Below are 230686 nucleotides of genomic sequence, written 5' to 3' on the forward strand. Positions count from 1 at the left end.
ATGTGCTTTCCAATCTTTTCATGTATAATATAACTCGTACAATTGAACGGCTTGCTCAAGGGTGTCTGGCTCATCCCCGATAGGAAGGGGGTGATGCTCATGTCAACGTTCCAAGCGATTTCCCTAATGCTTTTATTCGGGATGTTTATCCTTGCTTTGTTGACGTATATAAACAAAAAATAGACTCCCCTTGAGCTTTGGTAGGTGAAAGGGAAAGTCTATCCTTAAAACTATCTAATTGATAAGCCAGCCCCTTGAAGGGCCTCATTGTACATTGCCGGGATGTTAGCGCATCCTGGCTTCTTTTTATTGTATGCAAATCGCTTTGCATGTAAACATCATTTTGTGTGTCATTGAATGCAATGTGCATTACAAATGCATTCATTTTTCATTACATTTGCATTATAGCATATTTGGTTTTTATTTAGCTAATTAATTAGCTAATTTCCTCCGCATTTCTTAGAAAGAATTCTTCAGCTTTTCAGGCAGATCAAAGTCTTCAAATGTAAATGGAACTTCTTCTTCAAGTGCCTCTGAATCAACATCTAGTCCAGCAATTTTAGCTGAATCAAAGTTGACATCGAATAATGTCACACGCTCTGTGCCTCGGCCTGATGATTTATCATCAATTACCGCTTGAAGAGTGAAATAAGGATCTTCCCCTTTTTTCACATAGTTGAGCATAAGTTGAACGAAACGTGACGTAACTTTATAGAATGTTGCCGTTCCTGTTCCGTTTGCCCCTGTTGTTTTATGACCAGTCATTCGGCGGCCCATCACATTCACTTCTGATTTATTTTTCTCCACGTTTGCTTCAAACGTTTTGATAAAGGCAAGCTCCTCACCTTCTAAGAAAAGACGACCTTCTTTACCTGAGATTGTATTTTGCGCTTTAAAAGCCATCTTACTTCACCTCCACATTGAAATAGAATTTTTCTGCTGCGTCTACTGGCTGTACTGCTAAATCGATGATAAATCCATCACGATCTTCATTGAGGCCAATGACGATATCTGTTTCTGAGTTAAAGCCTGTAATGCCGCTTCCATCTTGAAGTTGTGTGAGATACTGTGTAATCAGTGTTTTCACAAGCTGCACACCGTCGTCTGATGCTGGAATGTCATTGCCATTGGCTTTGCGTAATTTAATCAAATTTTTCAGTTCAAATGTTAAATCATTGTTGATTGCATCTAGCACACGGATGATTTTGTTTTTCGCCATTTGCTGGTTCTTTTCAACCGTGAAGCTTGTCAAAGAGTTAATATCTTTTTCAACGCTCACCGTGCGGTCTCTTGCATCGAAAGTGAAAAGAAACTCTCCTTGTGATAAACGGTATTCTACTTGATCATTATCAAGACGCTCTAATGTATCGACTGCGCCTTCGTATTCAACAAAGGTCAGTGACTGATTAAAATTCGCTCCTGCACTTGCTCCTGCGACCCAAGCTGTTGTTTGAGCAGGCGTCAGTTCTGTTCCGTCTTCTAAAACAACACCGCTTGTGACATTGATGATTCCTTCTTGATCAGCTGCATAGTTAGCCACAACGCCTTGCACCTTACGTCCTTGCTTATCACGTAAACGCTCAATAAATGACGCGAATGTTGCTTTTAATTGCTCACTATTATCGACTGGGAGTGCAATGACATCAAAGTATTCCGTTTCAGCTGCTTCTAGGAAAGCTGTATAATCTGCGACACTTGCCACACCGTTTTTCCCGCCGCTTAAAGCCGCTCCTGCAGTAATGACCGCTTCGCCTTCACCAGAAAATTGAACGTATTTGTTTTTCACAAGATCTTTGACATCTTTGACCACCTGTTTATCGACAATATCTGTTCCAAGATAGGTGATGACGTCACGCTTTGTGCTGTCGAGTACATTTTCTGCCACTTGAATGGTAATCTCATTTCCTTTTTGACCACCATAATTGGCTGTGACCACAAAGTTTTCTGCGATTTCCGCTTTGGCTGGCTCTCCTTCGTTTAGACGGTAAAGCAAGACCGTTTGCGCTTTTTTCTTCGCTTCACGGAAAAGAAGAAGTGACTTATCATCAATGTTGAGCCCGACCTTTTTATTTAAGTCTTCCATATCGGAAACGGAAATAAAGGTTTTTGGTTCTCCCCAGCTCATGACAAGAGGAAGTGCAACTGTTCCTCGCTCGCCTAAAGTAATTCGCTGCTCTGCTGTTGTTTTAAAATTAAAGTAAATGCCAGGACGCTTTTTCTCTGTACCTGGTGTAAAAGTGCCTCCGTTCATCCTTTAAACCTCCTTGGACAAAAAAGCATCGATGTGCTTCTTTGCTTCTGTTTTTGTAATTGGTTGATGTTTGATATAAAAAAGAGCACCTTCAAGGATTTCTGGTTTTACCCCAAAAAGATCCTTGCTGTGCTCTTTTAAGGCTTCAAATGAAAAGCCAAATTCTTTTTCTTCGCCCGCTGTTTGATCGAGCTGTGTTTTTTTAGTCTTGCTCACGTTTGATCACCCCATCTGAAAAATTGATACCTTCTAGGCTTGGCTGTTTATCTCGGTTGTACCAATAGCTGCTATCCCACGTCAGGACAATCGCTGCTACACCTTGATCTATGATTCTTGTTTCCACTCTTTTTATGCGGACATAATCATCAAGCACCTCTCCATCTTCACTGATCATCTGAATGATTTGACGATCAGCAAGCAATGCATCGACGACTGTTTCCGCCGCATCATGCGCTTTTTCTGTATCCATATGAAACACTTTCACTTGCAGCGAATAAGATTTCATAAAAGTAGACACTGTATCTGGACCACTAATGACAGTCACTGGCGGCACATAAACAGATGGCACTTGGAAACGCTCTGGCAGAAGACGATCATACATTTTCACAGGAAAGCGTGTGTATATATAATGCATGATTGCCCCGACTTCTTGATTCATTCCATCACCTCCCAAAATGTCGATCGATCCAGCTTTGAAGCTTTCGATCTAGCGAGTGTTCAAACATTTGTTCATAGAGCATGACGGCATGATCCCAGTACCCATTTCCTTCAATCCATTGAGATGAAAGCATCATGCCAGTACTGGCGTTCGGATCATATTCAAAGCGGCTGCCGTTCCATCTGCCAGGCACCCATCTTCGTTCTCCATTTGAAGAAATGGCATGTCCATCGTTCACGTAAGAGGCATAATCAAGCTGTGTCCCCACTTCTAGCGTGAGCCCGCCTCGGGAAGTGAGAAAGTAATTCTCCTTGTCACCTTTTTGAAAGGAATTGAGGAGACGGCCTGTATCAACAGCCTTTTCTTTGATGATTTCATCTTGAATGATGTCTAAAAACTGTAAGCCCATTTCCTGTAACCACTCTTGATATTGCGCCGTTAAGCCGCCACTATTTGCCTGTTGGAGCTGAGATAGCAGCCGGTCAAGTCCATCAATTTTCATAGGTTTTCCTTTCTGACGGCCATCACTTCCATGTGATGATTTTTCACTCTTTTTGGCTGCTGCAACTTGAGTGAGATGCCGTTCCACACCATTTTGTCATGCAAACGAATGTCGCTTGCTAAAGGGAAATGGACGAGATAGGACTGATAGATGACTGTATTCGGTTCTTCTTGCACGAGTGACTGGCTTTTTTCTACAACATAGCAAGCCACATCTCTCATACTTGGTGTATCAGGATACGTGAGATCCGTTTGCAGATCCCCTGCTGGTATACCAAATTTGCCGCGGACTGCCTCCTCATTCTCCAAGTGAAAAAGATCACAGCGATCCGTTAATAGAGAATCATAGCTCATAATGATCTCACCTTTAAATTGGCGCTGCCGCCAGTTAATGAAGGTTCAATATAATCAACAAGAAGGGCATACACATAAGGTCTGCCTTTCACTTTGTCCGCTGCCTTTGCATATGAATAATCACCCATTTTTTCTGAAGTCAAGCCTTTCATCATGGATTCGTCATCATTCAGCATGGCAAAATACTGGGCCATTTTTAATAAGGCGATCCTTGCTTTTTCAGGAATGGGCTGATATTTTTCATGTGTAAAATCGTGCCCGACCATTTGAAATACCGCTGCTTCTGCTTCAATAATATCTGCCGCTAGTCTCTCTACAGAACGATTTTTCACGCGATCAAATACAGAATAGGCTTGTAGTTCCTCAGCAGAAATGATCATAGCCTGCTGTCACCTACTCTTTCACTTTCATTACTTTGGCTACAGCATCCTCTTCCTCAAATTTGCTGTCGAGCTTCGCTGTTAGAACAATGATAAACTTACGGCTGCGAATATCTTTTTCTACTTCAATACGAATATTGCGAGAAAACCCTACGATAATGTTTTTCGGGTGTGTCAGTAAAATATCTGATACGTCTGTTCCTTCTTCATCATATGGCTGCATATTGGCAAGACCTTTGACCGGAACACCGAATGCAGAAGAAAGTCCGCCTTGAATCGCCGCATCTCCGAGACCTGTCTGACGGTTTGCTACTTGGTCTTTCCACTCGACCTCTAAACTTGGGGATGTATAAAAACGGAAATCCTGAGGTACACGTAAATATTTTGACGGCATCGCTTTGTAGGCTTGTTTGAACATTTGACGGCTAATTTCCGCTCCATTTGCATCGACAATATGAGAAACTGCCTGTTTTCGTACGCCATCCATTTGAGCTAAAAATGGATCTTGTGATGTTGTATCACCGTTGACGATCAATTCTTCAATATCGACTGCCGCTCGTTCCGCCAGCATTTGCATAATGGTCTGCTGAATCCCGTCTTTTTCAATGTTGTTTTCAATGCTGTCGTACGTCATATGAATCTCAGCAATGACTTCTTTTGCATTGAGCTGGACAGTGCTTGTCGCTGGGACAACACGGTCTTTTGCATCCAGCGCTTTGCCTTCTTCTGCTGGGCGTAAAATGCGCTGACCGAAGCCGATTTTTTCGATTTTTTGTGAATCACTTTCCATTGGAATGATACGTGCATCATTTAAAACGGTTGGTGTATTTTGCATCATTCTAATGAATGTGTTGGATTGGGCTGCGTTCATGAGACCGCCTGTTTTTAAGCTGGCAAGTGTCATTTCAGCCTTGCGAATCAACTCTTGATTTCTCACACTTTTTCCTCCTTATTTAGGCTTATAGTAAGCCATCCCATATGGGCTTTGTCATATCATTTTGTGTATCGTGATTTGTTTGTTTAGAAATGCCCCGCGCTTTTTCAAGCATGTGTATCCGCTCTGAAATAGGCAGTAGCTGTTGCTGAAGCACTTCCTGAATCGCTGCTTTTTCTCTGCCTGCTGATTTCTCTAAGGAAGAGAGCTGATGACGAATTGGCGCAACCACTTGCTCCAGCACTTTTTGTACAGGTTCTTCTTCACCTGCTTGATCTGTCCCTTGTTTATCCGCTTGTTGTAAAACGTTGTCGATGGCCATTTTTGCTTTTTCTAGTTCGCGTACTTGATCAGTCGTTAATCCGGCATCTTGCTTTTGAACGGATGCTGGTCTTTCGCCAATCGTTTGGAGGACATCATTTGTTTTCAACACATCCTGCACAATTGGAATCAATTGTTCAAGTGCCGCTCTTACGCTAGACTCATCACCATCACTTGACTGCAACGTTTCCAGCAGATGATCTAAAACGCTCCAAAATTGTTGTGGCATATTTGCACCTTCCTCTTTCAAAAAGAAATTTTTCAGCAAAGAAAAAAGCCCTCTCTCGTTCGTTTCTTGAGATAGGAGCTGATCGTGTTCCTCTATTGCGATGATGTCTGCTGTTCCAGCCATTGAGTAGCCTGTAATGTGGCCTTGCTGAATTTGGTCCCAAATATCTTGTGATGCTTTTGTCACAAGTACCCAAGATCCTTTTTGAATCAGCTCTCCGCCTACTTCAAAATCCGCTGGGGCAATGTATGATTCGACGACTTCGCCAACACCATCTTGAAAATCATGCTGTTTATCAATGTGACGGGCATCTTTCATAAAACCGTGTGCTGCTCTTTCAATTTCTTTGGCCGACATAAAGTCTTGATGTGCATCAGGTGTATTCGGTTCATACACGACGCCATATACGAGGCGATGCGCATCATCTGCCTTCGTCAGGACACTGACTTCTTTTTGAAAGTCATGCTGCTTTTTCTTTGCTTTCATCAAGAAAAATTTCTTTTGGTTGGCGGCCTTGTCCACATAGGAAACATGTGTAATTTTTGCGTTTTTTAATTCCCTTGGCATATGTTCACCCCCTTTCAAAAAAGCTCACGTCCTTTTATTTCTCCAGCTGGTTTGACTTGGATGGAGACAGCCCATCAGCTGTTTTTATGCGGCTTTCTAAAGGTCGGTGGTAGAATTCTTCCGGCCATTCCTCTAACGTCTTGCCAAGAATACGCCCCGCAAGATCTCGTAAATCATTTGGCGATACTGCCCCAGCCTGAATAAATGGTGTCAGAACCTTCGCTATCTCTAATGGATCTCTAAAGTCAGGACCATTTAATAGAAAGCGGACATGCCATATATCTAAATCCGGGAGAAAAAGAGTATTGAGCTTCCCTGTAATAAGATGCCGCTCTGGCTGAAACACTTGCTCCTCCGTTGTTTTTCGCGCGGTATCTGCCGTGGCCTTGTTATAATCTTGTGACTCTCCTGTGTAAATAGGCGGCAGACGAAAAGCGGAGCGGATTTTGTTTCTCGTCTTTTCATCGTATTCTAAAAAGAGCGCATCCTCTTGCAGGATTTCCGCCAAGGATTTAAAGTTCACTTTGACATTTGATACATCTTCTTCACCTGTTAATCCTTTTTCTGTCGGAAGCCCTTCTACTTCAAGCAATAAAAACTTATGCGCATGGTCAGAGCCTTCAATATCATCCATATAATCTTGTAGCTGCTGATAAGAAGTCTCTGACAGCATGCCGTTTTCGACAATGATGGCACCAGGTACATGCCGTCCTTGCTTAAAATAAAGATAATTCAGCTCTTCTGCTTTTCGTGCGCCATACATATTGACGATGTTGCCAATCCAGCGGGGAATCCCATACGTCCCACTGCCAATTTTAAAATGAATGACTTCTGTTGCTTGAAGCGGTTCTGGTGTAGCATCATCGTACTTGCCTGTTTCACAATTTAATATGCGCGGATCACCATACTCCTTGAAAAAGACTTTCTTCTCATTGATGACCTGCACATATTTTCGGAATCGTTTCTTGCGATTCATCGTCTTTAATTCGCCGTTTTCTGTGTAGCGGAATTCGACGTCGACTGGCTCACTTAGCTTGCAAATGCGGATATGGAGTGCATCCAAATACTCGATTCCTGCCGGCTTTCCTTGTCCATCCCGCAGCACCTCTAAAAAGCCATTTCCTGTTTTCTCCCGGTCTTCTAGGACATAACCAAGAATTACGTCAGCAGACTCATCATAGTTCATGTATTTCGTAAACTCTTCGAGTCTTGTCCATTCCTTCTCGGCTGTCTTCTTTTTGACCGGTTTCACATCTTCCGCATTAAAATCAAAGGCGTATTCCACCCCAAATCCAAAACCTAAAATGTTTGTTCGATACGCATCTATACATTGCTGAAGAATCGTTGAGTATTCTGCCATGCTTTTTAATTCATTGATATGGTAGGGCGGGGGGACAATGTCATCTTTTTCGTATGAAAATTCATCCTCATACATTTGTTTTGTATGATCAGACATGTTGGCCTTCATAATCGTTGCTTTTAATTGTTTCATTGTATGGACCTCCTCTCTCGGTTTGGACGGACACGCTCTGAAGCAGTCTGTTTCAAATCGGTCACCTCATAATCATCTAGCGCATACCAAATGGCGGATAATGTGTGTGGATCGATTTGAAATTCATCTTCCTCTAAGCGGCCGTTCTTATCTGCCTTATAGGTTAGTGATTGAAGTTCATAGATGGTATAAGGGCAAGCATCAGAACAAATGATTTTCTTAAATCGTTTGATTTTCTTTGTATATTGCAAACGTGAGCCTTGGAACTTATGCGCAGCGACCATTTGAAATCCGCGCTGCCGAAAATAGTGAATCGTTTTAGGTTCTGCTGCGTCTGCCTTAATGAGTTCCTTTGATTCAACAAATTCTTTCAGATCAACAGCTGTTTCATCATCCGTTTTCCCGCGGTCGTAATATTCCCAATAAATATATAAGTACTTTTTTTCATGATCGACAGCTAACCGAATGAGCGCATTGTAGGATTCGACAAATCCAAAATCCATCCCCGCCCGTTTCAGCGGTCTTTCAATCTGCCCGATCGCTTCTAATACGTCAGCATGCTGTCTGACCTCAAATTGCGGAAACACTTTTGTGCCATTGATACCGAAGTATCCCTTCCTTGCAATTCGATAAAGATCTGGATCGTATTCTTTCAGCTCATCCAGCTGCTTGACATAGCTTTTAGGAAGAAATAGATTGTCTTCTGCTGTTGAGTGGTGATAGTACGTATCTTTTATCACGATGGTTCGCTGTTTGTATAAGGTTTCGTCATCAAGGACAAAACGTTTCAGCTGCTCATCTCGAAAGAAATGTCTGTACGTCCAATTATCCTGACCAACGGGATTCGTCGATAACATCATATAAAGAGGTAAAACCGGATGTCTCAGCCTTCCAAGCAGTTCTTTAAACCCTTCATAAGAAACCTCGGAACACTCCTCAATCCAAATAATTGAGATGTTGTTGATCGACTTCAATTTCTCAGGCTTGTCCAGTCCTTTAAATAAAATGCTGCTCCCATTGCGAAAAGTGAGAGCAAGCGGTGAACTGCGGCACTTTACTAGATGATCGATGCCAAGATCGCTGACGATTTCTTGTAAAAGAGAATAGGTCGACTCCCGGTGCGTATCATACACTTCTCGAATGACAAGTGCTGTCCGTTTTTCCTCAAGCAGCTTTAAGATCAGCTTTAAAGCAATGTGATAGCTTTTGGATGAGCCATAGCCGCCTACTAAAAACTGAAACTTTTGATTCCAATCGAACAAAAAGTGTTCAAAGTGAGGATTGACTTCTTTTTCAATCAACGGCGTCATGAATCGTCCTCTTTTCTTTTGATCATGATATGAAGATCTTCTTCTTTTTCCTCACGAACTGCTTTTTTTGTTTTTTCGATTGTCAGCTCAATTTGCTTCAGCTTTAATCTTCGTTCATCTTTTGCGTGAGCGAGCTCTTCAAACTGTTTAATCAGCCGTCTTAGCTCTCCCATTGCACGAGATTGGGCATTTAAAAAAGTAGCATGCCGATCCCATGAAAATTGAAACGAAAATTCCTCTGCCGTGATCTCTGGCTCTGGATGAATGCCTTCGCCTGTTTCTTCCTCTAATGAAGAAGGCAAGTACGTCGCCTTTTTCAGTTCTTTGATCATGTCATCTTGATCTGCTACATGCATGATGCGCTGCGCTCGAATAATGGCTGCGTATTGAATTTGAATTTGATCCCAGATGATATCAAGAGATGTGCGCCCATCCATTTTTTCCATGATTTCAATCGTTTCATCTGAAAGAAATTGATGAAAGATCGAGTGCGCCTGCTTTGACGGTGTTTTTTGTCTTTGCCAGCCGTATCGTCTTTTCCATGATTTGACGGTATGGATGGAGACGTTGTAATGATCCGCTAGCTGCTGGTACGTCATCCCTTTCATATAATCCTGCTTAGCCTCTATCCGTTTATCTTTCATTTACATTCACCTGCCGCCTCCTTTTAGTTCGAATGATTCCCTAAAGAGAAATCATTTGTGCCGGGCTAGCAAACATTCGTTTGGTCTTTCTAACTATAGGTGGCAACTGTAAGACAAGCTTTTGAAGATTGATGTGATGAAAGAAAAAACGCCTATTCAGCAGCTTTGAATAGGCGTTCTTGTACTTTTTTGGACATTTTGGTCCGAGCTCTTTCCATATGTTTTTGGACTGTTCCTTTTTTTACATCTAGGATAATCGCAATCTCGCTAAATGATAGCCCCTGCGTTGTGTGCATAAAAAACACGTCTTTCTCTCGATCTGTTAAAACAGACAAAGCTTCATCGATTCGCCTTTTGTCTCGCTCACTTACCTCTCTTTCTTTCTCTTGAATGAGGGTGTATTCATGTGATAAAGCCTCTAATACTTCTGGATTGGCAAGAATGGTGCGCTGATACACAGATCTTCTGTCTAATCCTCTGCGTGCGCCTGGCTCTCTACCGATTTGAAGCCATTCCACCACATATTCTAAATCACTGACCATACTGGCGACCATTTTTTGATCATGTTTGTCCTGATCTGACATCTGTTTCTCTTCTTTGTCTTTTAATTGTTCATATCGTTTTCTGGCATCTTTTAAACTTCTTTTATATTCGATCAATAAATCTTGCACCTGTGCTCTCTCCCTTTTTTAAGAAAATAAAAAACGGACACCAATCAGCCCCTTTCTATAGGGTCTTGATCAGTGTCCGCAGGCTTTCCGTCTTGGACTTATTCAGTTGTTCTTGTTCATCAGGCTAGCTGATTTTAAAACCAATCTCGTGATCGACTCTTGCAAAATGTCCTTTTGCTGTTTGAATAATCGTTTTTCCATGCTCAGGTACATCCATCATATAAGCCGTTCCCACGTTTCCATCTAACACAATGACTTGAATCTTTCCTTTTTCCATTTCACCGACAAATGTCTGGTTTTCTTGAATCATGAGTTGTTTTGGCTCGTTCATATGCTTGTCTCCTTATTTGGTGGTGAGGATCTCATATCATCACCCATCATATTTAAAATGATTTCCATTCGAGGACGCATGCTATAAAACTGTGAAACTCTTAATTCTACAATCTGTAAAGAGGCGTCATCGGCAATGGCATGAAGTGCTTCTTGTATATACTGCAAACTTGGTTGAAGAATGCTGATGTGTACTGGGCGTATCAAGCCTTTTTCAGCAGATGTACGCGTGTCTTGGCTGTTCGCTAGATCAATGGGCATATTGTAAAATGAGCGAATGTCGAGTGATAATGCGCCTTTTATTCTGCTTGAGCATTGCGCTTTTGCGGCTGCTTGAATTCTGTTTATCAATGTCTCTTTTGTGCATAAATGTTCTTTTTCAATGATAAAATGAAGGACCATGCTACGATCTCCCGTCATCCTTCCCCCACTGCCGAATGTCTTGTTCGTTTTGACCCGCATTGAGTAAACATTTCAGGAATGTCATGATTTGCTTCAATCGATTCATGTCGCATTCATCCTTTCCTTCTTCTTGTCATCAACGGCTTTTTCTGCCATGAGGGTCATGTATGTGCGTTTTTCTTCTGCCGTGGGGAAAGCAAACATCGGCTCTTTTTGATGAAAAGTGATCCAGCCGCCAGCTTGTACTAGGCAATGCTGTGCTTCTTTTCGGGCATCAAATGTCATCTGATGTCTCATCATCATCAAATCCTTTCTCACGGTTCTCGTCCTCTAATCGATAACCATTTCGGGACATTTCATATGGCCAGTAACGTTTTGGATAGCCGAAATCATTCATTTGTGTCACCATCGGATGTTCGATATTCATTCTGTTTGTCTCCCCTTTTTAAGAACGGTCTTCCTTACGACTATTACTCTTTTTGTGTAACTTTTGACCAAAAAAAAGCTCTTGAACACCGATATTTAACAAATCTGCAATATGCTTGGCTATTTCTAAGCTGGGCTTTGTTCGGCCCATTTCTATATTTGCATAGCCACTCGTGTACTTATATCCAAGTTTTTTCGCCATATACGTTTGTGTTTTTCCTTGTAATATTCGTTCTTCTCGTAAATTTTCAAGTTTCATGTTTCCACCTCTTACTCATTATGTGTAAGTTATATTCATTATGATAATATACACAAAACGAGTAAGTCAATCATATTTTTATTCTTTTTGTGTATTTATTTATCTTTTCCGTGTAATTCATGATAAAATTTACACATAATATGAAAAAAGGTGTTTCCGATGGATAATTTGACTGGAAAGATTCTAACTGAATTAAGAGAGAAACATGGATGGAGTAAGTCTACCGTTGCCAAAAAACTCGGATTAAAGGCGATGTCAACCTATGCTAACTGGGAATATGGATTGAGAAAGCCAGATGGTGAAATGATTGTGAAAATCGCCGAGTTATACGGGGTCTCAACAGATTATCTTCTCACAGGTAAAGACAAAAACGCCTCTGATGACGATCTTGCAGATGATCCTGATTTGCAAATTGCGTTTAAAGCTGCCTCCGATTTTTCTGAAGAAGCACGAAGACAAACCATCGACTTTATTAACTACATTAGAGAGAAAGAGAAACAAAAAGGCCGTCAGCCAAAACAGACAGACGACAAATAAAAGATCTCTTTTTATAAAGCATCACATAGCTGGGTAGATACCCAGCTTTTTTTATGTCTCTTTTTCCTCCTAAAAAAGAATGACATATGAATAAAAAATCATGTGTTTTTTGGGTAAAATCGTCTTTCCCTACATAATATGTGACAATTTTCACCAAAAATACTCATTTTTCCACTTATTTTGATTGACATATAATTCTATTATTATTAATATATGTATATACCAAAAAAAGGAGTGTTACCGATGAAAAAATTAATGAAAGCTTGTACATTGTCTTTAGCTGCTTTAGGTGCTCTTACGTTCTTCCAAACTGAAGGTGCTCATGCAGCTGCACAGCCTAAAGAACCAGTTATAGCAAAAGCTCCTATTATGAATAAAGTGATTACAGTGAACCGCACACTTACTGTAGGTTCTTCAATTGCTGTCTCACTTCCAGCTAGCCAAATTTCTGTCTCAGGCGCAACGTATGCCATTCAATTAGACCAAACTGCTCCAAATTTCACTTGGATCCGTGCTGTACAACGCGGTTCTGTTACAGTGTCTTACTATAATTCACTAGGTGAGCTCGTCATTAACTATATTACTGTTCGTTAAGCGATTTTTTTCATATGAAAAGGCGATGACTACATGTTCATCGCCTTTTTGTGTTTTTTAATTAAGCCGCTTACCAGTGCTTGCCAATCTCTATCTATTATGTTAACTTTTAATAAAAATAAGTTTACATATTGAGAGGGGCTTATGATGGGAAAAATAACGTCTTTGTCTTGGGAAACGATCGTGAAGAAAGCCATCAATGATGAACCAATTACGATGGAAGAAGGTCTAAAAATTCTTGAAGCAGACGACGCAGAGTTGCTGCCTATTATGCATGCTGCTTATCAGGTGAGATTTCATTTTTTTCAAAAAAAGGTGAAATTAAATATGATCTTTAACGCCAAAAGCGGATATTGTCCTGAAAACTGCGGGTATTGTTCACAATCGGTGATTTCAACAGCTCTGCTTGAGAGATATACAATGCTTGACCAAAAAACCATTGTGGCCGGTGCGCGTGAGGCGTTAAAAAGAAAAGCGGGGACTTATTGTATTGTAGCAAGCGGGAGAGCACCTTCGCACCGTGAATTAGATGAAGTCACCGCAGCAGTAAAGGAAATTACTGAGACGATGCCTTTGAAGGTGTGTGCATGCCTTGGGTTATTAAATGAAGAAAAAGCGAAACGGCTGAAGGAAGCGGGTGTTCATCGGTATAATCATAATCTCAATACACATCAAGATCATCATGCTCAAATTACAACGACCCATACGTATGATGACCGCGTATCGACCATTGAGAAGGTCAAACAGTCAGGGATGTCACCATGTTCAGGGGTTATTATTGGAATGGGCGAAACCAATCAACAAATTGTCGAAATGGCTTTTGCGCTTAGAGCCCTTGATGCGGATTCGATTCCCGTCAACTTTCTCCATGCAATTGAAGGAACGCCTCTTGAACATCAAGAACGTACACATCCAATCAAAGCGTTGAAGGTTTTGGCACTGATGCGATTTATCAACCCGGCTAAGGAAATTCGAGTATCTGGGGGAAGAGAGTTTAATTTACGAACGCTTCAGCCTCTCGCATTATATGCAGCGAACTCTATTTTTGTAGGCGATTATTTAACGACAAAAGGACAGCAAGTTCAAACCGATCATCACATCATTGAAGATTTAGGTTTTGAAATAGAAGAATGTGCGCTTTAAAAAAAGTCTGCCGATGAATCGGCAGACTTTTGACGTTGAGATTAGAATCTTTTATGGAAATCGACAGTACCGCTTCCTTCTTCGCGGTCAAAGCTGCCAACAAAAGTCCAGTTAATATAGCCCCCGTCACCATTGTTGACAAACGTACCATCTTCAAATACCCAAATACCAAACGTAATGCCGTCATATTCAACACTATCATAATAAACAACATTGTTCAGTCCGCTAAAATCATGATCTTGGCTTAAGTTTTGAACAACTACGTTGTAATTTTGACCTGCTTCATAGAATGCACTGTATGCCGCATTTTTTACAAATCCATCACGATTTTGAGATGATTTTACTGCTTGTTCAATTTTATCGGCAATGGCTACTGGATCAATCGAGACACTTCCATCGACACCTGTTGTCGTAGCAGCTTCAGCCTTTTGACCAAAAGTCGTAAGAGATAAAGGGACAGCAACCATTGACGTAGCAATCATAGAGCTAACAAAAAATTTACTTGTTTTCCTCATTATTTCTAACTCCTCCTTTAATTGGTATGTTTATGTACTACCCTTTTCTTTGTCACTTAAACACTAATTTAAGAAAAAACTTCTTTTTCTACCAATTAAGAGGCTGTTTTTACTGTTTAAAAGAGCAAAACAACAAAAAAACTACTCTTTTAAAAGAGTAGTTTTCCATCATTACATAAACATGATGAATAAAATCAGACCTAGGATGATTCGGTAGATCGCAAAAGGCACAAGTTTGATTTTATTAATCAGTTTTAGGAAGAATCGAACAACAAAGAGAGCCACAATAAACGCACTCACAAAGCCCACAATAAAGAATGGAAGCATGTCTGTTGTTAAATATTCGGCATTTTTAACAAGTGTTAAGAGGCTTGCTCCCGCCATAATCGGCATGGCCATAATAAACGTAAAGTCAGCCGCCGCTCGGTGATTCAGTCCAAGAATAACACCACCTGCTATTGTAGAACCTGAACGCGAGAAGCCTGGCCATAGTGCTAAACATTGAAATAGCCCGATATACAGCGCTTGTCTGTACGTCATATTATCCACAGAGCTTGTTTCTGTTTTACGTTTATTGATCCAATCAGCGACAAGCATCAGCACAGCCCCTAAAATCAAACCGACAGCGACCGTTCTCACATCAAACAAATATTTATCAATATAATCTTCAAATAAGAATCCTAAAATGACGGCTGGGACGAGTCCAACAGCAATTTGAGCAATGGTCAGCTTATGTCCGCTGCGTTTTTGTTCTTCTGTGATATTTTTCTTTAAGCCTAATAAGTTCAAAATACGATCTTTGAACACGATCATGACAGCTAAAATAGAACCTAACTGAATCACGACTTTAAATGTGTTTGCAGCCTCTGGCGTAATGATGTCTTTTGATTTTAGCCAAAGATCATCAACAATGATCATATGCCCTGTAGACGAGACAGGTGCATACTCTGTTAATCCCTCGACAATTCCTAAAACCAGTGCCACGAATAAATCCCATAGATTCATGATTTTCTTTCCTTTCAATTCTGATCTTTTGAAGGCAAACATCTATGTCCACATAAAGACAAGCTTTCTTTTTCGAAAGCTCGTCTTTATGATACTATATTTTTTTCTAAAAAAGATTATGACATCAAACCTTTTCTTCTTTATACAAATTGGATCGCATTTTGAACCAATCAAACAGGTGGGTCGTGATCACTTTCAGAACGGCATACGTCGGAATCGCAACAATGATGCCGACGACGCTGAACAATTTACCTGCTGTTAATAGAACAAAAATAATCGTAATCGGATGGATATGAAGGTTTTTCCCCATGACCTGAGGAGAAATGAATTTCCCTTCAATAAGTTGAACCACTGTCCAGACAATGATGAGTTTTAAAAGCATCACTGGTGATGTCACAAGCGCAATCACAATCGCTGGTGTAATCGCAATGGTTGGACCAAGGTATGGCACTACACTTGTACATGCCGCAATAATCGCCAGCAGCAGCGCATAGTCAAGTCCAATAATCATATAGCCAATTAAAAGAAGAATACCGATACAGAAGCTGACAATGATCTGCCCGCGTATATAAGAACTTAGACGATGGTTCATTTCGTGAAGCACGATATGAGTATGGTCTCTAAACTTATTCGGGATAAATTTCAAGAAATAGTCAGGCAGTTTTTTGCCGTCTTTTAATAGATAAAACAGAATGAACGGAACCGTCACGATCGAGATGATAATTTCAGTAAGCGCCCCTAAGAAAGTGCCGACTCCAGTAAAAGTACTTTCCAAAATCTTCGTCGCTTGACTTGACGCTTTACTCACCAATTCAGAGACGTTAAAGTTCATCGTTTTCTGCACTTGACTAATAAAGTTGCTTCCAGTTAATTGTCTAATCTGTTCTTCTACCGTATCAACGTATTTTGGCAGATTATGAAACAGACTCATCGTTTGTGCTTGTAAAAAAGGAATAATAGATACAATGGTCACTGTAATGATCCCAATAATGACGATATATAAAAGCAAAATCGAAAAGATCCGTTTGACCTTAAATCTCTCTAATAAATTCACAATTGGATTTAATAAATAATACACAACCCCCGTTAAAATAATCGGTAAGGCAATGGTTTTGATGAGTACAATGAGCGGTGTGAAAATAAAAGATGCTTTCATGAAAACAAGGATATTCAACCCTATTAATAGCAGGATGAGTAAAAAGAGAACAAACTTGTTATCAAGAAAAAATTTTCTAAATCGACTGCTCCACATTTGCATAGAATTCATATCTTTCCTCCAAACACGGGCTATTTTATTAGTAAATTGTACACTACTTGATCATCATTTTGTGATCATTGTTTTAGCTTTTTTTCACGTTTCGCAATGGACATGGCCCATCCAATCAAAATCGGTTGTCCGATTAACCTCATCCATAACAAGGCTTGTTCTGTGCTCTCTTGCCCTGGAAATGGAATCCCTTCTCTCGCAGCAAATAGGTTCGCAGGGAAAATGAGCACCAGATAGACAGCGATCATTTTTGCTGCCACAATCCTTACGTTTGGAAGAAGCAGTAATACGGCCAGCAGCCATTCCAAGCATGCGGTGGCATAAATGATGCCATAGGGAAATGGCCATCCAGACAACATGCGGGCAAAGCCGCTTGGCTCTATCACATGAAAAACACCGGCTGCTATAAATAAAAGCGCGAATGCGTATGTACTTCCTATATGTAGGATGCGCTTCATGTTCGTTTCCTCCTCCCTCCTTCTCAAGTATTACCCGAATGAAGGAGGAAACTATCCACTTTTCGTACATTTATATTCTTTATGTAAGACGCATCAGCTAAGGTAAAGGTTTCATCCGCTTTTCAATAAAAAAGAAGATTCTTTCATACAAACGCTTTCAAAGCATGTATAATCAGAGAAAAGCAGAAGGAGGGAATGTGATGATTCGATTTGCTGTCATCGGAACGAATTGGATTACAGATCGATTCTTACAGGCTGGTGAAGGAGTGGCGGATTTTACATGTACGGCCGTCTATTCTCGGTCTGCTGAAAAAGGACAGGCATTTGCAGACAAGTATGGCATTGATACCGTCTTTACTAATTTACAACAAATGGCGGCAAGTGATGCATTTGATGCTGTGTATATCGCAAGTCCAAACGCCCTTCACAAAGAGCAAGCGATGCTGATGATGGCGCATCAAAAACATGTATTATGTGAAAAACCATTGGCCTCTCACCGGAAAGAGGCTGAAGAAATGATTGCTGCTGCGAAAAAATATCAGGTGTGCTTAATGGAAGCGATGAAGACCACCTTTCTGCCGAATTTTCTTCAAATCAAACAGCATCTTGATCAACTAGGCCCCATTCGGCAAGTGATCGCTCATTACTGTAAATATTCCTCAAGATACGATGCCTACAGAAACGGTGAGATTCCAAATGCTTTTAAGCCGGAATTATCCAATGGCTCCTTAATGGACATCGGCGTGTATCTTGTCTTTCCCATCATTTATTTATTCGGGCTGCCACATCAAATCACCGCGAGAGGCTATACACTTTCTTCTGGAGTAGATGGGAGCGGTTCATTACTTTTACAATATGAAGGACATCAAGCACTTCTTTTCCATTCAAAAATCTCAACATCTCATGTATCTGCTGAAATTCAAGGGGAGGATGCCACAATGGTGATTGATCAATTCCATCGCCCTTCTCGTATCATCATCCATGATCGGAATGGACAGCAAACCGATATTTCTATCAAAGATGATCAACCTGCTATGTATTATGAAATCGATCACTTCATTCAATGTATCAAGCAAAAAAAGGGACAGTCTCCAATCAATACATTTGCCTTATCCGTTCAAACCATGTCAGTCATGGACGAGGCGAGAAGACAAATGGGCATTATCTATCCAGCCGACAGACAAATGTAATGAGGCATTGAATGAACAAAGGGCGTTTTACAGCCCTTTGTTTGTTCGTGTGAAACTAGTTTGCCGCTAATACATCGGCAAATGCTTTCACATATGGCGGAAGGTCCGGCGGGCGTCTGCTTGATACAATATGACCTTCTGTCACAACGGCTTCATCAAACCATTCCGCTCCAGCATTTGTCATATCATCTTTAATACCAGGTGTACTCGTTACTTTTTTACCTTTCAGGATACCAGCTGAAATGAGCACCCATCCGGCATGACAGATTTGTCCGATCGGTTTGCCCTTTGCATCAAACGTACGAACGATGTCTAATACTTCTGGATATCGGCGCAGTTTATCCGGCGCCCATCCCCCAGGAACGAGAACCGCATCATAATCATCTGCTTGAATGGAATAGAAGTCTGCATCTGATACAGCTGGCACTCCGTACTTCCCGATATATTCATGATCTGCTTTTTCGCCTACGAGATGGACAGTTGCCCCCTCTTCTCTTAATCGCAAAACGGGATACCATAGCTCTAAATCTTCAAAATCATCACTGACTAACGCAATGACCTTCTTATTTGATAAACGCATAACATCTCTCCTTTTCTTCGGATTTCCTCTATTGTACGAGATCATCTCTTAAAAAGAAAAGCGGTTCCCCTTGAGGAGAACCACTTTCCATTATTCACTGATCTTGAATTTTTTAATTAAGTCACGCAATTCTTCCGCCATTTGGGAAAGCGTCGTCGAAGAAGAACTAATCTCTTCCATTGATGCCAGCTGTTCTTCTGCTGATGCTGCGATATCTTGAATACTTGCTGAACTCTCTCTCGATACATCTGCAATTTCATTCACTGCTTTAGAAATTTGCTCAGATCCTTTTGAAAGCTCACGAACTGTCGTATTCATTTCATTGATTCTTGTCGCAATTTCTGCCGTTTGCTGATTGATTTGTGAGAAGCTTTCTTTTGTTTGGTCTGTAATTGATAGGCCATTTTTTACTTCTTCATTCACAGATTTGAACATATTTTGAGACGTTTCTATTTCAGAGACAATTTCTTTGACGAGTTTTTCAATCTCTTTTGCAGAATCTGATGATTGAACCGCCAGCTTACGGACTTCTTCTGCTACAACCGAGAAGCCTCTGCCTGACTCACCCGCACGTGCTGCTTCAATGGCTGCATTTAGAGCCAGTAAATTCGTTTGATCTGCTATACCGTTAATGACACCTAAAATGTTGGTGATATCTTTTGATTTATGCTCTAATCCGTTGATCACACTTTCAGCTTCTTTCACTGAATGATCAATCGTTTTCATTTGACCAACTGTCTGTTCAACAAGCTGTCCGCCTGTTTCTGCGACTGTTTTTGATTGAACCGATGATTCTGTAATGACATCAGATGTTTGTGCAACTTCATTTAGCCCTTCGTTCATTTGTTTCAAGTGGGCTGCACTTTGTTCCACCATTTCACTTTGATTTTCGTTTCCATTCGAGAATGTTTCAATGGATGATGTAATATGTTCGGTTGCTTTTGTCGTTTGACCTGCACTTGCCGTCAGTTCTTCAGACGATGACGCCACGTTTTCAACAGATGTCTGTACAGCTTGGATGACGTCTCTGAGTGACTCACTCATTTCATTAAAACTTGTACCGAGCTGACCAATTTCATCCTTTGATTTAACATCAATTTTTTCTGTTAAATCTCCTTCGCTAATCTTCTTAGAAGAGGAGACAAGCCTGGAAAGTGGTTTTGTAATAGAACGGATGATAAAGAAGATGAGAATACCGCCAATGATGAGCGCACCAGCTAATATAATGGCCGCCATGTTGAAGACTGGCTGCGCCGCTTCTTCTACTTCATTGACAAACATTGTACCGGCAATTTTCCAACCAGTCGCTTTGTTTGTTGTGAACTCCATTTGCTTTTCTTTCCCTTCAAACATATAACTCATTGAACCTTTGTCTTGTGTATAAAGCTTGTCTACCCAATCACCTGTTAATTTTGTTCCTGCTTTTTTCGTTGGATGTGCCACGTATGTTCGATCTGGGCTTCCGATAAAAGCATGACCTTCTTTACCAATATTGATACTATTAGACTCTTTTACTAGATTCGCAATGTCCAGGTTCATGGCAATAACACCAGAACCGTCCTCTAGTTTTTTAGAAATCGTCACAACAAGTGTACCAGTTGATGCGGTTGGGTATGGAGCGGAAACAGACAGCTCACCGTTTTTCGCCCAGCCATCTTTGTACCAATCCCGCTCAGTTGCGACATAATCAGCAGGCATTTTTTGATTTGGATATCTTGAGAACACTTTTCCATCACTTGAAGCAACAAAGATGCCTTCTGTGTCATCATTCATGCTCATGAATTGCTCAAAGCGCCCTTGAATATCAGTCGTTCCTTTTTGCCCCAGCTTTTTCTTCGTAATCCATTTGCTAAAGAAATCGGCTGCGTCTGTTTTTACTTTCACAACCTTCGTAATGTTTTTGTCCAGCTGTTCTACATTTTCCTTTGCACTTTGCATGATTTGATCATTTAAAGAGGTGCTCGCCGTATGATATGAAGAGAATGCCAATACGATAATTGGGCATAAAAGAATAAATAAGAAAGAGAAAACGAGCTTTTTTGATATCGATGGTTTTTTGAAATACTGTATGAAATTCATAAAAAAGAAAACTCCTTTTAGTAAGATAGTATATATATCGGAAGTACTACTAGGTTCTTTACTTTTTTAATTTATTAAAGTCTAGATAAGTCCAAAATACCCAAATTATGTGCAAAGAACGGAAAAACACCTGACGTCAAAACGTCAGGTGTTCCATATGACTCTTATATTTTAAATTGTTTGATGAGCTCTCTCAGTTCTTCTGCCATTTGAGATAAAGTGGCGGAAGATGAGCTGATCTCTTCCATTGATGCCAGTTGTTCTTCTGCTGAAGCCGCAATATCTTGGAACCCTGCGGAACTTTCACGTGAAAGCTCTTTGATTTGATTGACTGCTTGTGAAATATCGTTTGAGCCATGAGAAAGTTCTTGGGCTGACCCGTTCATTTGTTTCATTTGTTCTGTCATTTCTGATGTCTTATGGGTGATTTTCTCAAAACTCACTTTCGTTTCATCTGTAATGTTTAATCCAGATTGAACTTCACCTGCTACTTGTCTAAACATCTTCTGCGACTTTTCAATTTCATCTACGATTTCGTTCGTTAGGCTTTCAATTTCTTTTGAAGAGCTGCCTGATTGCTCTGCCAACTTGCGGACTTCTTCAGCGACCACAGAGAAGCCTCTTCCTGCCTCACCTGCACGTGCTGCTTCTATCGCTGCATTTAAAGCAAGGAGGTTCGTCTGATCTGCAATGCCATTGATAACTCCAAGAATGCTTGTAATGTTCTTAGATTTCTGTTCTAGCCCTGCAATCACAAGCTCTGCTTCTTTCACTGCTTGTTCAATCGTTTGCATTTGACCTGCTGTTTTTTGAACGAGCTCTCCACCAGCCTGAGCGGTTTTGCTAGACTCAATAGATGATTCCATCATATGAGAAGTCGTGTTGACCATATGTGATAAGCTTCGATCCATGTCGTTTAACTGGACAGAGCTTTTTTCGATCATCTCATTTTGATGTTCATTGCTGTTTGAGAACTGTTCAATAGATGAGGTAATATGCTCAGTCGCTTGGGCTGTCTGTCCTGCACTAGCCGTTAATTCTTCAGATGAGGCAGCAACATTTTCAATTGAATTCTGGACGGCTTGAATGACTTGTTTCAGCTTTGCCGACATATCGTTAAAGCTCTGTGCAAGCTTGCCGATTTCATCGTGAGTGCGCACCTCGATATGCTGGGTGAGATCCCCCTGACTGATTTTCTCAGCCGATTCAGAGAGCTCTATGAGTGGTTTTCGGATCGATTTAATAATAAAATAAATCGCGATTCCACCGATGACAATCGCAGCAGCTAGGATGATCATGGTTAAGTCAAGCACTGGCTGTGCGGCTTCCTTCACTTCGTTGACATACATTGTTCCCGCAAGCTTCCAGCCTGTCGCTTCATTTGTGTCATAAAACATTTGCTTCGGCTGTCCGTTGAATTCATATTCGAAACTGCCTTTTTTATTGTGATACATCTTTTCGATGAAATCGCCTGTCAGTTTCGTCCCGGCCTTTTCCGTTTTATGAGCAATGTAACGTTGGTCTGAGGTAGCGACAAACGCATAACCTTCTTGACCAATTTTGATGCTGTTTGTATCTTTCACAATCGTGTTCAATCGTACATTTATACCAATGACACCAGAACCATCTGCTAACTGTTCTGATATTGTGATGAGCAGGTCATCTGATGACTTGTCTGTAAAAGGATCTGAAATGATGAGTTTGTCATCTCCCATTGATTGTTGAAACCATGGTTCATTTTTTGCGCTTTTGGCACTGCCTTTATGAATCTCTGAATATTCAGTTAGTTTACCATTCTGATCTGCAACAAATACTTCTACGACATCGTCGTCTGTTTCCGATAGTTGCTCTAATTTCACCTTAAGTAAATCCTTATTTTTAGAGGCCAGTTCCTTTTTTTTCACCGATTTAGATAAATATGAAACAATATCAATTTTAGGCTGTACATCTTTATTGATCAATTCATTTAATTGATTCACACCATTTGCAGCGCTAGACATAATCTCATCATTGAGAGACTTAGACGCCACTTCATAGGAAAATGCGGCCAACACAAGAATGGGCACTAGGAGAATCGCTAAGAATGCAGTAATTAATTTCTTTGACATCGTAAAGTGCTTAAAAAAGTTGATTTTTTTCATGACTCTACTCCTTTTGGTTTATGATTTGGGATCATCCCCCTCTATTTTTAGGTAATACGGATTATTTTTCAAGGTGTAATGCTCGAAAACTCATCAAAATAAGCATATTTACCTATTTCTTTCGTTATATTCAGTTCAAAAAAGAACCCCCTAGCTGGAGGTTCTTTTCATTTTGTTTATTCGACTTTAAATTTGCTAATCAAATCACGTAATTCTTCTGCCATTGAAGATAGGGTGGCAGAGGATGAGCTGATCTCTTCCATTGATGCCAGCTGTTCTTCAGCTGAAGCGGCAATGTCTTGAATATTGGCGGAGCTTTCACGTGATACGTCTGCAATCTCACGGACAGCCTCAGAAACATGTGCAGATCCTTTTGACAGCTGGACAACTGTTCGATTCATTGTTTGGAGCTGATCTGAGATTTCTTTGGTCATGTCGAAAATATTGTGGAAGCTGACTTTCGTTTGTTCAGTAAAGCTTAAGCCTGATTGAACTTCTTGATTTACTGCTGTGAATACTTCTTGTGATACATCAATATCTTGAACGATTTCTTTGATTAAGTTTTCAATTTCTTTCGCTGAGTTGGCAGATTGAACAGCAAGTTTTCTTACTTCTTCTGCTACAACGGAGAAGCCTCGACCAGATTCGCCAGCTCTTGCTGCCTCAATCGCTGCATTCAGCGCAAGTAAATTCGTTTGATCTGCGATGCCATTAATGACACCAAGAATCTGGGTGATATCTTTTGATTTGCTTTCTAGCGCACTGATGACATTCTCTGCTTTTTTCACTGATTGATCAATCACGTTCATTTGAGAAGCGGTTTTTTCTACTAGCTGTCCGCCTTCTCCTGCAATCTCTGTTGATTTGATGGATGAAGCGGTAATCGATTCAGCCGACTCATTCATGTGCTGAAGGCCTCTGTTCATTTCTTCTAACTCTTCTGAGCTTGATTCCACTTTATCATTCTGGCTTTCGTTACCAGTAGAGAATTGTTCAATGGCTAATGTAATATGCTCTGTTGCTTTACTTGTTTGTCCTGCGCTTGCGGTCAGTTCTTCTGATGAAGAAGCGACATTTTCAACGGAGGTTTGGACGGCACCAATGAGGGATCTTAATGAGTCAATCATCGTATTAAAGCCTTTACCAACTTGTCCTATTTCATCATCTGATTGAATCTGAAGTTTATCACGTAAATCACCATCGCTGACCTTTTTCGAGAAACGGGCCAGATTGGATAATCTATTTGAAATAGAGCGGACAATAAAGAAGATGAGGGTTCCTGCTACGATCAGTGTCACACTGAACACAATAATGGCTGTATTGAAAACGGGTTTAGCTGCATCCTCTACTTCTGATACGAGCATCGTGCCGCCGATTTTCCAGCCGGTTAGTTCATTGGTGACATAAGCTACCTTTTTATCTGTTCCATTGAGTGTATAGCTGCCGTTTCCTTGTTTGTTTTTAAAAATAATGTTCGCCAAATTCTCATTGACTTTGCTTCCTGGCTTTTGGGTTGGATCTGCTAACACGGTTTTATCCTTCTCCATGATGAAAGCATATCCTTTTTGACCTATTTTGATTTCTTTTAGCTTTTGAATGAGGCTGTCAATTTCCATATCAAGACCAATCACTCCTGAGCCATCTTTCGTTTTTTGGGCAATGGTGATGACCATTTTACCTGTAGATGCTGCGACGTATGGCTTCGTGATGACTTGTTTACCATCAGCACTCATGGCCTCTTGATACCATGGACGCTCTCTCGGATCATAGCCATCAGGCATTTTTTGAACTGGGTATTGCATGAACAAGCCCTTTTCTGAACCTGCATAAATGGCTGAGACATCTTTTTCATTAATTTTTCCGTATTGCTGCAATTCTTTAATGGTAGCTTTTCTATTTTTTTCTTGAAGATTAGCCGCTTTGAGATCATCTGTAAACAGGGTCACAGCCTCTGCCTTGTTCCCAATATTCTCATCGATTAAGGTATCAAATGCATTGACCTGACTCATCGCACTGCCCATAATCTGTTTGTCTAACTCTGTTTTTGATGTAAAAAATGCACTGATTGTGAGTGCGACGGTTGGCAGTATGAGGACTACCAAAAAGGCAATAACTAATTTTTTAGAAATGGATGGTTTTTTGAACCATTGGATCATTTTTCCCATTTTCTCTTTCCCCCTTTACTTCTCTAAAGTTATTATCGGATGAAAGGTTTATTTTTAGAGGGCTGGAAATGACGTTTAAAAATAAAAAAAATACCCAGACAATTCTGGATATTTTTTCATCGTTTTTTAATCAATTTTAAATTGACTTGTCAGCTCTTTTAGTTCCTCAGCCATATTGGCAAGTGTGACAGAAGAGGAAGAAATTTCTTCCATAGATGCCAATTGTTCTTCAGCAGATGCCGCAATATCTTGAATGTTCGCCGCACTTTCTCTTGAAACTTGACGCATCTCCTGCATGGCTTGTGACACAAGTTTTGATCCACTTGATAGGTCAACCGCTGTATCATTTAATTGAGTGAGCTTTTTCGACATACCTTCTGCCGCCTCATAGATGTTTTGGAAGCTTTCTTTTGCTTCTTCTGTCATCCCAAGTCCTGCATTTACTTCTCGGTTAACAGCTTTGAACATCTCTTGAGATTTGGAAATTTCCAACACAATTTCTTGGATCAGCTTTTCAATTTCTTTCGCTGAATCTGCGGATTGGACCGCTAGTTTTCTGACTTCTTCTGCTACGACAGAGAAGCCGCGCCCTGATTCACCTGCTCTTGCTGCTTCAATGGCTGCATTGAGTGCAAGTAAATTCGTTTGATCTGCGATGCCATTAATGACATTTAAAATGCTCGTAATATCTTTAGACTTGTATTCTAATTCTTTCATAACTTGTTCTGCTTCTTGTACAGATGTGTCGATATGTTTCATTTGATTCGCTGTGCTTTCAACGATACGTCCGCCTTGTCCAGCCGCTTCTGTCGATTGAATGGAGACAGCAGTCACTTCTGATGAAGTTTGTGACATACCTTGTAATCCTTCATTCATTGCGACAAGCTGATTCGTGCTAGATTCGACTTTCTCATTTTGTGCTTCATTCCCATTTGAGAATTGTTCAATCGACATGGTGATATGCTCTGTCGCCTGACTTGTTTGGCTGGCACTAGCAGTCAGCTCTTCTGAAGCTGAAGCCACATTGTCGACAGATTGTTGGACCGCTCGGATAACTTCACGCAAAGATTCACTCATCTTACTAAAGCTTCTTGTGAGGTCTCCTATTTCATCCTTCGATTTGGTTTCAAGGGTTTCCGTTAGATCCCCTTCACTCACCTTTTCGGAGAAATCAACAAGCCTTCTAAGTCCAATTGTGATGGAGCGAACGATAAAGAAGATCGCAATACCGCCAAGGATAAAAGAAGAAATTAAAAGAATAATGGCAGAATTCCAAACTGGCTGTGCTGCTTCTTCTGTTTCTGATACAAACATCGTTCCAGCAATTTTCCAACCTGTTAAATCATTTGTCACAAAAACGAGACGTTTTTGCTCTCCTTTATTCTCATAAGTTGATGTTCCTTCTTTGCTGCTGTAAAGGATTGATGAAATATTTTCAGTCACTGCAGATCCTGATTTTTCTTCTGGATGAGCGACAATCTGTTTGTTTTTATTTGCAATAATTGGATATCCTTCTCGTCCAATTTTAATGTCTTTGATTTTATCGACAATGTCTTGAACTTCAATGTCGATTCCTATTGCTCCAGACCCGTCCTTCAAGCGTTGGGCAATTGTGACAACCATGCTGTCTGTTGTGGCTGAGACGTATGGATTGGTGACAACAGGTTCACCTGTCTCATCCTGCATCGCCGCTTTGTACCAGTCACGAGTTGTTGGGTCATAGTCCTTTGGCATATCCACTTTAGGATACTGAATAAAGTCACGATTTTTACTTGCTGCATAAAACCCAACCACATCATCTTCATTGATTTTACTGTATATCTCAAAATGCTCATACAGTTCGTCCTGGTTTTTCTTTTTAAAGTCTGCAGCACTGGATGTTTCGGTAAACAGTTTGACTGCGTTCTCCTTATTCAAAAGCTTTTGCTCGATCATGTCATTCAGCTCATTGACCCTTGCGTTGGCTCCGTACATGATTTCATGATCTAATTCTTCTTTGGCAATCTGATATGAAATCGTACTGAGTGTAATGATAGGCAAGACGAGAACAAGTGTGAATGAAATAATCAGCCTTTTAGAAATCGATGGTTTTTTCAACCATTTTATGATACTTTTCATGTTTTTCCTCCTTTTAAACGTTATGTTTTATATCGGACATCTTCATATTATTTTCATGTTTTTCAAATAAAAAGGATGCCTTTTTGTTTATTTTCACAAATTGATTCCTTGCCCAAGCATCCCGCATACGCTAATACAAAAGGGGGCGCTTTTCATATGATTATCCTTTCAGGACAGCCAGTGACAAATGAGCAGCTGGCATCGTTTCAGCTAGAAGGACAAAAGCGTATCATTTTGATGCAATTACAAGCCTCAAATGATACGTTCCGTTATAGGCAGGCATCTGATTTGTTATTTGAGGTGACTTTACGATCGAATATCATGAATGCGGCAAGAGATTTGAATAAAAGCGGTGCCTCATTTGCTATCTTTCAAAGGTCCCGTGCGAATGACGCCTATTGGCGTGTATCAGAGGCAGGAGCGTTAGAACTGCGCTATCAAGTCGAGCCATCTACAGGGATTAAAGACATCTTTGAAAATGGCTCAAAATATGCCTTTGAATGTGCCACAGCGATTGTCATTGTGTTTTATATGGGAGTCTTGCAAACGGTAGGAGACGAGAAGTTCAATCGAAGACTTAGAACTTTAACACTGTATGACTGGCACTATGATACATTGTCCATTTATACAGAGCGCGGAAATGATTTTATTTATGGGGATTGCCTATATTTCGAGAATCCAGAGTTTAGCTATCAACAGTCTCAATGGCGCGGAGAAAATGTGATTTACTTAGGGGAAGATCAATATTATGGGCATGGGCTTGGGATCTTAACAGCTGCAGAGATTATTGATAAATTAAATGCCAGAAGACGGCCAGGGGCGGTTCAGTCCGCTTATTTACTGCCGCAGACTACTAGGATGGATGTTATTTATCTCAGGCAAATGTTTGGCAGCTAAAAAAGGCCTCTTGTCTATAGGTTATGACAAGGGGCCTTTGTATGCCTTGCGTTTGCGGTAATCGTGGAGCGTGCCAAGCATTGTGTTTGCTAGGATTTCCATTTCTTCTAGGTCGTTTCTTGTGACTGGAGGGTCGTGCTGATTCCATTTCACATAACGGACGAAATAGTAATGACGAATGGGGGTAAGGACGGCAGGGGAGTGCGGAAAATCATCAAATAGAAATTCAATTTGTCCTTTTTTCCGATATGAATGTTTTAAGATTTCCATCCTGTCACACCACCCATCATCAAATTATATGTGCGTGAGTTCATGCATGATCTCTTCAACGGTTAAAATGGAATGAATACGGCCAACCCCCTGACCTGCCCAAAGAGCCATTTGTTCTGGGTTTCCTGCAGCAGCTGCCGCTTTTCGCATCGGTGTTGTCCATACATGCTGTATAGGATAGGGAAGAACCCGGTCTTCATTTCGTCTTTCTTCCTCCATCCACTGATTGACAATACCTCTGGCTTTTTTTCCAGAGAAAAGCCGTGTCATCGCTGTTTCACTGCCTTCTGCCTGTAACAGCGCCTTTTTGTACACATCTGCCGCAGCACTTTCTTGACTCGCTAAAAATCGTGTCCCTATTTGAACCGCATCTGCTCCAAGTGCTAGTGCAGCTTTCATAGTGGTCCTGTCTGTGATACCTCCAGCGGCAATCAATGGGATATGACAGACAGACCTGACATCACTGATCAGGCAGAAAAGTCCCTGCAGAGCATCTCCCTTTGAATGTAAAAAGGTACCTCGGTGCCCTCCTGCTTCGCTTCCTTGCAGAACAATGGCATCCATTCCTTTTTCTTCTAAAAGCAGTGCTTCTTTTTTTGTTGTAGCTGTTCCGATGAGAAAGATCCCCTTTTGTTTCAGGTGATGAATTGTTTGTTCGTTTGGACAGGCAAATGTAAACGACACAACTGGGACTTCTTCTTCTTGAAGAATGTTGATTTTTTGTTCATAGTCCTTCCATAATTCTTCTTCGTTAGGGATTATCTGTGCTTCTGGAATGACAGGCAGCCGATCTGTCCAAAATGATACATCTTCTGTTTTCGTTTCTGAAATGGGTTCAGGGACAAACACATTCACTTGAAATGGATGAGATGTCAGCAGTTTGACCTCTCTGATTTGCTGCCTCATCTTTTCAGGCTTTACATAACCACTTGCTAAGCTGCCGAGACCGCCATATTGTGAAACAGCGGCGACAAGCTGCGGCGTCACCGCTCCTCCTGCCATTGGTGCTTGAATGATGCCATGTTCAATTTGAAGTAACGCTGTGAATTCTCCCATCTTCTCCCCCGCCCTTACTCGTTAGATGACACCTGTACATAAAAGTGACGATGTCTCGGTCCGTCAAACTCGCAAAAATAGATTCCCTGCCACGTTCCAAGCACAAGATCACCATGATGGACAAGAACGTGCTGAGATGCTCCCATATAACTAGCTTTCATATGCGCTGCTGTATTGCCTTCCATATGACGATCTTTTGAATGTTCCCATGGAAAGACTTCATCAAGCCGGCGCAGCATATCTCGTTTGACGTCTGGGTCGGCATTTTCATTAATGGTGATTCCAGCCGTCGTATGTGGACAATAGACCATAACCGTTCCGTTTTGAATCCCAGTTTCCCGGACATATTGCTGAACTTCATGGGTAATGTCTATCATGTCATCGTGTTTGTCTGTTTGTACGTTGATTTTTTTCATTTCACTAGCTCCTTTTGATCATGTCTATAAAACCATACCCTTTTTATGTGAAATCAATCACTGCCGGTTGGCAGAAACAAATCTTCTTACCTAAAGTTTACCAAGCAAAAAAACCTCGTCAATAGCTCCGAGGTTTTTAGGAAAAGTGAACCTTTTTTACTTCTATGGTTCGAATATGATGATCTTCTGCATCGACAATTTTAAATTCACAGCCTTCTGCTTCAATGATATCTCCAATGTCAAAATCAATTTTATGCGTCATCATCCAGCCGGCAATTGTATCAACATCATCATTTTCAATCGCTAAATCCAATAAATCATTTACTTCATCGATCAAGGCTTTCCCATCCATCACATAATGAAAGTCACCTTTTTTCACAATATGAGGGGTCTCATCTTGATCATATTCATCTCGAATCTCGCCCACAATTTCTTCTAATATGTCTTCAACTGTGACGAGACCTGCTGTTCCGCCGTATTCATCTACAAGCACCGACATATGAATCCGTTCCTTTTGCATCAAAATCAGCAATTCTTGAACCGGTGTACTTTCAATGACACGAATGACAGGGCGCATTAAGTCTTCAATGGACACCTCTTGATTGAGAAAACTTGCTTTAAATACGTCTTTGCTATTGATCACACCAATGACATGATCTTTGTCTTCTTTAATGACAGGATAACGTGTATACCTTTCGTTCAGCATATAATGCGTCACGTCTTCCAGGCTCTGTTCAATTTCAATGGCAGAGATTTCTGTGCGCGGGATCATGATCTCTCTCGCCACTCGGTTATCAAATTCAAATATTTTATTGACATATTTGTATTCAGATTGGTTGATCTCGCCCTTTTCGTAGCTTTCAGACAGGATGAGACGCAATTCTTCCTCACTGATCGCCACTTCATGTTCTTTGACAGAATGAAAACCAAATAATTTCACAATGCCTCGTGCAGCCCCATTTAATGCTTTAATAAACGGGTACATGACTTTATAGAAAAAAATAAGAGGTTTTGCCGTCACAAGACTGACGGCTTCTGCCTTTTGAATGGCAATCGTTTTGGGAGCAAGTTCCCCAACGACAACATGCAAAAACGTAATGATCACAAAGGCAATGATAAACGATATGATGTCTGTCAAAGCGGAATGAAGCCCTGCCTTTTCAAAAAGCGGATGCAGGAAATGTTCCACTGTTGGCTCCCCTAACCACCCTAAGCCTAATGCCGTGATGGTAATGCCAAGCTGACAGGCAGATAAATATTCATCAAGGTTAGTTGTCAGTTTCTGAACATGAATGGCTCTCTTATCACCGCTTTCAATCAGCTGATTGATTTTTGAGCCTCTAATTTTCACAATCGCAAATTCAGTGACAACAAAAAATGCTGTCGCAGCAATGAGTAATAGGACTAAAAATACGTTTAAAATATACAAAAAAACCCTTACCTAACACGGGTAAGGGCTCACCTCCTCTGGCGTCAATTAATCATTACGGCCATTTAGGAAGATCATTACAAAACGGAGCAGTTCAAACAGGGAGACAAGGGCCGCTGCTACGTACGTAAGAGCTGCGGCATTTAACACCTTGTTCACGCCTCTTTCTTCACTGCTTCTAATGATTCCTTCTGAAACAATGATATTCTTTGCACGAGAACTTGCGTTAAACTCAACAGGCAATGTCACTAGCTGAAAGAACACAGCAGCTGAGAACAGAACGATCCCAAGCCCGATTAAGTTAAGGCTGCCGAGCAATAATCCACCTAGGAAAAGAAGCGGGGCAACACCAGATGCAAAGTTCACGACAGGGAAGATCTTATGTCTCAAGACAAGCGCACCATAGGATTCCTGATGCTGCAAGGCATGTCCAACCTCGTGTGATGCGACTGAAATGGCCGAAATGGAATGGCCATAATACACTGGTTCAGATAAACGAACCACACGCTGCGTCGGGTCGTAATGATCAGTCAAAGTTCCTCTTACCGGTTCAACGGGTACATCATATAACCCGTTGCGATCTAAAATATATCGAGCGGTTTCAGCACCTGTTTTCATACTGGCAGCTTCAACCTTTGAATACTTTTCAAAATTATTCTTTACTTTAAATTGTGCCCAAAAAGACAATCCCAATGCGGCAAATGTTAAAAAATAAAAAAACAGCATGCTCATCAGCTTCCTTTTTATTTTATATATTTATTTACAATTTTAATGACTTTTATGTAACGTGTACAGCAAAAAGCACTAGGTCTTTTTAAGGGGAATCACTACACCAATGAAAAAGAAGAACATTCCGATGCATGCTGTATAAAATGTCACCGTTCCATATAGGTCTTGAAAAAAACGAAGCCACGAGAAATCATTCATAAAATGGTTTACCGCATTTAAATCAAACACGAGTAAAATCACCGCAGATGATAAAAAGTGTGCGCCGATAAAAAGAAGTACGGTCTTTTGAACAAACGACATTCGCATTCCCTCCTTCTTCTCTCTTATTTTAAGATATGGGTTCTGTTTCAATACATGACGATGATGAAAAATTGTTTCCTAATCGGGCATACTGACATTAGCAGTCTCCCTGAAAGGACGAGTTCGATGAAATCAAACCGTATCTTCATTGCCTGGCTAAGATGGCCTCTTTATGTTCGCATTGCGATCATCATCTGTTTCTTGCTTCTCTTTTTTGGACAATTAATCGTCATACTTGAACCAAAGCAGTATCATACGATCTTTGATGGGATCTGGTGGGCTCTCATTACAGTCGCGACGGTAGGCTATGGTGATTTTGTGCCGCAAACTATGCCTGGGCAAGTAGCAGGGATGGCGCTTATTTTGATCGGCGCCAGCTTTGTCACTGCATATTTCGCCACACTTGCTGCCGCCGTATTTAGCAAACAGCACCAGTATGTAGAGGGGAAGGTGGCTTTCAAGGGGAAGGGACATCTCATCATTGTCGGCTGGAATGAGAAAACGAACAAACTGCTTCAATCGTTTCAAACCATTGATCCCGCCATGCCGATTGTACTCATTGATGATTCCTTAAAGGAAGGACCTCTTTTAGAGAATGTCCATTTTATTAAAGGCCATGGTACAGAGGATGCCACACTTCGCAGAGCAAATATTATGAGTGCTGATACATTAATGATTACCGCCGACCAGCATGAAAATGAAGTGACAGCTGATATGCAGAGTGTCTTAACCTTGCTTGCGGCAAAAGGATTAAATCCTTCGTTATATTGTTTAATTGAAATTTTAACCGATCGCTATGTGAAAAATGCTGAGCGGGCTGGAGCCAATCAAGTCATCCATACTTCTGATGCCGTGAATCATTTAATGGTGGAGCATTTTCTTTTAAAGGAACAGCTCATGGCGTTAAAAATAAAAAGAAACATGACCCTCCATAAACAGATCACTATCATTCCAGTACCAGCTTCATTAGCTGGAGAGACATTCTTAACGGCACTTCATCACTTTTTAGAGCATCATGTGATCATTGTAGGCGTACAAAAAAAAGAAGGACCCATGATGAATCCTCCTTTTGGATATGAGCTTCATCCAGAGGATGAGCTGATCAGCTTTTAAAGCAGTACATCTTCTAATTCTTTGACGAGTGAAAAGCCAATTTCGGCATAAGCCTTTGACACATCTCCGTCTTTCTCTTTCGGTTCTTGGAATTGGTTAAAAGATGCCCCTACATTTCCAACCATCGCATGGTCATCTAATTTATCTTGATAGACATGCTTTAAGAGAAATGGATGTCCCATTTTCACCACAACGCCTGGCTGATCCAGCTGTCCTTTCTCGGCTGTAAACGGAACTCTGAGAAAGGTATAGCCGTCACGGTTGTCAATTTTATAATCAAAATATCCATGATCATAATCCCAATTCCCATTAATGACATATCCGAGCGGCTTCATGTTTTCTTCTAAATGGTACAGTGAAAAGCTTTCACCAGTTAGCCTAGATGGTACATGAATCATACAGAACCCTCCTTTTTGTATAGGGTTCGTTAAAGAGAGGAATTCATACATTTGCCTTTCGTGATTTGCACATTGTTTGTAAAAGCAGCATCAAATAAGCTTTGGCTGGATGATGCATTTGTCTCGTTCGCACTGCCCGCTCCTGATGTTTCTTTCGTAGCACTCATTGGACAAATCCGCCCAACATTCCCAAAATTAACGATGGCCTGCCCGGAAATGTCATGGATATAAATATGATTTGTTCTCATCGCTTCATCAACCTCCTCCATTGATTATTCTATGTACAGAGCTTAGGGAGGCTTGCACTGACACCATGAGAACATAAAAAAAGGCACACCTTATGAAAAGATGTGCCTTTTATTCTTATGATTGTTTGAGACGGCTCTCAAGTTCTGCCTTTTTCTCTTCGAAGCCCGGTTTTCCTAGTAAAGCAAACATGTTCACTTTATACGCTTCTACTCCAGGCTGGTCGAATGGATTGACGCCTAGTAAATACCCAGACATCGCACATGCTTTTTCGAAGAAGTACACGAGATATCCGAATGTATAAGCATCCATTTCAGGAATCGTCACAATCAGGTTCGGTACTTTTCCATCCGTATGAGCAAGCATTGTGCCTTCAAATGCTTTTTTATTGACGAAATCAACCGTTTTTCCTGCAAGATAGTTTAACCCATCAAGGTCTTGTTCTTCTGCTTCGATGACAAGTTCATGTCGTGGCTTGTCTACATTCACGATAGTTTCAAACAAGTCTCTTCTTCCTTCTTGTACATATTGACCAAGTGAATGAAGATCCGTTGAGAAGTTGGCAGATGAAGGATAGATTCCTTTTTCATCTTTTCCTTCACTTTCTCCGAATAACTGCTTCCACCATTCTGCAAAGTATTGTAAGCCTGGCTCATAGTTAATCAGCATTTCAATTGTCCGTCCTTTATTGTAAAGAACATTACGGACAACCGCATATTGATAAGCCGCATTTTCTGAGAGCTCAGATGAAGCGAAGTCTTCACTTGCTTTCGCAGCACCTTCCATCATTTGATCAATGTCTGCACCGCTTACAGCGATTGGCAATAGACCAACTGCTGTTAAGACGGAATAGCGTCCGCCGACGTCATCAGGGATGATAAATGATTCATAGCCTTCTTCAGTTGCTAATGTTTTGAGTGCCCCGCGTGCCTTGTCAGTTGTCGCATAGATGCGTTTTTTCGCTTCTTCAGCACCATATTTTTCGATAAGGAGCTTTTTAAAGATACGGAACGCAATGGCTGGCTCTGTTGTTGTACCAGATTTTGAAATCACATTAATGGAGAAATCGGCATCTTCTAGCAGATCCATTACATCTGTTAAATAAGAAGAACTGATGTTGTTTCCAATAAAGATGATTTGCGGTGTTTTGCGTTTGCCTTTTGGCAAACTATTATAGAAAGAATGGTTTAAAAACTCAATGGCCGCACGTGCGCCAAGATAAGAACCACCAATTCCAACAACGAGTAATACATCAGAATCAGATTTAATCTTTTCTGCACTTTTTTTAATGCGGGCAAATTCTTCGCGATCATATTGCTTCGGTAAGTCAACCCAGCCTAAATAATCACTGCCAGTACCCGTTTGTTCATGAATATTATGATGGGCCACCTTCACAAAATCTTTTAAATATGTAAGCTCATGTTCTTGAAAGAAAGGTAACGCTTTCGAGTAGTCAAATTGAATATGTGTCATCGCTTGTAAGCCCTCCATTACGTTAGTTCTGTCCCTTTCACTTTAGCGGAACTAGCTATTGAAATCAAGTGATCGTCATTGATGCAGCAAAAAGCCGCTCCTCATGAAGAGAAGCAGCCATCCAAATTATAGAGAAGCTTTCAAAATCGCTAAAATGTCATCACGGCCAAGTTTCATAAAGTTACCAAAACCACCATATTCCATTTCTTTTGCTGCGATGTCAGCAATTTTGTCCAGTTGATCTTCACCAATATCATAATCCGCTAAACGGTTCGGTGCACCGAGGCTTGTCCAGAAGGCTGACAGCTTGTCGATTCCTTCTAATGCGATGTCACGATCCGATTTTCCTTCTGTCTCAATGTCAAACATGTTCAACATAAGGTTTTTAAAACGTTCGACATTATGATCAAGTGTATGACGCATCCAGTTTGGGAAGAGGATCGCAAGTCCACCTGCATGCGGAATGTCATAGACTGCTGATACTGCATGCTCAATCGTATGTGATGCCCAGTCGCCAAAATAGCCCATTTGCAGCGTGCCATTTAAAGCAATTGTTCCTGCATAAAGGATGGTTTCACGGTGCTCATAGTTTTGTAAGTCTTCAAGTAGTTTTGGCGCTGTCTCGATGACTGTTTGAAGAACAGCAAAACACATCCGATCTTGTAGAGGCGTGTTTTTGACATTATGGAAGTATTGTTCAAATACATGGCTCATCATATCAACCATGCCATACACCGTTTGATTCTCTGGCACAGAATATGTGTGCTCAGGATCTAAAATTGAAAAAGCAGGGTGCGTGACTGAACTGCCCCACACGTACTTTTCATTTGTTTCCCAGTTCGTGATCACAGAATCCGGGTTCATTTCTGAGCCTGTCGCTGCAAGTGTCAATACTGTGCCAAATGGCAGTGCTTTTTGAGCGGTCGTTTTCTTTGAAATAATATCCCAAACATTCCCGTCATATTCAGCTCCAGCTGCAATGGCTTTTGTACAGTCGATGACACTTCCCCCACCAACTGCTAATAAGAAATCAATGTTCTCATTTTGGCAAATGTCGATTCCTTTTTGCACTGTAGTGAGGCGAGGGTTCGGTTCAACTCCTGACAGTTCAAATACGTCAGCCTCTGCTTCATTTAAAGCGCTGATGACTTTATCATAAAGACCATTTTTCTTAATACTGCCTCCACCATATACAAGAAGCACTCGTTTTCCATAACGAGCGAGTTCACTTTTCAGTCCGTCTAGTTGTCCTTTTCCAAACATTAATTTCGTTGGATTATAGTAAATAAAGTTCTCCATCTGTTCTACATCTCCTTAAAACATTTATATCCAAAAAACATGAAAGACTACTGTAACATATGTACATGCAGAACTCAAAAAAGATAACTGCTTAAAAGCAGCTATCTTTTCCATGTTCGATTATAAAGAAGCGTTTAAAATAGCTAGAACATCTTCTTTGTTCAGCTTTTTAAATTGGCCAAATTCACCACGTGCCATTGCACGGTCTGCAATCAGATCAATTTTCTCATCGTTGATGTCATAGTCAGCTAAACGGTTTGGTGCGCCTAGACTTGTCCAGAAAGCAGAAAGTTTTTCGATTCCTTCTAAGCCAACTTCTTCGTCTGTTTTGCCCGCAGAGTCTACATCGAATACACGCACTGCTAATTGCTTGAAGCGACCTGGGTTTTCTTGAATGACATGTTTCATCCAGTTCGGGAACAAGATCGCAAGTCCGCCTGCATGAGGGATGTCATACACCGCAGATACCGCATGCTCAATATTGTGAGATGCCCAGTCTCCGCGTGCACCCATTGAAAGCATTCCATTCAGTGCAATGGTGCCTGTGAATAAAATCGTTTCACGAAGCTCATAGTTTTCCAAATCATTGATCAGCTTCGGTGCTGTTTCAATGACCGTACGAAGAAGTCCTTCACACATACGATCTTGGTAAGGTGTATTCTCCGTGTGATGGAAATATTGTTCAAACACGTGAGACATCATGTCGACCATGCCATAAATCGTATGGTTTTTTGGCACAGTAAATGTATTGACTGGGTCAAGAATAGAGAATTTAGGGAAGACAGCTGGACTGCCCCATCCGTATTTCTCATTTGTTTCCCAGTTTGTGATGACGGAGCCAGAGTTCATTTCAGAACCTGTCGCCGCAAGTGTTAATACTGTACCAAATGGGATGGCTTCCATTGGGACATGCTTACGAGTGACGATATCCCATGCATCTCCATCATATTTCGCACCAGCTGCGATCGCTTTGGTAGCGTCAATGACACTACCGCCGCCGACTGCCAAAATAAAATCAATTTGGTTCTCTTTGCAAAGCTCAACCCCTTTTCTAACCGTTGTTAAGCGCGGGTTTGGCTCAACACCAGCAAGCTCAGTAATTGTAGCTCCTGATTCTTTTAAGATACTGACAACTTGGTCATAAAGGCCATTTCGTTTAATGCTGCCTCCACCATATACAAGCAATACGTTTTTTCCGTAGTGTTTTAGTTCATCTGAAAGGGCTGATACTTCTCCCTTTCCAAAAATTAATTTCGTTGGGTTCCAATAAGTAAATCGATCCATGTGATCTCCTCCTCGCGCTACATTATGCGCTTCTTTCATTCCAAAAGTAAAGTAATTTGCTTTCATCCATTTTCTTACGCATAGTTTGGCTAAAAATCTGCAAAATATAAATGTATTGATACTGTAGCGAAAGGAGGAATCACGATGAGTGCTATTCAACGTATTGCCCTCGTGCTCACGATTATCGGTGCTATTAACTGGGGACTAATCGGCTTTTTTCAATTTGACTTAGTAGCAGCGATCTTTGGCGGTCAAGGTGCTGCATTATCACGTATTATTTATGGTCTTGTTGGAATTGCAGGTCTTGTCAATCTTGGTCTGTTGTTCAAACCTAGTGAAGAAGCTGTCCGCCGTGACGAGCCAAATCCAGAGGTCCGCTAATGAAAAAGACATAAAAAAAGACTGCCTATGAGGCAGCCTAAGGCACCGTTTGAAGCGGTGCTTTTTTTATTTCTTGATAAGGTCTTTACGGTTTGATTGCTCAATCCACTCTTCAAGTTTATCTTTCAGTGTATTGAAACCTTGTGGTGCAGCAGCTTCTTCTTTCACTTGCTGTGGTCTTTGTTTCTTTGGTTTGCTTTCTTTTCTTTCAGGTGCTTCTTGCGTTGCACGGATAGAAAGGCTGATTTTACCAGCATTTTCATCAACAGAAAGAACTTTCACTTGTACTTCGTCACCAATTGAAAGGTGCTCGTTGATGTCTTTTACAAAACCGTGTGTCACTTCAGAAATGTGCACAAGCCCTTGAGTTTCTTCATCTAATGCAACAAACGCACCATACGCTTGTAATCCTGTTACTTTACCAGTGTAAACACTGCCTACTTCAAACTTTGTCGCCATGATAACAACTCCTAAATAAATGTTTTAATATTCGTTTATACGCAATTAAAAACTATATCACAGAACGGTCTTTTACGCAAAATATTTTTTAATTGGGTTTAGATCCGTTCAAAAGGGGGAATACCTGAAAACAAGAATGCTTTCTAGTATTCCCCCCTAATTTGAGAGGCATGAATCCAGATGGATTGATGCCTTTTTTTATTTTAAGATAGCAGGTGCCTCTTCTTTCACTTGTCTATTCTGCAAAAAACGCTGGATTCTTGAAAGTGATTCCTGCAAGTGATCGAGTGATGATGCATATGAACAGCGAATATGTCCTTCACCACTTGGACCGAATACATTTCCAGGGACAACCGCTACTTTCTCGCTAAGCAGCAGCTCCTCGGCAAATTGTTCTGAAGTCATGCCTGTGCTTTTAATGGACGGGAAAGCGTAAAACGCTCCGTTTGGCTGGTGGCAAGTGAGTCCAAGTTCATTGAGAGAGCCGACAAACAAATTACGGCGCCTTCTGTAGCTTTTCTTCATTTTCTCCACATCTTCAAGTCCATTTTTTAATGCTTCTTCTGCGGCATATTGTGCCATAGCTGGTGCACACATCATAGAATATTGATGTATTTTCAGCATGGCATCACGGAGGATTGGCGGTGCTGCCACATAGCCTAAGCGCCACCCCGTCATAGCGAACCCTTTGGAAAAGCCTGAAATCAAAATCGTTCTTTCCTTCATATCTTGAATCGCCGCCACACTCGTAAAAGCTTCATCGTACGTCAGCTCTGCATAAATCTCATCTGTGATGATTAAAAGATCATGCTCCTTTGCAAACTGAGCAATATCTTCAAGCTCTTCTTTCGAGTAAACAGACCCTGTTGGGTTTGATGGAGAGCATAGCAAGATGGCTTTTGTTTTCGGCGTCAGCTTCGTACGAAGATCAGCAGAATCGGCTTTAAAATCTTTTTCTGCCGATGTACTTAAATAAACCGGTACACCGCCCGCAAGTGTCGTCAGAGCCCCATATGCGACGAAACAAGGCTCAGGGATGATTACTTCGTCCCCGTTGTTTAAAATGGCGCGAAAGGCCAAATCAAGCGCCTGGCTGCCGCCAACGGTAATAATGAGTTCTTCTTCAGGACTGTATTCAATTTGAAACCGCTTATATAAATAATGGCTCAATTCTTTTCGCAAAGAGAGCAGCCCAGCATTTGCTGTATAAGAGGTCAGTCCTTGCTCTAAAGACATAATACTGGCTTCTCTCACATTCCAAGCTGTCACGAAATCCGGTTCGCCGACGCCGAGGGAGATAACCCCTTCCATTGTGGCTGCCAAATCAAAGAATTTCCGAATACCTGACGGCTGAATGCTTTGTACCGTTTCAGATAAATAAGACTTTTTCATTTAAGGAGACACCACGATTCTTTTGTCATCGTCCCCTGTTTCAAAGACTTTCCCATCATGCTTATATCTTTTCAAAATAAAGTGGGTAGTGGTTGAAACAACAGAATCAAGTGTCGATAATTTTTCAGATACGAAGCGGGCGATATCAGACATGGATCTTCCTCTGATCACAACAGATAAATCATACACGCCTGACATTAAATACACGGACTCCACTTCTTGGAACCTGTAAATGCGTTCAGCAATTTCATCAAAACCGACGCCTCTTTTTGGGGTCACTTTCACATCAATCATCGCTGTAACGCCTTCGTGTCCGTCTACTTTTCGCCAGTCAATCATGGTCGAATAATCAATAATGACTTTTTGATCTTCGAGCTTTTGAATAATGGCTTCTGCTTCTTCTGATGTCACACCTGCCATTTTTGCAATTGTATTTAAATCGGCGCGGCTGTTTTCATCTAAAATCTCTAATATTTCAGTTTCTTTTTCGGTTAGTTTCATTGATTTCACACCTCTGATTGTAAAAAGCTAGTTTTAAAAAATCTTCTGAACATTATAGCACGTTTTTCCCATTATGCTAAGCAGGGAAAAGATTCTAATCGTAGCTTAAAATCCACTTTTTAGGGTACAATACAGTCACCTAACAGAGAGTGAGTATCAAATATCGGAGTTGATGAGTGTGGACATTGTACAGCCATCCTATATGAAAAGTAAATTCGGTTTAGATATCTATTACGAACACTATCCAAATGAAGGTAAGAAGACATTGATTTTGATTCACGGCCTTTTCTCATCTACCTTCAGCTATCGAAAGCTCATCCCGCTTCTGAAACAAGACTTCAATTTAATTGCGATTGATCTGCCTCCATTCGGGCAGTCCGAAAAATCGAATACGTTCATTTACAGCTATCGCAACATGGCAAAAATCATCATTGAACTAGCTGGTTATTTGCAGATTCAGCATGCGATCCTCGTGGGGCATTCCATGGGGGGACAAATTGCTTTATATGCTGCCTCTGAGCGTCCCGACCTATTTGAAAAAGCTGTTCTTTTATGCAGTTCAGGGTATATGAATAAGTCCAAAAAGTCGCTTGTTTACAGCACATATATTCCTTATTTTTATCTCTATTTAAAAAGAAAGTTGTTCAAGCAAGGTATTATGAAAAATTTAACCGCTGTTGTGCATGATCATTCGATTATTGATCAAGAGATGGTAGACGGATATTTAAAGCCTTTTTCAGATGACCAAATTTTCAGAGGTATTTTTCGTTTGATTCGGCATAGGGAAGGCGATTTAGCGTCAGATGTCTTAAAGAAAATGGAGACACCTGTCCTGCTGATTTGGGGGGAGGAAGACCGGATCGTTCCTATTCAAATTGGCGAAAGACTGCACAAAGATCTGCCGCATTCAACCTTTCACGCATTAAAAAAAACCGGGCACCTCATCCCTGAGGAAAATCCGGTCTTTGTGTCTGATCAAATTGGTCATTTCAGCCTGTCTTAAAACGAGCAGGAGCTACTTTCTCTTATGATAAAAAGCTGATTTGCGATATGCTGGCAGCTTTCCATCGGAAGAAGCTGATCAAATGAGTGATGGTAAATGGCTTGAATGTCTTTCGCGAAAGATAACGGGTCTTCTGCGTCGTATAAGGCACTGATGACGTCAGCAGGCTCCGTTTCGTAAAAGTCCTCTCCATACTGAAAAGGGTCCCATGCCTTAATGATTTGAATCATCTCTTCTACAGCTTGACTATCTTTCATGGGGATCACCGCTTATAATAAATTTTGTGATGTTTATTTTAGCACAACCAAGAATGGTTGAAAAACGGCTAGAGGTGGGTTTCATGAATTTCGACGAACAGATCATACGTAAAGGTTCAAAATCAGTCAAATGGGATCAAGCAGAGTCTTTATTCCTGACAACAGATGCGCTGCCAATGTGGGTAGCAGATATGGATTTTAAAGCGCCCCAAGTCGTGCTTGATGCTTTAAAAGAACGATTAGATCACGGCGTATTCGGCTATGCATTTCAGGATCAGGATACGCAGCAAGCAGTAGCTGACTGGGTCAAAAGAAGACACGGTTGGACGATACAAACAGATGCCGTCACCTTCACACCAGGTATCGTGACAGCACTTAGTTTTGCGGTACAAGCCTTTACAGCTCCGAATGATGAAGTGGTCATTCAGTCACCGGTGTATACGCCCTTCTATCAAATGATTGAAAGAAACGGACGTATCGTCTCAACCAACCCTTTAAAAATAGAAAACAACCGTTACATGATGGATTTTGATGATTTAGAGAAGAAATTAAGCAAACCAGAAGCAAAGCTGATGTTTCTTTGTCATCCGCATAATCCTTCAGGGAGAGCTTGGTCAAAAGAGGAATTAAAGCGTGTAGGAGATTTATGTGTACAGTACGGTGTGACCGTCGTGTCAGATGAAATTCATTCCGATCTGATGCTTTACGGGCAGCCGCATGTGCCTTTTGCCAGCCTTTCTGATGAGATAGCTAACATCACGGTAACGTGTATTGCACCGAGTAAAACATTTAATTTAGCTGGTCTTCAGGCATCTGCCATTATCATTTCTGATGAAGAAAAAAGAACCCTTTTCACCAATGAAGTGCAAAGAAATGGATTGTCTAAACTGAATGCCTTTGCGATTCCTGCCATGGAGGCGGCCTATCGCCACGGAGATGAGTGGCTTGATTCACTTGTTCTTTATCTCGAAAATAATATGAAGATCGCAATGGATTATATTGATGAATATCTGCCGAGCATGCGTTATATGAAACCAGATGCTTCTTATCTATTGTGGCTGGATATTCGTGATTATGAGCTCACTCAAGCAGAATTGAAACGTAATCTGCTGAAAAAGGGCAAGGTCATACTAGAGCTCGGAAACGTATATGGGCATGAAGGAGACGGCTTTATTCGAATGAATCTAGGCTGTCCTGCCGGAACAGTGAAAGAAGGTCTGAAGCGCCTTCATCAAGCATTCACTCAATCATCCGAATAAAACCATTTCTATCAAAAGAACATCCTAACGGGTGTTCTTTTTAAAGAAAAAAACCCTCCTATTATCATATCTACTTTGTACATGAAATGATATAATGAGAGGAATTACAATTATTTACGAGGAGAGCATTTAAATGGAAATGTTCAAGGATTTTCTGCTCCATGTATCTTTTATTCTATTTCCAATCTTTTTATATCATGCACTATGGCTAAGCCGGACCCCTGCTCATTTCCCTAAAACGAATAAACTGCTCATCACCATATTTGCATCCATTTCATCAGCACTATGTATTATGTATCCAGTTGGTTCGATTTTAGATTTGCAGACTGGGCTTCAATCAATTCCCCTTGTACTGGCTATTTTATACGGGGGATATACCGCCGGAATCGTCGCTATCTTGGTTAGTTCAACCGTAAAGTTCGTGATGTATGGCTCTTTTTTATGGGTTGGATTGATTGTTGTACCGATTTACTTTTTCATTCCTTTCCTGCTTTACCGGAAATGGCGCCTATATTCTAAGCAGAGAAAGCTGTTATACGGAGTCCTGATTGCGTTATCAAAAGGGATGTTTATTTACATTGGACTGCTTGTGGTCAGCTTAATAGAGTACAGCCCTGCATTCATTATGCAGCAAAAGCTGCTCGAATTATTTTTCTCAACTCTTTACTACATATTCTTTCTTGTGCTGAGTATTTATTCCATTGAGTTTGTGAAAGAGAATGCGCAAATGAGAACACAGCTTGTCCAATCAGAGAAACTGACGATTGTGAGTGAACTGGCAGCAAGTGTCGCCCATGAAGTCCGCAATCCACTGACGGTGGTGAGAGGATTTATCCAACTGCTCTTTTCAAGTGACAATACGAAAGAGCCGTCAACCAATAAAGATTATAAAAATCTCGTTTTATCTGAACTTGACCGTGCGCAGGATATTATTACGAGCTATCTTGATATTGCGAAACAAAATTATTATCAAATTGAGTCTCTCAATTTATCTAAATTACTTGAAGAATGTGCATCGCTGATGACATCCTATGCGAATTTTAAGTCGGTCACGATTCATCAATCGATTGAACCAGACTTATACATCCAAGGTGATGAAACGAAAATCAAACAAGTCATGATTAATTTAATCAAAAATGCAATCGAAGCAGCGCCCGAACACGAAGGTAAAATCGAACTGTTTGCTTCAAAAGAAAATCATCGAATCTGCCTTTATTTCGTTGATAACGGTGTAGGCATGTCAGAAAGCCAAATGAAAAAGCTTGGTGAACCCTATTACACATTGAAAAATAAAGGAACAGGGCTTGGGTTGACAGTGACATTTTCCATCATTGAAAATCATCATGGAACGATTCGTTTCAAAAGCTCATTGCAGTCTGGTACAACAGTCACCGTGAAGTTTCCTGAAGATACAAGAAGAAAATGATCAATCCATTTTTTTTGTCCTTTTTTCATCGATCTGCTCCTGCTTCTTAGAAGCACGAACGATCAGACGAAAGCAAATAAATGCAGCAGCAAAGAAAAGCACCGTCGTGATTGCCGCAGGGATATACTCCCTTTTATCTTCAGGAAAATACAGTAGAAAGAATATGATGAACGACATGTTCCGCTCTTCCCCCTTTTGCTCGTTTACTTCACTATATTGGCTAAAAGAAAGGAAATACCTTCTTATGCGAAGGAAATGGAGGAATTTCATATGACAGACATTCAGATTGGACAAATCGTGAAAGGTTTTTACAAAACAGGTGTTTACATTGGGGAAGTGACAGCCGTTAAACCATCTACTTATCTCGTTCAAGTAAAAGCGGTTTTAACACACCCCACTCAAGGTGACCTGCATCATCCAAAAGAAGCGGACGTACCTTTTTTTCAGGAAAGACGGGCTTTGGCCTTTAGGGAACAGACGAACATCCCTCATCATATGGTCAAGCCTTATGATGGCGACATACCTGATTATCAAGTATCACTGAAAGACGCCGTAGACAAATTGAAAAAAGGGCTCAGTGCGGATGATTCCAAGTGGGCTGAAAAATCAAGAGCGTGCCTCTCTTCTCTTGAAAAAGATTATTTTCCAGAAGACGCCCGCTAATCTGCCGAATCAAAAAAGTGAGAGAAGTCAATGAGTTCACCAATTTTGGTTGTTTGCGGATTTTCCACATAGGATCGATCTTTTTCAAAAAGGGTGAACAGCTGATAAGTGGTCATGGCATCATCGAGTGCTTTATGATGCTTACCAGCTCCTTCACTGCCGTACTCCTTAGCTGCTTTCCGAAGTCCTGTGAGTGTTCTATCCCCAAAAAAGGTTTTATATTCAAAAGCCAGATCCCTTTGATTCCCCTTAAAAGGAAAACCAATATGATTGAGCATACAGTTTTGCTTCAGTACCTTCATGTCCATATTTCCCCATGTGATAATCTCACAGTCTTCTCCCCCATCGAGTGACACGAGCTTCTCGATAAACGCCTCAAAAGAAATCCCGCTTTCTACATCCTGCTGCGTAATGCCAAGGAACGATTTACAGCGCTTTGTCAGCTTCGGGAACTTTTTCGGTTTGACATAGCTTGAGAATGTGTCTATGATCGTTTCATTTGATGCTTTAACGACACCGGCTTCAATGATTTCCGGGAAAAAATTTTGCGGATGATATTTCCCATCAGGCATCGTAAATTCAAAATCGACCACAAGCAGCGTCTTCTGTTCCATCAGTCTCACCCCACTTTCTCGTCTGTTTTCCATCCTGCTACTATTATATTAAGACGGACTTTGAAATCACTTCATTTTCGTGAAAATAATGCAGATTCACTATGCCCAACCTATTCATCAGATGAAAGATCGTTTATTTTCCTTTATAATTATTAAGGAACACGAAATAAATAAAGAAGGTGGTCTTTATCACAAACAGGAAGAAAAACTTGTACATCATGTGGTTTGTGAACTTTTTTGTATCTGCCAGCATTACAATGATCGTCCCTTTTTTATCACTTTACATAGAGTCTCTTGATAGCAGTTATTCGAATGAATTTGTTCAAAGATGGAGCGGCTATGTCTTTGGGGTTACGTTTTTAACAGCCTTTCTCATTTCTCCAATTTGGGGACGGATTGGTGACCGGCATGGCTATAAAAAGATTTTGCTCATTAACGGCATTGGGATTGCAACAAGCATTTTATTAATGGGGCTTGTTCAAACCGTTTATCAACTATTTGCGTTACGGCTTTTCATGGGGCTTGTGACAGGCTTTATTTCGACTTCGATGGCACTGATTTCTGCACAGACCGAAAAGGCAACAGCCGGTAAGACCCTTGGTACAATGCAGATGAGTAATGTCGCCGGAGGGTTATTTGGTCCATTAATGGGTGGATTTATGGCAGACAGTGTCGGATTCATTTATACATTTTTCTTAACAGCTGCTGTCATATATGTGTCAGCGATTGTCATTATCTTCGGTGTGAAAGAACAGCCGATCCGTTCAAAAGAAGCAAAACGGGTTTCTTACTCACGGAAGGACGTCCTTGTCCATATTTTCAAACAGCCTTTGCTTGTGGTCACCATGCTTCTCACATTTATTACGCAAGTCGGGAACTTTAGTATTCAGCCGCTTTTAGCCTTGTACATTCATGATTTACACGGCCCAGTCAACCTTGCCTTTTATGCAGGACTGGCGTTTTCTGCAACGGGGCTTGGCAATTTGCTGTTTACACGGAAATGGGGAGACCTTGGAGATCGTATTGGTCACGATAAGGTGCTGCTTGCCCTTCTCATCCTCTCCTCCATTTTATTTATCCCGCAAGCGATGGCAGATTCCTACGGGATGTTAGTCATCTTCCGTTTCTTATACGGGATGGCACTAGGTGGCATCATTCCTTGTACGACGGCCTACATTCGCATCAAAGCGCCTGCCTCTATGCAAGGGGAAGTGCTTGGTTACAATGTCAGCTTCCGCTTTCTTGGAAATGTCGTCGGACCCGTTATAGGCGGCATTGTGGCGAGTCATTACGGAATTCCAGCTGTCTTTTATGTTACCGCCGGCATTTTCCTTTTCGGGGCATTATTTTTATGGGCGGTCCGCTCACAATCAAAGACAAAAGAGAGGAGTGTCTGATCCATCATCAGATACTCTTTTCTTCTGTCTAAATGCCTTGTTTACTAGACTTCACGTCTATTCTTTTCTAAAAATAACCTTCTCGTAATCGCAAAAGAATGGTACGATATGGCTAGAAATCCGAAGAAAGTGAGTGACCTCATGTTTCGTGCAATCATTGGATGGTTATTACTTGTTGCCCTCATTCCATTATTTGTTCTGACTTTTTATCTATCAAAGGAAGAAGCCGCAAGTGTAAAACCTGTTAACGAAGTGCTTGATCAAAAAATCAAGCTGGAAAAGGTAGACTTTTCCCAAAACAGTTATATGTATGATCGAGATGGTTCTCTTATCTCTGAGATCGTATCAAACGATGAGAACCGTGTTTTCGTGAAGTACGATAAAATTCCTGATTCCGTCAAGGAGCTGTTCCTCCGATCAGAGGACCGCAACTTTTATGACCATAAAGGCATTGACTTTATGGGCGTGATTCGTGCCCTTGCCGCAAATGTGAAAAACCATGGCATTAGCCAAGGCGCTAGCACCATCACACAACAGTTATCCCGTAATTTATATTTAAGTCATGAACGTTCATTCAGCCGAAAGTTTACAGAACTTCTCTATTCTTATGAGCTCGAGCGAAAATTTACAAAAGAGGAAATTCTCGAAAGCTATTTAAATACGATTTATTTCAGTAACGGGGTTTACGGTGTCGGTTCTGCGGCTAATTACTATTTTGATAAGCCGCTTAGTTCTTTGACGCTTGCACAGATGGCATTTATTTCTGCGATTCCTAACAACCCTACGCTGTATGACCCATTGAAACAATTCAAACATACAAAAAAACGCCAGGAACGGCTGCTTGGTATTTTAGAAAAAGATGGTGTCATTACTAAGAAGCAATACAAAAAAGCAGTGAAAGAAAAAATCAGCTTGTCCTTAAGTGAAAAGAAAAACCTTTACCCTGACTATGTGACATACGCCAATGAAGAATTTACCGATCTGGTGTCTGATCACGAAGGCTTTACAAAACGATTGAAAAAAGCCAAAACAGCTGGCGCAAAAAAGGCAATTCAAAAAGAATTATCAGAAAAGGTCAGTGCATTGCTTCAAGATGGTGTGAAGATTTATACAGCACTAGACCCTTCCTTACAACAAAGAGCGGTCTATCAGCTCAATGCACAATTGCCTTATCAAGGTGTGGAAGGCGGTTCAGCAGTCATTAACCACCAAACCCATCAAATTGTCGCACTTGCTGGCGGGAAGAATTATAAAAAGTTTGATTTCAACTACGCCTATCAAGCGCAAAGACAACCAGGTTCCGCCATTAAGCCGCTGTTAGATTATGGCCCTTATATCGATCAAACCGGTGCCACGGCATCAAGCAAAATCAGTGCCGGCAAGTTTTGCAGTAGCGGATATTGCCCGCAAAACTATAATCATAAAACGTATGGAACTGTAACACTTGAAACAGCCTTTAAGAACTCTTACAATACACCAGCGATTCGTATGCTTGATACAGTCGGTGTCAAAAAAGGCTTCAGCTATTTAGAAAAGTTTTCATTCGAACATATTGTCGCAGATGATTACCGCCTCCCTTCTGCACTTGGAGGATTTACAAAAGGCTTCTCACCGCTAGAAATAACCGATGCATATACCGTGTTTGGCAATCAAGGTGCCTATACACGAAATCACTCCATTACAAAGGTCACAGACTTAAACGGCAAAACCCTTTACAAGTGGAAAGAGTCGCCGAAGCAAATCTATTCTCAGCGTACAAATGAAACAATGCGCAAGCTGCTTGCCTCTGTTGTGAAAAGTGGAACAGGGAAAAAGGCGAATTTCAATTCTCCTTACATTGGGGGAAAAACAGGCACATCCAATGACTACAAAGACATTTGGTTTGTTGGCCTGACAGATCAATACACAATGGGTGTATGGGTAGGAAGAGATAGAGGAACCGTTGAATCTATTTATAGTTCAAGTCCGCACTTACGTATTTGGAAACAAACTATGCAATACGCTAGATAAACAGGAGGTTTGATTGCGATGCATTCAACACAACCCTCTCACTTCATTTTATTTGACGGTGTCTGCAACGTGTGCAGTGGTGCTGTTCAGTTTATCATCAAGCGCGACCCGAATGAGCGGATGATGTTTGCTTCTTTACAATCAGATACAGGGCAGCGTATTTTAAAAGAAAACGGCTTGCCTTTAGATGAGTTCAATTCATTCATTTATATTGAAAATGGGACCCTTTATATGAAGTCAACAGGCATCTTAAAAGCGGCGCGGCATTTAAAAGGGATATACAGATGGAGCTATTTACTCCTCGCGATCCCTCGACCAATCCGTGACTGGTTTTATCAACTCATTGCAAAGAATCGCTACAAATGGTTTGGTCAAAAAACATCCTGTATGATGCCTACACCTGATATTCAGAAGCGGTTTCTTCCATAAAAAAGCATCCTCCATCATCGGAGGATGCTTTCTTTCGTCTGATTAAGCTGGCAGACTCGCCATCACACTGTTATAAAGCTTAATAAATAAGTACAAAATGCCGATCAAAAACGTGGCCCAAAACAGCAGATTAAACATCATAAACCCAATTAAATTCAGCATGGAAAGTGATTGATAAATGCGTACCACAACCCAGATAAAATAGACGAGACTTGCTAAAACAAAAAGCCCAACAAGCAGAATAAGCTGCTGCGTCAATAGAAATGCAAGTAAGCTGGCAAACAAATAGACAACCGATGCAATCCGAATTTTCTTTAAGTTCTCCCCTTCAGGGTCCTTTGCAAAAAAGAGCAGCGCCAACTCTAACACCGTATCTGCAATGAGTTTTAAAGCAGATAAAATCATAAAATAAACAAGTGCAAATGCGGCAAATAAAGCAAGACGAATGCCCTGTTCAGAGAAAAATTCCAGCATTCCTTTTAAAATTCCTGCTTGGGTCAAGAAGTCAGTCGTGATACCTACTGTAAAAATAGAAAAGGCAGAGCTGAATAGCAAAATCGAAATCAGCGGAAAATATCCAGTCAAATATGTATTTTTCATAAATAGATCCTTTCTCATAAGCTCATTTTTATTATGGCTCACTTAAAACGGATTGACAAGATGCTTTCCAAGTAAACTGGAATCTAAATCAAATTTGTGATTTTGCACGTACATTCCTTCACAAACTTACATTTTCCCGTTAAAGTATTACTATTACGAAAAAATTGCGCGTTAGGGGTATACTCGTGAAAAAAACTTTAAGACTGCAAACACGGCTGACGATCTTTGTCTGTATTGTTGTCCTGATCTCCCTCTGTATCACATTCTTTACGATCTGGTCAGAAACAGCCAAAAATATTCATCAGCAGGAACGTGATATCGCCCTCTCCACTGCCAAAATGGTGGCAGAGGCTCCGATCACAGCAAAATCATTGGAAAAAGATCAATCATATACAGCACTGCGAAAATATACAACAAGTGTTCAGCGTATTACCAAAACCGAATTCGTTGTCGTCATGGATATGAACGGTATCCGCAAAACACATCCGAATCCGCAAAAGATTGGGAAGCGGTTTGCTGGCGGTGATGAAAAACCGGCATTACAGGGTAAAGAACATATTAGTACCGCATCTGGAACACTTGGCAAGTCCATGCGTGCCTTTGTTCCTGTTTACAACCAAGATGGCAAGCAGCTCGGGGCTGTGGCAGTTGGGATTACATTAAAGGAAATTGATTTAATTATTCATCAAAGCCTGCTCCCGCTCTACTTTGTCACATCGCTTAGCCTTTTATCTGGCATTATCGGCGCACTCATTGTGGCACGTAAAGTAAAGAAGATTATGTTTGGACTAGAGCCAGATGAAATTGCCACCTTATTAAAAGAACGAAGCGCTATGCTAGAATCAACAAAAGAAGGCATTCTTGCCGTTGATCAGCACGGTAAAATCAAGCTGGCAAATGCAGAAGCTAAACGTCTTTTTCATAATATGGGCATTATGGTTGACCCTAGAGAACAAGATGTACAGGCTCTTCTTCCTTCAAGCGGCTTAAAGCAAGTAATCGAAACACGGAAACCGCTGCTTGATCGCGATGTCAGAATGAACGGATTGGAGCTGGTCTTTAATGAGGTGCCGATTACGGTAAAAGGGGAAATTGTCGGAGCGATCGCAACCTTCCGTGACAAAACAGAAGTCAAACACCTGGCTGAGCAGCTGAGCGGGGTGAAGATGTATGCCAATGCTCTTCGTGCCCAGTCACACGAATTTATGAACAAGCTCCATGTCATTTTAGGATTGGTCCAGCTAAAGAACTATGATGACCTTGGCACCTATATTAAAGATATTGCGATTTATCAGCAGACAGAAACAAATGAAATCATCAACCATGTGAAAAACTCAGTCTTAGCCGGGTTTTTACTAGGAAAACAAAGCTACATCAGAGAACAAGGCGCAGCTTTAGAAGTCAATTGCAGTACACAGGTACCAAACTCGGAGGACCCAGCAGTCACACATGACCTTATTACGGTCATCGGTAATCTGTTAAATAACGCACTCGATGCCGTTTCCCATACAGAGAACAAAAATATCTCCATCTCATTCAGATATGTCCAAGAGCAGCTTCATATTGAAATTACAGATACAGGTGTCGGTCTGACAAAAGAAGAACAGGACATTATGTTTGATCAAGGCTTTTCAACAAAAGGAGAAGACAGAGGATTTGGCCTTTATTTTGTTGACCAAAGCATCAAAAAACTGAACGGACATATGATCGTCACAAGCGAAAAAGGAGAAGGAACGACCTTTAGTCTCCGTATTCCATATAAACAAAAGGAGGATTCACATGATTAATGTGTTGATCGTAGAAGATGATCCAATGGTCGGGGAGCTGAATAAACGCTACTTGACCCAAATAGAAGGATTTGAATTAAAAGGGATTGCCACCTCATTTCAAAAGGCACTAGACATCTTAAAATCAGAAATCATTCACCTTGTATTGCTTGATATTTATATGCCTGGACAAAATGGGCTCGCCCTATTATCAGAAATTCGTCAGCAAAATCATTCCGTTGACGTCATCGTCATTTCAGCTGCAAATGAAGTGGATGTCGTACAGCAAACGATGCGAAACGGAGCTGTCGACTATTTAATCAAACCTTTTGAGTTTGAACGCTTCCAATCAGCACTGGCAGAATACAAAAGAAAACATGCCCTATACCAAACGATGAACAGCATCTCGCAAAATGATTTAGACGCAAAGCTTTTTCATAAAAAAGCAGAGGCGGAAAAAGTCCTGCTGCCAAAAGGCCTGACTAAGAGCACACTCAAACTCATCTGGACAAGCATTCAATCATTCGGTCAGCAGGCTTTCACGACCGAAGACCTAGCCAATCATACTGAAATCTCCCAAGTTTCGATTAGAAAATATTTGAAATTTCTTGAGGATATCGAAGTGGTTGATGTGGAGATGGCATACGGGACAATCGGCCGCCCTGTTTTCCAATATAAACTGAATACAAGCAACATGAATTTGATACAGCAATATCTTTAATTTGACACATCTGACCTTTCACAAAGGCCAGATGTTTTTTTATGGCATACGATGTCACAAACCCCTTGATATCAGCGGTTTCACTGTAGTAGAGCACATCATAAAAGCGGCATTATATCATATTTCAGCACATAAAAAGACATCGAATTTAGCCTTTTAACATTTTTTTAAAAATAAAACAAATTTCTATTTATTTATTCGATGGGAAATGATAAATTATGATTGATTAGTTCAACGAGATATAAGTCTGATGTCTTACATCTTCTCTCCTGTTTCCATCAATTTTAAAAGAATGCAGGATAAAATACCCTTTTCACAAGGATAAGAGAAGGCAAGAGTCGGTCTTTTTTCGCGAGACTTTTCTGAAACTTTTAAATTTTATAGGGGGTTATGTTTTGAAGAAGCGCAAAATTGGACTTGCATTGTCCTTAGTCGTAGCAGCAGGAACCATCCTTGGAGCATGCGGCAACTCTGGCTCAAACAGCGGTGAAAACAAAAAAGATAAAGATCAATTCACTGTTGCAATGGTAACTGATGTCGGTGGTGTCGATGACAAATCGTTTAACCAATCTGCTTGGGAAGGTTTACAAGCATTTGGAAAAGACAACAATTTAACAAAAGGTAAAAACGGCTTTGATTACTTACAATCCAAAACGGATGCAGATTATCCAACAAATTTAAATACACTTGTTAGACAAAAATTTAACCTGATTTATGGTATCGGCTATAAAATGGAGAGTGCCATTTCTAAAATAGCTGATCAGCGAAAAGATTCCAAATTTGCAATTGTGGATGCAGTTGTTGATAAGAAGAACGTAGCTAGTATTACATTTAACGAAAACGAAGGGTCCTTCCTTGTAGGTGTTGCAGCGGCTCTTTCTACAAAATCAAACAAAATTGGTTTTGTTGGCGGCGTTGATTCTGAATTAATCAGAAAATTCGAAGTTGGTTTCCGTGCAGGCGTTGAAGCAGCTAATCCAAAAGCAAAAGTTGAAGTGAAATATGCTGGTGCATTCGATAAAGCAGACATCGGTAAAGCAACAGCTGAAAGTATGTACAAATCTGGCGTTGACATTATTTATCATGCAGCTGGAGGTACTGGAACTGGTGTCTTTACAGAAGCAACCAATTTAAAAAAGGCAGATCCAAATCGAAATGTTTGGGTTATCGGTGTTGATAAAGACCAGTATGACGAAGGTAAAGTACCTGGAACAAAACAAAGTGTCACTCTTACTTCTATGATTAAGAAAGTAGACACAGCGGTACAAGACTTAACAACAAAAGCAAAAGAAGGTAAATTCCCTGGTGGCGAAGTCATCACGTACGGTCTGAAAGAAGGCGGCGTTGACATCTCTCCATCTCAAGAGAATCTTGATAAAGATGTATTGAAGAAAGTCGAAGAATGGAAACAAAAAATCATCAAGGGTGAAGTGAAAATCCCTGCAACACGTGATGAACTAAAAGATTTTAAAGCTTAATTTGTGCATCGGGATAAGCCGCGCCTTATCCCCTTGCCTCTCCTTTACCTCCTCTTTATTCGTAAAAGGTGGTAAAAGAAAAGCTGCAGCCTTGTTTTGCAGCTTTTCTTTTGCTAGTTTTTATCTTCATCAGCACCCTAAAAAAGGAGCGGTTAAACCTGTGGATTATGTCATTGAAATGTTGAATATACGCAAAGAATTCCCTGGCATTGTAGCAAACGACAACATTACGCTGCAGCTAAAAAAGGGCGAAATTCATGCGCTGCTTGGTGAAAACGGCGCTGGAAAATCAACGCTCATGAACGTGCTTTTCGGACTGTACCAGCCTGAAAAAGGTGAAATCAAGGTACACGGAAAACCGGTTACAATCTCAAGTCCAAATGATGCAAGTGATTTAGGCATTGGAATGGTCCATCAGCATTTTATGCTAGTTGATACATTTACTGTGGCTGAAAACATCATTTTAGGAAAAGAGCCAAAGAAATTTGGAAAGATTGACAAAGAACAAGCCATTCAGCAAGTGCAGGAACTTTCTGACCGTTATGGACTGAAAATAGACCCTGCCGCTAAAGTATCTGACATCTCAGTCGGTATGCAGCAGCGAGCAGAAATCTTAAAAACACTATACCGCGGCGCTGACATCTTGATCTTCGACGAACCAACAGCCGTCTTAACACCTCAAGAAATAAAAGAACTCATACAAATTATGAAAAACTTAATTAATGAAGGCAAATCCATTATATTAATTACCCACAAGCTAAAAGAAATTATGGATGCCTGTCATCGCGTGACCATTATCCGAAAAGGGCAAGGTATTCGTACACTTGATGTGGAACACACAAACAAAGACGAGCTTGCCAGTTTAATGGTCGGCCGCGAAGTCTCATTTAAAACAGACAAAAAAGCAGCCTCCCCTGCTGAAGAAGTCTTGCAAATTCAAGATCTCACTGTCAAAGATGCGCGAGGAATTGAAGCCGTGAAACAACTCAATTTATCAGTGAAAGCTGGTGAGATTGTCGGAATTGCGGGTGTAGACGGAAATGGTCAATCTGAATTAATTGAAGCCATTACAGGTCTGAAAAAATCCGAATCTGGCACGATCATGCTAAACGGGAAAGCCATTCAAAATCTCCCGCCTCGTAAGGTCACAGAATCTGGTATCGGACATATTCCTCAAGACCGTCATAAGCACGGACTTGTCCTTGACTTTTCAATTGGAGAAAATATTTCCTTACAAACGTATTATCAGCGTCCATATTCGAAGTTTGGCTTGATGAATATGAAAAATATTTATCAAAAAGCAAAACGAATCATTGCTGAATACGACGTACGGACACCTAGTGAATATACAGAAGCACGTGCGCTATCAGGCGGTAACCAGCAAAAAGCCATTATTGGCCGTGAAGTGGACCGAAATCCTGATTTATTAATTGCCGCACAACCGACACGTGGACTTGATGTCGGAGCCATTGAGTTTGTTCATAAACGTCTGATTGAACAAAGGGATTCAGGCAAAGCTGTTCTGCTCATATCCTTTGAGCTTGATGAAATTATCAATGTCAGTGATAAGATTGCTGTTATTTTCGAAGGCAGCATTATTGCCATTGTGGATCCAAAAGAAACAACAGAGCAAGAACTTGGTCTGTTAATGGCTGGAAGTACGCAACAGGAAGTGGGGAAAGAAGCAAATGTCTAATCGCTTAACAAATCTGCTGATTCCGCTTATCGCCATTGTACTTGGTCTTTTCGTTGGGGCCATCATTATGCTGGCAAGCGGTTATAGTGTCATCGAAGGTTATAGCGCCCTTTGGAATGGTGTATTCGGTGAAACGTATTATATGGGAGAAACCATCCGACAAGTCACGCCTTATATTTTATCAGGACTTGCTGTTGCTTTTGCATTTCGGACAGGCCTCTTTAATATCGGAGTAGAAGGTCAACTTCTCATTGGCTGGATTGCATCTGTATGGATAGGAACAACCGTCCATGCACCTGCGTATATCCACCTGCCTCTTGCACTGATCACTGCAGCTGCTGCTGGTGCATTATGGGGCTTTATTCCTGGGTTTTTAAAAGCGCGTTTTTATGTTCATGAAGTGATTGTCACTATTATGATGAATTACATTGCACTTCATGTGACTAATTTTATTATTACAAATGTTCTTACAGATCATAAAGATAAAACAGATAATATCAATTCCACTGCCTCATTACACTCTGATTTTTTTGAAAAAATCACTGATTTTTCAAGCATGCATAACGGAATCATTGTAGCTGTCCTATCTGCGGTTATTATGTGGATCATTATCCAAAAAACCTCTAAAGGGTTTGAATTGCGTGCTGTTGGTATGAATCAGCACGCATCCCAATATGCTGGAATGAATGTGAGAAAAAACATTATATATTCCATGCTCATTTCTGGTGCCTTTGCAGGTCTTGCAGGTGCGATGGAAGGGCTCGGAACCTTTGAATATGCATCAATAAAAGATGCCTTCACTGGCGTTGGTTTTGACGGAATCGCTGTTGCCTTATTAGGCGGAAACACAGCTATTGGTGTCGTCTTAGCGGCATTATTGCTTGGTGGATTGAAAGTCGGTGCTTTAAACATGCCGCTTGAATCTGGCGTACCGACTGAGGTCGTTGATATTGTGATTGCGATCATTATTCTTTTCGTTGCCTCAAGCTATATCATCCGTCTTGTCATTCAACAATTGAAGAAAAAGGGGGGAAAATAAGTGGGATTTCTGCAAATTCTTGAAATCATCGTCCCGGCTACACTTGTATATGCTGCACCACTTATTTTAACCGCTCTTGGAGGCGTCTTTTCAGAAAGATCAGGTGTCGTCAATATCGGTCTTGAAGGTTTGATGGTCGTCGGAGCATTTTCTAGTATTATCTTTAACTTAATGTTTGCTGATACGTTTGGTGCCTTGACCCCGTGGCTCGGTCTACTTGTTGGTATGGCCATTGGCGGCGTGTTCTCACTCATTCACGCTGTTGCCACTATTACGTTCAGAGCAGATCAAACGGTCAGTGGTGTTGCGATTAACATGCTTGCCCTTGGTGCTACGCTTTTTGTTGTCAAACTGATTTATGGAAAAGCACAAACGGATAAAATTACAGAACCTTTCTATAAAGGAGATATTCCCCTTTTAAGTGATATTCCGATCATTGGTGATATTTTCTTTAAAGATGTGTATTATACGTCCATTCTCGCATTGGTTCTTGCGGTTGTCGCTTGGTTTGTTTTATTTAAAATGCCGTTTGGCTTACGACTTCGTGCAGTCGGAGAGCATCCAATGGCAGCTGATACAATGGGAATCAAGGTATACCGGATGCGCTATATTGGCGTCTTCATTAGTGGTCTATTTGGCGGTCTTGGCGGAGCTGTGTATGCATCGACCATCGCTCTTGACTTCTCACACGCCACCATTACAGGACAAGGCTTCATTGCGTTAGCCGCCCTTGTTTTCGGGAAATGGCACCCATTTGGCGCTATGGGCGCTGCTTTATTCTTTGGATTTGCACAAAGCTTAAGCATCATTGGCTCTCTGCTTCCGCTGTTTCAAGATATCCCGAACGTGTACATGCTCATTGCACCATATGTGCTGACGATCCTAGCTCTTACTGGCTTCATTGGACGAGCAGACGCACCAAAAGCACTTGGTACCCCTTATTTAAAAGGAAAACGATAAATAAATACCATGTATGATCAATCCCCTGAAGGACAAACTATCTTCAGGGGATTTTTGTATGATAAAAACGACAAAACCCCCGTTTATTTTACTTTTATTACACTTAATTTAGTTTAATAAATAGATGAGTGTCACAGAATCTTCTACAATTGAGACAAATAGCATTTGGGGGTGTTTATGTGGCTAATACACAACAATTGAAATCGATTACAAACGATTCTGACAATAATAAAAGCGTTTTCCGAAAAATTCTTTCTTGGAAAATTGGTGTTATTGATCTACCTGTGTATATAGTACTTGCAGCGATTATTTTAACTGCCGCTTATTTTAATAAAATTCCAGCAAATATGCTTGGTGGTTTCGCTGTTATTATGATTTTGGGGATTTTCCTAGGAGATGTAGGACAACGTATTCCAATCTTAAAAGATATTGGTGGACCGGCGATTCTTTCTTTATTCGTACCATCGTTCCTGGTCTTTTTTCATGTTCTGAATCCAAACTCGTTGGAAGCGGTTACGTCTCTGATGAAAACGTCGAACTTCCTATACTTCTATATATCTGCTCTTGTAGTAGGTAGTATTCTTGGGATGCAACGAACTGTTTTAGTACAAGGCCTTATTCGTATGTTTGTTCCTCTTGTTGCAGGTACAATTACAGCTGTAGCGGCTGGAATTCTAGTGGGTCTTCTAGTTGGTTACACACCGCATCATTCGTTCTTCTTTATCATTGTACCGATTATTGCCGGTGGTGTCGGTGAAGGAATATTGCCATTATCAATTGCTTATTCACAAATTCTTGGTGTATCAGCAGAGTCATTAATTTCTCAATTGATTCCGGCTGCTGTTATTGGGAACGTCATTGCCATCATTTGTGCTGGCGCAATGAAAAAGCTTGGTGAAAAACGTCCTGAACTAAACGGGAATGGACGACTTGTTAAATCAAAAGAAGCAAATGAAATCTTTGAACAGCCTGAAATGGATACTAAAGTTGACTTCAGCTTAATGGGTGCAGGTGTACTTGTTGCTTGTACAACCTTTATCTTTGGCGGCTTATTAGAAAGTTTTGTTCATATTCCAGGTCCAATCTTAATGATTGTTCTTGCTGCATTAATCAAATACTTAAACGTGATGCCTCAGCATTTGCAAAACGGCTCACAGCAGTTCTACAAGTTTGTATCGAAAAGCTTTACATGGCCTCTAATGGTTGGTTTAGGAATTCTATACATTCCACTTGATGATGTGGCCACTGTTATTTCGATTCCTTTCGTATGTGTATGTATTGCTGTTGTTCTAGGCATGGTTGGTTCTGGTTACTTTGTTGGTAAATTCATGAACATGTATCCAGTTGAATCTGCAATTGTGACTGGCTGTCACAGTGGATTAGGCGGTACTGGTGACGTTGCAATTCTTTCAGCTTCTGGAAGAATGGGCCTTATGCCTTTCGCTCAAGTCTCTACACGTCTTGGCGGAGCAGCAACCGTTATTTGCGCAACAATCTTACTCAGAATGTTTACTTAAAAAAGAAACAAAAAGCATGTCCCTTTCATAAGGGACATGCTTTTTTTATATTTCTTTTCTCCCATACATCCTCATTCATCAGCTAATACAATTCGTATATACTCCCGAGGCTGAAAAGGATACTGTTTCGCCTGCGGATAGGTCATATGGAGGAGATGTTCAGAAAATAGCGGCCATTCACTCCCGGCCTGCCACCTTTTTTGATCATTTCGTTCAATCAAGAATGCTCCTCCTAAAATCGTGCAGAATATGCTTAAGCTGATGGCGATCTTTCGTTTCATTTGATCAGCTCCTTTAAGAAAAGCATGTACGAAATACAAAACAATATACAACGAGTTTCATTTTTGATAAAATATTTTTTGTGGTCAAAAGAACTCAAAACAATTTCGATTTGCCGTAAATCAGTTCAAACCAATGCACCATGTCTGTATTTACGCTATAATTTTAGTTACCAGTTCTTTAGAACGTGAATTTATATTGATCAAAGGAGGTTCATTTTCTTGCAGCTTATTCACTTCGCCATCCTATCACCTTTTTTACTTGCCTTTGTCGTCCCTTTTCTCTTTAAATACGTAAGGCGTATACATACAGGATGGTTTGTTCTCATCTTGCCTATTCTTTTATTTACCTATTTCATCCAAATGCTCCAGATCACCTCGAATGGACGAACGTTGTTCTCACAAGCTGAATGGATTCCCTCTCTAGGGATGAATTTCACTGTGTATGTAGATGGTCTCAGCCTGTTATTTGCTTTACTCATCACAGGTATTGGTGCACTTGTGGTACTGTACAGTATTTTCTACTTATCAAAGGAAAAAGAACAGCTTGGCTCTTTCTATACGTATTTATTAATGTTTATGACCGCTATGCTTGGTGTTGTCCTCTCTGACAACATGGTCGTACTTTATTTGTTCTGGGAGCTAACGAGTATCTCTTCCTTCCTCTTAATTGGATATTGGTATAAGCGTGAGCGTTCTCGTTACGGAGCAACCAAATCACTGCTTATTACTGTGTTTGGCGGATTAGCTATGCTTGGCGGCTTCATCCTCATTTACCTGATCACTGATTCATTCAGTATTCGCGAAGCAGTCAATCAGCTTCAGCTCATTATGGCATCACCTTATTTCATCCCTGCGATGGTTCTCATTTTACTAGGGGCCTTCACGAAATCAGCGCAGTTCCCATTTTATATTTGGCTGCCTGATGCTATGGAAGCACCAACCCCTGTAAGCAGTTATCTGCATTCTGCTACTATGGTCAAAGCCGGTATTTATCTGGTTGCCCGCTTTAGTCCGATTTTTGCTATATCAGAGGTGTGGTTTTGGACCATTTCGATTGTCGGACTTATCACACTATTCTGGGGATCTTTCCACGCCGTTCGGAAAAATGATTTGAAAGCCATTCTGGCCTTCTCGACAGTGAGTCAACTCGGTATGATTATGCTCATGCTAGGAGTAGGCGCAGCTGCCATTCATGAAAACAACCCTGCCTTTTTTGGCGCAGCCGTTCTTGCTGCTATTTTTCATCTCATTAACCACGCGACCTTTAAAGGTAGTCTCTTTATGGCAGCAGGGATTATCGATCACGAAACAGGTACACGTGATATTCGCAAATTAGGTGGATTAATGACCATCATGCCAATTACCTTTACAATTACGTTAATTGGTACATTCTCGATGGCTGGACTCCCGCCTTTTAATGGATTTTTAAGTAAAGAGCTATTTTTCACAAGTATGATTCGGATTTCTGACATCAGCTTTACGGATGTTTCAACATGGGGGGCTGTCTTCCCTGCTATCGCTTGGCTCGCTAGTGTGTTTACGTTCATCTACAGTATGATGATCGTCTTCAAAACATTTAGAGGCCGTCTGAATGTCGATCAATTGGAGAAAAAACCGCATGAAGCACCGATTGGTATGCTGATCCCGCCAATTATTTTAGCTGCACTTGTGGTCACGTTCTTCTTTTTCCCTAATATTCTGGCCTATTCTGTCATTGAACCTGCCATTCAAGCGATCATTCCAGAAGCCATTCAAACAGGAAGCCGCTTTGCCGTAAAAATTGAAGCGTGGCATGGATTCCAGCCAGAGCTTTACATGACAATTGGTGTAGTTGCGCTCGGTACCATTGGCTATTTAACGCTGTCAAAATGGCGCCCAATGTACAACATATTTAAGGAAAAATGGTCATTTAACGCTTTGTATGATCGTTCGCTTATAGGTGTAGAAAAAGGGGCTTACCGCCTAACAAACAGCTATATGACAGGATTCCTTCGTGACTATCTTGTCTATGTATTTGGGTTTATGATTATCGTGCTTGGCAGCGTGATGTTCTACAAGCAAGCCTTCTCATTTCAAACTGAGCATGCTGCTTCAATCGGCACGTACGAAGTCATCCTTTCACTTGTGATGGTCGCAGCGACAGTCACTACTGTATTTGCTCGTTCACGCTTAACAGCTATTATTGCGCTAGGTGTTATGGGCTACACGCTGTCATTGTTCTTCGTGATTTTCAGAGCACCTGACCTTGCGCTGACACAGCTCATTATTGAAACCATTTCTGTCGCGCTGTTTTTACTTTGCTTCTATCATTTGCCAAAGCTGAGCCTGAAGCAAAAAACACGAAGATTTAAATTAACAAATTTGATCATCTCATTAGGTGTTGGAGTCGTTGTCACCTGTCTTGCTTTCGCTTCAACAAGCCAGCAATCTCTTGACACAATTTCAACGTACTTCATTGAAAACAGCTACAAACTGGCTGGCGGAGACAATATTGTCAATGTCATTCTTGTCGATTTCAGGGGCTTTGATACACTCTTTGAGATTACAGTGCTGGCCATTGCGGCACTCGGTATTTATGGATTATTGAAGGTAAAAGCACAAGGAAAACGGAAGAGAGGCGTACGGCGATGAGAAAGATTGATACGAATGATATGCTCTTACAAGTCACTACTAAAATTACAGCATTCATCATCTTGCTTTTCTCACTTCACCTATTTCTTGCAGGACATAACAATCCTGGCGGAGGATTCATTGGCGGTTTGATGAGTGCTGGTGCTGTCGTCCTTCTGCTTTTAGCCTATGACCTTAAAACAGTCAGACGCATTTTACCATTTGACTTTATTTATGTGGCTGGTGTCGGTTTGCTCGTTGCCATCCTAACAGGTATGGGATCTTTTCTGTTCGGAGCACCTTTCCTATCCCATGCATTCGATTATTTCCAACTGCCGTTTCTAGGGAAAACAGAACTGGCGACAGCGGTCCTGTTTGATATCGGTGTGTATTTAGTTGTTGTTGGTGTCACCATGACCATTATTCAAACGATTGGAGAGAAGGAATAATGGAATTTCTAATGTCTATTATCGTCGGAATCATTTTTATGGCAGCGACCTATTTAGTGCTTTCAAAAAGCCTTCTGCGGGTCATCGTCGGTACTGCCGTTTTAAGTCACGGCGTCCATTTGCTTCTATTAACAATGGGCGGCTTAAAAAAGGGAGCACCTCCTATTTTGAAAGAGGGGCTCACATCCTATGTAGATCCATTGCCACAAGCATTAATTTTAACAGCCATTGTCATTGCTTTTGGTGTAACATCCTTTTTGCTCGTGATGGCCTTCCGTGCCTTCCAAGAGCTGAGAACAGATGACATGGATCAAATGAGAGGAAATGATCAGCATGAATAATCTCGTGATCCTGCCTATATTAATACCATTACTAGCTGCTACATTATTGATCTTTATGAATAAAAACACCATGCTGTCGAGAGGCTTTAGTGTGTTTGCATCTCTTTTAGCCATTATCTGTAATGTCTATTTGGTCCAAACGATTTTCACAAACGGCATACAAACCCTTTATTTGGGCGGCTGGAAAGCACCGTTTGGCATTGCCCTTGTGGCCGATCAGTTTGCTGCGCTTCTTGTGCTGACCGCTTCCATTGTTGGACTTGTCACAGTTCTTTTTTCCTTTCAAACGATTGGGAAAGAAAGAGAGCGGCTTTTCTATTATTCTGGTGTCCAATTCTTGTTAGCTGGCGTCAGTGGTGCCTTTTTAACGGGAGATATTTTCAACCTGTTTGTCTTCTTTGAATTGTTGCTGATGGCATCTTATATGCTCATTGTTCTGGGTGGTTCAAAGCCTCAGCTTCGTGAATCACTGAAATACATTGTGTTTAATATTATCTCATCGGCATTATTTATTGTTGGCGTAGCGTGTTTATATGCAGTCACAGGCACACTGAACATGGCTGATTTAAGTGTGAAAATAGCTGAATCTGGGCAAACAGGGTTAATCACCGTGATTGCCATTCTGTTCCTGATTGTATTTGGCTTAAAAGCTGGGGTCTTCCCGCTTTATTTCTGGTTGCCAGGGTCTTATCATGCACCGCCAGCAGCGATTTCAGCTTTGTTTGGCGCACTGCTGACAAAGGTCGGGCTATATGCGATTGCCAGGATCTTTACGCTCATCTTTATACATGATACAGGTTTTACACATACACTTATGGCTTGGCTAGCCGCTCTAACGGTTATATTCGGTGTCATTGGCTCTATCGCCTATTCTGATGTGCAAAAAATTGTGATTTATAACATTGTCACAGCTGTTGGTGTCATTTTGTTTGGTATTGCGGCCAATACACCGGCATCACTTCAAGGCGCCATTTATTACCTCATTCACGATATGGTGATCAAAGGAGCTCTATTTATGCTCGCAGGGGCACTGTTTGTGTATGCTGGAACCAATCATCTGAAAAAAATGGGTGGGCTGATTCAATCCCAGCCTCTACTCGGCTGGATGTTCTTCATATCGGCTTTATCACTTGCAGGTATTCCTCCGCTAAGTGGATTTGTTGGCAAGCTGAAAATTGTTGAAGGTGGGTTTTCTGCTGGGTACATGACGTTCTCTATCCTTGTTTTACTGTCCAGTCTTCTTGTCCTTTATTCTGTTATGAGGATTTTCATGCTCGCGTTTTGGGGAGAGGATCAGGATATGCGAAGAAGAAAGCCATCCATTAGAGGAATGGTGTATCCTGGGGTACTGCTTGTTATCTTATCGCTTGCGATTGGATTAGGCACAGAATTCATTGCACCTTATATCAATCAAGCTGCGGAAATGCTTTCAACACCAGAAAAATATATTCAAGCTGTGCTGAAGGAGTAGATGAACATGGCCTTTCAAATATTATTAAACGCTCTCCTCGCCTTTACATGGATGTTTATGAATGATACATACAGAGCTGCAGACTTTGTATCAGGCTTTGCACTAGGGATGATCGCCATTTTTATGCTACGGCGATTCTTCCCGCAACGTTTTTACGGCTATGCCCTTTATGCGATTTTCAAGCTCGTCATCATTTTTATCAGAGAGCTGCTTCTTGCCAATTTGAGTGTACTCAAGACGGTGTTATCTCCAAAGCTTAAGATCAAGCCTGGTATTTTCGCCTTTCGTACAGATTTAAAAACAGATTGGGAAATCACCATACTGGCCAATATGATTACATTAACACCTGGTACACTGGTCATCGATATTTCCGATGATCGTTCGATTTTATACATTCATGCGATGGATATTGAAGATGCTGAAAAAGCCATCCACGATATTCGAGTATCATTTGAAAAAGCGATTCAGGAGGTGAGCGGTAAGTAATGGAACTGATCTTGCAAATGTCACTTGGAATTCTTGCGCTGTCTACTTTGCTTTTTGTGATACGGGTCATCAAAGGACCTTCTATCCCAGATCGCGTTAGTGCGCTTGATGCGATAGGAATCAATTTAATTGGGATGACAGCCATCGTGTCTATCTTACTGAAAACCACTACGTTCTTTGAAATTATTTTACTGCTCGGTATTCTTGCCTTTATCGGCACTGTCGCTTTTTCCAAATTCCTTGAGAAAGGGGAAGTGATTGAAAATGATCGTCATCGCTAAAGCGATCGTGATTTTCTTTATTCTGCTTGGCGCCATCCTCTGCTTGATTTCAGCCATTGGTGTCCTTCGCCTGCCGGATGTTTACACACGTATGCATGCTGCATCAAAAGCATCGACACTTGGTGTTGTTCTCATTTTAGTTGGTGTGTTCTTTCATGAATGGTTTCTTGCAGGGATCATCTCTGCGAAAATCCTGCTTGGGATTGTCTTTATCTTTCTGACCGCACCAGTCGGCGCTCATTTGATCGGAAGAGCCGCTTACAACACTGGTGTGAAAATGGACAAACGAAGTGTCCAAGATGATTATGGTGGTTTCCGTAACTTTGTCATTAAACGAAAAGAAGACTCTTATTTATAAATGAAGAATATGACATTCAGGTCTTGTTCACTTTACCTGCATGTTCATAAAAGGGTATTAAAAAAAGCTTCCGCTGCACCGGGAGCTTTTTTATATGCGATCAATGACAGCGAGTGTACATCTTGACGTACAGATATGACGGTCTCGATCATCTTTTATATCGATTTGGAATACCATTGTACGCCGCCCAACATGTACAGGAACAGCTGTAGCTGTCACCACTCCATCACGTACAGATTTTAAATGATTGGCATTGATTTCAATACCTGAACAAACCTGCTTCGTTAAATCCAAATGAGCAGCAGCACCCATGCTTGCCACTGTTTCTGCTAGAGCAGCTGATGCTCCTCCATGCAGTAATCCAAATGGCTGTTTTGTTCGGTGATCGACTGGCATTGTCGCCACGCATCGTGACGTATTGCATTCCACAATCTCAATCCCCAGTGCCTCAAGCAGTGTATTTGAACCACTCACATCCATCAAGGCCCTCTCCCTTCACACGTTTACAGGACACTTTCCGATTTTGCAATTAACACCGCTTCCGTTCGAGATCCAACATTCAGCTTATTAAAGATGGATGTCAAACTGTATTCAATCGAGCGTTTGCTCAAATGAAGCACATCGGCGATCTCTTGGTTTGTGTACCCTTTTTCCACTTCTCTTAAGATTAAACATTCACGCTCTGTTAACAGCTCATGATCCGTCTGCTGCGCCTGTTCTGGCTTCTCTTGCTGCTGTGAAATTAATTTCTTTAAATAGGATAGCTGAATGACAACTTCTCCTTGCAATGTGCGGTGTATGTATTCAATGATTTTGTCTTTTGTCTCTGTTTTACTTATTGCACCATGCAATCCAGCTCGAATGGCCTCTTCGAAATAATCGTCTACTTCATATCCTGTATAAATGATAATTTTCACTTGTTGATTCGTTTCTAGAATTTGTTTGGCAATGTCCATTCCATTGATATCCCCGAGATTTAAATCCATCAAGATCACATCATAGATGGAAAAGTCATGCGTCTTTAAAAAGGCGCCTTCTGCATCAGGACTTAAACAATCGACTGATAGCTGCTGATCTGATTCTAATATGCTTTTTGTCCCTTCCATGACAGCCGGATGATCATCAATGACCAATATCTTCTTCATGTCTTCCTCCCTTTAAATCACTCACTTCCATTTTATATAAAAGACTTGGCAGATGCCAAGTCTTATTCCTTAAGAAAACGTTACAATTCCATTTCAATTTTCACCTTGAGCCCTTTTTCAGGTGCTGTGTGAATTTGAAGCTTTCCATTTAGAGCTTTGACTCGTTCCCTTATGCCAGAAAGACCCATGCTCATCGTGTGCTGATCAAGCTGGCTTGCATCAAATCCGACTCCATCGTCCTCATAATGGAGAACAACTTGATCTTTAATACAAATGAGCATCACTAAGACTTGGCTGGCCTTAGAATGCTTCAACGCATTGGATAACAGCTCCTGCACTATCCGGTAAATATTCAGCTGTGAGTCAATATCAATGTCCAGTTCTTTATCAAAGCGGGTTGTATTCAGCCTAATATGAAATGGCGCTTCCTCTTGAATTTGCGAAGTCAGCTTCGAAATTGCCTTCACTAACCCCAAATCATAGAGGAGCTGAGGCCGAAGTTCATGACATGTTTCTCTCGTGGTTTGAATCACCTTAGACATTTGTTCATTCCATGAGATCAATGAATTTTCAATAGATGTTGGGCATTGGTTGTTTTGGAAATTGGTTAAGAACATCTCGGACTGTCTCTTCAGTGAAATCAAATCCTGCAGCACAGAATCATGAAGATCCCTCGCTAAATCTGAGCGCTGCTTCTCTTCCATGGCGAACATGACTTTCTTCAGCCAGGCGGGATTGGCTTCCCGCTGTTTCAAATCCTCCAGATGCTCCATCAATTCTTCAATCTTGACGACATTTTCTAAACTGACACTTGTGTAAAATGCCAATGTTTTCAGCCATGAGATTTCATCGCGTGTCAATTTCGGCGTCTGTATATTGGATAAGCAGCAAATCATAAACGAGTGACCGCCCCGCTCTCCAATTTTCATCATAAACCCTTTATCAAGCTCGATGATTTTCCCAACTTCACCTAAAATATCTTGAAATTGATCCACGTATTCTTTCCATAACTTACTATCATTTGTTGATTCATCAATTTCAATCATTTCTCCATTAGCCTTCACCTCTAGCACAAAGGCTTTATTCACAACGAGCACTTCTAAAATGGTGTATTTCAAATGATACAGTACTTGATGAAGTGATGACGCCTCACGAATAAGCTGCGTAAATTTAAACACGCTGTCTTGGTAATTATACTTCTCTGAAAAACGTTTCAAACGAAAACGGAAATCTAAAATTTCTTTGAAATAGAAAACAGCCAACATGAGTGTATATGTGATGAATGCGAGCTTCAGTGTGTACTTTAAATCTTCTGGTTTTTGCAGAATATAAAACGTGACAACAACTAAAATGGTCGGTGTAATGGCAATAAATCCATAGTATTTAAGTCTACTAATCAAGAAATCCATATTGTAAAGTTTGTTCGTCATGAATTGATACACGAGTGAAAAAGGAATGAGCAATACAAAAGAAGTTAAGAAAAAGGGATCTACAACATAAATACGAAACAAAACATATGGAATTGCAAATAAAAATATAAACGGACAAAATGCTATGATATTAATCATGACAAAAAACTTTAAAACAGACCCCTGCTCTGTCTCTTTATATTTCTGCATTCCATTAATAATGACTTTGAATGACATGATAATAGAAGCAAAAAAGAATAAAAGATTTAAACTCGGCATGTATCTGGCTATCGCCGAATCAATTGGAACAAACAGCTCTATTACTAGATTAGTTATAGGAAGACTATATAAAATATAAATTGTTTTTCGAGTCGTTATATGCAGGTCAAACTCTTTGAAATATTGATAAATGAAATGAATATAAAAGATAAATACACTTGATAAACAAAATGTGATGACATAATGGCTAAATCTATCACCAATACCCGAAGTACCTGCACTAAGATATCCGATACAAATCGTTAATAAAAATAAAACTAAAAGAAATGCTGATTTTCGTTGGATCTCTTTGTTAATACGAATGATAAAGAAGATACAAAATAAACATATTGAATACAGGATGAGAGGAATTATATAGACAAATAAACTTTCTTGACCAATCAATGTCTTATTTTTTAGGGTGATCATTTGGTTGCCTCTTTGAATATCAATTCTTTGCACATTCCTAAGCTCACCATTGATCAAATGATCTTTGTTGTTAGCAGATTCTCCATTGATTTTAAGTATAATATCTCCTTCTTCTAATCCTGATGTGTAGGCTAAAGAAAGATATTCGACTTTGACAACTTCTGCTTGACCATTCTTGTTCTCCTCAACACGTGCTCCATTAAAAATATCAAATACATAAATATATGAAACATAGATCACAAATAAAAAAGACAGAAAAACAAAAAAAGCAGATAGTTTCGTATAAGTTATCTTCATGTATAAAACATCCTTAACTGGAGAACTTTTAAATCAAGTATCATTTATAGTACCATATATAATCTGCAGACATTTGCCCTTTTTTTATGCCTTGAATGATTGCTTTCATCGTTTCCTCATCTGTGTGAATTAAACTAGCATTCCCTAAGTCCAATTCATTCACAACACTAGGATTTTTCACTAAATATGCAATAACATTTTGAATGTTCAATCATTGCCCTCCTTTGTCATATATGCATATAATTGTTCCTTTTTCGTTTTAGGCAAATCAAGTTGTGCAATTCCTTGCTTCATTTTTAACAGCATAATCTCTCTCATCGATACCATGTACTGAGTCAAACCAGCTTCAAGTAACTTTTGCTTCAGTTGAAACGGCTTTTGCTCTGACTCATCCAGCTGGTTAGAAAAGAAGGAAAGAAGCTCTAGACTGACATTGTTAAAATGTCTTTGTAAATAACTAAATGCCAGCGTTTGTTTTTTTTGAAAATCTCCGTTTGTTTTTGAAAATAACGCAAAAAAATCGTTACTGATTTGTTCAGCAACACCATAATATATCGAATAAGATTCTACAGTGGCATTCATTTTTCTTGTCGCTAAATAAACACCCAGTACGCTAGAAAGAGCTGTTAAAGATCCCGATTTTTTCCTTAAAACCTCTACACAATCTTCTTCTGTTCCATACAAATGACTCAAATCCTCATGCTGCCCTTCCATAGACATTTTGATGAAGTGGAACAGTTTCTCTATTAGTTGAGAATTATTTTCACAAATTGATGTGATGAATTGGATACTCACCGTATACAAATACGTAGCAGCATTGATGGCCACCCCTTGGTTGACGTTCATCCAAGGATACGAATCATTATCCTGATCTTCAATATCATCTAATATATCGGCAGATAAGATGAGAAGTTCAATCCCTGCTGCCAGTTTTGTAATCGCTTGCTTGTCTTGTCCGCCAAATGCCTCATAATGTTGGTAAGCCAATTGCCCAAAAGGAAATTCATTCTTTATATCTGTAAATTCGAGAAGCAGCTTTTGTAAATCATTTTGCCTGACTGCATGTTGAATAAAATCAGACATTTTCTGCTTGATTTTTGTATTCTCTAGATAGTTTAGCATACTCGATCTTGATCCTCACCCTCTCGCCTCTTATTTTACTAAAAAGAAATAAGCAAATGTCCACTGACATCACTATTTAACAATTATATAATAATATATCCTTTTTTTGTATGTATTTGGATAAAAAAAAGACTTGATGGTTATCAAGTCTTTAAGAAATTTTCACATATTCATATTTGTCGTATTGATCAATGCTTTTGTTAATGTTATGAAGAGAAGCCGTTGTTTCTCTAATTTCGTTTTCAAGTTTCCATAATAGTTGTTTAAGTTCTTCGATTTCATACTTTTCCATCGATTCCACTCTCCTTTTTTGGAAGATCAATGTATTTGTGTATGTTGATTGGGTCATAAGTATTTGATCTGTTACTAACAGTGTAAATGCTATTGAGTATTTTTTCACCGAAAAGTATGCACAAAATGTGTGCGTGATACCGCAAAATTCAATAGGTCTTTTTTCATCATTTTCAGACTTTTCAAATGATACTTTTATCTCAATTTCAAAGGAAATACGTCATTTTTGCGACATGAACAGGCATCATTCGTCACAATTCTCACGATACAGAACATACGATCCCCTCTATTTCCTCGGTTTTTCATGTTATAGGTCAGACGACAGGCTCTACTGTAGACACCGCAATTTTTTGGCGACATTCACCGAAATTGACCGCAAAAGTACCTATTTTTATGATGAATATGCAAAGGTAGAAAGATCATTTTGATTCTTTATTCGGATTTTCTTCATACATTTAGAACAGATATCCGTCCAAATTCACTTCAATGAGAGAAGAGGTGACCATGTGTTTTACTATGTTCCTTATCCGCCTTTGCAGGTTCCCGCAATGGGGAACGCATACCCGCGAACACCTATGACTTTTCCTCCAGTAGATGCTCATGCGTTTCAAAAGGCTGCAAAGGAATCAACCCGTCTCGTGGCTGATGCATCCCTCATTACACAGCAGATTTCCGGTTCGCTTTCGTTTGGACAGCGAATCATGGAAGCTGCTGAACGTGCTGACACCGCAAGTGTGATTCGAATGCTGAAGCAGATTGGGGTGAAAAGCAATATCGATATCCGCTTTAGTCCAGAAGGCATCCGCATCTACTTATCCCTCTCTTCCAGTAGGCTTTTTCTACTTTTACAGTGGGGATAACAAAGAAAAAGGCCGCTCTAGTGGGAGCGGCTTTTCTTAAGATTCAAACATTTTATGACACCATTCAATGGCTTCTATATAACAGCCGTAGGCTTCCTGCTTAGGGAGACTTCCACCTAACATCTCATCATCCCATTCATTTCGTTCAATACGTTTGGCAATCTCTAACACAAGGAAATAGTCATTTTCATAGCCAAGCAGTGCCTCACCTACTTCATCCGAAAGAGGCAGTTCTTTCACAAGTTCAGTAATGTCCGCCCTGACAAGCGTATCAATGAGTGAAAACATACCTGTTAGCATATAAGAAGCGGGATGTTCTCGTTCAGTTCGACTAGCAATGAGTTCACACGTTTTGGCACGAATGAACGACATTTTGATGATTTCCTTTTGGCTTGAGTTGGCTTGGACATTTAGTTCTTTAAATGAAAGGATAAAGATCCATCGCCGTATTTCATTAAACCCAAGCAGGATAATCGCCTGACGAATACTCTTGATTTGATAAAGACGTCTCATGCCGCCAGAATTGAGCATTTTTAATAATTGATATGAAAGGGAAAGATCACTTTCTATAAAGTGCGTCACGGTCTGAATATTCGGCTGCTCCTTGCTCAGCTCATTCAATAGCTGATGGTATGCGTGGAAGCTAGTCGATAAGGCTCGTCCCGAAATGACGTGCGGCTCACTAAAGAAATAACCTTGAAACAAATGGAAGCCAGCTTCTAACGCTTCTTCATATTCTTTTCGCGTTTCTACCTTTTCAGCAAGGAATCGAAGTCGATACTTTTTATATGTATGTAAAATGTCTCTTCGTTCTTCACATGTTGTTTTCAGAAAATCAATTTTTAAAATATCAATGCAATAGAGGAGTTCATCGAGTAACTTGTCATGAAAATGTGTTCCGCTCAGAAAGAAATCATCGAGCGCAATCGTGTATCCCCACTTTTTTAATTGCTTACATCTCATAATAAGTGCCGGGGTAATCGGTACATTTTCTAATATTTCGATCACAAGCTGATGTGGATCAAAATAAGTGAGCAGATCAGACGAAAGCAAGCTTTCGGTGAAATTGATGTAGCATCGTTTTCCTTCTGTCAGTGTTTCGATGCCAATGTTTAAAAAACTATTGATAATGAGGTCCGTTGTCGCTTGATCACCATCTTCAGCGCTATATATATTGGTTTCACTATCTCTATAAAGCAGCTCGTATGATACGACTTGTTCTTTTCTGTTAAAAATAGGCTGCCTTGCAACAAACACCCTCAACTGCTCCATTCCTCCTTTATGCAATGACAAACAAGATGTGCCTTCAGTATACCAAATGATTGCCCATAAGGTTCATTTTGAATCGTCCAACATGAAAAAAAGAGACCATCTGGCTTGATGATCTCCTTTCCCGGGGTAATCAGCTTTCATAAAGCTCTTTTTTGATTTTATTTTTCACATCATGGATAAATTGCATCTTATTATCCCAGCATTTTTGACTCAAATCGACTGGGTATTCTTCTGGTTTGCTGATTCGTTTGTATTCCTCCCAGAAGAGTCCGAGACTGTCCTGCACATATGCTTGAATCGTTTGGATATCTGGATTATCATACACCAGCTTCCCTTGTTCAAAAATTGGGACATGAAGGTCCTTCGCCACAAAATTTGTCACAAATTTGCTGATAAATGTATGAACTGGATGGAACATTTTCAGCTTATCTTCACTTTGAACATCTTCTTCTTCAAGGGCAATGTAGTCTCCCTCAGAGTGATGATTCAATTGATTGATAATGCGATACACTCGTTTACGGCCTGGTGTTGTCACTTTCTCTGGATTAGAAGAAATTTTGATCGTGTCATTCATCTGACCGTTTTCTTCAATCGATACAAGCTTATATACAGCACCAAGAGCTGGCTGATCGAATGCGGTAATCAGTTTCGTTCCAACACCCCATACATCAATTTTTGCACCTTGTGCTTTTAAGTTCATAATGGTGTGTTCATCAAGATCGCTTGATGCAATGACCTTGGCGTCATGGAATCCAGCTTCATCCAGCATCGTTCTCGCCTTTTTAGACAAGTAGGCAAGGTCTCCGCTATCAAGTCTGACCCCAATAAAGTTAATTTTATCACCGAATTCTTTCGCTACCTTAATCGCATTTGGAATGCCTGATCTGACCGTATCATATGTATCCACTAAAAAGACACAGTCTGTATGTGTTTCGGCATATTTTCTAAATGCAGTATATTCGTCGCGATATGCTTGTACAAGGGCATGGGCATGGGTGCCTGATACGGGAATATTGAAGCGTTTCCCTGCACGGACATTACTTGTTGCCTGAAATCCGCCGATCAGTGCTGCTCTTGCTCCCCACATGGCTGCATCCATTTCATGCGCACGTCTTGTTCCGAATTCTAATGCTGTCTCATCTTCAATGATTCCTTTAATACGAGCCGCCTTTGTTGCAATTAGCGTCTGGAAGTTCACGATGTTGAGCAGTGCCGTTTCAATTAGCTGCGCTTCAACAAGTGTTGCCTCGATGCGCATAATAGGTTCATTCGCAAAGACAATTTCTCCTTCTCGCATTGAATGAAGTGTCCCTGTAAAAGACAATCCGCTTAAGTATTCAATGAAATCGCTTTTATAACCGAGTTCATCTTTTAAATATGCAAGGTCGCTCTCGGTGAAGGAGAAGTCCGATAAATATTCAATCGCTTTCTCTAAACCAGCAAATACAGCGAAGCCGTTGTCAAATGGAAGCTTTCTAAAGAAGAGTTCGAAGACTGCCTTCTTCTCATGAATGCCGTCTCTCCAATACGTTTCTGCCATGTTAATTTGATAAAGATCTGTATGTAGTGATAAACTGTCGTCAATAAACCGATGCTCCAACTTCCATTCTCCTTCCCTTACTTAACCACTTTCGCACCAAGCGTATGCTCAAAGTGAGAAAGTGCCCACTCGTGCCCCGCTTCATTAAAACTCGCCACGGCATTCTCATGAATCACAAGTTCAAAGCCTTTATTGTACGCATCAACAGCTGTATGAAGTACACAAATATCGGTACACACTCCGGCTAGGTGAAGTTCAGTGATGCCACGCTCGCGTAGTTTCATTTCTAATTGAGTGCCTGCAAAAGCAGAGTATCTTGTTTTTTCCATATAATAGACATGATTTAAATGTGTTGACGTGTGAAATAGTGAACTTAGTTTTCCGTAAAGTTCAATTCCTTCTGTCCCGCGAATATTATGGGGCGGAAATAACTTTGTCTCTGGATGATATGGATCTTGCTCTTCATGATGATCGACGGCAAAAACAACAAAGTGTCCTTCATCAATAAATGAAGAAGTGATCTCTGTGATCTTCGACTCAATCGCCTGTCCAGGCTTTCCGCACGTCAGTTTTCCATCGTCTGCAACAAAATCAACTGTATAATCAATACAAATCAATGCTTTGCCCATCCGCATCTCTCCCATATGCTCTTTTGAATCATTATAGCTTATTCATTTCACTAGGGAAACCTATTCAACAGATTCACGAGAAAAAGCTTTTTGAAAAAGCTCATCTTCTATATAGATGTGCTCTTGATTGATCGCATGCGGCACCTCTATCACAAGACCAAAAGGTGAATGTGACTCGTGATGGTTGACCACTTTAAAAGAACAACCAGCGGCATTTGCCATTTTGACATATGGAGAATAAGAAGCATATGACAATTCACCATTTAAAAGAACAGTGGCCTCTCGGTTTGCCTTCAATACTTGCTCTACCTCTTGATACGATTTATGTCTCGATACTTGCCCTTTTGTCAGAGCGAGAAGAGCACGTTCTCTTAATGAGCCGAGAAACATTCTTCGTTCATCGGGTTTTGTTTCAGCATGTCCAAATATCCCTTGCTGCAAATAAAAGTCTACGGATTCTTCTTTCATTGCTGTGTTCACTCCTGGTTTCTGAATTTACATTTCTGTGACCCAGTGCACAATTTTTTGTGCAAGTTCACGGGCTTCGTCTATTTCTACTCTTTTGTTTAAAGATTGTTCTAGTGCTTGCTCAAGCTGCGTTTTTTCGTCTTCATACGCGATAGAAATACTCCATTCCATATCAGGTACAGCGACAAGCGTTTTATATTCTTTTTTATTTTCATGTAAATATACATTGTAGGTTGTTGGTTGCCCGCTTGTCAGATGCGCTTTTCTTATTTTCATTTGATGTGTTTTCCCCCCTTTTTCTTCTTCCTTCTTCTATCCATTGTACCATAAAAAAAGACAGCTTCTGAAAAGGAGACCCTTTCAAAGCTGGCTATGCGTTAAAGCTCTTTTGCTGGCTGATCAGGTTTGAATCCCAAACAAATGTGACGTTCGGATTGTTGAAGAATTGAACAAAGTCTCCTGCATTATAGGTGCCTGAACCACCAGCGGAATGATCCACACTTTTTGGCGAAATAGCAAACACATCGCCGAAATGTGCAGAACCGTTTCCTATGACACGGTCAATATGAATGGGTCCAACAATTGCTGGCATCTTTCCACCACCTTTACTACCCTCATCATATGCCTAGCGGAACAATACGTGTCTATCCAACATAAAAAAGACAGCTGATATGTCATATGATCAGCTGTCTTTTATGCATTAAATGATTGAGGCTGGCCAAACAGTGTAAAGTCCCAAAGCATAGTGGCATTCGGATCGCTTGTCAGGGACATATAATCACCTGAATTAAAAGCTCCCGCTCCACCGGTCGAGTGATCTACAGCCAAAGGGGCAATGGCGAGAACGTCACCAAAAGTAGCCGAGCCGTTTCCGCCTAAAGACTCAATATGGATGGGTCCAACAATCGCAGGCATCTTCCTTCTCCTCCCTATTCGCTTATGTGAGTTATGTTATGCAAAAAGGGAAAAGTTGTGCATCTGCCCTAAACGTTTAAATGCTGTTCTTTTCGAGAGCGCTGACGCAGCTGAACCAATCTGACAATATTGAGTGTGATGGCTTTCAGCAACGCATAGACAGGAACGGCAAAAATCATGCCAAGGATTCCGCCAAAACTTCCTGCCCCAATTAATAGCAAGATAATTGTTAACGGATGTGTGTTGAGACGTTTTCCAATGATCAATGGAGAAATGACGTTTCCATCGATCTGCTGAACAACAAGAATGACAATAACAGTCACAACCGCTTTTCCAGGCGAATCAAGAAAAGCAATGAGCACAGCTGGTGCCGCACCAAGATATGGCCCAAGATATGGAATGACGTTTGTCACCGCAATAATGATGCCGAGAATGAGCGCATATTTCACACCAATTAATAAGTATCCGATAAAACAAGCAACTCCGACAAATAAACAAACAACGATTTGCCCTTGTATGTAAGCAGCAAGCGTATCGTTTAATTCTTTAAAAATCTTCAATCCTTCCTTACGGTAAGGCATTGGCAAAAATTGAACGAGCTTGTCCGGAAACTTATGCCCGTCTTTTAGCATGTAAAATAAAATGAATGGAACGGTAATGACAGCGAGGGCAATATTCGCAATCACGCCAAACACCGCCGACATACTGGAAGCAATATTTTCCGGTAAATCTTTTAATGTCGAAACGATCGACTGTTCAAACTTCGAAACAGACACATAATCTTGGTTCATCATCCATGTAAATGTTTTAGAATGCGAGAAGTCGTTGATAAATTTCTGCATGTCCGTGACATACCCCGGGAAGCTTTTGACAAGTCCACCCACCTGCGTGACAATGACAGGTCCAGCAGCATTGACAACAAACGTGATAAGCCCGATGAATAGGAGATAAATAATCAGAATGGCGAGCGTCCTAGGTATCTTCTTCGACAAAAATCGAACAATCGGATTAAAGATGAAAAAGAGAATACCTGCCAGTAAAATAGGAACAAACAACGTTGAAGCAAATAAAATGATCGGCTGAAATAAAAACGAAACTTTTGTTGATACATACACAATCAGTAAAACCAGTAATATTTGGAATGTCCAAAAATGAACTTTAGATTTTAACAAAGATGCTCCTCCTGTTACGTATTGACCTTATTAAAAAACTACTATTCAACCCACCTTCTGTCAACTGCTTCTTGTTTTAGAACCATATTTTTTGAAAAAAAAAGAACAATTGGTATATCATGCACTTTTTCCAGATATACATTCTGTAAGCATTGAAAAAAGCAGACACCTGTGCGTCTGCTTGTTACACTCTTTCACTGTGATCAGGCATCACCGACACGATTTGCTGGATCCGCACATAAAACACTGATTTTGCCCCCGCCTCAATCACAATATGATCCGGCATCACTTCCTTCAACTTTCCACGTACTGTATCTTTCACTGTTTGAACAATCAATCTCATACCGACTACTTTCTGCAATGTTTGATAAACATATGGATCAACTAATGAAACAAGCTGTGGACTTCCTTGTTGTGCCATGCTACCTGCCCCTTTACTTGTGTATTTACCCACAGCGTATGCAATGACCCATGTGAGTGTCACTCAGCAAACCCACAACATTATTACCGTATTTTTACATTTCATATTTTTTTACAATTTTTAGAAGTATAATAGATTGGTGCTGTCAACATCTTAAATTATTTGAAGAGGTGAATGATCTTGAAAAAATTAATCTGTATCGTTGCTGTCATGCTCTTACTATCCTCTGCAAGTTATGCGCACGCAGGCACAATTGGAGATGCACCTGGTACACCAGGAAAGTGGTTTAAAGGCGAAGAACCGGTACAAAAAGACCTGTCAAAACCCCCACTTGTTTTTGTACATGGCATAAACAGTTCTTCCTCCACATGGTCTGATCGAAACGATATGGCAAAACAAGCTGTTCTGAACGGATACGAAAGCGCGTTCATAGATTTATATCCAGATCAGGACATGAAAAAGAATGGAAAACTATTAGCAGAAAAGTTAAAAGAAATCTATGAATTTTTCGGCAGAAAACTGATCATAATCGGTCATAGTAAAGGTGGAGTGGATACGCAGGCTGCACTCGTGTATTACAACGCTCATCCATATGTAGAGAAAGTCATCACACTTGGCTCTCCACATTATGGGACGCCGCTTGCGGATTTAGCCTATAGCAAAGGCGGAAGCTGGCTTGCGCAAATCCTTGGACAAAAGAGCGACGCGCTCTATTCTCTGCAAACCGGGATGATGGCAGCTTTTCGAAGTGAAACCGACCAGCTGGAGACGTTCCCTCATAAATATGTAACCTATTCTGGTTCAGATTGGGGAACCTTTGGCGGAGTGCTTTATTTAGGCGGCATGTATTTAAAAAGCTTTGGTGCAAACGATGGCGCTGTGACGGTCAGCAGCACAAAGCTAGCATATGCAAACAATATTTTAACAGGAAAGTGGGATCACTTTTCGATCAAAAACGGCACAAGCATGTTCCCCGTATTTCAGGCACAGCTGCGTGCAAGTACCGCAAGCGCTGAAAGCGAAGACGAACAAGAGCAAGAACCAGTCGCTTCGGAGCTAAATACAAACGTTTATGTGAAAGGTGGAGAAAGTGAAAAGGATAAAACAGAAGCGTTCTATGTAGAGGAAGGAACGAATGGCCTATCGATTCAGTGGTTAAATGAAAGACAGGAAGCCAATCCGGAAATCGTTGCGCCAAATGGAGATGTTTTAACCAATTTGACGACATCCGAAGCATCATTCCCATATGAAGGCGCCTATTCACACCATGTGCAAATCAATAAACCCGTTCCAGGAAAATGGACGATTCGATCAAATTCAGGAAAAAAGGATCCTTATTTGCTACTTGTATCCTTTGATTCACCATTGAATGAAGAAATCAAAATCGCTGCAGCGAAATCAGGAGATGCATCGACACATTCGAGCAAGCTGATTAAACGATTAAGCAAAACTGTAGAGACCACTTATTTTAAAGATGCCGAGAAGGATCATCCACTGAAAACGAGCTCTTCATCAGCCGTTCAATTGAAAAAAGAAGGTGCTTATTCCGTCACGGTTCATTACACAGGTCTCACTGCGTCAGGGACGTCGGCATTTAACCGTACTGTGATCCGCACATTGTATGTGGATCAGCACGGAACGATTCATGGAGATATTCCATATTAAACAGAGCGTTTCATGGGCTGAAGCGCCTGCTGCACCTTCTCATCCAAATCAGCAATTTTTTTGAGCGCAAGTGATTCATCTATTTGTCTGTAATGATGGTGTCCACCAGGCTCTTCGTCCATTTCATCTGCTTTCTTCACAATTTGCTGGAGTGTGTCCTTATGCAGGTCGCCCTCTGGCAAATATGAATCTGTGTGAAGCAGAATCGCAAGGGCAATCTCTTTGGCTGCTTTTGGTTCCTCGCCGAGCCGTATGAGCAGTTTATGTGCCCGCTCTGCCCCTTTAATGGCATGAATATCATTTCGTCTATATGTCTCGTAATCCCATTCTCCGCCTGCTGTATACCATTCATAGTGGCCGATGTCATGCAAGAGTGCTGCTTTCACAGCAAGATCCGGGTTAATCCCCGCCTGCATCGCCAGTTTGAATGCGTGATAAGCACAAGCAATAGCGTGGGCTTTTCCTGAACGATTTAAATATTTTTGAGCGACTGGATGGGTGTAAACATCCATTAATGTAACCTTTCTCATGGAAACCCCTCCTTATCTATATTTTTAGCATCCTAACATATTCTGAAAAGAAACTCAAATGTTCTGTCATATTTCCGATGAGTCTCAAGATTAGCTTATGCTTAATAAGCTGTCTTTGCTTGTACAATACGAAAAAAGCAGCCGTTATGACTGCTTTTTTTCATACTCACGGGCATCGTATACACAACCGCCAGCTGGGTCATCTGCTAGAAGGTCGAGTAAAATACCGGCCACTTCATCTGGGCTCTTTAGCGTACCTGTTTCATGTAATTGCTGAAACCGTTCAATTTGTTCAAAGTCCTGTTTGGAGGATTTCCGAATCTCTCCCTGCATATCCGTATCAATCGTACCGGGTGAAAAGGAAAACGTGGTGACAGGATATGCTTCGTCCTGCTGTTCCTCATGTAAAGTCCTCATAAACATATCAAGCCCTGCTTTTGAACTGCAATAGGCACTCCATCCTTTGTACGGGTTTTTAGCTGCTCCAGAAGAAAGATGCACGATGGTTTTCTTCCCCTCAAAGGATTGTGTCTCTCTCACAAACACATGACTGAGCAAAACAGGGATGACAAGGTTCAGCGTATAATGCTGATGAAGCGTATCCTCTCCGCCTTGCCCTGCACGTTTGATAGGAGTCACCATTCCTGCATTATTGACAAGCAAGACGTCATCAGCGTCTGCGAGAGTTTGCGAGGACAAGATGCCCTGAAGCCACTTTGCAGCCGATTCCTCATCAGTGAGATCAACCTGTGAATGCGTGAGGTGTGGGTGGGATAGTGGCGACTCACTTCTTGCAGCGGTATACACGTTATCCCCACGTGAAAGTAGCTGTTTGACAAGTGCTAAACCAAATCCTTTTGATCCGCCTGTGACGATTGAAATTCGAATGACAATCTCCTCCCTTGATAACACTATTTTAAATAGTGAATCGGTATCACATCAAGCAATCTGCATAAAGAAAAGCCTGCCCTTTTCAAAAGGCAGGCTATTTCTTTTCCATCTTCACATTCACCTTTGGAATCAGAATGATCATGACAACGATGCCAAAGGCGATCAAGATGCCAAAAATGATTGGCAGAAGCGCCGATCTCTGCTTTTCATAATCATCGCCAGAAGGAGTTGATACAGCCGAATCGCTGAAAGAGATATTCATCTCTTTCATCATACGAGCTGGCGTTTTAGGCGGATTGTCTTTCAGATCACTAAAAATTTGCGGCGAAAGTTGACCACCAGAGGTCTTAGGCGGGTCAGCAAAGTGAATGTCCGTTTTGACTTTAGATGTTGTTTTGCTTTGTTCGTATTTCGTTTGATCCCTCAATATACTCGAATTAATATTGAGGTTCTTTTCTTGATATTCATTCGGCTTGACATTCGTATCCGTATCTTCACCTGTAGCAGCAAAAGCAGCCGGACTGAGGAGAAAAAGGGATATGACACCAAGTGCCATCCCTTTGACGAATAGATTAAGCCTCATGAGTGACATCACGTTCCTCTGTTTTGTCTTTCCATAGCTTCTTCACTAGTGGAATGACCATGAACAATATCGTTAAAATCAGTAGCCCTGTGATGCCCATACCGAAGTTGTCTCCATTTCCATATTGGATGGACAGATACACGTCTGTCACTGGATTTGTAAAATGGAAGTTTGGCATGACCAAATCAATTAACGGTGCAACAAAGAAGAATATAAGCGCCGTTGCTGCCATCCATCCGGCAATTGAACCGAAAAGGAAAGCTGTGCGAATAAAGGCAGAGCATGCCACTAGCAGCAAAATCGTAAAGATGGACCATTGAATGGCTTGGTCATCAGCTAGTTTGTAAATGTTGAGTCCAAACAGGCTGATCATGAGCCCGACTAACAGATTTAAGATACCAAACAGTGCACCTTTGACCAACATTGGCGCTGACGCATAGTACGAGCTAAAAAAGCCAATCAACAAACTGCTGATCATGACAATAACCAAAATGACTACTGGCGGTACAGTCTGCGTTTTTTCTTCTGGCACATCGCCGCTAATTTTCAGCGGATTGGCTAAATGGTTATACACATAGTTGCTGTTGCCTTGATCGTCTAAAGTGTTGCCTAAAATACCCTTTAAATCTTGTTGAACAAGCTTCGTAGAATTGACATTCTTACTCCAGTTTTCGTTCAACGTATCTGCTTTTTCTTGAACGGTTGTGACACTTTCTTCAATATTATTCGTATAATCCGCCACCCCTTTTTGGCGGTCGGTTAACGAACTCATATTCTCAGAAAGACGAAGCACTTCCTGACCAATTGAATCCTGTGCACTCACAACAATCGAACTGCCCGCAAGGTCTGCCGTATACACCGCATCTCCTTGATCAGCCATTTGTTCAGCTACTGTGTCCGCACTTTCAGAAATGGCATTTAACTCCTGTTCCATGCTTGCCTGCTGAGTCGAAATGTATTCTGCGTAGCCATCTGAGAATTTTTGCATCTCATCAATAAAGGTAGACACATCATCATTTGACGTCAGCATTTGATTTTTGAGTGTATCCCAGTTTTCCGTTTCTTCTTTTTTGATGGAAAGGATGGACTGGATTTCATCTCCTTTTGTGTCTAGTAGAGATGAATTGTTTGTTGGTTGATATAGGTTCCCAAGCATCATCTCTAGCTGAGACAGTTGATTGGAGTATTCCATTAACTTTTTGGTGCTTGTTGAATTTGTTTTAAACTCTTGATCAAATATTTTCGTATTCACAGTGTTGCCAATCGGCGAGTTTACTCGTTTCAGCTCTTGCACTTTGTTTAAAATAGAGGATTCCTGATTTTTGATTTCATTCGGAATGACGTTATATCGATCTTGTAACCTTAGAATCATCTTTTCAAGCTTCTCTACTTTTTTCGTGAGGCTTTCAAGCTCCTTACTCATTTGACTTACTTTGTCTTTCAATTGGTCGTTATGAGCGGCCGCTTTTTCTTGAATCTTCTTTTTCACTTCTTCTAAACGATTAGACAGTGCTTTTAGGTCGTCTTTTGATTGATTCGTGCCGCTGTTATCTGGCTGAACAGCATCCTGACCATTTTCACTCTCTTTATCATCTTCATTAGTAGGAGGTGCAGTCTGATCTTCTAATTGATCGGCTAGATCGTTCATTTCCGATGAAATTTGCGAGAGTTCATTTGTTTCATCATCTAAGTTAATGCCAATCTCTTCTGGGTTCTCGTTATCTTGATCTGATTGCCCGTCATCATCAGGATCAGCTGGCTGCTCGGGTGCGTTGATTAGCTCTTGCCTTTTTGCTTCTAGCTTATTCTGCAAGGCGATGATCTTACTTTTATAGGCCTCTAAGTATTGACCTTCATAATTCTTCAACAGTTCTTCTTGAGACGCCTTCACAAGGTCCGTTAATCCCGACGATTGCTTAGGGATTGCGTCTTCTCTTGCCTTTTGAACAGATTGAATTGCGCTGTCCGTTGTTTTGAGCTGACTTTGGACCCCATTGATGTCGGTTTTGAGTCCGCCCATTTGATCGCTAAAGCTGCGGGCATTTTGGTTTTGGATCTCCGCAAGCTGTTTGAGTCCTTGCTGGATTTGTTTTTTACTTGTCGATTGCGCTTTGATCAAGAGATCCTTTTGTTTGTCTTGATACTGCTGATATTGATCGACTACTTTTACGAAATCCTTCAGCTGGCTTTTCGCTTCTTCTGTTGTACTTAAACCGTCTTTATACTGTTTTTGTGAATCGGCCATCGCATTTTTTAGTTCTTCTATTTGTTTCTTCTGCTGCTGGACGGCATCAGATAGTTTGTTTGAATTTGGCTTATAGAAGTTGTACATCGTGTTTTGGAATTCGACCTCTTTGCCAACAATATGCTCAAACTCTTCTCTGACATTGCCGATTTCCTGTGATACAAAACTCCAATATAAAGTCGACATTTGTTCATTCATTTTCTTTTGAGCATTTTCTAGCTCTCTTTGTACTTTTTCTTTATTCACTGCATTGAGCTGATCTTGGATTGAGAATTGGATAGATGCCTTCTCTGGATGATCCTTATCATAGCTCAGCACATTTTTAGAGAAGTCAGATGGAATATAGAGAACTGCATCGTACTTTCTATTTTTCAGGCCATTTTCTGCCGCACTTCGATTGACGACTGTCCATGTGTAATCTGGACGCTCTGATAATGCCGCCACCACATCCTGTCCGAAACGAGCGGTATTTTCACTTTCGCTCGCCCCCATATCCTCATTGACCACGGCTATGTTACGTGTGGCATTCTTTTTCTGTTTTGCCGGATCATCCCCAATGAGATGGAAAAATAGAACCGGCAAGACGAGAATCAGTATCATGGTAGACACGATTTTGATGGAGCTTTTTTGCTGCTCTGTCATTGAACACTCTTCCTTTCTACCGCACATAAAGGAACCTGGATTTTCTTCTCTTTCCCGTTTTCAACCAAATATCCGAAGCCTGGCTGAATCTCTGGTTCTTGTCTTGCATACGGAAGCGGTATGATGTTTTGCTCTGATTTTTTCATCAGTAACATGGCATGACGAACCTGTTTGATTTCGTTTGTGAGTGCATCATAGCCTTTACTGAATTCGGTATGATTTCCTGATGCGATCAGGCTGAAGCCTAAGTGTGCATATGACTTCATGAAATCAGCCAATTGATCTTGAAGACGCGGGTCGATTGTCTGCTGAAAACGCGTAATGCCATCAATCACAAGCACAATTTGAGAGAACGACAACTGATCAGTCTCTCCCCGGCGCACAGCTTCGACGTACATCTCTTCACGCACCTTGAATAAACGATCTATTTCCTCTGCCCATTCTGTGATATCATCCTTTGTTTCAAGGTAATCAATGTTCTCTTCTTTTGCATAATGAGAGAGCCCCCGATCAATCGAATCAAAGACGGCCAGCTTCTCAGGTTTTGCTACTAATAGCTGATCAAGCATCAGTTTGGTCACATTTGTTTTCCCTCGCTGCGTTTGACCGATGATGAGGCAGTGTTTATTCTTCTTCAAGTCAAAGTAAACAGGTGCAACAGATTCCTCATCTAGTCCGACTGGAATGTCATACGGCTGTTTTTGTTCTTCTAAGCGACTCTCTAGCTCCCAAATGGTCAGCTTATCAGGAAGCATTGGTACAGGTTTTGGTTTTTCAGCTGATTCAAAGCGAGCATCTAGAAGCTGGATCTCTTGTTTTAAATGCTCAAACAATTCGAGATCGTTCTCTCCTTCAACTGGCAGGAACATTTGGGCAAAGTAAAGCTCTTCTTTGTTGATAATGACTCGTCCTGGAATTGGCTCTAAGCTGAATTTCGGTCTGCCAATAATGGAGTATGCCTCTCCTTGATCCATTAAGTAATGGACAATCTTTGTTTTCAAGTTGTTCATAAGAGATTGACGGACTGCGTTGACACGAGTCGCTGTGATTAAGAAATAAATGCCTAACGATTGTCCATCACGGCTTAACTGAATAAATTCAGATTCGAGTTCATGCATTTCGTCTTTCACAATGTCAAAGTTGTCAATCACGATAAATATGAATGGAAGCTTTTTCTCATTCAGCGCATTGTACATTTTGATATGACTCATTTCCTGCTGTCTAAATAAACGCTTGCGATATTCAACCTCTTCACGAAGACGCTTCATCGACTTTTGAATCTTTCTCATTTGATCCATTAAGAAATAATCAGCCGTATGCGGAAGTTTGGCAAGCGGTAGCAAGGTGCCGTTACCGAAGTCATAAATATATGCATGCCATTCTTCAGGTGAATATCTTTCTGCGAAGCTCATGAGCAGTGTTGTTGCAGCAAGTGATTTGCCGTAGCCGGATGAACCGAAGATGCCAATATTTCCATCCTCCATCATTTGATAAGAAAGTGGATGCTGGCTTTGCTGATCTGGCTCATCGACAAGAGCGAAATGGAAGACGTGCTCTTCACTTGATGCATAACGTGTTTTTGGAATCCGCTCTTCAAGCGGTGGAAGCCATGGACTCGGAAGCTTTTCAATTCCAAGCTCCTGCTGCATACGTTCAATTTCATCCACAACAGCGGAAATTTCCGTCACTGTCTCTTTTTTCACAGCCGGCTCTGTACTTACCCCTGATAATGGGATCAGTCCAGTGTCCGTTACAATGGCGATGTCATCTTCTGATCCGTAGCCATCTTCCATATACGGTGCACCACTCCAAGCCGATTGGAATAATTCATAGATTTCATTGTTCCCCACTTGCAAATATCCACGACCTGTCACGGTTATCGACGCGGCATCACTATTTTTCAAAATTTCCTTACTGTCTGATGCATCTTGTACCTTTAATGCGACTTTAAAGCGGGAGTTACTCCAAATTTGATCATCAATGACCCCGCCAGGCTTTTGTGTCGCCAAAATGAGATGGACACCGAGACTTCGTCCAATCCGCGCGGCACTGACAAGCTCTCTAATAAAATCTGGCTCTTCACTTTTTAATTCAGCAAACTCATCAGAGATTAAGAACAAATGAGGCATCGCCTGTTCCGCCTTTTTCTCTTTATAGAGTTTCGTATAGTCATTGATATGATTCACATGATACTGATCAAACAAGCGCTGTCTTTTCTTCAGTTCACTTTTAATAGAGGCAAGCGCTCTTTCACTAAAGTTTTTGCTGCCTTCAATGTTTGTGATCGTACCAAGTAAGTGCGGAATATTTCGGAACGGCTGCGCCATTCCGCCCCCTTTGTAATCAATGAGCAGGAACGCCACTTCATGCGGGTGAAAGTGTACAGCCAAGGATAAAATATACGTCTGTAAAAACTCACTTTTTCCTGATCCCGTTGTTCCTGCTAATAGACCATGTGGGCCATGTGCTTTTTCATGCAGATTCAGATCGACAATATCGTTTTTTCCTTTATAACCGATAGGCACAGATAATGACTTTGCTGTTTCAGATGTCAGCCATTTTTCACGAATGCCAATGTCATCTACCTGTTTGGCATGAAACAAGTCAAGGAAGGAGACTGTTTCTGGAATCGAGTTGGTCATCCCGACTTGATGATCTAATGTTCTTAAGGTTCTGGCAAACAGCTCATTGTCCGCTCGCTCATGTGCATCCAGCTGAAATGGAATTCGTACGGCCTTCTTATGCTGAATGAGAATATCTCCTTCTTCTTCGTTAATGTAACGAACAAGCGTTGAAATATTTTCTGCCAAGCTTTCCTTTGTTTCTGCCGCAAAGATAATTGAGATGCCTAAATCCGTCCGGCTGCCTTCTAGGTATTCTAAAATCACATGTTCCGCAATGAGTTCATGGTTTGTCACGATAAACACAAAGTGAGGCGTAAAGATTTTTTTCTCTTTTTCCTCTTCCAGATCACGCTCTCGCAAAATTTCATAAATAGAAGACAATAGCTGATCACGTGTTTGTTCGTTGTATATAAACCCTTTCCCGTATGTATGAGGAAGTTGGAAGTGCGGCAGCCATTTCATCCATTCCCAGTTCTCATACTCCTGTTCATTAAAGATAAAAACAAATCTCAAATCATGATAGCTGTGCGAGAAAGCAAGCTGACCGACAAGCTGGTGAAGTTCATTTTTGACAATTGCCGGTTTTCCTATTAATCCGGTTGGACCGTCCGCAAGACCGAACGTAATCGGTACATCTTTTACCTCGCGATAGACGTTTTGCATATGCTGTGTTTGTTCCATTAAGTCATCGATGTCACGATTGGCCATATCGCCGCCGCTCGTCGATAATTCATAACTTGAAGGAACTGCACCTGTCCCTAGACGCAACTGTAAAAAATCATCACTGACAAGCGTCTTTTCCCAAATACGCCCGCTGATTTCTGACGTCAAATATTTCATTTGTTCAAAAGACGGATAATGATACGTTAAAATAAATTGTTGACGGTCATACAGCTCTTGCAGCTCTTTCCGCTTATTTTCTAAGTAAAGAGAGTAAACGCGTTGCCGCTTCTCTTCTCGTCTTTTGCGCTGTGATTTCTCTTTAAAATATTGAACGGACGAAGTAATTAACGTCATAATAAACATCGCCATCGACACGACAATAAAGATACCTCGCGGCTGTACAAGGGCCACGATCCCCATGACAATCAGCATGACAAGCGGCGGAAGAACCACGAGCCAAAGTCCTCTGCCGTTATTTTCACTCTCCTGTGAAGGAAAGCTGAAAGACACCCGGTCATCTGGCAGATCGTAAATCAAACGTGGTGTTCGTCTATATAAAGGATATTTTTGTTTCGTTTCGGTACTCGGCGGCCTTGTTTTTTCTAAACGTGTTTGAAATGATTCAAATGCTATTACTTGCAATAAATCATCATCTTTCAATGACAGCGTCAAAAAGTTCCAAAACAGCTCATCTCCAGCAAGAAGCTGCTGTGGACCGTGCAGCTGTTTCCCGTTCACATAGATCGTTTCATCTTGGGGAATCACATACCAAGTGCCTTCTATTTTTTCCAACGTGAAGGATTTGGCATCTTGAAACATTGAATGGGCTTCTTCTTTCCACACATCCGCTTCATCTATTTCTTCACTTGAAATAGTCACTTCGACTCTATTTCCTAGGTAATAAATGGTTTGATCATGATGTGAATCCATCAACATGAGTGTGAGTGAACCAACCTGATATGGTTCATGTGGAAGTAAGTGACCTTTCTTTTTTTCGCCCTGATAAAGAGAAAAGCCATCATTCGTTTCATCTGGAGATAAACGAATCAATCCTTCATCAAACGAAAGGGAAGGAATTGTTACTGTATGCTCTATTTCAGGTCCAATCACAGCTTCCCGGTTGAACTGCTCATCTAAACGGACGGTTTGATAATCTTCCTCATAAAAAACCCATAGAAGACTCAAACGCTCCACCTCCTCATCGGACAGCACCAACTGTCAGTTGTATCGAAAGAATTATTTTTTCTCATCTTTTTTCGTCTGAGAGGTTTTCTTTTTTGCATCAGATTCTTTCTCTTTTTTCTCCTGATCTGCTTTTGACTGCTCTTTTTGTTCAGCTGTTTCATCTGTTTGGCTTGCATTTGAGGAGTCATTGGTGCTCGTCTCCGTTGTTTCTTTTTCTTCATACTTCGCCATTTCCTTAATGATTGGATCTAGCTGTTTTTGTTTTTCTTCAGCAGATAGGCTGTCGTCATTTTGAATTTCATTGCGGTAGGCGACGAGCGCTGTGAATATGTATCGGTCGTCCCCGAGCACCCTTGCAATATCCAGAGCTTCCTTGCTATTGCCTTGTCCAATATGAATCCAGAACAGGAAGTATTGCGGGTCTGTCTGCAATGTGTACGTATCCGTGATTTCTTTTTTGTGCTGGTCAAGCAATAGATTTCCTTGATTCGTTTGCACATACGAAATGGCCAGTTCATATTGAAGAGAGACTGGCATTTGATCGGCTTTGTATTTTTCGAGCGTATCCACCACTTGGCTGTACTGTTTGTTGAGATAATATTTGTTCGCTTCCACATACGCTTCTTGTTTCGGCATGGCGAAAAAGAACGTGTAAATGGTATACACCAATGCAGGAATCAAAAGAACAAGGAGACCAAGTCCAATGTATCGTTCAATCTTCCATTTCTTTTTTGGAATGGTTAAGAGCGTCTTTTCTTTTGCTTCGATGGCTTCTATTTTTTGTTGAATCAAAGCAGACAATTCTTCCAGTGACTGTGTATCACTTATTTCCTTTGCCTGCTCAGATAATTTCAATGTATCATGATAAGCCAAATATTCTTGAAACTGATATTCATGGTCCACCACTCGAAGAATGACTGCTTTGACCTCTTTTAACAAACGATGTTGGTCGGTTTCATATGGCGGGATGCTTTCTTTAACCCCGTAATGCAAAAATGCAGGCGCTAAGCCTTGATGAAAAACAATGTTTTCAGGAGAAACAATAGGATGCAGCCGCTTCACGTCGTGTTTGCACACTGCATCGACAAGCTGGTATGAAAAAATCCATTTGCTTTTTTCATCCTTTGCATGGATGAAACGAAATTCCTGATAGGCAGGAGGCGGTTGAATCGAAATGATGACCTCACCTTCGGTTAATTGGATCTCTTTTTTAAATGAAGGATTGATGTCTTTAATCGGTGCCGCTTCTAAACCGTCTAAGAGTTTAATTGTCTCTCTTTGAAAAATGAAGGTGTAAGTGCCTTCCTCTTTTTTCATGACTGCTTCTAATTGTTCTTCTAAATAGGAACTCTTTTTATCTGCCATTTACAAAAGTCCTTTCATAGTATTTCCAGCCTGTCTCCTGTGGTGATTCCACAGTCTGACAGCTTATATTCGCCTGAAAACACAGCTTTCTTATTGACTACACGCACCCATCCGCCATCTCGTTTAGGTAGTGAGATTTGTTTTGCCTGCCAGGCGATATGGATGACTTGTTTAATATGTAAATAATTTGATAGTCTCAAATCAAACACACTGCCATCATAGTTTTTTAAGTCGATGGTAATATCGATATACACAAATTTCCACCTCACAAAATAGAAAGAGCGCCGGCATCAACTGACAGACTCGGCGCTTTTTCTGCTTTTCACACTTAGAAAGGAAATCCCTTTGATTAGCCGCGGATTTGGCTAGCGATGTCTTGGTCAGTGCTTTCAAGTGTATTTGCAGTTTGATCAAGCTGATTGCTGACATCTGTTAATAGATCAGACATTTTGATGAATGAAGGTTTAAGCTGTTCGTATTGATCAGCAAATGCTTCACTAGAAGCACCTTCCCACATTCCTTTTAGGTCAGAGATCATTCTATTTAGACGATCAACTTGGTTTAACACTTCTTGACTTTCAACACCATATTGCTTAGCGGTCGCTCTTAGTTCTTCTGGGGTTACGCGAATAATTCCTGACATATTCCTCATTACCTCCCGTGCATAGCCGCCATATAATGGGCTAATCCACTTATTTTTTGACGTTATTATTATAAAAACAGAAATGATACACAGTCAAACAAATCTGTTTTTATTTTACAAAATGAGTCTATAGAATTACTGTTTTTTCGCTCTTTATCTAGTATTTAACAATTTTTTGGTCATATATTCTTAATAAAAGGGCGTGCACTTCGATGAACCTTTCCGCCTATTGATTTTTTACTACATTATTATTGTACTATTTCTTTTTGTGATAAACGCATGACCAATGTGCTCATTTCTCAAGCTTTTTGTTTTTTTAATGATTATGGCATTTTCTTGTTGATTTACGTACCTGATTCTCTTCATAATGTAAGTACGTGAAATATTCGAAAAAGCAGGGGTTTTTTATGACAAAAAAGACAGATCCATTTAAGTATAGCCTTGATCGTTTAGAGGATGTGGCAGACCAAATTAGTGATGTGCTCAATTGCCCTATTACTATAGAAGATACTCATCATCGATTATTAGCCTATAGCACACATAATGATTTCACTGATCCCGCCAGAACTTCAACCATTATCTCCCGCCGTGTACCGGAAAAAGTCATTAATCGGCTTTGGAAAGACGGTATCATTCCTACACTCCTTAAAACAGATGAACCGCTTCGCGTACCTCAAATTGCAGAAGTCGGTCTATCCAGCAGGGTTGCCATTTCCATATGGAAAGACAAAGAGGTGCTCGGTTTTATCTGGGCAATTGAATCCACGCAGCCTTTTTCAGATGAAGAAATGGACCTTCTCAAGATGGCAGCACATGCCGTGAAAAACAAATTACTCAATTTACAAATTCGAAAAACGAAAACAGAAGAACGCAATCAGGAGCTATTTTGGAAGATGCTCACAGGACATATTCATGAAAAGGATGAGATGCTTGATCTCTTCTTGAGGCTTGGGATGAGGTGTCCAGACACGTATGCGATTATTATTTTTCGCCTTCGTGATGAACTGACAGAAGATACGGAAAAGAAGCTCTCCTATCTGCTTGAAACAACGCAGCAAGTGCAGGTGCTGTTAACGACTGTTGATTTTAACGAATTCATTATTCTTGTCTCGCCAAAAACAGAACATCCGCTTCAAGATATTAAACAATTCACAAGCGGCATGCTAAAGCAGTTGTCTGATCGGTATCAGCTCCATGACGTTCAAGCGGCCATTGGTGGAATTTACGATCACATTACTCATATTCAGCCATCCTATAAAGAAGCACTGGCCGTCTTAAAAACAAAAGAACGCTTTCCTGTGGAAACAGAACGATTAAACAGCTTTTCTGAACTGGGAATTTATCAATACTTAGATGTGCTGGCTGAAAAACGAAAGGGATCGTCTTATTCCAGTTACTCTTTATCAAAGCTTGAGGATTACGATCTCAGGCATCATTCCAACCTTGTCGAGACCCTTGAACGATTTATTGATTGTGACAGCAACGCCAATATCGCCGCAAAGCAGTTAAATATTCATATCAACACATTGAATTATAGACTGAAGCGGATTACGGACATTGCAGAAATTGATTTAAAAAACATGAATGAGAAAATGACTATTTATCTTGATATGAAGCTAAAAAACGTCCCTTTGTGAAATTTCACAAAGAGGCGTTTTTTAATTTTTTCATTCAACCGAAGAATTTTCTAAACTTTCAGGATACACTAGACATACAATATCAATAGATAAGCATAGGAGGAATTGATATGATCATCGGCATTCCGAAAGAGATTAAGAACAATGAAAACCGGGTCGCATTAACACCAGGAGCAGCATCTCAATTGCTTTCAGCTGGACACCAGATTTTAATTGAAACGAACGCTGGTTTTGGAAGCGGATTCACTGATGACGATTATGTATCTGTTGGTGCAGAGATTCTTGATCAAGCGAAAGATGTGTGGGCATCTTCTGATATGATTATGAAGGTAAAAGAACCATTACCAGAAGAATATTCATATTTCAGAGAAGGTCTGATCTTATTTACGTACTTGCACCTTGCAGCAGAGCCCTCCTTGGCTGAAGCATTAAAACAAAAAGGTGTAACAGCCATTGCTTATGAAACGGTAACGGACGGAAAATCACTCCCTCTATTAACGCCAATGTCTGAAGTTGCAGGTAGAATGGCTGCTCAAATTGGTGCTCAATTTTTAGAAAAGCCAAAAGGCGGAAAAGGCATTCTGCTCGCAGGCGTGCCAGGAGTATCGAGAGGGAAAGTCACCATTATTGGCGGCGGTGTCGTTGGAACAAATGCAGCGAAAATGGCGATCGGACTTGGCGCAGATGTCACTCTTATTGATGTAAATGCGGAACGATTACGTCAGCTGGACGATCAGTTTGGTCATCAAATGAAAACGTTAATGTCTAATCCTGTTAACATTGCAGATTCAGTGAGCGAGGCAGACCTGCTCATTTGTGCGGTTCTCATCCCAGGTGCCAAAGCTCCAACCCTTGTCACAGAAGAAATGGTGAAACAAATGAAGCCTGGTTCTGTCATTGTCGATGTAGCCATTGACCAAGGCGGGATTGTGGAAACAATCGATCATATTACAACACATGATCAGCCTACTTATGAAAAGCACGGCATTTTACATTATGCTGTTGCCAATATGCCAGGAGCGGTTCCGAGAACATCGACAGTTGCTTTAACAAACGTCACGGTCCCATACGCACTGCAGATTGCAAATAAAGGCGCTGCAAAAGCGATCAAAGAAAACAAGGCGATTGCTGAAGGCGTCAATGTGATGAACGGACATATCACCTATGAAGCTGTCGCTCGTGATCTCGGCTATGATTATGTGCCTGTTAGTAAAGCCCTTGAAACCTCTTCCATGACCGAAGCTTAATATCTAGCCCGCCCTTTTCAGGGGCGGGTTTTATTGTTAACCTAAAATAAAAATGAGTTGACAAAAAAACCTCTTCCCCTTAATCTATTTGTACAGATAAGACAGGGGGAAATATCATGCAAAAGAAGACAAGAACAGCTGACTTTGTGCTCGTCGGGATGTTTGCTGCACTCATGGCTATCGGAGCCAATATCACATCCATTGTGCCATTTTTACAGGTCGGCGGAATCCCACTTACTATGCAGCCGTTTTTTTGTGTGCTTGCTGGTCTTTTGTTGGGCAGACGACTTGGCGCATTGGCCATGATTGTCTATGCTCTTGTTGGGATCGCTGGTGCACCTGTATTCGCACAGTTCTCGGCGGGTCTCGGCGTTATTTTAGGAAAAAGCGGTGGCTTTGTGTTATCATACATTCCTGCTGCTTGGCTTGCCGGATTCATTCTTGAAAAAAGACAAAACCCTGGTTTTGGCCGCTTTTTATTTGCAGCCATTGCAGGAACGACCGTGATGTATGTGATCGGGACAACTTATACATACATCGCATTAAATGTATGGCTGAACGCACCAATCTCTTATCAAACTACATGGTTCTTCATGATTTGGTTTATGGTAAAAGACTATGCGCTGACCATCCTCCTTGCGATGCTGGCACCTAAAATTTATCGATCTGTTTCAAAAGCTACATCCTTTCGAAAAGAACAAACAGCTTCCTAATATCAGAAAAGGTTCCTCTACTCTACGAGTAAGGAACCCTTTTTTCATTTATAGCATAATTGCCGCAAGCCAGCCGAACAAGACGAGCGGGATATTATAAAAGGCGAATGTTGGGACACATGTACCCCAAATGTGGTGATGCTGTCCATCCATATTCAGTCCAGATGTTGGTCCGAGTGTACTGTCGCTTGCAGGTGAACCTGCATCTCCTACAGCCGCAGCTGAACCAATAATCGCAATAGTCGCCATTGGGCTGAACCCTAAGTGTAAACAAAGCGGTACAAAGATCGTCGTAATAATCGGAATCGTTGCAAATGATGAGCCAATGCCCATTGTCACTAGCAGACCCACCAGTAGCATTAAAATGGCCGCTAAGCTTTGGCTGTTTCCGATAAATTGAGAAGATGCCTTGACGAGAGATTCAATATCTCCTGTTTTCGTTAAAACATTGGCAAATCCAGCTGCAACAAGCATGACAAATCCGATAAATGCCATCATGTTCATGCCAGATGTAATCAGCGCATCTGCTTCATCGCGTTTCATCATTCCCGTTACAAACAAGACAAGCAAGCCTGCAAGCGCACCGAAGATCATCCCTTCGACTCCAAGACTTTGAGAGAGATATAACTGAACAATAAGTGATACAAGGATCGCAAGTCCAGCAAAGAATAAGCTCTTTTTTGTATATGCTGATTTTTCTACATCCGTAATGTCACGATTTTCATATGTTTTTGGCTTACGATAGACAAAGAGTGAAACGATCAAGCCAAGAACCATGCCGCCTACAGGAATCAGCATCGCATACGGAATGTCTGCTAAATTCACTGTTAAACCTGCATCTTTCATGTTGTCACGAAGCATTCCATGAAAAATCTGTCCAAAACCGACCGGAAGTAAAATATATGGTGCAGTAAGTCCGAAAGTCATCACACATGCTAGCAGTCTGCGGTCAATTTGAAGCTCGTTAAACACCTTTAATAATGGCGGGATTAAGACCGGAATAAAGGCAATATGAACAGGAACAACGTTTTGAGAAAAACAAGATACGATCAAAATGACCAGAATAATGAGCACTTTTGATAATGTTTTTCTTCTTGAATCGCCTTCTTTTCCAAGAAGCTTCACAGCTCCTTCGACCATGGCATCAGGAAGACCCGTTTTTGTCAGTGCGGCTGCGAATGCACCTAATAGTGCGTAACTAATCGCCACTGTCGCATTTCCGCCAAGACCGTCAGTGAACGCTTGAACTGTTCCCCCTAGACCTAATCCACCTGCAAGTCCGCCCGCTAAAGCGCCAAGTGCCAGCGCAATCACGACATTGACCCGCAGCAAGCTTAATATCAACATTAAAACAACCGCTAAAACAACTGCATTCATGGTGAAACCTCCGAAATCCTTTAGTTTACTAATGTAGTAGATAATTAAAGTACCAACGTATGGTACCATAGAATATTTACTTCGTCAAATGGCGTATGTCCTACATAAAAAGCTCTGCCAGTTGGCAGAGCTCAGATTGTTGACAAAGGGCTAAAATGAATTTTATTTTAGCCCTTTGTCTTCTTTTCAGCGTGATAGAAAACCTTTGCAGTCTAGGAAGGACGAGCATCGGCGCGGAGCGAATTTGACATTCGTGAGCACCGAAGCGCAGGACTGACACCGAATGCGAGGGTTTGTCTACACGCTGAGCTCTGCCAGTTGGCAGAGCTTCCGTCGTTATTTCTTCGGTTCAAATCGTTCCACAAATGTTGCTAATGATCTGACCATCACACCTGTTGCTCCTGTTGGACCAAAGCATGAAGGCTTTTCTGTCGTGGCTGTTCCTGCAATATCTAAGTGAACCCAAGGGGTGTCTTCAGCGAATTCCCCAATGAATGCACCTGCCATAATCGCATGACCATCACGGCCTGGTGAGTTATTCAGATCAGCCATTTTGCTGTTTCGTACTCGTTTTTTATCTTTTTCGGTGATTGGCAGCTGCCAAATCATTTCCCCACATTCTTCTGATGCCTCTTTAAACTGGGCATACAGTTCATCGTTATTTGTCATGACGCCTGTTGTCTCATTCCCAAGTGCCACAATGACACCGCCTGTTAATGTCGCAACATCCACAAGCACAGAGGCACCATGCTGCTTCGCATATGTCACACCATCTGCTAAAACAAGACGACCTTCTGCATCCGTATTAAGCACTTCGATTGTTTTGCCACTCAGTGAGACAATGACGTCATCTGGCTTCATCGCATCTGCTGAGACCATATTATCTGTTGAGGCGATGACCGCAATGACATTCTGCTCTGGACGAAGTTCACCGATGATTTCCATTGCGCCTAAAACAGAGGCTGAGCCGCCCATATCTGTTTTCATCCCCACCATACTTGCTCTTGGCTTTAAGGAATACCCGCCTGTATCATACGTAATGCCTTTACCGACAAGGCCGATGACGTCTGTCCATTCTTCCTTGCCTTGATATTTCAATACAATCAGCTTCGGTGGTTCTGTTGAGCCTCTATTAACGGCTAGAATACCGCCCATTCCGAGCTCTTCCATTTGTTCTTTATCTAAAATTTCAATCTCGAATTCATATTTATAAGCAAGCTCTGCCGCATAGGATGCAAGATCAGAGGACGTGAGCATGTTCGGCGGCATATTCACAAGTGTACGAGCCGAATTGACCGATTGTCCGTAGACTTCGCCCACTTTCAGACTTGCCTGAATTTCGGCAGCATCATGATCCGTTGTTGCATAAACAAATTCGATAAAGCGATCCGGTTCATTCGTTTTATGTTTAAAATCTTGTAATTCATATGTAGCTAAAAGGCAGCTTTCAGAAAGGGCATGGGCTGCATCTTGAACAGGCAGATCCTTTCCTGTGAATGTATCAAACAAAACCGAAACTGCTTGCTTTTTATCTTGATGAAGCTTTTTAAATAAATGCGCAAACACTTCCTTTGCCTCTTCAAACGTGTAATCTGACTCCTTCCCAAGCCCGACAAAATAAATGCGTTTAATGCCGGTTTCAGGGGATGGGAAAAATTTCGAAAGCTGATTTCGCTTAGACGAAATATCGCCTTCTTTTAATAATTCAGTGATTCTTCCTCCATGTAACTCATCCATTTCTTTTGCTTTTCCTGATAATTGGCTCTTTTGAAAAAGTCCGATGGCCAGTGTATCTTTATGTTGCAACTCATTTGTCGAGAAAAACATATTTATCACACGCTCCTTCAATGAACTCCATATTTCACATTGGAACTTCTATTATATCAAAATTTATGTGCTGATACGATCATTGCCAGCCTGTCTTCCCTTGAAGAACATTTATATTTTGGCACGCGGAAGGGTATCATGAAAAAGCGGCAGCGATCTATAGCAGCCTGTCCATGGTCTCCTCGTTCCACATCTACTTTCTTTAATGTTATAATGAACATGGACTTGGCAACAGTTCTTACTGCCATCATTTTTTTATCTTACTAGGGTAAATACTTTATCATTTCGCACGTTATTTTTTCTTAAAGAGAGGATGTTTCTTGTTCATGAGCGTACTGACGAATTTTCCGCTGCTTGCCAGCCTTGCAGCCATCTTTTTTGCACAATTTGTAAAAGTACCGATTCAATTTATCATTTCTAGACGACTAGATTGGTCGCTCATTACAAGCACAGGCGGAATGCCAAGTTCACACTCCGCAGCAGTAACAGCACTCTCAACAGCAGTTGCTTTAGAGCACGGGCTAGGAACATCTATTTTTGCCATTTCCGCCATCTTTGCCATTATTACGATGTTTGATGCGACAGGTGTTCGCAGACAGGCAGGAGAACAGGCAACTGTCCTGAACAAACTGGTCACAGATTTTAACCGGTTTGTTGCCGAGGCAAAGAACTTCCCAAATGCGGAAGAAAAAGAGAAGCAAAAGAAATTGAAAGAGCTTCTTGGGCATAAGCCGATTGAAGTCTTCTTCGGCGGCTTAACAGGAATCTTGCTCACACTCATCTTAGATTATTACTTCATGTAGAAACGAAAAAGCTTTGGACCTTTTGAGATCCAAAGCTTTTTTATTCTTTATTGGCTTGAAACTGCTGCCGGAACACTTGCATCGATTCTGCTTCATTCAACTGATTTAAGTCTTTTTCTGTCAGCGTTCCTTCACCCTTTTTAATCACATAAACGTCCAGCACTTTTTTACCCCATTCTCTATACACATCATCAACCGTTTCATAATATAAATCAAGCTTATGACCTTTAATCGCTTTCCCAGTATCTGCGACTACACCATAGCCATAATTGGGGATAAACAGGACAGTTCCTATCGGAAAGACAGATGGGTCCGCTGCCACGGTTGAATATAAATCACGTTTTACTTTGACGCCTGAATATGTAATGCCATATGCATGATGTTCTTTCGTCTTACCTGTTGATTCTACACCTGCTGTATAACCTGTGGCGACAACCTTTTGCTTCGGATAATCGTTCCAATTAAATGCTTCTTCGAGAGAAACAGCTCGCAAATCGTCACTTTTCACCGCCATCGTCTGCCTTTTTGGATGCTTTAAAAAAGAAGATACGTGCTTACCGGCATCGGTCTCTTTCACCCATGCAGCTAAATCACTTGGTTCTACGCCAGATATGCCCGTAAAGCTTGTCATCAAGGCAAGCATAAACAGGGCTGTCATGAACAATCGTTTCATCCATGTTTTCATCTCTATTTGTCACTCCTCTACCCATCTATTTGTTTCCAAACAAAATGGAAACTATGCAAAGGAGAAACAAAAAAACCCACTTGCGTGTAGACAAGTGAGTTAAAACATTTGATAGCCTCTTTTACGAAGGGCATTGATGACAAAACCTGAGGCAATGGCACCAACTAGACCACTTAATAAAATGATGATATCTGCCGCAGCAAGAGAAACGATGCGGTCTCCTATCCCGGAAAAAGCAATACCTGGTTCTCTTACATAAGCGATCATCTTTTGATTATTGATAATGAAAAGGCATACAATTGGATATAAAATTGCCATAATCCATGACATTCTCAGCAGCATATTCAGCAAAAAGCCAATGCCGAAGAATAACACGAAAAATAAAATAACTGAAATGATAACGACTGGTAAACTGATCACTTCATCTCCACCCCCAAATATCCCATCATTAGTTTAACTTGGAAATAGAGATGAAGTCAATCAATGGAAAAAGCCGTAAGATTAATGCTTCTTTCCTGTCCCTTTACATTCCTCACATGTTTCTGATCCGCCGAGCAATAACTGAAAATACCCTTTTCCTGAACAATACTGACAAGTTGACTTTTTTTCTTTCGTTTGTGCATTCATATTGCTCACTCCTTAATCTAAATTTTCTGATAATTCATCATAACATATTTTTCTGTCCAGTACCAAGTGAGAAAACATTCCGTAAAACATGAAAAAACGTGTACCACAGGGATACACGTTTTTGTCTATATCGGTTTAGAAGAACTTGAATTTTCCTTTTTTCAGAACAAGTCCTGGTCCGCCAACCATGAATAATGAACGGTTGTCGATGATTTTTTTCATTGCAGAAGCTTTTGTTCCTTGAAGTTTTTTACCAAACGCAACACCTACAGCGTCGTGTTCACCAAGAGAAGCAACTGTTCCTTTGATGTCTGGCTTAAAGCTTTCAAGCGTGCCACCTTTTACTAGTGCTGCAAGGTTTTTCGCTACTGTTTCACCTTGCTGCATCGCAATTTGTGCAGTAGGTGGGTATGGACGATTAATTTCTTCATTGATGATTAATGAGCAGTCACCGATGATGAATACATCTTCATTTTCTGGTACACGAAGATCTGGAGACACTTTTACGCGGCCGCGCATGTTTTCAAATCCAGCTTCTTCAACGATTGGGTTACCACGTACACCAGCAGCCCATACAACAGTTTCAGCTTTGATTTCTTCTGTATCATCGTCTTTTCCAACAATGATGCCTTCAGGCGTACATTCTTTGATCGCTGTACCGATTTTGAACTCAACACCTTTACCTTGAAGGTAGTTCATCGCATAGTCGATCAATTCAGGATCGAATCCTGGAAGAGCTGTTGGTGCAGCTTCTACACAGATAATACGCACGTCTTTTTGATCAATATCATACTCTTTGCAAAGCTCAGGTACACGGTTTCCAAGCTCACCAAGGAACTCAATACCTGTGAAGCCTGCACCGCCGACAACGATTGTCAGACGCTCTGGACGCTTTTCAGCATCTGTATTATAAGTCGCAAATTGAAGCTCAATATGCTCACGAAGCTGACGAGCAGAGTTAATGTTAGAGATTGAGAATGCATATTCTTTCAGTCCTGCAATACCAAATGTTTCAGGAACAGCACCAAGCGCAACAACAAGGTAGTCATAAGAAAGTTCGCCATCTGATGTCACAACTTTCTTCTCTTCCTTATTAATGCTTTCAACTGTTGCTTGTACAAAGTTGACACGGGAACTGTTAATCACATCTTTGATTTGATAACGACAACGGTCATGATGAAGAGTACCTGCACTTGCTTCATGTAACCATGTTGTTTCGTAATGATAATTGTGCTTGTTCACAAGAGTAATGTCCGCATCATTTGTGCCAAGCTGTTTTGTTAATCTTGTTACAGTCATTAATCCGCCATAACCTGCACCTAATACAACGATTTTCGGTTTATTCACTGGAATCACATCCACCTTTTTTAAATTTGCTGTAAAACGGATAAAGAATTACATATCGTTATTCTCAACCGCTTTGCGGCATTTTATGAAATTTAAACAAAAAATAAGTATGTGAAAATCTGAACTTTCACCTACAAAAAACGAAAGCATTTGACCGTATCCGACAAAAATTCATAAAAAATTAATATTTAGTTCCCTTAACAATAATAGCGAGTTCTGCTCCTTTTTTCAAGGCTTTAAACTGAAAATCCTTAGGATAAACGGTCTTTCTCTCTTTTTTCCCCTTTTCACAGCATCGGCATCAAAAAACGACAAGTTTTTCAAAACAAGTCAAACGACGATATGTGGTATGATATGATATAGTGATAACAATTTTCATTTGGGAGGATTAAGGAATGCAAGAAGATTCTAAGGTATATGACATTACCGTTATCGGGGGCGGCCCAGTCGGATTGTTTACTGCGTTTTACGGAGGCATGAGACAGGCAAGTGTGAAAATCATTGAGAGCCTTCCTCAGCTCGGCGGTCAACTATCCGCTCTTTACCCTGAAAAATACATTTATGATGTGGCTGGTTTCCCAAAAATCCGCGCACAAGAATTAGTTGATAATTTAAAGGAACAAATGGATAAATTTGATCAAACCATTTGCTTAGAGCAAGCTGTGGAAACGGTTGAAAAACAAGCAGACGGTATTTTCAAACTCGTTACAAACCAAGAGGTTCATTATTCAAAAACAATCATCATTACAGCTGGTAACGGTGCATTCCAACCGAGAAAGCTTGAGCTAGATGCAGCAGAATCATTTGAAGGAAGCAACCTGCATTACTTCATCAATGACCTGAACCAATTCGCTGGCAGACGTGTTGCTGTTCTTGGCGGTGGAGACTCTGCGGTTGACTGGGCACTGATGCTTGAGCCAATCGCAAAAGAAGTGTCGATTATTCACCGTCGTGATAAATTCCGTGCACATGAGCACAGTGTAGAAAACTTGCACAACTCGAAAGTCAATGTGCTGACACCATTTGTGCCAACTGAACTCATTGGAGAAGACCGCATTGAACAAATTGTGCTTGAAGAAGTGAAAGGCGATAAAAAACAAGTACTAGATGTGGACGATGTGATCGTCAACTTCGGTTTTGTTTCCTCCCTTGGACCAATCAAACAATGGGGCCTTGAAATCGAAAAGAACTCTATCGTGGTCAAATCCACGATGGAAACAAACATCGAAGGCTTCTATGCGGCAGGAGACATCTGTACGTATGAAGGAAAAGTCAAATTAATCGCAAGCGGATTTGGTGAAGCACCAACTGCTGTGAACAACGCGAAAGCCTACATGGACCCGAAAGCCCGTGTACAGCCGCTTCATTCCACAAGCTTATTTGAAAATAAATAAGAACGGATCAAAAAAAGGAGTTCCATCTGCGGAACTCCTTTTTTGTTTATTTAAAAATCCCAATATAGGCATTCGCCATTCCAAGTACCATTGCAGCAAGTAGCACCACAACAATTCCTGCCACAACCAAAATCACCCGATCCTTCACACGTTCCTTTTTCGGAAGCGGCTTGTCTATCCCGCAAGATGGACATGTTTTGGACCGATACGGAATCAGTTCATGACAGTTCCTGCAATTGATTTGTTCACTCAAACCTCAGCAACCTCTTTTCTGATGACAGTATATGTTTGGTTCTCATGATACTCTTTTCGAGTGGAAATAGCCAGTTGTGAGGACAAGCTGTAACAAAATTGAGCGATTTACAAATTGTTTAAGAAGGAATGGAATGAATGAAGGTTTGATTGGTTCAACCGATATAAGAAGGAGAAGATCGTCATGAAGGATAGGTGGAAAGATGATAAAGCGTTTCATGATTAGTTTGAGCTTGTTACTGATAATTGGCGGCTCAGTAGAAGTGTTTGCAAAAGACTATAACAAACACTATGCTCAATTCGCTGCAGGATTGAATATGGATGTTGATCAGCTAGAACCTTTTTTAACACATGTGTCTACTTCGATTTTAGATGCTGGTTTGAGTGATCAAGAAATCAAACAGATACTCACCAACGTTCAAAAAATGAATAAAAACAACGAAACGAAAAGAATGGGCATCTTTGAAGTGGTGTACCATGAAAAACCAGCAAAGATTAAAATTGAAATTGAAGTCCATGTGGAAGATGGCAATAAAGAAGTGGTGATCTATATGTTTAGCACCCAAGAGTTGGTGGATGTCTTGGATAAAGAACTATTGAAAATAGAAGAAGCAATTTGAGAAAGAGACGCTGAATGAGTGTCTTTTTTTCATTTTTTACACCTTCATTGATCCCTTTCTATTGACCCTCACGTAACGTCATACTTTATAGTGAATATCATAAGGAGATGTGTTGAATATGAAAGTAAAAGAAGTCGCTAAATTGTTTGATATTAGTATTCGTACACTTCATCATTATGATCAAATTGGTTTGTTGACCCCAAAAGAAGTCACGGATGCTGGTTACCGGCTTTATTCAGAAGAAAACCTTGAAACACTACAGCAAATATTATTTTTCAGAGAACTGGGATTTAACTTAAAGGAAATAAAAGAAATCATAAACAATCCGTCATTTGATAAACATGAAGCATTTATATTACAACGAAAAATGTTGATGGAAAAACGAAATACACTCGATAGAATGATTGAAAATATTGACAAGACGCTAAAACATATAACGGGAGAAATTCACCTAACAAATAAAGAGAGGTTCAAGGGAATGAACATGAAATTCAACCAATATGAAGAAGAAGCTCGCTGTCGCTGGGGGAATCAGTCCATTGATAACGTGAACTTCAAATTAAGTCGATTGTCGAAAGATGAACAACATGATTTATCTTTGAGATGGGATAGAGTTTTTCAAAACTTAGCATCCCTCCGCAACCTCACTCCTCAATCCAAAGAAGTACAAGCCGCCATCAGAGAATGGTATGAATTTTTAAATCATCACTTTACTCAATACTCCCTCGAGGCATTTTATGGATTAGGTCAACTCTATATTCAAGATGAACGATTTACAAAAAATATAGATCAATATGGTGAGGGCTTGGCTTCATTCATGAGTGAAGCCATGAAAGTATTTGCTGATCAACAGAAAAGAGGTCCCAGCGATGAACATCATCATTGAAGATACAATCGCTCAATACGAAAAATTGTTTTCGCTGAAAGAAAATAAAGAACACTTTTTTCGATACAACATGATGAGACCTTTTGAAAAGATGTGGAATATGATAAACGTTCCGTTAAAAGCTACACAAAAAAATGGCTATGATGTCATCATGGCAACCAATATGCTTGGCTATCTTGATGTATCACAAACACAAACTGGTAAACAAGCGTTAAAAAAACTACAAGAAATTCAAGCTCTTCAAATGGCAAATACCACCTTGAACTATTGTATGAATTTTATCAAAAAACACAACCTTCATATAAATTCTGATGAATTGAGATTTGGTCTATATATAGCTGATCCGAAAAAGCTAGAACAACAAAAAGGGTATTGTGGCTTTGGAGGAATTCCGGGATTTATCCAATGCTCAATATATCCGAACTCTTATAACATCCCACGGATCCCCGCTCTAATTGCGCATGAATTCCATCATAATATTCGTTTTTCCTATTTTGAATGGGATTACGGAAATGTAACGGTTGGAGATTACTTAATTATAGAAGGTTTAGCTGAATCATTTGCAAAAGAACTTTATGGTGAAAAGATGCTAGGACCTTGGGTCACTTCTTTTGATCAACAGGACTTAGAATATTCAAAAGAAGTGATTAAAGACGCTTTATATACGAAAGGGTTTGCTGAGGTCAGTAGTTATATGTTTGGTGATAACATTGCAAAAGAACAAGGATATCAACCTGTCGGATTATCACCCTTTGCAGCCTATGCAGTAGGTTATCAAGCTGTACAATCTTTTATGAAAATGAATAATGTAGGAATTGAAGAAGCAACCGTACTTGATACAAATGAAATTTTAAAAAATTGCGGATTATTTTTCACCTAAACATTTTAATGAATTTCAAAGCAAATCGGTGTAATAATGAATTCTAATTATCGTACGAAACATACTGTATGCTCATGCTATATCTAATCATTTCAAATAGACTTGTTGAAAACCTTGTTAGAATTTTAAGCACCTTTAAAAAAGAACATAAAAAAACCTCCTCAAATTTATAATCTAATTGAGGAGGTTTTTATTCAAAATGGATTTACAGAATTCATTGATACTGAAATTCTAACACTCTTCCGGCGTACCGGTATTCGTGGCTGTTCTGAACGAAGAACCGCATCCGCATGACGCGATGGCGTTCGGATTGTCAATCGTGAAACCGCCGCCCATTAGTGATTGTTTGAAATCAATGATGGTTCCGTTCATGATGTCAAGGCTTTCGGAGTCGACAAGAACCTTGATGCCGTGCTGTTCGAACTGCGTGTCTTTCTCTGAGACTTCATGGTCAAAGCCCATCCCGTATGAAAGACCGCTGCAGCCGCCGCCTTTTACGCCCACTCGCAGGAACGCATTTTCTTCTTCATGTTCTTTCATCATATCTTTAATCTGCAATGCAGCAGCTTCTGTAATCGTTACTGGTGTACTCACGATCATCCCTCCTTTTGACTGGATGTTTCTTTTCAATTATAAACGTGATGTTGCCTTTTCTCAAATAAATGGTTTAGAGATAGAATGTGCCGTCACAAATCGTTTCAGCAGGTCCTGTCATCAGCACATGGTCATTGTCTTTCCAGCGAATGATGAGGTCTCCGCCAGCTAGATGAACGGTCATATCCGTTTCTTTTTTCGCATGTCCATTCACAATCGTTGATACAGCCGCAGCACATGCTCCTGTTCCGCACGCTTGCGTAATCCCTGATCCTCTTTCCCACACGCGAAAATGCAGTTCCGTTTCACTGACACGTTCCACAAATTCTACATTGACGCCTTCTGGAAACATGTCATGCTTTTCAATGATTGGCCCAAGCGAATCGAGCGGCGCCTGTTCAATGTCTTCTAAATAGAATACGATATGGGGATTCCCCATTGAAACAGCTGTTCCATTTAAGGTCGTCGTGCCAAAATCAAGCGGTTCATTGATCGTTGTACTGGCCGGTTCACCAAGCATTGGCATCGCTTCTTTTTCAAAACGAGGTTTACCCATATCTACTGTCACTAACTGAACGTGACCATCCTGCACATGAACGGTCGCCTCAACGAGTCCTGACAATGTCTCAATCTGGAACGTTGTGTCTGTTACGATTTGATGCTCATACACATATTTTGCAACGCAACGCAGACCGTTACCGCAGTTTTTGCCCTCTGATCCATCATTGTTGAAAATGCGCATCTTCACAGGTGCAACATCTGATGGACAAATGAGGATCATTCCGTCTGAACCGATTCCTGTGTAAACAGAAGAAACCTGAATTGCTATCTCTGATAACTGCTCTTCTGGAAGCTGTTCCTGCATCTGATTGACGTATATATAATTGTTTCCTAGTCCGTGCATTTTCGTGAATTGAAATGATGTCATGAGCGTCCTCCAAAAATGTTGTTTCTTTATAGTATAAAAGGAGTCGATTCAGGAGACAATCTTATCATCCCCCGTTTTTCATACATAGAAGCTCTTTGCTGCCATGGCAAAGGGCTTTTATTATGCATATGTCTCTTTTTCTCTCGTGTGATGCTTCATTTTGGTGATATTTTATTAGCATAACATATTGGATACGCTTTCTACATTTTTTCCTGAAAAACGGAAACTGAATATATGAAAAAAATGCACCTCATGACCCATGTGGTGCATTTAAAACATGTCGTTTTCCTCTATAAAAGCATAAATACGCTCAACTAGCTGCTCTGCATTTTCTCCAGAAACAAATTCTCCATTCACAAGGGCAAATGGGGAGTCCATACATTTGCCGCAGTAGCTTAAACAACCGTATTCCATTACATCTAAGTTTGGGTCTTTTTCAAGTTTCTCTTTTGCTTCTTGAGACCCTTGTGCAAGATTACTTACACAAAATTCGATCAGTGGAAACACTGTGCTTCACCTCACATTTGCCTTACTATCCTACCGAAATTCCTTCTATTAGTCAAAACATGAGCTTCAATAAATCGTTACGCCTATTCCCCGTAAAATGTTTTACTATTTAGGACTAAGTAATGAATATGTAGGTTATTTTGAAACAATTATTGTGGTTTCACAGTAAATTCGATATAATTTTATTTGGTATTTTAACTTAAAGTTTTTTAGTATAAGTGTTTTTCAATGTCTAGGGGGAAAAGGAGAATCGTCATGAAAAATTTAGTCTTGATCGGCGGAGGTTACGGGAATATGCGGGTTCTCCACCGCTTATTGCCAAATCAATTACCTGATGATGTTACTATCACATTAATTGATCGAAATCCTTACCACTGTTTAAAAACAGAATATTATGCACTTGCTGCTGGAACGATCTCTGATCATCACATTCGAGTATCTTTTCCAGAGCATCCGAAGCTGGATATTCAATACGGGGAAGTAGAAAAAATTGATATTGAAAACAAACAGATCTTATTTAGCGACCGTGAACCGATTCCATATGATGATACGGTAATCGGACTCGGCTGTGAGGACAAGTATCACAATGTCCCTGGTGCGAAAGAACATACATACAGCATTCAAACCATTGATCAGTCAAGACATACGTATAACAAATTAAACAATTTGAGTGCAGGTGCAACGGTTGGTATCGTCGGTGCTGGACTTAGCGGGGTAGAGCTGGCCAGTGAACTGCGTGAAAGCCGTTCTGATTTAAACATCATTCTTTTTGACCGCGGAGAACTGATTCTTTCCAGTTTCCCAAAAAGATTAAGTTTATATGTACAAAAATGGTTTGAAGAAAATGATGTGAAGATCATTAACTGCGCCAATATTACGAAGGTTGAAGAAGGAGTTGTGTACAACCATGACGATGCCATTGAAGCAGATGTCATCGTGTGGACAGCAGGAATTCAGCCAAGTAAAGTCGTGCGAGATATGGATGTTGAAAAAGACGCCCAAGGCCGTGTCGTCTTAACTCCTCATCACAATCTCCCTGGAGATGAGCATGTCTATGTCGTAGGTGACTGCGCAAGCTTGCCGCACGCACCAAGTGCACAGCTTGCCGAGGCACAGGCAGAGCAAATTGTGCAATCTCTACAGAAACGCTGGAAGAACGAGCCGCTTCCTGAGGCTTACCCACAGTTTAAGTTAAAAGGCGTACTTGGCTCTTTAGGGAAAAAAGCCGGCTTTGGTTTAGTGGCGGATCGTCCGCTTGTTGGTCGTGTTCCAAGACTCTTAAAATCTGGACTTCTTTGGATGTACAAGCACCACAATGGATAAAATGATGTGAATTTCTTCTCAAAGCTCCTTCTAATGAAGGAGCTTTTATTATGAAACGGCATGTGCCGATGGATGGTTCACTTTGATAGGAGCAAGCGCAAGGATGCAGTCTTTACGAAACGTTCTGATCGTCTTCTTCGATAAACAATACGCTTGTATGAACTGTTCAGTTTGACGATGTACAATGATTTTTCGTTTCGAGCACTCTCCATTTTTCTTCATATAAATCATATCAATCGGTATTTGTTGATGAAGAGATTGTTTTAGTAAATAATTCATGATGCTCACGCTCCTTTCATCTCATTATAACCGAACAAACGTTCTAAATCAACCTAAAAAGAACGTTTGTTCGGTTTATTTTTCTAAAAAAAGAACAGCTCATTCACTGCTCTCTTCGTACCCGTATTTCTCCATTTCTTGATAAATATCTTTTAATTTCGGATTGCCCTCTCCTACAATTTGATCCTCAACAAGGACAAGCGGATAAAAGAATTCATCATCAAGAATTCGTTCAGATAATTCTTTTTGGCGTTCGTTTTCAGGCGGGTGCTCAATATCGATATATGTGATGCGAAACGGCTGATTTGGATATTTTCGTTTTAATGCTGCATCTAGCCACTCAAATGTATCTTTTGAAGAAGGCAGATTCACGCAACTAGCGCACAGGACATCTCTTCCATATACATAAAGATCAACGGTTTTGTTCATTTGACAAGCCCCCATTCTTTCTTTATTTTAGCTGAATTTTCTGTATGAAAAAAGTCAAAATCACTTTTTGTTTCAAGATGAGATTGTGCTATAATGAGAAGGAAACTTTGAAACCAATCAATAGATTTTTATCGTCCAAATGAATATAATGGTGATATGTTGTGAAAGGAGCGATTATATCTAATGACTGAAGTCGAAATGAAAGACCAAGTACAGGAAGTACTGGACAAACTTCGTCCATTTCTATTACGTGATGGTGGAGACTGTGAGCTTGTAGACATTGAAGATGGCATTGTGAAATTACGCCTTCTTGGTGCATGCGGCAGCTGCCCAAGTTCAACCATTACATTGAAAGCCGGTATTGAGCGCGCATTATTAGAAGAAGTACCTGGCGTTGTAGAAGTTGAACAGGTTTTCTAATTCATATATGACATGAAAACGACCCTTACTGGGTCGTTTTTTAATTGTTGACAAAGGGCTAATTTTAGCCCTTTGTCTTCTTTTCAGTGTGATAGAAAACCTTTGCAGTCTAGGAAGGACGAGTACTGGCGCAGAGCGAATTTGACATTCGTGAGCACCGGAACGCAGGACTGACACCGAATGCGAGGGTTTGTCTACACGCTGAAACGACCCAATCAGGGCCGTTTTTTGATTAGGATAACTTCTCTCTAAACCATTCTTGAATAAAGGTCAGTCTTTGAATACGCTGCCCAGGGTGGCCGCTTCTCGATAAATCATGAGAAGCCTTCGGGAATTTGACTAATCTCGTGTCTTTTCCAAGCTCCTTTAATGCCACAAAAAGCTGTTCTCCTTGATCAACTGGGCAGCGGTAGTCTTCATCACTGTGCAGGATCAGAAGCGGTGTATTCACCTGTTTTACATACTTTAGCGGCGAACGATCCCATAGCTTATCAACAGAGTCATAAATATCCCCATCTATCTGCCATTTTGTAAAGAAATAACCGATATCACTGATGCCATAAAAGCTAATCCAGTTCGAGATGGAACGCTGTGTAACAGCTGCACGGAAACGGTCTGTCTGTCCGACAATCCAGTTGGTCATAAAACCGCCATAGCTGCCGCCTGTTACGCCAAGCCTTGTTTCATCAAGAAAGTCATAGGCTTCGAGCACATGATCAACAGCCAGCATGACATCCTCATAATCAACGTCACCATAGCTGCCTCTTACCCGGTCTGTAAACATCTGTCCGTATCCATGACTGCCATGAGGATTGATGTACACAATCGCATACCCTTCAGCTGCGAGCATTTGAAATTCATGAAAATATGTATGACCGTACATCGCATGCGGCCCGCCATGAATTTCTAAGATAAGTGGATATGTCTTCCCCTCTTCCATCTGAGCAGGCTTCATCAACCAGCCATGTACAACGTCTCCTTCTTTTGACTGGAAAGAAATTGGTTCAGGTTCGGATATGACATGTTCCTTTAGAAAGTCATCATGCTCAAACGTGATTTGCTTGAGTGAGGATTCCCCTAAAGTCAGCTCATACAGCTCACTAGGCGAGACAGGTGAAAGACGGCTGATCAGCATTTTTGATTCATCTGGATGAAGACTGAAATTCGTCACATGTTCTGCCTCTAAACAAACGGGATAGGCTAAGCCTTCAATAGAGAAATAATAAATCCCGGTACTCCCTTGATCAGAAACAAGCGCATAAAACCCCTGACTATCCTTCGTCCATTGCGGAAGCTGATTGGCTTCACCTATGACACTATCCCCTGCCATACAGTTACCAACATACATATCGAGCATTTCTGACAGTTGAACGGTCTTTTTCTCCTTCAGATCATACAGCCACAATGATGGGAAGGTTGCATTCTGAAATTCACGCTCGTGTCCAATGTACAACAGGCTTTCTCCATTTGGAGAAAATGATACGGTCGAGTAAGCGCCTGTTGATTGGGTGATTTTCTTGGATGTACCGTCCTTTAATGACAGGAGACAGATATCACTTATGTAAAACGTCTGCGGGTTGGATTGAATATAGGCGAGCCACTTTCCGCAAGGAGAGACGACATGATTCACATGATGCTGCTGCTCACTCGTAACCGTCTCTACCTCCCCTGAGCAGACATCGATTTGTACAATTTGCGTCAGACGCCCGTCTAAAAAGCCTCTGCCATCTGCTTTATAAGTCAAATCATCATATACTGCCGGAGCAAAGTCATCGCACTCTTCCTTTTTTTCATCATGAACAGATTCTTCTTGTTTTAATGAGACCGATGCATAAATGAACGCTCCATCCGGTGAAAATACAGGATGAGATACGCCGTAAGGAATATTCGTTAAAGTACGAATGCCGCCGCCATCGCTCTGAATGAGTGCGAGCTGAGGGACTTCCTTTGGCTTCTGCAAAATAAACGCAAGCTGCTTCCCGTCATTTGACCACACTGGCTGATGATGCTTTCCATCATCGAATGTCCATTGTGACAGCTCCCCTGTCCCTTCATCTCGAACCCATAAATGAATATTGTAATCATCCTTTTTTTCATTCACCGATACTTTTGTAAAAACAGCCTTTTTTCCATCTGGTGAATAGACTGGATGAGAAACAGACACGATTTGTGTTAAATCCTCTGCTGTTATCAATTTCTTCATCAATAGATCTCCCCCTTTTATGTATCAAAAATAGTTCGCTTCTCTAAATAATAATCCCTGCTTTTGTTATGAAAAACAAGGATAAAAAAAGAACGTGCGTCTTCACAGCACGTTCTTCATTTGATTCACAGAATGATGCTCGACGACGACACCTTCTACCGGCACCGTCAGTACATCCACTTCACAATGCGGGAAATTTTGGGCAAGCTGCTTTTTCAGCGCTTCTCCCTTCCCTTTTTCCACTAAGGTCAAAATAGTCGGCCCAGCACCGCTTAATGCCGTTCCATACGCGCCTTTTAATGAAGCAACGTGCTCCACCTTGGACAGCTCTGGGACAAGCATTGTGCGGTATGGCTGATGAAATAAATCTTTATTCATCATTTCCCCTACAAGCGGCCAGTTCTGCGTCATTAAGGCGGCAACAAGGACGTTACTCACTGCACTCGCACTCACGGCCTGTTTATAGGAAAAATCCTCTGGCAGGACATCACGGGCATCCTTTGTGAGCACTTCATAAAAAGGAATCACGACGACGACATCTACATCCACATGCTGCACTTTAACGGCATGTGTCTTGTCTTCTTCATGAAGACCGATGAGTAAACCACCGAATAAAGAGGCACCCGCATTATCTGGATGACCTTCTACCTCACTTGCAAAAAAGAGCTTCTGATCATCGGTCATCTTTAATTCAAGCAACTGATTGGCGAGCTCAATAGCGGCGACAATGGCAGCAGCGCTGCTACCCAGCCCCCTTGCTAATGGAATATCACTCCACACTTTGACATGAACAGGCGGGAGTGTTTTTCCAAAGTCATCTGCGACCTTTTTAGCTGTTTGGTAGATCAGATTATCGGTGCCTGATGGAATACCAGACACAACATCTGTTTCTGCTTCAAACAGCCAGCTATCATGGTCATAGACCGATAGCTTTAAGTAGCGGCTGAGCGCCATTCCGACTGAGTCAAAGCCTGGTCCTAAGTTGGCAGTGCTTCCCGGTACTGTGATTGAAAAAAGCATGGAGGCGTTACTCATACGCGTGCGGCCTTTTCTAAATGTTCCAGAATTTGATCTTCATCTGCATCTAGTGTGACCGGTTTGATGTGCGAAATATCAATCGCCGTATTTGGATCTTTTAATCCGTTTCCTGTCAGTACAGCGACGACTTTACTCCCTGGCTTAATTTCTCCAGATTTCACTTGTTTGAGTACACCTGCAATTGATGCACAAGACCCTGGCTCTGCAAACACCCCTTCTTCACGTGCGATCAATTGGTAGGCATGAAGAATTTCTTCATCTGTCACTTCATCAATTTTCCCGTTCGATTCATCTGCCGCTGCTACAGCTTGTTTCCAGCTTGCAGGGTTTCCGATGCGAATGGCTGTTGCGACTGTTTCTGGCTGCTCAATGACTTCATTTCGAACGATGGCTGCAGCACCTTCTGCTTCAAAACCACGCATGACTGGCAGTCCAGTGCCTTTTTTCTCATGATATTCTTTGAAGCCTTTCCAGTACGCTGTAATATTCCCCGCATTCCCAACAGGAATCGCCAGTACGTCCGGTGCGGAGCCTAGCTGCTCACAGATTTCAAATGCCGCTGTTTTTTGTCCTTCAATTCGGTATGGATTGACGGAGTTAACAAGTGCGATCGGTGCTTTTTCACAGATGCTGCGGACAATTTTAAGTGCATCATCAAAGTTGCCGTCAATGGCAATGATCTCTGCTCCGTACATGACAGCCTGCGCCAGCTTACCGAAGGCAATTTTTCCATCTGGAATGATGACAATACATTTCATATCAGCGCGCGCCGCATAAGCTGCCGCTGCTGCAGACGTATTCCCTGTCGATGCACACATGATCGTATCATTGCCTTCTTCTTTTGCTTTTGCGACGGCCATGACCATCCCGCGATCCTTAAAAGAACCTGTAGGGTTGACGCCTTCTGTTTTCACATGAAGTTCAATCCCCAGTTTTTCGGAAAGCTTTGCGAGATGAATCAGCGGTGTGTTTCCTTCATTTAATGTTAGTTTAGGTGTTTGTTCGTTTACTGGTAAGAATTCTTGAAATTCTTCAATGAGTCCATTCCACTTCATCAGCTTAAACCGTTCCCTTCTACTCGGTACGTGCTCTTCACTTGAACCACCACGTCGAGATCGTTTAATGTTTGCAGGATATTTGAGAAATCTTCTTCTGATGTCTGATGTGTAATAATCACAATTTCAGCAAGCTCATCATGCCCTTTGACAGGAAGCTGAAGGATCTTTTCAAAGCTGATGCCTCTTTCAGAAAAAATCGATGTAATGCGGGAGAAAGCTCCGACTTGATCTCTCACATGTATTCTTAAAAATTGCTGTGCAAATACTTCGGATGATGATTTGATTTTCTTCTCAAATTGCGGTGCAATAAATCCACTGCCATTCACACCAAGACGCATGTTTTTCATAACAGCGACTAAATCAGAGACAACAGCTGTTGCCGTTGGCAGGCTGCCTGCTCCAGGTCCGTAAAACATCGTTTCTCCGACAGCACTTCCGTAAACATAGACAGCATTAAATTCATTGTTGACAGAAGATAACGGGTGATGATCAGGAAGTAAAGTTGGCTGTACGCTGACCTCCACTTTCTCTCCGTCCCTTTGGGCAATTCCAATCAGCTTCATTGTATAGCCAAAACGTTTACTGAAATTAATGTCCTCATCCGAGATGTCAGAGATGCCTTTCACTTTCACATCCTCTAAGTCTACATTCATGGAAAAGCCGAGTCTTGCCAGGATGGCCATCTTTCTTGCCGCATCTAGTCCTTCTACATCCGCCGTCGGATCTGCTTCTGCAAAGCCAAGATCCTGCGCTTCTTTTAATACATCTTCATACGCACTTTTATCGACATTCATTTTTGTTAAAATAAAGTTCGTTGTCCCGTTCACGATTCCCATCATTTTTGTGATGCGGTCAGAGGCTAAACCTTCCTCTAGTGTACGCAAAATCGGAATCCCACCTGCGACACTTGCTTCATAGTAAAGGTCACAGCCGTTTTCTTTTGCTACATGTAAAAGCTCTGTGCCATATAGCGCCATTAAATCCTTATTGGCTGTAATCACATGCTTCTTCTCATTTAATGCATCTATTAAATATTGTTTTGTCTCTTCAATGCCGCCCATTACTTCAATTATGACGTCGACCTCTGGATCTCGAATCACATCGTATACTTCAGTTGTGAAGACCTCTCTTGCCACATCCACATCTCTTTTTTTATCGGGATTGCTCACAAGCACTTTTTGTATTAATACCGGACAGCCGATCTGGTGCATTAATTTATCCTGATGATCTTGAATAATCTTAACGACACCGCTCCCCACTGTTCCTAATCCTAGTAGTCCAACTCGAATTGCCTTCACCTGAAATTCCACCTTTCTCCGTAAATGTCCTCTCTAAAAAGACATTTGTTAACCTAACACAGACATTCAATGTACACACATTATAAAGGGGTATCCTCATTTTGACAAGGTAATAAAATAAGAGAATATGAGAATGAAACCGCTTAACAACTATTTATATCAAGATTCTATATTTTCAAAATATTTTTGTGAGAAAAGCTCCCGAAGCCGTGAAGCTTGAGATTACGCCTGAACTGGCGTTTTGGCTTGCTGATCTTGCAGGACAAGCGCAATATTTTCAGCACATAAATGCATCATGTTTTTTCTCGTTTCAACACTTGCACTTCCGATATGAGGAAGCACTGTTACATTTGGTAATGTCGTTAACGGGTGATCTGGGCTGACTGGTTCCTTGCTAAATACATCAAGACCTGCTCCTGCAATTTTCCCTGTCGTGACAGCATCATATAAAGCATCTTCGTCTACCGTCTGCCCTCTGGAAACGTTGATGAAGTAAGCCGTGTTCTTCATCTGCTCAAATGCTTTCTTATTAAACATTTCTTTCGTTTCAGGCGTTAAAGGCGTCAAACAAACGATGAAATCAGACTGCGTAAGCAGCTCATCAAATGCGGCATAGGTCACACCTAGCTGCGCTTCTGCTTCTGGCTTTCTTGAACGATTATGATACAGAACATTCATATCAAAACCTTTTGCCCGCTTGGCCAGTGCGGTTCCAATACTGCCCATTCCGACAATCCCTAACGTTTTATGATGAACATCCGCACCGGCTAGAAGAAGCGGCCCCCAGCCTGTCCAGTTCCCATCCTTAATCCAATCACTCGCTTCGACAATTCGTCTTGCTGACGCCATCAAAAGCGCAAAGGCTAAATCAGCCGTCGATTCTGTTAAGACGTCCGGTGTATGACATACCGTGATCCCGTGCTTTTTAGCTGCCTTTAGATCAATATTGTCATAGCCGACCGCGAGATTCGCGACCACTTTTAGATTTGGAGCATTTGATAAAAGTTCCTCATCTACTTGATCTGACAGCATTGTGAGCAGCCCATCTGCTTGAGCCGCTTGTTTTTCTAACTCTTCTCTTGGACACGGCTCATCCTCGCTCGTCCACATGTCAATATGAGCGACTTCTTTTAATGGTGTAAGTGTTGTTTCATCAAGCTTTCTTGTGATATAGACATACGGTTTCGTCAAGAAGAACACTCCTTTGGTTGCTTTCTTTAAGCATAACGAAAAACGCCTCAAGAGAAAAGAGACGTTTCGTCTGTTCACTGAAACTTCAAATCAGCGGATTGATGAATCCATCCAACAGGAGGAATGAGATGCCCACCGCTGCGCATGGCACTCAATTCTTGAAACACCTTGAGAAAATATTCGTAGCGGTTCGCATCATTTAAAACGTAATCTAATCGTTCTTCATAATAAGATTTTTCATTTTCTCCTGACATATAATAACCTTCGACAATTTCAAAATAATGAAGCGGAAACAGAAGACGGCTGTACAGCAGACGCTTTGAAAATGATGAAAGAGGCGTAACCTGCTCATATTGCTGCAAAAAGGAGAATCCCTCTTCAATTAAATCCTCCTTATGCTGGACAAAGGTTTCTCTTAAATATTCCGCGATATCTCTTGTTGGATGGTCAAATACCCAGTCAACAGGTAAACGAAGCGGCTGCTCATGTGGCCAGGTCATACGTGAAAAGCGCTGATGACAAACAGTACCTGAATCACATTCTTTTGGTTCATCATCAAGCTCTGTATCCACTAAATATTGAATGGCATTTTCCGTTAATCCGAGATAATACGGAAAGGATTCAATGAATTTCTTTTCAAATCGTTCAAGTGGTTTTTGATGCATTTGCTGCATCCAAAAGCCTTCCAGCTGGTCTAACCGTTTTGCCCATAATTCCTTCCAAGCTCCGACACGTTTTGTTTCAGACACCTCATAAGGAAACCCTCTCCCTCTGACATGAAAAGCCGCCAGCTCTGGTGCGTGCTGAAATGAGCGGCTTGTAACCCGCGGTGCTGCCTTTAATAGAGCGTACAGTTCTTTTCCATGGGTAAAAGTCGGTTTCTCTTCGTTTGTTAATTCAAACACGGCAACGTATGGGTCACCGTCATTCAGTAAATACTGACTGATATGATAAAGCTCTGTGAGTTCTTCTTCTCGCAAATGAGACACGGGAACAATGATGAAGAGAGCTTTCGCCGTTTGAAAGCTCTGATAACTGCCATATGGCATAAATTGACGCACATCAATACCAAATGTGTGATAAATGGTTTCTTTCATGATTTCACCTGCGTTCATAAAATCAGTCTCTTATCATATCGTAGTCGCAGGTTGAGGGATTTATGAATACTATTTACTATCCGAAGCTTTTTCACACGTTGTGGACAAATTACGAGGATTGGGTGAGGAACATGCCGCATCATCATGAGATGAACGAAGTAGAAAAAACAGCAAGACGCCGTTTACAAGAACGAGGCGTAACCATTCAAGATATAGCAGACCTTGTCTTCTTTTTGCAGGAAAAATATCATCCTGGCTTAGACATGACAGAGTGCATCCACAATGTGGAACGTGTCATCGCAAAACGTGAAGTCCAAAATGCCATCTTAACAGGCGTTGAACTAGATGTTCTCGCTGAGCAAAAAAAGCTGACAGAACCGCTGCAATCCATTCTTGAAACAGATGAAAGTCTATATGGTGTGGATGAAATTTTATCCTTTGCCATCGTTAATATTTATGGCTCCATCGGCTTTACGAATTACGGATATATCGATAAAGAAAAACCAGGGATTCTTGGGAAACTCAACGATAAATCCTCAGGCGAATGCCACACCTTTTTAGATGACATTGTCGGTGCTATTGCTGCGGCAGCATCAAGCAGACTGGCACATAGTGCGAGAAATGCAGAATAAAACACAAAAGAGGACGTGCGTCTGACGCTTGTCCTCTTTTCATTAAGATAATCGTTCAATCCACTCAGATAATGAATCAATGACATAGGTTGGCTGTTTGTCATATTTCTGAAGCAGCTCTTTTGTCGTGACGCCTGTATGGACAAGCAGTGTATCCATCCCTGCATTCATCCCTGCCATAATATCGGTATCATAATTATCGCCCACCATGAGCGTCTCTGACACATCTGTCCCGAGCACCCGCATGGCCTGTTCCATAATGATAGACTCTGGCTTTCCGATAAATGTTGGCTGCACTGTTGTTGTAACCGTCAGCACAGATGTTAACGATCCATTTCCAGGTAACAGCCCTCTTTCTGTCGGAATGGCAATATCTCCATTTGTTGAAACAAATTGTGCACCTTGACGGATCGCAATGGCTCCTACCGCTAGTTTTTCATATGTAATACCGCGGTCTATTCCAACGACAACGAAATCAGCGTCTTCTTGACCAAACGACAAGCCTTTTTCTTCGATGGCCTGCTGAATGCCTTCTTCTCCGATCACATACACCGAGGCATCTTTCTTTTGTTCTGCGATATAGTTTGCCGTCGCCATACTTGTTGTAAAGACTTGTTCTTCCGTTGCTGGAATATCGAATGAAACCAGTTTCTCTGCTACTTGCTTCGGTGTGCGTGAAGAGTTATTCGTGACAAACAAATAAGGGATGTTCAACTCATTTAACTTGTGAACAAATTGCCCCGCCTCTTCAATCTTTTCTGTTCCTTTATACATCGTCCCGTCTAAATCAATTAAATAGCCTTTGTATTTCATGCTGCTTACAACTCCAATGGTTTATTTAAACGCTGATACTGGTCCAAGCTCCTGCTCCAAGTAAGTGCGAATTCGATTCGGGAAGACTTGCAACGCCTGTTCTACCTCACTGATGACCTGCAACAAATCGTGATGAACCACTTCTTGGTATTGCTGAACAAGTGTTTTACGGCACGAGACCAGTTTTTTCAGGTGAGTGCCTTCTTCTGTTGGTACAACCTTTTCGTCCACAAGAATATCCATGATGTCGTCATAGCTTCCCGGGTCCCGCATGATAAAGCCGTCAATCATATCATTTCCTGTATCAAGAATACATTCGACGAGCAAATGAACAATTCGTTCCAGCGCTTTTTTTTCTAAAGGGCTTGACCATGTTTGATGACTGCGCATCAAATCATATTGCTCCTCAAAAAAACGTAATGTCTCTTCAATCTTCTTTCTGTCTACGAAATACATCATGACGCCCCCTTTGCGTTATTTTCTAATCCGCTTTAAGACAAAATAGGCACAGCCAAAATTACAGTATTCATAAATGTATTCATCGAGTGTACTGATTTTTGTATCGAATGTGGCCTTTTGGTTTTGGTCATCAAAGAACCCCTTCAGCCTTAGCTGGTTGTAGCCCCAATCCCCCACAATATAATCATACTTATTTAAAATATCTGAGTACCTTGCTTTAAACGCTTCCTCATCAAAGCCGTCTTTGATTTCTCTGACAAGATCAAAGGTAGCATTCTGAATGACGATCATCTTCTCACCTCTTTTTAAACGATCCACCTTTAATGATAATTCATTGGAACAACTCCATCAATTGCTAAAGCATGTTTTTTCCGATTTAGCCGAAGCTAAAGAAAAAAGGAGGTCACATTTATGATGAAACAACTGACAGCCACTATTCTCCTATGCATGCTTTTAGGCGGATGCGGCTTTCAATCAGGCATGAACCGGCAAGTGGATGAAGATTCTTCCAGCAAGACAATTCGCCTGTCTGATCGTCATGAAGGAAATAATTCCAACATGCCAGAAGCAGATACGAATCGAGCAGGCTATGTTCGTTATCAGCGCCAGCAAGTAACCGATCAGAAGGAAAGAACCCCTGCTTTAAATCGTGAGCATCTTGCCCACGTGATTACAAGTTTAGCCATCCAGCTGCCAAATATAAAGGATGCAGCAACACTTGTCACAGACGAGGATGCCCTCATTGTGTATCGAACAGGCAACAAAAACCGAGATGAATCAGCCGATCAAGTGAAAAAAACAGCGGTTTCTGTTCTCCCTCGTTATTATCATGTGTACGTCTCTGATAACCCAGAGCACTTTCAATCCATTGCCAATTTTTCACGTCTTCAAACCAATTCACGTGATTTTGATCAAATTTTAACGAAAACGATTCAACAAATGAAATACTCTCCTCAAGGCGGAGATATTTCAACGAAAGAAGATGCCAATGGCATGACGAATTCCGATCGGACCATGAGACGAAACACACCTTACGGCCAAAATTAATACGAGAAAAAACGCCAGAGAGCTCTGGCGTTTTCTTTGTTATGCTTGCGCCTGACGCTTCTTAGACGCTTCGTTTACTTGTTCGTCTGCATGATAAGAAGAACGGACAAGCGGTCCAGCTTCACAGTGGCTAAAGCCTTTTGACATGGCAATTTCCTTCAGCTCTGCAAACTCATCTGGATGGTAGTATTTTTGCACTTTCAAATGCTTTTTCGACGGTTGTAAATACTGACCAATTGCCATGATGTCAACGTTATTGGCAAGAAGATCATCCATAACTTCAATGATTTCTTCCTTCGTTTCACCAAGTCCAATCATAATGCTTGATTTCGTTGGAATGTCAGGCTGCATTTCTTTTGCACGACGCAAGAATTCCAATGAACGATCGTATGTAGCCCGTGCACGAACTCTTGGTGTTAACCTGCGTACTGTTTCAATATTGTGATTTAAAATATCAGGGCGTGTATCCATTAACGTTTTCAAATTATCATAATTGCCACCCATGTCTGAAGGGAGAACTTCAATTGTTGTGAATGGACTTTTTCTTCTAATGGCACGAACAGTTTCAGCAAATACGCCTGCTCCGCCATCTTTTTGGTCATCCCTTGCAACCGCTGTTATAACAGCGTGCTTTAAATTCATTAAAGCCACTGAATCTGCCACGCGTTCTGGCTCTTGCAAGTCTAATTCAGTAGGAAGTCCGGTTTTCACCGCACAGAAACGGCATGCGCGCGTACAAACAGATCCGAGGATCATAAATGTAGCAGTTCTTCTCACTGCCCAGCATTCGTGAATATTCGGACATTTCGCTTCCTCACAAACGGTATGCAGGTTGTTTTCCCGCATCATTTTTTTCAAACCGGTATAGTTTTCATTCGTATTCAGCTTAATTTTAAGCCAGTCCGGTTTTCTTACGTGCTCTTCCTTCTTTGCCAATTCCATCATCTCCATATGAATTCGTTAAAGGTGCATATACAATCATCTTCCTGCTATATACGATGGATGCAGCTGTTGCCGCAAAAAATTGAATCTTCGGCCTAAGGCCTTTTCTTTAGACACTTTAACATAGTACAGATTGAACAACAAGGGAATGAGCTGCAAAAATACCCAAAAGACTCCTAAAATAACAGAAGAAAATTACTAACATTTTCTTCTTATGAAATAACGTGATCAAACCACACTAAACGGTAGAAGAGATGTTCGAAGAAAGGAGATGGACGTTTGTGAAAGTGGTTTTAGCGATCATCATCGCTCTTTCAATGATTCCCGCATCAGTCCATGCACAAGGGACAAACAAACAGCCCGATGAATTAAAACAGCGAATGGCACTGTATGAAAAGATCGCCATCACCACACAGGTCCCGTGGTATGTACTTGCTGCGGTTGATCAGTATGAACACAATATACGCAAAAGCAGAAGAGATTTACCCAAACAAACAGGTGTGATTGGTATCTACATTCCCCGGGAAATGTGGATAGGACCAGAAAATCCAAATAAGCAGGATACCTCTCCATTAAGCATTAAAGTTTTTGACGGTATTGGGCTTGATGGAAATGGGGATGGAAAAGCAGAAATCGATAACGATGAAGATGTCCTGTTCACGTTTGCTCAATACTTGCTCCATTACGGCAGCAGCATCGACCAATTAAAAATTGCGCTGTGGGATTATTACGGACGTGATCAAACCGTTGGAATCATTTCATCTTTTATGAAGCTCTATCAGCATTACGGCCATCTTGACCTTGGAAAGCATGCGTTTCCTCTTCCGGTTGGCGCTGACTACAGCTACAGGAGTACATGGGGTGATGCGAGAGGCTTTGGAGGCAGAAGAATTCATGAGGGCACTGATCTATTTGCTCATTACGGTCTTCCTGTTCGTGCGACATCGTACGGCGTGATTGAAATGAAAGGCTGGAACCGCTTTGGCGGCTGGCGGATCGGCATTCGAGATATTCATAATCATTATCATTATTTTGCCCACTTAAATGGCTTTGCAAAAGGACTCAAAGCTGGGCAGATTGTAGAACCTGGTCAAGTCATCGGATCAGTCGGAAGCTCCGGTTACGGTCCACCTGGCACAGCAGGAAAATTCCCGCCACACCTTCATTATGGCATGTATAAAGACAATGGACGAACTGAATGGTCGTTTGATCCTTACCCTCATTTAAGGGCATGGGAAAGAGCCGAGCGGAAACGTCGATAAATAAAAGGAGAAGTTTAGCGATACCGCTGGCTTCTCCTTTTAATATGTATCAACATTATCACTTGTCTACTGTTACTGCTTATGCTTTTCTTTCAATCCTAAAACTAAAAAAAGAATACCCATGATGAAAAAAAGGAGATACACAACTGTTACTTCAAGTGGAATCATGTCAAACATCCCTCTAAATAAGTCGACACTCAAACTGTCGCTCCCAGCTAATAATATCGATGCTGACATATATTTAGCACTAAATACAATGGCAAATACTAAAAAACAAAACCCGCTTACATGAATTTTCTTCATATCAATCAAATCCTCCTCTCACTTTCATAACAGACGATCGTGAAAAATCAGCCTTCAGGATAGCTACACTATTCAAATAAGGAAAACAATGAACATTTATCATGGCACGTGATTCGTATGGAATCAAGTGGTCAATTAGGATAAGAACAGATCACATAAAAAAAGTCTAAGCATCGCAGCCAATGAAAGATTACTTCACAAAGAGTTAGGGGGTTGTTTTTTTGAAAAGAGGAATGACCTTTACCATTCCAAATGAATATGGAGCCTTCCTTGGAGAAGTACTAAAACCGATCGACATCACCAAATTCAGCTGGCGAATCGATACCGAAGACTCGAATATACTAGTTGATGGCCAAAAAGATGAAGAACTTTTTCCTGAAGGTAAAACAGAAATGGACGGTATAGAACTCAAACACCTCATTGAAAACAAGACGTATTATATGATTTTCGCCGATTTACAAGCATATCCAAAAGGGACATTGTCTCATATTAAGACCTATGAAGAATTTATTGAAAGCCAATGCGAGCTTGTTCTTTTAGTGGCCGATTGCTCCTATGTCACGATCTATTGCAAAAATAAGGGAACACTCGAATGGCTATACAAGAATGCAGTTGAATGTGGATTTGAAGACGTGACCTATATCACCGATGAAAATGATGCAAGGACAAGACTGTCTGTTTCGTAACAACAAAACGTTCATCACAAAAACACTATATGCAATCACAGTGTATGAAAAAAACAGCCCCATCCGTCCATTGGGCTGTTATTCTTTCTTCTCCTTTTTTTCTGGCAGAACAATCGATGGAGCGCCTGAATTTGTTCCGCTGCCATTATAATAATCTGGGACATCTCCTTGAACGGCTTGAATGGAGACAGGCACGGAGTTTTTGACGACGATGGTTTCTGAGGCAAATGGGATGATGACTCTCACCTTCACCTCAATGAGCACACTAATATCAATCAAGGCATTGTTGATGCCATAAGGCTTAATGTTTTTTTCAACGTCCGTATGCGGGTCACCAATGACACTGAATCGTACAGGCACTTTTGGTCCTAGGTTGGCGATAAGTGCATTTCCGGACGCTTGCCCAAGCGGAATGTTATATATAATGCCGTCATGTCCATCTGTTTGATCCTTTAATGCTTCTTTTGCCTCTTTTTGAAAATTCCCCTTTTCAATGTCCTCTAGATTTTTTTGAAGGTGACGTGACAGGTCAGCCATTGCTTTCGATGTTGCTTGCGCATTGAAGTCGATAGTTGTCACTTTTCCGTTCTCACTGGTATTCATCACAACCATATCCTTCATATTCTCCTGATCATCTGCAAAATCCTGAACAGAATATTGGATAAGATGATTGGCGATTCGTTCTGTTTCTAGTTCAGCAATGTGAATCAACGTTGGTTTAATGGAACGATTGATGAAGAATAGGCTAATGACAGTTGAGAGCACAAAAAATAATATGGCAAGCAGCATGACATAACGAAATGGCAGAGGGCCCTTTTTATAGGGGCGATAACGGCGGTTCAATCTCAATAAAAAATCCCCCCTTCTCCATTACAAGTGTATGCAGACAGGCGGGGGGATAGGAATCATCTGTTCATTTTATTTCACCATTTTTAATAATGCATCTCTTCCAATTGTGCCAGCATGAATGCCGAGCGACTCAGCGGCATATGTCACAGATTCTAAAGGTGCATCCAGCAATTGCTCGATGGTTCTTACACCGACTGCTCTTCCTGCGATGATTCCTCTATCTGCAAGCTTTTCATTTAGGAGCCCGACATCAAGTGCACCGCACATAATATAACCATGCTCATTTGTCACTGCCATGAAATTGGTCTTTGGCAGTTTGACGGTGACGGCTGTAAAGGAATGGCCATCAATTGTAATAGGTGTTAAATTCACCATATCCCTTCACTCCCTTCAACACAATCTATGTGAAGGGAGGGCAAGTGTTGTTAGGCTGGAGCGGATTTCACTTTGCATCCTTCAATCGCCAGCTCAGGACATCACGTAAAAATTCCGGCATGAAATATTCAATGTGTTCATGGTCACGTATATGAGGAAAAAGAGAGCCAAGTGTATACATATCCACTGTGCCAACTGTATAGGACACGTCCTCTTGGATCAGCTCGCCGTTTACATAAACCTCTTTTACCCGTTTGGCTTCGCCCTCTTCTAATGTATAAGTCAGACCGCTGTATAGCATTTTTCCCATTAATTCTCCTCTAAACCCAAAGCCTTTGATGCGTAGCTGTTCCATTTTTTCTTCACAGCCACGAGACACTGTTTCGATCAATTGCTTCCCAGTAAGTGTCACCCTGATTGGATTAATGGGATGCGGGCATATCCGGTGAATGTCTTCTCTAGTGACGATGCCAGCCTCTAATGAATCAAGCACCATCCCTGCATTCATCATGCCGATATCTGCCTCGCACCATTCTTTAATGGCATCTGTTAAAAGTTGCGGAAGCTGGGAGTCATCAAACCACTTTGTTTCGAGCTTTGATTTAATGGATGTCACTTTTTCCTGCATGAGTGACTTCGCTCGTCTTTCAGCTTTCTGTAAAGTCGTGATCGCTTCATCGGATTCACTGATCAGCTGGTCCACTGATTGCACCGTCGCTTTTTTCTCGATGAGCTCGCTACTCGCTGTATCAATGGTCAGCTCGACACAGCCAATATAATGCCCATACTTTTCAGCACATGCAAGAAGAACGCCATTATCCATCTCGCCCTGTTCTAAAAGATGATGCGTATGTGAGCCTAAGATGATGTCGATTTCTGGGAAGTCATGGGCTACCTCTCGATCATGGATGATGCCAAGATGGGAAAGAAGAACAATGACATCGGCTTGTCCTTTCACTTCTTGTAGCATCTCCCGTATGCTCTCAAATGGGTCTGTAATGTCCCAGCCCAGCTTTTCATAGACAGGTGTATACGCAATGGTCACACCTAAGACGGCGATCTTCAGTCCATTTTTCAACGTGATCACTTCATAAGGCTTTGCCCACGATGGTCTTTTGCCTTTTTCAAATAAATTAGATAAAATCACCGGGAATTGCGCGTCTTTGTACAATTGGTCGAGCTGCTCATGAGGCAACGTAATGCCTTCATTATTACCAATTGTGACGCCATCATAGCCAAGCTGATTGAGGAGTTTAACATTCACTTTTCCATAATCAGCTTCTGATACAAGGTTTACTCGATCCATATGATCGCCAATATCAAATAAGAGCATCTGATCGTGAACTTGACGCTTTTCTTCAATATAAGCTGCGATTTTTGGCCAGTTTTCAAAGTGGCTATGCAAGTCGTTTGTATGATATAACCATAGCTTCTGCAGCATGTTGATCTCTCCCTCAAGTTGTCACTGAACCGTCTCGTTCAAATTGAAAGCCACAGCTCTCATTTAACTAAATAAATCTAACTGCTTCGGCGATAAGCTTGAATACGTCAAATCCAGTAAATCAATCATTTGCTGGCCATTCGCCGCCGCATCTCCGCCTGAGTTATTATTAAATACGACATATACATCTTTCGATTGTTGATGCAGGATGTCGAGGTTCTTTTTCCATTCCTTTAGTTCAGCTTCATTATATAAATATAAGTAACGAACTTCACGCCAGTTCTCATGATCTGCCGGGTGAAGCCAGCCTTGTTTATTTCTTCCGTGGAAACGGACCAATGTTTTGTCACGGTGTGTGGCTTTTATGACTGGCGGTATAGATCCTTCTCCGACTTGCGGTTCATCACAGACAGAATGAATCCACCCTTCTTTCTCCATAAAGGATAAGGTTTGTTCATAAAACTCGTCTGAAAACCAAGTTCGGTTTCGGAATTCGAGTGCACAAGGAATGTCCCCCATCTTCTCCTTACACCATCTTAAATAGTGGACGTGCTCCTTTTTGCAATCAAACCATGGTGGAAATTGAAACAGAACCATCGCCAGTTTCCCTGCTCGAATGAGAGGAGTCAGTGAAAGAATAAAGGCATCAAACATTTCTTCCTTTGAAGCAAACGGGATCTCGCCTCTTTGATGCCCGGTCATTCCTTGATATGCTTTCACGACAAATTGAAAGGCGTCTGGCGTATCTTTTATCCATTTTTCATGGTTGCGCTCAGGCTGAACAGCATAAAAGCTTGCATCCAGTTCCACAATGGGAAACGTTGATGCGTAGTGAAACAGCTTTTGAGAGCTGCCGATTCTCGGCGGGTACAGACTGTCATGATCGCCCCAGCCAGTTAATCCGATATAAATCATCTATCTCACCTCTTGCCACTTGCTTGTCTAAACGGATTTTCCCATTGAAAGTCTTTGTTTCTTGGGATACCCATCTTTCTGAAAGAAATTCTTCTGTCTACAACATATCATATTTACCCATTTTTCTGAATGAAGATGACTGATGTGATGTTGCCCTGCCATCTTTTTTGTGATATTACATCACAACTTTCTATCTAAATTGAATGAAGCTGATAACATAAAATTGATATCAGAGACTTTAACAGCGATTGTCCATTTTTTTATTCATCTTCACCAAAGGCTTCAGCTCTAAAAAAGGAGAATGAGTGGATATGAACATTGTCGATCATCATGTTGAAGTATTGCAAAAAGTGGCCCAAAGAATTCATCAGCCTGTCTATTTGATCAATCAGTATGGACGTATTCTTTTCACCTCACTCCAAGGTATGACAAATCCAGATTGGATACAAATGCTCCGCTTGTTTCACAGTACGCAGCAGCACTATTTTTCTATGGTTCATTCAAAAGAAAGCGTTTCTGTTTTTCCTATCTATATAAACGAACAAGCTTATGATTATTTAGTCGTTCCCGCCTTCATTCATCCCCAAGACGACATGGGGCTGCATTTGATAATTGTACAAGCTGTAAATGCCATGTCCATTTCACGCATCAAACAACATGCCATCAAGCAATCGACAGAGCGAGCCAAAAATGAATGGTTTCGCAAATGGATGGAGGGCACGATTTCCTCAGAGCAAGATGCCACCCGCCTAGCACGCATGTTTGAATTAAACACAACGATTCCCTATTTATGTATCGTCTGTCAACTTGATCAGAGCAATCATTTCTCTTGTTTCCTTAAGCAGCAAACCCTTGTAGATGATGTGTTTGCTTTACTTGAAAGCACCCTTTCGCACTGTCCATATCCCGCCTTTCTTTTTGTCAAAGGAGATATCGGCATCTTCCTTATAGAAGAGACTGGCGGGTGGCAGGCAATGAACAAATCGATCTGCTCTTTTTTAAAACAAATGCAGATCCTTATTAAACAGCATGTGAATGCCACCATTTCCTTTGGTGTAAGCTTAAGCGGTTATCTCATCACCGATCTGCCAAAAGGATTCAGTGAAGCTGCCCATGCTCTGCAATCAGGCCAGCTCTCATTACGGGCTGAATATATTCAGTTCTATCAAGCAAAAGATGTTTCAAATTTACTGAAGCTCATCCCACCAAAAGATTTAACAACATTCTATGAGCGGTATCTCCACCCATTATATGAACAATCACAAGTCGACCCAAATCTTCTCCACACCTTATCTGTTTATGTCGAAACACATTGCCATATTTCAGAAACAGCCAAACGTTTATCTGTTCATCGCAACACCGTGATATATCGACTGGAGAAATGTGAAGAACTGCTCCAGATCAGCCTAAAAGATCCTGACGCAACATTGCGCTTGCGATTAGCTTTGCGGATTCAAAACCACCTTTCATCCGATTCCAATTGAATCTTTTTTTCTTACGCCTCATATATTTTGGAGGAGAAGTGTGAATGACAAGGAGTGGTGTCAAATGGATGAGGAGATTCGTCACATCCCGCAACCGATTCGAGACGATGGGGCCGGCGCAACCGATTTAGGCCCGCGAGACGTTCTGCGCGATTTGGAGAACCCAGATATGTTCGTCCCCCCAAAAACGGATGCGGGGACGATTCCTAATTTAAAATTTTCATATTCTGATACACATATGCACTTGAATCATGGCGGCTGGTCGAGGGAAATTACCGAGCGAGAGCTGCCTGTTTCAACAACGATTGCTGGTGTAAACATGCGGCTTACGCGCGGGGGTGTTCGTGAGCTTCATTGGCATAAGCAGGCGGAATGGGCATATATGATTTTAGGCAAAGCCCGGATCACATCTGTAGATGCAGAAGGACGGAATATGATCGCTGATGTAGAAGAAGGAGACTTGTGGTATTTCCCGCCCGGTATTCCGCACTCCATTCAAGGTCTTGAGGATGGCTGTGAGTTTCTCCTGGTGTTTGATGATGGTGCTTTTTCTGAATTTGATACGTTCACCATCACAGACTGGTTTGCTCATACACCAAAAGACATTCTTTCTGCTAATTTCGGCGTGCCAATCAAGCTGTTTGACCGCATTCCACATAAACAGCGCTATATGTTTCAAGGCTCTTCACCGGCATCCATTGAAAGCCAAACCGTCTCTGATCCATACGGCGGCATCAAACCGCCATTTACCCATCAGCTCCTTCGTCAAAAACCAATCGTGACCTCTGGTGGAACAGTGCGAATCGTCGACTCACGCAATTTTCCAGTATCTAAAACGATTGCTGCTGCACTTGTGGAGGTAAAACCTGGCGGGATGAGAGAAATGCACTGGCACCCGAATAATGATGAGTGGCAATACTATTTAACCGGTACAGCCAAAATGACGGTTTTTGGAGCAGGCGGGACAGCTCGCACCTTTAATTACAGAGCAGGTGATGTTGGTTATGTTCCTTTCGGGATGGGGCATTACATACAAAATATCGGGCAAACGAGCCTTTGGTTTCTAGAAATGTTTAAAAGCGATCGATTTGCTGATATTTCATTGAACCAATGGATGGCCTTAACCCCTCCTCAATTAGTGAAGGAGCATTTGCATGTAGACGATGCATTGATTCATGCGTTGCATAAAGAAAAATCACCAGTCGTGAAGTATGAGCGATGACGAAAAAAACCGATCCATTTGTGCTGATCGGTTTTTTCTATGCAGCCTTTACGATACGGCATGGGAATGTTGCTGCGCTTTTTTCGCCCATAAAATAGAAGCAATGAAACTCATACAAAGCACCAGCGTTCCAAAAATAAATGGCAGCTCAATATTCACATCAAATAAAATACCCGCAAGACTTGGCCCGACGATATTCGCAAGGCTCATAAAGGAGGTATTGAGGCCGCCTGCTACCCCCTGCTGATTCCCTGCCATTTTAGAAAGTAATGTATTAAGAGCTGGACGAACAAACGAGGTGGCTGATAAAAATAAAATGGAGCCCGTAAAAATGAGCCAAAAGGAAGGAGCAAAGCGGCAGGCGATCAGCATAAACGCCGCAGCTAAAAGGGCATAACGGACGACACGCATTTCGCCAAATCGTTTCACAAAGGTATTTACTAAAGCACCTTGAACGATGACACCCGCAAGTCCAGCTACTGTAATGACAAATGCAATATCCTTCGGTGTAAAGCCATGTTTTTGGTCCACATATAAGCCAAAGATCGATTCAAAATGAATGATTCCGAAATTCAAAACAAAGGCCAAGATAAACAAAAAACCGTATGGTGTTTTTAAAGCCTGAATCATCTGCGTAAAAGGATTGAAATGAAGCTCTTTATTCAATCGTGCTTCTTCCTGCTTTTCCTTTGTTAAGGTTTCAGGTAAGAACAAGAAAGACAACAGCGTCGACAGGGCTGCAAAAGAACCAGCGATGAGGAAAGGAAAAGCAATCCCAAACTCAACCAAATAACCCCCAACACCCGGTCCAATGACAAAGCCTAACGTCATTGCTGCACTAAATAGCCCCATTCCTTTCCCTCGATCCTTTTCACTTGTGATATCAGCAATGTAGGCAAACATGGCGGGCATCAGCAGCGCACCAGCAGCTCCGCCTAAAAACCGAGACACAAACAGCATCCAAAGCTGATCGGCAAATGCAAAAATAAATTGAGCTACCGTAAAGCCGGCAATCCCGGCAATAATCAATTTTCTGCGTCCAAACCGATCAGTCAGCGCTCCAGCGACGGGTGATAAAGCAAATTGTGTGAGGCCAGTTGCAGCAACGAGGAAACCAAGTGTTTTTCCAGTTGCGCCAAAGGCTTCAATATAACTTGGCATGACAGGAACGATCAGACCAAATCCAAGCATGGCAATAAAAATATTGAGCATCAAAATGTACAATCTGCCCATTTTTTTCATATTAAAACCTCTTTCTTCAAAATAAATGAAAATGATGACAAAAATGATAAGAACTTCTTCAGTATAGCGATATCGCTCTCTATAAGTCTAGTTTTTCAAAAAACAGCGTTTTTTCCCAAATAAAAAATACCCGCTGGTGGCGAGTATTTTGAGTATCCCTTTTTTATTCAGCTTGTTCATAGATGGAAAGAGCCGCCTGTAACCCAGCGCCACAATTGATGGCTGCGCCGTATTTCATCAAGATGGCTTCAAGGCCTGCTAAAACAAATAGAATATTTTCCTTTCGGCAGCTATAGCCCATTGAGCCAATTCTCCATATCCGTCCTGCAAGCGGCCCAAATGAACTCGCAATTTCAATTCCAAAATGATGAAGAAGATCAGCCCGGACCGCTTCTCCGTCGATATCACTTGGAATGACGATACACGTCACGACTGGCATTTTGCAGTCTGGATCACCAAATAATTCGAGCCCCATCGCTTCAAGGCCTGCCATTAAAGCCTTTTCATGAAACAAGTGGCGCTGAAAACGTTCCTCCAGACCTTCCTCTAGCACAAGTCGAACCCCTTCTCTCAGTGCATAAAGCATCGTCGTCGCTTCTGTATGATGATTTAACCGCCTCGGGCTCCAATAATCTTGCAGCTGGCTTAGATCAAAGTAATTGCTTTTGATTGGAGAAATGTCTACCTGTTTTTGCAGTTCGTCCTGTGTTGCAATCCCTTTTTCTACTTTCTTTCTCGATTGTACGACATCTGCCACCCGGTCATTATATGTGATCGGTGACATCCCTGATGGAACAGACAAGCATTTCTGTGAGCCCCCAATTGCCGCATCGATTTTCCATTCGTCTACCTTGACCTCGACTCCACCAATTGTCGCCACAGCGTCTACAATAAAAAGCGCATCAAGCGCTCGGCATGCTTCACCAATTTTCTCAAGCGGCTGTAATCTTCCGGTAGATGTTTCACCATGAACCATCGCAACAATTTTCGGCTTGACTTGATGCATCTCTGCGATGATGTCGTCTTGCTTAAAAACCGTTCCCCATTCACATTCCATTGTATGTACCTCAGCACCATAGCGCTGTCCAATTTCAATCAGCAAATGACCGAAGCGTCCAAAGACCGGAACGAGCATGACATCTCCGGGCTCGATCACACTGGCAAGCACAGCTTCAAGTCCTGAGCGGGACGTCCCATCAATTGGATAAGCCCATTCATTTTCTGTTTGAAAAAGTGATCGTAATAAGGTCATCGTTTCATTCATGATCTCTGTAAATGCAGGATCAAATTGACCAAGAATTGGTGTACTCATCACCCGAAGGACTCTCGGATCTACTTCGACAGGTCCTGGTGTCATAATGGTTCTAATAGGTGTGTGTAGTTCTTTCACGTTATCCATCCTCTCCCTTGCTGTGTCCATCCTTATATGCCCACTTATACAGCAATGCTGATAAAATAGCAATCTCTTTTCTTACGAATTGATTACATAAAATTTACGATAAATCCATTTATTTCTTTATGGCAATATGATAGAACTAAAGAGTATACATTCCCTATGAAGGAGGAAATAGAATGAAAAGATCTTTATTTGGAACTGTGGCCGCCGGAATCATGATTTTCGGTACATTTGCCGCTCCGTTGCCTCCCGCTGCAAATGCTCAAGGCTTTACTCTGAATGAACCGAGTCAAACCATCACCTTTTCCCCGTTACAGCTTCAAACCGAAACATCTGCTCAACAAGCGAAAACAACCGCTTCAAGTCAAATTGATTCCTATTACCAATCTGCTGCTGGCAAATCTGGGCCTGCTCTTAAGAAAGCATTACACGATATTATTGATGATCATACGCAGCTATCCTACAGCCAGGTTTGGGATGCATTAAAGAAAACGGATGAAGATCCAAAAAATCCAAGCAATGTGCTCTTGCTCTATAGCGGTATCTCCAGGTCAAAGCAAGCAAATGGAGGAAACGTGGGACAGTGGAACCGGGAGCATGTGTGGGCTAAATCTCACGGCAATTTTGGGACGAGCCAGGGACCTGGTACAGATCTCCATCACCTTCGGGCAACAGACGTACAAACGAATAGCACACGAGGAAATTTAGATTTTGATATAGGCGGAAATGAATACAAGGGAGCGCCGGGTAACTTCTACGACAGCGACTCATTTGAACCTCATAGCCGGGTGAAAGGAGATGTAGCAAGAATGCTCTTTTATATGGCCGTCCGATATGAAGGTGATGACCGTTTCCCAGATTTAGAATTGAACAACAAAGTGAATAATGGAAGCGCCCCTCTTCACGGCAAAATGTCTGTCCTATTGAAATGGCACAAGCAAGATCCAGTCGATCAAATCGAACGGAATCGTAACGAAATCATCTATCAAACGTACCAGCACAATCGCAATCCTTTCATTGATCACCCTGAATGGGTAAGCGATATTTGGGAATAAAAAAGAGAGGCACTGCTATGAGCAAGCAGTGCCTCTTTCCATTACTATCTCTATAAAAGATGATCATACAACATCAAACACACTTCTCATCTTATAAAGATTCTGATCATTATGTTATGTTTATTCCCCCAATTTACTAATAATAATTCTTTCTACATTGCGATCTAAACAGAAAAACTCTATTTTGATATCATGCTTTGAATCCTTATAGCCTAAAATTTCATATCCCTGATCGTCATTTTTACGATAATAATTTTCACCTAGATAATCATAGATATCTTTTTTAGTTGAATGAATATTTATTGTGTTGTTTATATTACTTTGATTATTTTCTAAAGAGATTGCCACTATTTCTTTTCTATTATTCACTTTAAAATAATTTGAATTTGAAGTTTTAATCCACTCGTTTTCACTATAGTTTCTCTTTATTAATCCCAACTTCAATTCTCCCACCTTTAATTCAGTAAGATTTGTACTTTTTACTTTAAGAAAAGAGATGTGGTTTTTAAGTGGTTGAATGAAAAACAAGCCAATGATGATGATGAAAATAAAGATGATATATATGATAACTTTTTTCATATCAGTTCCTTCCATAAATGATGATATAATGAAACAATATAACATAAATATCATATTTAAATTTACGTATAAATATTTAAGAAAAATCTAATCTAATAAAAAAACACCTTGCATAAGGTGTTTTTTTACTTTAGCGGACAGACGAGACAATAATCAAGGCTCTCTGATTTTTTCTCAAGCTTATAATACATACAGCAAGTCTTTCGATTTGATGTGTCTAGCAAACTTTCATCTAAATTTAAGCTGTGCTGAAAAGGATTTTGCTTCACTCCGAAAAGATCACCCGATGCCTTCTTCAGAAACAAATAATCCTCCCGTATGCGCTCTTTCATTTTAGGCTCTTCCGTTTCTCGCATCATGCTACGGTAAAGAGAATTGATACGTACCGCTACATTTTCCCATAAAATCGAATACGGAAGTCTTGAAGTACGTTTCAATACATCTAAAAGAGGTGTGACACACTGCGTAAATAGCATGCGGACGACCTGCTCTCTCCACTCATGACGATCTCCTTCTAACTGAACAAATGAACAGAGCATTTCATCTAGCTCAATTTTGCGATCTTCTCTAAAGACACACGCCTCTGGTGAAAACCGGTAGACAGCATCATACATCGTCATCAAGTACAAAGTAGAACTAACAGCTAAATAGGCATAGCGTTTTGAAAACATGGACGCCGCCACTGCTATATTCGGTGCATGCATCGCTTCCTTTTCAGCTTCTAATAAACGTCTGATAGATGCTTCTGAAAAAAGCGCAGCAAGTGTGCGATCAGATGTCATTGGTCCATTTGTGATGTGTACCCCGAAATCAAGTAATTCTCTCTCAACCCACTCTGGCTTCATATCAAAACCCCCATCTTTCGTTTAACGATTTCGCTGTTGATATAACAAATAAATAAAGAACGGTGCACCAATTGCCGCCGTAAAAACGCCTGCCGGAACATCTAACGGAAGAAAAGCCGTTCTCGCAACTAAATCTGCCAGCATCACGAGAATACTTCCAACAAGCGCAGATGCTGGAACAAGCGCAATAAAGGAACGACCGATGATCATCCTTGCCACATGTGGCGCCATCAGTCCAACAAATTCAATACCACCTGCGAATGCAACGGCAATACCGGCTAATGTCACACTCATCAGTAGAAAGAATAACCGCTTCGCCTGAACCTTGACTCCGAGACCTGTTGCAAGATCATCTCCAAGCTCCTTCACATTCATCGTTCTTGCCAGCACCATGACAATCGGTAAAATCATCAATACCCAAGGAAGCATTGCGATGACGTCCTTCATTGTAGAACCATATAAACTGCCCGTCAGCCAGATGTATGACTTGGTCGTGGTCATCGTATCGCTGAGCACAAGAGTAAACGTCACACACGCCTTCATAATGGCGGAAATCCCAATCCCCATCAAGACGAGCGTGATCGGCTTGACGCCTTTTTTCCATGAAAGCAAATAAATCAGGCATGATACCGCAAAAGCGCCTGCAATGGCCCACAAGGATTGATACGCAATAGGCACAGTGCCCATCCAAAAGACGATGAACATAATGGCGCCAAACGACGCACCGCTCGTAATTCCTATGATGTCAGGCGATGCAAGCGGATTTCGAATGAGACCTTGTAAAATAAGCCCCGATACCGCAAGTGCCGCTCCCACTAAAACCGCAAGCAGGGTCCTTGGAATCCTCAACGTATTTAATACAAACGTATTTCCCTCGCCTTGTCCGAAGATATGCAGTAGCACATCAGTAGGCGGAATAAAGCGGCTGCCCATACAAAGGCTCAGAATAAATAAACCAAAGGCAACGCCTGTCAATAATAGTAAAATCAAAAACGTCCGCTTTGAAAATTGAAATGAAATGCGCCCGCCCTTTGAACGCACTGTATATGTTTTAGCCACCTGTCTTCAACCCCTTGCGCACGAGATAAACAAATAGAGGCGCTCCTGCTACCGCCGTCATGACACCTATCGGTACTTCCTGCGGCATGATCAGAAAACGAGCGGCAAGATCTGCGACAAGTAAAAGCGAAGCCCCTACAACGGCACAATACGGCAGTACCCAGCGGTGGTCAGGTCCAACAAGCTTTTTCACAATATGCGGCACAAGAAAACCAACAAATCCAATGGATCCTGCGACAGCGACGGAACCTCCTGCTAAAAAGACGACAAGTACCCCCATCGTCATCTTCAAAAGCAACGTACGCTGGCCAAGCCCTTTCGCAATATCATCACCCGATAAAAGGACATTGATCGAGCGGCCAAGAAGCAGCGCCACCACAGTCGCCCCAAGAATATAAGGCAGCACAGGCAGCAGCATATCTATACTTCTTCCTGACACTGAACCAGCCATCCAGAACAGGATGCTTTGAATGGACTGTTCATTCACGATTAAAAGTCCTTGAGTAAAGGACGCAAACAGAGCAGATATCGCAGCACCTGCGAGTACAATTTTGACCGGTGTCAGTCCGTCTCTTCCAATGGAGCCTAGAAGAAAGACAAGCATACCTGCAATGGCAGCGCCTAAAAAGGCCGTCCACATATAACCTGTTAACGACTCGGTAGAAAAGAAAACAATCGAAATCACAATAAAAAAGAGTCCACCTGCATTAATACCTAAAAGATCTGGTGCAGCCAGCGGATTTCTCGTCAATGCCTGCATGAGTGCACCTGAAATCGCTAGACTTGATCCAACAACCGTCGCAATTAAAGCTCTTGATAATCTGGATGTCATGACAATCACACTGTTTGGATCTGACTCATCAAACTGAAGAAACGCATGGATGGTGGCTTTGAGGGAAATTGAGGTTTGCCCAAGAGAAATACTGAGCATAAAAAAGACCAACATCAACACGATGAATCCAGCAAATAGCAGTGCCTTGCTCGAATCCTTTTTTAATAAACTTCTCATCTGATTCCCGCTTTCAATCTGTTATGGAAAAAGGAGAAAATGGTTTTTCACATTTTCTCCTCTGCTACACTTATTTATCAAGCCCTAGACGATCATAAATATCATCAAGCATCATGTTTGCAGCGGTGATACCGCCAGCCATGTTCCAAGTGATTTCATCAACTTTATGCACTTGTTTCGCTTTCACTGCATCAAGCTGCTTCCATAAAGGATGACTTGTCCACTCTTTATATGCTTTTTCAACTGCTTTATCCTGATCATCCATGAAGTAATAGATCACATCTGCATCCATTTGTGGAATGCTCTCTTTGTCTGTAAGTGTAATGATATCTTGCTTTTTATCTTTGACATTTTTAGGACCTTCAAAGCCTAGCTCTGTTAAAATTGAACCTGCAAACCCAGTTTGATAGATTCTTGCATGATCTGCACGGAAGTTCACCACAGACACACTCATTGGCCAGTTTTTAATGTCTTTCTTTGCTTTTTCTTTGAAGTCAGCGACGCGGTCATCCCACTTCGTCAGCAATTCTTTTGATTTATCTTGCTTGTTTAACGCTTCACCCATTAAATTCACTGTGTCTTTAAAAGTGAACACTGTTTCTGTTGCAACCGTTGGAGCGATTTCTTTCAGCTGATCAAAAATTTGCTCGTGACGGATTTTTGATGCAATGATCAAATCTGGCTTCAGCTTTTCAATTTCTTCTAAGTTTGGTTGTGTTTCCTGCCCAACAATTTTGACACCCTTTAAATCATCTCTTAAATATTTATACGTAGGTGCTTCAAGCCAAGATTCTACAACACCCACTGGTTTAATGCCCATAGCGACGGCTGCATCAGTTGCTCCTTGATACAACGTCACCACACGTTTAGGCGATCCTTTAATTTCAGTTGAACCGATAGCGCTTTCAACGGTTCTTGTTTTCTCATTACTATCTGACTTGCCTTCGCTGCTATTACTGCCACAAGCCGCAAGTAATACGATGGAGAGCACAACTAGTAGCGACCAAAAAGATTTTTTGAACATGTACCTCACCTATCCATTCTATATGTAGTCATATCGTTTGATAACGATTCTCATTATCACACTATGATTTTATCATAGAAAAGGATGGTGTCAATGTAAATTTTTAAGAAAAAGGTAGAGTGTTGACTAGTTGTTCAGGTTAAATGGAACTTTTCCACATTTGGATGGTACACCCAATCTTTTTTCCCGATTCTAGTAAAATGGACAAATGAGTATGGTTTTCTATCACTTGGTAAACAGATTGATTTTTCACCTGCTGATTTGGAAGCGCCAGATATGGATGAAATTTGTCTACGTCGTATAACTCATCCTCGCTTCCAACAAACATGCCATAAGGCTGGTCCAGCCTTGCAAATTGTTTTTGAGGTGCAGATGGCGTTAAGGCAAGAGACATATTGATGGTAATGCCTGTTAAAAGAAGTGGATCTTGTGCAATCACCCATGCTGGGTAGTGAAATCGTACAGCTTCTGAATGCCCCATCAGCCTTCCTTTTGTCATCGCAGATAGCACGAATTTCCAAACTTGAACTGTGGCAAAAGGGACTTGATTAGACTTCGCTGTGTCAGATTTGTAGCCAAATTCAGGAGCAATAAAAAAGTAACCGTCTACTTTTCTTTTTTCATCCCAAGATAGATATTGAAGCAGCAATCCAGCTCCAGAGGAATGACCACAAAGATAAAGTGCTCCTTCGTGCTGCTGTTTGATGACATCCACAACTTGCGAAATATCTTGCCACACGTCAGTGACTTTGGGTGTATCCCCCTTCTTTCCTTCAGAATATCCGTGGCCTCTCAAATCCAGCAGAAACACATTCACGTGAAAATCATGTTGCAATGTATAGGCAATATGCTCATAACCAGCCAAGCTGTGAGCGCCTCCGCCATGAATGATGATCACATTGGTCTGCGTGTTTGTTTCTGATAAAAACGGATAATAAGCAAGACGAATGCCGTCATGTGATTGAATGAACTGTCTTTCTGGAATAGCTACAGGAGCTACTTCCTGCATACTTGTAAATGAGAACGGTTCTGTTTCGTTCATAATTAACTTTTGATCCTCCAATTAGAAACGAGAATGGCTAGAGCATTGCTGGCCATCCTCATGTTCGCATCCTATTTTGTCATATCCCTCAAAGGGAACGTCTTACTCTCAATAATGGCGACAATTTGTTTTAACGCTTGGTTCGCTTCGGGAATAGGGAAGACAGGAAAGACGTGATTCATTTTTGGGTATTCGATATAGTTGATGGGAACACCCTGCTTGTCTGCCATCTCTTTGAATTTCCGGGCATCTGGGAGAAAGAATTCATGAGTGCCAATAAAAACAGAAATTCGTCCTAACGATTTGATTTCTCCATAGATTGGACTGATCAAATGATGTGTTTCATCTGTATCACCTGCATAGGCTTTGCCCGATTCGATTAGTAAATCTAGGTTGAGCATTGGCTCTTTTGGAACCATTTTAGCGATATCAGGATTACTTAATGTCACATCAAGCCATGGTGATAATAGAATCAAGTTTCCAGGCTGCGGAAGACCTTTTTTTGCTAAGTATTGAGCAAAGGCCAACGATAAACCGCCGCCAGCAGAATCACCCATGATGACGATTTTTTCTGGTGTTCCTTTTTCTAAAAGAGCTTGGTAAACTGGGAGAACACTCTCGATTGCATCCATATACTGATGATTCGGTGCTTTAGGATAAACTGGCACATATACCGTACTATTTAATTGCTTCGTCAATCGATCCAAGAAACGCCAATGCCATACGAGCGGCTGCTCAATATAGCCTCCTCCATGTAAAAATAGCACCTGATGATCATCTTGCTGCACATCTGATTTCAACATGTACGTATCGACTGAAAACATGCTGCTTTTGGTGATGTGATATTTCTTTTTCAACTTCTCAGGCAGCACATAAGGTAATTGATTCGCCATTCTTCGTTCCTCTAAATACCCCTCAACATTCAGTTTCTTCTTTGTAAGTACAAGTAACCATTCAACAAACAAACTTTGAATACTTCGCATACGATCGACCCCTATAGATAGAATGATGACAATCAATGTCTAGGAAAAGAATGGTTTCTCTTTTTCTAAAGCATAACATAAGAACTTGTGAATCCGTTAACTGCTTTGGACAGAATACCTTTTCTATACATCTATTCATTTATGAACACCTGTCTATTTATATTATATTTTCTAGATACATCATCATCAATTGTCAATCTTTCAATCATTGTTCATTAATCAACACATATTCAAAAACTGTTCATTTAAACACAAAAAAGACGAGTGTTGACCACTCCTCCTTCTTCTTCCTCACTTCACTTCCTCATGCTCATGAGCAGTATCTCTTTTGCTCGCGATAAAGAGTGCACAGGTCATTGCAAGTATGGCCAGTGCCCACCAGAATGTCGATACGGCCTGTTCATGATCAATGATAATCAAACGGATGACGGCTGTGATGCCAATATAAATAAAATAGCGAAGCGGAAAATGAAAGTTGGATTTAAAGTATTTAATAATTAAGGCGATAAATTCAAAATACATAAAGAAGATCAGCAGCTCGCCAAGCATTCCATAATAGCTTTCTCCTTTGTTAAACAATGTTTTATAGACGAATTGCACGATGTACCATGTTTCACTAATTAAGAGTACGCTTAGCGCAATCGCTAGAAAGAACAGGCAGATATTCAGAAGGCCTTGCAAGAGATCAGGTACCTTTTGGAAATTGTTGAATCGTTTCATCAGATTGTTTCCCCATTCCATGATGTTGTTTTTGCTCTCTACATTTTGGTATTCCAAAATCGCAGTACGATGTAGTAGGTATCGTGTTTTTCTAAACTTTCAAACTGTCCATGCATTCGGGACATCATCCGCTTGATGCTTCGTTCCCCGAGTCCATTGCTTTCCGGGATGATGTCTGTCTTTTTTATCGCATTGCTCACATGGATTTCAAAGACATCTTGGTCGGATAAAAAAGTGATCTGAATGTCCTTTTCAGGATCTGCGTATTTACGTAAGTTAGACATCACATTATCAAATACTCTGCCAAGCTCCTCGACATTCACATTAATATAGCTATCCGGCATTTCGCCTACAATATGGACCGTGAAATTCTCCTGATGCAGCAGGGCGACCTGATCTGATAGAAGATCATAAATCACTTCTTTCACTGCAACGGTTTCAAGCTCTGACTCGTGATCTTTATCTAGCAGGAAATAGGCAAATAGATTGTCAGACAGATTCTTTAATTGCAGGGCTTTTCCATACGCACTCGCTATATATTGCTCCTTGCGGGTATCCGCTAGAGCCTCCTCTTTTTTGGCAAATTCCAGATTCATGATGAGTGATGTCAGCGGGGTCCTCATATCATGCGACATTTCGGTCACCAAGCTGCGGCTCTCTTCCTGCAGATCATCAATAGCGTGAAGCTTGTCCAAAAAGGCTGTTCTTAAATCCTCAATGCTCTTTGCAATCATGGCCAATTCATCATGCCCCTTCACTGTCATCTCATAATCGAGCTCACCGCCTTCAAGAATATGAATCTCTTCACGGATCGTTTGCAAGTAACGTAGGCTTCGGCGAATGCCAACAAGCACAATCAGGAGAAAAATGAGTGTTGCACCAAGCAGTTCTAGTGTAAAGGCGAGATCGTGATATCGAGAGGAGTAAAACCCGTCTACCATAACCCTACCTTCTCCGTCGCTAAATTGAACCGGGTAAGAATGACGCTTTGCGTAGTCGGTCACCTTTTCTTTTCCATAGGCCGATTCATCAGCGGCAGAGTAAATCGAGTCATATTGAAGCACTTCATCCTTGTAAACAGTGAGATTAATATAATCTTCTTTTTTCACCCACTCACCGAATGCTTTTCGATCCGTTGAAGTCAGCTCATGTTCTGAAACGTAGCGGCTGAATGTTTGAATGTATCTAGCAGATTCTTCCTTATAGTACTCATCCGAACTTAAATATCCTTCAATCAGGTGATCGGTGATCTTTTGCAGTGTCAAAAAGACAACACCACTTACGATAGCAGCGACCAAAATGAGCAGTGACAGCTTTTTGGTCAGCGTATATTTACGATGTGCCAAACCGGTATCCTCTCCCCCATTCTGTTTTGATATACACGGGACGAGCCGGGTCATCTTCAATTTTGGCACGCAGCTTTCGGATATGCACCATGACCGTATTGTTTGAACAATAAAAATAAGGCTGGCCCCACACGCTTTCATAAATATTTTGAGCAGAAAATATTTTGTTTCGTTTGTTCATGAGCAGTTTTAATATCCGATATTCTAAATCAGATAACTTGATTTGCTGCCCATTTTTCCACACTTCATTAAATTCCTCACTCACCTTCAGGCTACCGCCAACTAAATAGGTTTCTTCCTGTTCCTTTTTTTCCTGATAGATGGTATATCTGCGCAATTGCGCCATGACCCTAGCGTGAAGCTCCTCTTCTGAAAAAGGTTTTGTCATATAATCATCTCCGCCAGCGAGTAATCCTTCGGTTTTATCCAATGTACTTGATCTGGCTGTCAGAAATAAAATGGGAACGTTTGAGGAGGCTCTTATTTGCTGGCACGTTTCTATACCGGAGATACCTGGCATCATGACATCCAAAATCACCAAATCAAGCGAATCATCTACAACATACAATGCCTGCTTGCCATTCATGGCTCTCAACACCTCATACCCTGTACGTGTCAGAGATTCCTGCAACAGGTCACTAATATCCTGATCATCCTCTACAACTAATATTCGATGGGTCATATCTCTCTCACCTCATCCTCCATGACTTCATTCTTATATGTTATTACTATATATCATCTAGCTATGTGAAAAGATACACCATAAATCTTAAGTGTTTATGAATATGATCAATTGCCATCAAGTTGTCACATTTATTTTCAAAAAATTGGATCTTCATAAATGATTAAGAATTGACCTGTATATTGATTCATTGAAGGATCTATCTTTAGATCCAATACATGAAAAGGAGCATTAATATGAATGTAAGCAAGGTAGAACACGGACAACCAATGAGTCTTAAAGAACGGGTGCATTTCTTGGACATCGTACGAGGATTCGCCTTAATGGGAATTATTTTGGTCAACTATTTTTTGATTGTGGATTCGGTCAAGGGATTTGAGATGGAGTCTAATGATGTATTTCACAACTTGGTGAATTGGTTCGCCTCAGGGAAATTCATTACGTTATTTTCCTTTCTATTCGGGGTTGGGTTTATGATTTTTATGGATCGAGCTGCTCAGAAGGTGGACAGCCCGAACAAGTTGTTTGCTCGCAGATTAACCATTCTCTTAGGGATTGGTCTTCTGCATGTCACGTTTGTATGGATTGGAGATATTTTAACCTATTATGCTGTCGCGGGCTTCTTATTGCTTTTCTTTTACAAACGCACAGCCAAAACCCTCCTGTACTGGCTGATCACACTCTTTGTGATTCAATTGCTCACGCCTCTTTTCTCAATGCTGCTCAACACCATCAGTACAGGATCATCAGGCAAGCCGGATTTTGCTGATTTCGAGCTGACTAGCCACAACAGTCTGACTTATTTAGCATCTATTGGTGACCGGTGGGCCGATATGGTCACGATGGCTTCCAGCTCATTTTCCACTGTCTATTCGATGTTCTTCATGTTTTTACTTGGTGTGTATTTTGTGAAAATGTCGTTTTTCAAAAACATGGAGACGAAAAAAGCGATTTGGAATCGTATTTGGATGATTTGTACAATCGCTTTTCTTATCACACAAGGCAGTACGATTATGACAGCGGTCACCCCTTTTGAACATACGCCATGGATGAACATTGTCTCTACACTTGAGCAAAACGGTGGATTAACTGGCAGTATGTTCTATATGAGTTCACTCGCGATGCTGTTTTTGCACGTTCCTCAGCTGCGAGGTGCTTTGATGGTTTTTACCAAGGTCGGACGGATGTCCCTGACCTGCTATTTGCTTCACTCGATCATTGGAACAGTGCTGTTTCTGAAATATGGAGCCGGACTTGCAGATCATCTTCAACCCGCTGGTACGTTCTTCATTGGCATTGGCGTGTATGCCTTCCTTGTCCTTTTCAGTACGTTATGGTTAAAGCGATTTAAGTCTGGACCGATGGAATTTATCTGGCGTCAGCTGACGTATGGAAAGATCAATGACAAATCGAAAACAAATACATTTCAGGCGGCGAAGTAATAGAAAAAAGGCGAATTACGACAGTTCGCCTTTTTTTAATGTGTTAAGTTTTTTGTGATTCAGATACAATCCGTTCATTTTTAATATTGATCCATCATTTCTTGCAATTGAGTCAAATAACTCTCTTTTAATTCATCGGGGTATTCAATTTTCACATGTTTCCCAAATGAGATCAAATAGTGAGTCATATACGATAATTCTTCTTGGTTGTATCCCCCTACAATATAAGGCGTATCTTCAATGATCTCCAATCTCATATTCGGATAATGATTCTTCAAAAACTTCTCTTTCCCTTGTTCCGTTAATCGACATTTAAAAGAGATATCATGATAGGTTTTTTCGTACTCGAGCTGCAGTGCTTTTAATTCTTCCTTCGTAAAAGTGTCTTTCGTTTCTTCTTCGATCATCATGTCCGTCATACAATCACATCTGTAGACGCCCCACTTTTTATTCTGAACATCAAATGCTTCGGTAAACCAAATTCCATTTCGATAAAACAACTCAAGAAATTGTAGCCTGATCCTTTTATGTTCATATTGAGTGTATGTCATCTTCACGATTTGATCTTCCATCATTGCCTGCAATATCAAATCCAAATGATTTTGTTCACTCACTGGCGCGACATGATAGTAATGAATCACATCCAAAATCTCCGTGATCCGATGTTTTCTCTCATCAGACATTGTAGCAAACAGTTTTTGACGAATCTGTGAGTAAGACTTTTTAAACGGTGTTGCTGACAACAGATCTAGGGCTTTAAGAGCGAAAAAAATGGCTTGAACTTCATCTATTTGAAAATAGATCGGAACCAATGGAGATTGATTCACGAGCCGATATCCTCCATGTCTGCCATTTTCAACATAAAAAGCTAAGCCCATGGACTCTAGCTCTTCCATATCTCTTAAAGCCGTACGTTTAGAAATACCGAATTCCGCTTCTAAATCTTTTAATTGAAATGAGTATTTATCGCTTAAAAAAATAAGCTCTTGGTTTAATCGTTCTGATTTTTTCATTTGATTTTCCTTCTGAAAAAGGTGCCATGTTGTGTCACCTTTTTATTTTATACTCAGTTTATCAAAAGAAAAGGAGCATGTATATGCAAACACTAATCATTAACGCGCACCCAGATTTCACTCATCGAGAAAGTTATTCAAACAAACTGCAAACACTATTTTTAAAGCAGTTTAAAGAAAGATTTCCTCATGAGGAACCAACCATTTTACATTTATATGGAACTGAAATTCCTCGTATCGAAATAGACCAGCTGCTAGGAATTTGGGATAAGCAAGCATCTGAACAATCATTAACAGCTGCCGAAGAAAAAATCGCCGCTGCTTCATCTGCTCTATTGGCTCAATTCAAAGCACATCATCGAATTGTGATTGTATCACCTGTTCATAATTTCAATGTGACTTCACGAATGAAAGATTATATAGATAATATCTTTATTGCGAGAGAAACGTTTAAGTATACAGAAGAGGGTTCAGTTGGTCTGATGACTGATGATTATCGTGTACTTTTGCTTCAAGCAAGTGGCTCAATTTTCACAAATAACGATCGGTACACACCACTGGAATTTTCATATTATTATCTAAAGGAAATATTCCAAAACTTGATGGGTTTTCAACAATTTCATATTGTCCGGGCACAAGGAACAGCGATTTTAGATCAAAGGACTATCTTACAATCTGCATCTGATGATATGACGAAAACCTTAGATGCGTTTTATGCACCTCGTTAACCTTTAAAGACCCAGAACGAAAAATTTTGCTCACTTGTCATCATTCTCATTTTTTCGTTTTGGGGTGACTCCTATCTGCTAGTACAAATATTATTGATGACTAATGCTGCCGTTTCACTCGGATGGCTAAGAGGGAAATGGTGGCCATACGGAACAAAATCAACCTTCCCAAGATGCGATGGCGCAGAATAGCCTCTATCATACTCCCCCCAAATCATGTGTATGTTATCCTTTGTAACTTCTTTAAAGTCACCTTGATCGGTTTTCAGTAATAAATGGTTAAGCTGAACCGTCGTATTTAAAATTCTAGGAGAAGTAAAGCTGTTTCTGATTTTTTCAATATAATGTTTAGGGATGCTCTCCGTGCTTTCAAACAAACCATTTCTTAACACATAACGCTCTATCAAATGAGTCGTTGCCAATCTTAATGTCCATTTGTTCAGAAATTGAGGAACATATAGTGAATTTGCCTTTTGTTTAGCAACAGGCGGCTGAAGTAAAGTGATGGAATACTTCTTATCTATGTACCCTTGCCCCAATGCTTCCAAAAGAATATACGCACCGAATGAATGGCCGATTAGATGTGCACCATTCGTCGCTTTCTCTATTACTTTTTTCACTACATTCAAATAGATATCTAGAAGATGTTTCTCTCGTTTAAATGGAGAACGCCCCAAACCAGGAAGGTCCAAAATCCATACAGGTTGACCTGTTTTCTCATGAAGCTCTTGTGCTAAAGGAAATAAATCTTCTCCATCACTCAATAAACCATGTAATAAAATAAACGGCTTCCCTGCTCCTTGTAATTGGTAAAGGGTGTTATTATCGCATAATGTTCGTTTAAATAAATGTTGGTGCTCACCATTTTGATCCATCATTCGATAATCTAGATCTGCTACTACAGCAGGGAAAAATGTCATGACACTCGTCTTCTTAAACCAATCTTCTCCCATTATTTTTTTCACTGAAGCATTTGAAAACGTTCGTTTTGTCATAAAATTCAATCCGTCAGAAGGAATGTTTGTGAGTTTACTTACACCACTCTTCATGATAGCTTTCATCAGTGGCATTGGGACAGAGATGCTAGGTGCCTTCATATTCATACTTTCTGACATCATACTTAATAGTCCAGCAACGTTCTGATCATGCTCTTTGTCTTCAACAAGTGTATATGTTTGAATAGCCGGCTGCTCCAACTTGAAAACCTGTACAATAAACTTCGCAAACTCATCGTTTGAAATAAGTGGTAACCGATAGTCCTTACCTCCAGGAATCACCGGCATGAGCCCTCTTCGCATACTCTTTACAAGCAAACCCAATCCTGCAATTTGCTCTGTACTCCCTGTTTGACTACTACCAACGACAGTTGGCGGATTAATGACAGAAAGCGGATAACCTACTGCTGATGCCTGTTGACGAATATAAAGATCTGCTAAAAACTTTGTTCTCTCATAAGGATTTTTTATTTTCAAGTAATCGTTCCCTTCTTCAAACACGTCGATGGCAATCTTGCTATTTTGATCATCAAAGGGACTCATATAACCGACAACATGGATAAATTGCTGCAAGCCCTTCGATTGATGAATACTTTTAGCTAACTCACTAATGTGTTTGGCGCCATTCAAAAAGATAGAAGCTGCCTCTTTACTGGTTGCTTGAATATCCATCGGGCCTCCTGCGTGAATGATCACATCCGTTTTCAATACCCTCTCCTGATCTTCAGCACTTAGACCCAAATCGACTTTCGTCAAATCACCTTCAACAAAGTGCATCACTGACTCTTTTAAAATACCTCTTTCTTGAAAAATGCGTGTTGCTTTAATTTTTGACCTCACTAAAAGAAGAATGTTCACATTCTCTTTCGCTAATTCTTCGACTAATTGCTTTCCGATAAACCCTGTTCCACCAATTAAAAATACTGTTTTCATATGAGGTCTCCTTTTTAGTACTAACCAGTACTAATTTGATGTAAAAAAAATGCTTCTGTTATCGAAGCAAGTTAAATAAATGATCTGCTGTTTTTGTAATGACAGTGGCATCTTTCAATGTTTCTGAAATAAATAACGCTCCTTCAAGATTCGTCATAAAAAGTGATGCCACCTCATCAATCTGAATCGTATGTCTGAATTCCCCATTCTCTACCCCTTGTTTCAGTAATAGAGAAACTTTCTCTTGTAATCCTGTGAAAAAAAGACCTATTTTTTCTTTTATTTGTGTGGCCTTTACAGGGCTTTGAATATAAAGAGTAATAAATGGACAGCTCCCCTTATAATCTCTAGACTGAACGCCTTGTGATAATTGCTTTAAAAACAATTGAATTTGATCTTCAACTGAAAATTGGGTCTGAGACAGTACGTCATCCATTGCAGCTTGATACATATCAATCCAATAATCAACGACCCCTTCTAATAATTCTTCCTTATTAGAAAAGTGATAGTACACATTAGACTTTGACACTTTGCTTACACGAACTAATTCATCCATACTTGTATAAGCAAACCCTTTTTCTAAAAATAAAGTTGCAGCTACTTCAAGTACCCGTTTTTGATTTATTAATTTTGCCTTTGTCATAATTAGAACTATACAGTACTAATTTATTCAGGGCAAGTATTTATGTATATTTAGAAAAAAGTTTGATGCTACAAAATATAATGGCTTTAATGGGCCTGACTTCACGAACTAGATTAATCTGTCATTCCAGGAAGAATACTGTATACTTCTCCACATTTACATAAAAAAAACACAACACCATGAAGGTCTTTAATTAACAAATGGTATCATAACGATATCACTCGAAATTAAATGCCTTCAAAAGCGTTGTGTTTCAATGTCTTTATTAACAGATTGAACCTTCCATCTCGAATTTGATTAATTTTACCCGAAATGGCACGAATTGATTTATAAAAAGGTAGCCCAAACCCTTGATATATAGCTATTTCTTTAAATCGTATAAAATGGATTATAATTTTAACTTGGCACAAACTTGGCATGTTATTGGCACGGTGTTGGCATTGGAAAAATCATATAAAATCAGGACTTTACAGTAAGCACTCACGGCAAAGCAAATTAACACATTATAAGAGAAAGATGGTAAAGTTGTTATAAAATACATAGCTATTCGATAGATCGTTAATATCTTTATTATAAATGGGGAGGCTGGAAATACTTGGACAGGCTATTGTCTATTGGAACGAAACATGGATGTTTTACTATAATCGCTGGTTTTGAAGCATATCAAGAAGAAGTTGCTAAAGATAGAATTGTAAAACTAGAACAAGATAAGCAAAAGTTTATAAATGGGAGGGAAAATCCTAATAATAATATTGAATCTGTAGATACTTTTGATGAATGGATACAACGTTACAAGTCTCATAAGCTATATAAATGTCAGTGTAAATGTGGAAAAGTAGTTTATATGGTTGAGACTGATTTTTCAGGAAAAAGATGGAGAGATTGTGAAGGGTTTGAAGGTATAGGAGAAGATAAAAGTTGTGGGTTAAAGCAAGAGCGTATTAAAAAGAGAGTAGCTTCATATCCCAGAGTAAAAGACGAAAGCTATCATATTGATTATTCCAATACCACACATGAATCATTAGAGATATTAGAATGTATTAATGAAAATTATGAGGGAATACCTATTACATATGACAAACGAAAAAAGGGAGCTGGAGCTGGCAAATGTATTGTATATAAGTTATATAAATGTCGTTGCTATCTGTGTGGTAAAGAATATGAATTTAAATCATCAGATTTTGAGATAAAAATTGATGCATACGGGTCTAGAGCGATGGATGGATATTATTGTAATGCTTTTTGTGACTGTCATAACATTTCATCATTTCAATGGCGAACTATTAAAATACTAAGAAAACAGAATGTAGCATATAGAGTTGAGGTTGAGTTTCAAGACTTATATGGTGTAGGGCAAAAGAAATTGTTGCGTTATGACTTTGCTATTCTCGGTTCAGATAATAGCATTAAATGTCTTATTGAGTGTCAAGGTGAACAACATTATAAGCCTGTAGATGAGTTCGGTGGTGTTTCACAATTTGAGTATCAAGTAAAGAATGACGAATTAAAACGTAAATATGCAAAGTCACATAATATACCTTTATTCGAAATTCCGTATACTTGTAATACATACGAAAAGGAAATGAAATTTCTTAAAACTGCTGGAATTTTTTAATCACATATTTTCAGATATCGATTAAATTAACTGCACTTGTCAAGATGCACTAAGCCAATGAGATAACGATTGTCGGACATCGGATTAAGGGAGCATAAAATTCTAATTTATCGGTGTGTTTGATTTGAAAGTACATAAGACACTTAGATGTCTTATTTTATATCATCGTCAATTATCCCAGTCAAATCAAATTGTTAGTTCTTCCCCTAACCCGTTCGTTCAATAACAATTATTATCTTGATATTACTAAAAAAGAAGAAGACGAACTTAAAAAGTTCGCCTCCTGCACTGAAAAGTAATTTCAACATGGCACGAATTTGGCATTGCGTTGCCATTGTCTGAAGTCACATAAAACAAGGATTTTACAGTAAGAACTCACGGTCGCCGCTGTGAGTTTTTTTCATTTTTTTAAGGTGTTCTTATTGAGATAAAGCACCCGTTAGTCAAGCATGCAAAATATCAGGTACTTATTTAATCTCCAATACTTCCTCCATATACTTTTTAAATGCATCATTTTTCCAGAATCCCAGCCGAATCCCGTCAATTCCTCTAGTCATCAGAATATAGTAAATATTCAACACAAATAAGGTAAATTCATGTGCATTTTCAGGGCTTTCATCGTCTTTGGAGAACTTGCCGTTTACATTATGAAAATTCTCTGGATTGCCGAATAACCGTCCCTTTGCATCGACTTGAAGATCATTGCCGACTAAAACACCGACTTTATTCAAATCGATACCCTGGACTGCAAAAACGGAGCCAATCTGATCCTCAGCATCGGCATCCACTGAATTAATCCAATTTTCTTGAGTGGAATTCCATCTTCGTTTGATATTTCCTTCATGCCAATGAGTGATTAACGGGTCTTTGCCATCAGCCTGCTTCCAAGGTTCAACTAATCCACCTAGCACACGGTTTATATGTTCAGGATTGAAATTTCTGTCTTCTTCTACCCAATCAATCAAATTCTTTAAAGGTTCCGTTTCAAAATAGCCAAAATAAGCATCAGCATTACTATCTTGGAACACAGCTTTGTCAAATTTCGGGTTAAAATTCGTTTGTTTTAATAGACCTGTATCCTTATACAATAGATATTTAATACCATTTACGAAGTCTTCTGATGAATAGTTCTTTCCTGCTGGAGCTTGGATTCTAAATTGTGTTGTTAAGTATCTCTGTTCAAAGTCTTTGGTTGCTTCTTTGAATTGCACACGTGTCATATTGGCAGGGCGAATAGCTTGCAATACGTCATACATTAACACGATTTGACGGCCTATTTTTTTTAAAGACTCCAAGTGGTTATCATCCTGGGCAAATCTTCCCTTATACACTTTGTTGAAGGATGCCATTTGCTTGGAAAATTTTCTAGAAAGCTTATGAGATTCGTCAACAATTACAACATCATAATTTTCATCGGCATTAATCAACTGTGTCGAGGTAGCAAGTGTCAGGTTACTGTTGTTCATTCCATATACTCTAAAGATATCCTTTGCCGTTTTAATCCAATTAGGCTGCAAAACGACTGCTATTCGCTGATTAGGTTTTTCTTTCAATAGTTTAGCGACCAAATGAGTCAGCAATACGGTTTTGCCAGTCCCTGCATCCCCATTAATCACAAAGCTTTTATCAGGATTCGATTCAATCTCTTCAAGAAAGCCCATTTGCTGGTTTGTTAATTCTTTGATTGGGCTATATTTGACCAGTGCACCATTGCGCAACTCCTCTAAAGTCTTTGTGCTTACCCATCCATTAGGGTATAGCTCTTTTTCCCAAAAAGGTAAAATAACTTCTGAAGCAACCTTTTCTCGTTCTCGGTAGTCATTGACACTGTTGCCATAGGTTCGATTAATAATCTCATCATTATCATATTGAACCAGCTGCTTTTTAGATTTTGGATTGTCGGCCATAAAGTAGGTTATCAGCTGGCTTTCGACATCATCTAAGGCTGAACCGTTGAAATAGGATGAAATAAGAATCATTACTTGGTCGAAATCTGCTATATTAAATTTTTCCTCTTGACCATTGTAGTGCTGCCTATTCCGCTCAGTAAAGTGTTTCGTTTGTCCAATGTAAACCTTTTTCGACTTCGTACCTTTGTAGATATAAACGACATTGCCATTTCTAAGAATATTTTGTTCAGACTGGCGAAGTTTATCGAAACCTTCCAATTCTCCATTTTTCACTTTCAATGTTATACAGTTGTACTTAGCCATTGCTTAATCCACCTCATCCAGTTCATTATATTTCTTTTTTTGACCAAAGCTTTTAGGAACTGGATATTTCTCAGCATTTTTAATCAATTTTTCTGCGATGATTTCATCAATATCAAATCCCAGATTATCAGCCATCATATAAGAGTAAATCAGCACATCTGCCAGTTCTTCTTTAAGTCGCTCAGGATTTTCTTTGGATTCTTCTGGTGTTTTCCATTGAAATAATTCCAATAATTCATTTGCTTCTAAAGAGATGGAAATTGCCAAATCTTTTTCATTATGAAATTGCCGCCAATTGCGCTCATCTCTAAATTGATTAATCCGCTGCATTGTTTCACTCATATTAATTTCCTTTCATTCCTTTCAGAAAATGTTTCCCCTATCTTGATTATTGAACCAGGTATAGTAGGTTTCTTTTCTAACAATCCTTCAATATTTATGTACATATTTAGTTTATGTTACGAACCTTCCTTCTTCAACTATCCTGTCCCTTTAATTCAATAAAAAGAGCAACTACATAAAATAGCTGCTAAACGATTGGAGGGGTTGTTTTCAATTAAAAATAACAAAAAGCTATTAAAACTAAATGACATATTAGGCTTAAGTCTTTCCGCCTAACTTCTCAAGCCTTTTGAACAAAACATTTTTTTATTAACATCCTTTAATTTGGATTTTCGATATTCCATATAATTGGCTGAACGATGAACTTGATAGGATACTAGCCTTTTTTCTTGTTTTCTGGTTTCTGCCGATATTGGCGATAATATGCTTTCCATCCTTCTTCAATCATAGTGTACATTGTTATTCCTCCTTTGCCCCCATACTGCCTGAACAGGAATTTATTGAATCAGCCGAATGAGATGGAGAAATCCGGCTACTGACTCTTTAGGCATACTCATGCCGTTCTACTGCTTGAATCAGGTGCAAGCCTTCAATATGCATCAAATCGTTTGGGGCATAAAACCATCAAAACAACTGTCGACACTTATCTTAATATTACTGAAAAAATTGAAGAAGACGAACTAAAAAAGTTCGCCTCCTACACTAAAAGATAATTTCAACCTGGCACAAATTTGGCACGATATGAAATCCTCTCAAACCCCTGATATATAAAGGTTTTTTATTTATTAACCAATAGAACCTTCCATTTCAAACTTAATCAAACGGTTCATTTCAACGGCGTATTCCATTGGCAGTTCTTTTGTGAATGGCTCGATGAAGCCCATGACGATCATTTCTGTTGCTTCTTCTTCAGAAATTCCGCGGCTCATCAAGTAGAATAGCTGCTCTTCTGATACTTTTGATACCTTCGCTTCGTGCTCTAATGAAATGTTGTCGTTTAAGATTTCATTGTAAGGGATCGTATCAGATGTTGATTTGTTATCCATGATGAGTGTGTCACACTCGATGTTTGAGCGTGCACCCTCTGCTTTGCGTCCGAAGTGAACGATTCCGCGGTATGTGACTTTACCGCCTTGTTTCGAAATCGATTTCGATACGATCGTTGAAGATGTGTTTGGTGCAAGGTGAATCATTTTTGCACCTGCATCTTGGTGCTGACCTTTACCTGCTAGGGCAATACTTAATGTCATACCACGAGCGCCTTCACCTTTTAAGATGACAGCTGGGTATTTCATTGTCAGCTTAGAACCGATGTTTCCATCAATCCATTCCATTGTTGCATTCTCTTCACATACTGTACGTTTTGTCACAAGGTTGAAGACGTTGTTTGCCCAGTTTTGAATCGTCGTATAACGGCAGTAGCCGCCTTTTTTGACGATGATTTCAACAACCGCACTATGAAGTGAGTTTGTTGTGTAAACTGGAGCTGTACAGCCTTCTACGTAATGCACATGTGCGCCTTCATCAACGATGATCAGTGTACGCTCGAACTGACCCATGTTCTCAGAGTTGATTCGGAAGTATGCTTGAAGTGGTGTATCTACTTTTACGCCTTTTGGTACGTAGATGAATGAACCACCAGACCATACAGCCGAGTTAAGCGCAGCAAATTTGTTGTCAGTCGGAGGAATGACTTTTGCCCAGTGCTCACGGAAGATGTCTTCGTTCTCTTTTAATGCACTGTCTGTATCTTTAAACACAATGCCTAGATCTTCAAGATCTTGCTTCATGTTGTGATACACAACTTCAGATTCATACTGAGCAGATACACCTGCTAAGTACTTTTGCTCTGCTTCAGGGATTCCAAGCTTATCAAAGGTTTGTTTGATTTCTTCTGGTACTTCATCCCAAGAACGCTCAGAGCGTTCTGATGGTTTTACGTAGTACGTAATTTCATCAAAGTTTAATGCATTTAAATCTCCGCCCCATTGTGGCATCGGCATGTTGTAAAAGTGCTCAAGAGATTTCAGACGGAAGTCGAGCATCCACTGAGGCTCTTCTTTCATACGAGAAATTTCTTCAACGATCTCTTTTGTCAGTCCGCGCTCTGAACGGAAAATGGAAACGTCTTTATCAGAAAAGCCGTATTTATATTCACCAACATCTGGCATTTTTTTAGCCATCCATTTTCACTCCAATCTTATGATTTGCCGTTATCTTCGGCAGATGCGCCTTTTTCAAGCGCCTTCCAGGATAATGTTGCACATTTGATGCGCGCTGGGAATTTTGCGACTCCCTGCAGCGCCTCAATGTCACCAAGATCAATGGAATCGTCGTATTCTTTTCCTAGCATCATATCGGAGAAAATCTGAGACATTTTCAAAGCTGTTTCAATATCTTTCCCTTTAATCGCCTGCGTCATCATAGAGGCAGATGCCATCGAAATCGAGCATCCTTCTCCTTCAAATTTCGCATCGATGACTTTTTCGTCTTCGATTTTCATCGTGAGACGAATGCGGTCACCACACGTAGGGTTGTTCATATCGACGACAATGCTGTCGTTTAACACACCTTTGTTTCTCGGATTTTTATAATGATCCATAATCACTTGTCTGTACAATGTGTCTAAGTTTACATTAAAAGACATTCGTAAAATACTCCTTTGTCTTACGGAGCGCTGCCATGAGCTCGTCAATCTCCTCTTCTGTATTGTACAGATAGAAGCTTGCTCTTGCAGTCGCTGATACACCAAGCCATTTCATGAGCGGCTGTGCACAGTGATGTCCAGCACGAATGGCGACACCTTCCGTATCTAGAACAGTTGAGGCATCATGAGGATGGACGTCGTCTAAGTTAAACGTCACAAGTCCAGCTCGGTGCTGCGGTCCGTAAACCGTGGCACCTTCAAGCTCCTTAAAGCGCTCAAGTGCATAAGTCGCAAGCTGATGCTCGTAACGGCTGACTTCTTCCATTCCGATGTCATTTAAGAAATCAATCGCTTTTCCGAGCCCAATTGCTCCTGCAATAATCGGTGTTCCCGCTTCAAATTTCCACGGCAGCTCTTTCCATGTAGAATCATATAGATCCACAAAGTCGATCATTTCACCGCCAAACTCAGCAGGCTCCATATTATTCAAAAGGTCCTTCTTCCCGTAAAGAACACCAATGCCAGTCGGTCCACACATTTTATGCCCAGAGAAGGCGAAAAAGTCGCAATCCAAGTCCTGAACATCAATTTGCATGTGAGGGGTGCTCTGGGCACCATCGACGACGATAATTGCACCGTGATCGTGAGCAATCTTTGCGATGTCTTTAATTGGGTTGATGGTTCCTAATACGTTTGAGACATGTGTGACAGCAACGATTTTCGTTTGATGTGTGATGGTTTGCTTCACATCTTCAAGCGACAGCGTGCCGTCTTCCTGTAACGGAATATATTTCAATGTGGCGCCAGTTGCTTTTGCTGCCTGCTGCCAAGGGATGATGTTCGCATGATGTTCCATATGCGTAATAACGATCTCATCGCCTTCTTTAAGGTTTGCTCTAGCATAGCTGATTGCCACTGTGTTCAGTGCTGTTGTTGTACCTCTAGTAAAAATAATCTCCTGGACAGAAGAAGCGCCAATGAATGCTCGAACTTTCTCTCTTGCACCCTCGTATGCGTCCGTTGCTCTTGTGCCAAGGGTATGAACACCCCGGTGGACGTTCGAGTTGTAAGACCGGTAATACTCATTCATTGCATCAATGACAACTCGTGGTTTTTGAGATGTCGCTGCACTGTCCAAATACACCAAATCATGTCCGTTCACTTGCTGATGAAGGATTGGAAACTGCTCACGAACGTCTTTGATATTCATTATTTTACTTTCCTTTCAATCACAGAAACGAGCTGCTTTTTAACTCCTTCAATCGGCAGTTCTTTGACGACTGGATTTAAGAAGCCATAAATGACAAGTCTTTCTGCATCTTCTTTGGAAATCCCACGGCTCATGAGGTAATAGAGTTGAATTGGATCAACACGCCCAACAGAAGCAGCATGCCCTGCTGTTACATCATCTTCATCGATTAAAAGAATTGGGTTAGCGTCACCGCGTGCTTTCTCACTCAGCATGAGAACACGAGATTCTTGCTCCGCATTTGACTTCGTTGCGCCATGCTCGATTTTACCAATCCCGTTAAAGATAGAAGATGCTTGATCCTTCATGACACCATGCTTCAAGATATACCCTTCAGAGTTTTTACCGAAGTGGATGATGCTTGTTGTGAAGTTTTCCGTTTGATTCCCGCGGCCAACAACAACTGATTTTGTATCACCGAATGTACCGTCGCCCATAAGCTTCGTGATGTTTTCAGACACGACGTCTCCATCATTCATCAGGCCAAGCGCCCATTCGATTTTACTGTCACGTCCATTTGCCATACCACGTCTATTCACATAGACTGTCACACCTTCTGCAAGGTTATCCACTGCACCGTAAGTGACGCGGGCATTTGCACCTGTGAAGACTTCAGACACGATATTGAAGATCGCTTCTTCTGGTGTTGCCGTACTGATGTAGTTTTCGACATATGTCACAGCACTATGATCGTCTGCTACAACGATGACATGGTTGAACAACGTTGTTTCGTCATTTTCATGAAGATAAACGGCTTGAATTGGTGCTTCAAGCTCTACGTTTTTCGGTACATAGAGGAAAGCTCCGCCATTCACTAAAGCAGCATGTAGAGCTGTTAGTTTGTGCTCATCCACTTTCACTGCATCAGTCATGAAATATTTCTTCACTAGGTCTCCATGTTCGCGAATCGCAGTATGGATATCAGTGAAGATCACGCCTTTGTCTTTTGCTTCATTAGAAAGAGACAAGTATGCTGGCGTTTGATCACGCTGAATGTAGACTGTCTTATCTGTGTCCTCTAAATCAATAAGAGACTTCACTTCTTCAGGAAGCTCTTCTAAAGATCCAAATGGCGCACTTTCGACTGTATGCTGTTTGAAATTGGTTAAATTCCATTTAGAAATATTCGTTTTGTCAGGCTTTGGCATTGGAAGGTCTTCTGCTTTTTCAAGAGCCTGTAAGCGAAGGGAACTCATCCATGCCGGTTCCTGATGCTTCTCGGAGAAGCTTTTGACATAATCTTGATCTACTGATAATTTCGTTTCTAATGTCATCAATAATCCTCCTAACGCTTACGCTTCTTGACCAACAGTTTCGTCTTCAATTCCTAACTCTTTTTTAATCCAGTCATAACCTTCTGCTTCTAGACGCTGCGCGAGTTCTGGTCCGCCAGATTTCACAATACGTCCTTGCATCATGACATGAACGTGATCTGGTGTGATGTAGTTCAATAAACGCTGATAGTGAGTGATCATTAAGCAGCCGAAGCTTTCGCCGCGCATTTTATTAATTCCTTTAGAAACAACTTTCAGCGCATCGATATCAAGACCAGAATCGATTTCGTCAAGGATGGCGATTTTTGGTTCAATCATCATTAATTGAAGAATTTCGTTACGTTTTTTCTCCCCGCCTGAGAAACCTTCGTTTAGGTAGCGTTGTGCCATATCTGGGTCCATTTCAAGGAATTCCATGTTTTCGTCCATTTTGCGGATGAATTTCATGAGAGAGATTTCATCGCCTTCTTCTCTGCGTGCGTTAATAGCCGAACGAAGGAAGTCTGCATTTGTCACACCACTAATTTCAGATGGATATTGCATTGCAAGGAAAAGACCCGCTTGAGCGCGCTCATCTACTTCCATTTCAAGAACATCTTCGCCATCAAGCAAGATGCTGCCTTTTGTCACTTCATACTTAGGGTGGCCCATGATAGCAGCAGATAAAGTAGATTTACCTGTACCGTTTGGTCCCATTACTGCGTGGAATTCTCCACCTTTTATTTCTAGGTTTACACCTTTTAAGATTTCTTTCCCTTCAATCTCAACGTGCAAGTCCTTAATTGTTAATGTCGAAGCAGTCATATATCGATACCTCCAAAATAATCATTATTCTCAATTTATTCTCATTCTAATTTTATAACAAATTAAAAGTGAATACAACACATTCACGACAAGCGTGAGAGGATGCTCTCAAAATTCTAACAAAAAATACAGGTAGATAAAAGGATTTATGTCGAAAAGACTGTTTTCATAAAGAAAGGACGGGAAACTATTCTCCCCGTCCCTTGCTATTTAATAGCCTTGTATATTCATTTTTGCGAGCTGCCTTTTCTCATCTCGATAGGACTGCTCTCGTTTATATTCCACTTTCATCCTTAAGTCATGGTCTCTTTCGTACTCTGCATAACTCATGCCATGAGATTGATGCATGGCCTTTTCCATCTCGGCGGTATAATCCAATCCCAGTGTACTCTGGTCCGAACAAATAATAAACCATTCCCTTCTTTGAGTGTAGCTCCATTGTATCAAAGGCATGCTGCTTCACTCAAAAAGGATATGACGCAGTATACTGGCATATTTTCTCACACACTTGGCTGAGAAGAACTCAACTCCCTGATATGGAAAAATACCACCTTATCCTTCCCTTAATGCGTCTGTCCTCCAAATTCATCAATACATTGCTGAACAACTGTGATGCCTTGACTTAGCGCAGCACCGCCGCCAAACGCTGCCGCCACACTGACGACCTCCAGCAAATTCTCTTCTGTTGCGCCTTGGTCGAGCGCTCCCTTTGTATGATAGATCATGCAATATTCATCCTGTGCATGAATGCTGATGCCGAGGGCAATCATTTGTTTTTCTTTTTGTGTTAAGGAATCACTCTGAAAGCACTGCTCCGTAAATTCATTGAATTTCTTGCCAAACACCGGCATTTTCTTCTGAAATTCACCCATTGCCGTTTTATAATCCGTCAGTGATTGTTGCATCGATCCGCTCATATGTTGTTCATTCATCTTCATTCCATCCCTTCAGGTCATTTGTTCGTTTTTATTATGAGCGAGATTTGAAAAAATACACAAAAAAACCTCGCTTTCATGAAGCGAGGTTTTACAAGTTGTTATTCAGATACAGGCAATACTGCACCATCATACTTTTTGTCGATGAATTCTTTGATTTTATCAGAGTGAAGAACTTCCATTAATACCTTGATCTTCTCTGATTTTTCGTCACCTTTGCGAACAGCGACGATGTTTGCATACGGGTTGTTTTTCGTTTGCTCAAGTTCAATTGAATCTTTTTTCGGATTCAATTTATTTTGGATCGCATAGTTAACGTTGATAAATACAGCATCGCCTTCACTGTTTTCATAAGCTTTCGCTGTTAGTTCAGGAGCGATTTTTTTGAATTTTAGGTTCTTCGGGTTTTCTTTGATGTTTTTGACTGTTGCGTTGATTGTATCTACTTTTGGATCAAGCTTGATCACACCAGCATTTTGTAATAGGGCAAGCATACGTCCTTGCTCAGCTACGTTGTTTGTCATGATGATCGTGCCGCCGTTTGGAATATCTTTTACTGATTTGTATTTCTTAGAGTAGATACCGAAAGGCTCAAGGTGAACGGCACCAGCACTCACTAAGTTGTAATCTTTGTTTGATTTATTTTCTTCGTTTAAGTAAGGGATATGTTGGAAAAAGTTCGCATCCACTTCTTTTTCAGCTAATGCTTTGTTGTACATTTTATAATCGCTCAGTACTTTCACTTTTAGATCGTAGCCTTTTTCTTTTAGAAGTGGTTTTGCTTCTTCAAGAATCTCGGCATGTGGTGTTTTTGAAGCTGCAACCGTGATGGTTTTGTTATCGCTTGCGTTATTTGATGAACCGCAAGCAGCTAAAATGCCTGCAAATGCTAGAAATAGTGCACTTAAAATCAATTTCTTCATGAATAATTCCTCCCTTAACGTTTATCAATTTTATTTGTAATCAAATCACCGAGTATTTGAATGATAAAGACGATGATCAGAATAAACACAGTGGCTACAAGTGTGACATCTGTATTACCAGATTGGTATCCTTCTACATAAGCAAGGTCACCCAGTCCGCCTGCTCCAATTGCTCCTGCAATCGCAGTAGAGCCAATCAGAGCAATCGCTGTTACAGTAATTCCTGAAATAAGGGCTGGCAGTGATTCTGGCAGCAATACTTTGAAAATAATGGTCGACGTTTTTGCTCCCATAGATCTTGCTGCTTCAATGACTCCTTTGTCTACTTCACGCAGTGCAATTTCAACAAGACGTGCGTAGAAAGGGGCTGAGCCAATGACAAGGGCTGGTAATGCTGCATTTGGACCTAATATCGTGCCCATAATTAGTTTAGTAAATCCTAATAATAGAATGATTAATATGATAAAGGGAATCGATCTGAAAATGTTGACTACTGCGCCGATGACAGCATTAATTGGTTTGTTTTCCCACAAACCGCCTTTACTTGTCAAAAAGAGCAACAGCCCAAGGATGATGCCGATAGCAAAAGCAAACGCTAATGCAATGAGTGTCATATACACCGTTTCACCCGTCGCGTTCCAAATAACCTCTAGATCAACGTTCGGAAACCATTTCTCAAACATGTGTCATCACCTCGATTTCAACCTGTTTGCTTTGGATATAGGCGATGGCTTTTTCAACTTCGTTCTCGTCTCCATTAATATGGATAAAGAGTGTTCCAAACGCGCCTTCCTGCGTTTGAGAAATCTTTCCTTGCAGGATGTTCACATCGACCTTGAAGGATCGAATGATTTCCGTGATCAACGGCTGTTCGGCAGAATCTCCGATAAAGGACAACCGGACGACCTGACCTTCTTTTACTCTCTCTAGGACGTGCTCGATCGTTTCTTTTGCTTCTTCTGGTTCAGCAAGCTGTTTCACGAATCGTTTCGTCATTTCTTCTTTCGGCTGTCTGAAGACACGTAATACTTCGCCTTCTTCGACAATACGGCCATTCTCCATCACCGCCACACGATGACAAATTTTGCGAATGACGTGCATTTCGTGTGTGATCAATACAATGGTGAGTCCTAGTCGTTTATTAATATCCGCTAAAAGCTCCAGGATGGAATCCGTTGTTTGTGGATCAAGCGCAGAAGTGGCTTCGTCACATAGCAGAACTTTTGGGTCATTCGCTAATGCTCTCGCAATCCCTACACGCTGCTTTTGCCCGCCGCTGAGCTGAGAAGGATATGCATTTTCTTTTCCTTCTAAACCGACCAATTTAATCAGTTCGTTTGCACGAGCTCTCCGTTTTGACGTTGGTACACCTGCGATCTCGAGCGGGAACATAATATTTTGTCTCACTGTTCTTGACCAGAGCAAGTTAAAGTGCTGGAAAATCATGCTGATTTCTTGTCTTGCTTTCCGAAGTTTCGCATTCGATACTTCATTGATCCTGTTGCCTGCCACTTCAACGATTCCTTCTGTTGGCAGCTCCAGACCGTTTAATAGGCGAATCAGGGAGCTTTTCCCTGCGCCGCTATACCCGATAATTCCGAATATTTCACCTTTATCGATATCCAAGTTGACGTCTTTCACGGCATCAACATTTCCGCTTTTTGAATGATACGTTTTTGATACATTCTGTAAATGGATCACAGTCTGTTCACCTGCTTTCTTGCTGAATCTATAGGTTGCCATCACATACGTTCATTTATTCTTCCGACTGTTATGACGCTAGCCTGACGCAAGGTCAGTAAAAAAGACCTAACTGCAACGCAAGCAGAAAGGCCTTTTATATCAAATACGCCTTTCTCTCATCTTTCAAAGCGTTGCGGCTTTGAGTGAATTGGCACCAATTTCAGCTATGCTGACGGTTGCCGGGTTTCATAGGGCACGTCCCTCCACCTCTCTTAATAAGAGAAAATATGTTGTTTTATGTGATGTTCATGTTTTTACTAACGTAGAATATCATGCTATCTGAGATATGTCAACGCTGTAAATCGCTAATTTCCAAGTAAACGACTACGTTATCATTTTTCGAAAAAAACCGTTCGTCAGCCAAAGTACCGCTTCTAGTCTTAGAAGAGCTCGAAATGAGCCTTTCACTTTCACTTGTCCTCTGCTGATCAGCTGCTGTAAGGACATGTCTCCATCTAATAATTGCAAAATCTCTTTTCGCTCACCATAAAAGATGAGATCCGATAACTCAATTGCAGGTAGTTTCTTCACTTCACCACGTTCATCCACAATCAATGTACAAGAGTCCGTTTCCGCCTCAAATGTAATCTTCAAGGATGATGATGAGAGCAACGGCTTTAACAATAATCGCTGCCCTGCACTTCCATGGGCTTTCACATTTTCCACATGTATAACCTCCCTGTCATTTGGTTATACATAACATTTCTCTACAAACATCGGCTTGTCCTTTATAAATAGCTCGACAAATTTTCAAATGAATTGCTTGAAATATGACAAAAAAACGCTTTATTTAGCGGTTTCAATCATTTCGTGAAGATATGGAACGGAGTGAAAGGCATAGCCTTTTTGCATTATTTCACCCTTTTTAAACAGGAGAAAGCAAGGGACACTTTCGATCTCAAATGCTTTTGCAAAACTTGGCGAGTAATTTAAATTATTCTCATAAAAAGGAACTTCCGGCTGCATGGCATCAACCACTGCCAGCATCTTCTTTGCCAGCTGGCATGTTCCGCAAAATGGTGTATATAAGTACAAAAGAAATAAATCGTCCTCTATCTCCTTGAATTCATGCTCTTCAATCTCTTTCATATACGTCACCCTTATAAATATTTCGAATGAACATCAATGTTTGCAGCTAATAGAATAGATGCAATATGGGCTGACGGTGAAGCGGCCACTTCGCGGTACGTTCTGTCGACAAAAAGATGCAGTGCTTCAGGGAATTCTTTTCGAAATTGCTTCCGCAGTTTGTCGCCAGCATCGTCACTGTCTGCTAATATGTAAACGTCTTTCCCGAATAAATCGTCCACAAGCTGATCCAGCTTCGAAGTACTGATCGTGCCATTGGTGCAAATGATGGTAACAGGTTCACTTATGACTTCTTTTAGCTTCTGTTTATCTGATTTACCTTCTACAATGATGACCTTTTCTATCTCGACATTCATCACGATCACCCGGCCCTTTTGACGTTGATTCACTTCTTCCTTAGATTACAATCTTTCATTCGGGTTGTAAAGATTGGGCACTTGATCAACAAAAAGGCTGTAGCATTCACTCACTACAGCCTTATCTGTGATTAGCACCAGCCATTTTCATCGTCACAGTCTACATATTTTTCAGTCCCATGGGTCAACGTATCTGACAGACGATAAAAACGGTTTTGATCATAAGAATAACCTGATTTTAATTCATATTGATTTTCACTAATCATCGTGCCAATCTCTTCGTTTTGATGGTAAAGCACCATGCCGCTCTCTTTGAATCGTCCAGTGACATGCTCTGTTATATCCACCTGTTCTTTTTGAAAAGACAAATTGGACACCCCCCATAAAGGTAGAGTGTCCAATTTCACATGAATTAGTCTTCTTTTGTCATTTCTTCATATTGCTCAGCAGTCATTAAGTTCTCGATTTCAGATGCATCCGCTGGCTCTACTACGATCATCCAAGCTTTTTCGTATGGAGAGTCGTTGACGAACTCTGGGCTGTCATCAAGCTCGTCGTTTACTTCAACGATTGTGCCGTTAATCGGTGCGTATAGTTCAGAAACTGTTTTGACTGATTCTACACTTCCGAAAGGCTCGTCCGCTGTGATTTTGTCTCCTACTTCAGGAAGCTCAACGAACACGATATCCCCTAGCTCAGATTGAGCAAAATGCGTAATACCGATACGCACCTTATCTCCTTCTACTTTGACCCATTCGTGTTCTTCTGAATAACGTAAATCTTTTGGTGTGCTCATTTCATACCCCTCCAGTCTTTTCTTACAATCTATATTGAAGATACCACAATCTGAATGAAAGTTACATCATTTCCAGACGCTTTTAAATGTATCTTCATTAAATCCAACTGTCACTCGTTTGCCGTCTGTTGTAATTGGACGCTTGATCAGCATTCCATTAGACGCAAGTAATTCAAGCTGCTCGTCCTCTGACATTGCAGGAAGTTTATCTTTCAGCTGCAGCTCTCTGTATTTCTGACCGCTCGTATTAAAGAATTTCTTCAGCTCTAAACCGCTTTTTTCGTAAAGGGCTTTTAATGTGTCTTTATCAGGCGTCTCTTCGACGATATGTATGCTGTTGATGTCTTTATTGTGTTCTTCCAGCCATTTCTTTGCTTTTCGGCATGTACCGCAAGATGGGTATTCGTAAAAATCTAAAGCCACCATTTTCACCTCCTGCAAATAGTGACAACATTTTATCACAAAACATGTTGAAAACCTAAATGTATGCTTACAAAAAGGTGCGACATGATATCCGCACCTTTTAAGCCGTCTTATACGATATATTTCTCTGCTTCAAAGATTCGTTTCGCCACCTCACGCTTTTTCGCAATGACATTCATTGGCGTGAATCTTGTCAGCTTGCGAAGGGCTGACAGACTCATACGGAGTGAATCTCCTTCTTCCATGGCAATCAATGATTCTTTCGCATGAGCTTCAATTTTTAAAAAGGCTTCCTGCGTGAAAATTTGTGTATACGCAAGCTTTTGTGCATTTTTTTCTGTGCCTGATGCTGCGATTGCTTTTTCCGTACGCAAGACCGCCGACTCAGCAGCAAAGAGTTCATTGACGATATCTGCTATATTCACAAGGATTTCTTGCTCTTTGTCTAATGCTTTCCCATATTTCATGGCGGCCATACCTGCCACCATCAAGGCGATCTTTTTCGCATGGGCAAGTAAGTATTTCTCTTGATCAAGCGGCTGATCACCCGGCTCTTCCGGCATCATCATCATTAGCTCTTCCTGTAGGGTTTGCGCTTTTTGAAGAAGCGGAAGCTCTCCTTTCATCGCTTTCTTCAAGAAGGTGCCTGGCACAAGCAATCGGTTAATTTCGTTCGTTCCTTCAAAAATACGGTTAATTCGTGAGTCGCGATAGGCTCTTTCGACTTCGTATTCTTGCATGAAACCATATCCGCCGTGAATCTGCACACCTTCATCCACAATATAATCGAGCGTTTCAGAGCCAAGCACTTTACAAAGAGAGCATTCAATCGCATATTCTGCAATGGATTGCGCAATTTGTTTCCCATCCTTTTGCTCCTCGTCACTTAACAGACCCATTCTTTGTTCAAATAACCCGACTGTGCGGTATACAGCACTTTCCATGGCATAAAGCTTTGCCGACATGTTGGCTGCTTTTTCGCCAATTAAGCTAAATTGAGAAATTGGTGTTTTAAACTGCTTGCGCTGATTGGCATACTCTGCCGATAATTGAATGACTCGTTTTGATGCTCCGATTGTCCCTACAGCCAGCTTATAGCGTCCAATGTTCAAAATGTTAAAGGCAATGACATGACCTCTGCCTGCTTCACCAAGCAAATTCTCCTTTGGCACTTCGGCATCTTCAAGGATTAACGTTCTCGTCGATGACCCTTTAATGCCCATCTTTTTCTCTTCAGGTCCTGTTTTGACTCCAGGAAAATCCTTTTCTACGATGAAAGCAGAGAAGTGTTCACCATCAATCTTCGCATACACGACAAACACATCGGCAAATGCGGAGTTTGTGATCCATTGTTTTTCCCCATTGAGGACATAATGTGTTCCAGCTTCATTCAGGACTGCCGTTGTTTTCGCACCTAGCGCATCAGAACCTGACCCTGGCTCTGTTAGGGCATAGGCCGCAATTGTTTCTCCAGAGGCGAGTCCTGGCAGGTACTTTTCCTTTTGCGCTTGATTGCCGAACAGCACGATCGGCAAAGAACCGATCCCAACATGGGCGCCGTAAGAAAGAGAGAAGCTGCCTGCTCTTGCAAATTTTTCAGTAATGATGGCTGAGCTGATTTTATCTAGCCCAAGCCCGCCAAATTCCTCAGGAACATCAGCACCAAGCAGGCCAAGCTCTCCAGCCTTTTTCAAGAGACGAACAGAATGCTCGAATTCATGATTTTCAATTTGATCGATGTGCGGAACGACATCTTGTAAAATGTAATCTTCTGTTGTTTTCCCGATCATTTGATGTTCATCAGAGAAATCCTCTGGTGTAAAGATATGCTCATAATTCGTCTCATCAATTAAGAAACTGCCACCCTTTTTTACTTCTTCCATTGCTTTCATCCTGTTTTCCCCCTTTAGATCAATTCAAAAATGCCTGCTGCTCCCATGCCCCCGCCGATACACATCGTCACAATACCAAATTGTTCATTTCGCCGTTTCATTTCATGAATGAGGGACAGCGTGAGTTTCGTTCCTGTACAGCCTAGCGGATGTCCTAATGCAATGGCGCCGCCGTTGACATTTACCTTCTCTTCATCGATCCCTAAATGACGAATGACTTGAATCGCCTGAGAAGCAAATGCTTCATTTAATTCAAACAGCCCGATGTCCTTCAGCTCTAGACCAGCGATTTTCAGCGCACGCGGAATGGCTTCAACCGGCCCAATTCCCATGACTTCAGGTGGTACACCGCCAACAGCAAACGCTCTGAACTTGGCGAGCGGCTGAAGAGAAAGAGAAGATGCTTTTTCGCGATCCATCATCATGACACATGCCGCTCCATCACTCGTCTGCGAAGAGTTTCCTGCAGTCACTGTGCCTTTTGTTGAGAAGGCAGGTCGTAACGTTGAGAGAACCTCCTCTGTTGTGCCCGCTCTGACACCTTCATCTTGTGAGAACGTAAATTGGCGTTCTTCTAGTTGATTCTGCTCTCCTACCCGTCTTTCTGTCACATCAACGGGAACAATTTCATCTGAAAATTTCCCTTCTTGAAGTGCCTTTGCTGCCTTTTGATGGCTCCTCACCGCAAAAGCATCTTGATCTTGCCTTGTGACCTGATACTTTTGCGCCACTTGCTCCGCTGTGTGGCCCATGCTCATATAGTATTCAGGCGCTTGCTCTGTCAAAAGAGCGTTTGGACGAATGGAGTGACCCATCATTGGGACTTGCGACATCGATTCGACGCCTCCGGCCAAAATGGTTTCTGCCTGCCCAAGCATAATTCGTTCACCTGCATAAGCAATTGACTGCAGACCAGAAGAGCAATAGCGGTTAATGGTAATAGCAGGTACTGTATATGGCAAACCTGCTAATGCCCCAATATTCCGGGCCACATTCAGCCCTTGCTCTGCTTCTGGTGTCGCACATCCGATGATTAAATCATCGATTGTTCCATCATAATCACCGGCACGCTTTAGCGTTTCTTTTACACACAATGCGCCCATATCATCAGGTCTGACATGTTTTAATGATCCCTTTTTGGCTTTCCCTACTGGTGTTCTTGCGCCAGCTACAATCACTGCTTCTCTCATTTTGACTCCCCCCTAGTTACGTAAAGGTTTTCCTTTAACGAGCATGTGCTGCATGCGTGCCTGAGATTTGACTTCCCCTACAAGACTTAAAAAGGCTTCTCTTTCAAGCTCTAATAAGTATTGTTCATCCACCTCTGTACCAAATGGCAATTTGCCGCCAGAAATGACATGTGCTAGTTTTTTCGCAATGGTCATGTCATGGTCTGAAATGTATCCAGACAATCTCATGTTTTCAGCAGCCAGCACCATTGCTGCGTAGCCTGTTTCCCCCATCACGGGCACCTTTCGCTTCAGAGGTGCACGATAACCCGCTTCATCAAGAGAAAGAACGAGTTGTTTCGCATCATGGATTAAATGATCACCATTCATGCTGATCCGGTCATTCACTCGGAGCATCTTCATATCACGCGCTTCCTCTGCTGATGTAGATACCTTTGCCATCGCAATGGCTTCAAAGGTTTGTAGCGTAGCATCTTGGATCGCAGTTGCTGATGGCTTTTCCGCTCCTTGCAGATGGCGAATATAGAGTTCTTTGTTTCCGCCTCCGCCCGGTATGAGTCCGACCCCCGCTTCGACAAGCCCCATATACGTTTCACTGGACGCTTGGATAGCGGCTGCTGGTAGACAAAGCTCCGTCCCTCCGCCAAGTGTCATACCAAATGGTGCAGCCACAACTGGACGGTCACTATACTTCACCTTCATCATCGCCTGCTGGAACCTGCGAATGACAAAATCAATTTCAAAGAAGTTGTCGTCCTGTGCTTCCATTAAAATTAAGGCGAGATTCGCACCAACACAGAAGTTCTTTCCTTGGTTACCGATGACCAGCCCTTTATAATTCTTTTCCGTTTCATCTACAGCACGATTGATCATATCAATGACATCAAGCCCAATGGCATTACTTTTCGAATGAAATTCAAGCAAGACAACATCATCCCCGATATCGATCAAGCTTGCACCTGTATTTTTAAAAATGACATCGTGTTTCTTTTTCAATCTAGCTAACGAAATATTCTTGTCGTTTCCCTTTTCCTGTTCATAAGCACCATTCTGATAAAATGCACGGTCTCCTTCGGCATTTTCTTGATAGAATGTGTCATGTCCTTGTGAAAGCATATCTCGCACCCAGGTCGGGATGCTGTGCCCTTCCGCTTCCATTCGACTGACGGCTTTTTTCACGCCAATCGCATCCCACAGCTCGAACGGGCCATGCTGCCAGCCAAATCCCCATTTCATGGCGTTATCGATGGACTGAATATCATCCGCAATGTCGCCTTTTAGTTGAGCTGAATAAAGAAGAACAGGTGCGGTCATATTCCAAAGCAATTGCCCAGCACGGCCGTCTTGATAAATAAGCGCTTTCAATTTCGCTTTTGTCCCCTTTTGCTGCTTGGCAATGTCAATGCCCGGATCCTTCAGCTTTGTCCGTTCTCCGTATGTGAGTGTGACAGGATCAAGCTCTAAAATGCTCTTTCCGTTTTTTTGATAAAATCCTTGCCCTGCTTTGCTGCCGATCCACCCTTTTTCGAGCATTCTTTCCATAAACTCAGGCAGCTGAAAAATATCTTTTTCCTTTCCTTCTACCTGTTCATACACATTGCGGGCTACATGAGAAAATGTGTCGAGTCCCACCACATCAAGTGTGCGGAAGGTCGCACTTTTCGGTCTGCCAATGAGTGGACCTGTAACAGAATCGACCTCTCCGATCGTGTATTTGTTCTCAAGCATTTCACGCACTGTGACAAGAAGCCCATAAGTGCCAATTCGGTTGGCAATAAAGTTCGGTGTATCTTTTGCTTCGACCACACCCTTGCCAAGTACATCTTCACCAAATGTTTTCATATATGAGAGTACTTCTGGATCTGTTTCTTGAATAGGAATTACTTCTAACAGCTTTAAATAACGAGCTGGGTTAAAAAAGTGAGTGCCTAAAAAGTGGCGTTTAAAATCAGCTGATCGGCCTTCTGCCATTTTTTCAACAGAAATACCGGATGTATTGCTGGATACGATGCTGCCTTCTTTGCGGTGTTCGTCGATGAGAGAGAATACGTGTTGTTTAATGCTGAGCTTTTCAGTGACGACTTCAATGATCCAGTCAGCATCGTGTAATAAGGAAAGGTGATCTGTGAGATTTCCGGGTGTGATGTATGATAGGTTTTTGGCTGAAGTAAGAGGTGCTGGCTTTTGCTTTAACAATTTTTTCATTGCGTCTTGGCTTAATCTATTCCGAACACTAGGGTGATCAAGCGTTAGCTTTTTTGCCGTTTCTTCCTTTGTCAGTTCATGTGGCACAATATCTAGCAATGTTACTGGTATCCCGATATTGGCTAGATGTGCAGCAATGCCTGAGCCCATGACACCTGAACCAATGACAGCCGCCTTGCGAATATGTTTGCCCATAAATATCCCCCTAAACATTTTGAATGAACAGTCATTCATTTTTTGTCCAAAAAAAAGCAATGCCTCTTTCTTTATCTTAAAAGATTTTCCGAAACAGTTCAATAGCAGATTTCAAAAATTTACACATTCTCATGCGACTTTCTTTACAGCGTATGAATTAAAGACGAGGGGGAATTGTAAGAATGGAGGTGATGTCCACATGTCTCGTTTGCAAAAGAACCCATCAAAAGCAGGCGTAAGTGCTGCAAGTGTGAAAGGAAACGCAGGTCCATCACAAGAAGCAGACCTAGGTGGTAAAAAGACCAGTCAAAATCAGCAATATAAAAAGAAATCGTAAGGAGGAACACATCTTGAACAACCAGCAAATGAATATGCCCCCACAGGTGATTTCAGTAAAAGATTCCTTGTACCTAGAGGATATGCTGAACTGGAATTTGATCGCCATGAAAAAGGCTCATTTTATGGCCGAGCATTGTCAGGATCAAACATTGAAACAAGAACTCAATCAAGTTGGCCAAATGCATCATCAGCATTACACACAAATTCTTCAGCATTTAGGCAGCTCAGGGCAAGGCCAGTCTTCTGGCTTTATGCAATAGGAGGTAACAGACATGGAACAGCAAAACCAACAAAAAATCGGGAATCCACAAACGCCGGTTCCAACAACGACAAACATGAACGATCGCGACTTTGTCACAGACCTTTTGTCGACTGAAAAATATATGACAAGCGGATATAACACAGCGCTCAATGAATTCAGCCATGAATCTCTTTACCAAGATATTCAGCGAATTGCGCTAGAAACACAAAAAACGCAAAGACATTTATATGATGTCATGTTCAAATATGGCTGGTACTCTGTCGAAGCCGCTGACCAGCAGAAGCTCCAGCAGGCACATCAAAAGTTCCAGCAAACACTGACAGATCAATCACCGTACGGATCATCACCCATGTCATAAAGAAAAACTGCCAGTTTGAGCTGGCAGTTTTTTAACGGTCTTTATTCGCACGATGAGCTTCATTTAATTGCTTGATCCGCTGAATCATTTCTTTGATGTCTTCTTTTGCCTCTGGATACATGTCATTAAAATGCTTGGCTAAAGGCGGCATGCTTTTGGCAATATGAGAATAGATGATCCACTGCGTGACCTCTCTTTTCAGTTCCTCATTCGTTTCACCAAGCAGCAGCTCTGTATATTTATCAAGTAGGCCTTCGAGCTTTTCATCTAATTCATTTCCCATTGGTATTCCGCTCCTTTTTTCAGAAAAAAGCCTGACTCTGCATGTAACAGATGTCAGGCTTTTCACATACGATTATCTTGCAGCAAGAAATGTCTCAGCTTGTGCCTGTTGGACAATACAGCGTCCTCTGCCGTGCGGAATACATAACGGCGTTCCGAATAAAGGATCTGTTGTGACTTGGCAGTTCATATCAAAAACATTTTTCACAAGATCACAGTTAATGACAGTTTCCGGTCTTCCTTCTGCATAAATCGCCTTGTCTTTAATGGCCACAAGGTGATGCGCATATCTGCAAGCGAGATTGAGGTCATGCAGAACCATGACAATCGTGCGCTGCTCTTTTTCATTTAAATCAAAAAGAAGATCCAGGATTTCAATTTGGTGCGTCATGTCTAAATACGTTGTTGGCTCATCTAATAGAATAATATCCGTCTCCTGAGCCAGTGTCATCGCAATCCATGCACGCTGCCTTTGTCCACCTGATAATGAATCAACCGTTCGATCAGCAAGGTCTTCCATCTTCGTTGATTTCAGTGCGCGATTTACCGCTTCTTCATCTTGCTTTGACCATTGCTTCAGCCAATTTTGATAAGGATATCGCCCTTGCTTGACGAGTTGATGTACCGTTAATCCTTCTGGCGCTTCCGGTCCTTGCGGAAGAATGGCGAGCTGTTTCGCCACTTCCTTTGTTGGTAATTTGGCAATGGAATGACCTTCAAGCAGGACAGAACCACCCATTGGCTTCATGAGACGGGCCAAAGAGCGAAGTAGCGTGGATTTACCGCATCCATTGCTGCCAATAAATACTGTGATTTCACCCTTAGGGATTGACACATTTAGTTCGTCTATGATCATTGTTTCTCCGTAACCTAAGCTTAAACCTTCAGTAGAAATGGCACTCATTCCGCTCAAACGCTCCTTTTCTCATCCAAATTTTTTATATTGAATATCGTCTATGTAGACGTCAAAGATCACTTATCTCAATTTAGTGTATCAGATTTAAGTGATCTTGAAAATCATTTTCAATTAAAAAATGAGAAAGTCTCGTTTACTTTTTCTTTTCGAATGCACGTTTTGTCCCATCTTCGAGCTTGATATCGACTCGTATCCGCTGATAATCATCATCTAAATTAAAAGCAGATAATAACTCATTGACATATGTTTCATTCAGCTTTGCACTAGGAATCGACATATCATTGAGCTTCATTTTCATTTCACGTAAAGCTTCTTCCCCTTCATAGCGGACACCATTCATATGATCTCGAATCAGTGCTTCTTCTCTTCCACCAGCTTGACGATAGGTAGCTTCATATAATTCGCTTTTTTGTCCATATTGTACGTGCAATTGCAAATGCTGAAATGGCAATTCCTTCATTTGAACAGCTGACAGACTTTCAGCTTCTGCTTCATGTGGATGTTGTATTGGTTCGATTGAACGACAGCCAGACAGCATAAAGAACAGCACTCCTAGCAGTCCCGCCTTCTTCCAGCACATCATGTGTTTCCTCCTATTTCATAGCATCGTTTTTTATTCTTCTCCAAGCCCCTTTTGGTTATTCAATAAAACAGCAGACTATGGTAGATTAAAACAAAAAGGAGAACCGGAAGATGAATAAAACAGCCATTGTGACTGGTGCCAACAGCGGTTTCGGAAAGCTCATCACACTGCGTCTCGCTCAGCAAGGGTACACTGTGATTGCTGGCGTAAGACAGGAAACCAATGCGAAAAAGCTTGCCGAAGAAGTAAAGAACGCCGCTTTATCCGAATCAATACATATTGAAGCATTAGATGTGACAGATACACAGTCCATTCAAGCATTTCAAAAAAGGCTTAATGCCTATGCTCCCATTCACCTGCTTGTGAACAATGCGGGAACGGCCTATGCTGGTTTTGCTGAAGAAGTGCCTGTTGACCAGTACCGTGAGCAATTTGAAGTCAATGTCTTTGGTGTGATGGAAATGACACAAGCAGTCCTTCCGTTGATGACGAGCGGTGCAAAAATATTGAATATGAGCAGTATCAGCGGACTCATGGGAATGCCCGCACTCTCTCCATATGTATCGTCAAAGTTTGCACTAGAGGGCTATACAGAGAGTTTGCGAATTGAGCTGGCTGCGTTTGGTATTCAGGCCGCTTTGATTGAGCCGGGTTCTTTCCAAACGAACATTTGGAACACCTCCATGAATGAGCAAATGACACCACCATCAGCAGGTTCTAAATACACAACTATTTATCAAAACATGATGTCCTATATAGAGACGCAAAAAAACAACTATGGAGATCCAGGCGAAGTTGCAGAGCTTGTGGTTTCGCTTGCAGAGAAGAAGCGACTAAAGAAGCTAAGGTATCTTGTGGGGAAAGGTGTTCGGCTTTCATTCATAGCAAAGCAGCTCTTGCCTTGGAATGTATGGGAAAACATTATTTTACGGACACTATCCTCAAAAAAATAGGCACAAAAAAACAGGTGGATCGCTTATCCACCTGTCAGCGTGTAGACAAACCTTCGCATTCTTTGTCAGTCCTGCGTGCTGGTGCTCACGAATGTCAAATTCGCTCCGCGCCAGTACTCGTCCTTCCTAGACTTCAAAGGTTTTCTATCACGCTGAAAAAAAGAAGACAAAGGGCTAAAATCAAGTTCATTTTAGCCCTTTGTCAACAATCTAACAGGTGGATCTTTTATCCACCTGTTTTCTTTTATTCGTTATCAGACTGCCCAAGGGTAATATCAAGATTTTTATTCTTTCCATCACGAATGACAGTCATTGTCGTTTTATCGCCAATTTTTGTTTCTTTATAAAGGATTTCTTTCAGCTGTGAGCTGTTCGCTACATCTTTTCCTTTGAACTTGATGATGACATCTCCAGACTTCAAGCCTGCTTTTTGTGCAGGAGATCCTTTTGAAACATCTTTTACATAGATGCCTTTACCGATTTGTTTATCAAATAGGCCAAGTGTATTTTCCTGATACGTTTCAGGCACTTGCTCAAGGTCAATCATTTGTACGCCAAGGTAAGGACGTTCGACTTTTCCATTTTTCAACAGCTGATCTACGATCGGTTTTACATCGTTACTTGGGATCGCAAATCCGAGTGATTCTACTCCGCTTTCGCTAATTTTCAAGCTGTTGATGCCGATGACTTGACCGTCTGTATTGATCAGCGGACCGCCACTGTTTCCAGGGTTAATGGCTGCATCTGTTTGAAGTACATTCATCTCAACAGTTCCAGATGATGTATTGGCTTCAACGGTACGATCGAGACCACTAATAATCCCTTCTGTTACTGTACCAGAGAACTGCGCACCGAGCGGGTTCCCGATTGCAATGACTTTGTCTCCAGCACGTAGCTTAGAAGAATCTCCAAAACTTGCAACTTTATCAATGCCGTCAGCATTTATTTCCACGACAGCTAAATCTGTCATTACGTCACTGCCGACAAGCTTCGCATCTTTTGTTTTCCCATCGTATAGTGTGACCTTTAATTTATTGGCACCCTCGACTACATGGTTATTGGTGATAATGTATGCTTTTTTTCCATCTTTTTTGAAGATGACACCAGAACCCGTTCCAGCTTCTGCTTCAGTTGAATCACCGCTAAGACCGAACGAGTTTTGTGTAGATTGATAGTTTGAAACCCCTACAATCGTCGGCTCTAAATCTTCTACCATATCAGCAACATTCGTCGCATTGGTGATTTGTTTTGTTGAGAAATTTTCAGATGAAGCCGGTTCGCTTGATGCTGTTTGGGTTTGAGTGTTTGCCGCTGTATCTTGTGACTGCGGTAAAAGCGGTGTAATGCCAAGCACAAGACCGCCACCAATAATCCCTCCAAGAATCGGACTTAGCCATGCAGCCTTTCGTTTTTTCTCCTTTTTAGACGAACGGTCATCAATCACTTGAGGAGACCCATTTGTCACCCTCTCCTGAGAGGCAGATGCTTCGTTTTCATGATGGTGAAAAACGAGTTCTTTCTCTTTTTCTGGTTCTTCTATTTGTTTCTCATTCTCTTGATGTGTGTGTTCTTGATCATTCATTTTTTTCTCTTCATCTTCTCTTCGGAAATCCATCGCTTGCACTCCTTTGCATCATTTTCATGAAATGCTTCATTCATATGTCTAGACAGGACTCATGTCCTCTTAATGGCAATATCATTGAAAAATTCTTTATGACAATATGTCAAATTATATAATACTTATTCATAGAAAAAAAGCAAGGTGTGCACATTGGTGAAAAGCACCTATTCATTAGCCTTTTGTCTATGCCCTTTTTTCCCTTGAGCTTATCATAAACAAACATTATGGGATAATAATGAGAAGAATATGTGAAATTGTGAAAAAAGCGTGTGATTGTTGACATGCCGCCTTTGTATCCCGTTATAATGACGTTGAGAGGATGTGGAAGACTTTGTCGTACACCATTTATTTAGTTGAAGATGAGCAGAATTTAAATGAACTGTTAACCAAATATTTAGAGAGTGAAAATTGGAATGTGTCCTCTTTTTTAACCGGAGAAGCGGCACGCGCGGCCATGAACAAGCCACCGCATCTATGGATTTTAGATATTATGCTGCCTGATACGGACGGCTACACACTCATTAAAGAAATCAAAGCAGCCTCGCCTGACGTACCGGTCATTTTTATTTCGGCACGTGATGCAGATATTGATCGTGTGCTTGGCTTAGAACTCGGGAGCAGTGATTATATTGCGAAACCCTTTCTTCCGCGCGAGCTGATCATCCGCGTGCAAAAGCTGCTGGAGCTTGTATATAAAAACAGTGACACACCTCAGCAAAGCGTCACACCCGTTTCTTCCTATATCATTCATGAGGACGTAAGAGAGGTGTATGAAGGAGATCAGCTGATTAACTTAACGTCTAAGGAATTTGATTTGCTGCTCTTATTTACCCATCATCAAGGACATGCCTTTTCCCGGGAAGATATCCTCGTCAAGATCTGGGGGCACGATTACTTCGGGACAGATCGTGTGGTCGATGATCTTGTCAGACGGCTGCGAAAAAAAATGCCTGACTTAAAAGTCGAGACCATTTATGGATTTGGCTATAGGATGCTAAAAGGATGAAGAACAAACCACTCGCTTTTCAAATTTGGGTTGTCATCTCTGGCATTTTACTCACCATCTCGATTGTCCTGATCATTTTATTTTCAAATACATTACGCAGCTTCTTTACGAATGAAATTTATAAAAACATCGAAAACGAGCAGCAAGTGTTAACAGAATACCCTCTGAATCGAGACGGCTCACCAAAGTCGACACCAGAAAACCGCTCGGTTCAGCACATTCTGATTCCGTCAGATGAATTAAATCAAATGGCTCAGTTTTTCCCGCATGCCTTTATTGAAAAAGTGCAGTCCTTTGTTAAAAAACAAAAAAGCGCAACAAAACGCTATTCTGAAGAAGTGAATGGCCAGCATATCTTTTTTGTGATCAAAAAAGTCTCAACTGGCAATACACAATATATTCTCTTGTCATATGCACCCGATTCTTATCGAGATGACTTGTCCTTTACACTGTTTAAACAGCTGATTTTCATCTTAGGAACTGTTATTTTACTAAGCTGGATTCCATCGATTTGGCTCGCCCGCTACTTATCACGTCCAATCGTCGCGTTTGAAAAGCACGTCAAGCGCATTGCACAAGAAGACTGGGACGATCCTGTGATGGTTGACCGGCAAGATGAAATTGGCAAGCTGGGGCATACGATTGAAGAAATGAGACAAAAGCTCATTCAAAAGGATGAAACAGAACGAACGCTTTTGCAAAATATATCACACGACTTAAAAACACCTGTGATGGTCATCCGCGGTTATACGCAGTCTATTAAAGATGGAATTTTCCCTAAAGGAGATCTTGAACAAACGGTGGAAGTGATTGAAGGCGAAGCGGAAAAGCTTGAGAAGAAAATCAAAGATTTGCTGTATTTAACAAAGCTTGATTATTTATCAAAACAACATCCGGCGCATTCTCCCTTCCTTGTGAGTAATACAATGCTGGAAGTGGTTGACCGTTTACGCTGGTCGAAAAATGAATTGCAGTGGAACGTGGACTTAGATGATGAGGCTGCACTTGAAGGCGATCCAGAACAATGGAGCAAATTATTTGAAAATGTATTAGAAAATCAACTTCGCTACGCAAAAAATAAAATTGATATTCATATGAAGCAGGAAGAGGATCAAATTCGCATCGTCATTCGTAATGATGGCCCTCCAATTGAAGAACACATGCTATCCAGCCTATACGAACCTTTTAGTAAGGGAAAAAAGGGCGAATTCGGCATTGGATTAAGCATTGTCAAACGAATTCTTTCGATGCATCAAGCGTCCATATCAATTGAAAATGATGAACTAGGTGTACGCTATACGATCACTGTTCCAAAGAAGAGGCTGTAGGTTTTACACCGCAGTCTTTTTTTAGATGAATGAATACCCATTGAAATCACGGTATGTGGCTTTGATCTTCTTGCCAGCTTGATACATCCATTTCTTTTCAATGGTTGTCTCTTTCGGCATTTTGACTTTTTCTACTTGAATTCCTTTTGCTTTCAAGCGTCTAATCATATCATCAATTTCTCTCATGGAACATCATCCTTTCACATTTTTGACCGGTTGGTCACCTTACTTTATAATATAAAGAATTACACTGTAAAAAACAAGTTACAATCTGATTAATTTTTGAAAAGTTTTGTCGTTTATGACCGATAAGTCACATCTCTTTGCGCACGTTTCCTAAGACATTTGTCGCTCGGTAAGAAAGGATGACATTCATATTGAAAAAGAAAGAAAAAATGATTATTGAGGCTGGTATGAAGTTATTTGCCAGCAAAGGCTATAATACAACGTCTGTTCAGGAAATTGCGGATGAATGCCACATGTCAAAGGGTGCGTTTTACCTTTATTTCAAATCGAAGGAAGCACTACTTATTTCGATCTTGCATTACTATTACGATAAGGTATTTACCCGGATTCATGAGGTTCAAACAGAGGGCGGCACACCAAAAGAGGCCTACCGGAAACAGCTCACTGTCTATTACGATAATATTTTGCAGCAAAAAGATTTTATTAAAATGCAGCTAAGCGACAGGGCGCTCCCATTGAACGAAGAAACGCAACAGCTCGCAAAGCAAATTCGACTTGCGACGATTCAGTTGCACATTGATAACATTAAGCAAGTGTATGGAGATGCGGCCATTCCTTATATGGCTGATCTATGTTTAACGATTGAGGGCATGAGTCACGTTTACTTTGAGCTTGCCATTTTATATGATTTTCAGCTCGAAGCAGAGGAGCTTGCCGCAACAATGATTCACCGTATCGATGATCTAATGGGCGGTATGATGAAGCGCAATGACCATCCACTCATTTCTGTGGACCAAGCAAGCGACTGGTTCGGCCCGATTTATGAACGATCATTTGACCCGCTCACAGAATCTCTATTAAAAGAATTAAGAGAGCTGGCAGAAGCACATTATGAAGTGAAAGACGAGCCAGATTTATTTGAAGCGCTTGGCATTTTAGAAAACGAGTTAAACAAACAAAAACCAAGACAAGTCATCGTCAAAGGCATGCTTTATCAATTGAAATTATACACACCGCTTCAGCCGGTCTCCGGCTCCTTATTACGCATTCTAAAAGAAGATCATTTATAAAACCCAGGGCTTGCTTGCCCTGGGTTTTATTGTGACAAATAATCAAAATTCTTTTCTGTTATGTCAGGAAGTTTGTTCGCTTGGACTCTTTCAAGCAATTCATCTACATATCTTTGAACAGCCAGCATGTCATACGGAAAATCAAAATCAAATTCTTCCTCCACCGGCAGTATGTCCATATAATACGAACAGGCTGGTTTATTACCAAGCATATCGTTATTGAAGCTTAACACATCTTCATACGATTCTTCTGACAGTTCAAAATTAGAAATCAAGTATATATCAATATGATTTCCACTCTTTTGGCACCTTTGATCAACATATAATAAAAAAGCAGACTCCTCCGTATCCTGTGATACCAATTGGAAAAATTCAACATCCCGTGTCCGTAACCACCTAATAAATCTTGTCTTTAGCTGCCTCAAACACCTTTCACCTCGCTATGTTTCCATATAAAAACCAGAGGCACAGAGGCCTCTGGTGTCTTATTTTGCTTTCGGTGTCACCATTTCTTCTGGTTTCACAAACTCTTCAAACTGCTCTTCTGTTAATAGCTCTAATTGAAGGGCAGCTTCTTTTAACGTTAAACCTTCTTTGTGCGCAAGCTTCGCAATTTTCGCTGCATTTTCATATCCGATGTGCGGGTTCAGTGCCGTCACAAGCATCAATGAATTATTCAGGTTTTTCTCGATTGTTTCTAGGTTTGGTTCAATTCCAACAGCACACTTGTCATGGAATGAGTTCATACCGTCAGCAAGCAATTCAACTGACTGCAAGAAGTTATAGATGATGACCGGCTTAAATACGTTCAGCTCGAAGTTTCCTTGGCTTGCGGCAAAACCGATTGTTGCATCATTCCCCATGATTTGTGCGGCAATCATTGTTAAAGCTTCACTTTGAGTTGGGTTGACTTTTCCTGGCATAATGGAGCTGCCTGGCTCATTTTCAGGAATGATCAATTCACCAATTCCGCAGCGAGGACCACTTGCAAGCCATCTCACATCATTGGCAATTTTCATTAAGTCAGCTGCAAGTGCTTTAAGCGCACCGTGTGCATATGTGATTTCATCATGACTTGTCAGCGCATGGAATTTGTTTGGTGAAGAATTGAACGTTTGACCTGTTAACTGGCTGATTTCTTCAGCCACGTATTTACCAAACTCAGGATGTGCGTTAATTCCCGTACCAACAGCTGTTCCGCCAATGGCAAGTTCTCTCATTTTTTCAGTAGATTCTAAAATCATTTCTTTTGAACGATCAAGCATGTACACCCAGCCGCTAATCTCTTGGCCCACTGTAAGAGGTGTTGCATCTTGCAAATGCGTACGGCCAATTTTCACGATCTCTTGGTATGCTTTCGCTTTCTCATCAAGCGTCGCTCTTAACTGGTCAATCGCAGGCAATAGCTTTTTGTACACAGCTAAAACAGCTGCCACGTGCATAGCCGTTGGGAATGTATCATTTGAGCTTTGGCTGCGGTTGACATCGTCATTCGGGTGAATGCTGAATTCACTATTTTTATCTTTCAAGTAAGCAGTTGCTCTATTTGCAACGACTTCGTTCATGTTCATGTTACTTTGTGTTCCACTTCCTGTTTGCCATACAACAAGCGGGAAATGCTCGTCATACTTTCCACTGATGATGTCATCACATACAGCAGCAATCGCTTCTGCTTTTTCACTTTCTAAGTTGCCTAGACGTTCGTTCGCAATCGCTGTGCTACGTTTCAAAATTGCAAACGCATTCACAACTTCCTTTGGCATTTTCTCAGAACCGATTTTGAAATTTTCTTTGCTTCGTTGTGTTTGTGCACCCCAGAACTTGTCCTGTGGCACCTTGATTTCGCCCATTGTATCTTTTTCGATTCTAAATTCTGTCATTATGTATCCCTCCATAGCTTCATCACTCAACTCTATTCTATACAAAAAACGAAAATCCTTTAAGCGTTTTCAATTAAAATTTTATCTTTATTTTAATTTTAGTTCAATATAAACACGAACATCTTTGGAATATTTGTATTTTGGATTTGTTTTTCCGTAATCTTTTGACGTATAAGTCACCTCATAATGCTTGTCAAACGACTGTAGAATAAGGTCGATCTCCTCTTTTGTTCCTGCTAAACGAATTTGCGCCATCTTCTTTCCTCCAACACCGTGATTCTTTCATATACCACAAAATAATGTAACACAGAATATTGTTTTTTCAAGCAGGTAATGCTAAGAAAAAGAAATTGAGGCGGGTGATCCATTTGAATCAAACTCCATTGAAAGAGCACTTATACGATAATCTCTCTGCCATTCTCCCTCAGTTAAAGGACATGGATGATTTGATCCATGAGAAAAAAACATTGCCTCATGGACAGGTTGTCTACTATTTATACATTAAAGAAATGAACGAAGCGATGCAGATTCAAACCTTCTTAAAACTGCTATTGCAAGATCATGCAACTCTAACAAAAGAGAAGCTAGAATCCAATTTATCAATGATGACAACTCGTACGGTGGAAACCTCTGAAGAGCTGGTAGATGCCATTTTTCAAGGACATTGTGTCGTACTGATTAATGGATTTCAGCACGCTTATATTTTAGAAACACACGGAACGAAGAAACGCAGTTTAGGAGATGCTACATCTGAAACCGTCGTAAGAGGACCAAAGATTGGTTTCATTGAAGATATCAACACGAACTTAGCTCTCGTCAGACAGCGTTTGAAAAATCCTGATCTCAAAACAGTAGACATGAAAATCGGCGAAAAGAAATACACCCAAGTATCGATCATGTACATTGACGGGATCGTTGAGCCCTCTGTTTTAAAAGAGGTAAAAAAGCGTCTCAAACAAGTCACCATTGATGATATTCAAGACTCAGGCGTTCTTGAGGAGCTCATTGAAGACAATGTATATTCTCCTTTTCCGCAAATTCAAAACACAGAACGGCCTGATAAAGTCGCATCTGCTTTAAACAATGGGCGCGTCGCCATCTTTGTTGATCATTCGCCTTTTATCTTAATTGTGCCTGCTTCCCTTGCGATAATTATGCAGTCACCTGATGATTATTATGAAAGATGGATCGCCGCCTCTCTTATTCGTTTGCTACGTTTTACGTCCATCTTTCTCACATTGTTTTTATCAGCCATTTATATTGCCCTTGTGTCCTTCCATCAAGGCCTTTTGCCCACAACTTTAGCTATTTCCATCTCAAGTACACGAGAGAATGTCCCCTTTCCTCCTATTGTGGAAGCACTCATCATGGAAATGACCATTGAGCTGCTGCGAGAGGCTGGGTTAAGGCTTCCTAATCCACTTGGACAAACAATCGGACTTGTGGGCGGTGTTGTCATTGGGCAGGCAGCCGTACAAGCCCATATCGTCAGCTCCATTATGGTCATTATTGTCAGCGTCATTGCACTTGCATCCTTTACCTTTCCTCAATATGGAATGGGGATATCATTTCGTGTCCTTCGCTTTGTATCCATGTTTACTGCAGCTGCATTCGGTTTATATGGACTTGTCCTGTTTATGCTCGTCTTACTCACTCATTTGACAAGACAAAAAAGCTTTGGCACCCCATATTTTTCACCAGATTTTGTGTTCAGTTATAAAAATGAGGACAATTCCATCATCAGATTGCCTTTGAAAAATCAAAAGAAAGGGGAACGACATGGTCAATCATAAAGAGTCGATCACAAGCTATCAGGCAAGTGCCATTATCGCCAATACCACACTAGGTGCAAGTATGATGATTCTGCCAAGATCAATGGCTCAAGTGGCGCCTACACCTGACGGCTGGATTGCACTCTTACTCATGAGTGTGATATACATTGTGTTCATTTTTGTCAATGTGCTCATGATGAAAAAGGTCTCCTTTTCTTCCTACTATGACTATACAAAAGAAGGACTTGGAAAATGGATTGGCTCACTTGCCAACCTGTTGATTATTATTTACTTTCTCGGCGTTGCCAGCTATGAAGTACGAGCTATGTCTGAGATGGTGAAATTCTTTCTACTTCAAAACACACCTGTAGCCGTGACGATGATTAGCTTTATTTTGGTTGGTTTTTATCTCGTAGTTGGTGGAATTGGTGATTTTGCCAGACTGTGCCCATTTTTCCTCATTGTCACCCTAATTATCTTATTTCTTGCATACGGACTCAGTGTGCAAGAATTTAAATTAGATAACTTAAGGCCTGTATTAGGAGAGGGATTCTCCCCTGTCTTCAAATCCTTGAACGCATCAGCCATTTCATTTGTAGGTATTGAAATGATGCTGTTTATGCCTGCCTACATGAAAACGCAAAAACACACTTTTGCTTATGGCGCAATCGGCTTTTTGGTTCCTGCGATCATCTATATTTTCACCTATATTCTTGTGGTTGGTGCGTTCACGGTGAAAGAAACAGCGACTTTGACTTGGCCGACGATTGCCTTATTTCAATCGTTTGATATACAAGGGATTTTTATTGAACGGATTGAATCCTTTTTGCTGATTGTTTGGCTTGTCCAGCTTTATACGAGCTTTGTAGGATATACGTTTTTTGCTACGATAGGAGTCATCAAATTGACTAAATTCCCTAAAAAAATCGCGCTCGCCTTGATGGGCATTGTGATCTTCTTTGCCGCTCTTTTCCCAAAAGATGTTGATACGGTCCGAGACTATTTAACCTACGTAAACAACTTGTTCTTTCTTCTATTTGGTATACTCCCGTTTCTTTTATTTATCATCGTATTTTTCAAAAGGAGGCGGAAAACAGCATGAAAAAGAAAGCGGTTCTTGCGCTCTTCTCACTGATTCTATTATGCGGGTGCTGGGATAGTACAAATATCGAGGAGCTCAACATGGCAATTGGATTTGCTGTAGATAAAGGAGATGACGGACATAAATTGAAGCTGTCTATGCAGGTGCTCGTTCCGCAAAAAATTGAGCAAGAATCAAGCGTGAAAGATCCGACGAAGATTATTGAGACAAGCGGTGATTCCATACACCAAATTTTTCGTACAACGGCCCTAAAAACACACCGCATTTTTGCTCAGCAGCTGAGGGTTTATTTGTTTTCTCAAGACCTTATCAATGAAAATAATTTCGATTTGGTCATCAATCAATTCATTCGGGACAATGAAACACGAAGAGGAAGCCTTGTCTTTATGGCCTCTGAGAAGCCTGGAGATATGCTGAAAATCAATGACGACGGCCAGCCTGCCGCTTCCACCTTATACGATATTTCTTCGAATACAAAAACGACCATTCGTATGTTCAAGCCCGTTTCCTTAGGAGATATTTCTTCTGCTATGCAAAACAACGTATCCTTTGCCATTCCGAAAGTCAGTGTCAGTCAGGGCAAATTAATGCTGGATGGTGCCTCGATTATTCAGAACAAACGATTTCTCACCAACATCTCTCCTTTAGCGGTGCAGTCCTACAACCTGCTGACTGGAGATGCAACAGGCGGAGTGATTGAATTCCAATATGAACATAGCATTTATTCTTTTGAGATCTTTAAAATCAAACACAACATTGACACCCATAAAACAGCCAGTGGCAAATATGAATTTGATGTGTCAGTGGAGCTTGATGGAAGATTGTCTGAGGATTGGAATGAACGGGAAAATTCATTTAATGAAAAATACCTCCAAGAAATTGAGAAAGTCGTGGCACATCGACTTGAGGAAAATGTAAAAGATTTTATCGGGGAATTACAGCATGAGATCAAAGCAGATATTTGTGGATTTTATCAAAAAGCGAGTATTGCCTATCCGAAGGAATTCCGAAAAGAAGCAAAACATTGGGATGACATTTTTAGTGAATCGGATATTCGTTACAAGGTAAATGTGAAAATCCGTGACTTCGGGACTAAGGGCGCAACACAATCCTAATAGAGTATGTTAAAATGGTAAGAAAAAAAGGGTGTCAATCATGAAACGAGCTTTACTTTCGGCCGGCATTCTATTTTTGATTCTAGGAATACTTCTGTTAGTCGTGGTATTCATGCAATCAAAAGAAGATTTCTTCATTGAAGCCGACAGCTTTTCAAGCACATTTTTGATCGTGATTTATTATGGACAAACCCCTGCGCTCCTTCTGATTGGAGGCGGTTTATTTGTTGGACTTTCACAGATCATTGATTTGCAAGAGAAAAAAGCTGCAGTGGCAAAGGAAAGCGTCAAGCTGCTTTCCGAGATGAAGAAAACCCTGGAAGACAAATCGGCCGAGGAGCAGGAGGCTTTTCCAGTTCCTGAGCTCCATCAACTATCCGAACGTCCAATCACAGGACAGAAGGACTAATTTTGTGCATGTTCCAGCAGCTTTCATTTGAAAGCTGTTTTTTTATTGAATCAGCTTATGGCGATGTGCATACACGGCCGCTTGTGTGCGGTCTTCTACATCAAGCTTGGAAAGAATGTTGGTAATATGCGTCTTGACTGTTTTGATGGTAATAAACAATTCCTCAGCAATGACCTTATTCGATTTCCCATCGGCAATCAGCTTTAATATTTCCATTTCTCTTGCGGTTAACGAATCGTGCAGAATGGACCCATTTGATGAATGGCGGAGTTTGTTCATGACCTTTCCAGCTACTTTTGATTCAAGCCTTGGTTCGCCGATACTTGCAGACCTGATGGCATCAGCAATTTCTCCTGCTTTCGATGTTTTTAAAAGATAGCTTAAAGCACCAGCCTCAATCACTGGATACACTTTATCATCATCAATAAAGCTCGTCAGTACAATAATCCGGGCATCCTCTATTTCCTGACAAATTCTTTTCGTTGCTTCGATGCCATCCATGCCTTCCATGACAAGGTCCATTAAAATCACGTCTGGCTTTAATTCAACCGCTAGTTCTACACCTTTTTGTCCATCTGACGCTTCACCGATGACTTCAATATCCGCCTGTGCCTCTAAAAAAGCAGCAAGACCCATTCTCACCATTTCGTGATCGTCAATTAAAAGCACTCGAATCATCGAACGTTCTCTCCTTTTCCTTCATCAAAAATGGGAACCTTCACATCAATTTGTGTGCCTTTTCCCTCAAATGACATAATCTCTGCGACACCGCCTACTTCACTTGTTCTTTCTCGTATCGATTCAAGTCCGTAGGAAGCAGTCTTCACATGATCTGTTTGAAAACCAATCCCGTTGTCGATAATTTTCAATTGAACTTGACGGTTCCGAATAAGCAGACGTACTGTCACCTTTGTCGCCTTTGCATGCCTAAACACATTGGAAAGGGCTTCTTGCACAATTCGGAACAGATGGTCCTCCACCCCTTTAGACAGCGGAGCATCATCTTCTATTTCCCAATCAATATCAATTGGCTGCTTTGCCTGAAATTCATTGAGTAGCTCAATCAAGCCTTTTTTCAAGTCTTTTCCTTCAAGGGTGATCGGTCTTAAATGCAAAAGGAGTGCACGCATCTCATTTTGTGCATCGCCAGCCATTCGTTCCACAAGACGCATTTGCTTTAAAATCTTTTCATCCTTTTCCTTCATCCCTTCAAGAATCGCAGACGTCATCATCGAAATGGCGAATAGCTGCTGGCTGACTGCATCATGCAGCTCACGCGCTAGACGCTGACGCTCTTCTGAGACAACCGATTTTTTCATTTGAACCTGCCATTCAGCTCGCTCATTTGAGAGCTTTTGTAAGGAGGCTACTTGCCCTTCCACTCGTTTCGCCATTTCATTTAATTGATCTGCCGCCAAACCAATTTCATCATCACCTAGAGAAGGCAGTCTATAGGCAAAATTCCCATTTTCAAACTTCAAAATCGACTCTACAAGCTGATCCAGCCGCTTCTTATGCTGATAGCCAAACACATGCCCCGCTGATACACCAATGGCGAGACTAATAATGAGCAAAATACAAAAAAACGGGATGCCGAACCACCGCGTAGACAGTAAAATCATGGGATCAAGCTGGTAATAAAAAAACATCGGGAGTGTCGTCATGATGACAACACCAAGCGAGATACCGACTGCAAGACGAACAGATTGCCACTGGATGCCTAAATGCAGTTTCCTCATAAGTACCTCACATCCACATCCCCTATCAGGAGAGAAATGGAGATTTTCACTTTTCGCTTGCTCTCATCATAATCATTTGTCATGACATACACTTTACTGCCGAACCCGCTTCTTTTTTCATCAATGATTTTCATATCACCAATCGCCGCCGAAGCACTCACACACACTTCAATATCCTGCGGTACATAAATATCGACATCTCCGATGAGTCCACTAATGACGATCGTACTCTCTTCCTCAGCAATGATTGCCTTTGATAAGTCGATTTTGACATCGCCAATAAAACCTGAAATGGTCAAATCGCTTAATTGAAATGGTTTTTTCATCAGCCTGACTTCACCGATGAAGAAATCATGTTCTTTGCGCGGCTTTGTCTGGCTTTTTGTTTTCTTCTGATCGCCCTCTTTTTCAAGATTGACTTTCAGTGAAGGCTTTCCATCGTCTGATGATTCCTTTTTATCGACATCAAAAACAGGTTTGTTTTTCAATAAACGATAGCCCGCATAGATCAAAAAGGCAGCAAATAAATACCCAGTCAAACTAAACGTGATATTTAGTAGAAACTTCAAGAAGAGAAAGCCTGCAAAAATATAGGAAACCGAACCGAGCCAACGTTTAGATCGAGAGTGCAGCCAATAACCAGCTAGAGCAAAAAACACTGGCCAAAATAGGTCTGCCCCAATCCCAATAATTTTGAGAAAAAGATTAATACCGAAAATCACCACAATGATGCCTAAAATTTGATTTCTAGAAAAACGCAGTTGACTCGCCTCCTTCCTTTTTACGTTTGTTTACCGCAATTTTAAGTTTCCGCTTGTCATCTCAATATCGACTAAGTGTGTCCCTTTCCCATGCGTGCCTGTAAAACCTCGGCCTTCACTATCCGCTTGGTCAAAACCATACGAATGATCAATACGTCCACTCGTTTTTTTCACTTGGACTTTGAAATCTCCCTCATCTGGCAAGTTCAATTTCGCACTGCCTGATGTCATGTGAAAGTCGACTGGTGAATCAATTGTATCAAAGCTTGCTGTCAGCCTGCCGCTTGTCATGCCTAATTGCAGCTTTCCTTTTACATCTTGAATATCAGCACGACCAGAAGTGGCACCAATATCACTTTCCTTCGCATCAATATGAGACACTGAGAGTCTGCCAGAAGTCGCCTTGATTTCCACTCGATTTGCTGAGAAGTTCTCAGCTGTGAGGTTTCCGCTCGTTGATTTGAGCGTCACATCTTGAAGAGACAGCTTTCCTTCGCCATTTACTTCGCTCACGCCGATTCCACCTGTTATTTTCACATCTTTATGATAACCTGTTGGAATTTTGACTAAGAGTTCTCCTTTTTCAAATGCAGAGAAAAACAAAAATCCTTTATTTTCAGCACGGACTTTGAATGTTCCGCCTGTTTGTTCCGCATACATTTTCCCTTTTCCATTCACAACCATCACAGAAATATCCGAACGATCTTCCGGCTTCACCTTGATGCGAAATCCAGAAAGAGAGATATCTAATTGTTCAACCTCATCCTTTTTCGCTGAAGCTGTTGTGACCGCTTTATCACGAGAAAAGCTCAAATGAAAGAGATCTCCATTTTTGAAAAGCATCCCAATCATCAAAAAAACACCAACAAGTATACAAATTAGACCAATGAACCGTTTCATTTATACCATCCCTTTATCCTTTGACCTTTTTATTATAAGGAAAAGCGAAACAGAAAGAAATCAAATAACGGAAGAAAAATCCTGTTTTTCTTCCGTTTTGACACATTTCCATTAGTTTGCCGGCTGTTTCTCAGGCTGCTTTGATCGTTGAAGCTTTTGCCATTCCTTTTCAACCTCATCAGCGTAATCAAGATGAGCATAAGCACCCTGATCGGCAAATTGTGCATAGCTGCCCGCTTTTGTCTCCATTTCCTCTATACGATTCTCCATGCGTAGAAATTCTTTATAAGCACTTTCACTATCAACCTTATTCATAGATTCATTCATATGCTGCTTTGCCTGTGCGGCATTGGCTCTTGCAATCAGCGCTTGCTTCTTGTCTTTAACATCACGCAGTTTTGTTTCTAGATGCTGCAACTGTTCTTTCAGCTCTTTCAGCTGTTTAACAGATTGCTGATAGGCTTCTTGATATTCGTTGTGCTTTTCTTCAAAATACTTCATTTCAGTCAGTGCTTTCCGTACAAGTTCTTCTTCTCCTGCCTGAAACGCCAGCTCCGCCTGTTTCTTTCGCTTATCAGCAAATGCTTCTGTTTCTTCTGCTTTTCTCAAGAAACCTTGCTGAATGGTTTGCTGTTTAATGATCGCATGTTTCGCTTTGGCAATATCGTCCTCCATATCACGAACATATTGATTCAGCATGACACGCGGATTCTCCAATTTATCTAAGCCTTCATTGACTGTTGCAACAAACATATCACGTACTCTTCTTAATACCATTTCATATTCCTCCCTTTATTTTTTCTTTAAAAAATCTTCCCATTCTTGATCAAATGACGTGTGCATAGATTCTTCCATGTTCGGTGCCGTGTTTGGCTCCATATATGTTGTTCTGCCGGATGATTCCTTTGCAGATTCACCATTGATCATCTTCCAGCCAAAGTAGAGAAGTACTCCAGCAAATGCGATTCCGAGTAAAAATGGCAGCGACTGTGCGACGAGCAATACACCGATAATAGTGAGTATGACCCCTGTTGTTTTACTGCCTTTATCATATTTTTTGACACCTACATAAATGAGCCAGGCCCCAATCAAAGTCGGGATCAGCCCGCCCAATGAACCACCAAAGAAGATGGATAAACCGATAAACATCAGGATTGAACCGATGATGGTTTTACTTGTGATTTTCATCTTCATGCCTCCTTTCTTGCTCCTTGCTTTAACTATAGTCAAAAAAGGAAGCCGGCAAAACGTGTCGTAGATTGATCTTTGGTTGCGACCAGAGTCGTAACATGGCTCAGACTGAGCGGTTGAATCTATAGAAAAAGCACTCTTCGACTAGAAGAGTGCTCAGATTATTGACAAAGGGCTAAAATGAACTTTATTTTAGCTCTTTGTCTTCTTTTCAGTGTGATAGAAAACCTTTGCAGTCTAGGAAGAACAGTTACTTTTGCGGAGCGAATTGGACATTCGTGAGCACCGGCACGCAGGACTGACAAAGAATGCGAGGGTTTGCCTACACGCTGAACACTCTTCGACTAGAAGAGTGCTTTTCCTCATTTAGAACGAAACACGTCTGCACTTCGTTCATATTCAACATCCGCTTCACCGAGCCGATGATTCACAATACGGGCGACAGCAAATAAATAGTCGGATAGACGGTTCACATATGTGAGCGTAACTGCTGGAATTTCCTCCTGCTTTGCGAGTGTCACAATATGCCGCTCGGCTCTCCTGACGACTGTTCGCGCTACATGTAAGAGGGCAGCACCTTCCTGGCCGCCAGGTAAAATAAATTTAGTCAGCGGTGCGGCTTCTTCTACATACACGTCCATTCGCTTTTCAAGGACTGTGACAGATTCTTCTTTTAACTTGCCTTCTTTCGGAGGTTTCACCGCTGCCAAATCACCGCCGCAGTCAAACAGCTCATGCTGAATGACCATCAGCTCAGATAGAATATCTTGAAACAATTCGCCATGCTGCCTTAAGTTTGCATGGGCTAGTCCAATCAAACTATTCGCCTCATCTAATGTACCGTACGCTTCTACTCTTGCGTCATCTTTATCAGCCCGCCCGCCAATCAAGCCTGTTTGACCTTCATCTCCGGTTTTTGTATAAAGTTTCATTGAGGTTCCCCCTTATCCATTGCTTGTTCCTTTTAGTATACCCTGAAGTGGAAAAGATGTATTTGTTTTATTATGAAACACTTCTATTCAAAATCTCTTCATTTCCACTTTATATGTTGAATGATGAAACATCACATTTTATAATAAATGAAAGCGCTTTTTAATCATGACAGATGGGTGGGATGATAGATGACTTTACAAAACAAAGTAGCAATCATTACAGGTGCAAGCAGAGGGATTGGCCGCGCCATTGCGGAGGCATTTGTCTCTAAAGGAGCTAAAGTGGTGCTGAACGGAACGAATGAAGTGCTATTGCAAGACGTTTGCTCCTCTCTGAATAAGGAAGAGACACGCGCTGTTTCTGTCGCTGGTGATGCTAGTTTACCAGCGACAGCTGCCTCCCTCGTTGAGAAGGCAAAAAACCATTTCGGACAGATTGATATATTGGTCAACAATGCTGGGATCAATTTGCGGAAATCAACAGTCGATACATCTGTTGATGAATGGAAAAGACTAATTGATATTAATTTGACGGGTACGTTTCTCATGTGTCAAGCAGTCATTCCTGACATGATCAAACAGCAAGGCGGGAAGATTGTCAACATGAGTTCAACTACTGGCAAAACCCCTCATCACAATGCATCACCCGCTTACGGCGTTTCAAAGGCAGGTATCAATTACTTAACGATGCATCTTGCCAAAGAATTAGCAGCACACCACATTCATGTAAATGCTGTCTGTCCTGGGCCAATTGAGACAGACATGAGCAAACAGTGGAGTGATGAATACCGTAGATCTGTTTTAGAAAGAATTCCTCTGAAAACAATTGGAACACCGCAGCAAGTCGCAAACGCCGTCACCTTTTTAGCCTCTGATCAGTCAGATTTCATCACAGGGGAAACCATCAATATGAATGGCGGAACGTATATGAACTAAAGAAAGAGCCTCCATTGGAAGGCTCTTTCACTTTTACTATCGGTTCTCTCTCGTACCAGAAAGCATGATTGCCTGCCGAATGGCTTCTTCCATACTCGCAGAATCAGCCTTTCCTGTTCCTGCAATATCAAATGCTGTCCCATGATCGACACTTGTACGGATTATAGGCAATCCAACTGTAATATTAACGCCTGATTCTAAGCCAAGCACCTTGATTGGTCCATGCCCTTGATCATGATACATCGCCACAACGATATCAAAGTCGCCTCTTGTCGCCCTAAAGAACAGTGTATCAGCTGGTAGCGGGCCAAATACTTGAACCCCTTCATCCTGTGCTCGTTCTACCGCTGGAATGATCTTCTCCTCTTCTTCTCCGTTTCCAAACAGACCATTCTCCCCGGCATGTGGATTAATCCCGCACACAGCAATTCTAGGTGCAGGGATACCAGACCGAACGAGGGTATCATGAGCCAGTTTAATCGTTGTGTATACACGCTCAGGATTGATTTTTAAGATGGCATCCATTAATCCGATATGTGTCGTCACATGCACCACTTTTAAATTAGGAGCTGCCAGCATCATGGCATAATCGTCCGTACCTGTCAGGTCAGCTAAAATTTCTGTATGCCCTGGATACATATGACCAGCCTTATGAAGTGCTTCCTTGTTTAACGGTGCTGTACAAATGCCGTCAATTCTACAGTCATTCGCAAGTGTAATGGCTTTTTCAAGATATCGAAAAGCGGCTTTCCCTGCTTCTTTTGAAATCTCTCCTACTGGAATATCGCTTGTTAATAGATGAAGATCAAGACAAGGAACGGCACCAGCTTTTACTTGTTCCGCTTCCTCCGGTTCTTTAATACTGACAATCTCCACATCTGTATTCACAAAATCTTTCGCCCTATTTAATATATGGGTGTCTCCAATGACAAATAGAACGGCTTCTTCATGTAAACGGCTTTGCTGGAAGGCTTTTAAAATAATTTCAGGACCAACCCCAGAAGCATCTCCCATCGTTACAGCAATGATTGGTTTTGCCATTCGTCTACCCCCTCTATGTTTTTCAACACTTCAACCGCATGGAGCACAGAATCTTTTTGACCATATGCCCCTGCTTTTGTGACCGCATATACACTCGTATCAACGAGCCGCCCAAGCGGGATGCCGGGTTCAATTTCTTTCAACAGCTGAATCCCGCCTGCTCCAAGCTCATGGCATATCGCACGCGCCGTATCTCCACCAGTTAAAAAAAGGCGTTTCACCCCTGTTAATTCAACAATGTCTTTTGTGATCTTACCAAGACAGACAGATAAGGTACTTCCTACTTCTTGTCTTGTCATGCCATTCGCTTCACCGTATGCCAACATCTGTTCAACCATTTCTGGCCTTGCGTCTGTATAAAGGAGAATATCTTCATCCTGACGCATGAGCAGCTGATCCATGACTGATTTCCTTTCCCATGCTTCACGGCCGTTTAATACATTCAACGGGTTCACTTTCACCTCGAGACAATCGTGCTTTTCTCTTAAAAAAGCAAACTGCTCATTTGTTTTTTGAGAAGCACTTCCTGAAACGATGAGAACAGATTCATGCTTTTTTGCACGAGAAAGATTGCGGTGTTTCGCAACATACGATGATAATGCGCCAGCGAGTCCAGCTGACCCGACCCAAAGCACTCTTTGATTGATCTTCATAAACAAATCAACGATCTGTGTTAAATCATTGTTCGTTTCTGCATCACACACAAACCATTGATGACCATGTTTTAATAAAGATGAAACGTCATGACTCGTTTCGTTTAGCTCTGAATAGACCGCTTGCTGCGAAAGATGTTTTGGCTTGATGTTTGTCTGCTCTTCAATTAAGTCTGAAATACTGGATGTCAGGACAGGCGTTTTTGGGTCCTTCGCTGCTTCTGATAGATGAACAGGCACACCCTCCACATAATGAATGCCATAGGCCGTAGATCTATTCGCATCGGGGTAAGCGGGGGCAATGACTGCCGCATCAAACCGGCCAAGATCCATTAGTGCCTGAAGCTCTATTCCTATATTTCCTCTTAACGTTGAATCTATTTTTTTAAAGAAAAGGTGTGAATCCCCTTGTAGAAACGGCTGAACCATTTGACTGACCTCATTATACGCTCTTTCAGAAGACATACTTCGCGAGTCTGTATCGACAATCAATACATCTTCCTCCTTGTACCGGCTCATATCCTCAAATGACGGCTGGAACAGCACAGAGGCTTTTAAACCGGCCTTCACAAATTGAACACCTGTATCACTTGCGCCTGTTAAATCATCAGCCACAATGATCACCTTTTGCTCTAAGTTCGCTCCTTTTTTTAATAGATCGTTTGTCATTTAGACACCTCGGTCTCATTGCATATTATTCCTTTAACTTTCTCCACAGCGTCGTGCGGTTAATATTCAGCCGCTTTGCTGCTTTTGATTGATTCATATTTTCTTCTTCCAGTACCGTCCGAATGATTCGTCTTTCAATCTCGTCAAGCGTGCCATGTAAATAGCTGGACAGCTGTTTTTCTTCATTCTCAGAAGCAAGTTGCTCAATTGCCGGCTTTGCTTTACTCAACGTGATATATCCACTTTTTGTTGTCAGCACCAGTTCCTCCATAATCCGCTTGAACTGCCGGACATTTTCTCTAAATCGCTCGTTTTGAAAGGCGGCAATCACATCTGCTGACAGCCCAACAACCTGCGTCCCATAAAGAGAATTTAATTCAGCTATAAATAACCTGCTCATATCCTCAATATCTTCTGCCCGTTCAGATAACGGCGGGACATGAATGACGAGCTCCTGCAAACACGTATATAGGTCTTCATGAAACGCCCCAGATTGCATCAATTTGAACAAATCAACTGTAGATGCAGCCATCCAGCGAATGTTCTGCTGATGATGACTAAGCTGCTCGGCCATAATGGGCTGCATAGCCATTGGGACACGATCAATATCCTTCAGAAAGATCGTCCCTTTTTGATGCACCGGAATTATGTTTACATCATCTAATTCAGTCAAACGGCTGCAATGCACCGTCATAAAGCTCTCATTTTTCCTCTCGCTCATTTGGTGAATAGCAAAAGCAAGGCTTGATTTACCAGTTCCTTGTTCACCATAGAGACAAATCGATCGATCTGTTTGGCTGAACGCCTTTGCCCTTTTAATCACATCTTTCATATTTGAACTCTGCTCAGTAAAAAGAGCAAATGGATGTGCTGAATGAACAGGTGCAGCCAGCGTCCATATACGCTGCCCCTCCCTATTAATCACAGCAGAAGGCTTCTCAATCGTCAAAAGCAGCTCACCTTTAGATAATAAGCTTCCTTTGACATGCCACACTTGCTGCTGAAAGGAGATTTGAGAATATCCATTTTGTTTTCCTTCTCGAACTGCTTTTACTGCTGGTTCAAGCGCCGGGCACCAATCCATCACATCAACATGAGACGTAAACGGTGCAAATAACCCTTTTTCTGTCCATTCTTTCATTTGCTGATTGATAAAATAAAGCTGATTGTGCTGATCAATGATCAGCATCCCTTTTGACTCTTGATCAATCATTTCACGAAAGAGGCGCTGCTCAGCTGTCGCCTCTTTATATAAACGGTACATTTGTTTTGCTTGATGAAACGCTTCTTTGACAGATTCACGTCCTGAGGTAATGAGCATGCTTTGCATCCCCAGCTCCTTGGCCGCTTTATCTGTAATCACATCACCCAGTACAACCTGTGTCCCTTGCTCCTGTAACTGCTGTAAAAGATCCCACACTTCTTCCTCTTGCTGTATTGTATAAATATCAATTTTGATCCCGTATAACTCTCCGATGGTGCGTACACCTTGTGTAATATTTTCAAATCCAACTACTGCTTTTTTCCCTTGGTAATCTTTAATCAGCGTGAGGGCACGAAGCAAGTCGTAGCCTGACACAGGGATATCCACCACTGGAATGTTGACGTGTTTTTGAATAAGCGCAGCTGTCCCCCCGCGGCTCATAATAATATCCATTCCTTGAGCCTCGGCCTGTTCTGCCAGTGCAACACCAGACCTAAGATCTCCGACTTCAAGCTGGAATGTGATGCTTTTTTCGTCTTTGGCAAGGTCGATTAATACATCGCCTAATCCTTTATACGGTGCAATACCTAATACTTTTATATTCATGAAAAGGACCCCCATTTTTTATCTCTTCATCGTGAGACATACGTTGAGGGAGTCCAAATGTTAGCAAATTGAGACAACCCTCCAAACATCAATTATAAATGAAGAAAATGAGGGTTACAATTCACGGAAACACTGATCCCTTGCGGTTAAGACGTGTGATGAGTCCATTCTTCTTTCACACACACATACTTGATGGCCTGCCGGTAAAAAGTAAACGCAATGTGCAGACTACCATCTTTTCCTTCTGTGATGGATGGATAAGAATACTCTCGATTCAATTTGTCCTTTGAGTTGTTTGTCATGGCATATCCATCGCCAATTTCAAGGTTACGTCTGACGGGCCATGTCGCACCGTCATCCGTCGAGATGGCAAGTGTCATTGGCGCACGCGGTGTTCCCCAAAAGGCTGGACGCGCCTCTGTATCAACAGCCGTTCGTGTATCGCCTTCATCCTCAATTTCATCATACAAGGACGCTCTTCTTTCTGTTTGATCATCCGCATTGATATGGTTATAAACGAGGGCAAGATGACCATTATGGAGCACCGTAAATTGAATGGATGAGTTATTGTTTGGCAGCTCTGTTGCTCTTGGCTCAGACCATGTCCGTCCATGATCCACTGAACGGCTCATATAAATCGAATCAGCAAACCGGCTTCTAAAGAGGGCAAGCAGGGAACCATCCGCACATTTTCCGATATTCATATGAACACAGCCAGTACTGTTGGGCACAGTGACCTCTTCCCAGGTCTTCCCTTGATCTGAGGAAATCTTCACAGCACTGACATCACGGTTTCCTGTCCATTTTACGCCAGGAATCGTTTTACAATAGAACACCGGAAGGAGCCAATCATCATTATCCAATATAACAATAGGCTGTCGTATAAACGTCCCCGGCTGATCAAATAAAGTACCAATCTCTCCCCAAGTCTCTCCTCTATCCTCCGATAAACGATATCTCACAAGAGCTGTATCTTGATTGCCAGAAAGTTGTGCTGTATAAAGCAGCCACAGCCTGCCATCTTTCTCTTGAAAAAGAACTGGATTTTGTTCAGATCTTGTAGAATCATCAGACAGCTTCACAGCCTTCGTCCATTGATTACTTCCTTGCTTGAGCCTTGACATATAGATAGAGATATCAGGAATTCCTTCTTGCGTACCGCCAAACCATACACACAGCAAATCTCCATTATCCAGTTCGATGAGATTAGCCGCATGGTTTTGCACGCAATCTGTTGGTAAAAAGGCTTCTTTTCTAGCTGCGTCTTGTTCATTTTGTCGCAATTTTCCATCTATTTTGATCATGATGTCTTCATTTGTCATCATAATTCTCCTTTCAGTGATTGATCCTTTTTAGCTGGCGGGCTGATCCATCGATCCATCACCAGAACTAGGAAAGGAATGATAATGGCCACATACATATTATCGATTCCAAATGGATTATCGAGTAAATACCACACCGTCGTGGCGATGCCTGAAGCGGCAAGACCAATGGTTGCTCCTCTATTTGAATTAAAGTATGGCAAGTAAAAGCCCATTGCTGCTACAACTGCAATCGATGTTCGAAGTGCTCGTGTAAAAAAGGAAAGTGACAGCAACTCTGGTGCAAGCGCGACCCCCACAAGCGGCACAATCCCAACCATGACAGCTACATACCGAGTCACCTTCATACGCTGCTCTGGTGATGGTTTCTTTTTCGGTACATAAAAGTCATCAATAATCAACGTGGTTGTAGCAAGTGCAACCGTCGAGACACCAACAAAAATGGATGCGACAAGCGATGTTGCCACAATAGCGCTCAAAATCGGATTCATATGCTGTAAAAAGACAGGGAAAGCATAAATAGGATCAATGTCTGGATACAAATAACGGGCTGCGACACCGATGATCCCGATCGCAATGGCAAGCGGCAAACAAAGGAGTGCTGCATACAGGGTCGATTTTTTCGCTTCTCGTTCACTTTTCGACGAGGTGATCGCTTGAATGATAAACTGCGTCGCAAAAATGGCCCCCATGTTTCCTATAAACCAGGCTCCAATCGTTCCCCAACCGATGGTCCCATCCCATGTAAAGAAATGGTCGGGTAATGTTTGTTTCATTGGCTCAAAGCCTTTTGTTAAATAAAGGGCTACCCCTAGTGTAATTAAAATCCCCGCATACTTCACAATTGAATGAAGGATCGTGACCCATGCAACCCCCTTCATTCCTCCGAAAGTAAAATAAAATGTACTCACAACCGCCGTGATGATGGCACAGGTCATTAAAGGAAGGCCAAGAATGGATGCAATGGCAGCTGAACCACTTAAATAGTTTCCTAGATTCACTAAGAGCAGGGCTGCAATCATAATGACAGAGACAACAAGCTTTGTTGATTTCCCAAATTTTTGATCAATAATACCTGAAATCGTGTATTGTCCTGTTCGATAAAACTTTCCCACTAAGAAAAAGGAAAAAATAAAAAAGGCAATAGCAACTGTGATAACAGACCATGAAGCGGAAAGCCCGTGTGTAAAAGCAGATTCAGCTGTTCCGACAGTTGACTTCGTCCCAATGAATTCACTCATTAACAAAATACCGACCACAATAGCTGGAAGTGACTTAGCGGCATTGTTAAATTCTGAGTTAGACTTACTACGGAAACGCATCGTCAGCCAGGTCGTAAACAGAATATAGAGAATAATGACGATTAAAATAAATGTGATGACAGAACTACTTAAGACATTCACTTAAAATCCCCCTTTGTGTGCAAGCCGTATGAAGCAACTTCTCATGTCCCATCCCAGTGACGTATGAAGTGTTAAACGTGGAGCAGTTTCATGTAGATCTGTTCAATATCAGAGACAGACATCGGCTTCGGGTTGTTATCCATTAATCTCTTCACCTCCGAAGCAGCTTCAGCAAGTGCCGGCACATCTTCTTTTGACACGCCGAAGGCTTTGAGTTGTTGAGGAATGTGTAAATCCGCTGTCCACTCTTCTACTTGACGAATCACTTGCTCTGCAAGCGTATGCTTTGAGCCTTTCTCTTCGATCCCTATCACTCTAGCAATATCTTCAAGACGATCTTTGATATGGTCTGCATTAAACGCCGTGACATGAGGAAGCAGCATGGAATTAGCGACACCGTGTGAAATTTTGAATTTCCCCCCTAACGGATAAGCCATTGCATGAACAGCAGCGGTTCCGGCACTTGTGAGCGCCATCCCGCCATACATGGCACCAACCAGCATATCTTCCCTTGCTGTCATATTATCCCCGTGATGATAGGCCTCCTGAATACTTCCTGAAATGAGCCTCATCGATTCGAGTGCAAACATATCACTAAATGGATTGGCTTTATTTGAAATATACGATTCAAGCGCATGCGTAAACGCATCCATCCCTGTAGCTGCGGTAATGGCTTTTGGCAATTTGAGTGTCAGTGCGGGATCTAAGATCACAAGATCAGGCAAAAGGTATGGGCTGACCATGCCAATTTTTAATTCTTTTTCCGGAAAGGTAACAATCGCGTTTGGTGTCACTTCTGATCCCGTACCTGAGGTTGTTGGAATGAGAATCGTTGGAACTCCTCTTTTTTTAACAAGGTTCGTGCCAACGAGATCAGAAATTGGCTGATCATTCGTCTTTAGAACAGCTAATATTTTGGCCGCATCCAGCACACTCCCGCCACCAATCCCAATAATGGCTTCATGCTCCCCTTTTAAAAATGTCTGGAATACGTCCTCGATATTTTCTTCCGTTGGTTCAGGCTTAATCTCTGTGCTGATCTCACTCGCAATCCCTTTTTTCGCAAGTTCTGTTTTGATTTGATCTGCGTAACCAAGAGATACGATGGATGGCTGCGTTAAAATAAAAATCGATCTCAATTTGCTAAGTCCTAATAGCTCTAGTTTCTCCCCAAGGAGCTCTAGAGAGTGGGCGCCAGAAACAATGTGTGATGCCGTTTGAAAGTGATAATGTGATATTGTCATCTCTTCACGACTCCTTTGCTGCTTTTGCTTGTATCCGATAATTCTCCATCATGTTCATCACAGCTTCTAAAGCCTCGCCGGATAATGCTTTGACCGGGCTTTTTGGCGGACCTACAGGAATCCCTGAAAGTTCAGCTGCTTTTTTCAAAGGTGCTGGTAACGTTCCTAATGTGAATGTCGCTCTTAACGGCTGCAGCTGCTGCTGACATTGCTCACTTTGGTCAAGATTTCCTTGCTGAAACGATTCATAAATGCCAACGACGGTTTTGGGAAGCACATTTGCCGTTGCCGCCACTGCACCTGTTCCGCCTAGCTTCAATGTCTCTAAAATGAGGGAATCCGTTCCTGCAAGCACGACAAACTCTTCATCCTTTGTGACATCGAGATACGCTTTGATATTGGCAATATCTCCACTACTGTCTTTAATACCTAACACATTCGGTAGGACGCTGAGCCTTGCAACCGTCTCTGGCGCAAGTGACACACCTGTTCTTGATGGAATGTTATAAAGTAAAATGGGGATGGTCACATTCTCTGAAATATGACGAAAATGCTCATACAGCTCCTCTTGTGATGGCGCAACAAAATAAGGGGTGATAACCGACAAGACATCTACGCCTAAATCTGCGAACTTGTTTGACAGCTTAATGGTTGCCTTAGTGCTATTCTCACCTGCTCCCATGTATACAGGCACCCTGCCGCCCGCAGCCTTTACAACAGTTTCAGCAATTTGAAGCTTTTCTTCCTCTGAAAACAAATGAAATTCGCCGTTTGTCCCTAAAGCAAAGATGCCGTGCACACCTGAGTCGATTAAATGATCAATAAGTTGCTTTGTCACTTCTGGATGAAAATGCTCTTCTTCTGTAAGCGGTGTCAAAATAGCTGGAATGATTCCTTGAATGTTCAAATGATCCTCCCCTTCCGATTGTTGCATTTTTAAACAATTAATTATTAAAACGCTTTCATTATTCTTATTATAAAAGCAATATGATTTATTTAGCAACATATTTTTCGTTTTTTTCAAATATTCAGTGGATGACATAAGTAGATGTTGATGTTTTCAACAAAAAAAGTGAACCAGCCGGTTCACTTTTTTATAGCATTCAATGTATGAAGAAGATGCTTCACTTTCAGTCTGACTCTTTCATGTAAATGAGCAGTATGCTCCTTTTCTTCTGCATTGGCAGCAGCGATACAAAGATGATGCACCTGGATACTTGTCTCTTGTTTAATGAAGTGCGTCAGCTCGCCCATCAGCTGGACAGACGCACCATCTGATATCGTTCCTTTCAGCACAAGCCAAACGGACAGCTCTCCTTCTTGATGCATCCCATAAAGAAGGACATCTTCATCATCATCTTCAGCGGCGTATTGCTTCGGCCCATCAGATTGACCAAGAAATAAGTACCCTTCCTCATCATCCAGCATGTCATGGAGTGCTTCAGTTCCCGTTCCAAGGGACCGTGTCCAAAAGAACCCCCCGCTTTTCTCATGTGATGAAAGGATGCGCAATGGCTGATGAGTAGAAAATGTCATTCCGTTTGCGCCATATGTTTTCCACCCATCCGCTAAGTTCAGCCTTGAATGTTCAGAGATGGACGCAGGTTCAATTACCAGCTGAGGGTTTGCCCGCAGTGGATGTTGGAGAGGTGTTACATCTGTTTCATACACCCGGTTCACCCGTTCGGTGGTCAACACATGATGCGGTTCTCCCAGCATGTCCGTCTTTCCTTCATTCAGCAAAAGCAGGCGGTCACAATACAAACTGGCAATGTTCACATCATGAAACACACCGATCACCGTTAAGTTAGAGGAAGTGGTCTCTTGTTTAATCAAATCGAGTAACTCTTTTTGATAAGCTAAATCAAGAAAACTGGTTGGTTCATCCAGCAATAAATAGTCAGGGCACTGAGCCAGCGCTTGAGCTAAGTAAACCCGCTGCTGTTCTCCACCGCTTAACTCATGGATGGATTGATCCTTAAATTGAGCAATATCTGTTTGGTCCATCACCTTGCTGACAATCTCGATATCTTCTTTTGTAACAGATTGTAGCCACCCTTTCTGATAAGGATGACGCCCAAACTGGACCGTTTCTTCCACTGTAAATGAAAAAGCTTGATCGGTCTTCTGGGGGAGAACCGCCAATTTTTGCGCAAGTGCCTTTGGCCGGTAGGATTGAACTGGATGACCACTTAGTGTTACTTGGCCGCTCTCAGGTGCTAAAATACCTGCGATCATTTTAAGTAGCGTCGTCTTACCGCTCCCATTTGGACCAAGGATGCCGAGGAATTCCCCTCGCTCCACTTCAAAACTCACGCCATGAATGACCTCTTTTACACCATATCCCCCTCTAACTTCCTTCACTTGAATCATAGATGCGTCCCTCCTCTATATCTGCGGATGAGGATGATGCCAAAGACAGGAGCACCAATTAACGCCGTAATGATGCCAATAGGCAATTCAGTCGGTTCAATGATCGTACGGGAGAGCACATCTGCTAAAACGAGAAAAGAAGCACCATTCAGCATCGACAAAGGCAGCAAATGACGATGATCCGTAATGGATAAAAGACGGATAAAATGTGGAATCACCAGTCCTACAAATCCGATCGTTCCTGACACAGCCACCGCACTTCCAGTCAGAATCGAACCAGCAAGCAACACCACATATTTGCTCCGTTTCACATGCACCCCTAACAGTTTTGCCTTTTCTTCACCATATGTCATCACATTTAAATCTCTTCCCATCAGGATCAGTGCAAATGTACCAATGAGGAAAAAAGGAAGGAAAAGAGCAATATAACGCCAGCCTCTCATAGACACACTGCCTAGAAGCCAATGAATAATCTCTTTTAAATCATCACCTGTTAACGCAATCATTAATGAAATGAGGGCACCTAAAAAAGAGCTAAAGATGACCCCCGTCAAAATTAAAGAAGAAATGCTCATTCCTCGGTGAACCAGACTGGCAAAAAAGAGGACGAGACATAGTGTGACAAGCGCTGTTGTCATACTCAAAAAAGGCAGTGTAAAACTGCCAAGCAAAGGAAACTGCAAACTGAAAAACAATGTGGCTACAGCCCCCACAGATGCCCCTTGAGATACCCCAAGTGTATAAGGGTCAGCGAGAGGATTTTTTAATAAACCTTGAAAGGCTGCACCAGATAACGCCAGAGCTGCTCCGACTAACGCCGCTAATATCACTCTCGGCAGCCGGATATTCATCATAATATTGCGGTCAATTGCATCAATGGTTCCGGCCTGAATTCCAAATACTTCATGAACAAAGATCCGAAGTATAGAAGGAATGGGAATCCCTAAACTGCCAAATGAGATTCCCATTCCAATGCTCACGACAAGAAGTAAAGCACTTGCTGTGTATGCGATGATGATTTTATTTGAACTTGTCAGGATAGATGCTTTTCGCAAGAGCCTCCACTCCTTCAACCAATCGCGGTCCCGGTCGTGATGCCAGATCCGTATTCAATTGAAAGACTTGTTTTTCTTTGACTGCTTTGATTGCCTTCCAGCCGTCTCTTTTTTTCAGATCATCTAATCCTGCACCATCAATCGTAACGATGGCATCAGGATTTCGTTTAATAATTGATTCTTCCGTCATTTGCACCCAGCCTGTTTGGTCGCCAGCAGCATTTTTTGCATGAATGACAGACAACATTTCGTCCATAAACGTTTGTTTACCTGTTGTATAAATTTCAGGCGCACCTGATACTTCGACAAAAACTGTTTTTTGTTTGTCTTTGGAGATGGATTCTGCTTGTTTTTTGATGTCATTCAGTTTTGATTTCATCTCATCTACAAGCTTCGTTGATGCCTCTTTTACGCCAGCTACTTCACCAATCATATGGATAGACTTATACACATCTTTGAAAGAGGCTGCATCATTAACAGTCAGCACTTGAATACCTGCATCTTCAAGCTGTTTAAATCCGTCTTTTGAACTCATTTGTGATGCATGTGCTAAGACAAGATCAGGTTTTAAGGAAATAACCTTCTCTACATTGAAATCAAGACCGCCAATCTTCTCCACCTTTTCTACTTCCTTTGGATAGTTGTCAAAGTCTGATCTACCAACGATTTTATCTCCAAGGCCAAGGGCATAGGCAACCTCTGTATTACTTGGAATTAACGAAACAATTCGTTTAGGCTGTTCTTTGATTTCAACGGTTTTACCAGCTGCATCTTTGATGGATACAGGAAATGCTGCAGCCTCTGTCTCTTTAGGCTTTGAACTGTTTGTTTTTTGGTCCGTTTCCGCACCTGCACACCCTGCTAAAACACCGATCACAAGTAACAATGATAGCCAAATACCAGTTAACTTCTTCATCAATAAACCCCCTGCTTTATGTACTACTTGACGTCATCTCTTTCGTCAATTCTTTTCTAATTTCGGGAATATTATACTACAGTGCAGATAGGTTGTATATGTGATTCCGATTGTCTGTCCTTATAAAAGAAAAACAGCCTTTGACGTGGCTGTTTTCACTTCCGCTATTGGTTGATATGTTCACCATTAATGACAACTTTCTGAAATGAAGGAGATACTGCATGTTCCAATGAAAGAGGGTACGTGACATCGTCAATGACACAGTCTTTCATTTTAAAGTGTGTGACCGGGGAATGTGAGTATGCGGCGATCTTCACGCCATATCGCCCTCCGCTGCTTTTTAACCCTTCTACTTCAATATGACGGACTACAGGCCTATGCGGACCGGCATCCCCTTCCTCATACATCATGTCGATACAGACCACCTCATGCTTTAAGCTTTTCACTAGATTGTTTTTAAAATAGATGTGTTCAATGGTACCGCCCCTGACAGAGTTGGTCTTAATGCGCAATGCCCTGTCGAGATTTGGACTGTCCATGACATTATCCTCTGCATATACATACTTGACGCCTCCAGAGATTTCACTCCCGATCGTTACTCCGCCATGACCATCACGCATCGTATTTCTACGAATGACGATGTTTTCAGATGGAACACCGATTCTCCGGCCGTCCTCATTTCTGCCCGATTTAATGGCAATACAATCATCGCCATTATCAAAATAACAATCTTCAATGAGCACATGTCGGCACGACTCTGGATTCACACCATCTGTATTTGGGCCATGACCGATGATATTCACCCCACGGACGATGACGTTTTCACTTAACACCGGATGGACTTGCCACATCGGTGAATCCTTTACTGTTACTCCTTCAATGAGAATGTTTTGGCAATTGTATGGCTGGATAAAGCTTGATCTTAAATAATGTCCTTCGCCAAACACTCTTTCTTCCACTGGTACTCTTTTTTCAGCCATTTCAAAAAGAAGCTGACGATCCCGATCTTGAGAGGGTTGACCATTTGTTCCATACTTCCAAGGCCACCAGTGGTGTTCATCCCCCCTCCCGTCCAGCGTGCCTGCTCCTGTAATCGCGATGTTTTCTGCATGATGGGCATAAATAAGTGGTGAATAATTATAAAGCTCAATTCCTTCATATCTTGTTAGAACAAGGGGGAGATAATCACGTGTATCTTGGCTGAAGCTCACATAGGCGTTTTCATGAAGATGAAGCTCTACATTGCTTTTCAATTCTAGAGCGCCTGTCAAAAATGTCCCTTCAGGAATCAGCACACGCCCTCCTTTCAAACGATGTGCATCATCGATGGCAGACTGAATAGCATTTGTCGAAAGCTCTATCCCTTTGTTATCCGCGCCGTAATGAATCACATTGAATTCACGATCTGGGAACTTTGGCGCTTTTATCTGCTTTAACACATGATCTATGCCATTTGTTTCTTTGTCTTTTTTCCCTTGCTTTGCTAAACGTGCGAGTCCAATTCCTGTTAGTACTGTTCCTGCTGTCACATACATCAAATTTCGTTTTTTAGACATTTCATCATCCCCCAGACGCCTTAAAGTGTCACACCTGTTTTAAAAATGGCCAACTCTCTAAAATTGTTTTTTTCATGATTTAACAGCTTTCCACTCGCCACATCAATCACCGTGGCAATGAACTTCTCTAGCACCACATCTTCTGATACATCCTCAAGCAATTCCCCCGCATTAAAGTCAATCCAATGTTTTTTTGTTTCGTATAACGCGGTATTGGTCGATACCTTCATCGTTGGAACAAATGTGCCAAACGGTGTGCCTCTGCCTGTTGTAAAGAGGACGAGCTGACAGCCAGACGCTGCGAGAGCAGATGAAGCAACCAAATCATTCCCAGGCGCACTTAATAAATTCAATCCTTTTCGTTTTAGCAGCTCCCCGTATGTTAAAACATCCTTTATAACGGAAGTACCCGCTTTTTGTGTACAGCCGAGAGATTTATCTTCTAATGTCGAAATTCCTCCTGCTTTATTTCCCGGGGAAGGATTTTCATATACTGGCTGTCGATGATCCATAAAGTATTGTTTAAAATCATTGATCATCTGCACAATATTGTCGAATGTCGCTTTTGATTCCGCTCTCTCCATTAAGATCGTTTCAGCTCCAAACATTTCCGGCACTTCTGTTAATACGGTGGTTCCGCCTTGAGCCACAATGAAATCGGACAGTCTGCCTAAAAGTGGATTTGCGGTAATGCCTGAAAACCCATCTGATCCTCCGCATTTCAAGCCAATTTTCAGCTCAGATAACGGAATGTCTTCACGCTGATCTTCTTTCGCTGCGTCATAAATTTCCTTGAGCAAAGCGACACCCGTCTCAATCTCATCCCCTACTTCTTGGCTTCTTAAAAATTTCACCCTCGCCTGGTCATACTCCCCTAATGTTGCCTGAAAATCCTCAATGTCATTGTTTTCACAGCCAAGACCTAGAACGAGAACCCCTCCAGCATTTGGGTGCTTTACGGCATTTTGAAGAATGGTTTTTGTGTTTTCATGATCATCCCCAAGCTGTGAGCACCCATAATTGTGCTTTAATACGAGAGCCGTTTCAAAAGGATGGATGTCTCCACCCATTTCAGCGGCAAATATTTGAATGATTTGATCAGCAATGCCATTGACACACCCAACTGTTGGGACAATCCAAAGCTCATTTCGTATACCACTTGCGCCATTTTTTCGTTTATACCCTTTGAATGTCAGATTCGTTTTTTCATAGGGGTTTTCTGTTAAAGAAGGGCGGTATTCGTAATCGAGCTTACCTGATAGATTCGTTTTGATATTGTGCGTATGCACCCATTCTCCAGCAGAGATCTTAGTGGCTGCATGACCAATGGGGTAGCCATATTTGATGATATTCTCTTTTTCTTTGATCTCAGCCAATGCAAATTTATGACCTTTAGGAACGGTTTCTTTTAAAATGATTGTATGACCTTGGTGCTGAAGCTCTTCGCCTTGCTCAAGCACTTTTAAAGCGATACCAACATTATCTGAAGGATGAATCACAACAAAGTCTCTCATGCCTTCTCCCCCTGACTTTCATATTGAAGAATTTGGTGAACAGCAGCTCTCATGCCATTTTCATGTATGAAGGTGAGCTGCTCGGCTACTGCATCCCTCAGCCCTGCGATCCTCGTCAAATCCATCCCCCATAAAACTTCGTTTGAAAGAAGTTGATCGACCATTAATTCATAGGAATGGTCCACTTCCTCCCATGCTTCCTTCATGAATGTCATCACAGACTCATCATCCTTTATCTGATCTGCATGGACTTGATAAAAATAAATCAAACTGCTCAATGAGAACATAAGCTTCGTAGGCAACTGTTTTTTTAGCTCTATATAATCTAGAAGAGACGGGAGAATACGCGCCCGAAATTTAGATACACCATTTAAGGCAATATCGAGTAATTGATGTTTGACAAAAGGGTTGCAGAATCGATCCCACACGGATTGTGTATAAAGAAGAAGCTCTTCTTCAGGAAGTGGCAAACCTGGCAGCACTTCCTCCTCAAGCATGCGGCGAATGAACACACCAACATGCTCATCATCCACCGCTTTTTTGACAGTATCCAAGCCAGATGAATATGCAATCGGCACCATCGCTGTATGCGCACCGTTTAAAATGCGAACCTTGCTCATACGATAGGGAGCGATATCTTCCACAAAAAGTACGTTTAACCCTGCTTCTTGAAAAGGAAGCTCTTTTTGAACAAACGCAGGTGCTTCAATGACAAACAGGTGATAATATTCTGCTGTGACAAGCAATTCATCGATATACCCCTCTTCTTTTTGAACAGTCTCCGCTGCTTCCTGAGAAAATCCTGGGACAATTCGATCAACTAACGTATTACAGAACGTGTTGGCTTCCTTGACCCAAGCCACAAAATCAGGCGGAAGATTCCACTCAGCTGCCATTGTGATCACATATTCTCTTAATCGATCACCGTTTTGTTCAATCAATTCACAAGGTAAAATGATCAAGCCCTTTTTCTCATCTCCAGAAAAAGCTTTAAAGCGGTGATACAAGAAGGCTGTCAGCTTTCCTGGAAAACTTGCTTGCGGCCGATCTTCTAATCGGTCCTCTTTTCTTAACACAAGTCCTGCCTCTGTTGTGTTAGAAAAGACAAAGCGCACATCAGGACTTTCCGCTACATGTAAAAAGGCTTCATAATCTGTATATGTGCTGATTCCCCTGCTGATGGATTGAATGACGATCCGTTCGTTCATTTCTTTTTGGTCATGAAACCCTTGAATACATAAAGTGTATAAACCGTCTTGTTCATTTAGAGCGGTCACTGATCCTTTTCGAGGAGGAACAACTACTGCTCTTCCTTTAAAATCTGTACAGTCGTTTAGCTTCTGGATCTGCCAATTCATAAATCCTCGCATAAAGTTCCCTTCGCCAATTTGTAGGATGGTTTCAGGATATTCAGCCACTGGGTACACATCTTTGGATAATCGTCTCAAACGCTTTTCCTCCCCGCATTTTTTGCACACGTGAACATTTTCATTTAAAAGATGCTGATTACTGCACCTTTTTGACTGAATCTCTAATCATCAGCTCTGTGTGGACATACACTTTTTCCAGATGATCGTCTTCTTGCGTTTCACTGTTGATGACTGAAAGGATAGCTTCTGCTCCAAGCGCACACATTTTTTCAATTGGCTTTTTGACTGTTGTGAGGGCAGGCGTTGTATAAGATGAAAATGAAATATCATCAAAACCGATAATAGAGAGATCATCAGGACACCTTTTACCTTTTGCAAACAATGCATTCATCGCACCAATCGCCATGTCATCGTTTGAGCAAAAAAGGGCAGTTGGCGGATCATCAAGAGTGAGTAAGGCTTCCATTGATTCATAGCCGCTCTTCATATGATAGTCGCCTGTGATCATGTATTCTTTCTTCATGGGTACATGATGGTCAATGAGTGCTTGCAGAAAACCAGCTTTTCTTTCTTGTGTGGATTTAAATCCCTGTTTCCCTTCAATAATGGCAATTTGTTTATGCCCCTGCTGAATGAAATAGTGTGCAGCTTGGTATGCCCCTTCACCATCATCCGCTAATATATTCATCACTTGATTACTTTCTACACGGCGATTCAGTACAATAATGGGAATGCCCTGTTTTTTCACATGATGGATAAACGCTTCGTCATGCTCGCTTTGGCTCATGAGCAAAATACCATCATATCGCTGTTTATGAATGGTTGTGTAATCGTGAAAATCGTCAATTCCTCTTACAACCAAATGATAGTTTTCTGTTATCACACTGTTGACGCCTTTTAAGGCATCAACAAAGAAACTTGAGGATGTGCCTTCTGTTAAACTCGTAAAAAACAGACCAATTGTAAATGATTTTTGCGAGACAAGGCCTCTGGCATGGACATTCGGTGAGTAATTCAGCTGTTTTGCAATCGACAATATGTTTTGTTTTGTTTTCTCTTTAATAAAAGGACTATTATTCAAAGCCCTTGATACTGTGGTATGAGAAACGTTTGCCAATTTTGCTATATCTTTGATTGTGACTGTCATGCTATTCCGCCTTTTATGATTTTTTATCATCTTATCATAAAAACGCTTTCATATTCTTGCTTTTTGTTCATATCATCTTGCTTTTATGCGGTAGCTCATTTGCCCGTTCAAATTGAAAATACTGCTTTGCATTTTCATAGCTAATTCCTTTTACCATTCCCCCTAGCAAATTGAGATCATTAGGCGCTTCTCCTTTTTCCACCCAATCTCCAATGATGTCACATAGCAGTCTACGGAAATATTCATGTCTTGTGTAAGACAGGAAGCTTCGTGAATCTGTCAGCATCCCAATAAATCGGCTGATCAGTCCGATACTGGAGAGTGCCATCATCTGCTCTGTCATTCCCTGCTTTGTATCATTAAACCACCAGGCTGTTCCATGCTGCATTTTCCCAGGAGTCTTTCCATCTTGAAAACTTCCAGCTATCGTTGAAATCACCACATTGTCCCTTGGATTCAAGGAATAGAGGATGGTTTTTGGCAATGCATGTGCTTGTTCTAACCGATCTAATACGCGGCAGAGAGGTTTTGCAATGTCTTCATCATTCATTGCATCATATCCGGTATCTGATCCAAGCCGCTCAAACATTTTCGAATTGTTGTTTCTGAGCGCATTGATATGAAGCTGCATCGCCCATCCCCGCTGAGCATATGCCTGACCTAGTTCAATGAATGTGTGCGTTTTAAATTGAACCTTCTCCTTTTCCGTCAATGGATGCCCTGACATCCTTTTATGAAAAATGATCGCAGCTTCTTCTTCCGTCGTGTCTTCGTACGTCATTTCATTGATGGCATGATCTGAAATCAAACAGCCCTGTTCATGAAAGAAATCGATTCGCATATGAAGTGCTTTTATGAAGTCTTGATAGGATTCGATCTGGATAGATGAAACCTCCGCCAGCTGATGAACATACTCGATAAACAAGTCATTTGTGATATCTAATGCCTTATCTGGCCGAAACCCTGGCAGCACTTGCACAGAAAAGCCTTCTTCCCGCAGTTGTTGGTGATAAATCAGCGAATCAACCGGATCGTCTGTCGTCACAACCGTTTCAACATTTGATTTCACAATGAAATCTCTCGCACCAAATCCGTCTCCTTGCAACTTTTCATTTACTTTTTTCCAGATGATGTCTGCGCTTTCTTCATTCAAAAGTTCTTCGACATCAAAATATCGTCTTAGCTCTAGATGGGTCCAGTGATAGAGAGGATTTCCAATCGTCATCGGAACAGTTTTCGCCCATGCTAAAAATTTCTCATCATCTGAGGCATCCCCTGTGATATGTGTTTCAGGTATCCCATTTGCTCTCATGGCGCGCCATTTGTAATGATCTCCGTAAAGCCATGCTTCGGTTATATTTTGGAACGTTTTATTTTCATAGATTTCTTTTGGACTTAAATGACAATGGTAATCAATAATCGGAAGGTTCTTTGCAAACTCATGGTATAGCTTTTCCGCCGTTTGACTGTTTAATAAAAACTGCTCATCTAAAAAAGCTTTCATCAAACTCCCCCATCTCTTATAATGATGAAAATCAATTTGTTCACGTTAACAATTTTATTGTAATCGTTTACAAAATCGATTTCAATCCTAAAACAAGAAAAAACGATCTCCTTTAGAAAAGAAAATCGTTTTTTGGCTATTTTACAGATGGTGTTTTCTTTAGGATAATCGCAATAGTTGTTCCTTGACCTAATTCACTTTCTACTTGAATATCGCCATCGTGCAGTAAGACAAGCTCTTTTGCAATCGCCAGTCCTAGTCCTGTTCCATTTGTTGGATCATTCGTATTTGTCCCTCTATAGTAACGATTAAATAAATGATCCACTGTTTCTTGCGCCATTCCGCGTCCGTTATCTTTCATTTCGATCCGAACTTCATCATTTGTTTCAGATAGAACAGCTTGAATAAGAGTACCTTTCTGGTTATGCTTCACTGCGTTCGCCAGCAGGTTCTCAATGACTCGTCTAAACCAGGCTTTATCGATCTCAAACATGACACCCTCTGTTTGATCTTCAAAGGATGATAAATAATCTTCTGAAAGCGTGCTTCTTGAAAACTCGTCCATAATGGAGGCTAAAAATTCACCAAGTTCAACAGGTTTTCGATTAATAGGCAATGCACCATTTTTCAATCGATACGTGAGGTTTAAATCCTCAATCAAGGTCGACATGTATTCTGATTTCTCACGAATGACTTGTCCCATTTCCATGACTTCTTCCTTGGACCATTGGTATTGATCTGATTCTAGCATTAATCCATAGCCGTAAATCGTGCTAAGAGGCGTTTTTAGATCATGAGACAGCCCTGCGATCCATTCTTCCCTTGTGGTTTGAATTTTTCTTCGGTTTGCTTCATTCTCTTTTAACGTATTGGTGAGCTGATCCATTGTTTTGAGGATATCCTCAAACAGCCGGTACTCCCGCTTAATACGGCCCTTTTTATTTTTACTTACTGGAATACCTTTTCTATTGGTTGGCTCCTGCAATTTATTTCTTGATAAGAAAATCAGCCAGCGGATAATGTGATAGATCGGTAGCCCATAGCGATACGAGTACCATAATGTCATAACGATAATAATCGTAAGCGCAAGACCTGCAATCAAAAGCGTTGTATATTGGTTTAAAGCCTCTGTCTCTTTATCATAAAGCTCGTCTGGGCTGTATACTTTGTTTGGCACCGAAACAATCATATACAAATCCTTATTCACTTTGATATACGACAGGTCACTTCTAAACTCCCAAGGCTTTGATTGATACTTGAGCAGTTCAACATCCGTTACGTTATTTTTCAAATTATTTTTGGCTCGGATACCTTTTAAGTATTTTCCTTCTTCATTAAACAGATGCACCGATCCATTCATTCTTTTCAAAAATTCTTTTGTTTCAACTGAATATTGAGACAATGCAGCCAGGTTTTTTTCATGCTGCTTGAGATAATTGGCTACCTTTGTGCTGTTCGTTTTAAATCCATATAAGACGATAAAGCTTTCTTGATCAATCTCAATTGGCCAGAAGTACATCTTGTAATCTTTAAATTGTCTTTTTTCAAAGATTTTGATCATTTCATCCTTTTGATAGGATGTTGGAATGTTTTTAGGGAGTTGATAGCTATAGACGTTGCGTTTTTTGGAATCAATCACTTGTAGCCAGCCATCACGTTTTTCCACTGCTTGTTTGAGCTGATCATCGGCTTCCATTTTTCCATCCTCGTTAAAATAAAGCCAGCTCATGAGTGTATCTCCATCTGCCTTCGTTAAACCAGTTTCAGTCATATTCTCATAGCGTTTTTGAAAATAAAGATTTTCAGAGAATGTTTGCCCGATCGTTAGAATAACGATGACAATAAACATTTGTCCGACAAAGTGAAAGAAAAGTTTTGTTCGTAAATTCATAAACTATTGAAGAACCTTCACAGGTTGCGGAATGAACTTATAGCCCATACCACGGATCGTCACAATATATTCAGGCTGACTTGGATCTAACTCTATCTTTTCTCTCAGCTTTCGGATATGAACCATGACGGTGTTGTTGTCACCATATGACGGAACACCCCATACTTTCTCATAGATTTGATCTTTAGAAAGTACCACATTCGGATGATCACAAAAATACTTCAGCAAGGACAAAAGCTGCGCTGAGCAAGCCGTCACTTCTCCCCTTACTTTCAACTCGGCTGCATGAGGATGGTACGAGAAATGAGCATATTCATATTGACTGTGCGCTTCTTCCTGCTCCTCCTGTAAGGAGACATAAGTTCGGTTTAAGTGCGCCTTAATTCTAGCTACTAGCTCTAACGGATTAAATGGCTTTGTGATGTAATCGTCTGCACCTTGTGCAAATCCAGTCAATTTGTCTACATCAGACGTTCTTGCTGTTAAATAGAAAATCGGTGCCTTCGTCATTTTCCTGATGTCAGGCAGAACATCAAAGCCAGACTTACCGGGCATCATCACATCTAGAAGTAAGAGGTGGATGTCCTCGTTTTTGACAATATCTAATGCTTCATCTGCATGATAGGCTTTATAAATATGTTGAAACCCTTCTTTTTTTAATACGCGTTCAACCATTTTTACAATTGCTTCTTCGTCATCTGCAATCAATATTTTTGCTGTTTCCACGCATCTCTTTCCTTTCTAGCTATGATCTCTAACCGTATATTACCATTGTCCAAAGTAAAAAAGTACCTCTTTTCTACATAAAAGCGAAAAAAGATCGACTGGAGAAAATGGCATAACAAGGTAATATCAAAAAATGCAAAAAAAACCCGGTCATACATACCGAGTTTTTGTCCATCTATTATCCGTTCACAGCTTCAAGCTTTCTTTCATGATTCATTAAGTCATATGTTAAACAGATCGGCTTATTCGTTCTCGGATCAAGAACAATTTCTGCATCGATGTGGAACACCTGACTGAGCACCTCTTTTTTCATGACCTCATGAGGCGTACCATCTTTAATGACTTTCCCTTGATTGAGAGCAATCATGTAATGTGAAAAGCGTGCAGCATGATTGAGGTCATGAATCACCATCAGCACCGTTCTGCCCTGCTCTCTGTTTAAGCGTTCTAATAGCTGAAGGATCTCCAGCTGATGAGCAAGATCTAAATACGTCGTTGGTTCGTCTAATAAAAGCAGCTCTGTTTCCTGAGCGAGTGCCATCGCAATCCATACCCGCTGACGCTGTCCACCGGAGAGTGCTTCAATTGGCCGGTCATGAAATGCAATCATTCCCGTCTCCTCAAGTGCCCATCTGATGATTCGTTTGTCCTCATTTGATAAGCGGCCAAATCCATTTTGATGTGGGAAACGTCCATATGACACAAGCTCATAAACGGTCAGACCACTTGGGGCTTCAGGCGTCTGCGGTAAGATAGCCATTTGTTTTGAAATTTCTTTTGTTGGTGTTTGATGGATAGCCTGGCCATTTAAATAAACAGCACCTTGATGGGACTTCATAATACGAGACATTGTTTTTAAAATCGTTGACTTCCCGCACCCATTCGGCCCAATTAATGTGGTCACCTTGCCTTTTGGGATGCTGATATTTAAATCGTCTACAATCAAACGGTCATGATAGCCAATACAAAGCTTTTCTGTTTCAAGTGATTTCATCTGTTGTACTCTCCTTCCTCATTAGTTCGTTTTCATCAATAAGTAAATGAAGTAAGGTGCGCCTAAAGCAGAAACAACAAGTCCAACGGGCACCTCTGATGGAGCAAGTATGACACGCCCAAGTGTATCTGCAAGTAATAACAGCAGTGCACCAATCATAGCGGACGCCGGTATCATTCCTTGATGTTTCGGTCCAACTAGCTTTCTTGCGAGGTGTGGTGCCGCTAACCCTAGGAACGATATACTCCCTGCAACAGCGACACTTGCACCGGCTAATGCAACTGCAATCAGCATGAGAAAACTTCTTTCTTTATGAACTGAAATCCCTAAGCCATAAGATATCTGATCACCCAAATTCATGATATTTAAGTAGCGTGCCCTCACCATCGCTAATACAAGAAAAATCAGCATCCATGGCACGACTGATAAGACATATGTCCAGCTTGAGCCCCAAATACTTCCTGACAGCCACACAATGGCTTGGTTAAAATCATTTGGGCTCATCTTTAATTGAATGACCACAATTGCTGCCGAAAATGCAGCATTGATCCCAATACCAGTTAAAATCAATCGAACAGGCGTAATGCCCTTTTTCCACGCTAGCACATAAATGAGAAATGCAGCAAAGGCTGCACCTGCGAAAGCGAAAAGCGGCAGTACAAATATCGTAAAATCACCTAAGTTCGACATCGAGCCCTGAAAGGCAAAGATAAACAAAACAACCGCAAAACCTGCACCCGCATTTACACCTAGAATGCCGGGATCAGCTAAACCATTTTGAGAAACACCTTGCCAAATGGCACCTGATACAGCGATAGAAGCGCCAACAAGTAAAGCGATGACCATCCTTGGAAGTCTGAACTCGAATAATACAAGCTCATCCATTTCACTTCCGAGTCCAAAAAATGTTTTGAATGTATCCATCGGAGAAATCCTTATCTCTCCGGTATTTAAACTAATCAGGAACACAGCCACGATGGCTAAAAAGATCATGACCATCGTTCGTTTGTATTTCTTTTTCTTTGCCTGCTGCACCATTTCCATTTAAATTCCGCTCCTTTCACGTCTCGCTAAATATAAGAAGAAAGGAACGCCTATAATGGCTGTAATGGCACCAACTGGCGTTTCAAACGGCGCATTGACAAGCCTTGCCGCAATGTCTGCATAAATGAGCAAAATAGCCCCTAAAATAGCTGAGCAAGGAATAATCCAGCGATAGTCAACGCCGACCAAGAAACGCGTAACATGAGGAATCACAAGCCCGATAAAGCCAATAGAACCTGCAACTGACACGGCTGCACCTGTTAAAAGGATCACGACCAATATGCCAAGTACCTTGACTGTTCGTGTATATTGTCCAAGCCCTTTTGCTAATTCATCGCCCAAGCTTAAAACCGTGATGGAGCGGGCAAGAACCATAGCGATGATCAGTCCTACAACCGCAACTGGAATGATGATCTTAATATTGCTCCAATTCACACCAGCCACACCGCCTGCGTACCAAAAACTCATATCTTGCGCGACGTCAAATCGAATGGCAATCGCTGAGGAAATTGAGCTTAAAAGTGCGCCAACAGCCGTACCGGCTAATGCGAGTTTCACAGGAGTAAGCCCCCCTTTTGAAAGGGTTCCAACCCCAAATACAATAGAAGCACCGAGTGCGGCACCCAAAAATGACCAAAGAATTAATGTAAAAGAAGATTGGCCTGGGAAAAAAGCAAACGCAATGGCAATCGCAAATGCAGAGCCATTTGTCACACCCATGATTTCAGGAGACGCAAGCGCATTTCTTGTCATGCCTTGCATGATGGCACCCGATACTGCTAAAAAGGCACCGACAAGTGCGGCACCAACTGTACGCGGCAGCCTTAGTTCCCTAATGATTTGATGTGAGGTTTGTTGTGAATCAAAATGAAAGACGGCTTCCCATACCGTGTGTAAATGAATATTTGCCGCTCCTAGCGATACTGATAAAAAAAGACCGAATGCTAAAGCAATGATTCCTATGATGACAACAGCTGCTGTACCAAAAGGCTTTGTCACAATATCTATCGCATCATCTTTAGCTGACAGCTGTTTATTCGATTGTGAGCCCAAAACCAGTCTCTTCCTTTCCGTTCATATCTATTCGTTATTAGTGATAATGATTATCAATCTCGGAGTCTAGTATATCACTTTCTTCACGTTTTGAAATCCTTGTTCTGATAAATTTCTTTATTTTCATCAAAAAACCGGGAGAATTTCACCATTTTCATTTTGGTCATAAAATAGCCGATGCATTTTTTCTTCTATCATGTTAAGATATAATCGCGAATGAGAATCATTATCATAAACAATTGAATAGGAGCGAACTTTTGTGAAAAAACGAACTGGACTTCTTTTGATTTCCTTCATGACCCTTATGATTTTTACTGCTGCTTGCGGCAGCACTTCCAATAAAGAATCGGGAGCCAAAAAAAATGACACGATCACCTATCGAGATGTAAAGGGTGAAGTGAAACTGCCTCAAAACCCACAACGAATTGTGCTTCTGGCGGAAAGCTATTACGGGGATCTCGTCACACTCGGCAAAACCCCAATTGCTGCCACTGCGCCCATCTTTAAAAACCCTTTCTATAAAGGAAAAACAGATGGAGTGAAAAATATTGGAAAATCTCCCTCTGTTGAGAAAGTAGCCTCTTTGAAGCCGGATATGATCATTGCTTGGGGAGAAGATGAGAAATTTGATCAATACAAAAAAATTGCACCTACAGTTGCCATTCAATACAATCAATATTCGTTTAAAGACCAGCTAAAAGAATTCGGTAAAATGACAGGCACATCAAAAAAAGCAACGGATTGGATCACACAATGGGATGCCAAAATTGCTGAAGTGAAACCAAAAGTAACAAAAGCTGTAGGAAACAAAACCGTTTCGATCGTATCACCATTCGATAAGGGCATTTACATTTTCGGTAACACTTTTGCACGCGGTGGTGAAATCATTTATGACGAGCTGAAATTAAAAGCTCCGAAGGCCGCCCAAAAAGAAGCCATCGACAGTGGTGTCGGTTATGCAAACATTTCTCTTGAAAAGCTTCCAGAATTTGCAGGCGATTATATTTTCACAAGCCCATGGAGCGGTTCAAAAAGTAATGGCGATCAAGTGTATAAAAGCAGCATCTGGGCATCACTTCCTGCTGTCCAAAACAAACGCGTATTTGAAACAGATACAGTCGGTTACTTCTTTAATGACCCTGTGTCACTAGAAGGTCAGCTCGAATTTATTGTGGATCGATTAACATCTGACTCATAAAAAAATACGTTTCTCCAGCATTGGAGAAACGTATTTTTTAAACTGTACCTTTGGCAAATTTTTTGGACATGAATGGGTAGAGTAAAATGCCCACTAAGAACAATCCAATACCAAGACCAAATGTTTTGAAATCAGCTGTGCCTGAAATAATGACCCAAGCGGAATACCCCATGGCCACAAGCGCAATGATCCCGTCTCTTGTCCGGTTTCCTTTTTGGAGCTCATATGTGTCACCTTGCATGATGACCTTAAAGCTGTAGATCGACGACACGATATACGGAATGAGATACGCAAGTGTCGCTGATGTTGTTAAGAAAGTAAAGGCTTCATTAATCGTACGTGACATGACTGAGAAAATAAACAGCTGTGACATGATATTTGTGACAGTCAAAGCAATAACAGGACTGCCTTTTTTGTTTGTTTTTGCAAACACTGCTGGAAAATCGCCAGCTTTTGCTGCTTGATAAGGGACTTCAGAACCAAGCAAAATCCAGCCAAGCATCGAACCAAATAAACAAACGATCGCAAGAAGTGCCATGACAATGCCGCCAGCCGGTCCGATAATGAGCTGAAGCACGTCTACGAATGGTTTATCAGAACCTTGCAATTGATCATGCGGCAGAACGCCCATTGTAATCAAGGTAATAATCATATAAATAGACAGTGCAATTAAAAGTCCTGTAATCGTCGCACGTTTGACATCACGCTGCGAGGAAGCTCTTCCTGATAAAATGACAGCAGATTCGATGCCGATAAATGCCCATAGTGTGGAAATGGCCGCATGATGAATTTGGCCTCCAAGTCCGAGCACTCCTTCACCACTTGCTGCTTCAACAGGGAAGTAATAATGTTCAAATAATGCGGTTTGGAATGCAAATAAGCCTGCGACAATAAAAAGGACGAATCCAAGCACCTTTGAAAAGGTCGTAATAAAGTTCAGCTTACTTGCTGCGCTTAAGCTTGTAATTAAAATCGTATGAGTCCCCCATAGAAGGATTGTACATACGATAAACGTTGTGAGCTGACCAAGTGTGATCGCTTCTTTTCCAAAAGTAAAGACCTCCGTTTTCACGGTTAAAATTGGGAAAAAGGTTGTTAAATAACCAGCTAGGCTTGTGATAATGGCGACATTACTAATCCAGCTTGCCACCCAATATCCCCAAACCATTGTAAAACCGGCTGCTTTTCCTTTTTTCGGATCTTTAAAAAGCGCTCTTGCATAGCTTTGTGGTCCAGCTGTTAGCTGCGGTTTATGAATGGACAAATGTCCAAACACAAAGGCAATCATCAGTACGCCGCCACCTGTGACAAGCCATGCCATCGTCACACCTAAAGGACTTGCATGCTGGGCAAGTGTACTAGGCAGCATAAAGATGCCTGAACCTACCATATTTCCGACGACAAAAGCCGTCAATAACCAAAAACCCCATTTTTTTGTCTGTTCCATTTTCGTACCTCCGTTATATTCACTTTGGACCAGACCCGGCAGTATCTTCATTGATATATTTGTGAAGCAATGACTTGCATTCTTTATGTTCATGTTGGGTCACTTTCTTACCAGCATACCCTTTTCTTAGGCAATCAGAACATAAAAAAAAGCCTGAACAAAAGTCCATGCTTTTCAAAACATACACCTTGATCTCCGGATAGCCCTCCACGCTTCAAAGACGTGGCAGTCCTGCATTTGTTCAATGCAGACCCAGCATAAAGAAAGTTGGAGCTCTCTCTACACTTCGGCGCTGATGCCTTTTTTCTCATGATCAACGATTCCATCTCTCCCATGAGTGACTCATCATCCGCGCAACCTCTACCTCACTGAGACATAGCGTGAGGATTTCTATTCATTTTTACTACACGAAGGTTATCAAACATTCTCATATCTGTCAAAGGGAAAAACATAGAAAAAAGGCAGAGAAATGATTCTCCGCCTTTTTGTCAGCTTATTGATGGTTGTTTTTCTTCTTTTGGACAGCTTCCTGAAGCGGATCGCCTGCTAGTTCTTTACTTGCTTCTTCTAACAGCTGATCTACCTGCTGATGGTCTTTCTCGCTTTTCGCCTTTTTATCCTTTTGGAAAAATGACATCGCTATTTCCCCCCTTTTCATAAAATGCCTTTGCCTGTTTAATTTGTGCTACAGCGCTCAGCATTATACAAAGAGGAGCGGTTCATTCATCGTGAAAGGTCTGTCTCATTTTTTGCAAATACGTTAGAAAGGTCTTTAAGTCTTCCTCTGTGAAGTCTGACATCATATGCTGAATCACCTTTCCAAAAAGACGTGTATGCTTTTCGTAAATAGCCAGCCCTTTTTCCGTGGCTTCTAGCCGGACAAGGGAATGATCGTCCTTGTCCCTTTCTCTCTGAATGTAGCCTTGCTCACATAATTTATTGAGGGCAATGGAAGCGGCACCTGGGTTGAGAGAGAGTCTTTGTTTGAGCTCTTCAGCATGTGATACTTTTCCTTGTATCAATATAGAAAGAGCATATATCTGTGGAGGCGTGATGTCTTTTTCTAACTCAAGTAACTTGCGGTTTAATTTACGGCTGACTTCATAATGTACAAGAACAATTTCTTTTAAAATGTCTGCATTACTCATCCGAATCGCATCCTTATCGTTAGTGTCAACATGACTTCCTTCTTATTATAGAATGTTTTTCCAAACAGCCAACTATTTTACCCCATTTTTCTTTAGAAATAAGCCTTGCTGAATGGATTCACCCTTGATATAGTGAGTACTTGAACAAAAAACAGAACAGGAGTACGCATCATGACAGGAAAAACACATATTATGGGCGGAATTGCCGCCTCCACAGCCGTCGCCTATTATTACGGATTCGAACCAGTGACGATGGCTGCTGCAGGATCAGTAGGTGCCCTCATCCCAGATCTATGTCATACGAAAAGCAAAATCGGCAGGAAATTCCCGCTCCTTTCCACACTGATCAGTAGTGTGTTCGGGCACCGCACCTTTACACATAGTTTATTATTTCTGCTGATCATTTATTTTATTGCGACAACATACATTCCAAATGACAGCCTCAGTACCGGGTTACTAGTTGGGATGGCAAGCCACCTCATCCTTGATGCAGGCACAGTGAACGGTATTAAATTTTTGTTCCCTGCAACCATGAAAGTACGTCTCCCCTTTTATGTCAAAACAGGCAGCACAGGAGAACAAGTCGTACTAGCTGCTCTGACCATTGTCACCTGCTATTACATGGCTGTCATTTGCGGAATATCCATCCCATTGCCGTTTTAGAAAAAGAAAAAAGAGTTTTGCAAAAAAGCAGGATATGAATTGATCATTCCTCATTTTTTTAGTAGTTTTAAGATAAGTGTTTTTGCCTTGCAGCTGAATACAGAATGGTGAGGAGTTACATAAATGAAAGCGTTTTTCAAAAATCACTGGTTTTTAGTGTACTCCATCCTCTTTATGTGGATGAAAACATACATCATTTATCAATTCGGATTTCATATACGAACGGCCAATCTGTTTCACGAATGGCTGCTTTTGATCAATCCACTTAGCTTTTTGCTCCCTTTGTTTGGGATTGCTCTTTTCTTAAATGAAACGAAACAAAAGGTCTTTTTATTGACCACAAATTTTATTTTGACAGCCATTTTGATATCGAATACGATCTTTTACGGTTTTTATATTGATTTCATTACCATTCCTGTCTTATTTCAAGCAAAGAACATGGGAGATATGGGTAGCAGTATGAGTGAATTGTTTCATCCGCTATTTATACTCATGCTGATTGATTTTGTGGTGCTGGCATGGCTCTTAAAACGGAAACCGCTATCACCAAAAGCGTCTTTTAAGACGATCAAAACATACTATGTGGTTTGCTGCAGCTTGCTATTGTTCCATGTCAGCTCAGCTTTGATGGACCACCCTCGATTTTTGACAAGCTCGTATGATCGAGAAGTCATTGTACGCAACCTTGGGCTGTTTCAATTCCATTTGTATGACGGTGCCGCTCAAACAGCACGTATTGGTCAAAAAGCCTTTGCTGACGAAGATACACTTTCAACAGTGGCAAACTACACAAAAGCTGATTACAGTGCACCAAATGAAGACTACTTTGGACTTGCTAAAGGCAAAAATGTCGTGTTCATTTCACTTGAATCAACGCAGCAATTTGTCATGAATCAAAAGGTGAATGGACAATACATCACACCATTTTTAAATCAACTTGCCAAAAAAAGCTTCTATTTCGATGAATTTTATCAGCAGACAGAGCAAGGCAAAACGTCGGACTCAGAGTTTATCGTCGCAAACTCCCTCTATCCATCTAGCAGTGGCGCTGTCTTTTTCACAGCGAGTGACAACGAATATGACACACTGTACAAGCAATTGAAAAAAGAGAATTATCAATCCGTCCAATTTCATGCGAATAATAAAACGTTCTGGAATCGTGATGTGATGTATGAATCTCTTGGGATTGACCGCTTTTATGATGTCGATTCATTTGATGTCAATGAACAGAATTCGACTGGCTGGGGCTTAAAAGATATCGACTTTTTTGATCAATCCATCGATTATTTAAAAAAGCTGAAGACGCCTTATTACAGCACATTTATTACCTTAACCAATCACTTCCCATTTGAAATTGATCCAAAGGATCAGTTCATTGATGAATACGATTCGACTAGCACCATTTTAAACCGCTATGTGACCACCGTTCGCTATCAAGATGAAGCCATCAAAAGGTTCTTTGAACGAATGAAAGAAGAAGGACTATATGAAAATACAATGTTTGTCCTGATGGGAGACCACTATGGCATTTCAGAAGCACATCATGAGGCAATGGCAGAGCTGCTGAAGCAGGATGAAATCACACCGTTTGATGCAGTTAAACTGCAGCGGGTCCCTTTTTTGATTTACATTCCTGGGGTGACAGACGAGGCGCCTCAAACCATTTCTGAAACAGCCGGTCAAATGGATGTCAAACCGACACTTCTTCATTTACTCGGCATTGAATCAAAAGATGCCATTCAATTTGGAAATGACCTTTTCTCCAATGAGCGTACACCGTTCGCTGTGCTGAGAAATGGAAACTTTATTACGGATGATTATCTTTATACAAAGAACACGTGCTATGATCAAAAAACAAAACAACCTGTTGAAGAAGATGAAGTATGCCAGCCTTATATAGAAAAAGCCAATAAAGAGCTGTCTCTATCAGATAAAGTGATCAACGGGAACTTACTACGTTTTTATCAGCACTAAAAGCTGCCCTCTGGCGGCTTTTTCTTTTCTCTTTTCCTGAAAGCCTATGAATGGTCAAATAAGTTTGATTATAATAAAGGATACACATGATGTTGAATGATAAAGAGGTGTGATCATGAAATATTTATTCTTAACCTGCGTCACCATCTGTTTGCTCCTGACTGGGTGTCAAACGGAGTCGACGTCACCAGATCAAAGCAAAAAGACAGAACTTGTGATTTCAGCGGCGGCAAGCCTGCAGGATGCTTTGAAAGAGATTGAATCTGCCTATGAAGATGATCATCCAAACGTGACACTCACGAATAATTTCGGATCATCCGGCGCATTGAAACAGCAAATCGCTCAAGGAGCAAAAGCGGATCTCTTCTTCTCAGCAGCTGAAGAGCCTTTTGATGACCTTGTTCAATCTGGCGACATCGATCAGGATCATACAAAGGATGTCATACAAAATGAGCTTGTCCTCATCGTGCCAAAAGAAAGTTCCTCTTCTATCAAAACCTTTCGCGATGTTGATCACATAAAAGGAAAGATAGCGCTTGGCACACCTGAATCTGTTCCTGCTGGTACATATGCAAAAGAGATTTTCACAAAACTGAATATATGGGACCAAGTGAAACAGAACGCTGTCTATGGCAAGGATGTTCGTCAAGTATTAAACTATGTCGAAACAGGAAATGTGGAAGCTGGTGTCGTGTATAAGACGGACGCGCTCGTTTCTCGCAAAGTAAAGATAGTAGATGAGGCAAATCAGGACATGCATTCCCCCATCATTTATCCAGTTGGCATTGTCAAACAGACCGAACATATGAAGGAAGCGAAAGCATTTTTTCAATATCTCCAATCAGATCCAGCCGCAGCGATTTTTAAAAAGTACGGCTTTCAAGTGAAATAATGCCGATGCTGACCGAAGATTTTCTTTCACCTATCTGGCTGTCCGTACAAGTGGCTGCTTTCAGCGGGTTATTGGCTGTCGTTTTAGGAACGTCCATTGGTTTTTGGATGGCGCGTACATCTTTCAAAGGAAAAATGATCGTGGAAACGCTCCTCATGATGCCGCTTGTCCTTCCGCCAACGGTCGTAGGATTTCTGCTGCTCGTCGTGTTCGGGAAGCACAGTGTGATTGGACAAGCCATTGAATGGATCTTCCATCAGCCTGTCATCTTCACTTATTGGGCAGCGGTCATTGCATCGACGGTTGTCGCATTCCCACTCATGTATCAATCAGCAAAAGCTGGTTTTTCTACGATTGAGTCAGACATTGAAGGTGCTGCAAAAGTTGATGGTGCGCATTCTTTCCAGGTCTTTGCCTATATTACCGTCCCACTCGCACTGCCATCTCTTCTCTCTGGTGCGGTTCTAAGTTTTGCAAGGGCCTTAGGAGAATTTGGAGCGACCTTAATGTTCGCCGGCAACATTCCTGGGAAAACACAAACCCTCCCAACAGCCATCTATGTGGCAATTGATTCTGGACGAATGGAACTTGCGTGGGCTTGGACGATTTGTATTGTGATCCTGTCTTTCCTCATGCTGTTGGCTGTGCGCCGAAGCAGGACTTAAAAAATCCCCTTCTCAAAAAGAGAAAGGGGATTCAGATTGTTGACAAAGGGCTAAAATGAACTTGATTTTAGCCCTTTGTCTTTTTTCAGCGTGATAGAAAACCTTTGCTAGTCTAGGAAGCACCAGTACTCACTGACAAAATATGCGAGGGTTTGTCTACACGCTAAGGGGATTTTTTATTTATTCAAACCCAACCGTCATCGTTTCTGGATTAGACCCGACACGTTCGTTATTATTAAGTGCATTGATTTTTTCCATGTCTTCTTGTGAAAGCTCGAAGTCAAAAATGTCGGCATTTTGTTTAATGCGTTCTTCATTGATTGATTTTGGAATAGTGACAACACCGCTTTGCAGATCCCAACGCAAGATCACTTGAGCCACAGATTTGTTGTATTGTGCTGCAATTTCCTTTAATACGTCATGATCCAAAAGCTTTCCTTGCATCAGCGGAGACCATGCTTCAATTTGAATGCCTTTTTCTTTCGCATATTGTCGTAATTCGACAAGTGTCAGTTTTGGATGAAACTCCACTTGGTTCACCGCTGGAACAACCTCCGCATCTTTTAACAGCTCTTCTAAATGCTGCACATAGAAGTTGCTGACACCAATCGCTCTTACTTTTCCATCTTTATAAAGCTTCTCAAGCGCACGCCATGTATCTTTAAATGTATCTGCATTTGGTCCAGGCCAATGAATCAAATAGAGGTCTAAGTAATCAAGACCGAGCCGGTTTAAGCTTGCATCGAATGCAGCAAGTGCTTTGTCATATCCTTGATCTGTGTTCCATACTTTTGACGTAATGAACAATTCTTCTCTTTTGACGCCAGATTCTTTAATGGCTTTCCCTACGCCTGTCTCGTTTTTATAAACGGCAGCCGTATCAATGCTGCGATAACCGTTTCGTATGGCTGCTTTGACGGCATCAACCACTTGGTTGCCGTCCTCCACTTTGAATACACCTAAACCAAACCATGGCATTTCTACTCCGTTATTTAGTGTTACGGTATCATTCAAGCTTTTGACCATGTTAACAACCACCTTTTCATAGATTCCATCTTTTTCATTATCTCATGTTGCGTTTGAAAACTCTATTATCAGGCGTTTCTCTTCGCTTCAATCGCTAACAGCAAAGCACCTGTCATACCTGCCTTGTCCTCAAGTCCAGGAGAGACAATGTATGTATCAAGCGGCGGCATGTCGACATAATCATTGACATACGCAGCCAGCTTCTCTCGAATGAGCGGAAATAGCTGTTTTTGCTTCATGACGCCTCCACCCATTATGATGCGCTCTGGGCTTAATATCAGCGTGTATTGCATTAATGCCTGTGCTAAATAATCTGCTTCAAGAGACCAAACTGCTTCTTCTTCGGTAAGCTCTTTAGCCGGCTTTCCCCACCTTGCCTCAATAGCTGGTCCTGCCGCCAGTCCTTCTAAGCAAGTACCATGCGCTGGGCAGACACCCTCAAACTGATCTGATTCATGCTGCCTGACCAGGATGTGTCCCATTTCTGGATGTGAGTGACCGTGAAGAAGCTCATGTTTCACAACAGCCCCGGCACCGATCCCCGTACCGACCGTGATATACAGACAGCTGCTTAGCCCTTTGGCGGCCCCTTTTGTCAGTTCACCTAATGCTGCGGCATTGACATCTGTCGTAAAGGACACCGGTACGCCTAATTGTTTCTCCAGCTCAGGTATCAACGGGTAATGCTTCCATTCAACCTTCGGCGTATTCATGATGTAACCATAAGAAGGATCGTCTTTCTGGACACAAATCGGTCCAAAGGAACCGACCCCTAATGCTGCAATTTCATGTTGCTGAAAAAATGGAATAAGTGATTGGATGGTTTTTTCCGGGTGCTCTGTTGGAATGGTTAATTCCTCTATGATATCCCCATGCTCATTGCCAATGGCACAGCAGAACTTTGTCCCCCCAGCTTCAATCGCTCCGTAATATGTCATCCTGCCTCTCCCCCTGCTCGTCTCTTTTTTTCATCATAAAACATAGGCGAGAAGATGACAACATCATGTATTGGTCAGTAAGACTGCTTCCATGTCATTGATATACTCCCTTAAATGATGGGCAATATCACGATTGATTTCGCCATTTTCATATAAGGTTTGGATTTCATTACGAATCGACTGTACGGCTTGGAAGTTAAGCTCTTTCTTCTTCCGGTCAAACGTGCGATCCTTTTGCTGGAAGAAAGAAGGACCATGTTCACAGCGGAATATCACTTGATTGTAAAACCCAATGACTTGATGACACGTTTGTTGATTGTCTTCGGTCATATGGTGCTTAATAGAATCCACCGCAGCTTCAGCCGTTTTCTTGCGGATTTGTTTATACGATTCCTCGTTTTCTAATATGCCGCTCGAAATACGCTGATGCGGACGCCACAATTGAAGCCATTGTAGTAAGCGCAGAAACTTCACTTTTGAGAAACGAATTTTAAAGGAGTTGGAATAGAGCATTTCCAGCTCATGAAATCTCTCTTGCAGCTCATATGCTTCTTCTTTGTCGATTTTCTCTTCCTCAATCAACTGCTGAAGTTTCATCTGTTCTGCTTTAATACCATGCAGTCTGATTTTTCTCTCTTGTTTTCTCATACCAAACTGGTACGGTTCCCGCTGAATATTTCGTAGCTTCATTCGGAAATCATTGATGAGTGCAAGGGATACTTCTCGATTGTCCTCATTCATTCCTTCTTTTAACGTTTTAATGGCACTTCTCAGCAGCTTCCGTTTTGCGTGCTGAATCTTTGTATCTAAGTCCACATCCACTTGCTTATCTTTTTTCTCCGATAAAATAGGCAGCAAGACACTCGCTAAAATGAGTGTACATAAAATGACGCCTGCTGCGAGGAAAATAATTAAATGACGCTCAGGAAATGGTGATCCGTCTGCAAGCGTAAACGGGATGGAGAAAGCACCCGCTAATGTAACAGCACCACGAACACCAGAGAATGTCATCAGCATGGAAGCACGCAGCTTCGGTTTTTTCGCGTTCTTCTTTTTCGATACACTCCAGTTCCCTGCCCAGAACAGCCATACCCATAGGAATCTGAGAATCATCAGACAGAATGTAATGATTAAAATGTAACTGATGACCTGCATATTATTAAAGGCTTCATCTTGGAAAATGACAGTCGATACATCAGGAATTTGTAACCCAAGTAAAACGAAAACAAGGCCATTTAAAATAAATAAAATAATATTCCACGTGTTTGAAGAAGCAATTTGCAGCTTTGCTAAATTCGCTTCCATTCGGTCTTGCTCGATGGCATGTGTCACACCACCGGCAACAACGGCTAAAATGCCAGATACGCCAATTTCTTCCGCTGCTAAATAAATCACAAACGGCGTGAGGATTTGCAGGATGATGTGCATTGTGACATCGTCCATGCCTAAACGGCGGAGAAAGTAGCGAAAACGAATGATAAAAAACGACAGAATAAATCCAGTCAATAATCCGCCAGCAGCAATAAGAACAAAGCTAAAGGATGCCTCTGCAATGGAAAATGCCCCTGTAACCGTTGCTGCAATAGCAAATTTAAAGGCAACAAGTCCTGACGCATCGTTCATCAGCCCTTCGCCTTCCAGCAGTCTCATGATCCCCTTTGGCATATTCACACGGCTGGAAAGTGCACTTACAGCAACCACATCTGTCGGTGATAAAATCGCTGCAAGCGCAAATGCAGCTGGAAGTGGTATGCTTGGAATCATCCAATGGATGGTATATCCCGCGACAATGACTGTCGCAAATACGAGCCCTAAAGCTAATAGAAGAATGGGCGCTCTTAATTTCCACAGCTCGTCCCTTGGGGTACGCTTCCCATCATTAAATAACAGTGGTGCAATGAATAAAACGAAGAATAGCTCAGGATTTAAAGAAATATGTAAACCTGAAGGAAAAGCTGCGACCAATATCCCTAAACCCACTTGGATTAATGGAACTGGAATAAAGGGCAGAAAACGATTGATAATATTAGATGATGCAATGAGTGCTAGTAGTACGAGCACTGCCAAAAAAATCTCCACTAGTACATGTCCCTCCCATTTCATTTTTTCCGTCATGTTTTGCTTACATGCAAAGATGTGTTCATTTCTTTCTGATCCATCCGTTCGATCACGAGCGTTTTTTTAGTATCCCGCAAAAAGTGAAACCAACACATAACAATCCATCTAGGCAAAAAAAGACTGAATCTACATATTCAGTCAAATGACAACATTTTCATCTCGTGTATTGTTCCAATGATGAATAAAGAACCTACTTTTATTTTACACGAAAACAGCTTGACCTGCTGACATCAAGCTCGAATAACAAATAAAAAAAAGAGCGACATCGCCCTTTTTTCGTTTTACCCTTTATTTAAAAAATAAGACCTTGCGGGAAGCCGCCATTTGAATAAGTAGGAACAAACCCTGCATATGACAAGGATGACAAACAGCAGATATAAAGCAAGCTCTCCTTGCGCTAAGCCGAGTCCGACGAGTAAGCCGCCTAGGGCTGC

General features: G+C 41.2%; 241 protein-coding genes, 4 pseudogenes and 2 riboswitches (1 of these 247 cut by a window edge). Of the genes and pseudogenes, 68 read left to right on the plus strand and 177 right to left on the minus strand.

From position 1 onward, the window contains the following. Positions 1-126 precede the first annotated feature (126 nt). Positions 127-183, plus strand: coding sequence for a putative holin-like toxin (locus tag MHB38_RS14735; protein WP_229200408.1), 57 nt, complete (start codon positions 127-129; stop codon positions 181-183). Between the two features lie 276 nt (positions 184-459). Here the strand turns inward: MHB38_RS14735 and MHB38_RS14740 are convergent, their stop codons facing one another. The 18 genes from MHB38_RS14740 to MHB38_RS14825 form a co-directional block, all read right to left on the minus strand. Then, positions 460-903: a phage tail tube protein gene (locus MHB38_RS14740; protein WP_003213309.1), complete on the minus strand. Its 444-nt coding sequence runs from the start codon at positions 901-903 to the stop codon at positions 460-462. A gap of 1 nt (position 904) precedes the next feature. Further along, positions 905-2251: a phage tail sheath family protein gene (locus tag MHB38_RS14745; protein WP_017367936.1), complete on the minus strand. Its 1347-nt coding sequence runs from the start codon at positions 2249-2251 to the stop codon at positions 905-907. A 3-nt stretch (positions 2252-2254) separates the two neighbouring features. After that, on the minus strand, positions 2255-2467 hold the full coding sequence (locus MHB38_RS14750) for a hypothetical protein (RefSeq protein WP_008344108.1): 213 nt from the start codon (positions 2465-2467) through the stop codon (positions 2255-2257). Beyond that, entirely contained in the window at positions 2454-2909 is a 456-nt protein-coding gene (locus tag MHB38_RS14755; RefSeq protein ID WP_017367937.1) for a phage tail terminator family protein, read from the minus strand. Before MHB38_RS14755 ends, MHB38_RS14750 begins: the two co-directional genes overlap by 14 nt. Before the next feature lie 4 nt (positions 2910-2913). After that, positions 2914-3411, minus strand: a complete 498-nt coding sequence (locus MHB38_RS14760; protein WP_212360793.1) for an HK97 gp10 family phage protein — start codon at positions 3409-3411, stop codon at positions 2914-2916. After that, the gene (locus tag MHB38_RS14765; RefSeq protein ID WP_017367938.1) at positions 3408-3764 is read right to left on the minus strand and encodes a YqbH/XkdH family protein; all 357 of its coding nucleotides are present in this window, start codon (positions 3762-3764) and stop codon (positions 3408-3410) included. Before MHB38_RS14765 ends, MHB38_RS14760 begins: the two co-directional genes overlap by 4 nt. Then, positions 3761-4144, minus strand: coding sequence for a protein YqbG (yqbG, locus tag MHB38_RS14770; protein ID WP_007500574.1), 384 nt, complete (start codon positions 4142-4144; stop codon positions 3761-3763). The genes MHB38_RS14765 and yqbG overlap by 4 nt, the downstream gene beginning before the upstream one ends. Positions 4145-4157: 13 nt before the next feature. Beyond that, complete coding sequence (locus tag MHB38_RS14775; protein ID WP_008344119.1) at positions 4158-5081, minus strand: phage major capsid protein; 924 nt, start codon at positions 5079-5081, stop codon at positions 4158-4160. Positions 5082-5103: 22 nt separating this feature from the next. Further along, positions 5104-6195 (minus strand): XkdF-like putative serine protease domain-containing protein, encoded by a 1092-nt coding sequence (locus MHB38_RS14780; protein ID WP_341003812.1) that lies wholly within the window; start codon positions 6193-6195, stop codon positions 5104-5106. Between the two features lie 34 nt (positions 6196-6229). Continuing rightward, positions 6230-7687, minus strand: coding sequence for a phage portal protein (locus tag MHB38_RS14785; RefSeq protein WP_046344357.1), 1458 nt, complete (start codon positions 7685-7687; stop codon positions 6230-6232). Beyond that, positions 7684-8985 (minus strand): PBSX family phage terminase large subunit, encoded by a 1302-nt coding sequence (locus tag MHB38_RS14790; RefSeq protein ID WP_160758062.1) that lies wholly within the window; start codon positions 8983-8985, stop codon positions 7684-7686. Before MHB38_RS14790 ends, MHB38_RS14785 begins: the two co-directional genes overlap by 4 nt. 8 nt (positions 8986-8993) lie before the next feature. Then, positions 8994-9641: a phage terminase small subunit gene (gene terS / locus MHB38_RS14795; RefSeq protein ID WP_007500563.1), complete on the minus strand. Its 648-nt coding sequence runs from the start codon at positions 9639-9641 to the stop codon at positions 8994-8996. A 152-nt stretch (positions 9642-9793) separates the two neighbouring features. Beyond that, complete coding sequence (locus tag MHB38_RS14800; protein WP_341003816.1) at positions 9794-10312, minus strand: sigma-70 family RNA polymerase sigma factor; 519 nt, start codon at positions 10310-10312, stop codon at positions 9794-9796. A 124-nt stretch (positions 10313-10436) separates the two neighbouring features. Further along, entirely contained in the window at positions 10437-10622 is a 186-nt protein-coding gene (locus tag MHB38_RS14805) for an XtrA/YqaO family protein (protein ID WP_370648332.1), read from the minus strand. A gap of 17 nt (positions 10623-10639) precedes the next feature. After that, on the minus strand, positions 10640-11044 hold the full coding sequence (locus MHB38_RS14810; protein WP_335358024.1) for a holliday junction resolvase: 405 nt from the start codon (positions 11042-11044) through the stop codon (positions 10640-10642). 102 nt (positions 11045-11146) lie between these two features. After that, positions 11147-11341, minus strand: a complete 195-nt coding sequence (locus MHB38_RS14815) for a hypothetical protein (RefSeq protein WP_225310417.1) — start codon at positions 11339-11341, stop codon at positions 11147-11149. Beyond that, positions 11319-11471, minus strand: a complete 153-nt coding sequence (locus tag MHB38_RS14820) for a hypothetical protein (protein ID WP_008344135.1) — start codon at positions 11469-11471, stop codon at positions 11319-11321. Before MHB38_RS14820 ends, MHB38_RS14815 begins: the two co-directional genes overlap by 23 nt. Before the next feature lie 18 nt (positions 11472-11489). Continuing rightward, complete coding sequence (locus MHB38_RS14825; protein ID WP_008344138.1) at positions 11490-11729, minus strand: helix-turn-helix transcriptional regulator; 240 nt, start codon at positions 11727-11729, stop codon at positions 11490-11492. A gap of 159 nt (positions 11730-11888) precedes the next feature. On the opposite strand from MHB38_RS14825, the gene MHB38_RS14830 reads away from it, so the two are divergent. The 3 genes from MHB38_RS14830 to bioB all read left to right on the plus strand — a co-directional run bounded on the left by MHB38_RS14830 (position 11889) and on the right by bioB (position 14003). Beyond that, positions 11889-12266, plus strand: a complete 378-nt coding sequence (locus tag MHB38_RS14830; RefSeq protein WP_007500560.1) for a helix-turn-helix domain-containing protein — start codon at positions 11889-11891, stop codon at positions 12264-12266. A gap of 243 nt (positions 12267-12509) precedes the next feature. Next, the gene (locus MHB38_RS14835; RefSeq protein ID WP_003213146.1) at positions 12510-12860 is read left to right on the plus strand and encodes a hypothetical protein; all 351 of its coding nucleotides are present in this window, start codon (positions 12510-12512) and stop codon (positions 12858-12860) included. A 147-nt stretch (positions 12861-13007) separates the two neighbouring features. Further along, a complete protein-coding gene (bioB, locus tag MHB38_RS14840; protein WP_017358975.1) occupies positions 13008-14003 on the plus strand; it encodes a biotin synthase BioB in 996 nt (331 codons plus the stop codon). Positions 14004-14044: 41 nt separating this feature from the next. On the opposite strand, the gene MHB38_RS14845 is transcribed toward bioB, so the two are convergent. The 4 genes from MHB38_RS14845 to MHB38_RS14860 all read right to left on the minus strand — a co-directional run bounded on the left by MHB38_RS14845 (position 14045) and on the right by MHB38_RS14860 (position 17248). Next, positions 14045-14518, minus strand: coding sequence for a hypothetical protein (locus MHB38_RS14845; protein ID WP_007500557.1), 474 nt, complete (start codon positions 14516-14518; stop codon positions 14045-14047). Between the two features lie 171 nt (positions 14519-14689). Continuing rightward, positions 14690-15523 carry an undecaprenyl-diphosphate phosphatase gene (locus MHB38_RS14850; protein ID WP_035390159.1) on the minus strand — a complete coding sequence of 278 codons (834 nt, stop codon included), beginning with the start codon at positions 15521-15523 and terminating at the stop codon, positions 14690-14692. A 124-nt stretch (positions 15524-15647) separates the two neighbouring features. Next, positions 15648-16790, minus strand: coding sequence for an AI-2E family transporter (locus MHB38_RS14855; RefSeq protein WP_007500555.1), 1143 nt, complete (start codon positions 16788-16790; stop codon positions 15648-15650). 65 nt (positions 16791-16855) lie between these two features. Beyond that, positions 16856-17248, minus strand: a complete 393-nt coding sequence (locus MHB38_RS14860; RefSeq protein WP_202734263.1) for a DoxX family protein — start codon at positions 17246-17248, stop codon at positions 16856-16858. Between the two features lie 200 nt (positions 17249-17448). Here MHB38_RS14860 and MHB38_RS14865 point away from each other — a divergent pair, with 200 nt between their 5' ends. Beyond that, positions 17449-18438 carry a Gfo/Idh/MocA family protein gene (locus MHB38_RS14865; protein WP_019743561.1) on the plus strand — a complete coding sequence of 330 codons (990 nt, stop codon included), beginning with the start codon at positions 17449-17451 and terminating at the stop codon, positions 18436-18438. 55 nt (positions 18439-18493) lie between these two features. Here MHB38_RS14865 and MHB38_RS14870 read toward each other — a convergent pair whose 3' ends face one another. The 8 genes and pseudogenes from MHB38_RS14870 to MHB38_RS19600 form a co-directional block, all read right to left on the minus strand. Beyond that, complete coding sequence (locus MHB38_RS14870) at positions 18494-19018, minus strand: type 1 glutamine amidotransferase domain-containing protein (RefSeq protein WP_202734262.1); 525 nt, start codon at positions 19016-19018, stop codon at positions 18494-18496. 90 nt (positions 19019-19108) lie between these two features. Beyond that, positions 19109-21097 (minus strand): methyl-accepting chemotaxis protein TlpB, encoded by a 1989-nt coding sequence (tlpB, locus tag MHB38_RS14875; protein WP_202734261.1) that lies wholly within the window; start codon positions 21095-21097, stop codon positions 19109-19111. 164 nt (positions 21098-21261) lie between these two features. After that, the gene (locus tag MHB38_RS19575; protein WP_407708023.1) at positions 21262-22209 is read right to left on the minus strand and encodes a methyl-accepting chemotaxis protein; all 948 of its coding nucleotides are present in this window, start codon (positions 22207-22209) and stop codon (positions 21262-21264) included. After that, a pseudogene (locus tag MHB38_RS19580) lies at positions 22201-23238 on the minus strand (HAMP domain-containing protein); the annotation flags it as partial. The gene MHB38_RS19575 and the pseudogene MHB38_RS19580, both read right to left, overlap by 9 nt. Before the next feature lie 176 nt (positions 23239-23414). Beyond that, positions 23415-24365: a methyl-accepting chemotaxis protein gene (locus MHB38_RS19585; protein WP_370529239.1), complete on the minus strand. Its 951-nt coding sequence runs from the start codon at positions 24363-24365 to the stop codon at positions 23415-23417. After that, a pseudogene (locus MHB38_RS19590) lies at positions 24360-25403 on the minus strand (HAMP domain-containing protein); the annotation flags it as partial. The gene MHB38_RS19585 and the pseudogene MHB38_RS19590, both read right to left, overlap by 6 nt. Before the next feature lie 126 nt (positions 25404-25529). Further along, a complete protein-coding gene (locus tag MHB38_RS19595; protein WP_370529240.1) occupies positions 25530-26480 on the minus strand; it encodes a methyl-accepting chemotaxis protein in 951 nt (316 codons plus the stop codon). Continuing rightward, a pseudogene (locus MHB38_RS19600) lies at positions 26472-27521 on the minus strand (cache domain-containing protein); the annotation flags it as partial. The gene MHB38_RS19595 and the pseudogene MHB38_RS19600, both read right to left, overlap by 9 nt. Before the next feature lie 156 nt (positions 27522-27677). Here MHB38_RS19600 and MHB38_RS14895 point away from each other — a divergent pair. Beyond that, positions 27678-28418, plus strand: a complete 741-nt coding sequence (locus tag MHB38_RS14895) for a protein-glutamine gamma-glutamyltransferase (RefSeq protein ID WP_099496711.1) — start codon at positions 27678-27680, stop codon at positions 28416-28418. A 21-nt stretch (positions 28419-28439) separates the two neighbouring features. Here MHB38_RS14895 and MHB38_RS14900 read toward each other — a convergent pair whose 3' ends face one another. From MHB38_RS14900 to MHB38_RS14925, 6 genes are all read right to left on the minus strand, one after another. Next, complete coding sequence (locus MHB38_RS14900; RefSeq protein ID WP_017358966.1) at positions 28440-28688, minus strand: hypothetical protein; 249 nt, start codon at positions 28686-28688, stop codon at positions 28440-28442. A 24-nt stretch (positions 28689-28712) separates the two neighbouring features. Next, positions 28713-29744, minus strand: coding sequence for an NAD(P)H-dependent flavin oxidoreductase (locus tag MHB38_RS14905; protein WP_182488901.1), 1032 nt, complete (start codon positions 29742-29744; stop codon positions 28713-28715). A 14-nt stretch (positions 29745-29758) separates the two neighbouring features. Next, on the minus strand, positions 29759-30160 hold the full coding sequence (locus MHB38_RS14910) for a secondary thiamine-phosphate synthase enzyme YjbQ (protein ID WP_025207889.1): 402 nt from the start codon (positions 30158-30160) through the stop codon (positions 29759-29761). Between the two features lie 136 nt (positions 30161-30296). Beyond that, positions 30297-31589 (minus strand): hemolysin family protein, encoded by a 1293-nt coding sequence (locus MHB38_RS14915; RefSeq protein ID WP_007500537.1) that lies wholly within the window; start codon positions 31587-31589, stop codon positions 30297-30299. Positions 31590-31637: 48 nt separating this feature from the next. Continuing rightward, entirely contained in the window at positions 31638-32312 is a 675-nt protein-coding gene (locus MHB38_RS14920) for a zinc metallopeptidase (protein ID WP_024719711.1), read from the minus strand. A gap of 81 nt (positions 32313-32393) precedes the next feature. Next, positions 32394-32618 (minus strand): hypothetical protein, encoded by a 225-nt coding sequence (locus tag MHB38_RS14925; RefSeq protein ID WP_008345775.1) that lies wholly within the window; start codon positions 32616-32618, stop codon positions 32394-32396. 126 nt (positions 32619-32744) lie between these two features. On the opposite strand from MHB38_RS14925, the gene MHB38_RS14930 reads away from it, so the two are divergent. Next, complete coding sequence (locus MHB38_RS14930) at positions 32745-33731, plus strand: potassium channel family protein (RefSeq protein WP_099496712.1); 987 nt, start codon at positions 32745-32747, stop codon at positions 33729-33731. Here MHB38_RS14930 and MHB38_RS14935 read toward each other — a convergent pair. From MHB38_RS14935 to MHB38_RS14955, 5 genes are all read right to left on the minus strand, one after another. Then, positions 33728-34129 (minus strand): YugN-like family protein, encoded by a 402-nt coding sequence (locus tag MHB38_RS14935; RefSeq protein ID WP_024719713.1) that lies wholly within the window; start codon positions 34127-34129, stop codon positions 33728-33730. The genes MHB38_RS14930 and MHB38_RS14935 overlap by 4 nt on opposite strands. A 29-nt stretch (positions 34130-34158) precedes the next feature. Next, entirely contained in the window at positions 34159-34377 is a 219-nt protein-coding gene (locus MHB38_RS14940; protein ID WP_025207892.1) for a spore germination protein, read from the minus strand. A 115-nt stretch (positions 34378-34492) separates the two neighbouring features. Continuing rightward, positions 34493-35848: a glucose-6-phosphate isomerase gene (locus tag MHB38_RS14945; protein WP_024719715.1), complete on the minus strand. Its 1356-nt coding sequence runs from the start codon at positions 35846-35848 to the stop codon at positions 34493-34495. A 126-nt stretch (positions 35849-35974) separates the two neighbouring features. Further along, complete coding sequence (locus tag MHB38_RS14950) at positions 35975-37147, minus strand: iron-containing alcohol dehydrogenase (RefSeq protein ID WP_050826558.1); 1173 nt, start codon at positions 37145-37147, stop codon at positions 35975-35977. A 120-nt stretch (positions 37148-37267) separates the two neighbouring features. After that, on the minus strand, positions 37268-38431 hold the full coding sequence (locus MHB38_RS14955) for an iron-containing alcohol dehydrogenase (RefSeq protein ID WP_060832596.1): 1164 nt from the start codon (positions 38429-38431) through the stop codon (positions 37268-37270). A 144-nt stretch (positions 38432-38575) separates the two neighbouring features. Between MHB38_RS14955 and MHB38_RS14960 the strand changes: the two genes are divergently transcribed. After that, entirely contained in the window at positions 38576-38812 is a 237-nt protein-coding gene (locus MHB38_RS14960; protein ID WP_008345792.1) for a DUF378 domain-containing protein, read from the plus strand. Positions 38813-38878: 66 nt separating this feature from the next. Here the strand turns inward: MHB38_RS14960 and yugI are convergent, their stop codons facing one another. The 3 genes from yugI to MHB38_RS14975 form a co-directional block, all read right to left on the minus strand. Further along, positions 38879-39271, minus strand: a complete 393-nt coding sequence (gene yugI / locus MHB38_RS14965; protein WP_008345795.1) for a S1 domain-containing post-transcriptional regulator GSP13 — start codon at positions 39269-39271, stop codon at positions 38879-38881. Between the two features lie 198 nt (positions 39272-39469). Continuing rightward, positions 39470-40663, minus strand: coding sequence for an aminotransferase (locus MHB38_RS14970; RefSeq protein WP_050826559.1), 1194 nt, complete (start codon positions 40661-40663; stop codon positions 39470-39472). Beyond that, positions 40664-41164: an Lrp/AsnC family transcriptional regulator gene (locus MHB38_RS14975; RefSeq protein WP_007500517.1), complete on the minus strand. Its 501-nt coding sequence runs from the start codon at positions 41162-41164 to the stop codon at positions 40664-40666. A gap of 178 nt (positions 41165-41342) precedes the next feature. Between MHB38_RS14975 and MHB38_RS14980 the strand changes: the two genes are divergently transcribed. Continuing rightward, on the plus strand, positions 41343-42167 hold the full coding sequence (locus tag MHB38_RS14980; protein ID WP_017358960.1) for an alpha/beta fold hydrolase: 825 nt from the start codon (positions 41343-41345) through the stop codon (positions 42165-42167). Here MHB38_RS14980 and MHB38_RS14985 read toward each other — a convergent pair. Continuing rightward, the gene (locus MHB38_RS14985) at positions 42164-42424 is read right to left on the minus strand and encodes a DUF1871 family protein (RefSeq protein ID WP_025207895.1); all 261 of its coding nucleotides are present in this window, start codon (positions 42422-42424) and stop codon (positions 42164-42166) included. The two genes, MHB38_RS14980 and MHB38_RS14985, sit on opposite strands and share 4 nt — an antisense overlap. A gap of 83 nt (positions 42425-42507) precedes the next feature. Here MHB38_RS14985 and MHB38_RS14990 point away from each other — a divergent pair, with 83 nt between their 5' ends. Together MHB38_RS14990 and MHB38_RS14995 are read left to right on the plus strand one after the other, a co-directional pair. Continuing rightward, positions 42508-43683 carry a MalY/PatB family protein gene (locus MHB38_RS14990; protein ID WP_212356996.1) on the plus strand — a complete coding sequence of 392 codons (1176 nt, stop codon included), beginning with the start codon at positions 42508-42510 and terminating at the stop codon, positions 43681-43683. Between the two features lie 133 nt (positions 43684-43816). Beyond that, entirely contained in the window at positions 43817-45109 is a 1293-nt protein-coding gene (locus MHB38_RS14995) for a sensor histidine kinase (RefSeq protein ID WP_017358957.1), read from the plus strand. Here the strand turns inward: MHB38_RS14995 and MHB38_RS15000 are convergent, their stop codons facing one another. Then, positions 45110-45286: a hypothetical protein gene (locus MHB38_RS15000; protein ID WP_008345810.1), complete on the minus strand. Its 177-nt coding sequence runs from the start codon at positions 45284-45286 to the stop codon at positions 45110-45112. A 93-nt stretch (positions 45287-45379) separates the two neighbouring features. Here MHB38_RS15000 and MHB38_RS15005 point away from each other — a divergent pair, with 93 nt between their 5' ends. Beyond that, positions 45380-45772 (plus strand): kinase-associated lipoprotein B, encoded by a 393-nt coding sequence (locus MHB38_RS15005; RefSeq protein ID WP_017358956.1) that lies wholly within the window; start codon positions 45380-45382, stop codon positions 45770-45772. Here the strand turns inward: MHB38_RS15005 and kapD are convergent. After that, positions 45769-46386 carry a 3'-5' exonuclease KapD gene (gene kapD / locus MHB38_RS15010; RefSeq protein WP_008345814.1) on the minus strand — a complete coding sequence of 206 codons (618 nt, stop codon included), beginning with the start codon at positions 46384-46386 and terminating at the stop codon, positions 45769-45771. The two genes, MHB38_RS15005 and kapD, sit on opposite strands and share 4 nt — an antisense overlap. A gap of 218 nt (positions 46387-46604) precedes the next feature. Here kapD and MHB38_RS15015 point away from each other — a divergent pair, with 218 nt between their 5' ends. The 3 genes from MHB38_RS15015 (at position 46605) to MHB38_RS15025 (ending at position 50222) form a co-directional block, all read left to right on the plus strand. Next, entirely contained in the window at positions 46605-47783 is a 1179-nt protein-coding gene (locus tag MHB38_RS15015; protein ID WP_220482436.1) for an MFS transporter, read from the plus strand. A 108-nt stretch (positions 47784-47891) separates the two neighbouring features. Further along, positions 47892-49793, plus strand: coding sequence for a transglycosylase domain-containing protein (locus MHB38_RS15020; RefSeq protein ID WP_216942732.1), 1902 nt, complete (start codon positions 47892-47894; stop codon positions 49791-49793). 18 nt (positions 49794-49811) lie between these two features. Next, complete coding sequence (locus MHB38_RS15025) at positions 49812-50222, plus strand: thiol-disulfide oxidoreductase DCC family protein (RefSeq protein WP_017358953.1); 411 nt, start codon at positions 49812-49814, stop codon at positions 50220-50222. A 42-nt stretch (positions 50223-50264) separates the two neighbouring features. Here the strand turns inward: MHB38_RS15025 and MHB38_RS15030 are convergent, their stop codons facing one another. Then, positions 50265-50822, minus strand: a complete 558-nt coding sequence (locus MHB38_RS15030) for a YufK family protein (protein ID WP_017367952.1) — start codon at positions 50820-50822, stop codon at positions 50265-50267. A gap of 185 nt (positions 50823-51007) precedes the next feature. Between MHB38_RS15030 and malK the strand changes: the two genes are divergently transcribed. The 7 genes from malK (at position 51008) to MHB38_RS15065 (ending at position 59999) form a co-directional block, all read left to right on the plus strand. Beyond that, positions 51008-52609, plus strand: a complete 1602-nt coding sequence (gene malK / locus MHB38_RS15035; RefSeq protein ID WP_017367953.1) for a malate sensor histidine kinase MalK — start codon at positions 51008-51010, stop codon at positions 52607-52609. Then, the gene (locus MHB38_RS15040) at positions 52602-53309 is read left to right on the plus strand and encodes a response regulator (protein WP_050826562.1); all 708 of its coding nucleotides are present in this window, start codon (positions 52602-52604) and stop codon (positions 53307-53309) included. Before malK ends, MHB38_RS15040 begins: the two co-directional genes overlap by 8 nt. Before the next feature lie 395 nt (positions 53310-53704). Beyond that, entirely contained in the window at positions 53705-54787 is a 1083-nt protein-coding gene (locus tag MHB38_RS15045) for a BMP family lipoprotein (protein WP_025207900.1), read from the plus strand. Positions 54788-54947: 160 nt separating this feature from the next. Beyond that, complete coding sequence (locus tag MHB38_RS15050; protein WP_008345830.1) at positions 54948-56483, plus strand: ABC transporter ATP-binding protein; 1536 nt, start codon at positions 54948-54950, stop codon at positions 56481-56483. After that, the gene (locus tag MHB38_RS15055; RefSeq protein ID WP_025207902.1) at positions 56476-57522 is read left to right on the plus strand and encodes an ABC transporter permease; all 1047 of its coding nucleotides are present in this window, start codon (positions 56476-56478) and stop codon (positions 57520-57522) included. The genes MHB38_RS15050 and MHB38_RS15055 overlap by 8 nt, the downstream gene beginning before the upstream one ends. Continuing rightward, positions 57523-58482 (plus strand): ABC transporter permease, encoded by a 960-nt coding sequence (locus MHB38_RS15060; RefSeq protein ID WP_008345835.1) that lies wholly within the window; start codon positions 57523-57525, stop codon positions 58480-58482. 179 nt (positions 58483-58661) lie between these two features. Further along, positions 58662-59999 (plus strand): 2-hydroxycarboxylate transporter family protein, encoded by a 1338-nt coding sequence (locus MHB38_RS15065; protein WP_008345838.1) that lies wholly within the window; start codon positions 58662-58664, stop codon positions 59997-59999. Positions 60000-60070: 71 nt separating this feature from the next. Here the strand turns inward: MHB38_RS15065 and MHB38_RS15070 are convergent, their stop codons facing one another. Then, positions 60071-60280, minus strand: a complete 210-nt coding sequence (locus MHB38_RS15070; RefSeq protein WP_017358947.1) for a hypothetical protein — start codon at positions 60278-60280, stop codon at positions 60071-60073. A 219-nt stretch (positions 60281-60499) separates the two neighbouring features. On the opposite strand from MHB38_RS15070, the gene MHB38_RS15075 reads away from it, so the two are divergent. Genes MHB38_RS15075 through mnhG form a run of 7 tightly spaced genes read left to right on the plus strand, consistent with a single transcriptional unit; the run spans position 60500 to position 66276 of the window. Continuing rightward, positions 60500-62911, plus strand: a complete 2412-nt coding sequence (locus MHB38_RS15075; protein ID WP_202734257.1) for a Na+/H+ antiporter subunit A — start codon at positions 60500-60502, stop codon at positions 62909-62911. Continuing rightward, positions 62908-63339 (plus strand): Na(+)/H(+) antiporter subunit B, encoded by a 432-nt coding sequence (locus tag MHB38_RS15080; protein ID WP_008345843.1) that lies wholly within the window; start codon positions 62908-62910, stop codon positions 63337-63339. The genes MHB38_RS15075 and MHB38_RS15080 overlap by 4 nt, the downstream gene beginning before the upstream one ends. Next, positions 63339-63680, plus strand: coding sequence for a Na(+)/H(+) antiporter subunit C (locus MHB38_RS15085; protein WP_008345845.1), 342 nt, complete (start codon positions 63339-63341; stop codon positions 63678-63680). Before MHB38_RS15080 ends, MHB38_RS15085 begins: the two co-directional genes overlap by 1 nt. Next, positions 63673-65151 carry a Na+/H+ antiporter subunit D gene (locus MHB38_RS15090; protein WP_046344384.1) on the plus strand — a complete coding sequence of 493 codons (1479 nt, stop codon included), beginning with the start codon at positions 63673-63675 and terminating at the stop codon, positions 65149-65151. The genes MHB38_RS15085 and MHB38_RS15090 overlap by 8 nt, the downstream gene beginning before the upstream one ends. A 6-nt stretch (positions 65152-65157) precedes the next feature. Then, on the plus strand, positions 65158-65637 hold the full coding sequence (locus MHB38_RS15095) for a Na+/H+ antiporter subunit E (protein ID WP_008345848.1): 480 nt from the start codon (positions 65158-65160) through the stop codon (positions 65635-65637). Continuing rightward, entirely contained in the window at positions 65637-65918 is a 282-nt protein-coding gene (locus tag MHB38_RS15100) for a Na(+)/H(+) antiporter subunit F1 (protein WP_008345849.1), read from the plus strand. Before MHB38_RS15095 ends, MHB38_RS15100 begins: the two co-directional genes overlap by 1 nt. After that, entirely contained in the window at positions 65902-66276 is a 375-nt protein-coding gene (gene mnhG, locus MHB38_RS15105; protein ID WP_003213369.1) for a monovalent cation/H(+) antiporter subunit G, read from the plus strand. The genes MHB38_RS15100 and mnhG overlap by 17 nt, the downstream gene beginning before the upstream one ends. A 90-nt stretch (positions 66277-66366) precedes the next feature. Here mnhG and MHB38_RS15110 read toward each other — a convergent pair whose 3' ends face one another. From MHB38_RS15110 to degQ, 6 genes are all read right to left on the minus strand, one after another. Beyond that, entirely contained in the window at positions 66367-66756 is a 390-nt protein-coding gene (locus MHB38_RS15110) for a hotdog fold thioesterase (protein WP_017358943.1), read from the minus strand. A 23-nt stretch (positions 66757-66779) separates the two neighbouring features. Beyond that, complete coding sequence (locus tag MHB38_RS15115) at positions 66780-67421, minus strand: response regulator transcription factor (RefSeq protein ID WP_007500477.1); 642 nt, start codon at positions 67419-67421, stop codon at positions 66780-66782. An 80-nt stretch (positions 67422-67501) separates the two neighbouring features. Continuing rightward, positions 67502-69814 carry an ATP-binding protein gene (locus tag MHB38_RS15120; protein WP_035701206.1) on the minus strand — a complete coding sequence of 771 codons (2313 nt, stop codon included), beginning with the start codon at positions 69812-69814 and terminating at the stop codon, positions 67502-67504. A 40-nt stretch (positions 69815-69854) separates the two neighbouring features. Further along, positions 69855-70025, minus strand: a complete 171-nt coding sequence (comX, locus tag MHB38_RS15125) for a competence pheromone ComX (RefSeq protein WP_074041927.1) — start codon at positions 70023-70025, stop codon at positions 69855-69857. Then, positions 70022-70936: a polyprenyl synthetase family protein gene (locus MHB38_RS15130; RefSeq protein ID WP_202734256.1), complete on the minus strand. Its 915-nt coding sequence runs from the start codon at positions 70934-70936 to the stop codon at positions 70022-70024. Before MHB38_RS15130 ends, comX begins: the two co-directional genes overlap by 4 nt. A 151-nt stretch (positions 70937-71087) precedes the next feature. Next, entirely contained in the window at positions 71088-71228 is a 141-nt protein-coding gene (gene degQ, locus MHB38_RS15135; protein WP_003213123.1) for a degradation enzyme regulation protein DegQ, read from the minus strand. Between the two features lie 505 nt (positions 71229-71733). Between degQ and MHB38_RS15140 the strand changes: the two genes are divergently transcribed. Then, positions 71734-72087 carry a hypothetical protein gene (locus MHB38_RS15140; protein WP_019744042.1) on the plus strand — a complete coding sequence of 118 codons (354 nt, stop codon included), beginning with the start codon at positions 71734-71736 and terminating at the stop codon, positions 72085-72087. 36 nt (positions 72088-72123) lie between these two features. On the opposite strand, the gene MHB38_RS15145 is transcribed toward MHB38_RS15140, so the two are convergent. The 9 genes from MHB38_RS15145 to MHB38_RS15185 all read right to left on the minus strand — a co-directional run bounded on the left by MHB38_RS15145 (position 72124) and on the right by MHB38_RS15185 (position 78504). Continuing rightward, a complete protein-coding gene (locus MHB38_RS15145) occupies positions 72124-73350 on the minus strand; it encodes an EAL and HDOD domain-containing protein (protein WP_202734717.1) in 1227 nt (408 codons plus the stop codon). Positions 73351-73489: 139 nt separating this feature from the next. Beyond that, positions 73490-74959 (minus strand): nicotinate phosphoribosyltransferase, encoded by a 1470-nt coding sequence (locus tag MHB38_RS15150; RefSeq protein WP_007500472.1) that lies wholly within the window; start codon positions 74957-74959, stop codon positions 73490-73492. Between the two features lie 17 nt (positions 74960-74976). Further along, positions 74977-75528, minus strand: a complete 552-nt coding sequence (locus MHB38_RS15155; RefSeq protein ID WP_008345872.1) for a cysteine hydrolase family protein — start codon at positions 75526-75528, stop codon at positions 74977-74979. A 60-nt stretch (positions 75529-75588) separates the two neighbouring features. Then, complete coding sequence (locus tag MHB38_RS15160; RefSeq protein ID WP_007500468.1) at positions 75589-75996, minus strand: YueI family protein; 408 nt, start codon at positions 75994-75996, stop codon at positions 75589-75591. Between the two features lie 27 nt (positions 75997-76023). Next, positions 76024-76272, minus strand: a complete 249-nt coding sequence (locus tag MHB38_RS15165) for a YueH family protein (RefSeq protein WP_008345876.1) — start codon at positions 76270-76272, stop codon at positions 76024-76026. A gap of 94 nt (positions 76273-76366) precedes the next feature. Continuing rightward, positions 76367-76588, minus strand: a complete 222-nt coding sequence (locus tag MHB38_RS15170) for a spore germination protein (protein ID WP_008345878.1) — start codon at positions 76586-76588, stop codon at positions 76367-76369. Positions 76589-76689: 101 nt separating this feature from the next. Further along, positions 76690-76911, minus strand: coding sequence for a spore germination protein (locus MHB38_RS15175; RefSeq protein ID WP_008345880.1), 222 nt, complete (start codon positions 76909-76911; stop codon positions 76690-76692). Positions 76912-76979: 68 nt separating this feature from the next. Further along, entirely contained in the window at positions 76980-78083 is a 1104-nt protein-coding gene (locus tag MHB38_RS15180; protein WP_008345881.1) for an AI-2E family transporter, read from the minus strand. Positions 78084-78267: 184 nt separating this feature from the next. Further along, a complete protein-coding gene (locus MHB38_RS15185) occupies positions 78268-78504 on the minus strand; it encodes a YuzF family protein (protein ID WP_003213721.1) in 237 nt (78 codons plus the stop codon). Between the two features lie 180 nt (positions 78505-78684). On the opposite strand from MHB38_RS15185, the gene MHB38_RS15190 reads away from it, so the two are divergent. Next, positions 78685-80169, plus strand: a complete 1485-nt coding sequence (locus tag MHB38_RS15190; RefSeq protein WP_202734255.1) for an esterase/lipase family protein — start codon at positions 78685-78687, stop codon at positions 80167-80169. On the opposite strand, the gene MHB38_RS15195 is transcribed toward MHB38_RS15190, so the two are convergent. The 8 genes from MHB38_RS15195 to MHB38_RS15230 form a co-directional block, all read right to left on the minus strand. Further along, positions 80166-80699 (minus strand): HD domain-containing protein, encoded by a 534-nt coding sequence (locus MHB38_RS15195; RefSeq protein ID WP_007500462.1) that lies wholly within the window; start codon positions 80697-80699, stop codon positions 80166-80168. The genes MHB38_RS15190 and MHB38_RS15195 overlap by 4 nt on opposite strands. 144 nt (positions 80700-80843) lie before the next feature. Continuing rightward, positions 80844-81587 carry a (S)-benzoin forming benzil reductase gene (locus MHB38_RS15200; RefSeq protein ID WP_035390161.1) on the minus strand — a complete coding sequence of 248 codons (744 nt, stop codon included), beginning with the start codon at positions 81585-81587 and terminating at the stop codon, positions 80844-80846. 97 nt (positions 81588-81684) lie between these two features. After that, positions 81685-82182: a type VII secretion protein EssA gene (gene essA, locus MHB38_RS15205; protein WP_282900248.1), complete on the minus strand. Its 498-nt coding sequence runs from the start codon at positions 82180-82182 to the stop codon at positions 81685-81687. Next, positions 82163-85060 (minus strand): type VII secretion protein EsaA, encoded by a 2898-nt coding sequence (gene esaA / locus MHB38_RS15210; RefSeq protein ID WP_052320640.1) that lies wholly within the window; start codon positions 85058-85060, stop codon positions 82163-82165. The genes essA and esaA overlap by 20 nt, the downstream gene beginning before the upstream one ends. Next, positions 85057-89532, minus strand: a complete 4476-nt coding sequence (essC, locus tag MHB38_RS15215; protein ID WP_341003850.1) for a type VII secretion protein EssC — start codon at positions 89530-89532, stop codon at positions 85057-85059. Before essC ends, esaA begins: the two co-directional genes overlap by 4 nt. A gap of 51 nt (positions 89533-89583) precedes the next feature. Further along, positions 89584-90897 carry a type VII secretion protein EssB gene (gene essB, locus MHB38_RS15220; protein ID WP_202734253.1) on the minus strand — a complete coding sequence of 438 codons (1314 nt, stop codon included), beginning with the start codon at positions 90895-90897 and terminating at the stop codon, positions 89584-89586. 14 nt (positions 90898-90911) lie between these two features. Then, positions 90912-91151, minus strand: coding sequence for an EsaB/YukD family protein (locus tag MHB38_RS15225; protein ID WP_008345897.1), 240 nt, complete (start codon positions 91149-91151; stop codon positions 90912-90914). Positions 91152-91246: 95 nt separating this feature from the next. Continuing rightward, on the minus strand, positions 91247-91540 hold the full coding sequence (locus MHB38_RS15230; RefSeq protein ID WP_003213769.1) for a WXG100 family type VII secretion target: 294 nt from the start codon (positions 91538-91540) through the stop codon (positions 91247-91249). 407 nt (positions 91541-91947) lie between these two features. Between MHB38_RS15230 and MHB38_RS15235 the strand changes: the two genes are divergently transcribed. From MHB38_RS15235 to MHB38_RS15245, 3 genes are all read left to right on the plus strand, one after another. After that, on the plus strand, positions 91948-93177 hold the full coding sequence (locus MHB38_RS15235; protein ID WP_007500450.1) for a PucR family transcriptional regulator: 1230 nt from the start codon (positions 91948-91950) through the stop codon (positions 93175-93177). A gap of 110 nt (positions 93178-93287) precedes the next feature. After that, positions 93288-94424, plus strand: coding sequence for an alanine dehydrogenase (gene ald / locus MHB38_RS15240; RefSeq protein ID WP_008345903.1), 1137 nt, complete (start codon positions 93288-93290; stop codon positions 94422-94424). 116 nt (positions 94425-94540) lie between these two features. Further along, on the plus strand, positions 94541-95137 hold the full coding sequence (locus MHB38_RS15245; RefSeq protein WP_008345905.1) for a biotin transporter BioY: 597 nt from the start codon (positions 94541-94543) through the stop codon (positions 95135-95137). Positions 95138-95185: 48 nt separating this feature from the next. Here MHB38_RS15245 and MHB38_RS15250 read toward each other — a convergent pair whose 3' ends face one another. Beyond that, complete coding sequence (locus tag MHB38_RS15250) at positions 95186-96514, minus strand: Na+/H+ antiporter family protein (protein WP_008345907.1); 1329 nt, start codon at positions 96512-96514, stop codon at positions 95186-95188. Between the two features lie 336 nt (positions 96515-96850). Beyond that, positions 96851-98341 carry a leucyl aminopeptidase gene (locus tag MHB38_RS15255; RefSeq protein ID WP_341003852.1) on the minus strand — a complete coding sequence of 497 codons (1491 nt, stop codon included), beginning with the start codon at positions 98339-98341 and terminating at the stop codon, positions 96851-96853. Between the two features lie 326 nt (positions 98342-98667). Between MHB38_RS15255 and MHB38_RS15260 the strand changes: the two genes are divergently transcribed. Next, positions 98668-99144 (plus strand): divergent PAP2 family protein, encoded by a 477-nt coding sequence (locus tag MHB38_RS15260; RefSeq protein ID WP_008346791.1) that lies wholly within the window; start codon positions 98668-98670, stop codon positions 99142-99144. A gap of 40 nt (positions 99145-99184) precedes the next feature. Here the strand turns inward: MHB38_RS15260 and MHB38_RS15265 are convergent, their stop codons facing one another. From MHB38_RS15265 to MHB38_RS15280, 4 genes are all read right to left on the minus strand, one after another. Then, the gene (locus MHB38_RS15265; RefSeq protein ID WP_007500437.1) at positions 99185-99829 is read right to left on the minus strand and encodes a 3D domain-containing protein; all 645 of its coding nucleotides are present in this window, start codon (positions 99827-99829) and stop codon (positions 99185-99187) included. A 99-nt stretch (positions 99830-99928) separates the two neighbouring features. Beyond that, positions 99929-100249: a YuiB family protein gene (locus tag MHB38_RS15270; protein ID WP_017367973.1), complete on the minus strand. Its 321-nt coding sequence runs from the start codon at positions 100247-100249 to the stop codon at positions 99929-99931. Positions 100250-100330: 81 nt separating this feature from the next. Further along, on the minus strand, positions 100331-100456 hold the full coding sequence (locus MHB38_RS15275) for a YuiA family protein (RefSeq protein WP_008346797.1): 126 nt from the start codon (positions 100454-100456) through the stop codon (positions 100331-100333). A 135-nt stretch (positions 100457-100591) separates the two neighbouring features. Beyond that, on the minus strand, positions 100592-101809 hold the full coding sequence (locus MHB38_RS15280) for an NAD(P)/FAD-dependent oxidoreductase (RefSeq protein WP_162149727.1): 1218 nt from the start codon (positions 101807-101809) through the stop codon (positions 100592-100594). Positions 101810-102198: 389 nt separating this feature from the next. Between MHB38_RS15280 and yumC the strand changes: the two genes are divergently transcribed. Then, positions 102199-103197, plus strand: coding sequence for a ferredoxin--NADP reductase 2 (gene yumC / locus MHB38_RS15285; protein ID WP_008357239.1), 999 nt, complete (start codon positions 102199-102201; stop codon positions 103195-103197). Positions 103198-103243: 46 nt separating this feature from the next. Here the strand turns inward: yumC and MHB38_RS15290 are convergent, their stop codons facing one another. Continuing rightward, complete coding sequence (locus MHB38_RS15290) at positions 103244-103450, minus strand: hypothetical protein (protein WP_008346803.1); 207 nt, start codon at positions 103448-103450, stop codon at positions 103244-103246. A 202-nt stretch (positions 103451-103652) separates the two neighbouring features. On the opposite strand from MHB38_RS15290, the gene MHB38_RS15295 reads away from it, so the two are divergent. The 3 genes from MHB38_RS15295 to MHB38_RS15305 all read left to right on the plus strand — a co-directional run bounded on the left by MHB38_RS15295 (position 103653) and on the right by MHB38_RS15305 (position 105835). After that, complete coding sequence (locus MHB38_RS15295) at positions 103653-104069, plus strand: hypothetical protein (protein WP_096881806.1); 417 nt, start codon at positions 103653-103655, stop codon at positions 104067-104069. 118 nt (positions 104070-104187) lie between these two features. Beyond that, on the plus strand, positions 104188-104955 hold the full coding sequence (locus MHB38_RS15300; protein WP_017367975.1) for a MerR family transcriptional regulator: 768 nt from the start codon (positions 104188-104190) through the stop codon (positions 104953-104955). After that, on the plus strand, positions 104939-105835 hold the full coding sequence (locus MHB38_RS15305) for a DUF2268 domain-containing protein (RefSeq protein WP_341003855.1): 897 nt from the start codon (positions 104939-104941) through the stop codon (positions 105833-105835). Before MHB38_RS15300 ends, MHB38_RS15305 begins: the two co-directional genes overlap by 17 nt. Positions 105836-106066: 231 nt before the next feature. Here MHB38_RS15305 and erpA read toward each other — a convergent pair whose 3' ends face one another. From erpA to MHB38_RS15320, 3 genes are all read right to left on the minus strand, one after another. Further along, positions 106067-106429, minus strand: a complete 363-nt coding sequence (gene erpA, locus MHB38_RS15310; RefSeq protein ID WP_008357254.1) for an iron-sulfur cluster insertion protein ErpA — start codon at positions 106427-106429, stop codon at positions 106067-106069. A gap of 73 nt (positions 106430-106502) precedes the next feature. Beyond that, positions 106503-107357, minus strand: coding sequence for a diaminopimelate epimerase (gene dapF, locus MHB38_RS15315; protein ID WP_202734252.1), 855 nt, complete (start codon positions 107355-107357; stop codon positions 106503-106505). A 270-nt stretch (positions 107358-107627) separates the two neighbouring features. Further along, the gene (locus MHB38_RS15320; protein WP_008346813.1) at positions 107628-107864 is read right to left on the minus strand and encodes a YuzB family protein; all 237 of its coding nucleotides are present in this window, start codon (positions 107862-107864) and stop codon (positions 107628-107630) included. Between the two features lie 255 nt (positions 107865-108119). Between MHB38_RS15320 and MHB38_RS15325 the strand changes: the two genes are divergently transcribed. Continuing rightward, positions 108120-109187, plus strand: coding sequence for an NAD(P)/FAD-dependent oxidoreductase (locus tag MHB38_RS15325; RefSeq protein ID WP_039168948.1), 1068 nt, complete (start codon positions 108120-108122; stop codon positions 109185-109187). Positions 109188-109235: 48 nt separating this feature from the next. Here the strand turns inward: MHB38_RS15325 and MHB38_RS15330 are convergent, their stop codons facing one another. Beyond that, positions 109236-109466: a WYL domain-containing protein gene (locus tag MHB38_RS15330; protein ID WP_008346816.1), complete on the minus strand. Its 231-nt coding sequence runs from the start codon at positions 109464-109466 to the stop codon at positions 109236-109238. 99 nt (positions 109467-109565) lie between these two features. Continuing rightward, complete coding sequence (locus tag MHB38_RS15335) at positions 109566-109895, minus strand: YuzD family protein (protein WP_008346819.1); 330 nt, start codon at positions 109893-109895, stop codon at positions 109566-109568. A gap of 120 nt (positions 109896-110015) precedes the next feature. Between MHB38_RS15335 and MHB38_RS15340 the strand changes: the two are divergent. Next, a pseudogene (locus tag MHB38_RS15340) lies at positions 110016-110315 on the plus strand (NifU family protein). Positions 110316-110547: 232 nt separating this feature from the next. On the opposite strand, the gene MHB38_RS15345 reads toward MHB38_RS15340, so the two are convergent. The 6 genes from MHB38_RS15345 to yutH form a co-directional block, all read right to left on the minus strand. Beyond that, positions 110548-112518 carry a S9 family peptidase gene (locus MHB38_RS15345; RefSeq protein WP_202734251.1) on the minus strand — a complete coding sequence of 657 codons (1971 nt, stop codon included), beginning with the start codon at positions 112516-112518 and terminating at the stop codon, positions 110548-110550. Positions 112519-112620: 102 nt separating this feature from the next. Further along, positions 112621-113553, minus strand: a complete 933-nt coding sequence (thrB, locus tag MHB38_RS15350; RefSeq protein WP_007500423.1) for a homoserine kinase — start codon at positions 113551-113553, stop codon at positions 112621-112623. Further along, a complete protein-coding gene (thrC, locus tag MHB38_RS15355; RefSeq protein ID WP_008346825.1) occupies positions 113550-114611 on the minus strand; it encodes a threonine synthase in 1062 nt (353 codons plus the stop codon). Before thrC ends, thrB begins: the two co-directional genes overlap by 4 nt. Beyond that, positions 114611-115912 carry a homoserine dehydrogenase gene (locus MHB38_RS15360; protein WP_017358915.1) on the minus strand — a complete coding sequence of 434 codons (1302 nt, stop codon included), beginning with the start codon at positions 115910-115912 and terminating at the stop codon, positions 114611-114613. Before MHB38_RS15360 ends, thrC begins: the two co-directional genes overlap by 1 nt. Before the next feature lie 222 nt (positions 115913-116134). Beyond that, on the minus strand, positions 116135-117103 hold the full coding sequence (locus MHB38_RS15365; protein ID WP_035389298.1) for a 2-hydroxyacid dehydrogenase: 969 nt from the start codon (positions 117101-117103) through the stop codon (positions 116135-116137). A gap of 74 nt (positions 117104-117177) precedes the next feature. Beyond that, positions 117178-118218 carry a spore coat putative kinase YutH gene (gene yutH / locus MHB38_RS15370; RefSeq protein WP_007500419.1) on the minus strand — a complete coding sequence of 347 codons (1041 nt, stop codon included), beginning with the start codon at positions 118216-118218 and terminating at the stop codon, positions 117178-117180. Positions 118219-118331: 113 nt separating this feature from the next. On the opposite strand from yutH, the gene MHB38_RS15375 reads away from it, so the two are divergent. Beyond that, positions 118332-118832: a phosphatidylglycerophosphatase A family protein gene (locus MHB38_RS15375; RefSeq protein ID WP_024719755.1), complete on the plus strand. Its 501-nt coding sequence runs from the start codon at positions 118332-118334 to the stop codon at positions 118830-118832. A gap of 42 nt (positions 118833-118874) precedes the next feature. Here MHB38_RS15375 and MHB38_RS15380 read toward each other — a convergent pair whose 3' ends face one another. From MHB38_RS15380 to MHB38_RS15390, 3 genes are read right to left on the minus strand one after another with little or no spacing between them, the layout of a single operon-like run. Beyond that, positions 118875-119645: a TIGR01457 family HAD-type hydrolase gene (locus tag MHB38_RS15380; protein ID WP_008346835.1), complete on the minus strand. Its 771-nt coding sequence runs from the start codon at positions 119643-119645 to the stop codon at positions 118875-118877. Between the two features lie 21 nt (positions 119646-119666). Beyond that, complete coding sequence (locus MHB38_RS15385; RefSeq protein ID WP_024719757.1) at positions 119667-120101, minus strand: DUF86 domain-containing protein; 435 nt, start codon at positions 120099-120101, stop codon at positions 119667-119669. Positions 120102-120119: 18 nt separating this feature from the next. Beyond that, positions 120120-120395, minus strand: a complete 276-nt coding sequence (locus tag MHB38_RS15390) for a YutD family protein (protein WP_008346837.1) — start codon at positions 120393-120395, stop codon at positions 120120-120122. A 120-nt stretch (positions 120396-120515) separates the two neighbouring features. On the opposite strand from MHB38_RS15390, the gene MHB38_RS15395 reads away from it, so the two are divergent. After that, complete coding sequence (locus MHB38_RS15395; RefSeq protein WP_008346841.1) at positions 120516-121151, plus strand: YhcN/YlaJ family sporulation lipoprotein; 636 nt, start codon at positions 120516-120518, stop codon at positions 121149-121151. A gap of 39 nt (positions 121152-121190) precedes the next feature. Here the strand turns inward: MHB38_RS15395 and lipA are convergent, their stop codons facing one another. Further along, the gene (gene lipA / locus MHB38_RS15400) at positions 121191-122087 is read right to left on the minus strand and encodes a lipoyl synthase (RefSeq protein WP_008360456.1); all 897 of its coding nucleotides are present in this window, start codon (positions 122085-122087) and stop codon (positions 121191-121193) included. Positions 122088-122410: 323 nt separating this feature from the next. On the opposite strand from lipA, the gene MHB38_RS15405 reads away from it, so the two are divergent. Next, positions 122411-123355: a M23 family metallopeptidase gene (locus MHB38_RS15405; RefSeq protein WP_223255603.1), complete on the plus strand. Its 945-nt coding sequence runs from the start codon at positions 122411-122413 to the stop codon at positions 123353-123355. Positions 123356-123427: 72 nt separating this feature from the next. Here MHB38_RS15405 and MHB38_RS15410 read toward each other — a convergent pair whose 3' ends face one another. Continuing rightward, the gene (locus MHB38_RS15410) at positions 123428-123658 is read right to left on the minus strand and encodes a hypothetical protein (RefSeq protein WP_008346846.1); all 231 of its coding nucleotides are present in this window, start codon (positions 123656-123658) and stop codon (positions 123428-123430) included. A 221-nt stretch (positions 123659-123879) separates the two neighbouring features. Here MHB38_RS15410 and MHB38_RS15415 point away from each other — a divergent pair, with 221 nt between their 5' ends. Continuing rightward, on the plus strand, positions 123880-124344 hold the full coding sequence (locus tag MHB38_RS15415) for a DUF2691 family protein (protein ID WP_268414207.1): 465 nt from the start codon (positions 123880-123882) through the stop codon (positions 124342-124344). A 78-nt stretch (positions 124345-124422) separates the two neighbouring features. Here the strand turns inward: MHB38_RS15415 and yunB are convergent, their stop codons facing one another. From yunB to MHB38_RS15435, 4 genes are all read right to left on the minus strand, one after another. Then, positions 124423-125193: a sporulation protein YunB gene (yunB, locus tag MHB38_RS15420; protein WP_007500406.1), complete on the minus strand. Its 771-nt coding sequence runs from the start codon at positions 125191-125193 to the stop codon at positions 124423-124425. A gap of 69 nt (positions 125194-125262) precedes the next feature. Beyond that, positions 125263-125568 (minus strand): YunC family protein, encoded by a 306-nt coding sequence (locus MHB38_RS15425; RefSeq protein WP_007500404.1) that lies wholly within the window; start codon positions 125566-125568, stop codon positions 125263-125265. Between the two features lie 67 nt (positions 125569-125635). Further along, the gene (locus tag MHB38_RS15430; protein ID WP_212046974.1) at positions 125636-127009 is read right to left on the minus strand and encodes a bifunctional metallophosphatase/5'-nucleotidase; all 1374 of its coding nucleotides are present in this window, start codon (positions 127007-127009) and stop codon (positions 125636-125638) included. Positions 127010-127072: 63 nt separating this feature from the next. Further along, positions 127073-127924: a DUF72 domain-containing protein gene (locus MHB38_RS15435; protein ID WP_008346854.1), complete on the minus strand. Its 852-nt coding sequence runs from the start codon at positions 127922-127924 to the stop codon at positions 127073-127075. 311 nt (positions 127925-128235) lie between these two features. Between MHB38_RS15435 and MHB38_RS15440 the strand changes: the two genes are divergently transcribed. Together MHB38_RS15440 and MHB38_RS15445 are read left to right on the plus strand one after the other, a co-directional pair. Then, positions 128236-129408: a PucR family transcriptional regulator gene (locus MHB38_RS15440; protein WP_212046973.1), complete on the plus strand. Its 1173-nt coding sequence runs from the start codon at positions 128236-128238 to the stop codon at positions 129406-129408. Between the two features lie 64 nt (positions 129409-129472). Beyond that, the gene (locus MHB38_RS15445) at positions 129473-130630 is read left to right on the plus strand and encodes an oxalate decarboxylase family bicupin (RefSeq protein WP_081114364.1); all 1158 of its coding nucleotides are present in this window, start codon (positions 129473-129475) and stop codon (positions 130628-130630) included. 48 nt (positions 130631-130678) lie between these two features. On the opposite strand, the gene MHB38_RS15450 is transcribed toward MHB38_RS15445, so the two are convergent. Beyond that, positions 130679-131872 carry an MFS transporter gene (locus tag MHB38_RS15450; RefSeq protein WP_212046972.1) on the minus strand — a complete coding sequence of 398 codons (1194 nt, stop codon included), beginning with the start codon at positions 131870-131872 and terminating at the stop codon, positions 130679-130681. 163 nt (positions 131873-132035) lie between these two features. After that, positions 132036-133271, minus strand: a complete 1236-nt coding sequence (locus MHB38_RS15455; RefSeq protein WP_046526580.1) for a pyridoxal-phosphate-dependent aminotransferase family protein — start codon at positions 133269-133271, stop codon at positions 132036-132038. A 173-nt stretch (positions 133272-133444) separates the two neighbouring features. Between MHB38_RS15455 and MHB38_RS15460 the strand changes: the two genes are divergently transcribed. After that, a complete protein-coding gene (locus tag MHB38_RS15460) occupies positions 133445-134323 on the plus strand; it encodes an endonuclease I family protein (RefSeq protein ID WP_046526533.1) in 879 nt (292 codons plus the stop codon). Positions 134324-134443: 120 nt separating this feature from the next. Here the strand turns inward: MHB38_RS15460 and MHB38_RS15465 are convergent, their stop codons facing one another. From MHB38_RS15465 to MHB38_RS15510, 10 genes are all read right to left on the minus strand, one after another. Continuing rightward, on the minus strand, positions 134444-134902 hold the full coding sequence (locus MHB38_RS15465) for a hypothetical protein (RefSeq protein ID WP_341003867.1): 459 nt from the start codon (positions 134900-134902) through the stop codon (positions 134444-134446). A gap of 125 nt (positions 134903-135027) precedes the next feature. After that, entirely contained in the window at positions 135028-135747 is a 720-nt protein-coding gene (locus tag MHB38_RS15470; RefSeq protein ID WP_341003868.1) for an IucA/IucC family C-terminal-domain containing protein, read from the minus strand. 21 nt (positions 135748-135768) lie between these two features. Next, complete coding sequence (locus MHB38_RS15475; RefSeq protein WP_017367999.1) at positions 135769-136806, minus strand: FecCD family ABC transporter permease; 1038 nt, start codon at positions 136804-136806, stop codon at positions 135769-135771. Further along, positions 136799-137815, minus strand: a complete 1017-nt coding sequence (locus MHB38_RS15480) for a FecCD family ABC transporter permease (protein ID WP_007500383.1) — start codon at positions 137813-137815, stop codon at positions 136799-136801. Before MHB38_RS15480 ends, MHB38_RS15475 begins: the two co-directional genes overlap by 8 nt. Before the next feature lie 70 nt (positions 137816-137885). Next, entirely contained in the window at positions 137886-138839 is a 954-nt protein-coding gene (locus MHB38_RS15485; protein ID WP_007500381.1) for an ABC transporter substrate-binding protein, read from the minus strand. A 139-nt stretch (positions 138840-138978) separates the two neighbouring features. Beyond that, on the minus strand, positions 138979-139881 hold the full coding sequence (locus MHB38_RS15490) for an alpha/beta hydrolase (RefSeq protein ID WP_060832621.1): 903 nt from the start codon (positions 139879-139881) through the stop codon (positions 138979-138981). Positions 139882-139952: 71 nt separating this feature from the next. After that, complete coding sequence (locus tag MHB38_RS15495) at positions 139953-140864, minus strand: alpha/beta hydrolase (RefSeq protein ID WP_047945374.1); 912 nt, start codon at positions 140862-140864, stop codon at positions 139953-139955. 291 nt (positions 140865-141155) lie between these two features. Further along, positions 141156-141584, minus strand: a complete 429-nt coding sequence (gene psiE / locus MHB38_RS15500; protein WP_052320794.1) for a phosphate-starvation-inducible protein PsiE — start codon at positions 141582-141584, stop codon at positions 141156-141158. A gap of 38 nt (positions 141585-141622) precedes the next feature. Next, positions 141623-142930 carry a HAMP domain-containing sensor histidine kinase gene (locus MHB38_RS15505; RefSeq protein ID WP_341003873.1) on the minus strand — a complete coding sequence of 436 codons (1308 nt, stop codon included), beginning with the start codon at positions 142928-142930 and terminating at the stop codon, positions 141623-141625. Continuing rightward, positions 142917-143612, minus strand: a complete 696-nt coding sequence (locus tag MHB38_RS15510; RefSeq protein ID WP_008347003.1) for a response regulator transcription factor — start codon at positions 143610-143612, stop codon at positions 142917-142919. The genes MHB38_RS15505 and MHB38_RS15510 overlap by 14 nt, the downstream gene beginning before the upstream one ends. A 236-nt stretch (positions 143613-143848) precedes the next feature. Here MHB38_RS15510 and MHB38_RS15515 point away from each other — a divergent pair, with 236 nt between their 5' ends. Further along, positions 143849-145054, plus strand: a complete 1206-nt coding sequence (locus MHB38_RS15515) for a DUF418 domain-containing protein (protein WP_025207933.1) — start codon at positions 143849-143851, stop codon at positions 145052-145054. A gap of 80 nt (positions 145055-145134) precedes the next feature. Here MHB38_RS15515 and MHB38_RS15520 read toward each other — a convergent pair whose 3' ends face one another. Continuing rightward, a complete protein-coding gene (locus MHB38_RS15520; protein WP_255389802.1) occupies positions 145135-146067 on the minus strand; it encodes a helix-turn-helix transcriptional regulator in 933 nt (310 codons plus the stop codon). Positions 146068-146150: 83 nt separating this feature from the next. Between MHB38_RS15520 and MHB38_RS15525 the strand changes: the two genes are divergently transcribed. Beyond that, positions 146151-146795 (plus strand): FMN-dependent NADH-azoreductase, encoded by a 645-nt coding sequence (locus MHB38_RS15525; RefSeq protein ID WP_341003880.1) that lies wholly within the window; start codon positions 146151-146153, stop codon positions 146793-146795. Between the two features lie 71 nt (positions 146796-146866). Here the strand turns inward: MHB38_RS15525 and MHB38_RS15530 are convergent, their stop codons facing one another. Further along, positions 146867-148723 carry an alpha/beta fold hydrolase gene (locus MHB38_RS15530; RefSeq protein ID WP_182488913.1) on the minus strand — a complete coding sequence of 619 codons (1857 nt, stop codon included), beginning with the start codon at positions 148721-148723 and terminating at the stop codon, positions 146867-146869. A 58-nt stretch (positions 148724-148781) separates the two neighbouring features. Further along, positions 148782-149366 carry a TetR/AcrR family transcriptional regulator gene (locus MHB38_RS15535; protein ID WP_182488914.1) on the minus strand — a complete coding sequence of 195 codons (585 nt, stop codon included), beginning with the start codon at positions 149364-149366 and terminating at the stop codon, positions 148782-148784. Positions 149367-149961: 595 nt separating this feature from the next. On the opposite strand from MHB38_RS15535, the gene MHB38_RS15540 reads away from it, so the two are divergent. Next, complete coding sequence (locus tag MHB38_RS15540; protein WP_136944535.1) at positions 149962-150981, plus strand: hypothetical protein; 1020 nt, start codon at positions 149962-149964, stop codon at positions 150979-150981. Positions 150982-151448: 467 nt separating this feature from the next. Here MHB38_RS15540 and MHB38_RS15545 read toward each other — a convergent pair whose 3' ends face one another. The 21 genes from MHB38_RS15545 to MHB38_RS15645 all read right to left on the minus strand — a co-directional run bounded on the left by MHB38_RS15545 (position 151449) and on the right by MHB38_RS15645 (position 171257). Next, positions 151449-153194, minus strand: coding sequence for a DUF2075 domain-containing protein (locus MHB38_RS15545; RefSeq protein WP_341003884.1), 1746 nt, complete (start codon positions 153192-153194; stop codon positions 151449-151451). Positions 153195-153197: 3 nt separating this feature from the next. Further along, positions 153198-153536 carry a nucleotide pyrophosphohydrolase gene (locus MHB38_RS15550; RefSeq protein WP_136944536.1) on the minus strand — a complete coding sequence of 113 codons (339 nt, stop codon included), beginning with the start codon at positions 153534-153536 and terminating at the stop codon, positions 153198-153200. A gap of 785 nt (positions 153537-154321) precedes the next feature. Beyond that, complete coding sequence (gene sufB, locus MHB38_RS15555; protein WP_007500362.1) at positions 154322-155719, minus strand: Fe-S cluster assembly protein SufB; 1398 nt, start codon at positions 155717-155719, stop codon at positions 154322-154324. Between the two features lie 17 nt (positions 155720-155736). Then, a complete protein-coding gene (sufU, locus tag MHB38_RS15560) occupies positions 155737-156183 on the minus strand; it encodes a Fe-S cluster assembly sulfur transfer protein SufU (RefSeq protein ID WP_008347017.1) in 447 nt (148 codons plus the stop codon). After that, positions 156173-157393 (minus strand): cysteine desulfurase, encoded by a 1221-nt coding sequence (locus MHB38_RS15565; RefSeq protein WP_035389339.1) that lies wholly within the window; start codon positions 157391-157393, stop codon positions 156173-156175. Before MHB38_RS15565 ends, sufU begins: the two co-directional genes overlap by 11 nt. Next, the gene (gene sufD / locus MHB38_RS15570; RefSeq protein ID WP_017359290.1) at positions 157393-158706 is read right to left on the minus strand and encodes a Fe-S cluster assembly protein SufD; all 1314 of its coding nucleotides are present in this window, start codon (positions 158704-158706) and stop codon (positions 157393-157395) included. The genes MHB38_RS15565 and sufD overlap by 1 nt, the downstream gene beginning before the upstream one ends. 18 nt (positions 158707-158724) lie before the next feature. Next, positions 158725-159510, minus strand: coding sequence for a Fe-S cluster assembly ATPase SufC (gene sufC, locus MHB38_RS15575; RefSeq protein WP_007500355.1), 786 nt, complete (start codon positions 159508-159510; stop codon positions 158725-158727). A 210-nt stretch (positions 159511-159720) separates the two neighbouring features. Next, entirely contained in the window at positions 159721-159858 is a 138-nt protein-coding gene (locus MHB38_RS15580; protein ID WP_008347025.1) for a hypothetical protein, read from the minus strand. Between the two features lie 215 nt (positions 159859-160073). Beyond that, a complete protein-coding gene (locus MHB38_RS15585) occupies positions 160074-160442 on the minus strand; it encodes a carboxymuconolactone decarboxylase family protein (protein ID WP_003212803.1) in 369 nt (122 codons plus the stop codon). A gap of 104 nt (positions 160443-160546) precedes the next feature. After that, positions 160547-161368 (minus strand): methionine ABC transporter substrate-binding lipoprotein MetQ, encoded by an 822-nt coding sequence (gene metQ / locus MHB38_RS15590; protein ID WP_007500351.1) that lies wholly within the window; start codon positions 161366-161368, stop codon positions 160547-160549. A 14-nt stretch (positions 161369-161382) separates the two neighbouring features. Further along, positions 161383-162051 (minus strand): methionine ABC transporter permease, encoded by a 669-nt coding sequence (locus MHB38_RS15595; RefSeq protein WP_341003890.1) that lies wholly within the window; start codon positions 162049-162051, stop codon positions 161383-161385. After that, a complete protein-coding gene (locus MHB38_RS15600) occupies positions 162044-163069 on the minus strand; it encodes a methionine ABC transporter ATP-binding protein (protein ID WP_024719778.1) in 1026 nt (341 codons plus the stop codon). Before MHB38_RS15600 ends, MHB38_RS15595 begins: the two co-directional genes overlap by 8 nt. Positions 163070-163224: 155 nt before the next feature. Further along, a riboswitch (SAM riboswitch) is annotated at positions 163225-163333 on the minus strand. A 102-nt stretch (positions 163334-163435) separates the two neighbouring features. After that, on the minus strand, positions 163436-163777 hold the full coding sequence (locus tag MHB38_RS15605; protein ID WP_008347033.1) for an SCP2 sterol-binding domain-containing protein: 342 nt from the start codon (positions 163775-163777) through the stop codon (positions 163436-163438). A gap of 120 nt (positions 163778-163897) precedes the next feature. Next, positions 163898-164200 carry a thioredoxin family protein gene (locus MHB38_RS15610; RefSeq protein ID WP_341003892.1) on the minus strand — a complete coding sequence of 101 codons (303 nt, stop codon included), beginning with the start codon at positions 164198-164200 and terminating at the stop codon, positions 163898-163900. An 11-nt stretch (positions 164201-164211) separates the two neighbouring features. After that, positions 164212-164556 (minus strand): toprim domain-containing protein, encoded by a 345-nt coding sequence (locus MHB38_RS15615; RefSeq protein ID WP_008347035.1) that lies wholly within the window; start codon positions 164554-164556, stop codon positions 164212-164214. A gap of 131 nt (positions 164557-164687) precedes the next feature. Beyond that, positions 164688-164924, minus strand: coding sequence for a YusG family protein (locus tag MHB38_RS15620; RefSeq protein WP_008347037.1), 237 nt, complete (start codon positions 164922-164924; stop codon positions 164688-164690). Between the two features lie 44 nt (positions 164925-164968). Further along, positions 164969-165352, minus strand: a complete 384-nt coding sequence (gene gcvH, locus MHB38_RS15625) for a glycine cleavage system protein GcvH (protein ID WP_008347039.1) — start codon at positions 165350-165352, stop codon at positions 164969-164971. 66 nt (positions 165353-165418) lie between these two features. Next, entirely contained in the window at positions 165419-165775 is a 357-nt protein-coding gene (locus MHB38_RS15630; protein WP_029575395.1) for an arsenate reductase family protein, read from the minus strand. Positions 165776-165885: 110 nt separating this feature from the next. Next, entirely contained in the window at positions 165886-167667 is a 1782-nt protein-coding gene (locus MHB38_RS15635; protein WP_017359285.1) for an acyl-CoA dehydrogenase family protein, read from the minus strand. 14 nt (positions 167668-167681) lie between these two features. After that, the gene (locus MHB38_RS15640; protein WP_019743167.1) at positions 167682-168857 is read right to left on the minus strand and encodes an acetyl-CoA C-acetyltransferase; all 1176 of its coding nucleotides are present in this window, start codon (positions 168855-168857) and stop codon (positions 167682-167684) included. Between the two features lie 12 nt (positions 168858-168869). Beyond that, positions 168870-171257: a 3-hydroxyacyl-CoA dehydrogenase/enoyl-CoA hydratase family protein gene (locus MHB38_RS15645; RefSeq protein ID WP_019743166.1), complete on the minus strand. Its 2388-nt coding sequence runs from the start codon at positions 171255-171257 to the stop codon at positions 168870-168872. Positions 171258-171456: 199 nt separating this feature from the next. Between MHB38_RS15645 and MHB38_RS15650 the strand changes: the two genes are divergently transcribed. Genes MHB38_RS15650 through MHB38_RS15660 form a run of 3 tightly spaced genes read left to right on the plus strand, consistent with a single transcriptional unit; the run spans position 171457 to position 172216 of the window. Further along, positions 171457-171594: a YuzL family protein gene (locus tag MHB38_RS15650; protein WP_008347049.1), complete on the plus strand. Its 138-nt coding sequence runs from the start codon at positions 171457-171459 to the stop codon at positions 171592-171594. Between the two features lie 10 nt (positions 171595-171604). Further along, positions 171605-171856, plus strand: coding sequence for a hypothetical protein (locus MHB38_RS15655; protein ID WP_060698253.1), 252 nt, complete (start codon positions 171605-171607; stop codon positions 171854-171856). A gap of 12 nt (positions 171857-171868) precedes the next feature. After that, positions 171869-172216 (plus strand): spore coat protein, encoded by a 348-nt coding sequence (locus MHB38_RS15660; RefSeq protein ID WP_007500333.1) that lies wholly within the window; start codon positions 171869-171871, stop codon positions 172214-172216. Between the two features lie 31 nt (positions 172217-172247). On the opposite strand, the gene MHB38_RS15665 is transcribed toward MHB38_RS15660, so the two are convergent. The 3 genes from MHB38_RS15665 to MHB38_RS15675 form a co-directional block, all read right to left on the minus strand. Continuing rightward, on the minus strand, positions 172248-172499 hold the full coding sequence (locus MHB38_RS15665; protein ID WP_035389350.1) for a YusU family protein: 252 nt from the start codon (positions 172497-172499) through the stop codon (positions 172248-172250). A gap of 72 nt (positions 172500-172571) precedes the next feature. After that, positions 172572-173402 (minus strand): ABC transporter ATP-binding protein, encoded by an 831-nt coding sequence (locus tag MHB38_RS15670; RefSeq protein WP_035389352.1) that lies wholly within the window; start codon positions 173400-173402, stop codon positions 172572-172574. Positions 173403-173547: 145 nt separating this feature from the next. After that, positions 173548-173994 carry a YusW family protein gene (locus MHB38_RS15675; RefSeq protein WP_171465740.1) on the minus strand — a complete coding sequence of 149 codons (447 nt, stop codon included), beginning with the start codon at positions 173992-173994 and terminating at the stop codon, positions 173548-173550. Positions 173995-174107: 113 nt separating this feature from the next. Here MHB38_RS15675 and MHB38_RS15680 point away from each other — a divergent pair, with 113 nt between their 5' ends. After that, positions 174108-174950 (plus strand): oxidoreductase, encoded by an 843-nt coding sequence (locus MHB38_RS15680; protein ID WP_148779690.1) that lies wholly within the window; start codon positions 174108-174110, stop codon positions 174948-174950. Positions 174951-175194: 244 nt separating this feature from the next. Here MHB38_RS15680 and MHB38_RS15685 read toward each other — a convergent pair whose 3' ends face one another. Further along, on the minus strand, positions 175195-176565 hold the full coding sequence (locus MHB38_RS15685; RefSeq protein ID WP_008347064.1) for a S1C family serine protease: 1371 nt from the start codon (positions 176563-176565) through the stop codon (positions 175195-175197). A gap of 337 nt (positions 176566-176902) precedes the next feature. Here MHB38_RS15685 and MHB38_RS15690 point away from each other — a divergent pair, with 337 nt between their 5' ends. Then, entirely contained in the window at positions 176903-177577 is a 675-nt protein-coding gene (locus tag MHB38_RS15690; RefSeq protein ID WP_008347066.1) for a response regulator transcription factor, read from the plus strand. Continuing rightward, positions 177574-178905: a HAMP domain-containing sensor histidine kinase gene (locus MHB38_RS15695; RefSeq protein ID WP_007500323.1), complete on the plus strand. Its 1332-nt coding sequence runs from the start codon at positions 177574-177576 to the stop codon at positions 178903-178905. The genes MHB38_RS15690 and MHB38_RS15695 overlap by 4 nt, the downstream gene beginning before the upstream one ends. 21 nt (positions 178906-178926) lie before the next feature. Here the strand turns inward: MHB38_RS15695 and spxO are convergent, their stop codons facing one another. Continuing rightward, positions 178927-179091, minus strand: a complete 165-nt coding sequence (spxO, locus tag MHB38_RS15700; protein ID WP_008347070.1) for an anti-adapter protein SpxO — start codon at positions 179089-179091, stop codon at positions 178927-178929. Positions 179092-179282: 191 nt separating this feature from the next. Between spxO and MHB38_RS15705 the strand changes: the two genes are divergently transcribed. Beyond that, positions 179283-180161, plus strand: a complete 879-nt coding sequence (locus MHB38_RS15705) for a TetR/AcrR family transcriptional regulator (protein ID WP_017359276.1) — start codon at positions 179283-179285, stop codon at positions 180159-180161. Between the two features lie 26 nt (positions 180162-180187). Here MHB38_RS15705 and MHB38_RS15710 read toward each other — a convergent pair whose 3' ends face one another. The 3 genes from MHB38_RS15710 to MHB38_RS15720 form a co-directional block, all read right to left on the minus strand. Beyond that, positions 180188-180523 carry a hypothetical protein gene (locus MHB38_RS15710; protein WP_202734716.1) on the minus strand — a complete coding sequence of 112 codons (336 nt, stop codon included), beginning with the start codon at positions 180521-180523 and terminating at the stop codon, positions 180188-180190. 123 nt (positions 180524-180646) lie between these two features. Further along, the gene (gene fumC, locus MHB38_RS15715; RefSeq protein WP_017359275.1) at positions 180647-182041 is read right to left on the minus strand and encodes a class II fumarate hydratase; all 1395 of its coding nucleotides are present in this window, start codon (positions 182039-182041) and stop codon (positions 180647-180649) included. An 87-nt stretch (positions 182042-182128) separates the two neighbouring features. Beyond that, positions 182129-182296 (minus strand): YvzF family protein, encoded by a 168-nt coding sequence (locus MHB38_RS15720; RefSeq protein WP_017359274.1) that lies wholly within the window; start codon positions 182294-182296, stop codon positions 182129-182131. A gap of 113 nt (positions 182297-182409) precedes the next feature. On the opposite strand from MHB38_RS15720, the gene MHB38_RS15725 reads away from it, so the two are divergent. From MHB38_RS15725 to MHB38_RS15740, 4 genes are read left to right on the plus strand one after another with little or no spacing between them, the layout of a single operon-like run. Then, positions 182410-183834: a spore germination protein gene (locus tag MHB38_RS15725; RefSeq protein ID WP_144716400.1), complete on the plus strand. Its 1425-nt coding sequence runs from the start codon at positions 182410-182412 to the stop codon at positions 183832-183834. Further along, complete coding sequence (locus MHB38_RS15730) at positions 183821-184915, plus strand: GerAB/ArcD/ProY family transporter (protein ID WP_341003902.1); 1095 nt, start codon at positions 183821-183823, stop codon at positions 184913-184915. The genes MHB38_RS15725 and MHB38_RS15730 overlap by 14 nt, the downstream gene beginning before the upstream one ends. Continuing rightward, positions 184912-186030 carry a Ger(x)C family spore germination protein gene (locus MHB38_RS15735; RefSeq protein WP_008347083.1) on the plus strand — a complete coding sequence of 373 codons (1119 nt, stop codon included), beginning with the start codon at positions 184912-184914 and terminating at the stop codon, positions 186028-186030. The genes MHB38_RS15730 and MHB38_RS15735 overlap by 4 nt, the downstream gene beginning before the upstream one ends. Positions 186031-186070: 40 nt before the next feature. Further along, complete coding sequence (locus tag MHB38_RS15740) at positions 186071-186439, plus strand: hypothetical protein (RefSeq protein ID WP_007500307.1); 369 nt, start codon at positions 186071-186073, stop codon at positions 186437-186439. Between the two features lie 42 nt (positions 186440-186481). Here the strand turns inward: MHB38_RS15740 and MHB38_RS15745 are convergent, their stop codons facing one another. The 7 genes from MHB38_RS15745 to MHB38_RS15775 form a co-directional block, all read right to left on the minus strand. Next, entirely contained in the window at positions 186482-187117 is a 636-nt protein-coding gene (locus tag MHB38_RS15745; protein ID WP_007500305.1) for a response regulator, read from the minus strand. After that, positions 187114-188178 carry a two-component system sensor histidine kinase LiaS gene (gene liaS, locus MHB38_RS15750; protein WP_007500303.1) on the minus strand — a complete coding sequence of 355 codons (1065 nt, stop codon included), beginning with the start codon at positions 188176-188178 and terminating at the stop codon, positions 187114-187116. The genes MHB38_RS15745 and liaS overlap by 4 nt, the downstream gene beginning before the upstream one ends. Continuing rightward, on the minus strand, positions 188175-188939 hold the full coding sequence (liaF, locus tag MHB38_RS15755; protein ID WP_007500301.1) for a cell wall-active antibiotics response protein LiaF: 765 nt from the start codon (positions 188937-188939) through the stop codon (positions 188175-188177). Before liaF ends, liaS begins: the two co-directional genes overlap by 4 nt. A gap of 30 nt (positions 188940-188969) precedes the next feature. Beyond that, positions 188970-189839, minus strand: coding sequence for a LiaG family protein (liaG, locus tag MHB38_RS15760; RefSeq protein ID WP_048003425.1), 870 nt, complete (start codon positions 189837-189839; stop codon positions 188970-188972). A gap of 111 nt (positions 189840-189950) precedes the next feature. Then, positions 189951-190616, minus strand: a complete 666-nt coding sequence (gene liaH, locus MHB38_RS15765) for a stress responsive protein LiaH (RefSeq protein WP_035701331.1) — start codon at positions 190614-190616, stop codon at positions 189951-189953. A gap of 15 nt (positions 190617-190631) precedes the next feature. Beyond that, entirely contained in the window at positions 190632-191027 is a 396-nt protein-coding gene (locus MHB38_RS15770; protein WP_035701334.1) for a hypothetical protein, read from the minus strand. A 365-nt stretch (positions 191028-191392) separates the two neighbouring features. Further along, a complete protein-coding gene (locus MHB38_RS15775) occupies positions 191393-191962 on the minus strand; it encodes a cob(I)yrinic acid a,c-diamide adenosyltransferase (RefSeq protein ID WP_035701336.1) in 570 nt (189 codons plus the stop codon). Positions 191963-192151: 189 nt separating this feature from the next. On the opposite strand from MHB38_RS15775, the gene MHB38_RS15780 reads away from it, so the two are divergent. Further along, positions 192152-192898, plus strand: a complete 747-nt coding sequence (locus MHB38_RS15780) for an SDR family NAD(P)-dependent oxidoreductase (RefSeq protein WP_048003201.1) — start codon at positions 192152-192154, stop codon at positions 192896-192898. A 36-nt stretch (positions 192899-192934) separates the two neighbouring features. On the opposite strand, the gene pdxA is transcribed toward MHB38_RS15780, so the two are convergent. The 20 genes from pdxA to MHB38_RS15880 all read right to left on the minus strand — a co-directional run bounded on the left by pdxA (position 192935) and on the right by MHB38_RS15880 (position 218183). Next, the gene (gene pdxA / locus MHB38_RS15785; protein ID WP_048003202.1) at positions 192935-193939 is read right to left on the minus strand and encodes a 4-hydroxythreonine-4-phosphate dehydrogenase PdxA; all 1005 of its coding nucleotides are present in this window, start codon (positions 193937-193939) and stop codon (positions 192935-192937) included. Then, positions 193915-195261, minus strand: coding sequence for a four-carbon acid sugar kinase family protein (locus tag MHB38_RS15790; protein WP_048003203.1), 1347 nt, complete (start codon positions 195259-195261; stop codon positions 193915-193917). The genes pdxA and MHB38_RS15790 overlap by 25 nt, the downstream gene beginning before the upstream one ends. Before the next feature lie 25 nt (positions 195262-195286). Next, the gene (locus MHB38_RS15795; protein ID WP_169476064.1) at positions 195287-197071 is read right to left on the minus strand and encodes a sigma-54-dependent Fis family transcriptional regulator; all 1785 of its coding nucleotides are present in this window, start codon (positions 197069-197071) and stop codon (positions 195287-195289) included. 146 nt (positions 197072-197217) lie between these two features. Further along, on the minus strand, positions 197218-198393 hold the full coding sequence (locus tag MHB38_RS15800) for a sialidase family protein (protein WP_099496740.1): 1176 nt from the start codon (positions 198391-198393) through the stop codon (positions 197218-197220). Then, positions 198393-199796: a sodium:solute symporter family protein gene (locus tag MHB38_RS15805; RefSeq protein WP_025207958.1), complete on the minus strand. Its 1404-nt coding sequence runs from the start codon at positions 199794-199796 to the stop codon at positions 198393-198395. Before MHB38_RS15805 ends, MHB38_RS15800 begins: the two co-directional genes overlap by 1 nt. A 71-nt stretch (positions 199797-199867) precedes the next feature. Then, entirely contained in the window at positions 199868-201040 is a 1173-nt protein-coding gene (locus MHB38_RS15810) for an iron-containing alcohol dehydrogenase (protein ID WP_017359261.1), read from the minus strand. A gap of 4 nt (positions 201041-201044) precedes the next feature. Beyond that, positions 201045-201947 carry a 4-hydroxy-tetrahydrodipicolinate synthase gene (dapA, locus tag MHB38_RS15815; RefSeq protein ID WP_035701352.1) on the minus strand — a complete coding sequence of 301 codons (903 nt, stop codon included), beginning with the start codon at positions 201945-201947 and terminating at the stop codon, positions 201045-201047. A gap of 179 nt (positions 201948-202126) precedes the next feature. After that, positions 202127-203413, minus strand: a complete 1287-nt coding sequence (locus MHB38_RS15820) for a heme ABC transporter ATP-binding protein (RefSeq protein ID WP_341003921.1) — start codon at positions 203411-203413, stop codon at positions 202127-202129. Beyond that, positions 203410-204468 carry a FecCD family ABC transporter permease gene (locus tag MHB38_RS15825; RefSeq protein ID WP_341003923.1) on the minus strand — a complete coding sequence of 353 codons (1059 nt, stop codon included), beginning with the start codon at positions 204466-204468 and terminating at the stop codon, positions 203410-203412. Before MHB38_RS15825 ends, MHB38_RS15820 begins: the two co-directional genes overlap by 4 nt. Next, on the minus strand, positions 204434-205384 hold the full coding sequence (locus MHB38_RS15830) for an ABC transporter substrate-binding protein (RefSeq protein WP_341003925.1): 951 nt from the start codon (positions 205382-205384) through the stop codon (positions 204434-204436). The genes MHB38_RS15825 and MHB38_RS15830 overlap by 35 nt, the downstream gene beginning before the upstream one ends. A gap of 164 nt (positions 205385-205548) precedes the next feature. After that, positions 205549-206940 (minus strand): glycoside hydrolase family 28 protein, encoded by a 1392-nt coding sequence (locus MHB38_RS15835; protein WP_236810071.1) that lies wholly within the window; start codon positions 206938-206940, stop codon positions 205549-205551. A gap of 20 nt (positions 206941-206960) precedes the next feature. Then, on the minus strand, positions 206961-208454 hold the full coding sequence (locus MHB38_RS15840; RefSeq protein WP_341003928.1) for a UxaA family hydrolase: 1494 nt from the start codon (positions 208452-208454) through the stop codon (positions 206961-206963). After that, on the minus strand, positions 208451-209902 hold the full coding sequence (locus MHB38_RS15845) for a tagaturonate reductase (RefSeq protein ID WP_249670053.1): 1452 nt from the start codon (positions 209900-209902) through the stop codon (positions 208451-208453). The genes MHB38_RS15840 and MHB38_RS15845 overlap by 4 nt, the downstream gene beginning before the upstream one ends. A gap of 58 nt (positions 209903-209960) precedes the next feature. Further along, a complete protein-coding gene (locus tag MHB38_RS15850; RefSeq protein WP_165379123.1) occupies positions 209961-210971 on the minus strand; it encodes a LacI family DNA-binding transcriptional regulator in 1011 nt (336 codons plus the stop codon). A gap of 67 nt (positions 210972-211038) precedes the next feature. Beyond that, entirely contained in the window at positions 211039-212475 is a 1437-nt protein-coding gene (gene uxaC / locus MHB38_RS15855) for a glucuronate isomerase (protein WP_341003933.1), read from the minus strand. Positions 212476-212611: 136 nt separating this feature from the next. Beyond that, positions 212612-214366 carry a HAMP domain-containing sensor histidine kinase gene (locus tag MHB38_RS15860; protein ID WP_017359251.1) on the minus strand — a complete coding sequence of 585 codons (1755 nt, stop codon included), beginning with the start codon at positions 214364-214366 and terminating at the stop codon, positions 212612-212614. Between the two features lie 3 nt (positions 214367-214369). Then, a complete protein-coding gene (locus MHB38_RS15865) occupies positions 214370-215092 on the minus strand; it encodes a response regulator transcription factor (RefSeq protein WP_072367948.1) in 723 nt (240 codons plus the stop codon). Positions 215093-215270: 178 nt separating this feature from the next. Then, on the minus strand, positions 215271-216086 hold the full coding sequence (locus MHB38_RS15870; RefSeq protein ID WP_249670051.1) for an ABC transporter ATP-binding protein: 816 nt from the start codon (positions 216084-216086) through the stop codon (positions 215271-215273). A 21-nt stretch (positions 216087-216107) separates the two neighbouring features. Then, the gene (locus MHB38_RS15875; protein ID WP_007500263.1) at positions 216108-217130 is read right to left on the minus strand and encodes a FecCD family ABC transporter permease; all 1023 of its coding nucleotides are present in this window, start codon (positions 217128-217130) and stop codon (positions 216108-216110) included. Continuing rightward, a complete protein-coding gene (locus MHB38_RS15880) occupies positions 217131-218183 on the minus strand; it encodes a FecCD family ABC transporter permease (protein WP_017368049.1) in 1053 nt (350 codons plus the stop codon). Between the two features lie 259 nt (positions 218184-218442). Between MHB38_RS15880 and MHB38_RS15885 the strand changes: the two genes are divergently transcribed. After that, positions 218443-219381: an ABC transporter substrate-binding protein gene (locus MHB38_RS15885; RefSeq protein WP_182488918.1), complete on the plus strand. Its 939-nt coding sequence runs from the start codon at positions 218443-218445 to the stop codon at positions 219379-219381. Between the two features lie 37 nt (positions 219382-219418). Here MHB38_RS15885 and MHB38_RS15890 read toward each other — a convergent pair whose 3' ends face one another. From MHB38_RS15890 to MHB38_RS15900, 3 genes are all read right to left on the minus strand, one after another. Next, positions 219419-220828, minus strand: a complete 1410-nt coding sequence (locus tag MHB38_RS15890) for an amino acid permease (RefSeq protein WP_182488919.1) — start codon at positions 220826-220828, stop codon at positions 219419-219421. 192 nt (positions 220829-221020) lie between these two features. Continuing rightward, positions 221021-221199, minus strand: a riboswitch (Lysine riboswitch). 122 nt (positions 221200-221321) lie between these two features. After that, positions 221322-221465: a small acid-soluble spore protein SspJ gene (gene sspJ / locus MHB38_RS15895; protein WP_008347117.1), complete on the minus strand. Its 144-nt coding sequence runs from the start codon at positions 221463-221465 to the stop codon at positions 221322-221324. Positions 221466-221547: 82 nt separating this feature from the next. Continuing rightward, positions 221548-221976, minus strand: coding sequence for a MarR family winged helix-turn-helix transcriptional regulator (locus MHB38_RS15900; RefSeq protein WP_007500254.1), 429 nt, complete (start codon positions 221974-221976; stop codon positions 221548-221550). A 171-nt stretch (positions 221977-222147) separates the two neighbouring features. Here MHB38_RS15900 and MHB38_RS15905 point away from each other — a divergent pair, with 171 nt between their 5' ends. From MHB38_RS15905 to modB, 4 genes are all read left to right on the plus strand, one after another. Then, positions 222148-222639, plus strand: coding sequence for a metal-dependent hydrolase (locus tag MHB38_RS15905; RefSeq protein WP_008347118.1), 492 nt, complete (start codon positions 222148-222150; stop codon positions 222637-222639). 123 nt (positions 222640-222762) lie between these two features. Continuing rightward, a complete protein-coding gene (locus MHB38_RS15910; RefSeq protein WP_241511471.1) occupies positions 222763-224613 on the plus strand; it encodes an LTA synthase family protein in 1851 nt (616 codons plus the stop codon). 115 nt (positions 224614-224728) lie between these two features. Further along, positions 224729-225505 (plus strand): molybdate ABC transporter substrate-binding protein, encoded by a 777-nt coding sequence (gene modA / locus MHB38_RS15915; RefSeq protein ID WP_341003940.1) that lies wholly within the window; start codon positions 224729-224731, stop codon positions 225503-225505. Further along, positions 225505-226170 (plus strand): molybdate ABC transporter permease subunit, encoded by a 666-nt coding sequence (modB, locus tag MHB38_RS15920; RefSeq protein WP_008347121.1) that lies wholly within the window; start codon positions 225505-225507, stop codon positions 226168-226170. The genes modA and modB overlap by 1 nt, the downstream gene beginning before the upstream one ends. A 180-nt stretch (positions 226171-226350) precedes the next feature. Here the strand turns inward: modB and MHB38_RS15925 are convergent, their stop codons facing one another. The 4 genes from MHB38_RS15925 to MHB38_RS15940 form a co-directional block, all read right to left on the minus strand. Beyond that, positions 226351-227196, minus strand: a complete 846-nt coding sequence (locus tag MHB38_RS15925) for an aldo/keto reductase (RefSeq protein ID WP_182488922.1) — start codon at positions 227194-227196, stop codon at positions 226351-226353. 68 nt (positions 227197-227264) lie between these two features. Then, positions 227265-228134, minus strand: a complete 870-nt coding sequence (locus MHB38_RS15930) for an ROK family protein (RefSeq protein WP_048001832.1) — start codon at positions 228132-228134, stop codon at positions 227265-227267. 63 nt (positions 228135-228197) lie between these two features. Beyond that, complete coding sequence (locus tag MHB38_RS15935; protein ID WP_202734221.1) at positions 228198-230213, minus strand: Na+/H+ antiporter; 2016 nt, start codon at positions 230211-230213, stop codon at positions 228198-228200. 320 nt (positions 230214-230533) lie between these two features. Then, positions 230534-230686, minus strand: partial view of a trimeric intracellular cation channel family protein gene (locus MHB38_RS15940; RefSeq protein ID WP_007500242.1) — the final stretch only. 459 nt of this gene lie beyond the right edge of the window; only the last 153 of its 612 coding nucleotides appear in the window; its start codon lies off the right edge, out of view — the gene reads right to left on this strand; it ends in the stop codon at positions 230534-230536.

It is taken from the genome of Bacillus sp. FSL K6-3176 (assembly GCF_038003325.1).
Taxonomy (GTDB): Bacteria; Bacillota; Bacilli; order Bacillales; family Bacillaceae; genus Bacillus; species Bacillus altitudinis.

What these genes read in the sequence shown, in the direction of transcription:
- MHB38_RS15380 (WP_008346835.1), bottom strand. Translation starts at nt 119,645, where the DNA reads ATGAAATACAAAGGCTATTTAATTGATTTAGACGGGACGATGTATAAA.
- MHB38_RS15005 (WP_017358956.1), top strand. Translation starts at nt 45,380, where the DNA reads ATGACAGACATTCAGATTGGACAAATCGTGAAAGGTTTTTACAAAACA.
- MHB38_RS15695 (WP_007500323.1), top strand. Translation starts at nt 177,574, where the DNA reads ATGAAGAACAAACCACTCGCTTTTCAAATTTGGGTTGTCATCTCTGGC.
- MHB38_RS14805 (WP_370648332.1), bottom strand. Translation starts at nt 10,622, where the DNA reads ATGATTCAAGAAAACCAGACATTTGTCGGTGAAATGGAAAAAGGAAAG.
- modA (WP_341003940.1), top strand. Translation starts at nt 224,729, where the DNA reads ATGAAATATTTATTCTTAACCTGCGTCACCATCTGTTTGCTCCTGACT.
- MHB38_RS15930 (WP_048001832.1), bottom strand. Translation starts at nt 228,134, where the DNA reads ATGACATATTACGGAGCGATTGAAGCTGGGGGGACAAAGTTCTGCTGT.
- MHB38_RS15170 (WP_008345878.1), bottom strand. Translation starts at nt 76,588, where the DNA reads ATGCCAGCAATTGTTGGACCCATTCATATTGACCGTGTCATAGGAAAC.
- MHB38_RS15520 (WP_255389802.1), bottom strand. Translation starts at nt 146,067, where the DNA reads ATGAAAAAATCAGAACGATTAAACCAAGAGCTTATTTTTTTAAGCGAT.
- MHB38_RS14815 (WP_225310417.1), bottom strand. Translation starts at nt 11,341, where the DNA reads ATGAGACATCAGATGACATTTGATGCCCGAAAAGAAGCACAGCATTGC.
- MHB38_RS15245 (WP_008345905.1), top strand. Translation starts at nt 94,541, where the DNA reads ATGCAAAAGAAGACAAGAACAGCTGACTTTGTGCTCGTCGGGATGTTT.
- MHB38_RS14905 (WP_182488901.1), bottom strand. Translation starts at nt 29,744, where the DNA reads ATGGGAGAATTCACAGCGTTACTTCAAATTGAACATGGCATCATTCAA.
- MHB38_RS15115 (WP_007500477.1), bottom strand. Translation starts at nt 67,421, where the DNA reads ATGAAGAAGATATTGGTCATTGATGATCATCCGGCTGTCATGGAAGGG.
- sufU (WP_008347017.1), bottom strand. Translation starts at nt 156,183, where the DNA reads ATGTCTTTTAATGTAAACTTAGACACATTGTACAGACAAGTGATTATG.
- MHB38_RS15410 (WP_008346846.1), bottom strand. Translation starts at nt 123,658, where the DNA reads ATGAAGAAAATTCATGTAAGCGGGTTTTGTTTTTTAGTATTTGCCATT.
- mnhG (WP_003213369.1), top strand. Translation starts at nt 65,902, where the DNA reads ATGATCGTCATCGCTAAAGCGATCGTGATTTTCTTTATTCTGCTTGGC.
- MHB38_RS14990 (WP_212356996.1), top strand. Translation starts at nt 42,508, where the DNA reads ATGAATTTCGACGAACAGATCATACGTAAAGGTTCAAAATCAGTCAAA.
- psiE (WP_052320794.1), bottom strand. Translation starts at nt 141,584, where the DNA reads ATGAAACGATTCAACAATTTCCAAAAGGTACCTGATCTCTTGCAAGGC.
- MHB38_RS14760 (WP_212360793.1), bottom strand. Translation starts at nt 3,411, where the DNA reads ATGAAAATTGATGGACTTGACCGGCTGCTATCTCAGCTCCAACAGGCA.
- MHB38_RS15490 (WP_060832621.1), bottom strand. Translation starts at nt 139,881, where the DNA reads ATGAACGAAACAGAACCGTTCTCATTTACAAGTATGCAGGAAGTAGCT.
- MHB38_RS14825 (WP_008344138.1), bottom strand. Translation starts at nt 11,729, where the DNA reads ATGAAACTTGAAAATTTACGAGAAGAACGAATATTACAAGGAAAAACA.
- MHB38_RS15850 (WP_165379123.1), bottom strand. Translation starts at nt 210,971, where the DNA reads ATGACAGTCACAATCAAAGATATAGCAAAATTGGCAAACGTTTCTCAT.
- MHB38_RS15875 (WP_007500263.1), bottom strand. Translation starts at nt 217,130, where the DNA reads ATGGAAATGGTGCAGCAGGCAAAGAAAAAGAAATACAAACGAACGATG.
- MHB38_RS15835 (WP_236810071.1), bottom strand. Translation starts at nt 206,940, where the DNA reads ATGTCTAAAAAACGAAATTTGATGTATGTGACAGCAGGAACAGTACTA.
- yumC (WP_008357239.1), top strand. Translation starts at nt 102,199, where the DNA reads ATGCAAGAAGATTCTAAGGTATATGACATTACCGTTATCGGGGGCGGC.
- MHB38_RS15545 (WP_341003884.1), bottom strand. Translation starts at nt 153,194, where the DNA reads ATGGCTAAGTACAACTGTATAACATTGAAAGTGAAAAATGGAGAATTG.
- MHB38_RS15830 (WP_341003925.1), bottom strand. Translation starts at nt 205,384, where the DNA reads ATGAAGAAGTTAACTGGTATTTGGCTATCATTGTTACTTGTGATCGGT.
- MHB38_RS15055 (WP_025207902.1), top strand. Translation starts at nt 56,476, where the DNA reads ATGTCTAATCGCTTAACAAATCTGCTGATTCCGCTTATCGCCATTGTA.
- MHB38_RS14755 (WP_017367937.1), bottom strand. Translation starts at nt 2,909, where the DNA reads ATGAATCAAGAAGTCGGGGCAATCATGCATTATATATACACACGCTTT.
- MHB38_RS15110 (WP_017358943.1), bottom strand. Translation starts at nt 66,756, where the DNA reads ATGGATGTGAGTGGTTCAAATACACTGCTTGAGGCACTGGGGATTGAG.
- MHB38_RS15425 (WP_007500404.1), bottom strand. Translation starts at nt 125,568, where the DNA reads ATGGTGAATTTAACACCTATTACAATTGATGGCCATTCCTTTACAGCC.
- MHB38_RS15435 (WP_008346854.1), bottom strand. Translation starts at nt 127,924, where the DNA reads ATGATTTATATCGGATTAACTGGCTGGGGCGATCATGACAGTCTGTAC.
- MHB38_RS15070 (WP_017358947.1), bottom strand. Translation starts at nt 60,280, where the DNA reads ATGAAACGAAAGATCGCCATCAGCTTAAGCATATTCTGCACGATTTTA.
- MHB38_RS14940 (WP_025207892.1), bottom strand. Translation starts at nt 34,377, where the DNA reads ATGAGAACAAATCATATTTATATCCATGACATTTCCGGGCAGGCCATC.
- MHB38_RS15745 (WP_007500305.1), bottom strand. Translation starts at nt 187,117, where the DNA reads ATGATTCGAGTGCTTTTAATTGACGATCACGAAATGGTGAGAATGGGT.
- kapD (WP_008345814.1), bottom strand. Translation starts at nt 46,386, where the DNA reads ATGGAACAGAAGACGCTGCTTGTGGTCGATTTTGAATTTACGATGCCT.
- MHB38_RS15680 (WP_148779690.1), top strand. Translation starts at nt 174,108, where the DNA reads ATGAATAAAACAGCCATTGTGACTGGTGCCAACAGCGGTTTCGGAAAG.
- thrC (WP_008346825.1), bottom strand. Translation starts at nt 114,611, where the DNA reads ATGAAGTGGAATGGACTCATTGAAGAATTTCAAGAATTCTTACCAGTA.
- MHB38_RS14740 (WP_003213309.1), bottom strand. Translation starts at nt 903, where the DNA reads ATGGCTTTTAAAGCGCAAAATACAATCTCAGGTAAAGAAGGTCGTCTT.
- MHB38_RS15925 (WP_182488922.1), bottom strand. Translation starts at nt 227,196, where the DNA reads ATGGTCAAAAGCTTGAATGATACCGTAACACTAAATAACGGAGTAGAA.
- MHB38_RS15185 (WP_003213721.1), bottom strand. Translation starts at nt 78,504, where the DNA reads ATGGCACAACAAGGAAGTCCACAGCTTGTTTCATTAGTTGATCCATAT.
- MHB38_RS15395 (WP_008346841.1), top strand. Translation starts at nt 120,516, where the DNA reads ATGATGAAACAACTGACAGCCACTATTCTCCTATGCATGCTTTTAGGC.
- MHB38_RS15510 (WP_008347003.1), bottom strand. Translation starts at nt 143,612, where the DNA reads ATGACCCATCGAATATTAGTTGTAGAGGATGATCAGGATATTAGTGAC.
- MHB38_RS15665 (WP_035389350.1), bottom strand. Translation starts at nt 172,499, where the DNA reads ATGGGAAATGAATTAGATGAAAAGCTCGAAGGCCTACTTGATAAATAT.
- MHB38_RS15385 (WP_024719757.1), bottom strand. Translation starts at nt 120,101, where the DNA reads ATGTATTTCGTAGACAGAAAGAAGATTGAAGAGACATTACGTTTTTTT.
- modB (WP_008347121.1), top strand. Translation starts at nt 225,505, where the DNA reads ATGCCGATGCTGACCGAAGATTTTCTTTCACCTATCTGGCTGTCCGTA.
- MHB38_RS14945 (WP_024719715.1), bottom strand. Translation starts at nt 35,848, where the DNA reads ATGACACATATTCAATTTGACTACTCGAAAGCGTTACCTTTCTTTCAA.
- MHB38_RS15300 (WP_017367975.1), top strand. Translation starts at nt 104,188, where the DNA reads ATGAAAGTAAAAGAAGTCGCTAAATTGTTTGATATTAGTATTCGTACA.
- MHB38_RS15810 (WP_017359261.1), bottom strand. Translation starts at nt 201,040, where the DNA reads ATGACAATATCACATTATCACTTTCAAACGGCATCACACATTGTTTCT.
- MHB38_RS15780 (WP_048003201.1), top strand. Translation starts at nt 192,152, where the DNA reads ATGACTTTACAAAACAAAGTAGCAATCATTACAGGTGCAAGCAGAGGG.
- MHB38_RS15130 (WP_202734256.1), bottom strand. Translation starts at nt 70,936, where the DNA reads ATGCTAAACTATCTAGAGAATACAAAAATCAAGCAGAAAATGTCTGAT.
- MHB38_RS15255 (WP_341003852.1), bottom strand. Translation starts at nt 98,341, where the DNA reads ATGTTTTTCTCGACAAATGAGTTGCAACATAAAGATACACTGGCCATC.
- MHB38_RS15720 (WP_017359274.1), bottom strand. Translation starts at nt 182,296, where the DNA reads ATGGCGCAAATTCGTTTAGCAGGAACAAAAGAGGAGATCGACCTTATT.
- MHB38_RS15495 (WP_047945374.1), bottom strand. Translation starts at nt 140,864, where the DNA reads ATGCGAAGTATTCAAAGTTTGTTTGTTGAATGGTTACTTGTACTTACA.
- MHB38_RS15735 (WP_008347083.1), top strand. Translation starts at nt 184,912, where the DNA reads ATGAAAAAGAAAGCGGTTCTTGCGCTCTTCTCACTGATTCTATTATGC.
- MHB38_RS15580 (WP_008347025.1), bottom strand. Translation starts at nt 159,858, where the DNA reads ATGCATCAATCTCATGGCATGAGTTATGCAGAGTACGAAAGAGACCAT.
- MHB38_RS15330 (WP_008346816.1), bottom strand. Translation starts at nt 109,466, where the DNA reads ATGAATTATTTACTAAAACAATCTCTTCATCAACAAATACCGATTGAT.
- MHB38_RS19585 (WP_370529239.1), bottom strand. Translation starts at nt 24,365, where the DNA reads ATGATTGACTCATTAAGATCCCTCATTGGTGCCGTCCAAACCTCCGTT.
- MHB38_RS15675 (WP_171465740.1), bottom strand. Translation starts at nt 173,994, where the DNA reads ATGTGCTGGAAGAAGGCGGGACTGCTAGGAGTGCTGTTCTTTATGCTG.
- MHB38_RS15685 (WP_008347064.1), bottom strand. Translation starts at nt 176,565, where the DNA reads ATGGATTTCCGAAGAGAAGATGAAGAGAAAAAAATGAATGATCAAGAA.
- MHB38_RS15025 (WP_017358953.1), top strand. Translation starts at nt 49,812, where the DNA reads ATGCATTCAACACAACCCTCTCACTTCATTTTATTTGACGGTGTCTGC.
- pdxA (WP_048003202.1), bottom strand. Translation starts at nt 193,939, where the DNA reads ATGGCAAAACCAATCATTGCTGTAACGATGGGAGATGCTTCTGGGGTT.
- MHB38_RS19575 (WP_407708023.1), bottom strand. Translation starts at nt 22,209, where the DNA reads ATGTCGGCAAAGCTGAAACAAGTCATTCAAGCCGTCCAGAATTCAATT.
- MHB38_RS15565 (WP_035389339.1), bottom strand. Translation starts at nt 157,393, where the DNA reads ATGAATATCAAAGACGTTCGTGAGCAGTTTCCAATCCTTCATCAGCAA.
- MHB38_RS14910 (WP_025207889.1), bottom strand. Translation starts at nt 30,160, where the DNA reads ATGAAAAAAATCAACGTACAAACAGACAAACACGATGACATGATAGAC.
- MHB38_RS15375 (WP_024719755.1), top strand. Translation starts at nt 118,332, where the DNA reads ATGCCGCATCATCATGAGATGAACGAAGTAGAAAAAACAGCAAGACGC.
- MHB38_RS15900 (WP_007500254.1), bottom strand. Translation starts at nt 221,976, where the DNA reads ATGAGTAATGCAGACATTTTAAAAGAAATTGTTCTTGTACATTATGAA.
- MHB38_RS15085 (WP_008345845.1), top strand. Translation starts at nt 63,339, where the DNA reads ATGGAATTTCTAATGTCTATTATCGTCGGAATCATTTTTATGGCAGCG.
- MHB38_RS15335 (WP_008346819.1), bottom strand. Translation starts at nt 109,895, where the DNA reads ATGAACAAAACCGTTGATCTTTATGTATATGGAAGAGATGTCCTGTGC.
- MHB38_RS15230 (WP_003213769.1), bottom strand. Translation starts at nt 91,540, where the DNA reads ATGTCAGGAATTATTCGCGTAACCCCAGAAGAACTAAGAGCGACCGCT.
- MHB38_RS15905 (WP_008347118.1), top strand. Translation starts at nt 222,148, where the DNA reads ATGACAGGAAAAACACATATTATGGGCGGAATTGCCGCCTCCACAGCC.
- MHB38_RS14865 (WP_019743561.1), top strand. Translation starts at nt 17,449, where the DNA reads ATGATTCGATTTGCTGTCATCGGAACGAATTGGATTACAGATCGATTC.
- MHB38_RS14855 (WP_007500555.1), bottom strand. Translation starts at nt 16,790, where the DNA reads ATGAATTCTATGCAAATGTGGAGCAGTCGATTTAGAAAATTTTTTCTT.
- liaS (WP_007500303.1), bottom strand. Translation starts at nt 188,178, where the DNA reads ATGAGGAAACTGCATTTAGGCATCCAGTGGCAATCTGTTCGTCTTGCA.
- MHB38_RS14895 (WP_099496711.1), top strand. Translation starts at nt 27,678, where the DNA reads ATGATTATCCTTTCAGGACAGCCAGTGACAAATGAGCAGCTGGCATCG.
- metQ (WP_007500351.1), bottom strand. Translation starts at nt 161,368, where the DNA reads ATGAAGAAATTGATTTTAAGTGCACTATTTCTAGCATTTGCAGGCATT.
- MHB38_RS15175 (WP_008345880.1), bottom strand. Translation starts at nt 76,911, where the DNA reads ATGCCTGCGATTGTTGGACCCATCCATATTGAGTCTTTAGGCGGAAAC.
- MHB38_RS15670 (WP_035389352.1), bottom strand. Translation starts at nt 173,402, where the DNA reads ATGAGTGCCATTTCTACTGAAGGTTTAAGCTTAGGTTACGGAGAAACA.
- MHB38_RS15325 (WP_039168948.1), top strand. Translation starts at nt 108,120, where the DNA reads ATGAAAAATTTAGTCTTGATCGGCGGAGGTTACGGGAATATGCGGGTT.
- MHB38_RS14765 (WP_017367938.1), bottom strand. Translation starts at nt 3,764, where the DNA reads ATGAGCTATGATTCTCTATTAACGGATCGCTGTGATCTTTTTCACTTG.
- MHB38_RS15250 (WP_008345907.1), bottom strand. Translation starts at nt 96,514, where the DNA reads ATGAATGCAGTTGTTTTAGCGGTTGTTTTAATGTTGATATTAAGCTTG.
- essB (WP_202734253.1), bottom strand. Translation starts at nt 90,897, where the DNA reads ATGGCAGATAAAAAGAGTTCCTATTTAGAAGAACAATTAGAAGCAGTC.
- MHB38_RS15640 (WP_019743167.1), bottom strand. Translation starts at nt 168,857, where the DNA reads ATGAGAGAAGCAGTGATTGTAGCTGGCGCAAGAACACCAGTAGGGAAA.
- MHB38_RS15305 (WP_341003855.1), top strand. Translation starts at nt 104,939, where the DNA reads ATGAACATCATCATTGAAGATACAATCGCTCAATACGAAAAATTGTTT.
- MHB38_RS14935 (WP_024719713.1), bottom strand. Translation starts at nt 34,129, where the DNA reads ATGATTCATGTACCATCTAGGCTAACTGGTGAAAGCTTTTCACTGTAC.
- MHB38_RS15645 (WP_019743166.1), bottom strand. Translation starts at nt 171,257, where the DNA reads ATGGGCAAACATATTCGCAAGGCGGCTGTCATTGGTTCAGGTGTCATG.
- MHB38_RS15040 (WP_050826562.1), top strand. Translation starts at nt 52,602, where the DNA reads ATGATTAATGTGTTGATCGTAGAAGATGATCCAATGGTCGGGGAGCTG.
- MHB38_RS14850 (WP_035390159.1), bottom strand. Translation starts at nt 15,523, where the DNA reads ATGAATCTATGGGATTTATTCGTGGCACTGGTTTTAGGAATTGTCGAG.
- MHB38_RS14830 (WP_007500560.1), top strand. Translation starts at nt 11,889, where the DNA reads ATGGATAATTTGACTGGAAAGATTCTAACTGAATTAAGAGAGAAACAT.
- MHB38_RS14820 (WP_008344135.1), bottom strand. Translation starts at nt 11,471, where the DNA reads ATGAATATCGAACATCCGATGGTGACACAAATGAATGATTTCGGCTAT.
- MHB38_RS15820 (WP_341003921.1), bottom strand. Translation starts at nt 203,413, where the DNA reads ATGATTCAAGTGAAGGAAGTTAGAGGGGGATATGGTGTAAAAGAGGTC.
- MHB38_RS15530 (WP_182488913.1), bottom strand. Translation starts at nt 148,723, where the DNA reads ATGAAAACAGTATTTTTAATTGGTGGAACAGGGTTTATCGGAAAGCAA.
- MHB38_RS15275 (WP_008346797.1), bottom strand. Translation starts at nt 100,456, where the DNA reads ATGAATGCACAAACGAAAGAAAAAAAGTCAACTTGTCAGTATTGTTCA.
- MHB38_RS15470 (WP_341003868.1), bottom strand. Translation starts at nt 135,747, where the DNA reads ATGAAGCCAGAGTGGGTTGAGAGAGAATTACTTGATTTCGGGGTACAC.
- MHB38_RS15650 (WP_008347049.1), top strand. Translation starts at nt 171,457, where the DNA reads ATGTCTCGTTTGCAAAAGAACCCATCAAAAGCAGGCGTAAGTGCTGCA.
- thrB (WP_007500423.1), bottom strand. Translation starts at nt 113,553, where the DNA reads ATGAGTAACGCCTCCATGCTTTTTTCAATCACAGTACCGGGAAGCACT.
- ald (WP_008345903.1), top strand. Translation starts at nt 93,288, where the DNA reads ATGATCATCGGCATTCCGAAAGAGATTAAGAACAATGAAAACCGGGTC.
- liaG (WP_048003425.1), bottom strand. Translation starts at nt 189,839, where the DNA reads ATGAAACGGTTCATTGGTCTAATTTGTATACTTGTTGGTGTTTTTTTG.
- MHB38_RS15295 (WP_096881806.1), top strand. Translation starts at nt 103,653, where the DNA reads ATGATAAAGCGTTTCATGATTAGTTTGAGCTTGTTACTGATAATTGGC.
- MHB38_RS14925 (WP_008345775.1), bottom strand. Translation starts at nt 32,618, where the DNA reads ATGTCGTTTGTTCAAAAGACCGTACTTCTTTTTATCGGCGCACACTTT.
- MHB38_RS15450 (WP_212046972.1), bottom strand. Translation starts at nt 131,872, where the DNA reads ATGAAAAAAATGGGCAGATTGTACATTTTGATGCTCAATATTTTTATT.
- MHB38_RS15405 (WP_223255603.1), top strand. Translation starts at nt 122,411, where the DNA reads ATGATTCCCGCATCAGTCCATGCACAAGGGACAAACAAACAGCCCGAT.
- MHB38_RS19595 (WP_370529240.1), bottom strand. Translation starts at nt 26,480, where the DNA reads ATGAGTGAATCTTTGCGTGAAGTTATCCGAGCGGTCCAACAATCTGTC.
- MHB38_RS15015 (WP_220482436.1), top strand. Translation starts at nt 46,605, where the DNA reads ATGTGGTTTGTGAACTTTTTTGTATCTGCCAGCATTACAATGATCGTC.
- MHB38_RS15800 (WP_099496740.1), bottom strand. Translation starts at nt 198,393, where the DNA reads ATGACAAATGAAGACATCATGATCAAAATAGATGGAAAATTGCGACAA.
- bioB (WP_017358975.1), top strand. Translation starts at nt 13,008, where the DNA reads ATGGGAAAAATAACGTCTTTGTCTTGGGAAACGATCGTGAAGAAAGCC.
- MHB38_RS15790 (WP_048003203.1), bottom strand. Translation starts at nt 195,261, where the DNA reads ATGACAAACGATCTATTAAAAAAAGGAGCGAACTTAGAGCAAAAGGTG.
- MHB38_RS15165 (WP_008345876.1), bottom strand. Translation starts at nt 76,272, where the DNA reads ATGAAAATAAGAAAAGCGCATCTGACAAGCGGGCAACCAACAACCTAC.
- MHB38_RS15430 (WP_212046974.1), bottom strand. Translation starts at nt 127,009, where the DNA reads ATGCTGCAGAAGCTATGGTTATATCATACAAACGACTTGCATAGCCAC.
- gcvH (WP_008347039.1), bottom strand. Translation starts at nt 165,352, where the DNA reads ATGAGCACACCAAAAGATTTACGTTATTCAGAAGAACACGAATGGGTC.
- MHB38_RS15345 (WP_202734251.1), bottom strand. Translation starts at nt 112,518, where the DNA reads ATGAAGAAATTGATAACAGCAGAGGATTTAACACAAATCGTGTCTGTT.
- MHB38_RS15020 (WP_216942732.1), top strand. Translation starts at nt 47,892, where the DNA reads ATGGCTAGAAATCCGAAGAAAGTGAGTGACCTCATGTTTCGTGCAATC.
- MHB38_RS15595 (WP_341003890.1), bottom strand. Translation starts at nt 162,051, where the DNA reads ATGTTTGAGAAATGGTTTCCGAACGTTGATCTAGAGGTTATTTGGAAC.
- sufB (WP_007500362.1), bottom strand. Translation starts at nt 155,719, where the DNA reads ATGGCTAAAAAAATGCCAGATGTTGGTGAATATAAATACGGCTTTTCT.
- MHB38_RS14985 (WP_025207895.1), bottom strand. Translation starts at nt 42,424, where the DNA reads ATGAAAGATAGTCAAGCTGTAGAAGAGATGATTCAAATCATTAAGGCA.
- MHB38_RS15090 (WP_046344384.1), top strand. Translation starts at nt 63,673, where the DNA reads ATGAATAATCTCGTGATCCTGCCTATATTAATACCATTACTAGCTGCT.
- MHB38_RS14870 (WP_202734262.1), bottom strand. Translation starts at nt 19,018, where the DNA reads ATGCGTTTATCAAATAAGAAGGTCATTGCGTTAGTCAGTGATGATTTT.
- MHB38_RS15485 (WP_007500381.1), bottom strand. Translation starts at nt 138,839, where the DNA reads ATGTTCAAAAAATCTTTTTGGTCGCTACTAGTTGTGCTCTCCATCGTA.
- MHB38_RS15910 (WP_241511471.1), top strand. Translation starts at nt 222,763, where the DNA reads ATGAAAGCGTTTTTCAAAAATCACTGGTTTTTAGTGTACTCCATCCTC.
- liaH (WP_035701331.1), bottom strand. Translation starts at nt 190,616, where the DNA reads ATGGTATTAAGAAGAGTACGTGATATGTTTGTTGCAACAGTCAATGAA.
- MHB38_RS15740 (WP_007500307.1), top strand. Translation starts at nt 186,071, where the DNA reads ATGAAACGAGCTTTACTTTCGGCCGGCATTCTATTTTTGATTCTAGGA.
- MHB38_RS15585 (WP_003212803.1), bottom strand. Translation starts at nt 160,442, where the DNA reads ATGAATGAACAACATATGAGCGGATCGATGCAACAATCACTGACGGAT.
- MHB38_RS15610 (WP_341003892.1), bottom strand. Translation starts at nt 164,200, where the DNA reads ATGAAAGAGATTGAAGAGCATGAATTCAAGGAGATAGAGGACGATTTA.
- MHB38_RS15465 (WP_341003867.1), bottom strand. Translation starts at nt 134,902, where the DNA reads ATGAAAAAAGTTATCATATATATCATCTTTATTTTCATCATCATCATT.
- tlpB (WP_202734261.1), bottom strand. Translation starts at nt 21,097, where the DNA reads ATGAATTTCATACAGTATTTCAAAAAACCATCGATATCAAAAAAGCTC.
- MHB38_RS15455 (WP_046526580.1), bottom strand. Translation starts at nt 133,271, where the DNA reads ATGGATAACGTGAAAGAACTACACACACCTATTAGAACCATTATGACA.
- MHB38_RS15445 (WP_081114364.1), top strand. Translation starts at nt 129,473, where the DNA reads ATGGATGAGGAGATTCGTCACATCCCGCAACCGATTCGAGACGATGGG.
- yutH (WP_007500419.1), bottom strand. Translation starts at nt 118,218, where the DNA reads ATGAACGCAGGTGAAATCATGAAAGAAACCATTTATCACACATTTGGT.
- yugI (WP_008345795.1), bottom strand. Translation starts at nt 39,271, where the DNA reads ATGGCGACAAAGTTTGAAGTAGGCAGTGTTTACACTGGTAAAGTAACA.
- MHB38_RS14995 (WP_017358957.1), top strand. Translation starts at nt 43,817, where the DNA reads ATGGAAATGTTCAAGGATTTTCTGCTCCATGTATCTTTTATTCTATTT.
- MHB38_RS15260 (WP_008346791.1), top strand. Translation starts at nt 98,668, where the DNA reads ATGAGCGTACTGACGAATTTTCCGCTGCTTGCCAGCCTTGCAGCCATC.
- fumC (WP_017359275.1), bottom strand. Translation starts at nt 182,041, where the DNA reads ATGACAGAATTTAGAATCGAAAAAGATACAATGGGCGAAATCAAGGTG.
- MHB38_RS15460 (WP_046526533.1), top strand. Translation starts at nt 133,445, where the DNA reads ATGAAAAGATCTTTATTTGGAACTGTGGCCGCCGGAATCATGATTTTC.
- MHB38_RS15795 (WP_169476064.1), bottom strand. Translation starts at nt 197,071, where the DNA reads ATGAATATAAAAGTATTAGGTATTGCACCGTATAAAGGATTAGGCGAT.
- terS (WP_007500563.1), bottom strand. Translation starts at nt 9,641, where the DNA reads ATGAAAGATAAACGGATAGAGGCTAAGCAGGATTATATGAAAGGGATG.
- dapF (WP_202734252.1), bottom strand. Translation starts at nt 107,357, where the DNA reads ATGACATCATTTCAATTCACGAAAATGCACGGACTAGGAAACAATTAT.
- MHB38_RS15390 (WP_008346837.1), bottom strand. Translation starts at nt 120,395, where the DNA reads ATGATCGTCATTCAGAATGCTACCTTTGATCTTGTCAGAGAAATCAAA.
- uxaC (WP_341003933.1), bottom strand. Translation starts at nt 212,475, where the DNA reads ATGAAAGCTTTTTTAGATGAGCAGTTTTTATTAAACAGTCAAACGGCG.
- MHB38_RS14900 (WP_017358966.1), bottom strand. Translation starts at nt 28,688, where the DNA reads ATGGAAATCTTAAAACATTCATATCGGAAAAAAGGACAAATTGAATTT.
- MHB38_RS15840 (WP_341003928.1), bottom strand. Translation starts at nt 208,454, where the DNA reads ATGAGAGACTTTGTTGTGATTCATCCTTCAGATAATGTTGGTATCGCT.
- MHB38_RS15635 (WP_017359285.1), bottom strand. Translation starts at nt 167,667, where the DNA reads ATGAAAGCAATGGAAGAAGTAAAAAAGGGTGGCAGTTTCTTAATTGAT.
- MHB38_RS14960 (WP_008345792.1), top strand. Translation starts at nt 38,576, where the DNA reads ATGAGTGCTATTCAACGTATTGCCCTCGTGCTCACGATTATCGGTGCT.
- MHB38_RS15095 (WP_008345848.1), top strand. Translation starts at nt 65,158, where the DNA reads ATGGCCTTTCAAATATTATTAAACGCTCTCCTCGCCTTTACATGGATG.
- MHB38_RS15535 (WP_182488914.1), bottom strand. Translation starts at nt 149,366, where the DNA reads ATGACAAAGGCAAAATTAATAAATCAAAAACGGGTACTTGAAGTAGCT.
- MHB38_RS14845 (WP_007500557.1), bottom strand. Translation starts at nt 14,518, where the DNA reads ATGAGGAAAACAAGTAAATTTTTTGTTAGCTCTATGATTGCTACGTCA.
- MHB38_RS15550 (WP_136944536.1), bottom strand. Translation starts at nt 153,536, where the DNA reads ATGAGTGAAACAATGCAGCGGATTAATCAATTTAGAGATGAGCGCAAT.
- MHB38_RS15030 (WP_017367952.1), bottom strand. Translation starts at nt 50,822, where the DNA reads ATGAAAAATACATATTTGACTGGATATTTTCCGCTGATTTCGATTTTG.
- MHB38_RS15615 (WP_008347035.1), bottom strand. Translation starts at nt 164,556, where the DNA reads ATGAATGTCGAGATAGAAAAGGTCATCATTGTAGAAGGTAAATCAGAT.
- MHB38_RS14955 (WP_060832596.1), bottom strand. Translation starts at nt 38,431, where the DNA reads ATGGATCGATTTACTTATTGGAACCCAACGAAATTAATTTTTGGAAAG.
- MHB38_RS15100 (WP_008345849.1), top strand. Translation starts at nt 65,637, where the DNA reads ATGGAACTGATCTTGCAAATGTCACTTGGAATTCTTGCGCTGTCTACT.
- MHB38_RS15525 (WP_341003880.1), top strand. Translation starts at nt 146,151, where the DNA reads ATGCAAACACTAATCATTAACGCGCACCCAGATTTCACTCATCGAGAA.
- MHB38_RS15860 (WP_017359251.1), bottom strand. Translation starts at nt 214,366, where the DNA reads ATGAATTTACGAACAAAACTTTTCTTTCACTTTGTCGGACAAATGTTT.
- MHB38_RS15770 (WP_035701334.1), bottom strand. Translation starts at nt 191,027, where the DNA reads ATGAAAATCACAAGTAAAACCATCATCGGTTCAATCCTGATGTTTATC.
- MHB38_RS14860 (WP_202734263.1), bottom strand. Translation starts at nt 17,248, where the DNA reads ATGAAGCGCATCCTACATATAGGAAGTACATACGCATTCGCGCTTTTA.
- MHB38_RS15870 (WP_249670051.1), bottom strand. Translation starts at nt 216,086, where the DNA reads ATGAAATCACTTGAAACAGAAAAGCTTTGTATTGGCTATCATGACCGT.
- MHB38_RS15480 (WP_007500383.1), bottom strand. Translation starts at nt 137,815, where the DNA reads ATGAGAAGTTTATTAAAAAAGGATTCGAGCAAGGCACTGCTATTTGCT.
- MHB38_RS14780 (WP_341003812.1), bottom strand. Translation starts at nt 6,195, where the DNA reads ATGCCAAGGGAATTAAAAAACGCAAAAATTACACATGTTTCCTATGTG.
- MHB38_RS15080 (WP_008345843.1), top strand. Translation starts at nt 62,908, where the DNA reads ATGAGAAAGATTGATACGAATGATATGCTCTTACAAGTCACTACTAAA.
- MHB38_RS15155 (WP_008345872.1), bottom strand. Translation starts at nt 75,528, where the DNA reads ATGGGCAAAGCATTGATTTGTATTGATTATACAGTTGATTTTGTTGCA.
- sufC (WP_007500355.1), bottom strand. Translation starts at nt 159,510, where the DNA reads ATGACTGCTTCGACATTAACAATTAAGGACTTGCACGTTGAGATTGAA.
- MHB38_RS15440 (WP_212046973.1), top strand. Translation starts at nt 128,236, where the DNA reads ATGAACATTGTCGATCATCATGTTGAAGTATTGCAAAAAGTGGCCCAA.
- MHB38_RS15120 (WP_035701206.1), bottom strand. Translation starts at nt 69,814, where the DNA reads ATGAAGATAACTTATACGAAACTATCTGCTTTTTTTGTTTTTCTGTCT.
- MHB38_RS14970 (WP_050826559.1), bottom strand. Translation starts at nt 40,663, where the DNA reads ATGAAAAAGTCTTATTTATCTGAAACGGTACAAAGCATTCAGCCGTCA.
- sufD (WP_017359290.1), bottom strand. Translation starts at nt 158,706, where the DNA reads ATGACATTAGAAACGAAATTATCAGTAGATCAAGATTATGTCAAAAGC.
- MHB38_RS15265 (WP_007500437.1), bottom strand. Translation starts at nt 99,829, where the DNA reads ATGAAAACATGGATGAAACGATTGTTCATGACAGCCCTGTTTATGCTT.
- essA (WP_282900248.1), bottom strand. Translation starts at nt 82,182, where the DNA reads ATGTCACTCATGAGGCTTAATCTATTCGTCAAAGGGATGGCACTTGGT.
- MHB38_RS15000 (WP_008345810.1), bottom strand. Translation starts at nt 45,286, where the DNA reads ATGTCGTTCATCATATTCTTTCTACTGTATTTTCCTGAAGATAAAAGG.
- MHB38_RS14810 (WP_335358024.1), bottom strand. Translation starts at nt 11,044, where the DNA reads ATGGTCCTTCATTTTATCATTGAAAAAGAACATTTATGCACAAAAGAG.
- MHB38_RS15775 (WP_035701336.1), bottom strand. Translation starts at nt 191,962, where the DNA reads ATGAAACTTTATACAAAAACCGGAGATGAAGGTCAAACAGGCTTGATT.
- spxO (WP_008347070.1), bottom strand. Translation starts at nt 179,091, where the DNA reads ATGAGAGAAATTGATGATATGATTAGACGCTTGAAAGCAAAAGGAATT.
- MHB38_RS15160 (WP_007500468.1), bottom strand. Translation starts at nt 75,996, where the DNA reads ATGAAAGAAGAATCCGTAGACTTTTATTTGCAGCAAGGGATATTTGGA.
- MHB38_RS14975 (WP_007500517.1), bottom strand. Translation starts at nt 41,164, where the DNA reads ATGAAACTAACCGAAAAAGAAACTGAAATATTAGAGATTTTAGATGAA.
- MHB38_RS15235 (WP_007500450.1), top strand. Translation starts at nt 91,948, where the DNA reads ATGACAAAAAAGACAGATCCATTTAAGTATAGCCTTGATCGTTTAGAG.
- MHB38_RS15515 (WP_025207933.1), top strand. Translation starts at nt 143,849, where the DNA reads ATGAATGTAAGCAAGGTAGAACACGGACAACCAATGAGTCTTAAAGAA.
- MHB38_RS14785 (WP_046344357.1), bottom strand. Translation starts at nt 7,687, where the DNA reads ATGAAACAATTAAAAGCAACGATTATGAAGGCCAACATGTCTGATCAT.
- MHB38_RS14950 (WP_050826558.1), bottom strand. Translation starts at nt 37,147, where the DNA reads ATGGAGAACTTTATTTACTATAATCCAACGAAATTAATGTTTGGAAAA.
- MHB38_RS14930 (WP_099496712.1), top strand. Translation starts at nt 32,745, where the DNA reads ATGAAATCAAACCGTATCTTCATTGCCTGGCTAAGATGGCCTCTTTAT.
- degQ (WP_003213123.1), bottom strand. Translation starts at nt 71,228, where the DNA reads ATGGAAAAGTATGAAATCGAAGAACTTAAACAACTATTATGGAAACTT.
- sspJ (WP_008347117.1), bottom strand. Translation starts at nt 221,465, where the DNA reads ATGTCATTTTTCCAAAAGGATAAAAAGGCGAAAAGCGAGAAAGACCAT.
- MHB38_RS15660 (WP_007500333.1), top strand. Translation starts at nt 171,869, where the DNA reads ATGGAACAGCAAAACCAACAAAAAATCGGGAATCCACAAACGCCGGTT.
- MHB38_RS15195 (WP_007500462.1), bottom strand. Translation starts at nt 80,699, where the DNA reads ATGAGAAAGGTTACATTAATGGATGTTTACACCCATCCAGTCGCTCAA.
- MHB38_RS15730 (WP_341003902.1), top strand. Translation starts at nt 183,821, where the DNA reads ATGGTCAATCATAAAGAGTCGATCACAAGCTATCAGGCAAGTGCCATT.
- MHB38_RS14745 (WP_017367936.1), bottom strand. Translation starts at nt 2,251, where the DNA reads ATGAACGGAGGCACTTTTACACCAGGTACAGAGAAAAAGCGTCCTGGC.
- esaA (WP_052320640.1), bottom strand. Translation starts at nt 85,060, where the DNA reads ATGACAGAGCAGCAAAAAAGCTCCATCAAAATCGTGTCTACCATGATA.
- MHB38_RS15890 (WP_182488919.1), bottom strand. Translation starts at nt 220,828, where the DNA reads ATGGAACAGACAAAAAAATGGGGTTTTTGGTTATTGACGGCTTTTGTC.
- MHB38_RS14835 (WP_003213146.1), top strand. Translation starts at nt 12,510, where the DNA reads ATGAAAAAATTAATGAAAGCTTGTACATTGTCTTTAGCTGCTTTAGGT.
- yqbG (WP_007500574.1), bottom strand. Translation starts at nt 4,144, where the DNA reads ATGATCATTTCTGCTGAGGAACTACAAGCCTATTCTGTATTTGATCGC.